This window comes from Pseudoalteromonas sp. HL-AS1, from assembly GCF_031198785.1.
GTDB lineage: Bacteria > Pseudomonadota > Gammaproteobacteria > Enterobacterales > Alteromonadaceae > Pseudoalteromonas > Pseudoalteromonas distincta.
The window spans coordinates 2,479,872-2,710,557 of sequence record NZ_CP133569.1 but is presented as its reverse complement, the minus strand read 5'-3'; the positions used below and the strand labels follow the sequence as shown (position 1 = coordinate 2,710,557).

At 39.3% G+C, this 230,686-nt stretch carries 214 protein-coding genes, 2 tRNA genes and 8 pseudogenes (2 of these 224 only partly in view); 164 read left to right on the top strand and 60 right to left on the bottom strand.

Annotated elements, in window-relative coordinates; genetic code table 11:
- Positions 1–1,206, bottom strand: partial view of an endo alpha-1,4 polygalactosaminidase gene (locus RB214_RS12600; RefSeq protein ID WP_309167272.1) — the 5' end (the start) only. 1,503 nt of this gene lie to the left of the window's left edge; only the first 1,206 of its 2,709 coding nucleotides appear in the window; its start codon is at positions 1,204–1,206; its stop codon lies beyond the left edge, outside the window.
- Positions 1,207–1,691: 485 nt separating this feature from the next.
- Between RB214_RS12600 and RB214_RS12595 the strand changes: the two genes are divergently transcribed.
- The 6 genes from RB214_RS12595 (at position 1,692) to RB214_RS12570 (ending at position 9,128) form a co-directional block, all read left to right on the top strand.
- Positions 1,692–3,359, top strand: coding sequence for a methyl-accepting chemotaxis protein (locus RB214_RS12595; protein ID WP_309167271.1), 1,668 nt, complete (start codon positions 1,692–1,694; stop codon positions 3,357–3,359).
- Between the two features lie 106 nt (positions 3,360–3,465).
- On the top strand, positions 3,466–3,981 hold the full coding sequence (locus RB214_RS12590) for a MarR family transcriptional regulator (RefSeq protein WP_309167269.1): 516 nt from the start codon (positions 3,466–3,468) through the stop codon (positions 3,979–3,981).
- A gap of 133 nt (positions 3,982–4,114) precedes the next feature.
- On the top strand, positions 4,115–4,864 hold the full coding sequence (locus tag RB214_RS12585; RefSeq protein ID WP_024604985.1) for an RIO1 family regulatory kinase/ATPase: 750 nt from the start codon (positions 4,115–4,117) through the stop codon (positions 4,862–4,864).
- 315 nt (positions 4,865–5,179) lie between these two features.
- A complete protein-coding gene (locus RB214_RS12580) occupies positions 5,180–6,532 on the top strand; it encodes a magnesium transporter (RefSeq protein ID WP_007584828.1) in 1,353 nt (450 codons plus the stop codon).
- Between the two features lie 55 nt (positions 6,533–6,587).
- Positions 6,588–7,649 carry a CNNM domain-containing protein gene (locus tag RB214_RS12575; RefSeq protein WP_309167264.1) on the top strand — a complete coding sequence of 354 codons (1,062 nt, stop codon included), beginning with the start codon at positions 6,588–6,590 and terminating at the stop codon, positions 7,647–7,649.
- A 105-nt stretch (positions 7,650–7,754) separates the two neighbouring features.
- Positions 7,755–9,128, top strand: a complete 1,374-nt coding sequence (locus tag RB214_RS12570; RefSeq protein ID WP_024598303.1) for an IS4 family transposase — start codon at positions 7,755–7,757, stop codon at positions 9,126–9,128.
- A gap of 58 nt (positions 9,129–9,186) precedes the next feature.
- Here RB214_RS12570 and putA read toward each other — a convergent pair whose 3' ends face one another.
- Complete coding sequence (gene putA, locus RB214_RS12565; RefSeq protein WP_309167263.1) at positions 9,187–12,990, bottom strand: bifunctional proline dehydrogenase/L-glutamate gamma-semialdehyde dehydrogenase PutA; 3,804 nt, start codon at positions 12,988–12,990, stop codon at positions 9,187–9,189.
- A 168-nt stretch (positions 12,991–13,158) separates the two neighbouring features.
- Here putA and RB214_RS12560 point away from each other — a divergent pair, with 168 nt between their 5' ends.
- Both RB214_RS12560 and RB214_RS12555 read left to right on the top strand, forming a co-directional pair.
- Positions 13,159–13,641 carry a winged helix-turn-helix transcriptional regulator gene (locus RB214_RS12560; protein ID WP_024596882.1) on the top strand — a complete coding sequence of 161 codons (483 nt, stop codon included), beginning with the start codon at positions 13,159–13,161 and terminating at the stop codon, positions 13,639–13,641.
- A 112-nt stretch (positions 13,642–13,753) separates the two neighbouring features.
- A complete protein-coding gene (locus RB214_RS12555) occupies positions 13,754–14,722 on the top strand; it encodes an IS30 family transposase (protein ID WP_309167260.1) in 969 nt (322 codons plus the stop codon).
- Positions 14,723–14,819: 97 nt separating this feature from the next.
- On the opposite strand, the gene RB214_RS12550 is transcribed toward RB214_RS12555, so the two are convergent.
- The 7 genes from RB214_RS12550 to RB214_RS12520 all read right to left on the bottom strand — a co-directional run bounded on the left by RB214_RS12550 (position 14,820) and on the right by RB214_RS12520 (position 22,646).
- Positions 14,820–15,809 (bottom strand): sensor domain-containing diguanylate cyclase, encoded by a 990-nt coding sequence (locus RB214_RS12550; protein ID WP_197099278.1) that lies wholly within the window; start codon positions 15,807–15,809, stop codon positions 14,820–14,822.
- 184 nt (positions 15,810–15,993) lie between these two features.
- Positions 15,994–16,374: a DP-EP family protein gene (locus tag RB214_RS12545; RefSeq protein ID WP_197099279.1), complete on the bottom strand. Its 381-nt coding sequence runs from the start codon at positions 16,372–16,374 to the stop codon at positions 15,994–15,996.
- Positions 16,375–16,394: 20 nt separating this feature from the next.
- Entirely contained in the window at positions 16,395–19,592 is a 3,198-nt protein-coding gene (locus tag RB214_RS12540; protein ID WP_309169009.1) for a winged helix-turn-helix domain-containing protein, read from the bottom strand.
- A 226-nt stretch (positions 19,593–19,818) separates the two neighbouring features.
- Positions 19,819–20,655, bottom strand: coding sequence for a mechanosensitive ion channel family protein (locus RB214_RS12535; protein ID WP_309167255.1), 837 nt, complete (start codon positions 20,653–20,655; stop codon positions 19,819–19,821).
- 38 nt (positions 20,656–20,693) lie between these two features.
- Positions 20,694–21,437 carry an LrgB family protein gene (locus RB214_RS12530; protein WP_169059746.1) on the bottom strand — a complete coding sequence of 248 codons (744 nt, stop codon included), beginning with the start codon at positions 21,435–21,437 and terminating at the stop codon, positions 20,694–20,696.
- Positions 21,430–21,783 carry a CidA/LrgA family protein gene (locus RB214_RS12525; RefSeq protein ID WP_309167251.1) on the bottom strand — a complete coding sequence of 118 codons (354 nt, stop codon included), beginning with the start codon at positions 21,781–21,783 and terminating at the stop codon, positions 21,430–21,432. Before RB214_RS12525 ends, RB214_RS12530 begins: the two co-directional genes overlap by 8 nt.
- A gap of 71 nt (positions 21,784–21,854) precedes the next feature.
- Positions 21,855–22,646 (bottom strand): crotonase/enoyl-CoA hydratase family protein, encoded by a 792-nt coding sequence (locus RB214_RS12520; protein WP_309167250.1) that lies wholly within the window; start codon positions 22,644–22,646, stop codon positions 21,855–21,857.
- Positions 22,647–23,013: 367 nt separating this feature from the next.
- Between RB214_RS12520 and RB214_RS12515 the strand changes: the two genes are divergently transcribed.
- The 3 genes from RB214_RS12515 to RB214_RS12505 are packed head-to-tail and all read left to right on the top strand — an operon-like array spanning position 23,014 to position 24,697.
- A complete protein-coding gene (locus tag RB214_RS12515) occupies positions 23,014–23,334 on the top strand; it encodes an HI1450 family dsDNA-mimic protein (RefSeq protein WP_002958729.1) in 321 nt (106 codons plus the stop codon).
- Between the two features lie 42 nt (positions 23,335–23,376).
- On the top strand, positions 23,377–24,189 hold the full coding sequence (locus RB214_RS12510; RefSeq protein ID WP_309167247.1) for a DUF481 domain-containing protein: 813 nt from the start codon (positions 23,377–23,379) through the stop codon (positions 24,187–24,189).
- A 25-nt stretch (positions 24,190–24,214) separates the two neighbouring features.
- Positions 24,215–24,697, top strand: coding sequence for a hypothetical protein (locus RB214_RS12505; RefSeq protein WP_002958727.1), 483 nt, complete (start codon positions 24,215–24,217; stop codon positions 24,695–24,697).
- A 42-nt stretch (positions 24,698–24,739) separates the two neighbouring features.
- Here the strand turns inward: RB214_RS12505 and RB214_RS12500 are convergent, their stop codons facing one another.
- Both RB214_RS12500 and RB214_RS12495 read right to left on the bottom strand, forming a co-directional pair.
- Positions 24,740–25,225: a peptidylprolyl isomerase gene (locus tag RB214_RS12500; RefSeq protein ID WP_002958726.1), complete on the bottom strand. Its 486-nt coding sequence runs from the start codon at positions 25,223–25,225 to the stop codon at positions 24,740–24,742.
- 12 nt (positions 25,226–25,237) lie between these two features.
- Entirely contained in the window at positions 25,238–26,149 is a 912-nt protein-coding gene (locus RB214_RS12495) for a folate-binding protein YgfZ (protein ID WP_197098626.1), read from the bottom strand.
- 164 nt (positions 26,150–26,313) lie between these two features.
- Between RB214_RS12495 and RB214_RS12490 the strand changes: the two genes are divergently transcribed.
- A complete protein-coding gene (locus RB214_RS12490; RefSeq protein ID WP_309167243.1) occupies positions 26,314–26,565 on the top strand; it encodes a succinate dehydrogenase assembly factor 2 in 252 nt (83 codons plus the stop codon).
- Positions 26,566–26,620: 55 nt separating this feature from the next.
- Positions 26,621–26,977 (top strand): hypothetical protein, encoded by a 357-nt coding sequence (locus RB214_RS12485; RefSeq protein WP_223231626.1) that lies wholly within the window; start codon positions 26,621–26,623, stop codon positions 26,975–26,977.
- Here the strand turns inward: RB214_RS12485 and nadB are convergent.
- The gene (gene nadB, locus RB214_RS12480; protein ID WP_002958722.1) at positions 26,952–28,562 is read right to left on the bottom strand and encodes an L-aspartate oxidase; all 1,611 of its coding nucleotides are present in this window, start codon (positions 28,560–28,562) and stop codon (positions 26,952–26,954) included. The genes RB214_RS12485 and nadB overlap by 26 nt on opposite strands.
- Positions 28,563–28,807: 245 nt before the next feature.
- Here nadB and rpoE point away from each other — a divergent pair, with 245 nt between their 5' ends.
- The 10 genes from rpoE to pdxJ all read left to right on the top strand — a co-directional run bounded on the left by rpoE (position 28,808) and on the right by pdxJ (position 37,517).
- Entirely contained in the window at positions 28,808–29,389 is a 582-nt protein-coding gene (gene rpoE / locus RB214_RS12475) for an RNA polymerase sigma factor RpoE (RefSeq protein ID WP_002958721.1), read from the top strand.
- A 1-nt stretch (position 29,390) separates the two neighbouring features.
- Complete coding sequence (locus RB214_RS12470; RefSeq protein ID WP_165742747.1) at positions 29,391–30,008, top strand: sigma-E factor negative regulatory protein; 618 nt, start codon at positions 29,391–29,393, stop codon at positions 30,006–30,008.
- Between the two features lie 4 nt (positions 30,009–30,012).
- Positions 30,013–30,963 (top strand): MucB/RseB C-terminal domain-containing protein, encoded by a 951-nt coding sequence (locus tag RB214_RS12465; RefSeq protein ID WP_024594972.1) that lies wholly within the window; start codon positions 30,013–30,015, stop codon positions 30,961–30,963.
- A 20-nt stretch (positions 30,964–30,983) separates the two neighbouring features.
- Positions 30,984–31,433, top strand: a complete 450-nt coding sequence (locus RB214_RS12460; RefSeq protein WP_182753773.1) for a SoxR reducing system RseC family protein — start codon at positions 30,984–30,986, stop codon at positions 31,431–31,433.
- A 275-nt stretch (positions 31,434–31,708) separates the two neighbouring features.
- Positions 31,709–33,496, top strand: a complete 1,788-nt coding sequence (gene lepA / locus RB214_RS12455) for a translation elongation factor 4 (protein WP_002958717.1) — start codon at positions 31,709–31,711, stop codon at positions 33,494–33,496.
- 16 nt (positions 33,497–33,512) lie between these two features.
- Positions 33,513–34,448 (top strand): signal peptidase I, encoded by a 936-nt coding sequence (lepB, locus tag RB214_RS12450; protein ID WP_002958716.1) that lies wholly within the window; start codon positions 33,513–33,515, stop codon positions 34,446–34,448.
- Positions 34,449–34,450: 2 nt separating this feature from the next.
- Positions 34,451–35,128: a ribonuclease III gene (gene rnc / locus RB214_RS12445; protein WP_002958715.1), complete on the top strand. Its 678-nt coding sequence runs from the start codon at positions 34,451–34,453 to the stop codon at positions 35,126–35,128.
- Complete coding sequence (gene era, locus RB214_RS12440) at positions 35,118–36,050, top strand: GTPase Era (RefSeq protein WP_002958714.1); 933 nt, start codon at positions 35,118–35,120, stop codon at positions 36,048–36,050. The genes rnc and era overlap by 11 nt, the downstream gene beginning before the upstream one ends.
- Positions 36,051–36,070: 20 nt before the next feature.
- Positions 36,071–36,763: a DNA repair protein RecO gene (gene recO / locus RB214_RS12435; protein WP_002958713.1), complete on the top strand. Its 693-nt coding sequence runs from the start codon at positions 36,071–36,073 to the stop codon at positions 36,761–36,763.
- 22 nt (positions 36,764–36,785) lie between these two features.
- The gene (gene pdxJ / locus RB214_RS12430) at positions 36,786–37,517 is read left to right on the top strand and encodes a pyridoxine 5'-phosphate synthase (protein WP_002958712.1); all 732 of its coding nucleotides are present in this window, start codon (positions 36,786–36,788) and stop codon (positions 37,515–37,517) included.
- Positions 37,518–37,599: 82 nt separating this feature from the next.
- On the opposite strand, the gene barA is transcribed toward pdxJ, so the two are convergent.
- Positions 37,600–40,374, bottom strand: a complete 2,775-nt coding sequence (barA, locus tag RB214_RS12425; RefSeq protein ID WP_309167231.1) for a two-component sensor histidine kinase BarA — start codon at positions 40,372–40,374, stop codon at positions 37,600–37,602.
- A gap of 109 nt (positions 40,375–40,483) precedes the next feature.
- Here barA and rlmD point away from each other — a divergent pair, with 109 nt between their 5' ends.
- The 5 genes from rlmD to eno all read left to right on the top strand — a co-directional run bounded on the left by rlmD (position 40,484) and on the right by eno (position 48,181).
- Positions 40,484–41,845 (top strand): 23S rRNA (uracil(1939)-C(5))-methyltransferase RlmD, encoded by a 1,362-nt coding sequence (rlmD, locus tag RB214_RS12420; RefSeq protein WP_309167229.1) that lies wholly within the window; start codon positions 40,484–40,486, stop codon positions 41,843–41,845.
- Positions 41,846–41,853: 8 nt separating this feature from the next.
- Positions 41,854–44,010: a GTP diphosphokinase gene (relA, locus tag RB214_RS12415; protein ID WP_309167226.1), complete on the top strand. Its 2,157-nt coding sequence runs from the start codon at positions 41,854–41,856 to the stop codon at positions 44,008–44,010.
- Positions 44,011–44,012: 2 nt separating this feature from the next.
- On the top strand, positions 44,013–44,810 hold the full coding sequence (gene mazG, locus RB214_RS12410; RefSeq protein ID WP_309167223.1) for a nucleoside triphosphate pyrophosphohydrolase: 798 nt from the start codon (positions 44,013–44,015) through the stop codon (positions 44,808–44,810).
- Between the two features lie 162 nt (positions 44,811–44,972).
- Positions 44,973–46,607: a CTP synthase gene (locus RB214_RS12405; protein ID WP_154903495.1), complete on the top strand. Its 1,635-nt coding sequence runs from the start codon at positions 44,973–44,975 to the stop codon at positions 46,605–46,607.
- A 275-nt stretch (positions 46,608–46,882) separates the two neighbouring features.
- Positions 46,883–48,181, top strand: a complete 1,299-nt coding sequence (eno, locus tag RB214_RS12400; protein ID WP_024589994.1) for a phosphopyruvate hydratase — start codon at positions 46,883–46,885, stop codon at positions 48,179–48,181.
- 291 nt (positions 48,182–48,472) lie between these two features.
- On the opposite strand, the gene mutH is transcribed toward eno, so the two are convergent.
- Complete coding sequence (gene mutH, locus RB214_RS12395; RefSeq protein WP_002958705.1) at positions 48,473–49,144, bottom strand: DNA mismatch repair endonuclease MutH; 672 nt, start codon at positions 49,142–49,144, stop codon at positions 48,473–48,475.
- A 530-nt stretch (positions 49,145–49,674) separates the two neighbouring features.
- Here mutH and rppH point away from each other — a divergent pair.
- The 14 genes from rppH (at position 49,675) to RB214_RS12325 (ending at position 62,805) form a co-directional block, all read left to right on the top strand.
- Positions 49,675–50,193: an RNA pyrophosphohydrolase gene (gene rppH, locus RB214_RS12390; RefSeq protein ID WP_002958704.1), complete on the top strand. Its 519-nt coding sequence runs from the start codon at positions 49,675–49,677 to the stop codon at positions 50,191–50,193.
- Positions 50,194–50,223: 30 nt separating this feature from the next.
- Positions 50,224–52,488, top strand: coding sequence for a phosphoenolpyruvate--protein phosphotransferase (gene ptsP, locus RB214_RS12385; RefSeq protein WP_309167221.1), 2,265 nt, complete (start codon positions 50,224–50,226; stop codon positions 52,486–52,488).
- A 90-nt stretch (positions 52,489–52,578) separates the two neighbouring features.
- Entirely contained in the window at positions 52,579–53,388 is an 810-nt protein-coding gene (locus RB214_RS12380; RefSeq protein ID WP_309167218.1) for a sulfite exporter TauE/SafE family protein, read from the top strand.
- A 13-nt stretch (positions 53,389–53,401) separates the two neighbouring features.
- Entirely contained in the window at positions 53,402–54,205 is an 804-nt protein-coding gene (lgt, locus tag RB214_RS12375; protein WP_039484768.1) for a prolipoprotein diacylglyceryl transferase, read from the top strand.
- Between the two features lie 10 nt (positions 54,206–54,215).
- Entirely contained in the window at positions 54,216–55,067 is an 852-nt protein-coding gene (locus RB214_RS12370) for a thymidylate synthase (RefSeq protein WP_309167215.1), read from the top strand.
- Positions 55,068–55,090: 23 nt separating this feature from the next.
- Positions 55,091–55,969 carry a UTP--glucose-1-phosphate uridylyltransferase GalU gene (galU, locus tag RB214_RS12365; RefSeq protein ID WP_024604695.1) on the top strand — a complete coding sequence of 293 codons (879 nt, stop codon included), beginning with the start codon at positions 55,091–55,093 and terminating at the stop codon, positions 55,967–55,969.
- 655 nt (positions 55,970–56,624) lie between these two features.
- Entirely contained in the window at positions 56,625–57,308 is a 684-nt protein-coding gene (locus RB214_RS12360) for an SPOR domain-containing protein (protein ID WP_024592961.1), read from the top strand.
- Positions 57,309–57,419: 111 nt separating this feature from the next.
- Complete coding sequence (locus tag RB214_RS12355; protein WP_029752277.1) at positions 57,420–58,004, top strand: SPOR domain-containing protein; 585 nt, start codon at positions 57,420–57,422, stop codon at positions 58,002–58,004.
- A 55-nt stretch (positions 58,005–58,059) separates the two neighbouring features.
- Positions 58,060–58,653, top strand: coding sequence for a FlgO family outer membrane protein (locus RB214_RS12350; RefSeq protein ID WP_024606239.1), 594 nt, complete (start codon positions 58,060–58,062; stop codon positions 58,651–58,653).
- Between the two features lie 13 nt (positions 58,654–58,666).
- Positions 58,667–59,368, top strand: coding sequence for a FlgO family outer membrane protein (locus tag RB214_RS12345; protein ID WP_010553226.1), 702 nt, complete (start codon positions 58,667–58,669; stop codon positions 59,366–59,368).
- 8 nt (positions 59,369–59,376) lie between these two features.
- On the top strand, positions 59,377–60,051 hold the full coding sequence (locus tag RB214_RS12340) for a FlgO family outer membrane protein (protein ID WP_024606238.1): 675 nt from the start codon (positions 59,377–59,379) through the stop codon (positions 60,049–60,051).
- A 72-nt stretch (positions 60,052–60,123) separates the two neighbouring features.
- Positions 60,124–60,198: transfer RNA gene (locus RB214_RS12335), tRNA-Arg, on the top strand.
- Positions 60,199–60,479: 281 nt separating this feature from the next.
- Complete coding sequence (locus RB214_RS12330) at positions 60,480–61,718, top strand: integrase domain-containing protein (RefSeq protein ID WP_309167211.1); 1,239 nt, start codon at positions 60,480–60,482, stop codon at positions 61,716–61,718.
- A 10-nt stretch (positions 61,719–61,728) separates the two neighbouring features.
- On the top strand, positions 61,729–62,805 hold the full coding sequence (locus RB214_RS12325; protein WP_309167208.1) for a hypothetical protein: 1,077 nt from the start codon (positions 61,729–61,731) through the stop codon (positions 62,803–62,805).
- A gap of 111 nt (positions 62,806–62,916) precedes the next feature.
- On the opposite strand, the gene RB214_RS12320 is transcribed toward RB214_RS12325, so the two are convergent.
- The 3 genes from RB214_RS12320 to RB214_RS12310 form a co-directional block, all read right to left on the bottom strand.
- Positions 62,917–64,398, bottom strand: a complete 1,482-nt coding sequence (locus tag RB214_RS12320; protein ID WP_002963282.1) for an IS66 family transposase — start codon at positions 64,396–64,398, stop codon at positions 62,917–62,919.
- Between the two features lie 80 nt (positions 64,399–64,478).
- Positions 64,479–64,829: an IS66 family insertion sequence element accessory protein TnpB gene (tnpB, locus tag RB214_RS12315; RefSeq protein ID WP_024604009.1), complete on the bottom strand. Its 351-nt coding sequence runs from the start codon at positions 64,827–64,829 to the stop codon at positions 64,479–64,481.
- Complete coding sequence (locus tag RB214_RS12310) at positions 64,826–65,167, bottom strand: hypothetical protein (protein ID WP_008467385.1); 342 nt, start codon at positions 65,165–65,167, stop codon at positions 64,826–64,828. The genes tnpB (RB214_RS12315) and RB214_RS12310 overlap by 4 nt, the downstream gene beginning before the upstream one ends.
- Before the next feature lie 127 nt (positions 65,168–65,294).
- Between RB214_RS12310 and RB214_RS12305 the strand changes: the two genes are divergently transcribed.
- From RB214_RS12305 to RB214_RS12295, 3 genes are all read left to right on the top strand, one after another.
- Positions 65,295–65,495, top strand: a complete 201-nt coding sequence (locus RB214_RS12305; protein ID WP_138611398.1) for an AlpA family transcriptional regulator — start codon at positions 65,295–65,297, stop codon at positions 65,493–65,495.
- Positions 65,495–65,899, top strand: coding sequence for a hypothetical protein (locus tag RB214_RS12300; RefSeq protein ID WP_309167206.1), 405 nt, complete (start codon positions 65,495–65,497; stop codon positions 65,897–65,899). Before RB214_RS12305 ends, RB214_RS12300 begins: the two co-directional genes overlap by 1 nt.
- Positions 65,900–65,960: 61 nt before the next feature.
- The gene (locus RB214_RS12295; RefSeq protein ID WP_309167204.1) at positions 65,961–66,383 is read left to right on the top strand and encodes a hypothetical protein; all 423 of its coding nucleotides are present in this window, start codon (positions 65,961–65,963) and stop codon (positions 66,381–66,383) included.
- Between the two features lie 352 nt (positions 66,384–66,735).
- Here the strand turns inward: RB214_RS12295 and RB214_RS12290 are convergent, their stop codons facing one another.
- Together RB214_RS12290 and RB214_RS12285 are read right to left on the bottom strand one after the other, a co-directional pair.
- Positions 66,736–68,184: a dihydrolipoyl dehydrogenase gene (locus tag RB214_RS12290; protein ID WP_309167203.1), complete on the bottom strand. Its 1,449-nt coding sequence runs from the start codon at positions 68,182–68,184 to the stop codon at positions 66,736–66,738.
- A 70-nt stretch (positions 68,185–68,254) separates the two neighbouring features.
- Positions 68,255–68,983 carry a glutathione peroxidase gene (locus RB214_RS12285; protein ID WP_165742732.1) on the bottom strand — a complete coding sequence of 243 codons (729 nt, stop codon included), beginning with the start codon at positions 68,981–68,983 and terminating at the stop codon, positions 68,255–68,257.
- Positions 68,984–69,095: 112 nt separating this feature from the next.
- Between RB214_RS12285 and RB214_RS12280 the strand changes: the two genes are divergently transcribed.
- Positions 69,096–69,995: a LysR substrate-binding domain-containing protein gene (locus RB214_RS12280; protein ID WP_010553232.1), complete on the top strand. Its 900-nt coding sequence runs from the start codon at positions 69,096–69,098 to the stop codon at positions 69,993–69,995.
- On the opposite strand, the gene RB214_RS12275 is transcribed toward RB214_RS12280, so the two are convergent.
- Positions 69,992–71,185, bottom strand: coding sequence for a flagellar assembly protein FlgT (locus RB214_RS12275; RefSeq protein ID WP_101217123.1), 1,194 nt, complete (start codon positions 71,183–71,185; stop codon positions 69,992–69,994). The two genes, RB214_RS12280 and RB214_RS12275, sit on opposite strands and share 4 nt — an antisense overlap.
- 130 nt (positions 71,186–71,315) lie before the next feature.
- Between RB214_RS12275 and RB214_RS12270 the strand changes: the two genes are divergently transcribed.
- Entirely contained in the window at positions 71,316–71,774 is a 459-nt protein-coding gene (locus RB214_RS12270) for an LPP20 family lipoprotein (RefSeq protein ID WP_008168853.1), read from the top strand.
- Positions 71,775–71,965: 191 nt separating this feature from the next.
- A complete protein-coding gene (locus RB214_RS12265) occupies positions 71,966–72,187 on the top strand; it encodes a hypothetical protein (protein WP_165723555.1) in 222 nt (73 codons plus the stop codon).
- Positions 72,188–72,380: 193 nt separating this feature from the next.
- Here the strand turns inward: RB214_RS12265 and flgN are convergent, their stop codons facing one another.
- The 3 genes from flgN to flgA form a co-directional block, all read right to left on the bottom strand.
- On the bottom strand, positions 72,381–72,812 hold the full coding sequence (gene flgN, locus RB214_RS12260) for a flagellar protein FlgN (protein ID WP_010553241.1): 432 nt from the start codon (positions 72,810–72,812) through the stop codon (positions 72,381–72,383).
- The gene (gene flgM / locus RB214_RS12255) at positions 72,805–73,125 is read right to left on the bottom strand and encodes a flagellar biosynthesis anti-sigma factor FlgM (RefSeq protein WP_024606233.1); all 321 of its coding nucleotides are present in this window, start codon (positions 73,123–73,125) and stop codon (positions 72,805–72,807) included. Before flgM ends, flgN begins: the two co-directional genes overlap by 8 nt.
- Before the next feature lie 76 nt (positions 73,126–73,201).
- On the bottom strand, positions 73,202–73,909 hold the full coding sequence (gene flgA / locus RB214_RS12250; RefSeq protein ID WP_309167197.1) for a flagellar basal body P-ring formation chaperone FlgA: 708 nt from the start codon (positions 73,907–73,909) through the stop codon (positions 73,202–73,204).
- A 140-nt stretch (positions 73,910–74,049) separates the two neighbouring features.
- Between flgA and RB214_RS12245 the strand changes: the two genes are divergently transcribed.
- From RB214_RS12245 to RB214_RS12105, 29 genes are all read left to right on the top strand, one after another.
- Positions 74,050–74,985: a chemotaxis protein CheV gene (locus RB214_RS12245; RefSeq protein WP_309167195.1), complete on the top strand. Its 936-nt coding sequence runs from the start codon at positions 74,050–74,052 to the stop codon at positions 74,983–74,985.
- Positions 74,986–75,002: 17 nt separating this feature from the next.
- Positions 75,003–75,833 carry a protein-glutamate O-methyltransferase CheR gene (locus RB214_RS12240; RefSeq protein ID WP_010553245.1) on the top strand — a complete coding sequence of 277 codons (831 nt, stop codon included), beginning with the start codon at positions 75,003–75,005 and terminating at the stop codon, positions 75,831–75,833.
- 145 nt (positions 75,834–75,978) lie between these two features.
- Positions 75,979–76,386 carry a flagellar basal body rod protein FlgB gene (gene flgB, locus RB214_RS12235; RefSeq protein ID WP_165723551.1) on the top strand — a complete coding sequence of 136 codons (408 nt, stop codon included), beginning with the start codon at positions 75,979–75,981 and terminating at the stop codon, positions 76,384–76,386.
- A 5-nt stretch (positions 76,387–76,391) separates the two neighbouring features.
- Positions 76,392–76,823, top strand: a complete 432-nt coding sequence (flgC, locus tag RB214_RS12230; RefSeq protein WP_010553247.1) for a flagellar basal body rod protein FlgC — start codon at positions 76,392–76,394, stop codon at positions 76,821–76,823.
- A gap of 13 nt (positions 76,824–76,836) precedes the next feature.
- Entirely contained in the window at positions 76,837–77,517 is a 681-nt protein-coding gene (locus tag RB214_RS12225) for a flagellar hook assembly protein FlgD (RefSeq protein WP_309167190.1), read from the top strand.
- 58 nt (positions 77,518–77,575) lie between these two features.
- Positions 77,576–78,958, top strand: coding sequence for a flagellar hook protein FlgE (gene flgE / locus RB214_RS12220; RefSeq protein ID WP_309167189.1), 1,383 nt, complete (start codon positions 77,576–77,578; stop codon positions 78,956–78,958).
- A gap of 143 nt (positions 78,959–79,101) precedes the next feature.
- Entirely contained in the window at positions 79,102–79,845 is a 744-nt protein-coding gene (locus RB214_RS12215; protein WP_149591735.1) for a flagellar basal body rod protein FlgF, read from the top strand.
- Between the two features lie 21 nt (positions 79,846–79,866).
- Positions 79,867–80,655: a flagellar basal-body rod protein FlgG gene (gene flgG, locus RB214_RS12210; protein WP_002959420.1), complete on the top strand. Its 789-nt coding sequence runs from the start codon at positions 79,867–79,869 to the stop codon at positions 80,653–80,655.
- Positions 80,656–80,671: 16 nt separating this feature from the next.
- Positions 80,672–81,355 carry a flagellar basal body L-ring protein FlgH gene (gene flgH / locus RB214_RS12205; protein ID WP_309167185.1) on the top strand — a complete coding sequence of 228 codons (684 nt, stop codon included), beginning with the start codon at positions 80,672–80,674 and terminating at the stop codon, positions 81,353–81,355.
- 11 nt (positions 81,356–81,366) lie between these two features.
- Entirely contained in the window at positions 81,367–82,461 is a 1,095-nt protein-coding gene (locus RB214_RS12200; protein WP_024592771.1) for a flagellar basal body P-ring protein FlgI, read from the top strand.
- A 172-nt stretch (positions 82,462–82,633) separates the two neighbouring features.
- Positions 82,634–83,650 (top strand): flagellar assembly peptidoglycan hydrolase FlgJ, encoded by a 1,017-nt coding sequence (gene flgJ, locus RB214_RS12195; RefSeq protein WP_309167181.1) that lies wholly within the window; start codon positions 82,634–82,636, stop codon positions 83,648–83,650.
- A 1-nt stretch (position 83,651) separates the two neighbouring features.
- On the top strand, positions 83,652–85,718 hold the full coding sequence (gene flgK, locus RB214_RS12190) for a flagellar hook-associated protein FlgK (RefSeq protein ID WP_309167179.1): 2,067 nt from the start codon (positions 83,652–83,654) through the stop codon (positions 85,716–85,718).
- Between the two features lie 2 nt (positions 85,719–85,720).
- On the top strand, positions 85,721–86,935 hold the full coding sequence (gene flgL, locus RB214_RS12185; protein WP_309167177.1) for a flagellar hook-associated protein FlgL: 1,215 nt from the start codon (positions 85,721–85,723) through the stop codon (positions 86,933–86,935).
- A gap of 277 nt (positions 86,936–87,212) precedes the next feature.
- Complete coding sequence (locus tag RB214_RS12180) at positions 87,213–88,124, top strand: flagellin (protein WP_309167173.1); 912 nt, start codon at positions 87,213–87,215, stop codon at positions 88,122–88,124.
- Between the two features lie 432 nt (positions 88,125–88,556).
- Entirely contained in the window at positions 88,557–89,471 is a 915-nt protein-coding gene (locus tag RB214_RS12175) for a flagellin (protein ID WP_309167175.1), read from the top strand.
- Between the two features lie 305 nt (positions 89,472–89,776).
- A complete protein-coding gene (locus RB214_RS12170) occupies positions 89,777–90,688 on the top strand; it encodes a flagellin (RefSeq protein WP_309167173.1) in 912 nt (303 codons plus the stop codon).
- A 395-nt stretch (positions 90,689–91,083) separates the two neighbouring features.
- On the top strand, positions 91,084–91,995 hold the full coding sequence (locus RB214_RS12165; RefSeq protein ID WP_309167172.1) for a flagellin: 912 nt from the start codon (positions 91,084–91,086) through the stop codon (positions 91,993–91,995).
- Positions 91,996–92,098: 103 nt separating this feature from the next.
- A complete protein-coding gene (locus RB214_RS12160) occupies positions 92,099–92,542 on the top strand; it encodes a flagellar protein FlaG (RefSeq protein WP_309167171.1) in 444 nt (147 codons plus the stop codon).
- Positions 92,543–92,573: 31 nt separating this feature from the next.
- Complete coding sequence (gene fliD, locus RB214_RS12155; RefSeq protein WP_309167169.1) at positions 92,574–93,989, top strand: flagellar filament capping protein FliD; 1,416 nt, start codon at positions 92,574–92,576, stop codon at positions 93,987–93,989.
- Positions 93,990–93,998: 9 nt separating this feature from the next.
- The gene (gene fliS, locus RB214_RS12150) at positions 93,999–94,418 is read left to right on the top strand and encodes a flagellar export chaperone FliS (RefSeq protein WP_309167168.1); all 420 of its coding nucleotides are present in this window, start codon (positions 93,999–94,001) and stop codon (positions 94,416–94,418) included.
- A 2-nt stretch (positions 94,419–94,420) separates the two neighbouring features.
- Positions 94,421–94,789 carry a hypothetical protein gene (locus tag RB214_RS12145; protein ID WP_309167167.1) on the top strand — a complete coding sequence of 123 codons (369 nt, stop codon included), beginning with the start codon at positions 94,421–94,423 and terminating at the stop codon, positions 94,787–94,789.
- A gap of 12 nt (positions 94,790–94,801) precedes the next feature.
- Positions 94,802–96,907: a 6-hydroxymethylpterin diphosphokinase MptE-like protein gene (locus RB214_RS12140; protein ID WP_309167166.1), complete on the top strand. Its 2,106-nt coding sequence runs from the start codon at positions 94,802–94,804 to the stop codon at positions 96,905–96,907.
- On the top strand, positions 96,891–97,631 hold the full coding sequence (locus RB214_RS12135; RefSeq protein WP_309167165.1) for a class I SAM-dependent methyltransferase: 741 nt from the start codon (positions 96,891–96,893) through the stop codon (positions 97,629–97,631). The genes RB214_RS12140 and RB214_RS12135 overlap by 17 nt, the downstream gene beginning before the upstream one ends.
- The gene (locus tag RB214_RS12130; RefSeq protein ID WP_309167164.1) at positions 97,618–98,664 is read left to right on the top strand and encodes a hypothetical protein; all 1,047 of its coding nucleotides are present in this window, start codon (positions 97,618–97,620) and stop codon (positions 98,662–98,664) included. The genes RB214_RS12135 and RB214_RS12130 overlap by 14 nt, the downstream gene beginning before the upstream one ends.
- A 56-nt stretch (positions 98,665–98,720) precedes the next feature.
- On the top strand, positions 98,721–100,076 hold the full coding sequence (locus RB214_RS12125) for an FAD-dependent oxidoreductase (RefSeq protein ID WP_309167162.1): 1,356 nt from the start codon (positions 98,721–98,723) through the stop codon (positions 100,074–100,076).
- Positions 100,069–100,737, top strand: a complete 669-nt coding sequence (locus RB214_RS12120; RefSeq protein ID WP_309167160.1) for a class I SAM-dependent methyltransferase — start codon at positions 100,069–100,071, stop codon at positions 100,735–100,737. The genes RB214_RS12125 and RB214_RS12120 overlap by 8 nt, the downstream gene beginning before the upstream one ends.
- Positions 100,713–102,062, top strand: coding sequence for an NAD(P)-binding protein (locus RB214_RS12115; protein ID WP_309167157.1), 1,350 nt, complete (start codon positions 100,713–100,715; stop codon positions 102,060–102,062). The genes RB214_RS12120 and RB214_RS12115 overlap by 25 nt, the downstream gene beginning before the upstream one ends.
- Positions 102,059–103,027 carry a GNAT family N-acetyltransferase gene (locus RB214_RS12110; protein ID WP_309167154.1) on the top strand — a complete coding sequence of 323 codons (969 nt, stop codon included), beginning with the start codon at positions 102,059–102,061 and terminating at the stop codon, positions 103,025–103,027. The genes RB214_RS12115 and RB214_RS12110 overlap by 4 nt, the downstream gene beginning before the upstream one ends.
- 37 nt (positions 103,028–103,064) lie before the next feature.
- Complete coding sequence (locus RB214_RS12105; RefSeq protein WP_309167152.1) at positions 103,065–104,774, top strand: class I SAM-dependent methyltransferase; 1,710 nt, start codon at positions 103,065–103,067, stop codon at positions 104,772–104,774.
- Between the two features lie 59 nt (positions 104,775–104,833).
- Here the strand turns inward: RB214_RS12105 and RB214_RS12100 are convergent, their stop codons facing one another.
- Complete coding sequence (locus tag RB214_RS12100; RefSeq protein WP_309167150.1) at positions 104,834–106,123, bottom strand: DUF4910 domain-containing protein; 1,290 nt, start codon at positions 106,121–106,123, stop codon at positions 104,834–104,836.
- A 7-nt stretch (positions 106,124–106,130) separates the two neighbouring features.
- Positions 106,131–107,201 carry a pseudaminic acid synthase gene (gene pseI / locus RB214_RS12095; protein WP_309167148.1) on the bottom strand — a complete coding sequence of 357 codons (1,071 nt, stop codon included), beginning with the start codon at positions 107,199–107,201 and terminating at the stop codon, positions 106,131–106,133.
- Between the two features lie 309 nt (positions 107,202–107,510).
- Here pseI and RB214_RS12090 point away from each other — a divergent pair, with 309 nt between their 5' ends.
- A complete protein-coding gene (locus RB214_RS12090) occupies positions 107,511–107,888 on the top strand; it encodes a hypothetical protein (protein ID WP_309167146.1) in 378 nt (125 codons plus the stop codon).
- A 9-nt stretch (positions 107,889–107,897) separates the two neighbouring features.
- On the opposite strand, the gene pseG is transcribed toward RB214_RS12090, so the two are convergent.
- The 5 genes from pseG to pseB are packed head-to-tail and all read right to left on the bottom strand — an operon-like array spanning position 107,898 to position 114,513.
- On the bottom strand, positions 107,898–109,418 hold the full coding sequence (gene pseG, locus RB214_RS12085; protein WP_309167145.1) for a UDP-2,4-diacetamido-2,4,6-trideoxy-beta-L-altropyranose hydrolase: 1,521 nt from the start codon (positions 109,416–109,418) through the stop codon (positions 107,898–107,900).
- Positions 109,418–111,454, bottom strand: a complete 2,037-nt coding sequence (locus RB214_RS12080; protein ID WP_309167143.1) for an aminotransferase class III-fold pyridoxal phosphate-dependent enzyme — start codon at positions 111,452–111,454, stop codon at positions 109,418–109,420. Before RB214_RS12080 ends, pseG begins: the two co-directional genes overlap by 1 nt.
- 25 nt (positions 111,455–111,479) lie before the next feature.
- A complete protein-coding gene (locus RB214_RS12075) occupies positions 111,480–112,355 on the bottom strand; it encodes an aldo/keto reductase (protein WP_309167141.1) in 876 nt (291 codons plus the stop codon).
- Positions 112,352–113,515: a UDP-4-amino-4,6-dideoxy-N-acetyl-beta-L-altrosamine transaminase gene (gene pseC, locus RB214_RS12070; RefSeq protein WP_309167139.1), complete on the bottom strand. Its 1,164-nt coding sequence runs from the start codon at positions 113,513–113,515 to the stop codon at positions 112,352–112,354. Before pseC ends, RB214_RS12075 begins: the two co-directional genes overlap by 4 nt.
- Entirely contained in the window at positions 113,512–114,513 is a 1,002-nt protein-coding gene (gene pseB, locus RB214_RS12065) for a UDP-N-acetylglucosamine 4,6-dehydratase (inverting) (RefSeq protein WP_309167137.1), read from the bottom strand. Before pseB ends, pseC begins: the two co-directional genes overlap by 4 nt.
- Positions 114,514–114,707: 194 nt before the next feature.
- Here pseB and RB214_RS12060 point away from each other — a divergent pair.
- Positions 114,708–115,497, top strand: a pseudogene (locus RB214_RS12060) (flagellin).
- A 163-nt stretch (positions 115,498–115,660) separates the two neighbouring features.
- Complete coding sequence (locus tag RB214_RS12055) at positions 115,661–117,097, top strand: sigma-54-dependent Fis family transcriptional regulator (RefSeq protein WP_309167136.1); 1,437 nt, start codon at positions 115,661–115,663, stop codon at positions 117,095–117,097.
- 235 nt (positions 117,098–117,332) lie between these two features.
- On the opposite strand, the gene RB214_RS12050 is transcribed toward RB214_RS12055, so the two are convergent.
- Complete coding sequence (locus RB214_RS12050; protein WP_309167134.1) at positions 117,333–117,926, bottom strand: DNA-3-methyladenine glycosylase I; 594 nt, start codon at positions 117,924–117,926, stop codon at positions 117,333–117,335.
- Positions 117,927–118,058: 132 nt separating this feature from the next.
- On the opposite strand from RB214_RS12050, the gene RB214_RS12045 reads away from it, so the two are divergent.
- The 31 genes from RB214_RS12045 to RB214_RS11895 all read left to right on the top strand — a co-directional run bounded on the left by RB214_RS12045 (position 118,059) and on the right by RB214_RS11895 (position 147,987).
- Positions 118,059–119,171 carry an ATP-binding protein gene (locus RB214_RS12045; RefSeq protein ID WP_309167132.1) on the top strand — a complete coding sequence of 371 codons (1,113 nt, stop codon included), beginning with the start codon at positions 118,059–118,061 and terminating at the stop codon, positions 119,169–119,171.
- Entirely contained in the window at positions 119,168–120,634 is a 1,467-nt protein-coding gene (locus RB214_RS12040) for a sigma-54 dependent transcriptional regulator (protein WP_309167131.1), read from the top strand. Before RB214_RS12045 ends, RB214_RS12040 begins: the two co-directional genes overlap by 4 nt.
- A gap of 156 nt (positions 120,635–120,790) precedes the next feature.
- A complete protein-coding gene (gene fliE, locus RB214_RS12035) occupies positions 120,791–121,123 on the top strand; it encodes a flagellar hook-basal body complex protein FliE (protein ID WP_039484631.1) in 333 nt (110 codons plus the stop codon).
- A 20-nt stretch (positions 121,124–121,143) separates the two neighbouring features.
- Positions 121,144–122,859 carry a flagellar basal-body MS-ring/collar protein FliF gene (gene fliF / locus RB214_RS12030; protein ID WP_309167129.1) on the top strand — a complete coding sequence of 572 codons (1,716 nt, stop codon included), beginning with the start codon at positions 121,144–121,146 and terminating at the stop codon, positions 122,857–122,859.
- Positions 122,852–123,892, top strand: coding sequence for a flagellar motor switch protein FliG (gene fliG, locus RB214_RS12025; RefSeq protein WP_309167128.1), 1,041 nt, complete (start codon positions 122,852–122,854; stop codon positions 123,890–123,892). The genes fliF and fliG overlap by 8 nt, the downstream gene beginning before the upstream one ends.
- Positions 123,893–123,895: 3 nt before the next feature.
- Positions 123,896–124,702 (top strand): flagellar assembly protein FliH, encoded by an 807-nt coding sequence (gene fliH, locus RB214_RS12020; protein WP_309167127.1) that lies wholly within the window; start codon positions 123,896–123,898, stop codon positions 124,700–124,702.
- Positions 124,703–124,720: 18 nt separating this feature from the next.
- The gene (fliI, locus tag RB214_RS12015) at positions 124,721–126,055 is read left to right on the top strand and encodes a flagellar protein export ATPase FliI (RefSeq protein WP_024589949.1); all 1,335 of its coding nucleotides are present in this window, start codon (positions 124,721–124,723) and stop codon (positions 126,053–126,055) included.
- On the top strand, positions 126,055–126,501 hold the full coding sequence (gene fliJ / locus RB214_RS12010) for a flagellar export protein FliJ (protein WP_182672304.1): 447 nt from the start codon (positions 126,055–126,057) through the stop codon (positions 126,499–126,501). Before fliI ends, fliJ begins: the two co-directional genes overlap by 1 nt.
- Positions 126,502–126,596: 95 nt before the next feature.
- A complete protein-coding gene (locus tag RB214_RS12005; RefSeq protein ID WP_375144346.1) occupies positions 126,597–128,333 on the top strand; it encodes a flagellar hook-length control protein FliK in 1,737 nt (578 codons plus the stop codon).
- 57 nt (positions 128,334–128,390) lie between these two features.
- Entirely contained in the window at positions 128,391–128,921 is a 531-nt protein-coding gene (gene fliL / locus RB214_RS12000; RefSeq protein WP_309169007.1) for a flagellar basal body-associated protein FliL, read from the top strand.
- A gap of 9 nt (positions 128,922–128,930) precedes the next feature.
- Positions 128,931–130,022: a flagellar motor switch protein FliM gene (fliM, locus tag RB214_RS11995; protein WP_294123403.1), complete on the top strand. Its 1,092-nt coding sequence runs from the start codon at positions 128,931–128,933 to the stop codon at positions 130,020–130,022.
- 20 nt (positions 130,023–130,042) lie between these two features.
- The gene (gene fliN, locus RB214_RS11990) at positions 130,043–130,441 is read left to right on the top strand and encodes a flagellar motor switch protein FliN (RefSeq protein WP_007585803.1); all 399 of its coding nucleotides are present in this window, start codon (positions 130,043–130,045) and stop codon (positions 130,439–130,441) included.
- Positions 130,438–130,821 (top strand): flagellar biosynthetic protein FliO, encoded by a 384-nt coding sequence (gene fliO / locus RB214_RS11985; RefSeq protein WP_007377952.1) that lies wholly within the window; start codon positions 130,438–130,440, stop codon positions 130,819–130,821. The genes fliN and fliO overlap by 4 nt, the downstream gene beginning before the upstream one ends.
- A gap of 4 nt (positions 130,822–130,825) precedes the next feature.
- Positions 130,826–131,566: a flagellar type III secretion system pore protein FliP gene (gene fliP / locus RB214_RS11980; RefSeq protein WP_007585804.1), complete on the top strand. Its 741-nt coding sequence runs from the start codon at positions 130,826–130,828 to the stop codon at positions 131,564–131,566.
- Between the two features lie 40 nt (positions 131,567–131,606).
- The gene (gene fliQ, locus RB214_RS11975) at positions 131,607–131,876 is read left to right on the top strand and encodes a flagellar biosynthesis protein FliQ (protein WP_002959325.1); all 270 of its coding nucleotides are present in this window, start codon (positions 131,607–131,609) and stop codon (positions 131,874–131,876) included.
- Positions 131,877–131,878: 2 nt separating this feature from the next.
- On the top strand, positions 131,879–132,661 hold the full coding sequence (gene fliR / locus RB214_RS11970) for a flagellar biosynthetic protein FliR (RefSeq protein ID WP_309167119.1): 783 nt from the start codon (positions 131,879–131,881) through the stop codon (positions 132,659–132,661).
- A 9-nt stretch (positions 132,662–132,670) separates the two neighbouring features.
- Positions 132,671–133,801: a flagellar biosynthesis protein FlhB gene (gene flhB / locus RB214_RS11965; protein ID WP_309167117.1), complete on the top strand. Its 1,131-nt coding sequence runs from the start codon at positions 132,671–132,673 to the stop codon at positions 133,799–133,801.
- Between the two features lie 72 nt (positions 133,802–133,873).
- On the top strand, positions 133,874–135,985 hold the full coding sequence (flhA, locus tag RB214_RS11960) for a flagellar biosynthesis protein FlhA (RefSeq protein WP_309167116.1): 2,112 nt from the start codon (positions 133,874–133,876) through the stop codon (positions 135,983–135,985).
- 21 nt (positions 135,986–136,006) lie between these two features.
- Positions 136,007–137,488, top strand: coding sequence for a flagellar biosynthesis protein FlhF (gene flhF / locus RB214_RS11955; protein WP_309167114.1), 1,482 nt, complete (start codon positions 136,007–136,009; stop codon positions 137,486–137,488).
- Positions 137,481–138,341, top strand: a complete 861-nt coding sequence (locus RB214_RS11950) for a MinD/ParA family protein (protein WP_010553899.1) — start codon at positions 137,481–137,483, stop codon at positions 138,339–138,341. The genes flhF and RB214_RS11950 overlap by 8 nt, the downstream gene beginning before the upstream one ends.
- A gap of 26 nt (positions 138,342–138,367) precedes the next feature.
- On the top strand, positions 138,368–139,078 hold the full coding sequence (locus RB214_RS11945) for an RNA polymerase sigma factor FliA (protein ID WP_033012732.1): 711 nt from the start codon (positions 138,368–138,370) through the stop codon (positions 139,076–139,078).
- 40 nt (positions 139,079–139,118) lie between these two features.
- The gene (gene cheY, locus RB214_RS11940; RefSeq protein ID WP_004588308.1) at positions 139,119–139,502 is read left to right on the top strand and encodes a chemotaxis response regulator CheY; all 384 of its coding nucleotides are present in this window, start codon (positions 139,119–139,121) and stop codon (positions 139,500–139,502) included.
- Between the two features lie 17 nt (positions 139,503–139,519).
- On the top strand, positions 139,520–140,293 hold the full coding sequence (locus RB214_RS11935; protein ID WP_149602298.1) for a protein phosphatase CheZ: 774 nt from the start codon (positions 139,520–139,522) through the stop codon (positions 140,291–140,293).
- A gap of 15 nt (positions 140,294–140,308) precedes the next feature.
- Positions 140,309–142,528: a chemotaxis protein CheA gene (locus RB214_RS11930; protein WP_309167105.1), complete on the top strand. Its 2,220-nt coding sequence runs from the start codon at positions 140,309–140,311 to the stop codon at positions 142,526–142,528.
- Positions 142,529–142,586: 58 nt separating this feature from the next.
- The gene (locus RB214_RS11925) at positions 142,587–143,750 is read left to right on the top strand and encodes a chemotaxis response regulator protein-glutamate methylesterase (RefSeq protein WP_309167103.1); all 1,164 of its coding nucleotides are present in this window, start codon (positions 142,587–142,589) and stop codon (positions 143,748–143,750) included.
- Positions 143,743–144,507, top strand: a complete 765-nt coding sequence (locus RB214_RS11920) for a flagellar motor protein (protein ID WP_024606204.1) — start codon at positions 143,743–143,745, stop codon at positions 144,505–144,507. Before RB214_RS11925 ends, RB214_RS11920 begins: the two co-directional genes overlap by 8 nt.
- Before the next feature lies 1 nt (position 144,508).
- A complete protein-coding gene (locus RB214_RS11915; protein WP_024595392.1) occupies positions 144,509–145,468 on the top strand; it encodes a flagellar motor protein MotB in 960 nt (319 codons plus the stop codon).
- 12 nt (positions 145,469–145,480) lie between these two features.
- Positions 145,481–146,251, top strand: a complete 771-nt coding sequence (locus RB214_RS11910) for a ParA family protein (RefSeq protein ID WP_309167100.1) — start codon at positions 145,481–145,483, stop codon at positions 146,249–146,251.
- Positions 146,252–146,254: 3 nt separating this feature from the next.
- Entirely contained in the window at positions 146,255–147,046 is a 792-nt protein-coding gene (locus RB214_RS11905; RefSeq protein ID WP_024595393.1) for a chemotaxis protein CheW, read from the top strand.
- Positions 147,047–147,070: 24 nt separating this feature from the next.
- Positions 147,071–147,568, top strand: coding sequence for a chemotaxis protein CheW (locus RB214_RS11900; RefSeq protein ID WP_002959294.1), 498 nt, complete (start codon positions 147,071–147,073; stop codon positions 147,566–147,568).
- Between the two features lie 17 nt (positions 147,569–147,585).
- Complete coding sequence (locus RB214_RS11895; RefSeq protein WP_024595394.1) at positions 147,586–147,987, top strand: DUF2802 domain-containing protein; 402 nt, start codon at positions 147,586–147,588, stop codon at positions 147,985–147,987.
- 29 nt (positions 147,988–148,016) lie between these two features.
- Here the strand turns inward: RB214_RS11895 and RB214_RS11890 are convergent, their stop codons facing one another.
- Both RB214_RS11890 and RB214_RS11885 read right to left on the bottom strand, forming a co-directional pair.
- The gene (locus RB214_RS11890; RefSeq protein WP_182675089.1) at positions 148,017–148,325 is read right to left on the bottom strand and encodes an EscU/YscU/HrcU family type III secretion system export apparatus switch protein; all 309 of its coding nucleotides are present in this window, start codon (positions 148,323–148,325) and stop codon (positions 148,017–148,019) included.
- 2 nt (positions 148,326–148,327) lie between these two features.
- Positions 148,328–150,781 (bottom strand): flagellar hook-length control protein FliK, encoded by a 2,454-nt coding sequence (locus RB214_RS11885; RefSeq protein WP_309167092.1) that lies wholly within the window; start codon positions 150,779–150,781, stop codon positions 148,328–148,330.
- Positions 150,782–150,884: 103 nt separating this feature from the next.
- Between RB214_RS11885 and ccmA the strand changes: the two genes are divergently transcribed.
- The 10 genes from ccmA to RB214_RS11835 are packed head-to-tail and all read left to right on the top strand — an operon-like array spanning position 150,885 to position 158,605.
- Positions 150,885–151,505 carry a cytochrome c biogenesis heme-transporting ATPase CcmA gene (gene ccmA, locus RB214_RS11880; protein WP_152609331.1) on the top strand — a complete coding sequence of 207 codons (621 nt, stop codon included), beginning with the start codon at positions 150,885–150,887 and terminating at the stop codon, positions 151,503–151,505.
- The gene (gene ccmB / locus RB214_RS11875; protein ID WP_002959286.1) at positions 151,505–152,191 is read left to right on the top strand and encodes a heme exporter protein CcmB; all 687 of its coding nucleotides are present in this window, start codon (positions 151,505–151,507) and stop codon (positions 152,189–152,191) included. The genes ccmA and ccmB overlap by 1 nt, the downstream gene beginning before the upstream one ends.
- Complete coding sequence (locus tag RB214_RS11870) at positions 152,191–152,928, top strand: heme ABC transporter permease (protein ID WP_002959285.1); 738 nt, start codon at positions 152,191–152,193, stop codon at positions 152,926–152,928. The genes ccmB and RB214_RS11870 overlap by 1 nt, the downstream gene beginning before the upstream one ends.
- A gap of 2 nt (positions 152,929–152,930) precedes the next feature.
- A complete protein-coding gene (gene ccmD, locus RB214_RS11865) occupies positions 152,931–153,134 on the top strand; it encodes a heme exporter protein CcmD (protein WP_002959284.1) in 204 nt (67 codons plus the stop codon).
- Positions 153,131–153,610, top strand: a complete 480-nt coding sequence (gene ccmE, locus RB214_RS11860) for a cytochrome c maturation protein CcmE (RefSeq protein ID WP_002959283.1) — start codon at positions 153,131–153,133, stop codon at positions 153,608–153,610. Before ccmD ends, ccmE begins: the two co-directional genes overlap by 4 nt.
- Before the next feature lie 2 nt (positions 153,611–153,612).
- The gene (locus tag RB214_RS11855; protein WP_309167088.1) at positions 153,613–155,583 is read left to right on the top strand and encodes a heme lyase CcmF/NrfE family subunit; all 1,971 of its coding nucleotides are present in this window, start codon (positions 153,613–153,615) and stop codon (positions 155,581–155,583) included.
- Positions 155,580–156,149, top strand: a complete 570-nt coding sequence (locus RB214_RS11850) for a redoxin family protein (RefSeq protein WP_002959281.1) — start codon at positions 155,580–155,582, stop codon at positions 156,147–156,149. The genes RB214_RS11855 and RB214_RS11850 overlap by 4 nt, the downstream gene beginning before the upstream one ends.
- Positions 156,149–156,610, top strand: a complete 462-nt coding sequence (locus RB214_RS11845; protein ID WP_309169005.1) for a cytochrome c-type biogenesis protein CcmH — start codon at positions 156,149–156,151, stop codon at positions 156,608–156,610. The genes RB214_RS11850 and RB214_RS11845 overlap by 1 nt, the downstream gene beginning before the upstream one ends.
- Positions 156,611–157,864 (top strand): c-type cytochrome biogenesis protein CcmI, encoded by a 1,254-nt coding sequence (ccmI, locus tag RB214_RS11840; RefSeq protein WP_309167087.1) that lies wholly within the window; start codon positions 156,611–156,613, stop codon positions 157,862–157,864.
- A gap of 9 nt (positions 157,865–157,873) precedes the next feature.
- Entirely contained in the window at positions 157,874–158,605 is a 732-nt protein-coding gene (locus RB214_RS11835; protein ID WP_002959276.1) for a VacJ family lipoprotein, read from the top strand.
- Positions 158,606–158,752: 147 nt separating this feature from the next.
- Here the strand turns inward: RB214_RS11835 and RB214_RS11830 are convergent, their stop codons facing one another.
- Positions 158,753–159,979, bottom strand: coding sequence for an EAL and HDOD domain-containing protein (locus tag RB214_RS11830; protein ID WP_004335679.1), 1,227 nt, complete (start codon positions 159,977–159,979; stop codon positions 158,753–158,755).
- Between the two features lie 331 nt (positions 159,980–160,310).
- On the opposite strand from RB214_RS11830, the gene putP reads away from it, so the two are divergent.
- Positions 160,311–161,789 carry a sodium/proline symporter PutP gene (gene putP / locus RB214_RS11825; RefSeq protein ID WP_149602304.1) on the top strand — a complete coding sequence of 493 codons (1,479 nt, stop codon included), beginning with the start codon at positions 160,311–160,313 and terminating at the stop codon, positions 161,787–161,789.
- Between the two features lie 273 nt (positions 161,790–162,062).
- On the opposite strand, the gene RB214_RS11820 is transcribed toward putP, so the two are convergent.
- Positions 162,063–162,380, bottom strand: coding sequence for a YebG family protein (locus RB214_RS11820; RefSeq protein ID WP_024606193.1), 318 nt, complete (start codon positions 162,378–162,380; stop codon positions 162,063–162,065).
- 313 nt (positions 162,381–162,693) lie between these two features.
- Between RB214_RS11820 and RB214_RS11815 the strand changes: the two genes are divergently transcribed.
- Entirely contained in the window at positions 162,694–162,990 is a 297-nt protein-coding gene (locus tag RB214_RS11815) for a ComEA family DNA-binding protein (RefSeq protein WP_165742701.1), read from the top strand.
- A 24-nt stretch (positions 162,991–163,014) separates the two neighbouring features.
- On the opposite strand, the gene RB214_RS11810 is transcribed toward RB214_RS11815, so the two are convergent.
- The gene (locus RB214_RS11810) at positions 163,015–163,317 is read right to left on the bottom strand and encodes a DUF6170 family protein (RefSeq protein WP_010553884.1); all 303 of its coding nucleotides are present in this window, start codon (positions 163,315–163,317) and stop codon (positions 163,015–163,017) included.
- Between the two features lies 1 nt (position 163,318).
- Positions 163,319–163,837: a disulfide bond formation protein DsbB gene (gene dsbB / locus RB214_RS11805; protein ID WP_007584117.1), complete on the bottom strand. Its 519-nt coding sequence runs from the start codon at positions 163,835–163,837 to the stop codon at positions 163,319–163,321.
- Positions 163,838–164,381: 544 nt separating this feature from the next.
- Here dsbB and fadR point away from each other — a divergent pair.
- Both fadR and RB214_RS11795 read left to right on the top strand, forming a co-directional pair.
- Positions 164,382–165,095 (top strand): fatty acid metabolism transcriptional regulator FadR, encoded by a 714-nt coding sequence (fadR, locus tag RB214_RS11800; RefSeq protein ID WP_309167084.1) that lies wholly within the window; start codon positions 164,382–164,384, stop codon positions 165,093–165,095.
- 362 nt (positions 165,096–165,457) lie between these two features.
- Positions 165,458–166,063, top strand: coding sequence for a peroxiredoxin (locus RB214_RS11795; RefSeq protein WP_007378637.1), 606 nt, complete (start codon positions 165,458–165,460; stop codon positions 166,061–166,063).
- Between the two features lie 95 nt (positions 166,064–166,158).
- Here the strand turns inward: RB214_RS11795 and RB214_RS11790 are convergent, their stop codons facing one another.
- Together RB214_RS11790 and smpB are read right to left on the bottom strand one after the other, a co-directional pair.
- Entirely contained in the window at positions 166,159–168,714 is a 2,556-nt protein-coding gene (locus RB214_RS11790; RefSeq protein WP_309169003.1) for a TonB-dependent receptor, read from the bottom strand.
- Positions 168,715–169,175: 461 nt separating this feature from the next.
- The gene (gene smpB, locus RB214_RS11785) at positions 169,176–169,655 is read right to left on the bottom strand and encodes an SsrA-binding protein SmpB (protein ID WP_004335699.1); all 480 of its coding nucleotides are present in this window, start codon (positions 169,653–169,655) and stop codon (positions 169,176–169,178) included.
- Positions 169,656–169,801: 146 nt separating this feature from the next.
- Between smpB and RB214_RS11780 the strand changes: the two genes are divergently transcribed.
- Both RB214_RS11780 and RB214_RS11775 read left to right on the top strand, forming a co-directional pair.
- Positions 169,802–170,242 carry a type II toxin-antitoxin system RatA family toxin gene (locus tag RB214_RS11780; RefSeq protein WP_309167078.1) on the top strand — a complete coding sequence of 147 codons (441 nt, stop codon included), beginning with the start codon at positions 169,802–169,804 and terminating at the stop codon, positions 170,240–170,242.
- On the top strand, positions 170,239–170,562 hold the full coding sequence (locus RB214_RS11775; protein WP_309167077.1) for an RnfH family protein: 324 nt from the start codon (positions 170,239–170,241) through the stop codon (positions 170,560–170,562). Before RB214_RS11780 ends, RB214_RS11775 begins: the two co-directional genes overlap by 4 nt.
- Before the next feature lie 93 nt (positions 170,563–170,655).
- Here the strand turns inward: RB214_RS11775 and RB214_RS11770 are convergent, their stop codons facing one another.
- Complete coding sequence (locus RB214_RS11770) at positions 170,656–171,624, bottom strand: IS30 family transposase (RefSeq protein ID WP_309167075.1); 969 nt, start codon at positions 171,622–171,624, stop codon at positions 170,656–170,658.
- 168 nt (positions 171,625–171,792) lie between these two features.
- The gene (locus tag RB214_RS11765) at positions 171,793–172,152 is read right to left on the bottom strand and encodes an outer membrane protein assembly factor BamE (protein WP_309167074.1); all 360 of its coding nucleotides are present in this window, start codon (positions 172,150–172,152) and stop codon (positions 171,793–171,795) included.
- 107 nt (positions 172,153–172,259) lie between these two features.
- Between RB214_RS11765 and RB214_RS11760 the strand changes: the two are divergent.
- A pseudogene (locus tag RB214_RS11760) lies at positions 172,260–172,590 on the top strand (GIY-YIG nuclease family protein).
- A 94-nt stretch (positions 172,591–172,684) separates the two neighbouring features.
- Here the strand turns inward: RB214_RS11760 and RB214_RS11755 are convergent.
- Together RB214_RS11755 and ilvC are read right to left on the bottom strand one after the other, a co-directional pair.
- The gene (locus RB214_RS11755) at positions 172,685–174,604 is read right to left on the bottom strand and encodes a methyl-accepting chemotaxis protein (RefSeq protein WP_182715997.1); all 1,920 of its coding nucleotides are present in this window, start codon (positions 174,602–174,604) and stop codon (positions 172,685–172,687) included.
- A 192-nt stretch (positions 174,605–174,796) separates the two neighbouring features.
- Positions 174,797–176,269 carry a ketol-acid reductoisomerase gene (gene ilvC / locus RB214_RS11750; protein WP_309167072.1) on the bottom strand — a complete coding sequence of 491 codons (1,473 nt, stop codon included), beginning with the start codon at positions 176,267–176,269 and terminating at the stop codon, positions 174,797–174,799.
- A 138-nt stretch (positions 176,270–176,407) separates the two neighbouring features.
- Here ilvC and ilvY point away from each other — a divergent pair, with 138 nt between their 5' ends.
- The 6 genes and pseudogenes from ilvY (at position 176,408) to RB214_RS11720 (ending at position 182,065) form a co-directional block, all read left to right on the top strand.
- Positions 176,408–177,313, top strand: a complete 906-nt coding sequence (gene ilvY / locus RB214_RS11745; RefSeq protein ID WP_024594947.1) for an HTH-type transcriptional activator IlvY — start codon at positions 176,408–176,410, stop codon at positions 177,311–177,313.
- Between the two features lie 116 nt (positions 177,314–177,429).
- Positions 177,430–178,474: pseudogene (locus tag RB214_RS11740) on the top strand (GGDEF domain-containing protein).
- 401 nt (positions 178,475–178,875) lie between these two features.
- Positions 178,876–179,688 (top strand): MipA/OmpV family protein, encoded by an 813-nt coding sequence (locus RB214_RS11735; RefSeq protein WP_182675066.1) that lies wholly within the window; start codon positions 178,876–178,878, stop codon positions 179,686–179,688.
- 1 nt (position 179,689) lies between these two features.
- On the top strand, positions 179,690–180,070 hold the full coding sequence (locus RB214_RS11730) for a DUF3019 domain-containing protein (protein WP_207383356.1): 381 nt from the start codon (positions 179,690–179,692) through the stop codon (positions 180,068–180,070).
- A 14-nt stretch (positions 180,071–180,084) separates the two neighbouring features.
- Positions 180,085–180,777 (top strand): response regulator, encoded by a 693-nt coding sequence (locus RB214_RS11725; protein ID WP_004335729.1) that lies wholly within the window; start codon positions 180,085–180,087, stop codon positions 180,775–180,777.
- 25 nt (positions 180,778–180,802) lie between these two features.
- Positions 180,803–182,065 (top strand): ATP-binding protein, encoded by a 1,263-nt coding sequence (locus RB214_RS11720; RefSeq protein ID WP_309167066.1) that lies wholly within the window; start codon positions 180,803–180,805, stop codon positions 182,063–182,065.
- Positions 182,066–182,190: 125 nt separating this feature from the next.
- On the opposite strand, the gene RB214_RS11715 is transcribed toward RB214_RS11720, so the two are convergent.
- From RB214_RS11715 to RB214_RS11705, 3 genes are all read right to left on the bottom strand, one after another.
- Complete coding sequence (locus RB214_RS11715; protein WP_002963282.1) at positions 182,191–183,672, bottom strand: IS66 family transposase; 1,482 nt, start codon at positions 183,670–183,672, stop codon at positions 182,191–182,193.
- Positions 183,673–183,752: 80 nt separating this feature from the next.
- Entirely contained in the window at positions 183,753–184,103 is a 351-nt protein-coding gene (gene tnpB, locus RB214_RS11710) for an IS66 family insertion sequence element accessory protein TnpB (RefSeq protein WP_024604009.1), read from the bottom strand.
- Positions 184,100–184,441 (bottom strand): hypothetical protein, encoded by a 342-nt coding sequence (locus RB214_RS11705; RefSeq protein ID WP_008467385.1) that lies wholly within the window; start codon positions 184,439–184,441, stop codon positions 184,100–184,102. The genes tnpB (RB214_RS11710) and RB214_RS11705 overlap by 4 nt, the downstream gene beginning before the upstream one ends.
- Before the next feature lie 60 nt (positions 184,442–184,501).
- Here RB214_RS11705 and RB214_RS11700 point away from each other — a divergent pair, with 60 nt between their 5' ends.
- Entirely contained in the window at positions 184,502–185,476 is a 975-nt protein-coding gene (locus tag RB214_RS11700) for an IS30 family transposase (RefSeq protein WP_309167057.1), read from the top strand.
- A 126-nt stretch (positions 185,477–185,602) separates the two neighbouring features.
- Here RB214_RS11700 and RB214_RS11695 read toward each other — a convergent pair whose 3' ends face one another.
- Together RB214_RS11695 and RB214_RS11690 are read right to left on the bottom strand one after the other, a co-directional pair.
- A complete protein-coding gene (locus RB214_RS11695; protein WP_024594942.1) occupies positions 185,603–185,824 on the bottom strand; it encodes a DUF3820 family protein in 222 nt (73 codons plus the stop codon).
- 350 nt (positions 185,825–186,174) lie between these two features.
- Positions 186,175–187,749: a cation:proton antiporter family protein gene (locus RB214_RS11690; protein ID WP_165742700.1), complete on the bottom strand. Its 1,575-nt coding sequence runs from the start codon at positions 187,747–187,749 to the stop codon at positions 186,175–186,177.
- 266 nt (positions 187,750–188,015) lie between these two features.
- On the opposite strand from RB214_RS11690, the gene RB214_RS11685 reads away from it, so the two are divergent.
- From RB214_RS11685 to RB214_RS11675, 3 genes are all read left to right on the top strand, one after another.
- The gene (locus tag RB214_RS11685) at positions 188,016–188,759 is read left to right on the top strand and encodes a sporulation protein (RefSeq protein ID WP_309167052.1); all 744 of its coding nucleotides are present in this window, start codon (positions 188,016–188,018) and stop codon (positions 188,757–188,759) included.
- A gap of 69 nt (positions 188,760–188,828) precedes the next feature.
- Positions 188,829–189,278: a GNAT family N-acetyltransferase gene (locus tag RB214_RS11680; RefSeq protein ID WP_309167051.1), complete on the top strand. Its 450-nt coding sequence runs from the start codon at positions 188,829–188,831 to the stop codon at positions 189,276–189,278.
- A gap of 133 nt (positions 189,279–189,411) precedes the next feature.
- Complete coding sequence (locus RB214_RS11675) at positions 189,412–190,722, top strand: IS4 family transposase (RefSeq protein ID WP_309167049.1); 1,311 nt, start codon at positions 189,412–189,414, stop codon at positions 190,720–190,722.
- A gap of 60 nt (positions 190,723–190,782) precedes the next feature.
- Here RB214_RS11675 and RB214_RS11670 read toward each other — a convergent pair whose 3' ends face one another.
- From RB214_RS11670 to RB214_RS11645, 6 genes are all read right to left on the bottom strand, one after another.
- The gene (locus RB214_RS11670; RefSeq protein WP_309167047.1) at positions 190,783–192,138 is read right to left on the bottom strand and encodes a sodium-dependent transporter; all 1,356 of its coding nucleotides are present in this window, start codon (positions 192,136–192,138) and stop codon (positions 190,783–190,785) included.
- A 204-nt stretch (positions 192,139–192,342) separates the two neighbouring features.
- Positions 192,343–193,635: a HAMP domain-containing sensor histidine kinase gene (locus tag RB214_RS11665; RefSeq protein ID WP_182682682.1), complete on the bottom strand. Its 1,293-nt coding sequence runs from the start codon at positions 193,633–193,635 to the stop codon at positions 192,343–192,345.
- A 19-nt stretch (positions 193,636–193,654) separates the two neighbouring features.
- Complete coding sequence (locus RB214_RS11660) at positions 193,655–194,359, bottom strand: response regulator transcription factor (RefSeq protein WP_309167043.1); 705 nt, start codon at positions 194,357–194,359, stop codon at positions 193,655–193,657.
- Positions 194,360–194,384: 25 nt separating this feature from the next.
- Entirely contained in the window at positions 194,385–194,768 is a 384-nt protein-coding gene (locus RB214_RS11655) for a DUF3019 domain-containing protein (protein WP_024599162.1), read from the bottom strand.
- On the bottom strand, positions 194,758–195,540 hold the full coding sequence (locus tag RB214_RS11650) for a MipA/OmpV family protein (RefSeq protein WP_309167039.1): 783 nt from the start codon (positions 195,538–195,540) through the stop codon (positions 194,758–194,760). The genes RB214_RS11655 and RB214_RS11650 overlap by 11 nt, the downstream gene beginning before the upstream one ends.
- A 181-nt stretch (positions 195,541–195,721) precedes the next feature.
- Positions 195,722–196,525, bottom strand: a complete 804-nt coding sequence (locus tag RB214_RS11645) for a hypothetical protein (protein ID WP_309167037.1) — start codon at positions 196,523–196,525, stop codon at positions 195,722–195,724.
- 112 nt (positions 196,526–196,637) lie between these two features.
- Here RB214_RS11645 and RB214_RS11640 point away from each other — a divergent pair, with 112 nt between their 5' ends.
- Positions 196,638–197,792: a serine hydrolase gene (locus tag RB214_RS11640; protein ID WP_024597089.1), complete on the top strand. Its 1,155-nt coding sequence runs from the start codon at positions 196,638–196,640 to the stop codon at positions 197,790–197,792.
- Positions 197,789–198,292 (top strand): histidine phosphatase family protein, encoded by a 504-nt coding sequence (locus RB214_RS11635; protein WP_309167033.1) that lies wholly within the window; start codon positions 197,789–197,791, stop codon positions 198,290–198,292. Before RB214_RS11640 ends, RB214_RS11635 begins: the two co-directional genes overlap by 4 nt.
- 80 nt (positions 198,293–198,372) lie before the next feature.
- Here the strand turns inward: RB214_RS11635 and yhbY are convergent, their stop codons facing one another.
- Entirely contained in the window at positions 198,373–198,669 is a 297-nt protein-coding gene (gene yhbY / locus RB214_RS11630; RefSeq protein ID WP_002963153.1) for a ribosome assembly RNA-binding protein YhbY, read from the bottom strand.
- A gap of 88 nt (positions 198,670–198,757) precedes the next feature.
- Here yhbY and rlmE point away from each other — a divergent pair, with 88 nt between their 5' ends.
- From rlmE to RB214_RS11565, 13 genes and pseudogenes are all read left to right on the top strand, one after another.
- Positions 198,758–199,387 (top strand): 23S rRNA (uridine(2552)-2'-O)-methyltransferase RlmE, encoded by a 630-nt coding sequence (gene rlmE, locus RB214_RS11625; RefSeq protein ID WP_002963155.1) that lies wholly within the window; start codon positions 198,758–198,760, stop codon positions 199,385–199,387.
- Between the two features lie 66 nt (positions 199,388–199,453).
- Complete coding sequence (gene ftsH / locus RB214_RS11620) at positions 199,454–201,388, top strand: ATP-dependent zinc metalloprotease FtsH (RefSeq protein ID WP_138488736.1); 1,935 nt, start codon at positions 199,454–199,456, stop codon at positions 201,386–201,388.
- A 78-nt stretch (positions 201,389–201,466) separates the two neighbouring features.
- The gene (gene folP / locus RB214_RS11615; RefSeq protein ID WP_309167028.1) at positions 201,467–202,312 is read left to right on the top strand and encodes a dihydropteroate synthase; all 846 of its coding nucleotides are present in this window, start codon (positions 201,467–201,469) and stop codon (positions 202,310–202,312) included.
- A complete protein-coding gene (gene glmM / locus RB214_RS11610; protein WP_309167026.1) occupies positions 202,312–203,661 on the top strand; it encodes a phosphoglucosamine mutase in 1,350 nt (449 codons plus the stop codon). The genes folP and glmM overlap by 1 nt, the downstream gene beginning before the upstream one ends.
- Before the next feature lie 71 nt (positions 203,662–203,732).
- The gene (gene tpiA / locus RB214_RS11605; RefSeq protein WP_309167024.1) at positions 203,733–204,482 is read left to right on the top strand and encodes a triose-phosphate isomerase; all 750 of its coding nucleotides are present in this window, start codon (positions 203,733–203,735) and stop codon (positions 204,480–204,482) included.
- Between the two features lies 1 nt (position 204,483).
- On the top strand, positions 204,484–204,837 hold the full coding sequence (secG, locus tag RB214_RS11600) for a preprotein translocase subunit SecG (protein WP_002962769.1): 354 nt from the start codon (positions 204,484–204,486) through the stop codon (positions 204,835–204,837).
- Positions 204,838–204,917: 80 nt separating this feature from the next.
- Positions 204,918–205,002, top strand: a tRNA-Leu gene (locus tag RB214_RS11595).
- A gap of 208 nt (positions 205,003–205,210) precedes the next feature.
- A pseudogene (locus RB214_RS11590) lies at positions 205,211–206,239 on the top strand (methyl-accepting chemotaxis protein); the annotation flags it as partial.
- Between the two features lie 70 nt (positions 206,240–206,309).
- A pseudogene (locus RB214_RS11585) lies at positions 206,310–207,013 on the top strand (transposase); the annotation flags it as partial.
- Between the two features lie 663 nt (positions 207,014–207,676).
- On the top strand, positions 207,677–209,200 hold the full coding sequence (ltrA, locus tag RB214_RS11580; protein ID WP_008109360.1) for a group II intron reverse transcriptase/maturase: 1,524 nt from the start codon (positions 207,677–207,679) through the stop codon (positions 209,198–209,200).
- Between the two features lie 80 nt (positions 209,201–209,280).
- Positions 209,281–209,766 (top strand): annotated as a pseudogene (locus tag RB214_RS11575) (IS3 family transposase); the annotation flags it as partial.
- A pseudogene (locus tag RB214_RS11570) lies at positions 209,767–211,005 on the top strand (TonB-dependent receptor); the annotation flags it as partial.
- A 93-nt stretch (positions 211,006–211,098) separates the two neighbouring features.
- The gene (locus RB214_RS11565) at positions 211,099–211,887 is read left to right on the top strand and encodes an IS4 family transposase (protein ID WP_309167020.1); all 789 of its coding nucleotides are present in this window, start codon (positions 211,099–211,101) and stop codon (positions 211,885–211,887) included.
- On the opposite strand, the pseudogene RB214_RS11560 reads toward RB214_RS11565, so the two are convergent.
- Positions 211,888–213,260: pseudogene (locus RB214_RS11560) on the bottom strand (IS4 family transposase). It lies immediately after the preceding gene.
- A 189-nt stretch (positions 213,261–213,449) separates the two neighbouring features.
- On the opposite strand from RB214_RS11560, the gene RB214_RS11555 reads away from it, so the two are divergent.
- The 10 genes from RB214_RS11555 to purF all read left to right on the top strand — a co-directional run bounded on the left by RB214_RS11555 (position 213,450) and on the right by purF (position 227,145).
- Positions 213,450–213,812 carry a hypothetical protein gene (locus tag RB214_RS11555; RefSeq protein ID WP_309167018.1) on the top strand — a complete coding sequence of 121 codons (363 nt, stop codon included), beginning with the start codon at positions 213,450–213,452 and terminating at the stop codon, positions 213,810–213,812.
- Positions 213,813–214,227: 415 nt separating this feature from the next.
- On the top strand, positions 214,228–215,349 hold the full coding sequence (locus RB214_RS11550; protein WP_309167016.1) for a 4-phosphoerythronate dehydrogenase: 1,122 nt from the start codon (positions 214,228–214,230) through the stop codon (positions 215,347–215,349).
- Positions 215,350–215,397: 48 nt separating this feature from the next.
- Positions 215,398–216,414, top strand: a complete 1,017-nt coding sequence (locus RB214_RS11545; protein ID WP_024594855.1) for an aspartate-semialdehyde dehydrogenase — start codon at positions 215,398–215,400, stop codon at positions 216,412–216,414.
- 354 nt (positions 216,415–216,768) lie between these two features.
- Positions 216,769–220,866 carry a FimV/HubP family polar landmark protein gene (locus RB214_RS11540; protein WP_309167011.1) on the top strand — a complete coding sequence of 1,366 codons (4,098 nt, stop codon included), beginning with the start codon at positions 216,769–216,771 and terminating at the stop codon, positions 220,864–220,866.
- Positions 220,867–221,145: 279 nt separating this feature from the next.
- Positions 221,146–221,940, top strand: a complete 795-nt coding sequence (truA, locus tag RB214_RS11535; protein ID WP_002958360.1) for a tRNA pseudouridine(38-40) synthase TruA — start codon at positions 221,146–221,148, stop codon at positions 221,938–221,940.
- Positions 221,941–222,095: 155 nt separating this feature from the next.
- Positions 222,096–222,971 (top strand): acetyl-CoA carboxylase, carboxyltransferase subunit beta, encoded by an 876-nt coding sequence (gene accD, locus RB214_RS11530; protein ID WP_024606166.1) that lies wholly within the window; start codon positions 222,096–222,098, stop codon positions 222,969–222,971.
- A gap of 25 nt (positions 222,972–222,996) precedes the next feature.
- Positions 222,997–224,262 (top strand): bifunctional tetrahydrofolate synthase/dihydrofolate synthase, encoded by a 1,266-nt coding sequence (folC, locus tag RB214_RS11525; protein ID WP_309167007.1) that lies wholly within the window; start codon positions 222,997–222,999, stop codon positions 224,260–224,262.
- Positions 224,263–224,273: 11 nt separating this feature from the next.
- On the top strand, positions 224,274–224,915 hold the full coding sequence (locus tag RB214_RS11520; protein ID WP_309167005.1) for an SPOR domain-containing protein: 642 nt from the start codon (positions 224,274–224,276) through the stop codon (positions 224,913–224,915).
- Positions 224,916–225,105: 190 nt separating this feature from the next.
- Positions 225,106–225,600 carry a CvpA family protein gene (locus tag RB214_RS11515; protein WP_002958356.1) on the top strand — a complete coding sequence of 165 codons (495 nt, stop codon included), beginning with the start codon at positions 225,106–225,108 and terminating at the stop codon, positions 225,598–225,600.
- An 18-nt stretch (positions 225,601–225,618) separates the two neighbouring features.
- On the top strand, positions 225,619–227,145 hold the full coding sequence (gene purF, locus RB214_RS11510; RefSeq protein ID WP_309167002.1) for an amidophosphoribosyltransferase: 1,527 nt from the start codon (positions 225,619–225,621) through the stop codon (positions 227,143–227,145).
- A gap of 100 nt (positions 227,146–227,245) precedes the next feature.
- Here the strand turns inward: purF and RB214_RS11505 are convergent, their stop codons facing one another.
- On the bottom strand, positions 227,246–227,845 hold the full coding sequence (locus tag RB214_RS11505; protein ID WP_024600094.1) for a Yip1 family protein: 600 nt from the start codon (positions 227,843–227,845) through the stop codon (positions 227,246–227,248).
- A gap of 206 nt (positions 227,846–228,051) precedes the next feature.
- Between RB214_RS11505 and miaE the strand changes: the two genes are divergently transcribed.
- The gene (miaE, locus tag RB214_RS11500; protein WP_024600095.1) at positions 228,052–228,813 is read left to right on the top strand and encodes a tRNA isopentenyl-2-thiomethyl-A-37 hydroxylase MiaE; all 762 of its coding nucleotides are present in this window, start codon (positions 228,052–228,054) and stop codon (positions 228,811–228,813) included.
- On the opposite strand, the gene RB214_RS11495 is transcribed toward miaE, so the two are convergent.
- The 3 genes from RB214_RS11495 to RB214_RS11485 all read right to left on the bottom strand — a co-directional run.
- Positions 228,810–229,604 (bottom strand): transporter substrate-binding domain-containing protein, encoded by a 795-nt coding sequence (locus RB214_RS11495; protein ID WP_309166997.1) that lies wholly within the window; start codon positions 229,602–229,604, stop codon positions 228,810–228,812. The two genes, miaE and RB214_RS11495, sit on opposite strands and share 4 nt — an antisense overlap.
- Before the next feature lie 54 nt (positions 229,605–229,658).
- Entirely contained in the window at positions 229,659–230,396 is a 738-nt protein-coding gene (locus RB214_RS11490) for a UDP-2,3-diacylglucosamine diphosphatase (protein ID WP_309166995.1), read from the bottom strand.
- 76 nt (positions 230,397–230,472) lie between these two features.
- Positions 230,473–230,686 carry the 3' portion of a peptidylprolyl isomerase gene (locus RB214_RS11485; RefSeq protein WP_024600098.1) on the bottom strand. The gene runs 278 nt beyond the window's last position, so 214 of the gene's 492 nt are visible here — the last part of the coding sequence; its start codon lies beyond the right edge, outside the window; its stop codon occupies positions 230,473–230,475.

The following is a 230,686-nucleotide window of genomic DNA, read 5'->3' as shown; positions in this document are numbered from 1 at the left end:
AGTTGCTAATTTAAGTAAGTATGGTTTAACAATAGGGGGAGGTTTTGTTGACTCCCCTTTGAGCCAAGGTGCAAAGCTATCTTGTTTATATGGACCTTCAGGTAGTGTGTTTAACGACTCAATACCTAAGCTTAATAATAATTTAGTTGATTGTGGTAACTCGCCTAAAATGAGTTCTGGTACAACACCTAAATTAGCTTCAAGCCAATTGTTTAGTGTTGGTGTGTAAAACGTATCGCTTGTGGTCCACGAGATAATACCTGCATGCAAGCTAGGATCAACTAAAGGTAAGTCGCGCTTTGCCATATCTATGTAGTCAGGTATATATCCCAAATACTCAATCATGGTCGCTAGTTTTAAATGTACGGTAGTGTAAATGAGTGGCTTTACGTTACTGTTGTACGGAATGAGGATGCGTCTTGGTACTGGTGATATAGTTGATGTACCCCATGTTTGTAAGTGTCCATCAGTTACCCAAGGGGTAAAACCTGCCTGCTTAATTTTTTGCGCCATAGTAAGACGGTTGTCAGGCTGTGCATAATCAATAACTTGTACTTTAAAACCAAGCTTTTGTGCCGTTTTTAATTGTGCACTTAGCCAAGCTTGATCGTTCTCGGTGGTTAATTTGTAGCTATTATTGATTGGGTTGTAATGGCTATATAAACCTTCAGCCACTAAATCGCTGGCTAAACCGGTAAGTCTAGGTAGTAACTCAAAGCCTCGGTTGAGGATAAGGTGTTTATTAAACGTGCCAGACAGACTTTTTATAATTGCGACTAAGCCATTTTGTTGATCTGATTTACTGTGCTTATCATCTAAAAGTTGATAGCTGTCTAGAGTATCTAAAAACAAGCCACTGAAGCCTCGTGCTTTTAAAGCAGCTGCGTTATTTTGCACATGTTGTTGCCAATGCGTAGATGTTAAATCGGCAATGTGGCTATTCCAATTAGGGTTAACTGCGAGTGAAGACTCACTTTCAATAAACGACTCACCAACACTTAAATAAGCATAAACAGCTATGTCACGCTGTTTAAACCAATTGAGTTCGTGCTCAGTCACAAGGTCAGGCTGAACTACAACGCGAGAATAAAAGGTCATTTCGGCTAATGGCATCGGCGCTGAGTAGTAAAAAGCGATACTATTATTTACAGGCGTTGCGAATGCGTGAGCCGACACTAAAAGTGCAAGGTATAAAATATACTTCATTAATAATTCATTTTTATTAGATTATAACTGTGGCTCAAAGTGTTGTGTTCCAATTTTTATCTAGTTGTTTGATATTAGGAATATAGGACTATCATATGTTAATGGAAGTTTAATATCCATATGTTCATTATTTATATGAACCTAAAACCAATACTAACATGACTAATGAGTTAACTCATTACATACGAAGCAATCGAGCGGCTCAGTACGCTATCAAATTAATTTTAGATCAATACAGTCGTTAGAATTTTGAATATAACAAATAGGGTGGTAAATAATATATTGATTAATACAAAGGTCGCAGTGTTTTTAGTGTTCAAATACCTCCTTTGTGACTATAATATCAGCACGCAGAGCAAGGTATGAGTATACTCTCACCAAATTTTTTATTTACTACGTTTTAAACCCAATAAAACATAGTAAACAGTCGTAATTTAACTTTGGCAATTGTCGCTATATATGCATTTATACACCTCGGAGAAAAAATGAGTAATTTAAGCTTGAAAAACAAATTGCTGTTACTAGCTATTTTACCGCTAATGCTACTTTTAATCAGCTTAATGCTGAGCTCTTATTATTTAGAGAATAAAAATCAGCAACAAAATTTTGAATCATTTCAAACTAAGCTGATAAGTGACAAGCAAACGTTATTAAGTACCGAAATTGAAATTGCTAGCAAAATTGTTCGCTATCAATTAGCAAATGGCTCTGAGCAAGATGCTAAAAACGCTTTAAGAGACTTAACATTTGGCCAAGGTGGTTACTTTTTTATATACGACACCAATGGCATTAGTGTTTTTCATGCATTACTAGGTGATGCTATTGAAGGACAAAATAAAATAGGGATGACTGACCCTAACGGTAAAAAAATAATAGTGGGCTTATTAGATCAAGCTAGAAAAGGCGGCGGCGCTTTTAACTATCATTTTCAAAAACCAAATACCACAGGCTTAGTTGAAAAGATGGGCTATGCAGCAATGATACCAGGCACAAACTGGATGATTGGTACTGGCGCATATATGGATGATATAGATGCAGAGCTACTTAAATACCAAACAACAATGCAAGAGCACATGAATGATAAGGTAATGACCTTATTATTAATTGCTTTGTTTTGGGTTGTTTTAACAATTATATGTGCGTTAGTTGCCGCAAACACAATGGTAAAACCAATACAGCGCATGGCGCAAAGCCTTGACGATATTGCAAAAGGTGAGGGCGATTTAACTAAGCGTCTAGACATTGATACTAACGATGAAATAGGTCAACTTGGCGAAGCATTTAATATGTTTGTAAGTAAGCTACATGGCATTATTGCTAATGTGGTTGATGTAACACACGATGTAAAAACAGCTTCTGGTGACATAAATACACAAACACGATTAATTGAAGACAAGTTACTTAATCACAATCATGAAACAGACCTTGTTGCGACGGCTATTACTGAAATGTCGGCTACTTCTCATGAGGTGGCTCAAAATACAAACCAAGTGGCAGAGTCAACTCAAGCGGCAACGCAAGAAGTTGCTAAAGCGCAAGAGTGTGTTGATATTTCACTCAGTGAGGTTTCAAACTTAATGAGCGAAATTAACCTAGCTGCTGAACAGGTTGATTCTCTCAGTGATCAATCTAAAAAGATTAATAGCGTACTAAGTGTAATTGGTGGAATTGCTGAGCAAACAAACTTACTTGCACTCAACGCTGCAATAGAAGCTGCGCGAGCAGGTGAGCAAGGCAGAGGGTTTGCAGTTGTTGCTGATGAAGTAAGAAGCCTAGCAAGTCGTACTCAAGTTAGCACATTAGAGATTAGTGAAATGTTGAGTGAGCTACATAACTTAGTATCAGATGCAGTTGCAGCAATGCAAGCAAGCCAAAGTAGTTGTAATCGCTCTGTTGAATCCTCTCGTGCTATTTCAGAAAGTTTAGGCGCGGTAACAAGCTCAGTTAGATCAATTAACGACATGAGTACGCAAATCGCGACAGCAGCGCTGGAGCAAAGTAGCGTTACAGAAGAAATAAACCGTAATGTGTTTGCCATTCAAGAAATAGTTAATGAGCTAACTATTTCAAGTAAAACGACCTCTTCGGTCGGTCAGCATTTGGCTGCGCGTGGTGAAAGCTTAGGACACTTAGTTGGTCAGTTTAAAATTTAACAAAGCTTGAAGCTCTACACTAAAAGCCGCTAATAGCGGCTTTATTTTTGTGGGCGATTTTTTGTAAAAATTATTGAATTTTTTGTATGCGTTAAGGTCTATCAGCATGCAAATATACCTATACAGTGAAATAACCATGCAAAACATGCCATCAATTAAACGTTGTACTCGAGAAGAGTTAGTGCCAGAGCAAGATTTGGGGCGTTTAGTCTCTTTTTTACGTTCGAGATTAGCCATTCATGTTGATGCCAAGTTACTCCCTATGGACCTAACTTCAGCGCAATATATTGTGGTTGTACTACTTGCGAGAGAGTCGGTTAATACGCTTGCAGGACTCTGCGAGTATATGGTTTATGACCGTGGCGCTATGAGCCGCTTGCTAAACCGACTTGAAGAAAAAGGGCTCATTATTAAAACGCAATGTGAGCTTGATAAGCGCTCAACTATTTTGTGTTTAAGTGAAAAAGGTAAAGCTCTTTGTCCTGAAATTATGCCTGTAGTTAACGAAGTCTATGCGCAAGCATTAAATGGTTTTTCAGAGCCAGAAAAAAACCAAATAATCGACTTACTATTCAAAGCTATAAATAATCTTGATTTACTGCCAGACTCGCCTCAAAAGTAGATTATCAATAAAATAGCGATACTGTTTCAATAGAAAGTTAGCGTGCTAATTAGTTGATCTGATTGTGCGCAGAATCTAACTTTGATAATATAGTTGCCTAGGCAATTAAGGTTATCATCTTGTTAGGTTTGTTATGATTGAAAATAATTTGTTAGTACAATTACAGCAGCAATATCCAGAACATACTTTTACGCAACAACACTTAAGTGTTGTCCATAAGGGACGTTTTGCTAACGCGATTGTGTATCGATATAAAGATAATGAATTTGATTTAATTGTTAAAGATTTTAGCCAAAGCCCCTGGTTTATCCGCAAAACATTTGCACGAATGTCGGTAAATCAAGAGTATAAAGGGTTGAGCCGTTTAGCTGAGCTTGATGCAGTTGCTAACCGCTTTTGTAGATTGTCGCCGATAGCGGTTGCTTATAACTATATCGAAGGCACGCCACTGCGCGCTTTAATTCATGAAGACAAAACACTACCTGTTAACTTTTTTAGTGAGCTTGAGCGTCAAGTAGCAAAAATGCATCGCAAAGGCATCGTGCATTTAGACTTGCGTAATATGGGTAACATTTTATGCGGCGCAGACGGTAAACCTTATTTTATAGATTTTCAGTCTACTATTAGCTTTTCTCGTTTTCCACGTTGGTTGCAACGCTTTATGCGAGGATCCGACATGTCAGGCGTATATAAAGCATGGAATAAATTGGGTGAGCAGCCTCTGCCACAAAAAAAGCAAGACTATTTAGAGCGCTTTAATCACGTGCGTAAACGCTGGATTTTTAAAGGTTACCCAATACAGCGAGGCTATGCGTGGGGCGCTGCACTTATTACTCAATTTGTAGATTCTGACTTAGTACGAAATATTACTGATAGACTTTAATTTAAAGCATAAACCGTAATTTAAAAACACCTAATTCATTGTGTGATTTTGCCCATATTAGCCTAGCTAATATGGGATTTTTTTTTATTATAAGTAATCCCTTTAGTTTGCTTACTTGTTGTTTAATCCCTCAAAAATAATTCCTTTTACTGTTTTTTTAATTTTTTAAAATAAATATTAGTACTGCATTTAGTTTGCCCATACAATGCGCAAAAATAGCTTGCGCATGCTTAATAAGTTCACGTTTTTTCTGCAATTTTTTATTGTTCAAGTAGACTATAAATAATGTGCGCTTTTAAATTTTAAGGTTTTAAGATGATTGAGTATCCGGTAGACCAACTTCCACAGCTCATAAATGATTTATTGCAATGCGATACAACAGAACGCAAAAATAAATTATTAGCAGATGCGCAGTTAACGCTTTCAACAGAGCACCTGTCATTACTTTTTGAGGCGATACCAAAAGAACAACGACTTGAAATTTGGCAGTTGCTTGATGAAGACACGCAACACGAAATTTTTGTTAATTTAAGTGAAGATAGTTGTTTGTGGTTGCTACAAACGCTAGAAGACACTGAGGCTTTTAAACTTCTTGATGAAGTTAATGTAGAAGAGCTACTGGAACTTGAAGAAGTTATACCAGAGCGATTTGTTGAGTATGCAAAAAAGCAACTCGATGAAGCGCAAACCAAACAATATGATTTAGCGCAGCAATACCCGCCAGAGCAATTAGGTCACTGGTTAGGTTTTGACTTTTTAAAAGTATCGGAGAAGCTAACAGCCGGTGGTGCTAAAAAATTGCTACATAAAGGTTTACCGCAATACAGTGAAGTTATTTATTTAGTAAGCCGCAAGGGTAGTTTAATAGGTGAGGTTGCGGTAAATGATTTAATAAAAGCCAGCGATACCGATAATTTAATGACATTGGCAAATCATGACTTTTCATCGCTCCATGCTGATGATGATTTATATGAAGCGGCAGAAGTGGTGATCCACAGTGAAAAAATGGCACTGCCAGTGGTTAATGCTGATAACAAATTACTTGGGCGATTAACCATTGCCTCTGCTTATGAATTACGACAAGAAATTGCTGATGAAGCAGCCGCTAAAGCCGGTGGTTTACGTGAAGACGAAGACCTGTTCGCAAGTGTGCGAAAAAGTGCTAAAAACCGTGGTATATGGTTAGGCATTAATTTAGCAACTGCCTTTTTAGCGTCGTGGTTTATCGGTTTATTTGGCGCAACGATAGAACAAGTTGTAGCATTAGCTGTATTAATGCCAGTGGTCGCTTCTATGGGGGGAATTGCAGGTAGTCAAACATTAACCGTTATTGTGCGAGGTTTAGCGCTTGGACAGGTTACAGATTCAAACCGTAATGCGTTGCTTAAAAAAGAGCTGCGTGTTGGCGCTGTAAATGGCTTGGTATGGGCGTTTGTAATCGGCCTACTTACCTTTTTATGGTTTAACGACTTAATGCTTAGTATTACGATTACGGTAGCCATATTATTGAATTTAGTGGCCGCGTCACTAGCAGGTGTTGTTATTCCGTCTATTTTAGACAAAATGAAAATTGATCCTGCGTTATCTGGTTCGGTAATTTTAACTACCGTTACCGATATTGTTGGGTTTGTTACCTTTTTAGGTTTAGGCAGTTTATTGCTTTTATAAGCCTTATACCAATTCGCTTAATTAAGTGAATTGGTATTACTAACAGGAAAATACAATGACCTTTGAAGTCATGATTTGGTGTGCAATTGCTTTGTGTATTTCACAATCGGCAATATTTTCGGGCTTAAACTTAGCGTTTTTTTCACTAAGCAGGCTTCAGCTTGAAATGGAAAGTGCAAAAGGGAACGAGGCGGCCATAAAAGTCATGGCCCTTCGAAACGACTCTAACTTTTTATTGTCGACTATTTTGTGGGGCAACGTAGGTATTAACGTACTACTTACACTACTTTCTGATTCGGTATTAATGGGCGCAAGTTCGTTTTTATTCTCAACTATCGCAATTACTATCATTGGTGAAATAACACCGCAGGCTTATTTTTCGCGTAATGCGTTAAAAATGGCAAGCCTACTTTCGCCGTTAATTAAGTTTTATCAGATTCTGTTTTATATAGTTGCTAAGCCAACGGCTTTAATACTCGATGCATGGTTAGGTAAAGAGGGGATTACGTACTTTGCTGAAAGCGAGCTCAGGGGTATTATTCGCAAACACATAGAGGCTGAAGAAGCTGATGTTCAACACGTTGAGGGAATAGGCGCGCTTAACTTTTTTAGCTTAGATGAAATAAGCGTAACCAAAGAGGGTGAGGTAATTGATCCAGACTCTATTATTGCTTTGCCTACTAAGCTTGATTTGCCTATTTTCCCAGACCTTACATTAACAACTGATAATGAGTTTTTACGCAAACTACATAAGTCAGGTTATAACTGGGTGATCATTACCAATGAAGACGGTTGGCCTTTATTAGTGGTAGATGCTGACGGTTTTTTAAGATCAGCGTTATTTGAGCCAGATACGTTTGACCCTTATCATTATTGTCACAGGCCTATAATTGTTGCTGATGAAGCGATGCGTTTGAGTGAAGTGATTTTAAAAATACGAGCTAATCATTCTTTAGATAAATCGTTTGATGGGGCCATTGATCACGATGTGGTATTAGTGTGGAGCGATGTAAAACGCATTATTACCGGCGCTGATATATTTGGTCGGTTGCTCAAAGGTATGAGTGCACCAAAACTCGAACTGCATGAAAATACAGAGAATAAAAAGCCGCAATAAAGCTGTCTCTTATACACAAATCCCTGCTAAGAAATTAGCGGGGATTTTTTTGAACTAAATCTCAATGTCATGATCAGATCTTCAAATCTTGTTTGAGGGCACATTATGATTAACGAACATACTCATTGGGCAAAACAACAATTCGGTAAATCGGACTTAGGTGATCCAAGAAGAACAGCGCGTCTGGTAAAGTTAGCATCAACGCTTGCAAATGAACCAGGAAAACCACTTGTGAACATCACTCAATCCCCCGCCGATATGGAAGGTGCCTACCGCTTTATTCGCAACGAGAATATTGACGCAACGGCTATAGCAGAGTCAGGCTTTAAAGCCACGGTTGAACAAGCAAAAAGTCATAACTTATTGCTCGCATTAGAAGACACGACCACACTAATTTATAAGCATTCCTCCATTCGAGATGATTTGGGTCATGTCGGACGAGGAGCAAAACAACGAGGCTTGTTAGCTCATAGCGTATTACTGTTTGCGCCAGACACAAAGCAAGTTGTGGGATTAATTGAACAGTCTCGCTGGAGTCGTGATATCAACACGATTGGAAAAAGAGAAAAACACGCGACGACTTCTTACGAAGAAAAAGAAAGTTACAAGTGGGAGTCAGCGTCACGAGCGATGGCAGAGCGGCTGCAAGGACAAATGGCGAACGTGATATCGGTGTGTGACCGCGAAGCGGACATCTACGAATACTTGCAGTATAAACTGACCGAGCAGCAACGATTCGTCGTACGCTCGATGCAAAGTCGTCATATTGAAGAAGGTGAGGATAAGCTCTATGCGTTTGCAAGCGAGCTGATGAGTGCAGGCACCAAACACATCCACATTGCACAAAAAGGAGGAAGAAAAGCCCGAAGCGCAACACTGGATATCACCTATGCGCCAGTGACACTCAAAGCGCCTTACAATAAGAAAGGACACTCCCTCCCAGTTTACTATGTCGGCTGTACAGAGCGAGGAAACGCTAAGAATGGCTTAAGCTGGCACCTATTAACCAGTGAACCAGTCACCAGCAAAGAAGACGCCTTAGCTATCATCACCTACTATGAGCACCGTTGGCTTGTAGAGGAATACCATAAAGTCTGGAAAAGTGATGGTACGGATATCGAAAGTTTACGCCTTCAAAGCCAAGATAACATGGAAAGATTGGTGACGATTAATGGCTTTATTGCGACGCGAATATTGCAACTAAAGTTCACCAATGAGCAGCCTGATTCTCCAAGTTGTGAACAACTGTTATCTCCCAAAGCATGGAAGTTATTGTGGTTAAAGAGAATAAAAACACCATTGCCTGAAACTGCTCCAAATATGTCATGGGCGTATCAGGAACTGGCAAAGTTAGGAGGCTGGAAAGATACCAAGCGCACAGGGCGTGCATCTGTGAAAGTGTTATGGAAAGGATGGCTTAAGTTACAAGCCATCCTGGAAGGCTACGATTTAGCAAAATCTCTTGAGTCAGACTTGTGATCAAGAGACAGCTTTACAGTGCCTTATTTTATTTTTTAGTGAAAAAGCATTAGCTTAATTATTCATCATCTTCAACAAGCGTCATTAGCGAGGTATTACCGCCTGATGCTGTTGTATCAATACTAATTGTTTTTTCAGTAATTAAGCGCTTGATTAATGTATCGTAATACTCAGAGCTAATTACCGGTAAAATTGCGCCTTTACGCTGTGCAAGCTGTTGGCTGAAGTAGCCTAAACGAGACGAGCGAGCGGCAACTACCGCACCAGCTAAATGAGGGTGAGCTAAGATAGCTTGTAACTGATTAGGTTTAGCTACTTGGAAAACACCTTCAGCAACACCTGTAGAGATAAATTTATCTTTAAAGGCAACAGCTTCATCGTAAAACAGCTCAGACGCTACAGTAATTACCGTATTACCTGCGGCAATAGCGGTAATGATAGACAATGCCCAGAAGTTAAATGATGTGCTCTTATCTGCATAACACACTACACAACCACGCGCTTCTAGATGAAGTGTATTAGACTCACCCGTTGGCCCTGGCAGGGTAGTAAATTTACGCATGTGCTTTTCAAGGCGGTTAAGCTGTGCACGAGCTTCTGATAATGTTAATGCTAAATCGTCTGCTAAATCGTCGATAATTTCTACCGTCGCGATTTTAGCAAGCAACTGACGCACAGCCGAAACACGGTCGTTTAGTGGTGTTGCACGCCAGATTTTTTCATCGCGCATTGAGTTAGCCATTAGCTTTTTAACTTGCTCATTTGCACCGCTGTAGTGGTGTAAATCAAGCTCATCTGGCGTCAGGTTTGTCATTTGCACGTTATCTGGTGATGCCTTTTCTTTTACTAAACGTTGAAGGTAGTTAGGGCCACCGGCTTTAGGGCCAGTACCTGATAAACCACGGCCACCAAATGGTTGCACACCAACAATAGCACCAATCATGTTTCGGTTAATGTAAACATTACCTGCACGTGACATTTTAGCAAGGTACTCACAGCGCTCTTCAATACGTGAATGTACACCCATTGTTAAGCCATAACCTGTGTTGTTAATTTGATCCATCACATCATCAAGTTCGCTCGATTTAAAGCGAACAATATGAACACATGGGCCAAATACTTCACGCTTAAGTACTGATAAATCTTTGATTTCGTATAAACGAGGTGCAAAAAAGTATGCGCCATTTTGAGTGTTATCCGGGATTTTACACTCGTAATGAAGTATAGAATTACCTTTTAAGTACTCAACGTGCTCGTTTAAGTTTTTAAGTGCTTTTTCATCAATTACCGGACCAACATCAGTTGATAGTAACGATGGATCACCAATGTGTAGCTCAGCTAGCGCACCTTTAAGCATTTCAATAATGCCATCTGCTACGTCATCTTGAATGAATAAAACACGAAGAGCAGAACAACGTTGCCCAGCACTTTGAAAACCAGAACTGATCACATCGTCAACTACTTGCTCAGGAAGCGCCGTTGAGTCAACAATCATACAGTTTTGGCCACCTGTTTCTGCAATTAACGGTACTTGAATATCGTTACGTGCAGCAAGTGTTTGAGAAATTAATGTGCCTGTTTCAGTAGAACCTGTAAACATAACCGCTTGAATACGTTCATCAGGAACAATTGTTTTGCCTACTTCAGAACCACGAGCAATAACCGGTTGAACAACATGCTCAGGTAAACCAACAGACAGCATTAGTTCAATAGCACGAAGGGCGATTAAACTTGTTTGCTCAGCAGGCTTTGCAATTACAGTGTTACCTGTAACAATCGCAGCAGCAACTTGGCCTAAGAATATTGCAAGCGGGAAGTTCCACGGGCTGATACATAAAATAACGCCACGGGCTTCAAAACGCTCATCTTGCGATAACTCCTCAGCGCGCGCCGCGTAGTAACGGCAAAAATCAACCGCTTCACGTACTTCATCAATACCATCTTGCGCTACTTTACCTGCTTCTTTAATACAGATAGCAACAAGTTCGTCGTGATGACGCTCTAATATGTCAGCAACGCGACGCAGTAAGTTAGCTCGCTCTCTTACTGGTGTTTGTGACCATGATTCAAGTGCTGCTTCAGCGTTAGCCAGTAATACTTTCATCTCTTCGTCAGTTTGCAATTTAACGTGGCCGATGATTTCTTTGTGATTTGCTGGGTTTTTAACTGCAAGTGAGCCTTCAGGTACTTGGCTTTGCTCAATTAAGTGCTCGTTAAACCATGTTTCAAGATTCTCTTTGAAAGGGGTAATAACGTTAATGTCGGTTAAATCCATGCCTTTAGAGTTAGCACGTTCTTCACCGTATAAATCAATTGGCATTTTGATTTGCGTATTGTACTTGTTACGCAAGCCTTGCAATGTTTCTACAGGGTCTGGAAGTAATGATTCAACAGGTTTTGTTGTATCTACAATGGCGTTCACAAATGATGAGTTAGCACCATTTTCTAACAAACGACGAACAAGGTACGCAAGGAGGTCTTCGTGTTGACCAACTGGGGCATACACGCGGCACTGAATTTTTTCTTCGTTAACGATTTGGTCGAATAATGACTCACCCATACCGTGTAAACGTTGAAATTCGAAACCAGTGTTGTCGCCTTTGGCTACTTCTAAAATAGTCGCGGCAGTGTAAGCGTTATGTGTAGCAAATTGCGGATAAAGCACATCGCGCGCTTCAAGCATTTTAATAGCACACGCTTTGTAAGAAACGTCTGTTGTTGCTTTACGGGTAAATACTGGGTAGTGATCTAAACCATCTTGCTGTGTGGTTTTGATTTCAGTATCCCAGTATGCGCCTTTTACTAGACGTACCATCATCTTGCGACCAACGCGGGTTGCAAGGTCAGTTAGCCATTCAATTACAAAAATAGCGCGTTTTTGATAGGCTTGAACCGCTAAGCCAAATCCTTGCCAATCACCAAGATCTTCATCACTGAATACCGCTTCAATTACATCTAATGAAATATCTAAACGGTCTGCTTCTTCTGCATCAACGGTAAAGCCGATATCGTATTTTTTAGCGGCAAGAGCAAGTTCTTTTAACTTAGGGACTATTTCTTCCATCACACGGTCTTTATGAGTGAACTCATAGCGTGGATGAATAGCAGAAAGCTTAACTGAAATGCCCGGGCTCTTAATTGGACCACGACCATTGGCCGCTTTACCAATTGAGTGTATAGCATTCATGTAGCTGTCAAAGTAACGCTTCGCATCTTTCATTGTGCGCGCGCCTTCGCCTAGCATATCGTAAGAATATACGTAACCTTTTTGCTCTGTTTCGGCAGCACGTTCAATTGCCTCGTCAATGGTACGACCCATTACGAATTGCTTGCCCATAATTTTCATAGCAAAGTTTACAGACTTACGAATAACTGGCTCACCTAAACGACCAATGGTCTTTTTAAGCATGCCGAACTGTTGTTCTTTAGTTTTGTCTGTGTAGTTAACCATTTTACCGGTAACTAATAATCCCCAAGAAGATGCGTTTACAAATAAAGAATCGCTGCTTCCTAAATGAGAGCTCCAATCACCTTTGGCTAACTTGTCACGAATAAGTACATCTTGAGTTGCTTTATCTGGTACGCGAAGCAGTGCTTCGGCCAAACACATTAATACAACGCCTTCTTCACTAGAGAGTGAAAATTCATTTAAAAGCGCATCAACACCGCCTTGCCCATCTTGCTCTTTACGAATGTTCAAAACAATCTGGCGGGCTCTTTCCCAGGCACGACTTCGTGCTTTTACGCCTACTTCTGCAAGCGGTAAAATATGATCAATAACTGCATTTTCATCTATGCGGTAAAAGTCACGGATTCTTTGTCTGATAGGACAAGTAGTAGTTAAATCGCCGTTGAATAACATAAGCAACCCTCAGGATGTTAAGAATTAAAGTAAAATTAATTACCAATAAATTACCAGTGATATTGTGAGTGCATTCTAATTAAAATTCAGCAGAATATGCTGGTTAAATTTCGCGATTTACGATAATTTACAGGGTATAAATTTAACTTATCCGCATAAAATTCTGTTATGACAATTCCAAATAGATTACGCATGCTAGATCGTATTGATTTAGCCATACTAGACGTTCTTCAAAAGAACGGCAGAATTTCTAATGTTAACCTCGCAAAACAGGTTAATTTGAGTGCCAGCCCGTGCCTAGATCGGGTTAAACGATTAGAGCAAGAAGGGTATATTGAAGGCTATTATGCCAAGCTTAGCGAAGCTAAACTTAATCAGAGCTTAGTAGCGCATGTTCAAGTATCGCTTGTTGCTTCAAATACAGCTGTATTTAAAGTATTTAGAGAGCACATATTAAGGATAGAACAAGTAGTCGAATGTGACATGGTTGCTGGTGGTTATGATTACTTATTAAAAATTCGCGTTTCTAATATGGAAGAATATAGACAAGTTCTTGGCGACTTAGTAGATATTCCCGGCGTGGGTACTCATCATACTTATATGGTGATCGAAAAGATTAAAAAGGACGAAGGATTGCTAATCGATATTTAAGCTTTTCTCAAGTAACCTAGATTCAAATTGTAAGTGCATAACTTGTTTTGGCTAGATTAAGTGGTCAGTTGCTCATAAGCTAACTACTTTTTCTCCGGCAAGAGATTTTACAATGAGACATTACAAACAACTGACCTATGCGCAAAGATGCCAGATCGCCGTTCTAAAGAAAAGTGGTTTTACGCAACAAAGTATTGCTGAGCTAACTAATTTATCGCAATCTACGATTTCAAGAGAGCTTTCTAGAAATACAGGTAAGCGAGGTTACAGACACAAACAAGCTCATGAGCGGGCTTTGTTTCGCCGAAGAAGTGTAAGAAAACCGCTTAAGATGACACCTGAAATGATAGCTTTAATTACCCAGAAGCTTAATGAGAAGTGGAGTCCTGAACAAATAACGGGATGGTTACGCAAAGAAAGTAAACAGTCTGTCAGCCATGAATGCATTTATCTGTATATCTGGGAAGATAAAAAAGCAGGTGGTGATTTATACCTACATCTGCGCCGACACGGTAAGAAATATCACAAGCGCAGTCATGGTAAAACAAACCGAGGGCAAATAAAAAATCGCGTTAGCATTGAAGAGCGCCCACAAATAGTTGATGAGAAAGGCCGTATCGGAGATTGGGAAATAGATACCGTCATAGGCAAAGGTCATCGAGGCGCCCTTGTTACCATTGTAGAGCGGGTTACCCAATTCACTGTATCAACTCAGGTGGCAGGAAAAACAGCACAAGCCGTCACTGCGGCGACGATAGAACTATTAAGGCCATATAGGTCAGCGCTTCATACCATCACGGCTGACAATGGAAAAGAGTTCGCTTATCACGAGCAAATCACAGAGGCTTTAAGTGTACCTGTTTATTTTGCTCACCCTTATCACTCATGGGAGCGCGGATTGAATGAAAACACGAATGGATTACTACGTCAGTATTGGCCGAAGAGCACAGATTTTAAGGCGGTAACACCAGCGCAAGTTATACCAGTACTTGAGCAACTTAATAATCGTCCGAGGAAGACACTTGGATTTGAAACGCCTGCAAAATTGATGCAGGATCACTTGGCGGCTAAAGCCGCCTAAACGTTATGCACTTCAGGTTTGAATCCGCGTAATAAAAAAACCGCAATTGCGGTTTTTTTATTTTAGTAGATAAATGCTATACCAAATAGTTAGTACATCACCTTATACATAATTTATTACGACCTTCCGACTTCGCTCTGTATAAGGCAGTATCCGCCGCGCATATTAATGCCTCAGATGTTCTGTATTGATTGTTGTATTCACACGCTAAACCCTGACTTACACTTATTTTTACATTCGCTGGTAAACCGAGATCTCTAAAATTAATGTTGAGTATTTTTTCTTGAATACGTTTAGCAATCATTTGTGCATTTGAAATGTGCGAACGAGGCAGCACAACAGCAAACTCCTCACCACCATAGCGTGCTACTAAACTGTCTTTAGATGGTAAGCACTCTTCAATTGTACGAGCGACTTTTTGAAGGCACTTATCACCTTTTACATGGCCAAAGTTATCGTTAAATAATTTAAAGTAATCAATATCAATAAGTATAAAGCTAAGAGGCTGCTTGTTAACTATGCACTCTTGCCAATTTTTTATGATGGTTTTTTCTAAAGTACAACGATTAGCAATACCAGTGAGGTGATCAAGTCTGGCTACGTTTTCCAGTACTTTATACTTTTTAACGTGCTTTGAAATATCATGCATTATACAAATAAAAAGTGGGGTACTTGAGACTACCGATTCGGGTAAACATGATACAGATAACTCAACATCTAAACAGTTACCATTGTTTTTTCTTATTTTAACTTCTTTCGGACCATGATTGAGTGGTGTTTGATAGTTTTTTTTCCAACTTTCAAACATGTATTTATAGTCATCGCGATACTGTTCTTGTAAACAATCTTGCCATTTTTTACCTATTAATGAATCAGACGTTACATTGAAAAAACGTGCTGCTACGGGATTTACTGATTCAAACACCCCATCTGCATTAACAATAAAAATAGCATCGGCCATGACATTAGTGACATTAATAATTGCGCTTATTTTTTCATTGTTAACGGTATTAGAAATGCTGCTGATTAATGCAGATACAGCGCTGTCGGTGTTGTTTGCTTTGCTATTTTCATTATTGTTAGACATGGTGTTGCTCATTTTTATTGTTAATGAAACTTTATGTCTAGCAGTTTATTCAATTTATCGTTTTTAAACCTTTCGGTAACCTTCTGATTTAAGTTGTTGTTATTTAAGTTTATTTAAAGGTCGTTTTTAAATAAATTACACCGCAATTAATATGCCTGTGCAATTTAAAAATAAGCATTACTAATTAGAGTTCTTTTTCATTCTTAACTTGAGGATCAGCGCTTTCATATTTATTGCCATTACACTCAACGTTAAAGATTAAGCATACAGAGCCATTATTTTCATCTGTGTCGGTAATGATAATTGTGTGGCCGTTGTCACTTACTTTATAGCTGAAGTCTTGGGCGCATGGTTTTTGTGTGTCGTTATCGGTGATAGTAGCGCCAGTAAATACGAAACCATTTTGAATTGTGGCGTCGTCTAAATTGTAGTTGCCAGCGGTTTCAGTTCTTACAACACCACCGCCAGTAGCGGATTCGCCATTTTTTGTATAGCTAAAAATAGCTTCACCGTTGTTAAGTTTAATATTGACTTGAAAGTCGACATTTTCTAGGGTGTTATTCATATCATTTCCTTTATGAGTAATTATAGTTGGAAGTTCGTAATGCCTAATTTAACTAGGCTTGTTTTTATATCTGATATTTCGTCTTCCCTGTTTAAACAGGTATAAGCTTGTACTAGTGGGTATGTTATTTTTACGCTCTGACTTATTTTTGCAGCTTCAGAAATTGCTTTGATAGCACTTAAGCAAAATTGCTCTCGCTGTTTATTAGTTGTAGCTAAGTTTGCTTTGATTAAGTTTATTCGCGTATGTACTAAGTAATCACCAGTTCTAGTTAGGTTGGCTAATTGATGTGTGTAGTTTTCATTATTCTCAAGCTCAGTTAACAACTCCTGCGCTTTGAGTGGTAATTGTCTATTTATAAAATATTGAATCAGTGTAATTTGTGTATTAATAGTGCTGTTATTTTTAAAATTTTGAGATTTTAAAAAATTAATTATTTTTTCAATTGTTGAGTCAGTAGCTTCATCAGTAGATAGCATTAGTGAATGTGCTAAAGAACGATAATACATAAGCTGAAATTTATTGTTTTTTGGATCTTGTACTAAAGCTTCATTGATAACTTGATTAGCCAAGCTGGCTTTTTTATGAGCCATCCGTTTATCACTCAAATAGCTCAGTAAATAACTTTGTTGCATATATAGGTTTGCTGACGTGTAAAAAAGGCTTGCATCACTAGGGTAGTCAGCAATCAATTTTGTGATTACGCCAACTGCACCTTCCAATATATTAACTGCTTCATTAAAGTTACTTAGCTTCTCTTCTGTTTTTGCAAGCCAACTAATCGTATCGGATTTATCTCGAAGTAAATCTTTGTTATTAGGTTTCAGTTTAAGCGCTTTATTTTTAAGTAAAAGTGACTCTGCAAAGTTCTTTTTTGCAGCGCTGTAGTTGGATTTTTCTATGTATAAAGAATCTAAAGAATTAGATGAATACGATAATTCCATAATGGAGTTAAAATCATTAGCTGCCAGCGCATACATTTTTTTACTGTAAGCGTGGTATTTTTTAAACATTTGCTCAGTAGCTTGATGATCATTTTGATCATAAGCTAATTGACCTAGCCAAAAGGCATTGGCGCCTGCAAGCGTTAGTAGCTCTAAGTTGTTAGGCTGTATTTTTAATAATGCCTCAAGGCGGGTGCGGGCGTTTTCAAAGGCGGTAAAGGCTTCATCGGTTTTACCGCGCGAATAAGCTACTTCCCCCATTGCTTCGAGGGTTTGTGCGTACTGAAAACGGTTGTTAAATTGTGCTTTATTATCGCTAAAGCTAAAAAGTGAACTTGAATCGTCAGTTTGATCAGTAAAATACTCAAGTGCTTTATTACTAATACCATCAAGTAAGTCCATACGTTCAACGCTACGTAATTTATCGGCAAAGTCGCCGATCATAAACCCCAGTAAGCTTTCGGCCTCAAGCTGTTTTTTTTGCGCATGTTGTTGGGCTTTAAAACTAGTGAAGCTCATTAATAACGCGGTAAATGTAAGTAAGCACAATAAAGTAACGGTCACTCGTTTTGCTCTTATTTTTGTTTTTGTTTTTTTTACAGAGCTTTTGATAAGAGCATGCTCGTTATCATCTAATTTAAACAGTTTGTCGTTAAGTAATAGCTGCGCTTCTTGTAGCGGTTTACCTGGCGCTAGGAGGTAAGCACTACTTTTACCTTCATCTACCCAATTTTGTGCTTGATGTTGTAAACGACTTTTTATTGCTAAGGCATCTTTATGGTCATTAATCCATTGTTTTGCGCGCGGCCATTGACGCAATAATGCCTCGTGAGCAAGGCTAAAACAGGCTTCTTGGTTTTGTAAATGCGATACAAATAAACGGCTATCGACCATGGCTTGCACAAGCTCTTTTTGGCTTGTGTTTGTTAATGTTTGCCAGCGGGCAGCGCGGCTCGTAATGGTTTTGCCATCTGGGTTTAAAGTGATCAGTTGTGATAATACGCTTTTTAGTTGCTGCTGTTGCTCATTACTAAGGTCAATAAATATATCTTCTGCTTTTTTGCCTATGGCGCCCTCAATACCCCCGAGTTTTTTGTAAACACTGTGCAGTAGCTCGTTATTATCACTGCGCTGTAAGTACAGCTCTTGCAATGTGTATTGCAGCATGGGCAATGCATCGGGGTTATTGGCGGTATCGGCGCACAATATTTCATCCAGTGGTGTTTGAGTTTGTGGGTCATTGGAGAACGTTAAATTAGCGGTTAACGCTGGCAGGCGAATAATTTGTTGGAGTTCTTGGCGGTTTGGCGGTGTTAAATCGTAGTGCGCGCCATGAGCTTTGCCTGCCATTAAACTTGGTTGTTCAACCACTAAAGGGTAAAAGTCGTTACGACACGCACTAAATACAATCACAGCTTTAGAGATTGCTAAGCGTTCAATAACCGATAAAAAATGGCTGCGTGTTTCGCTACTAAATATAGGAGAAGAAAGCAGTACTTCTAAGCGGTCAATAAATAAAAATAACTGGGGTGTTTTAAGTTGTGTAGAGGCTTTACTAAGTGCAGCTTGTATGGCGTTAATTACGCCATCTATTGCCAATTCTAGTTGCTCTGCAAGTGTTTGCGCGCTTAATCCTTCAAACACAGGCTGGGCGTTTATATCCCAATCAAGTAATGCAGAAGCTAAGTCTAGAAAAAGTCTATTTTTATGCACATCTGCAAAGTCGATCTGGGTGTAGGAAATAACCCCGATGCTATTATAGCCTCGCTCATCTAGCAGTTTTGGTAAAATTCCAGCATTAACAAGCGAGGATTTACCTGTACCACTAGGGCCAAGTATTAAGCAAAAAGCACGACCGTAATTTACCTGGCTAGATATCCTTTCCAGCAGGGTAGCTATAGATTGGGTACGGCCAAAAAAAACGTGGGTATCATTTGGGTTATATGCACGCAGGCCTAAGAAAGGGGATCCACCCTGCCATGTACTTTTAGTGCTTGGGATAGGATCTGCTAACGGAAAAGATAATTTTGCAATAATGCGGTAGCCACGTTTACGGATAGTTTCAATATAATGTGGTTCATTGGCTTTATCACCGAGCGCTTTTCTTAGCTGAGTGATAGTTTTATGTAATGGATTATCGCCAATATCAGTATTTTTCCAGCATTTATTGAGCAATTCATCGCTGCTTACAATGTCGCCATTTTGTTGACACAAATGCAATAAAACTTCCATCGCTTTGGGCTCTAACTGTTTGGCTTTACCAGTGAGTTGAATTGAGTTAGTTTAAGGTGTTACTTGCCAATCGCCTAGGTAGAAGGGGTTGCGCATCATCATTACTCATTATTGTTTTTTTATTATTAAAAATTAAGTGCGTATTGATATTTATTAACACTATTTATATGGCAAATAAATCTATAACACAACTATTTGAGTTTATTCTGAGCAGAGGGGGGTAGTAAAGGATGAGCTTGCAGATATGCAAGCTCAAAATAAAAATAAATTAGCTTTCTAGGTCTGCTTTGTTAATTGTAATGACGCGTTGAGGGAATGGAATTTCAATATCAGCGTTATTAATTGCTTTATAAACACCACCGTTAATAGCCAGTTTGGTTTCGATAATTTTAGTAGTAGGCACCCAATATCGGTAGCTTATTGTAACACCGCTATCGGCGAAGCGTTCAATACCCACTTGTGATAACGGATTTTGTGCGACTAATTCATGTGCTTTAAGTACGTCTTCAATGAGGCTAATCGCGTTATCAGAGCATGCACTATAAGCTATATCTATTTCACCTTTGACCAATGAGTAACTAAATGAGTTATGAAGTATTTCACCCACTATGTGCTTATTTGGAATGGTGATTTCTACTTTTTCTTCATTGATTAAAATAGTGTAGCCAAGCTCAATTGTTTTAACTTGGCCGCTTACATTTTTAACTTCAATAGTATCACCAACAACAAAAGGTCGCGTGGCTATAATTGCAAGGCCTGCACCATAATTAGAAAGCATTCCTTGTAGTGCTAAACCTGCACCTAAAGACGCAGCACCAATGGCTGCTACAAATGGCGTAACGCTGATACCTATTTTGCCAAGTGCAATAATTATAACCATTACAATGAGCAGTACTTTTACCACGCTACTGACAAAGTTTGTGAGCGTAATATCAACGTTATGACGGGTCATTAACGCGGCTACAAATTTGGCAAGCTTTTGTGCTATCCACAAACCAATGAGGACGATAAAAATAGCGCCAATAATTTGCATACTGTAGGTAACCATATACTCAGTAAGCATGGTGTAATATTTTTCAAACTGTTCGATTTCAGAACTGATCATAAAGCGCTCTATGTTAGGGCTATGTTGTATTTTTCCAACTATAGCAAAATGTTGACTAAAAATGGATATAACAGCGGCACTATAATCGCTGTTAATAAAGCACTTAGTGCCATTGCAACTGATGAGTAAGCGCCTACTTTTGGATGCTCAGCAATAGCAGCAGCGGTCCCAATTGCATGGCAAGCTGTGCCCATGGCAACGCCTTGAGATTCGTGATTAAAAATATTAATGAGTTTAAAAAGCATAAAACCAAATAAAGCGCCTAGTAAACCAATAAAAATAACTAAAGCCGCAGCAAGTGAGCTAATCCCTCCTAACGAGTCGGTAACAATTAAAGATATTGGGGTCGTCACACTGAGTGCGGCAACAGATGCACTTAGCTGTGCAGGTGCGTTAAATAATATGCTTAGCAAAAATGCCACAACGGTTGCGTTAACAATGCCTAAGCTACATGTTGCGACTATGAGTAATAGATTTTTTCGTACGTGTGTAAACTGCTGATATAAAGGAAGCGCTAGAGCCACAATTGCGGGCTCTAATAACCAGCTTAGTAATTTGCTGTGCGTGGCAAATTGCGTATAAGGCAAGTTTAGATTAACGAGTAATAAAGCAATAATACTAATACTTAAAAATACGGGGTTGGTGAGCGATTTAAATACGCTGTTTTTTATACTTTGGTTTACGGCCCTTAGTGCTAAAAATAATACAATAATAAAAGGAATACTTAGCCACCATAAATTAGGCTGTAGCTCTGAAATAGCGGAAAAAGTAAAATTAGTCATTATTTTCTCTTCCCTTAAAGTACGCAATTACACTGCTAACAAGTAATAAAGTAGTTATAGGGACAAGCACCACAACTGATGCTAAAAATGCCCAGTGCGATTTTATAAGGCTGAGATGCTCAATAAATCCCACACCCGCTGGAATGAAAAAGATAGGCATAATATTTAAAATAGGGGAGGCGCATGGTTTTATATGTTGCTCTTTTACAATACCCGATAAGAGTAAAACTAATAAAATAACCATAGCGAGTAACGGTGCAGGAAAGCTTCCACCAATAAAGTGCATAATGAGTTTAGCGCAGGCTAAACATAGTAAAATAATAGCGCTACTGAGCAGATATTTCATCAAAGTGGCTCACAGAAAAGATAAGAGCTTAACTTTAACAAATCAAACTCTTTTATGCATTGTGCAATAGTCTACCATTGCTTTGTATTTGCGTAGGTTATATCCGCTTTTCCTTTTGCTTTAGCAATTGCTTTTTTAGTGTTTGGGTTTAGCAGTAAGCGAATTTGGCTGAAGGTTTCTTTAGCGAGTATTTTTCGTTGGTTTGGTTTATAGCTAAGTTGTGTAACACGTTTAATAGCAGCAAGCGTATCGGGTGAGCGCTCAAGTAATGTACTGAGCATGTTTTGAGTGGCTTGTTGAGTATCATCGGTAAGCTGAGTAACTAAACCTAGCTCATTTGCTTGTTGTGCTGAGATTGGTTTTGCGTGGCTTGCAAGCCAAAGGGCTTGGTCACGCTTAACTAAACCGCTCATCATTACATTGGCGCCCATATCGGGGCACAACCCCCAACGCGCTTCCATAATGGCAAGCTTGGCATCAACATGGACAATCCTGTAATCGGCACCCAGCGCTATTTGTAATCCACCCCCTAAGCAGTTGCCATCAATTTGTGCAATAACGGGCACGCTGAGTGATTGCCAGCCTAATACTACTTTTTGCGCTAAATTTTGATTGCCAGGTAACCATTTAAGCAATAATTTTATAATATTCAATGGTGCCGCCATTACGGCTGATATATCAAGCCCTGCACAAAAATGCTCGCCATCGCCTTTTATTACTACAGCACGAATACTGCGATCTCTTTTTATGTTTTTAATGGCTTTGTTTAGCTCTACAAACATTTCAAAGCTTAATGCGTTTTGTTTTTTTGCTCTGCTAAGCGTGACGGTTGCAATGCCATTTTGTTTTTCTAGTTTTATCATTACACACTCCTCTGACCTGTTAGTTGAGCTTATGTTGTTATAAGAATTAAGTAAAGTGACGGTATTTTTTAAATAAATGGAATTTATTGCTAAAGCTGTAGTCTTAAAGGGTTAGATTTAGATGAGAAAAAGCTAAACAATTAGAACTTGAGATAATAAAATTTTTTACGTTGTTATTTTAAGCTTAAATTAAAAAAGTAATCTTGATATTCAATGGGTTAGTTAAATTGTTATTTATTGTTTGAGCTGTATGCTGAATAAAGCATGACTCAGTTACAAAAAAGTCAGTGTTTTACGTTTATTTTTATCAAAATGATGATGAGATTTGATAATATAGCGCAACTTAAAAGCTTAAGGTTAAGCACATATGTCGGGTCCACGTTTATATACGGTAGAAGAAGCTACTCACCAAGCTTATGATATTTTTTTAGAGCTAGCGCCAAATAACTTGAGTGATAAAGATGTTGAAGACTTTAATGAGTTTAGAGAAGACCTAGGCTTTATTGAAGAAGACGAGCCAGACGATCAGTGGCAAGATTTTGTTGCCCTTGAGATAGAGCCAGAGCACTTTATTCAGGTGCTAGTTGGTTTAGAATTTGAAAATGATGATGTTTTGTTTGCTAAAATTTTGATTAGTCGTGATAAAGATGCTCCGTTTTGTCATATTTTATGGAAAGAGAGTGAATAAGCAATACCGCTTATTTTTATAATTGTGTGCAGAGAGAGTGATGTGCGTAAGTATTTATTTTTAATTTTTTTAATAATTAGCTGCCCAAGTTGGGCTGTTGATCCATTTGAAGATTTTCATGAATATGGCAAGCTCTCTGATGAAGAAATTCATGAGTTACACAAAGGTGATATGCTTTACGGTGATACTGAATTTGGTTTTATTCTAAGTAAAGGTAACACCAATTCGACCAGTTTTAAGCTCAAAGGTAATTTATACCAAGATTTTGAAAAGTGGCGTAACCAATTCAAAATAGACTCTCTTTATAAGCGTGATGAGAACGATGAAAGCGGTGGCACTGATGTTACAGCTAATCGTATTTTTGTATCAGCGCAAGGTAACTATAAAGTAGGTGTTAAAAACTCCTCATTTTTTATCTACGGTGATTACGAAGAAGATGAGTTTAGTGGACTTGATTTTAAAAGCACGGTGGCGACAGGCTATGGTGCGCGTGTATATCAAGGCTCTAAAAACAAAGTAGATATTGATATAGGACCTGGTTTATACCGTTCAGTCGCCGATGAGGATTCGGATGTGAGCGAAGATGAAATTGATAAAACCGGTTATTTAGTACGTGTTGCAATGCAGTGGGAACGTTTAGTTTCTAAGCGTACTCGTTTTAATCAAGATGTGAGTATAGAGCAGTCGCTTTCAGGTCTTAATTCTCGCTTAAAATCGGAAACCGCACTGATAAGCCAAGTGATTGGCGCGGTATCACTCAAATTTACCTACATGTATCGTTATAATTCAAAACCCGAAGATAATAAACTCAAGTTTGACTCAGAGCTGAGTGCTACATTGGTATACAGCTTTTAAGTATTTATTTAATTTAGAGAATATTATGTATCAGCATAAACAGTATGCGGTGTTTATCTTTTTTGTATTAGCGTGGATTGGCGGTTTTGTGGCGCTTGCGTGGAACTTGTTAGGCGCTGATGGACCTTTAATAATATTTACTGGGATTTTAGTGCTGGTGGGCTTTTTGTTCCATGGCCTAACAGTAAAAGTAGATGATAAGAATATTAGCTGGGCGTTTGGTCCAGGTGTTGCTGGGCAAAGTATTGAGCTTAGCGAAGTCGCAGAAGCAAAAGCAGTTCAAAACTCTTACAGGCACGGTATTGGTATGCGAATTACTCATGATGGTTGGGTGTATACAGTATCTGGCTTTAGTGCAATACAGTTAACGCTCAAAGATGGCACCTTGTATAGAGTTGGTACAAACGATCAAAAAGGTTTACTAGCTGCTTTAAAAGAAAAAAACGTATCAATCGCGCTGCCTAGTAAGCCAAAAGCTGAAACGGTTAAGCGTAACAATATGATATAAAAAAAGCGCCTTAGGCGCTTTTTTTATTTGTTTAGCAGTGCATTAGTGGTCGTGGCCACACCCACCTTCGCCATGTACGTGGCCGTGAGTTAATTCATCTTCTGTCGCATCACGTACTTCTAGTATTTCTACATCAAAGTTAAGTGTTATACCTGCAAGTGGGTTATTACCATCTACAATCACTTCTTCATCTTGGATATCGATGATCATTACTGATTGGTCACCATCATCTGTTGATGCACGAAATTGCATGCCAACTTCAATTTCCATACCTTCAAACATTGATTTAGGTACTGCTTGCATTAGGTTTTCGTGGCGCTCGCCGTAACCTTCTTCAGGTTCAACCTTTACGCTAAGCGTGTCGCCTGGTTGCTTGCCCAGCAAAGCATTTTCTAGGCCTGAAATTAAATAGCCTGTGCCAATGATAAAGTGTAGTGGCTCACCACCGAACGAGTTATCAATGCTATTGCCATCATTATCCATTACTGAATAATGCATTTTTACCACTTTGTTTGCCGCAACGATCATAGTCATTCCTATTTATTCATCTTCAAGAGAGTAGGGTAGAGGCAGAATGCTTAGCTCCACCTGAGGTGTGTGTTTTGCACGAAGTACCTGAGTTACATCAGTATCGTTTGGCAACACAACGAGGCCTGTTAATTTATTTGTTTGCTCATCAAAGCTTTGTGCAATAAGTTTACCTGCACGGCGCCAATTTTCGCCTAATTGGATTTCTAAATCAGGCTCTGAGAGAATCCCTTCGCTTTGCCCCGAAACGATATACATTGCACGTTTATTTTTACCAAGGTACTTCATACGGGCTACTGTTTCTTGACCTGTATAACACCCTTTTTTGAAACTTATACCGCCAATAGCATGTAGGTTTACCATTTGAGGAACGTACTCGCCAATTGCATCTGCACTTAGCTGAGGCTCACCGGCAAGCATCGCTGCTTGTTGCCAAGGGGCTTCGTTATCAAGTGTGGATACGTTATCAGGCATGCTAAATTGGTTATCAACCATTATTAAAACACGGTTATCAGCTAATTTTAGCGCTTTACCATTCGTAAAATCACACGCGCTTGCATCGCCTTCAAAGCTAATATCAAGTTGTGCCAGTACATCCGATAAATCATCACCAATTAAACCAATTAAACGCTTTGAGCATTCAGTAATATCAACTTTTGCAAATACAGCGTATTTTTTAAGTTCAGCTAATGATTTTTCAACTTCAGCTTGGCTACCCGCAAGGTAGTAGCTATCTTGGTAAGAAAATAATTTAAATACACCCCAAAGTTTACCTTTGGCGCTGCAATGGCCAGCCCACAAATAATTACTGCTGGTTAATTTATTTAGATCTTGAGTGATTTGTCCGTGCAAATAAGATAATTTATCAGCACCGCAGAGGCTAATAAGTTGATGAGATAACGGACATGCATAAACGCTCGACATAAAAACCTTCTTTGCAATATAAATGAAGTGACATAATAACGCAGTTGTTACGTATGGTACAGACAAGCGCTTATTGGTGCGGGTTTATTATTTAATGAGAGATTAATAGCTGCTAAATAGGCTTGTGTTTGTTAAACTCGAGTCAATTAAGTATGAGGTTTAAAATGGTTGAAATTCATAGTAAAGCACGTATTCGTTGGGCTTGTCGTCGTGGCATGTTAGAGCTAGATGTTTTGTTTATGCCGTTTGTAGAAGAAGCATACGACTCTTTGAGCGCAGAGCAACAGGCTATCTTTCAGCGTTTGCTAACAGAAGAAGACCCTGACTTATTTGCATGGTTTATGGGTCATGAAGAATGTAAAGACGAGCAGTTAAGCGGTATGGTTTCGCTGATCTTAGACCGAGTTCGTGTATAGGTTTACGGTTACAAATAATAAAGCTGACCACAAACCAATTGTGGTCTTTTTTTGTATGCTCAGTTTTATATTATGTTTATTTTTAGATTCACTATTAGCTATGCTTTTTTGTTTAATAATAAATGCACTAGCTGGCTTGATAATGTGGCGCAAAGTATTAGCAATTCACCCACATGAGGGAATTATAATATTAGAACCAAAGTTATTTAGATTTGAGGGCGAGAGCTTAAAAATTCAGGGTGAAATAAGTAACAAAAGCCGATTTTATGGTAATAATATATGGCTTCATATTAAAGGTTTTAGTAACAACCATTGGCTTATAATTTCAGCCAATGGCGTTAATGAGCAAAGTTATGCGCGTCTAAAACGTGCCACTGTCGGCGCAATTAATTGCGTTTTGGAGTCAAAATAGTCGGCGTTGGATTCTCACTTTGTTCAGGGTAATCAATAGTGTAATGCAAGCCTCTGCTTTCTTTTCGCTCCATAGCACTTCTAATAATTAGCTCTGATACTTGCACTAAATTACGAAGCTCAAGCAAGTTGTTACTTACTCTAAAGTTTGCATAGTAATCGTGTATTTCTTGCTGTAGCAACTCAACTCTATGCAGTGCTCGTTCTAAGCGTTTAGTAGAGCGTACAATACCTACATAATCCCACATAAATAAACGTAGTTCATGCCAGTTATGGGTAATAACAATTTCTTCATCTGAGTTACTAACACGGCTCTCATCCCAATGAGGAAGCGCCATCGGCTCTGGTGCATGTTCAATTTTACTTAAAATATCTTTAGCTGCAGCGTGGGCAAATACAATGCACTCTAATAGTGAATTACTTGCCATACGGTTTGCACCATGTAAGCCTGTGTAAGCAACTTCACCTACAGCATATAAGTTATCGAGATCTGTTTTGCCGTTAAAGTCAGTCATTACACCACCACAGGTGTAATGCGCAGCAGGCACAACTGGGATTGCTTCTTTCGTTATATCGAGGCCTACACTTAAGCATTTTGCGTAAATAGTAGGAAAGTGCTCAATAATAAAGTCTTTATCTTTGTGGCTAATATCTAAATAAACACAATTAGCACCTAAACGCTTCATTTCAAAATCGATTGCGCGTGCCACTATATCGCGTGGAGCGAGTTCTTCACGGCTGTCAAAGTCTTTCATAAAACGAGTGCCATCAGGTCGTTTTAAATAAGCCCCTTCACCGCGCATAGCTTCTGTAATTAAAAAGTTTTGTAGCTCTGGATGATAAAGGCTTGTTGGATGAAATTGATTAAATTCCATATTGGCAACTTTACAGCCTGCGCGCCATGCCATTGCAATACCATCACCACTTGATACATCAGGATTAGAAGTATATAAATACACTTTACTTGCACCACCAGTGGCAAGAGCAACAAATTTAGCTGAAATGGTTTCTACCTTTTTAGCTTTTTTGTTCCACACATACATGCCTTCAATGTGTGAGCCTGTTTTTCCGGCGCTTTTATCTGTAATTAAATCAATAGCATTGTATTGCTCTAAGAGCGTTATATTCTTATGAATTTTAACTTGGCTAATAAGCGTGGTTTGCACCGCTTTGCCTGTTGCATCGGCTGCATGCAATATACGGCGATGGCTGTGACCACCTTCACGTGTTAAATGAAAACGCTCTTTTCCTTTGCTATCAAACTCCATATCAAAGGGTACGCCTTGGTCAATTAACCACTGTAGGCAATCGTGAGCATTGCTGGCGGTATAATGAACAGCGTCTCTATCGCATAAACCGCCGCCTGCATCGAGTGTATCTTCAACATGAGATTCTATGCTGTCGTTTTGTTTATCAAATACAGCAGCTATACCGCCTTGGGCATACAAAGTAGAACCTTCGGTAAGCGCTCCTTTACTGATCACGGTAACGTTACAATAATTAGCTAGAGATAATGCAAGTGATAAGCCTGCTGCGCCGCTACCTATAATAGCGACATCTGCAATGTGATGTTTATTTTGGTTCATGTCAGAGGTACTTTGCGGTTACAATGCTCATATAGAGCAATATTTGTTTTTAATATCTGTAGTTGTATCATATTTGTCATACTACTACGTAGTGATTTTAAAGGCTTAGCGCCGTTATTATCATCTATTTTATAAAAAAATAATATTAAGCAGAACTTTTTATTCATAAAGAGGTCAGAGTATTTGTGAACAATGACGACAATATGAATAACAAGCAAAAATCAGACATAGGAGTACCGGCTCGAATGAGCGAGCAGGAATTAGATTTAGTGCTAGTAAAAAGGGTCCAGCAAGGAGATAAAAACGCCTTCAACCTATTAGTAAAGAAGTATCAAAACAAAATTGCAGGTTTGATCTCACGTTATGTATCTAACCAAGGCGATATTGCTGATGTAGCACAGGAAGCTTTTATTAAAGCTTACCGTGCACTTCCTAACTTTAGAGGTGACAGCGCCTTTTACACGTGGTTATACCGTATTGCCGTTAATTGTGCTAAAAATTACTTAGTAGCCCAGGGGCGTAAGCCGCCAGCAAATGATATAGACGCTGAAGATGCCGAGTTTTATGATTGTGCAGATTCAATGCGATCGAATGCATCTCCTGAAAACCTACTTTTAAGCGAAGAAGTACGCGCTGTTATTTTTAATACGATTGATAGTTTGCCTGAAGATCTTAAAACCGCAATCACCCTTAGAGAAATAGAAGGGATGAGCTATGAAGAAATAGCCGTGGTAATGGATTGCCCAGTCGGGACTGTGCGTTCGCGTATATTTCGTGCCCGTGAAGCAATAGATAACAAATTAAACCCATTAATAGGCGAGTCTTAGTATGACAAAAGCACACCTTAACAAGTTAGATAACGAAGCGTTATCGGCATTACTTGATGGCGAGCAACATCTAACTGATGCAAAAATTGCAGAGCAAGATGTAACTACGTTTGGCCGTTATGCGTTAATTGGTGATGCGATGCGTGCTCAAAAAAATAATAACGACATACATATTGATATTAGCGATCGCGTTGCATTAGCACTAGAAAGCGAGCCTGTTTATGCTGACTTTAGTCAGTCAAAAACACAGCCTCAAGCAATCACTGAAACAGTACAAGGTAATAAAGTAGTCGCTTTTAATTGGCGCAAACCAGTTGCCCAATTAGCTATTGCAGCAAGTGTAGCGATGTTTGCTATTGTGGGCGTTAATACGCTTCCTCAAAGTAACAATGAACAGCAAAGTGAAATTCCATTACTGCAAACCACACCGCTAGCAGGTATGGCCTCGCCAGTAAGTTATTCGTCTGAGCCTGCGCTTGAAAATGCTGAGCAAGGTTTACGTGAACTACAGCAACAGCGTATTGGTGCGTTAGTTCTTGAGCATCAACGCCAAGCACGAGTTGCGAATTCTTTAGAAACAGCGCAAACTAATACCAAAGCGTCTGAGGAAAAAAACTAATTAAATGAAAGTAATCACTTTTGTTCTGTCGTTGGTAGTAAGCTTTAATGCATTTGCCAACGACACAAATCCTGCCAAAGATTTATTACTCAAAATGGCTAATGCCGTTCACACCCGTAATTTTGACGCCTCGTTTGTGGTTGTCAAAGGTAAAACAATGGAACCCTACCGATGGGTGCATGCTTTACAAGGTGACACCGAACTTGAGCATTTAAGTTTACTTAACGGTGCTGGGCTTGAAATGGTCCGTATCGATAATCAAGTTACTTATTTTGAACCTCAGTCTGAACCATATTCTCTAAAAACAGATTCAATAGCAGGTCCAATCCCTGAAGTACTTTTTAAAGATATAGATCGCTTAAGTGCGCATTATGATTTTGTACTAGGCGGAAAAGGGCGTATTGCAGGGCGTGCAGCGCAACTTGTTCGCATTGAATCTAAAGACGAGTATAAATATAATTACTGGATTTGGTTGGATATGGAATCGTCGTTGTTACTAAAAGCAGCGTACGTTAACCATGAAGGAGAAGCCTTAGAGCAGTTACAGCTTACACATATTAGTGTGACAGAGCAGCCAGCCGGTATGCTAGTTGAAGTGCTCAATCGAAACTTTCCAACGCCTTTGCCAAACAATGCACTTATAAATGAAGATAGTACTGCCACTAATTGGAAAATCAGTTGGTTACCAGATGGCTTTGAGTTGCTAAAATCAGACAGACATAAGCTCGATTTAAATAACGAGTTAACTGATTATTACTTGTTCTCTGATGGTTTTGTTGAGGTTTCTGTATTTATTCAGCGCCCATTACCAGGTAAGCGTTTAAGTGGAGCACTCACTTCTGGTGCAACGACAGTATATGTGCATAATGGCGGTAATTTTGATGTATCGGTTGTTGGTAATGTACCGAGTATGACCGCAAAAGCGATTGCAGAGTCAGTTACTCGCGCACTATAGACGATTCCGTAAGGATTGTTATGATTGAACAAACCCTCACTGTTGTGGCCCTCGATGGCCACATTGCTCATTTAGAAGCACAGCAAAAACAAGCTTGTGAAGGCTGCAATGGTCGTTGCGGCTCACAAGTGTTTAGTAAATTATTTGGCACTGCAAAAAAAACCTTTCCTTATAAATTCGAATCCTCTGTAGAAATAGGGCAAAAGGTCACTTTGTCACTAGATGATAGTCATGTCGTTAAGCATGCTTTTGCGGTTTACATGCTACCGCTCCTTTTGAGTCTTGTTTTTGCATTTGTTGCGGCGCAATTGTTTATAGCTTCCGAAGGCTGGCAGATTTTAGCTGCTACTCTAGGTGGCGTTACTGGCTTTTTTATAGCTAAAACTCGCGTGAAATCTCTAAAGCACGATATAAAAGTTATAAAAATTCACCCAATTAGTATCCCTTTAACTCAAATAGATGGTGATTGACGCCAATTAAATGTAAAATTGCCGTTTTATACCAAAGTAACTTGGAAATACAGGGAACCGTGGTTTTTTAAATTATTTTATCTGGCTGAATTATTTAAGTTAAGTAAATATAACTTATTGTTATTCAATACATAAAATGGTTATAACCCATCTTAAAAAGCGTAAGTACAGTTTGTTATATACAAATTTAGCTTATGGCATCCTAAAGCAAGTATTTTCAAGTCACTTAGGTATTCATATTTAGTCCATTAAAATAGAAGTATAGAATCCAGTTTATGAAGCATATCCGTAATTTTTCGATCATCGCCCATATTGACCATGGTAAATCGACCCTTTCAGATCGTTTGATCCAAGTTTGTGGCGGTTTAACCGACCGTGAAATGCAAAAACAAGTTTTGGATTCAATGGATATTGAGCGCGAACGTGGTATTACCATTAAAGCGCAAAGTGTAACGTTGAATTACAAAGCGAACGACGGCGAAACCTACCAACTTAATTTCATTGATACTCCAGGACACGTTGATTTTACGTATGAAGTTTCACGATCTTTAGCTGCTTGTGAAGGCGCGTTGCTTGTTGTTGATGCAGGCCAAGGCGTTGAAGCACAAACACTAGCTAACTGTTACACCGCTATTGAAATGGAATTAGAAGTAATTCCAGTACTTAATAAAATCGATTTACCGCAAGCGGATCCTTTACGTGTTGCAGAAGAAATTGAAGAGATTATTGGTATTGATGCCCTTGATGCAGTGCAGTGTAGCGCTAAAACAGGTGTAGGTATTGCCGAAGTTCTTGAAATGATTGTTAAAGATGTACCGCCGCCAGTAGGCGACAAAGATGCACCTTTACAAGCACTTATTATCGATTCTTGGTTTGACCCATACCAAGGCGTTGTATCACTAGTGCGTATTAAGCACGGTGAATTACGCACTGGCGACAAAATAAAAATAATGTCGAACGAGCATATACATACTGCTGACCAAGTAGGTGTGTTCACACCTAAGCAAACCAACACCGGTATTTTAAGAACAGGTGAAGTAGGGTTTGTTATTGCTGGTATTAAAGAGATACATGGTGCGCCAGTAGGTGACACTATTACTCATCAAAAAAATGCAGCTCCACTTCGCTTACCTGGCTTTCAAAAAATTAAGCCTCAGGTTTATGCGGGTATGTTCCCAATTGCATCCGATGAGTATGAATCGTTCCGTGATGCACTTAATAAATTAAGCTTAAACGATGCGTCGTTATTCTTTGAACCAGAGAATTCAACTGCACTTGGCTTTGGTTTCCGCTGTGGCTTTTTAGGTATGCTACACATGGAAATCATTCAAGAGCGTTTAGAGCGTGAATACGATATTGATTTAATTACAACAGCACCTACGGTAATCTATGAGATAGTTACTAAAGAAGGTACATTTCAGATTGATAATCCATCTGATTTGCCTGCAGTAAACGATATTGTAGAGATTCGTGAGCCGATTGTTGAAGCTAATATTTTGGTACCACAAGAATACCTAGGTAACGTTATTACTTTGTGTATTGAAAAACGTGGTAGCCAAACAAAAATGACTTATCACGGAAAGCAAGTAGCTGTAACTTACGAGCTACCTATGGCTGAAGTGGTGATGGATTTCTTTGATAAATTAAAATCTACTAGCCGTGGTTTTGCGTCTCTTGATTATAACTTTAAACACTTTCAAACATCAGATATGGTGCGTGTTGATATTTTAATCAATGGTGAGCGCGTTGACGCACTTGCGATAATTGTTCACAGAGATGGTGCGCAGTCTCGTGGCCGCCAGTTAGCTGATGCGTTAAAAGAGCTTATCCCACGTCAAATGTTTGATATTGCGATTCAAGCTGCTATCGGACAACATGTTATTGCCCGTACTACGGTAAAACAATTACGTAAAAACGTAATTGCTAAGTGTTACGGCGGTGATGTGAGCCGTAAGAAAAAGCTACTTAAAAAGCAAAAAGATGGTAAAAAACGTATGAAGCAAGTAGGTAATGTTGAAGTGCCTCAAGAAGCGTTTTTAGCTATTTTAAAAGTTGGCAAATAAAAACAAAGGATTATAAATGGCTGGTTATTTTTCAGTTTTATTGGTGTTATTAACTTTAGGCTCAGGTTTAATATGGTTAATAGATCACTTAATGTACGCCCCAAAAAGACAGGAGCGCTTAGCGATAGCGCAAACGTCTGCTGGAGCACCGTTAGATGAAGAAACTGCGGCATTAATTGCACCAGAACCAGTGCTAACAGAAACAGCAAAGTCGATTTTCCCGATGATTGCAGCAATTACTATTTTTAGATCATTTATCTTTGAACCGTTTCAAATTCCATCCGGTTCAATGATGCCTACACTATTAGTAGGTGATTTTATTTTAGTGCAAAAGTATTCATATGGAATAAAAGACCCTGTTTGGCGTACTCAATTAGTTGATATTGGGCAGCCTGAGCGTGGTGATATTGTTGTTTTTAAATACCCTTTAGATGAAAATGTTGACTATATTAAACGTACAATTGGTTTACCTGGCGATAAAATTGTTTATCGCGATAAACGTTTATATATTCAGCCAAATTGTAAAGAAGGCGAAACCCAGCAGGGTGAGCTTTTATGTAATGAATTCAATAAAATTGATTTTAAACTAATTAATGATAACGAATTTAAACAAGGCCCAATGCCTCTAGCTCGTGTAAATGAAAATTTAACAACAGTTACGCATGATATATTAATCAACCCACAAGCGCCTGAGAGAAAAGGGCGTTACTACCAGCAACCGGGCACGCCTTCTGATGAATGGACTGTTCCTGCTGATCATTATTTTATGATGGGTGATAACCGCGACAACAGCCAAGATGGTCGCTTTTGGGGCTTTGTACCAAAAGAAAACTTGGTGGGTAAAGCTGTCTTTATATGGATGAGTTTTGAATTTGAGAATGGCCCTGATGATATTTTACCAGGATGGGTTCCAACTGGTGTTCGCTTTGAGCGCCTAGGTAATATTCAGTAACGATGAAAAAAAATGTAACAGAATTATATAAAAAAATTGGCTATGAATTTGCCGATCAAGGTTTACTTGAGCAAGCAATGACGCACCGCAGCCACAAAGGCCAGCATAATGAGCGACTAGAATTTTTAGGCGACTCTATTTTAAGCTTTGTGATTGCCAATGCACTTTATGCCAAATTTCCTAAAGCGCGTGAAGGCGATTTAAGCCGCATGCGCTCAACGCTTGTGCGTGGTCAAACACTTGCCGAGTTTGGTCTTGAATTTGGCCTAGGCGATTATTTACGCTTAGGGCCGGGCGAGCTTAAAAGTGGCGGATTCCGTCGCGAGTCAACGCTTGCTGATGCAGTAGAAGCTATTATTGGCGCTGCATTTTTAGATTCAGGTATTGATAGCTGTGGCGATCTTATATTGTCATGGTACGAATCACGATTAGATGCTATTTCACCAGGGCTTAACCAAAAAGATCCGAAGACCCTGCTGCAAGAGTATTTGCAAGCCCGTAAATTATCTTTACCGGGTTACACTGTGGTTGATACCAAAGGCCAAGCACACAATCAAACATTCACGGTCGAATGTATTGTTGATGGAATGGATAGCATAATTTCTGTAGGTAGCTCGCGCCGTAAAGCCGAACAAAAAGCTGCTGAAAAAGCATTGAAGATACTTAAAAATGAACCTTGATACCCTAATACAGCCTCATGAAGGTGATGTAGATACGTTTTGTGGAATGGTTGCTATTGTAGGGCGCCCAAACGTAGGTAAGTCGACTTTGCTTAATGAAATTATTGAGCAAAAAGTGAGTATTACCTCACGTAAACCACAAACCACGCGTCATCGTATTATGGGTATTCATACCGAAGGTAAACACCAAGCGGTATACATAGATACACCAGGTCTACACGTTGAAGAAAAACGTGCGATTAACCGTTTAATGAACCGTGCCGCGTCTAGCTCTATTGGTGATGTTGAGCTTATTATTTTTGTAGTTGAGGGCACTCATTGGAATGCCGATGACGACATGGTACTTAATAAAGTATCGCAAAGTGGTAAGCCGGTATTATTGGTTATTAATAAAATAGACCAAGTTAAAGACCGTGACCTTGTGTTGCCTCATATGAAGTGGTTAAGTGACAAGTTTGATTTTGTTGGAATTATGCCAGTATCGGCAACGCAAGGTAAAAATGTTGATTTAATCAAAGCAGAAGTAACTAAACGCTTACCTCCTTGCGAATTTTACTTTCCGGAAGATTATGTAACTGACCGTTCAATGCGCTTTATGGCAGCTGAAGTAATTCGTGAAAAACTAATGCGTTTTATGGGCGAAGAATTGCCGTATTCTGTAACTGTTGAAATTGAGCAGTTTAAATGGCAAGACAACGGTATTTGGCATATCAACGGGTTGATTCTTGTTGAGCGCGAAACACAAAAACGCATGGTTATTGGTAATAAAGGCGAAAAGCTAAAAACCATTGGCCGTGAAGCCCGTAAAGACATAGAAGAAATGCTGGATAACAAAGTATTTTTAGAGCTTTGGGTTAAAGTTAAGTCGGGTTGGGCTGACGATGAACGTGCACTAAGAAGCTTAGGTTACAGTGAAGACTAGACCAAGCAGTAGCTAAGTGAATGGATAGCGACTTCTACACCGCGTATTTATTACATCGGCGTCCTTATAGTGACTCCCAAGTAATGTTAGATATGCTTGTAGAAGGCGTTGGTCAGTTAAGAATGCTGGCCCGAATTAGTGGTCGCCAGGCCACTAAACATAAAGCACAACTTCAGCCGTTTCAGGCACTGCTTGTTAATTACAGTGGCAAGTACGATTTAAAATATATCAATAAATTTGAACTGCATGGGAACTCGCACTTTTTAAAAGGTGATGAGCTTTATTGTGGTTTTTATTTAAATGAGCTTACAAATCGTATCGTTCCTGTTAACGAGCCAATTGAACAAGTATTTGAGCTATATAAAACTCATCTATCAAACCTAAACAGCGGGGCCAATTTACAAGAAGTGCTTCGCTCATACGAGTTTCAACTATTGGAATTACTCGGTTATGGCGTGGATTTTAGTTTTGACGCCAGTGGTGAACCAATAGATGAAAAGCAGACGTATAGTTATTTCCCCGAACTTGGTTTTTTAGTACAAGAAGATACACGTTCTGGATTTAGTGGCAAACAACTCAACGCCATAGCAAATCATGACTTTAGCCAAAATGATGTGCTATATATGGCAAAGCAATTAAGTCGCTATTTATTAAAACCCTTATTAGGTAGTAAACCATTAAAAAGCCGCGAGCTATTTATGGCCTCTCAATAAACGTAATTTTACAGGTAAGAAAATGAAAGATATTCTTTTGGGTGTAAACGTAGATCATATTGCAACACTTCGCCAAGCGCGTGGAACAAGCTATCCAGATCCCGCTCATGCAGCCAGTGTAGCAGAGCATGCAGGCGCAGACGGTATTACGATTCACTTGCGTGAAGACAGACGCCATATTCAAGATCGCGACGTTTATGTAATGGCTAAAACCATTCAAACTCGTATGAATCTTGAAACCGCTGTTACCGATGAAATGATAAAAATAGCGCTTGAAGTAAAACCTGAGTACGTGTGTTTAGTACCTGAAAAGCGCGAAGAATTAACAACCGAAGGTGGCTTAGACGTAGCCGGTAATATAGATAAAATTAAAGCAGCAACAAAAACGCTTACCGAAGCGGGTATTAAAGTATCGCTATTTATTGATGCAGATAAAGCACAGTTAGATGCAGCCAAAGAATGTGGTGCTCCTTATGTAGAAATACACACAGGCGCGTACGCTGATGCTACAAATGATACTGATTTACACAAAGAGTTAGAGCACATTCGTGAAGGTGTTAAATACGCAGCAAGCTTAGGTTTGATTGTTAACGCTGGCCATGGTCTTCATTATCATAACGTGAAACCAATCGCCGCAATGCCTGAGATTTATGAGCTAAATATTGGTCACGCTATTATTGCTCGTGCAGCGATAGATGGGCTCGATAAAGCCGTACGTGACATGAAACGATTAATGATTGAAGCAAGAATGTAAGATAAGCAAATATAAGTATTTAAAAAGCTTAATAAAAAAAACGCGTTAAATACCGCGTTTTTTTGTATCTAAAATTCTAAGCTTATCTTTGCAGTTCGGTCACACTTGCATCTGCAAGTAGGTTTTCAAGCTCGTCCTGTAACTCAAATAATTCAGGTTCAATATTCTCTAACAAGCATTTATTTTTAAGCGATGTTTCAATTGTTTCTGCGAGCGATTTAAGTTTTGGTACACCAGTGTAACAACATGCGCCATGAAACTTGTGGACAATACTTAGGACTTGCTGACAATCATTACTCTCTATCGCTTTAGCAAGCAATGTAAGAGTTTCAGGGACGCTTAGAAGTAGCATATTAAGCATCTCTAGCGCTAACTCGCTCTTTCCTCCAGCACGCTGCAGGGCTTGTGCCCAATCAATTCGACTACTTTGAAATGGAGCCGGGCTTTGTGGTGTATCTGTTTTAGCTTTATCGCGATTAACCGGGGTCTGTGGACTATGATCGCTAATAATTTGTTTAAGCATATCTTCATCAATAGGCTTAGTTAAATAGCCTTTAAAGCCATCTTTTAACAGTTGCTCTTTTTCGCTTTGAAGGGCGTGAGCCGTTACAGCGATAATGGGTGTATCTTCATTAAGTGATGATTCTTGTATAAGCTTACATGCGGTTATACCGTCCATAATTGGCATTTGTATATCCATAAAAATTATGTCGTATTTATGACTTTTACTTAAGCTGTATGCTTGTGAACCATTATGAGCCGTTTCTATTACTTCAATCTGTTCACTTAATAAAGTATGGAGAAGTTTTAAATTGGCATCGTTATCATCAACAACCAATACTTTTAACGCCAGCAAAGCTTGATCGTTTTGTTCAATATTATGAGTCGGGTGGTCAAGTCTGTAAGGTGCTGCAAGTACTTCACATAACTTACGGTGATTAAGTGGTTTACTTAAACATGCATCAGCTCCGCTGCCTATAAAGGCTTCTCGCATATTGTGCGATACAGTATTAAGCATTAAATATAAGTAATCAGTAGATTCACGCACGGCTTTTACATAGCTTTTTAGTTGCTGCATATCATCAACTGATGCCATATGGCCAATTAAGCAAACGTCATATTTATGTTCAGTATTTTTTATAGCGTCTAAAAAGCTAGTTTCGTTAAAGCATGCCGTAACGTTTGATTCCCACTGGGTTAATAACGAAAGTACGGCATGGTGCGTATGCTCATGTGGCTCTAAATATAAGATACGCTTACCAATGAGCGATTTAGTCGGTAAGTCATTTGTAAATACGTGATTTGGCAAACTAAACACACTATTGAATGTAAAGCAGGTACCGTTACCAGGCGCAGAATTTAACGTTATACGACCACTCATTGCTTCAACAATATGCTTGGTAATAATAAGACCAAGGCCTGTACCACCAAACTTACGTGTAATGCTTGAGTCTGCTTGCCCAAATGGAGTGAATAAAGAGTCTTGCTTATCCATAGGTATACCCACGCCAGTATCTGTTACTGACACAAGTAAAGAAGTGCGTTCGTCGTCAAGTAACCGATGGCTTATGTCGACCTTAATAGAGCCTTTTTCGGTAAATTTAATCGCATTACTTAATAGGTTTATTAAGACTTGTTTAAAGCGAGTGGGATCGCCTGTTAAGTCATCCGGTACTTGTTGGTTAATGTAAATGGATAGCTCTAATTGCTTATCGTGTGCGCTAGGAGCGAGTAGTGTCATTACTTCATTTACAGCATCACGAAGTTGAAACTGTATCGACTCAAGCTCCATTGCACCTGCTTCTAGTTTTGAGAAGTCTAGAATGTCGCTAATAATAGTCATTAAACTATTTGCTGAGAGCATAATAGTGTCGAGGTAATCTTTTTGATGTTTATTCAGCGGTGTTTTATAAAGCTGGCGTGTAAACCCAATAACACCGTTTAACGGAGTACGAAGTTCGTGACTCATTTTAGCTAAAAAGTCTGATTTTACACGGTTAGCATCTTGAGCTTCTTTTTTTGCAAATGAGAGCTCTATATTTGACGTTTCGTATTGCTCTAGTGTTTCGCGGTAGTCGCTAGTTGCTTGGTCAATATTTTTTTGCATTTCATCTTTTTGCATCACCATAGTGTGAGCAATGGTATTTAAGCCTTCTCGAAGTAACTCAAATTCACCTATCATGTTGTCGTTAAGGCCTGTACTTCTTTTACCTTCGACTAACTTGTCGGTTGCAAGTACTAACTTATTAAGCGGCGTCATAAACATGCGGCTTAACCTTAAAGCTAAAATTGCTGCAAACACCAATGATAAAATAATTACAATACCGCTAATTAATAAAGCACGTTGCTGCCCTATAACCGCTTGGTCTTTGTTTAGCTGTATAATAACGGTGCCCAGAGATGACTGAAAAGCAGATGGATCCCATTTAGAGTCGTGACTTGTATGGTTAATAATGGGCGTGAAGAATGTAACAAGCTCATCTGACTTTTGCACATGGGTGGTTCTTAAATTTATGAGCGTTTTTTGACTAATTAACTTTTCAAATGAGCGGTGATAATTACTGGTCATTAATAGCGCATTATTTTTATCAAAAATTGCAATCGACTTAATTGTAGAGGAGTGCTTGTTATGTGTGTAGCTTATAAGGCGATTCAATAGCTGTTTGTTTTTTTCGAGCATGGGTTGCTCAAGTGCAATAGCAAGGGGCTCAGAAATAGTAGTGCCTTGCTGATATAAAATTTCATCAAGCTCAATGTAACGATTTATTGTAAAATAGCCACCAAGTAGTAATCCTATGATCACCGTTGGGATCAGGGTCAGTGTTAAAACAGAATCGCGTAAGCCTAATTTGGTCATAATGAGAGCGTTTTATCGTTATTAGTATGACTTGAGTATATACGGTTCAACACGCATTCTAAAGCATCTAAATATAGGTGCTTCATAAATAAAGTTAAGGTAATGCCTAATGGCGCAAATTTTTAAAGCGAAAAAAAAACCGTTAAAGCAACAAACACTAGAATTAACTATAACGGGAATGGATCATCAAGGGCGTGGCATTGCTAAACATAACAATAAAGTATGTTTTGTAAGCGGTGCATTACCAAACGAAACAGTCAAAGCAACACTCGTCGAAGATAAAGCTAAATACAGCAGTGCAAAAGTAATTAAAGTTATTCAAGCAAGTGAATCAAGAGTAGATGCTTTTTGTGAGCACTATAATCAGTGTGGTGGTTGCCAATTACAGCATTTAGAAGTAAGCCAACAAGTTGTAGAAAAACAAACTGCAGTTACTCAGTTATTTAGTAAGTTTGCTAAATTAAACAGCTTAAACTGGCAAACCCCATTATTAAGTAAACCTGTGCATTACAGACGCAGCGCTCGCATAGCCGTTATGTTTGATAAAGCAGCTAAAAAAATGCGCGTGGGTTACAGAGCAAGTGGCTCAAAAAATATTGTGAGTATTAATAAATGTGCAGTACTTGATGAAGTATTTACAGATGTTTTTACACTTTTTGATGATTTAATTAATCAACACAAAGCACTGCACAGTATAAGCCATTTACAGTTATGCCAAAGTGATAAACAAAACTTTGTTGTTATTCGTCACACTAAAGCAATTAATGATGATACAAAGGCTTTGGTTGAGCACATAACAAAAAGCCAGCAATTTGAAATTGTATGGCAAAGCGAGAGCGATGCAATAGAACATTCACACTTAGCCATGCCATTTTATTATCTTAAAGAATTTGATCTAAAATTTGAATTTGGTTTAGGTAATTTTATTCAGGTAAATGCACAAGTTAACGAAGCTATGTTAAAGCAAGCTGCAAATTGGCTTGATTTAAAAGGTGATGAAAATTTATTGGATTTATTTTGTGGTATTGGTAATTTCTCATTAGTGTTAGCAAAACAAGCAAAACAAGCAAAACAAGCAAAACAAGCAAAACAAGCAAAATCTGTAATTGGTGTAGAAGGTGTGACTTCAGCGGTTGCAATGGCTGCTCAAAATGCGCAAACTAACTCTATTACCAATGCGCAGTTTCATTGCTTTGATTTAACCCAAAGCATACAGAGCGCCCCATGGTTTAGCAAAAACTTAGATGTGCTTGTACTCGATCCTTCCAGGACTGGTGCTATGGCTGTATTAGAGCAATTACCTTTAAAGCAGTTTAAAACTATTTTATATGTCTCTTGTGACCCTGTTACTTTAGCCCGTGACAGCGCAATTATTTCACAAGCTGGCTTTGATCTTAATAAAATTGGGCTAATGAATATGTTTCCTCATACAGGGCATATTGAAACTATGGCGTTATTTCAACGGAGGTAGAACGCATTATGGTAGCTACACGACAATCACATCAACAAGATGAGACAACAGATTTTAGCACTCGGCTTTCATTTCTTGCCTTGTCTGAAGAAAAAACAGAGCTACTTACTAAAGCCCAAGCGCTCTGCGTAAAATGTGATAGTGAAAGTAGGCAAACTACTGCAATCGAAATGGTTGAAATTTTAGCTGAGCTAAATCTCGACCCCGAATCGTTAGCTACTGCGTATTTAACCCCGTATTTTTTAAACGACTTAATATCGCTTGAAACCATCGAAGAGCAGCTTGGGAATAACATTGCCATGCTGCTAACTGGGGTTGCACAAATGGCCACTATTAGTACTTTATCGCATCAAGGTAAAGGTACTATGCAAGTTGATAATATTCGAAAAATGTTATTAACCATGGTTGAAGATGTGCGCGCCGTGGTCATTAAGCTTGCAGAGCAGGTATGTCATTTACGCAATGTAAAAAATGCGGATGAAGAAGACCGCGTCATTGCCGCTAAAGAAACGGCTGATATTTTTGCACCATTGGCAAACAGATTAGGAATAGGGCAATTAAAATGGGAACTAGAAGATTTATCGTTTAGATATTTGCACCCAGGCACCTATAAAAGCATAGCCAAACAACTTGACGACAAACGCCTTACACGCGAAGCCTACATGGAAGATATGGTTGAGCAAGTAAAAAGCCGTTTAAGTGAAGCGGGCATAGAAGCCCAAGTTTATGGTCGCCCTAAGCACATTTACAGCATTTATAAAAAAATGCAGCAAAAAAACTACGAGTTTGATCAGCTTTTTGATATTCGGGCAATGCGTATCGTCGTTGAACGATTGCAAGACTGCTACGGTGCGCTGGGCATTGTGCACACCAATTGGCGTCATCTTAATAAAGAGTTTGACGACTATGTAGCAACCCCAAAACAAAACGGCTATCAGTCAATTCATACCGTGGTATTTGGACCTGAAGGTAAAACGGTAGAGATACAAATTCGTACCAGCGACATGCATCAAGATGCTGAGTTAGGGGTGGCGGCACACTGGATGTACAAAGAAGGTGCATTACCAGGGCGCGGCTCGGGTTATGAGCAAAAAATCAGCTGGTTGCGTAAATTACTGCAATGGCAAGAAGAAGTAGTCGATGGCGGCGATTTAGCAGAAGAGCTTAAAAACCAAGTAGTAGAAGATCGCGTATACATATTTACCCCAAGCGGCGATATTATCGATTTACCACTTGGCGCTACACCGCTTGATTTTGCTTACTACATCCACTCAAATGTGGGGCATCGTTGTATTGGTGCAAAAATATTCGGCAAAATAGTGCCGTTTACGCATCAACTTACAACAGGGGATCAGGTAGAAATACTCACCCAAAAACAACCAAATCCAAGTCGTGATTGGTTAAACCCGTCATTAGGATACATTAAATCATCCCGTGCTAGAGCCAAAATTCATCACTGGTTTAAACAGCTCGACCGCGACAAAAACTTAAGTGCGGGGAAAGAAATTCTCGACAGTGAATTGCAAAAGCTCAATTTAACATACAAAGATTTAGAGCCAGCCATTAAGCGTTTTAACTTTAAAGAGCTGGATGACTTAATGGTTGCGATTGGTGCGGGCGATGTTCGCCTCAATCAAATGCTTAACTTTGTAAGTGATCGGACTGAAGATGAGCCGGTTATTCGCATTAAAGCACCAAGTAAAGTAACTGGTGACAAAAACGGCATTGTAGTTGATGGCGTTGGCAGCTTAATGAGCCATGTAGCCAAGTGCTGTCGCCCAGTACCTGGCGATGAAATAATAGGTTTTATAACGCAAGGTCGAGGAATAGGTGTTCATAAGGAAGACTGTGATTCGTTTAATAACTTAAAAAACCAGCATCCTGAGCGTGTTATTTCGGTAAGTTGGTCTGATGATATCAACGGCTCGTACGCACTAAGTATTAAAATAGAAGCCACCGACCGTTCAGGGCTAATACGCGATATAAGCTCAGTACTTGCTAACGAAAAAGTAAATGTTTTAAACATGAACGTAAATACGGTTGAAGATAATCAGTTAGCTATATTTACAATGCAAATAGAAGTACATGACTTATCGGGTACTAACCGTGTTCTTTCTAAGTTACACCAAATTGAAGGTGTACATGATGCCAAGCGTGGTCATTAATCATGAATGATAATGCAGCGCTTACACAACTTCTTAGCATAATGAAAACACTGCGAGATCCCAAGAGCGGTTGTCCGTGGGATCTCAAGCAAGATTTTAAATCTATTGTGCCGCATACGCTAGAAGAAGCGTACGAAGTTGCTGACTGTATTGAATCAGGCAACTTAGATGAGCTTAAAGGTGAATTGGGTGATTTGTTATTTCAAATAGTTTTTTATGCGCAGCTTGCAAAAGAGCAAAATCTATTTGATTTTAATGATCTAGTAGAACAATTAAACGATAAGCTTACCCGTCGTCACCCGCATGTGTTTGGTGAAAAAAAAGAGCTAACAGATAAGCAATTATCACAGCAGTGGCAAGCAATCAAAGCACAGGAGCGAAGTGCTAGAGCACAAGCCGAATCCCCTTCTTTTTGGCAAGATATCCCTGGCAATATGCCAAGCTTAAGTAAAGCCAAAAAAATTCAACAACGCGTGGCTTCCCTTGGCTTTGATTGGCCAACCTATCATGGTGCACTAGATAAAGTGAGCGAAGAAGTACTTGAAGTAAAAGAAGCGATTGAGCAAGACCCGCTATCTGATCATACAGCGGAAGAACTCGGCGACTTACTTTTTGCCACTGTTAATGTTGTACGCCATGTTAAACGAGATCCCGAACAACTGCTTCGTAGCGCTAATGATAAGTTTTCAGCGCGTTTTGAAAAGGTAAACGCTTATTTGCATGCGCAAGGTAAAAGCTTAGATACAGCAACCTTTGAAGAGATGGATAGTGCGTGGGATGCGATTAAAAAAGTAAAATAGGCTTAATGTTAAATAGTGCACATTTTTTGTGCGCGTATTAGCTAATTTTAGCTGGATTGATAAGCAGTGTTTTGGTACAATTTCGCCCCGTCTTGATGATATACCCAGAGTCTCTTTCTCGGGTGTTATATTCCTTTTAATTCCTGATATTCTAGGGTTCGCATGAGTACAAAATTTATCTTCGTTACTGGCGGAGTTGTTTCTTCGTTGGGTAAAGGTATTGCCGCAGCTTCACTGGCCGCTATTTTAGAAGCCCGTGGTTTAAATGTTACCATTTTAAAGCTGGATCCTTACATTAACGTTGACCCAGGCACAATGAGCCCAATTCAACACGGTGAAGTTTACGTTACAGAAGACGGCGCAGAAACGGACCTTGATTTAGGTCACTACGAGCGTTTTATCCGTACCAAAATGACTAGTCGTAATAACTTCACACAAGGCCGTGTATATGAAGACGTATTACGTCGTGAGCGCCGTGGTGAATACCTAGGTGCTACTATTCAGGTTATTCCACATATCACTAACGATATTAAGCAACGTGTATACGACGGTGCTGAAGGTTATGATATTGCTATTGTAGAAATTGGCGGCACTGTAGGTGATATTGAATCACAACCGTTTATTGAAGCAATTCGTCAGATGGGAACTGAAATTGGTCGCGAACGCGCGCTATTTATTCACTTAACACTAGTGCCATTTTTAGGCCCTGCCGGTGAAGTGAAAACGAAACCAACTCAGCACTCTGTTAAAGAGTTGCGCTCAGTAGGTATTCAACCAGATATTCTTATTTGTCGTTCAGACCGTAAACTACCTAATAATGAGCGTGCAAAAATCTCATTATTCACAAACGTAGAAGAAAAAGCGGTTATTTCACTACCCGATGTAGACAGCATTTATAAAATTCCTGCGTTATTAAAAACACAAGAATTAGATAACTTTGTATGTCGTCGTTTTCACTTAGATCCACCAGAAGCTGATTTAGCTGAGTGGGAACAAGTACTTTATCAAGAGTCTAACCCAACGGGTGAAGTGACCATTGGTATGGTTGGTAAGTATATTGAATTACCAGATGCGTACAAATCGGTTAACGAAGCATTAAAGCATGCGGGCCTTAAAAACCGTTTAACAATTAATATTGAATATGTAGATTCACAAGACTTAGAAAGCAAAGGTGTTGAATTACTTTCACACTTAGATGCTATTTTAGTACCAGGTGGATTTGGCGGTCGTGGTGTTGAGGGTAAAATCTTAGCGGCTAAATACGCACGTGAAAATAAAGTACCATATCTAGGTATTTGTTTAGGCATGCAAGTAGCATTAATTGAATACGCACGTAATGTTGCAGGTTTAACGGATGCAAACTCTACAGAGTTTAATGCAAAATCAGAAGCGCCAGTAGTTGGTTTAATTACTGAATGGCTAGATGCTGAAGGTAATGTTGAAACACGTAGCGAAAAATCTGATTTAGGTGGCACTATGCGTTTAGGCGCACAAAAATGTCATTTAACGCCAGGCTCTAAAGTTCATGAAGTATATGGCAGCGACGAAATTGTTGAACGTCATCGTCATCGCTACGAAGTAAATAATAACTTTGTAGAAATACTTGAAAAAGCAGGCTTAAGCTTTACTGGTTTATCAGAAGATAAAAAACTGGTAGAAATTATCGAAAATAAAGATCACCCATGGTTTATTGCCGCGCAATTCCACCCGGAATTCACGTCAACTCCACGTGATGGTCATCCGTTATTTGAAGGGTTTGTAGCAGCCGCGCATATCCACCAAAAAGCGAATTCGTAATTTTAAAAGCCGTGCATATTGCACGGCTTTTTTGTTTTAAGGGCTGACTGATACCAATTTTATTAAAAACATGAGCATTGTATCGCATTAAATAACTCACTCACTGCGTTAAAAATTATTCATATAGAACAACTATATGTCATAATTTCAGCCTTGTTATTGAGCTATTTTCTTAGCGCTATAATAGCTCACTAATTAAATGCAATTGGTATAAACTATATAAAACGTAGTAAAGTTAGCTGAACTCACCATTTTGGGAATATAGAGGAATCAAGATGTCAGAAATCGTAAAAGTAATCGGTCGCGAAATTATGGACTCGCGTGGTAACCCAACTGTTGAAGCAGACGTACATTTAGCAGATGGTTCTTGGGGTCGTGCAGCAGCACCTTCAGGCGCATCTACTGGTACTCGTGAAGCATTAGAGTTACGCGACGGTGATAAATCACGTTACTTAGGTAAAGGTGTATTAAAAGCAGTTGGTTATATCAATAACGAAATTGCTGATGCTTTAAAAGGCCAAAGTGCATTAGATCAAAGCGCTGTAGATAAAGTAATGCTAGATTTAGACGGTACCGAAAATAAAGAAAAATTAGGTGCAAACGCAATCTTAGCTGTATCACTAGCAACTGCGAAAGCAGCAGCACAGTCTAAAAAAGTTGAGCTTTATGAACATATCGCTGACTTAAACGGCACGCCAGGTGTTTACTCTATGCCACTTCCAATGATGAACATCATCAATGGTGGTGAACATGCAGATAACTCTGTAGATATTCAAGAATTCATGATCCAACCTGTTGGCGCTAAAAACTTCCGCGAAGGCCTACGTATGGGCGCTGAAGTATTCCATAGCCTTGCTAAAGTACTTAAAGCTGATGGTCATTCAACAGCGGTTGGCGATGAAGGTGGTTTTGCACCTAACCTTGCATCTAACGAAGCGGCTCTTGCTGCAATTAAAGTAGCTGTTGCAAACGCAGGTTACGAGCTAGGTAAAGATATTACTTTAGCGATGGATTGTGCTGCATCTGAGTTCTACGACAAAGAAGCAAACATCTACGACCTTAAGGGTGAAGGCAAAAAATTCACTTCTGAAGAATTTAACTTCTTCTTACAAGATCTTACTAATCAGTACCCAATCGTTTCTATTGAAGATGGTCTTGATGAGTCTGATTGGGATGGCTTTGCACATCAAACTAAACTAATGGGTGATAAAATCCAATTAGTAGGTGATGATTTATTTGTAACAAATACTAAGATTTTAAAGCGTGGTATCGACAACGGTATTGCTAACTCAATCTTGATTAAGTTTAACCAAATTGGTTCACTGACAGAAACTTTAGCTGCAATCAAAATGGCTAAAGATGCTGGTTTTACTGTTGTTATTTCCCACCGTTCTGGTGAAACTGAAGATTCAACAATTGCTGATTTAGCAGTGGGTACTGCTGCAGGTCAAATCAAAACAGGTTCACTGAGCCGTTCTGACCGTGTTGCAAAGTACAACCAATTGCTACGTATTGAAGAGCAATTAGGTGATAAAGCACCGTACAACGGTCTTAAAGAAGTTAAAGGTCAGTAATTCTATTTTATATAGAATCTAACTTTTAATTTTAGATGATAAAATCCTCGCTCAGGCGGGGATTTTTTATGCCAAATATTTCTACTCAAAGAGATGAAAATTTATTGTAGGCGTTTAGCTTGCTGACGCGCGCACGCAGTGCGAAAAGGGTGAACAACAAAAACGAAAACTCTTTATTTAAACCTCAAACTATTTTATTAAAAAGGTGAAATACCTTGTAGGCGTTAAGAACGCTGACGTGCACGAAGTGCGAAAAAGGATTTGCTTAACTCATAATATTTTCTGCACAGCTCAAAGCTGAAACTGCTGCTTTAAAATATCACCTGTAAAACTGGTTTTTAAATAAAAACCACGGGGTAGGGTTTTAATTATTTGCCCATTTGGGCCAATAGCATCAGTGACTATTTTACTATGAGCAGCTTTAGGGCGTATTTGCATAGCATCGCCTAAATGGCCTGATATTTCGTCGACTCTACCTAGCGCAATTAGCTCCATTTGCTCTTCCCAGTCGCGTTGTAGCAAAGCGTCTTGTTCAGGTGAAGGCTGCCACAAAAAGCCGCTGCCGATGGTTCTGTCAAACGGCGCAATATCACGTTCGCTTAAAATTGGCAGCCATAAAACATGATTTAGTTTTTTACGCACAGAGCTGGTATGCCACGTCATTCCTGTCACGTTCATTAAAGGTGTAACCGATACAAACGTAGTTTCCAGTGGCCTACCTTTATAAGAAATAGGCAGTGTTTTTAGCTCAATTCCTAAATCTTCAAAATCGGGGAGGGGTTTTGAGCCTGCAGTAGCGCCTAGTACGTATTCAATGAGTTGCCCAGTCCAGCCTTTTTCACGTAGTAAATCATCAGGTGTTTTAAAATGGTACTGGTTTGCAAGTTGCCCAAGTGTTAATCCGGCAATACTGTTAACGCGTTGCATTAAGTCGTTTATTGAGTGTGGTTTTGTAGGTCGCATATTCTTAATTTCGGTTGTATAAATACCATAGCCATGATAGCAAATAGGCTAAGCCGTGGATATCTTTAGGGTTGTACGTTTTTTGCTCGCCTGTTGTTTGTGTTAATTTTGCACATATTGAAATTAAGCTACTTTACTTTAAGTTACTGACTCTGCAGGTTTTTTTAAATGTGCACGTTCAGTTTTGATTAAGCCATTTAAAAGTTGTAAGGATAAATACAACTATATGAACATGTTTATCCACAGAATCTGTGGAGAAGCTAAGTTTTAAGATCTAATATTGTGGATTTGTTTGCAAAATGAGCGTGTTTTACAAAAGTTATGCACAAACTGTGAGTAACTAGAGGAAAACAAGAACCGCAATAGCTTTGATGAGTTATTTTCTAAATATTTACCTATTCTTTATTAATTTATCAACATACTAAAAGCTCAAACTTAGCTCACTAATTGGCTTGGGTATAATAGTATTTGCCGTATTGCGGCTAATGTGGAACAATCATTAAAAATCGACTTACAAATGAGGCACTAAGGTGATTGATGCCGAAGGTTTTCGTGCCAATGTCGGAATTGTGATTTGCAATAATCAGGGACAGGTTTTCTGGGCCAGACGTTATGGTCAACACTCTTGGCAATTTCCCCAAGGTGGTGTTGATGATGGCGAAACTGCAGAACAAACCATGTACCGTGAATTACACGAAGAAGTAGGGTTGCGACCAGAAGATGTAGAAATAGTCGCAAGCTCAAAACATTGGTTACGCTATAAATTACCCAAACGATTAATCCGCCGAGACTCTAGTCCGGTGTGTATTGGGCAAAAACAAAAATGGTTTTTACTAAAATTACGCTGTAAAGACGAAGATGTAAATTTACTTAAAACCCATCATCCAGAGTTTGATGATTGGCGCTGGGTAAGCTATTGGTATCCTGTAAGACAGGTTGTATCGTTTAAACGGGATGTCTATCGACGAGTAATGAAAGAGTTTGCTCCTTTCGCCATGCCTTTTAATAAGAGAGAACAACATAAAGATCATTGGCGAAGTAAAAGGTAGTAATTTCTCGATACAATAAAGGAGCAGGGTATGCTGGCTACACTGAGATCTATTGCGGAGTCTGTATCGCGACAAGCGAATTTAGACAGCGCATTAGTGTGCTTTGTGCAAATGGTTAAAGATGCCATGAAAACCCAGTGCTGCTCCATTTATTTTGCAGATTACAGCCAAGACAATTTTGTACTTATGGCTACCGAAGGGTTAAATCCTGATGCGGTGGGTAAGTTTAGAATTGGGTTTACCGAAGGCTTAGTGGGCCTAGTAGCGCAACGCGAAGAACCTATTAATATTGCATTTGCTAAATCGCATCCTCGTTTTAAGCTTTCCCCCGAAGTAAACGAAGAAGGCTACAACGCTTTTTTATCTGTACCCGTTGTTCATCAAAAAAAAGTACTGGGTGTTATTGTTGTTCAACAAAAAATGGCACGTGTATTTAGCCAAGACGAAGAGTCGTTTTTAATAACGCTTTCTGCCCAACTTGCGTCACAGTTAGCGCATGCTGAAATTAAAGAAATACTACGCCAAGATGAGTCATCTCATCAAACGTCTGTTTTAAAAGGTGTATCGAGCGCGCCAGGGATAGGTATAGGACAAGCATTTGTTGTATTACCAAAACTTGATTTTAAATCTATTGAGCTTTTAAAAGACAGTGACGTCACTGAGCAGCGCCGTTTATTTACTCAAGCTGTAGCTGCAACGCGCAAAGAATTTAATACTCTATCTATGACGCTAAGCGATTCAATTCCGCACGAAGCTCTTGCGGTATTTGATGTGTATCAACAACTGCTTGACGCTAAAAGTTTAGGGCATAATGTTGAAATGCAATTACAAGAAGGCTGGTGTGCTAAAAGCGCCCTAAAAATTGTAATAGAGCGTTTAATATCTCAATTTAATGCCATGCAAGACCCTTATATAAAAGAGCGTGCTGTTGATGTTAAAGATATTGGCCTTCGTGTATTACATCATCTTGTAAATACCGAGCACGCTGTTAAAAATTATCCGGCCAACACTATTTTAATTGCTAATACCTTAACACCTGCCATGCTAGCTGAGGTGCCAAAAGGCCACTTAAAAGGCGTTGTAAGCGTAAATGGCTCTGCAAATAGCCATGCTTCTATATTAACGCGTGCAATGGGGATCCCTGCTATTTGGGGTATAGAGGATCTACCTCTACTGCAGTTTAATGGCAAACCGATGATTTTAGATGCATTTGCTGGGCGTTTATATATATCGCCTTCGCAAATGTTGATGGATGAATACACAGAGTTACAGCATCAAGATAACCTACTTAATAACCGCTTTTTAGCAGAGCAAGACTCTGAATCAATTACGCTTGACGGTGAGCATGTTAGCTTATTATTAAACGCAGGCCTCGAGCTTAATACCGAGCAAAGTAGCGCGCATATTTGTGACGGTGTGGGGCTTTATCGAACCGAAGCGTGGTTTATGCAAAAAGGTCAGTTTCCTTCGCAATCAGAGCAAGAAAACTGGTACCGAGAAGTACTAACTAGCTATCATCCTAATCCTGTGGTTATGCGTACATTGGATATTGGGGGCGATAAGGTACTCGATTACTTTAACATTACCGAAGAAAACCCATTTTTAGGTTGGCGTGGCATTCGTATTAGCCTTGATCACCCAGAGTTATTTTTAGATCAACTAAAAGCGATGCTTAAAGCCAATATTGGTTTAGGCAATCTAAAAATAATGCTCCCTATGATCAGCGGCACTGAAGAAGTTGATGAGTCACTTGCGTTATTTGAACAGGCTTATTTTGAGTTAAGTGAAAAATACCCAGAGCAAACCATAGAAAGACCCGACATAGGGATAATGCTAGAGGTACCTTCAAGTGTATTTATGCTTCCAGAGTGGTCAAAAAAAGTCGATTTTTGCTCAGTAGGTAGTAACGATTTAACGCAGTATTTATTAGCAGTAGACAGGGCTAATGCACGAGTTGCCGAACTTTTTAACCCTTATCACCCGGGCGTACTCAGGGTACTAAATAAAGTAGCGCGCGAATGTGAGCAATATGAACTGCCATTTAGTTTGTGTGGTGAACTAGGCGGCGATCCTGAAGGGGCTATTTTGCTTATTGCCATGGGTTACAGGCGCCTTAGTATGAATTTATCATCGCTTAATAAAGTTAAATGGGTACTTAGACGTTTAAATGTCAGTGACATGGAACAACTATTAAGTGAATGCTTAGCGCAATCTACAGCCAAACAAGTACTACGTTTAACGCGAAGCTTTATGCTAGAGCATAAATTAGGTGATTTGTTTTACACTCCTAAATAAGCTTATACGCCTAATTAATTGCAATACACAGATGCTATTAGTTTTATAATCCTTTAATATATAAACCTTAAAAGGGTATTTGAGATTACTATGTATGACTTAGGTTTGTTAGTCGCAAGCTGCGCACTACTAGGCTGTATTGTTGGGTTTTTAGCTGGGTTACTAGGCATTGGTGGCGGTTTAATTATCGTTCCAGTTCTAAGCACTCTGCTACTCTCATTTAATGTAACGTCAGCTGATCATGTATTAGTAATTGCTATTGCAACCTCACTCGCTTCTATTTTATTTACTTCAACGTCTTCAGCGCTGGCTCATCATAAAAATGATAACGTGCCTTGGGATATTGCCCCATGGGTTATGTCGGGCGTGGCTTTAGGTGCACTTATTAGTGGCTTTGCAGCAAGTTTAATCCCTGAACAAATATTGCGTACAGTGTTTGCTATAAGTGTTGTATTTATTGCAGCAAGAATGGTGCTATCTGCGCGTAATAAACCGATGTCAGATAAACCGTTACCGGCAGGTCCTATTTTAGGTGGATTTTCTGCGATAATGGGCGGATTATCAGGTTTAATTGGTATTGGCGGTGGTGCTTTAATAGTACCTATGCTTAATTATTTCTCGGTTGATATAAAAAAAGCAATTGGCTGCGCAGCCGCGTGCGGAATTTTTATAGCATTATTTGGCTCTATTGGTTACATCAGCGCAGGTTGGCATGTTACCGATTTAGAGCATGGTTTTGCTGGGTTTGTTTATTTACCTGCATTATTTGGAATTGTTATTACCTCGTGGTTTGTTGCGCCTATTGGCGCCAAAGCAACTCACTATTTACCTGTTAATACAATTAAGAAAGTTTTCGCGGTGCTGCTTGTAGTTATCGCAATTAAAATGGTTTTTAGCTAAAGGTTTATTTTTTATGGCACTTGAGTTTCCTCAAATTGATCCAATTATTTTTTCTGTTGGACCGCTAAGCGTACGTTGGTATGGCTTGATGTATTTAATAGGTTTTGCATTTGCGATGTGGTTTGCAAATCGTCAAGCATCAAAGCCAAATTCGGGTTGGACTAAAGAGCAAGTAAGCGATTTACTGTTTTACGGCATGTTAGGGGTAATACTAGGCGGGCGTATTGGCTACGTATTGTTTTACCAGTTTAGTTACTTTATAGAAAACCCACTGTATTTATTTAGGATAGATCAGGGCGGTATGTCGTTCCATGGTGGAACACTTGGCGTTATAACCGCCGTCGCAATTTTTTCGTGGACGCGTAAAAAATCACTGCTTCAAGTGGGCGATTTTGTTGCTCCACTGGTTCCAGTAGGGCTTTTAGCTGGACGTATTGGTAACTTTATAAATGGTGAATTATGGGGCCGAGTTACCGACGTGCCATGGGCAATGGTATTTCCAACGGGCGGTCCGCTTGCGCGTCACCCATCGCAATTATACGAAGCATTTTTTGAAGGCTTAGTGCTGTTTTTAATCCTGCAATGGTTTATTAAAAAACCGCGCCCAGCAGGCAGTGTAGCCGGAGTGTTTTTATTAGGTTACGGCGTGTTTAGATTCTGTATTGAATATTTCCGCCAACCTGATGCACAACTAGGTTTATTTGCAGACTTTATTTCAATGGGGCAAATACTTTCACTTCCTATGATAGTGGGTGGTTTAGGCTTATTAATTTGGGCATATAAGAAACCACAACACGTTACACCAGCTAAGGCATAATAAGAAAAGCATGAAACAATATTTAGAATTATGTCAGCGTATTGTTGACAAAGGGCAGTGGGTCGAAAACAAACGTACAGGTACGCGTTGTTTAACCGTTATTAATGCTGATTTAGAATACGATGTGGCTAATAATCAGTTTCCGATGATCACTACACGCAAAAGTTATTACAAAGCCGCGATTGCTGAATTGCTAGGCTATTTACGCGGGTACGACAGCGCTGCGCAATTTCGTGAAATTGGCTGTAAAACATGGGATGCCAACGCGAACGATAACAACGCATGGCTTAATAATCCTAACCGTAAAGGTGAGGACGACATGGGGCGTGTTTATGGCGTACAAGGCCGTGGTTGGCAACGACCAGATGGCTCAACACTCGATCAGCTTTCCAAAGTTATTAATAACTTAAAAAATGGCATTGATGACCGTGGTGAAATAATCACGTTTTATAATCCAGGTGAGTTTGAGCTTGGTTGCCTGCGCCCGTGTATGCATACACATACTTTTTCGCTTCTTGGTGATACGCTATATTTAACGTCATACCAGCGAAGCTGTGATGTACCGCTCGGCCTTAATTTCAATCAAATCCAGTGTTTTGTGTTGCTTGCGTTAGTGGCTCAAATTACCGGCCACAAAGCGGGTAAGGCGTATCATAAAATTGCTAATGCACATATTTACGAAAACCAACTTGAGCTGATGCGTGATGTGCAGTTAACGCGTGAGCCATTTGCATCACCTCAGTTAAAAATTAATCCAAAAATTAAATCATTAGAAGACATAGAAACGTGGGTAACACGAGACGACTTTGAAGTAACAGGCTATCAATGCCACGAAGCGATTCAATATCCATTTTCAGTATAATAAAAGATTAAGGAAAACATAAAATGAAAGCAGTCATCCCAGTAGCAGGCCTTGGTACTCGTATGTTACCAGCCACTAAAGCAATTCCTAAAGAAATGCTGCCAGTGGTAGACCGTCCTTTAATTCAATATGTAGTAAACGAAGCCGTTGCTGCAGGCATTAAAGAAATAGTGTTAGTAACGCACTCAAGTAAAAATTCAATCGAAAATCACTTCGATACGAGCTTTGAACTAGAAGCTACTTTAGAAAAGCGTGTAAAGCGGCAACTACTTGCCGAAGTGCAAGCAATCTGCCCTAAAGACGTAACCATTATTCACGTACGCCAAGGTGAAGCAAAAGGCTTAGGCCATGCTATTAGTTGTGCTGCGCCTATTATTGGTAACGAACCGTTTGTAGTTATTCTACCTGATGTAATTATTGATGATGTAGAGAGCGATCTTAAAAAAGATAACTTAGCAGAAATGATCGCTAATTTTGAGCAAAACAAGCATAGCCAAATAATGGTTGAGCCAGTACCACTGGATGAAGTAGATAAGTTTGGTGTGGTTGATTTAGGCGATGTTGACTTAAAACAAGGTGAAAGCTCGCCAATTTTTAACATGGTAGAAAAACCGCCAGTAGACGAAGCGCCATCTAACTTAGCTGTAGTGGGTCGATACGTATTAAGCGAAAACATATGGCCGTTACTTGCAAAAACTCCGCAAGGAGCAGGCAATGAAATTCAATTAACTGACGCAATTGCGATGTTAATGGAACACGAAAAAGTAGATGCATACGCTATAAAAGGCCGTAGCCACGATTGTGGAAGTAAAATTGGTTATTTAAAAGCGACTATTGAATTTGCACTTCGTCGCGATGAATTTGCTGATGAATTAAAGTCATTTATTAAAAAACTGATTTAACAGTTAATGTAAATCATAAAAGGCGCCTATATCGGCGCCTTTTTTATGAGTTTTATCAGGGCCTGTTTATCTTTCGAGGTTAAATTTGCAGCAGGCTGTTTGGTATTTAGGCAAGGCAGAGCCTATGTAGTGTGGTTATTCCCCATAAATAGGCGATAACGTAGCATAGATGCCAAACATGCGCTGCCCGAAGGGTTCTGCCCCGGGGCAATTTACTCTTTGTTACTCGGTTTTTACTTATTCTTACATGGATGTAAGCCATTAGAATAATGCAGGAGCAGTTATCGAGCCCACTAGGTTACAAACCTCGCGCCGCGATTAAATAGCCCCTAGATTGAACAAATTTTAATCCTGAAAGGTCAACAGGCCCTAGAATCAAATAAGAAAAGGAATAGCTCTAAAATAAAATTTTTTAAGTCATTACAGACATATTGTTATTTATGTTGTAAAGTTTGTGTTAATTGGCATTGAATTTGTATTAAATAATGCTCTCAAGGAAGGGATGGAGTATGCAACGTTGTGTTTTACGAAACACTGACAAGCATGCGAAGAGCTAAGTTTTATAGCTCACAGCTTAAATAAAGTTAAACGCTTTCTTGTGAGAATGTTTAACTGAAATGTAGTGTAAAAACACTGCTTTCAGGACAACTAATACATGTTTATATATAAAAAAAATAACATTGGGCTTTTACTTAGCTTGCTAATGCTTTTATTTGGTACAGCATGCAGCGTCTCGCCTGAAATAAAAACCATTGATGAACAACCTCAAAGTAACTCGCCTGACTACGTATCAATTACAGCCCTTGAACTTGCACAGCTAAAAGATGCCGCAATGCAGTGGCAACAAGCTCGTGAAGGCATAGAGCGAATTTTAAGATTAGAAAAAGAAATAACTTACCTCGTAAATCATATCGATATTATAAACAGCAAAGCTATTGCGCAGTCTAATCAAGGGTATAGCAGCAAGTCTGTACGCTCACCACGAAACACACGTAATGTTAAATCACGCCAACAAGTTAAACAAAATTACAGTAATAAAAAACAAACTGTAAAATTAAATAAACCTAAACATGTATTTGCTTTACAGGTAGCTTCGGTTGACTCAGAGCAAGGTGTGGCTAAAGCATGGCAAGAGCTAAATACTAAAGCAGCACCGTTGTTTAGAGACAAAATATTGACTAACGTAGAAACCGCCAAAATAAACGACAAAATGTTTTACAGGCTGAAACTTGGCTCTTACCAAAACTTTAAAAATGCAAAAGCAGACTGTGACGTATTCAAACTGTACAAACTCGATTGCATAGTAAGTAACTACACTGATAAGCCAGTAAAGCTGTAGTTAAAATAGAAACTTGCTTAAAATCTGTTTATCCATAAAATACACCCTTCATAATTAAATGCGTTTAGGGGTATATGACCCCATAAAACAACGTCATTTCAGGGAAGGAAAATGCTTTTAAAACGGAGCTTAGAATGCATGATGCTAATGGGTGTACTTGTTTTATCTGCATGTAACTCATCTCAACAAGTTAAAATGGCTCAAGCAACCCCGCAACCGATTCTTATTGAAAAGTCTGATTTGGAGCTGCTCAAAAGCTCTGCGGCACAATGGGAAAGCTCTCAACCAAAAGTAGAGCAGCTACTCAAGTTAGAAAATAAATTAACGCAGCTTGCTACTAACCTAAAACAACTAAATGAGTCTGATGTTCTAAATACTCGTGTAAATGATGTAGTTAATAACGAAAGTATATTAAAAACCGATTCGGCATTGTTTGCTTTGCAAATTGCCGCTTTTAAAAATAAAAATGCATTGCAAAAGAAGCTCAGCGAATTTCAAAAAAAAATACCACAAAATATCATCTTATCCACTGAGATAAATGTAGAAACCGTAAGTGTTAATAACACAACTTTTTATCGATTGAAGTTAGGTGCTTATAGCAATTCAGCGGATGCGAAAAATGATTGTTTAGCTCTTATAAAGCAACAAGTAGCATGTTTTGTTAGCTATTATGTTCAACAACCTTACAAACAGTGATCTTTAGGCATAATAATTGCTTTAACTCTTATATATTTAAAAGAGGATGGCAACTATGCGCCTGTTATTGCCCTTATTATTTGTAAACCTAGCAGCTTGTAGTTTAACGCCTCAACCCGAGCCGAGTGTCAGTACTAATGCTCCCAAAGCAGCTATGGCAGCCTACACAGTAAGCGAATACGTTAATAACTTAACAGCCCAACTTAATAATCTTCAAGGGCCGCTAAGTAGAAATGCACGTATTGGTGTAAGTAGCTTTTTTCTTGCCGATAAGATCGACTCAAAACTAATGACAGAGCAAGGTTTTGGTTTAAGCCAACAGATCCAAGAAAGTCTTTTAACTCAAATGACCCAACTGGGATATAACACCGTTGAGTATAGATTGGGAAACAACTTAAACTTATCAGAACATGCCGACAGTATACTCAGTCGTGATTTAAATAAATTACGCGCTCGTCAGAATATTGACTTAATTATTACCGGCACAGTGACCCGTCAGCAACACGCTTATATTGTAAATGCACGTTTGATAAATATTAATAATAAACAAGTTTTGTCTGCCGGCAGTACAGAGATCCCAATTAATGTAATGTGGGGCAATGAAAAAATACAGCAACGCGATGGCTACTTATACCGCAGCGAATACTAACCAGGAGCACAAAATGAGAAATCTATTAATTACCCTCTGTTTACCTTTGGGCTTTGGCTGTTCGCATATACTAAATGGTATGAATACAGGTACGGATGAGACCCAGGTTCAAAATAATAACCAAACAACGCAACTCGTTAATAATCAGCGTGATGTTGCAGATCCAGTATCCAATGACCGTTTATTTCAATCGGACTTTGCTCAAAAAAATAGTCATACTAAGCCGACTCCGCCAATGCGAAAGAACATAAACCATTATGTACGCGGGATAATGCAAGACATGGTTGAAAATCTGCAATATGTTAATGGAAAAACACCATTAGCTGTTTCAAGCTTTGTATTTTTAGATGATGATTTTAATGACAGTAGTTTACTGGGTAATCAAATATCAGAAAGCTTTATGCACGAGCTACATAATTTTGGCATACCCGTTATTGACTTTAAAACAACCGACTACATGCGTGTTACACCTGAAGGAGACTTTGTATTTAGTCGAGATTATTTAGAGCTTAACCAAGATCAAAACTTTAAATACGTACTCGCTGGCACATTAGTGAGTAGTCAAGGAGGAGTCCTTGTAAATGCACGTATTATTGGGCTGCAAAGCAAAGCCGTAGTAGGCACTGCGCAAGGTTTTATTCCGCAGTCAGTTGTTGATGCACTTAATAGTAACTACCGCACTGATGGCATAATGCTTAAGCAAGCAAGCAAGTGAGGCTAACTATGTCGTATATACTAATTACTATCGTTGGATTTACTACTTTAATTGGGTTAACAGGCTGCTCAATGACGCATAATAATGAGCATAACGAAAACACAACACGAACAGATTACACAGTAAACGGTGGTAATGATCAGCTTAATATTGCTTATAGTAATCAAGCAATACAATTGCAAGTTGAATACGATCCATCTCAGCAGTTCACACCACTTAAGCACCATAAAACACTTGCTAACTATGTAGAGCAAATGGCACTTGATTTGGTTGATACGCTTGAATTTGAAAGTGATACCGACACCAATATTAATATTGCCGTTACTACCTTGGTCGATCTTGATTCATCGCTTACTAAAAGCAATCAATTGGGTAATCAAATATCTGAGACGTTAATTCATCAGTTACAAAAGTTTGGTTATGGCGTGGTTGATTTTAAAACAACCCAAACAATAGATGTAAATAGCCGTGGTGATTTTGCTTTTTCACGTGATATTGAAAAGCTTAGTGAAGAGCAAATGGCGAGCCATGTATTAGCGGGTACATTAATTTATCGCCATGATGCTGTTGTTGTAAATACACGTGTAATTAACGCGCATACAAAAAAAATCGTCGCAAGTAGTCGAAAACTAATCCCAATTTATGTACTAAATAAAGAAGATATATACTTATCAAGCAATTAAGTTCAGTTGTCGCTTGATATAAAAAACCAGATGCCGTTATAATTCACACCTCTAAGCACACAGCTTATTTGTGGCCTCTTAGTTAAATGGATATAACGGCCCCCTCCTAAGGGGCAGTTGCAAGTTCGATTCTTGCAGGGGCTACCAATTACACGTTTCATACATAAAAATATCGCAGCAATAAATTTAAAATCGTTATATACCCCACTGTAAACAAGCCCTCCACGTTTCAAGTCGTAAAATTTGGTATCGCTACATTTCACATTTTTAGTTACACTGCTAGTTACACCGAATCGATTTATTGATTTTGATGTAACTAAAACCGCTGTAATTCAGTTAAGCGGATGAAAATTAAAGGAAGAATGCGGATCGTGATTTTAGTATCCCATTTTGAGGGTTGGCTACCTGTTCGATAGTGGAGTGAAAACGTGCCTAGATTAACAACCCCTTTGAATGATACGCAGATAAAAAATGCGAAACCAAAAGCAAGTGAATACCTGTTGTCGGATGGTGGCGGGTTAGGTTTGCGTATAAAAAAGAATGGCTCTAAAACGTGGCTGTTTAATTACTACCGTCCGCACATCAAAAAGCGAGCGCAAATAAGTTTTGGTGTTTACCCTGCGGTACCATTAGCAGCGGCTAGAAAAAAACGTGATGAGGCAAGGGCGTTACTTGCTGATGATATTGATCCTAAAGAGTACAGGGAAGAAATTCAAAGCACTAAAGCAACTGAGGCAAAGAATACCTTTGAAGCAGTAGCAACTGAATGGTTAAAGCTAAAAACAGTAAAAGTAAGTGAGCGGCACTCATTTAATATTTTACGAGGATTTGAAATACATGTTTATCCCGCGCTTGGTAAAGTGCCGATAAGTAAATTATCCGCACAGTTAACCATTGAAACGCTGCGCCCTTTAGAGGCAGCGAATAAGCTCGATATGCTAGGCCGCTTGTGCCAGCGTATTAATGAAGTGATGGATTATGCGGTTAATACTGGGCGTATGCCGATCAATCATCTTCACAGTATCGCTAAAGCGTTTGATACTGTTAAGCATACTACTATGCCTACGGTAGCCCCTGAACAGCTGCCAATGCTTTTAGCAACCGTTAACGATGCTCGTTTAAAGCTTATTACTAAATGCTTATTTGAGTGGCAGTTACATACAATGGCTAGGCCGTCAGAGGCAGCGGGGGCAATGTGGAATGAAATTGATTTTGATAATCGAGTGTGGAATATACCTGCTGAGCGTATGAAAAAGCGCAAACCGCAAGCAATCCCTTTAACTCCGCAGGTATTAGCCCTATTAGAGTATTTAAAACCTATTAGCGGTCACCGTGATTTTATATTCCCTTCTGATAACAACCCACGTACCCACCTAAGCCGAGAGACATTAGGCGCAGCGCTCAGGCGTATGGGCTTACAAGGCAAGCAGACAGCCCACGGCTTACGCGCACTAGCTAGTACCACTTTAAACGCACAAGGTTTTGACTCTGATTTAATTGAGGCGGCACTAGCGCACGTAGATAAAAACCAAGTACGCGCAGCTTACAACCGAACCGACTATTTAGAACGCAGACGTAAAATGATGTGCTGGTGGTCTGATCATATTGAAGCGGCTAGTAAGGGTGATTACTCGGTCACTGGCAGCCAGCATTTAAAAGTAGTTTAAGGATCAGCTAATGGATGAATTTATAACTTTTAAGACTGCTTTGGCTTTGATTTCTTCTAATAAAGAAGCAGATATAAATGTAAAAGCGATTAAATTAATCGACCTTTATTTGAATGGTGATATTGATTTATATATCGAGTTAAACGGCAAGCGTGGAAAACGGAGTTTTCCATATAGCCCACTACCGCAAACGTATAACTCGCTAGATGATTTGCTTCGACTTTTAGAAGATGGAAAGGGGGAGGATGCTCTTAAAAGCATCGATCACTTAGCAAAAAAAGGTTGGGATAGTAATTCAAGCGCTGAGTTACAAAGTCTAGCTTTTTCAGCTGTTAAAGATGTTTACTACACTCGGGTAGATGACGGGAAAGAGGTCAGGTATGTACCAAATGAACTTATTGAAAAGTCTTTTTTAAGTAGTGCCGAGGGAGCTTCTAGGCAACAAATAAAGCATTCATATGATTATGAATGTTCATATTTCTCAGAAGATGAGCTTTATAAGTTAGAGGGCACTTTTAAAGTTCCTTTGGACGAAGGAAGTTGCCACTTAGAGCGTTTTAAAAAAGTCCTATTTTATGATGAATGTGATGATGAGTTGAGCGAGAGAGGTATTGATATACCGATGGGAGGGATTAATAGAGTTGCCTCATTAGACGGACAAATATGGACGCTATATAGCCATGAAACGCATAAATCCAACACTCTTAATCTAAAAGGTGCTGAGCCGCATTCAGATATAGTATTTCCTGATATTAATATGTTTTTGTTAAAGCGTGATCAGGTTGTATCTGTTGATAAAGTAAATTCAGGGATTGTTGAACGACCGGGAGCGAAAGAAAGGAATCAGGGAGTTCGAAATCAGATATTAGAGGCTGCTCTTTATGAGTTGGCAAATAATTACAAAGAGTGTCTGAAAAGTGGTGTGGTAATGGCTTCAAAAGTAGTAAAGGCTTTTACTACAAATCATAAAACTCATTGGCCTGAGGGCTGCGGAATTGATAAAGACACAGGTGGAGTAAAAAGCGTCCCTTTAAGTAGCGAAAGAATGGAAAAGCTTGTCCGAGACGCAATTAGAAAGAAAAATTAAAATTTAATTATTTAATATCATAGCGTTAAGTTAGCTAACCGTTAGCTGACAGGAAATTTATTTTCAACCTCTTAATATTCGCCTTGAACGTGAGCGTCTAGCGAACTACACCTATGTTTTAAAATTCCAGGGTAACAAGCTGTCGATATCGGGCTCAGGCTGGCACAGTTCATCAAGGCAAGCACAGATGTAATTAAATGGGATTAGACCATTTATCTTGGCGGTTTCCACAATGCTGTAAAGGGTGGCACTAGCATGGGCACCGTTAGCCGTTTGGCTAAATAACCAATTCTTTCGGCCTATCACAAACGGTTTTACCGCGCGTTCTGCTCTATTATTATCGATGCTAAGTCGGCCATCATCAACATAGCGTATGAGCTTGTGCCATTGATTTGCCAGGTAATTAGCTGCCTCTATCAGTTTGCTGTTCCCCACTAAATTTGGCTGATCCTGCTCAAGCCATATTTTTAGCTTGCTAAGAATAGGCAGGCTAACCTCTTGTCTTGCCGTATATTTGTCATCCACACTTTTATCTTTGATGCGTGACTCAACGCCGTACAGTTTTTGGATAAGGCTCAATACCACATCCGCTTTGCCGGTTTTGTTTTTACCTTGTAGCTTTTTCGCGTCGATAAATTTACGACGAGCATGCGCCCAGCAGCCGATTAAGGTTGCCTCTGTTCTGGCATAGGCTTGATAGCCATCCACGTGCAAGTACCCTTGATATCCATCAAGATAATTGACCACGCAGGCGGCCGCGCGACTATTGTGGAAGTCGTAAAGTACGATATTAGGGATAGGATTATTCGGGTCTGGTGAATCTCGACCCGAGCAATACACCCACATGTAACTGTTTACTTTGTCCGATTTCACCACCTTTAATGGCGTTTCATCGGCAAACAGCGTGGGTTGCCTTAACAGCTCGGCTTTAAGCCGTTCAACTAATGGCGCGAAGAGTGTGGCTGATTTGTCTATCCAGCTGCTCATGGTCTGTCGACTGAGTTCAATACCGTATTGCTTAAACATCGCTTCCTGGCGATACAGCGGTAACCCGTATTGGTATTTACTGGTGATAAGCTGACTGAGCAAACTGCTGGTTGCAATGCCTTTGTTGATGGGCATGGCAGGCATTGAGGCTTGTTTAATCTGTGTCTGAGTTGAGGATTTATCACAGTGACGGCAGGCGTATTTAGGCCTAATATGCTCAATCACTTTGATTTTAGCGGGTATGAACTCAAGCTTTTCTGACTTATCTTCACCCATTTTATGTAGCTCACCGCCACAGCAATCACATGTTTTGTCGATGATGTCGTGAATAACCTGCTCACGAGGTAAGTCTTTTGGCAGTGGCTTACGCACCGGCTTTTTACGGGTATAGCTAATGGATTGTTGCTCTGCCTCAACTTCCTCAACAATTTCTTCCACTTCATTGAATAACTCGCCTTGCCCGGCAAAGCCTTCAGCACTTTTGCCGAATTGTTTTTGTTGGGCCAAGCTCCAGCGCTCTTCCAATGCCGCAATCTGGGCATCCTTCTGCGCTAACAGTTTTTCAAGTTCAGCAATGCGCTGTTTAAGGGCGAGTTCATTTTTCATGACGCCTATTTTAAGGCATCATCAAAGGCTTTGCAGTGCTAACTGAACTCACTTTGATGATCATCAATCGATCGCAAATATTAAAGCATTTTCTTACCTGCGACATCAATTTTACTGTGTCCAATCACATCATAACCCGATAATAACCAGTGTAATTGCTGCTCGCTTAAGGTCATGGTGGGTGACATGAGTTTGGGCCATTTGAACTTATGCTTATCTAATCGCTTATACCACAGTGCAAAACCGGTGTTATCCCAGTAAAGCAGTTTGAGTTTGTCACGGCCTTTATTACAAAACACAAATAGCGCACCACTGAGCACGGGTAGTTCAAGCTCTGCTTCCACCAACGCCGCCAGACCATTAATTGATTTTCGAAAATCAACGGCATCGGCACATAAATAGACGGTGGGTACATCAACGAACATCCTCATACCGTTAGCCCTTTAATAATGGCAACGATATCGGCCGTCGCTAAATCGATAGGAAACGTGAGTTGGCCGGTTAGCGTATCAAACTGCAGCGTATTTTGACGAGTTTGCGCGCAGACTTCAGTAGTTTGTTTTACCTGGACAAAACGTGATGATGTAAGGCACTGCGTGTGCACTGGCAAGGTGGAATTAGGCTGGTCTTTTGCCAGTAAAGCACGTTGTTTATAATAAGTCGTAATAGCGACATTATGGTGTTGGCAGAATTCAATATTAGTACCACTAAACGTACTGCGTTTCAGCAAAAGCTGCTGCCACTGTGCGCTTGTTCTGTAAGTTTTCATCACCTGCTCCGAATTTATCATTGAGCAGGTATTTTTAGATAATCAGAGCATCGATGCTAGGTGTGGTTCGCTAGACGCTTACCCTTGAACTGTTTGTTTATTTCAAATTATCACAAGGTGAAACGTTATGATTGATAGAATTTTAAAGCAACGCGAAGTAGTAAAAATTACTGGCATGAGCCGCCCTACGATTTGGCGTAAGGAAAAAATGGGATTATTTCCTGCTAGACGCGACTTAGGCGCTCGTTCAGTGGGTTGGCTTGAAAGCGAAATTAAGGCTTGGATGGAGAGCCTACCTTGTGTGGAGCATGACGAGGAGGCAGCCTAATGAAAGGGGGCAACGGCAAAAAAGCCGCCACCCAAGCCAATTCAGCAGTTAATGATAATAGCCCAAAAAAGCCGAAGGCGCAGTCAAAGAAAGAGCGAGCATTTATTTATATTCTACAGCACCCCACAGGCGCTACAGAAAACGATATTTTGCGTAGCGTTGGCCTATCCAGTGGCAGGAACTACTTCACGCAGTTAGAGCGCTTGCACGGTTTTGAGTTAACGCGAGTGAATGATGAGAACCCAGACGGTATAGGTACTCATCTTAGATATAGCTTTTCATCACCAGAAATAGCAGCGGCAATTTTGAAAGAGATTAACGCGAGCCGGGCAAGGCGAAAAGCAGGAGTATTAAGCAAGGAGCAAGAGGCGGAGTTGTTGGCGCCTTTTAATCGTTTGTCATAAGTAATTACTAAAGTATTGCCATTACTGGCTATTAAAAAATTAATTAATAAGGAACAGGACGATGACTACAAACAATATGAAATATGATGCTAGCATTTCGGCAGACAATTTTGATTATCTTGATAGGGCGGTAAGTCAGGTACATAGCTTAACAGTGTTTATTACTGCTAATGATAACTACAAGTCTATGACAGAGACCACATTAGCAAACTTACTCTGGACTGTTAGTGAGCGCATAGGGGGAGTATTGACGGATAGCGTTGATATGTATTTTGGTGAAATCCCTAGGGAGCAATTGAAATTTGAGCAGCTTTTAATTCAGGCTAAAACGGTGCTGGACGCTTTGCGTAATAGTGAGGGGTTTGGCGGATTGCTTGGAGATCATCTGAGCAATGTAATTTGGCTGGTGGATGGACTACCAATAAAATCAATTAGTTACGAGGTTGGTGCTTTGAAATTCAAACTTCATCTAGCACATATGTAGCAGTGCTAACTCAGGCATTCATTTTCAAAAAAGATTATTAATACTTCTGTATTTTAAACATCTAATTCAATTTATCACTTCAGTCGAATAAATATTACAGCACTAAGTTAAAGCTAGGTCGTGATATAAAAAACCTTATTCAAGTTTTTGTCGCGCAGGCGGAGTGGCTTATACGTAGGTTGGCTTGAGCGCAGCGAAACCCAACGAAAAAGTATGTTATCAATTAATATCACTATTTTGCATTATCGATTGGCTGTCACTCACTTTAAGTTGAGCATAAAAAAGCGAATAAATAAATTTACTCGCTGATTATTTTTATTTAGCCCTAAGCCCTAAGCCCTAAGTCCTAAGCTTATGCCCCTGGGCCACATTCCATACAATGGTTAATAATGTCTGGGCCAAATTTAAGTTTGGCGTTTAGGTCGCGCAGCGCTGTGCGTAGCCCTTCTTCGATCACTGGGTGGTAATAAGGCATTTCTAACATTTGTGGTACGGTCATTTTGTTTTGTACCGCCCATGCTAGTAGGTGAGCTAAATGCTCGGCTTGTGGGCCGATAAACTCTGCCCCTAAAAATAACCCAGTGCCTTGCTCTGCGTAAACACGCATGTGGCCTTTGTTTTTAAGCATTACGCGGCTGCGGCCTTGGTTTTCAAAGCTTACTTCGCCTACTTCAAAACAACCGCATGGGCCTAATCGGTCAGTAATTTGCTTGTAGCTTTCGCCTACCATTGCTATTTGTGGGTCGCTAAATACAGCTGCAATTTTAGCTCTGCGCAGACCTATACGTACATCTGGGAAGCGCCCTGCATTTTGACCTGCAATAGCACCTTGGTCAGATGCTTCGTGTAGCAGTGGTAGCATGTTACTTGCATCGCCTGCTATAAATATGTTTGATTCACCACATTGCATTGTGTGCGTGTCTGCGTGAGGTACGCCGCGTTCATCAAGCTCAATGCCGGTGTTTTCAAGGCCTAGTTTATCTACGTTAGGTACTCGGCCTGTGGCTGCAAGTACGTAGTCAAACTGTTCGGTGTGTTTTTCACCTTGTTTGTCGGTGTAAGTTAGCTGTGCTTTGTCGCCAACTTGCATCATGTCAGATACGTTTGAGTCGGTATCTACAAAAAATTCTTCAGCAAAAACAGTGTTTGCGTAGTCTTTTACTACTGGATCTGTAAGTGGGCCAATTGCGCCGCCTACACCAAATAGTTTTACATTTACGCCTAGTCGGCTAAGTGCTTGGCCAATTTCAAGACCTATTACACCAGGGCCAAATACAGCGACTGATTCTGGTAGGTCATCCCAATCAAATACGTCGTCGTTTATAATAAGTTTGTCGCCAAAGTTATTAAATACGCCAGGGTACGAAGGGCGTGAACCGGTAGCAATTACAAAGCGTTTTGCTGTAATAATTGTGTGGTCGTCTATTTGTATGCGGTTTGTGTCTAAAAATTTAGCGTAACCACGAATTTTATCACCATCTGGTAATTCATCTACAGCTTCTACTACAAATCCGGCAAAGCGGTCGCGTTCGCTTTTAACGCGTGCCATCACTTCTTTACCATTAATACGTGGTGCAGAGCTGTGTACACCAAATGCAGGTGCCATTGTGATTGAGTGCGCAGCTTCAGCAGCTGCAATTAATAATTTACTCGGCATGCAGCCAACTCGTGCGCAGGTAGTGCCGTAAGGGCCTGATTCGATCATAAGTACGTTATTTGTAAATTGTTTAGCATTACGATAAGCACTTAAACCCGCAGTACCCGCACCAATAACAACAACGTCGGTTTGCAATTCTTTCATTATTTTTTCCTTATAAAATAGGGGCAACCAGTGCCCCTATTTATATTTACTAATTGAGCAAAATTATTAATTAAGCAAAGTATTTTTCTAAATCGTCTGAGCCACCAATGTGCTTACCGCCAATAAATACTTGTGGAACGGTTTCACGGCCAGATACTGCTTTAAGGCTTGTTAGTGATGCGCCTGAGCCCATAACAATTTCTTCAAATGCAAAGCCTTTTTCTGTAAGAAGCGCTTTAGCTTTTGAACAGAACGGACAACCAGGTTTAGTAAATACAGTTATTGGCTCTGGTTTAGCTTGCTTAGGGTTGATGTAATCAAGCATTGTGTCTGCGTCAGATACTTCAAACGGGTCACCTGGTAAATCTGGTTCGATGAACATTTTGTCAATCACGCCATCTTTTACAAGCATAGAGTATCTCCAGCTGCGCTTACCAAAACCTAGGTCGTTTTTGTCTACTAACATGCCCATGCCGTCAGTAAATTCGCCGTTACCGTCTGGTAGTAAAGTAATGTTTTGCGCTTCTTGATGCTCAGCCCATGCGTTCATTACAAAGGTATCGTTTACTGATAAACATACAATTTCGTCAACGCCGTTTTGCTTAAGTACGCCTGCTAGTTCGTTATAACGTGGTAAGTGAGTTGATGAACATGTTGGTGTGAATGCACCTGGTAGTGAAAACACTACAACGGTTTTACCTTTAAAAATGTCATCTGTTGTTACTGATTTCCAATCGTTATTTTGACGAGTTGCAAATGTAACACTTGGGATTGTTTGACCTTCGATATTGTTTAACATAGTTTTTGTTCCTCTTGATTTGTTGATAGCCATTATGGTGAATAATTAAATATAGTTCCAATCGTTTGTTTGTATTAAACTGATAGTTATAAACTATCACGTAGAGCTGAATATGAACTTAAAAGATTTTGAATATGTAAAAGCAATAGCGCAATATAAGCATTTTCGCAAAGCTGCCGATGCATGTTTTGTTAGCCAGCCTACATTAAGTGGTCAAGTAAAAAAACTCGAAAATGAGCTTGGCGTTACTTTGTTTGATCGCTCAACCAAGCAAGTCACCTTAACAGCAAAAGGTGAACGTTTGTTGACGCAAATAGAAATTATTTTAGAACAAACGCAAATACTCAAAGAACTTGCTGCTACTTCTAACGAGCCTCTACAAGGTAAATTAACTATTGGTATTATCCCTACCATTGCGCCTTACTTGTTGCCTGCGTTATTAACATCAATGAAAGCGGCATTTATTGATAGCCAGTTTTCGTTTATTGAGATGCAAACAGCAACAATTTTAGAAGCTTTAAACAAGGGTGAACTCGACTTTGCTATTCTAGCTGATGTGCCAGAGCTTATTAATTACCATACGGTTGCTTTATACAAAGAAGATTTTTTAGTGGCGGTATCACACGATAACGCGCTTTCTAAGCATAAAAAAGTCGCGCTGAGCGATCTTCAAGGATGCAGCCTATTAATGTTAAGTGATGGTCATTGCTTTAAAGATCAAGCCCAAAAGTTTTGTTTTTCCGCAGGGGTAGATGTATCTAACCAGTATAAAGGTAATAGTTTAGAAACATTATTAGCGTTAGTGGCTATGGATGACGGTATTACATTTGTACCAAAGTTAGCATGTACCGACCGTGTAGGGATTGATTACTTGCCTATATTCCCTAATCAGCAGCGTAACGTGGTGTTTGCATGCAGAAAGCATTATCCACATTTATCGGGTGTAGAACAATTGGGCGAGTGGTTATCGGCTCACCCTAATTTAAAAGCTAAATTGAGTAAAAAACTCTAAAGATCTTGGCTGATTATTTCTACTACATCGTTAATTTGCACGCCAGGTAGTGGTTTGTCATCAATACTGACTGCTACTGCGGTTTGCTGATAAAGCTGCTCTACGCGAATTTTATTAAGCGTGGTGATGGTGTGCGGCATAACATTACCTGCCGCGTCGGTTAAATAGTTATGGTGCGCAATGCTTAGCATTTGGCCTTTTTTTAACCCATGAGCCTTACCCAAGTTAATAACGATTTTGCTATTTTCCATATGCATTATTTTACCTTGTGTAGGTAGGCATGCCATGGCTGCTTGAATATCATAACTCACTGATTGGTTGATATCGGTTATGCTTTGCCCATAAGGTGATTGCCAAAACCTATCACTATTAACATCCACTATGGTTGTTTTTTCAAATGGCCAAATTGCTTGAGTATGGTAACTATTTTGCCAAAGCTGCTCATAGGTAGTGCCATCAAATAGTGCAAACTCAATGTTGTAACTGCGCTCATACGCCTCGTCCTGCCAAAATGCATAATCGTTATTGAGTTTGTCGCTAGTCGAAAGGCTGGTTATTTGGCTAAGCAGAACATATTGAGCGTTACTGCGCGAAGATATTTCTTCTAATTGAGCGTTTGAATAGTCGTGCTGCTGCGAAAAGTATTTATCAACGCTTATTGCATTATTATAGTAAGCAATAGGCACTGCGCTCATTTTTGATTTTTGTAGAGAGGTAAAAATATTTTTGCTAATCGCTTTGCTTACGTCAAATATTTGACCCATTTTGGCATGTTCACGATGAACAAGTTGGCTTTGTGTAACGGCCACAAACTTATTAAAACTATTTTGTGGGCATTGCTCTGTTTGAGAAAAAATATCGAGTCGTAATGTAACAGCAAATTTATTGTCGTATTTATTTTCGCTGATCAGTTCAATTTTTTGAATTTCGCCGTGGCTGCTAATTTTTAGCTGATCTTGCATTAACACGCCATCTACCAAGGTTTGCACCGAGCTAACCCGTGCCCCAGAGAACACTAACGCTTGTGTAATCGCATCTTTTATAGCGGCAGATTTAGCTGCGCTCGTATCACCATTTTGAACGTTCGCATGGCCTGTTGATTCATACCACTGCGCTTTAGTAAAAGGGGAGAAAGTTAATAATGCCGTTACACTTAACCCTGCAAATGCCAATGATAAAAACGACTTCATACTTTTACTCCAATTAAACGTTAGCTATTAACTAGGTAGAGCAAGGACTGTACCAATGTTATTTGGTAATACTATAAATGGCATTAAACGTGCATATGTACTGCTAATTACTATACAAGGGCTAGATGCTATGCGAGCGATTTCATTACTTATTACACTTGGGTGTTTAACCTTAGGTGGTTGTAGCAGCGTTTTTGATAAGCATGTTGAATATAAATATGTAGAGCCAAATAATTACCCAGTTTTAAAAGCGATAGGGTATGCACCTATTAGCTTACAAAAAGGCGCTAACGCGTCGCAAAAGCAACTTATGGCAATTAAAGCTTCTAAGCTTGAGGCTTACCGCGAGCTTACTGAACAAGTATATGGGCAAAAAATTACCGCAGGAACAACGGTGGAAGGTTCAATTGCTCAAGACGATTACTTAGAAAGTAAAGTGCAGGGGCTCATTAAAGGTGCGCAAATTATAAAAACGTATGCTGTTGATGATACCTATGTAACCGAGCTTGAGCTCAACATGAAGCGTGTGCACGATTTATACATAGGTGAAGTAAAACCACGCGAAGTTAAAAAAGTAACGTACTACTAAAAAAGTTATTCAAAATATCTCATCCTCTTATATTGAGTGCTATGCTGTTGTTAGGATTAATTTTTAAGCAGATTGCGTAGTGCTCAACAGATGTATTTTATTGCCACTTATTTTAGATCGTTCAATAACAAAGGTTTTATCTGCTTTCAAGCAACAACATATTAAGCACTGAAACGATAGATTTAGGTAACTTGAGTGGTCTATCAACACCTGAGCAAACGGTGCAAATGAGTTCGGCGGAGCCGCTTAATATTGATGATGTAATCATTAACGAAGATGCAGAGCAGCTTATAGCGCTAAATACACTGGTTGAAGACGAAGGCTCTGCAATTGCTTATACCCCAGCCCAAAGCGGGGAAGCATTGATACAGCAGCACCTGCAGTTGATGTACAAAATCAATCGGAGGAAATGATTAAACACTTAATTGAAAGTAGTAATAATCAAACGGATATTTAATACCAATAAAGCCCCCCTAATTATTTATTAAGGGGGGGCTTACATAATTAAGTGAATTGGTATTATTTATAACTAAATTTAAGAATAAAGGACATTAAAAAAGCCTTATTGATAAGTCAATAAGGCTTTTTTAATGTAAAATTTGGGGCTTAAGCTTTTAAGTTACGAACCAGTTTACTCTCGGTATTTACAGATTTACCGGCTTGATCGTAGGTCATTGACGTTGGTGCGCCAATTAATATCTCTTTTAATTGTTTAACACTTAGTTGCGCTTGGCGGGCAGCATGAGCATTAACGTTATTTTGTTTTTGGCATTGTGCCAGTTGGGTTTTAACTTGGCTTATTAGCTCAGATATTTCAGAATTTTGTGAGTCGTTACTAGCAATTAGCTTACTTAGCTCTTTATCAAGGGTGCTTAACTTAGTTAAAAAAGACATTTTTTGTTGGGCAATTTCTTTTAAACCAGCACCACGTCGTGAGGCAATAGCAGTAAGCTCGTCGTTTAATAGCGTATGCAAAGAGTCTAAACAACTTACTTGTTGGTTTAGTTTTACGCTAATTAAACTATTATGATCAGCCATATACGTTAAACTCAAAATCAGCTAAATTTTTGGCAAGCTTTTCACTATCCACTTGGTATTTACCTTCAGTTATTGCTTTTTTAAGCTCAGCAACTTTATCGCTGTCAAAGCCAGGTGATTGCTGTGCTTTATCTTGAAGCGTTTTTAATTGCTGCGCTTGCGGCGTTAAACTTACAGAATCACTTGCAGCCTTAGGCGAAGGAGCTTGAGCAGCTTGTGTATTTGCATTATCTTTTTTTAAATCAACTTGTTGTTGCTTTGCATTTGTAAGTGCATTAGCTTGTTGATTACTGCCATTAACTTGACTAACCATAATAATAAACCTGTATATTACCCAACTTATGCCAAGTTATCGGCATATACGTAGGATACTTTAGTATAAATCTAAATTAAATATTTACTTGAACAGACTCTACACCATCTACTCGCGCATTTAAAATTTTACCTGACTTTTTGTTTTTAATTTGTATTTGATCGCCCAAAGTACCGTCTTCTAATGCAATACCTGTTGTTTTAATTCTAAGGCCTCTGAGATTAGCGTAAATATTAACAGAGTCACCTTTACACACCATACAAATTTGGTTTAGTAATACTGGCATACCACTTCTAATATTTCGTTTACTTCTGCTACCTATTAAAATTGTGGGATCATCTAAATATTGCACTCTTACAAAGTGAGTTGGTTTCATTTCAATACTTAAATGCGATTTAGTTATTACCTCACCACGAGCTAAGTTAGCAATTGCTACAACAACAGGCGCCATTTCAACAACTCTTACATGGACATATTGAGCCCATATTTGAGCATCATTACATTTAGCTTGTAAAGTTACTTGGCGGTTAAATGGTGGTTCATCGGAAGTTGATAATTCAAGGTCAGAATTACAAATACGATCAGGAATGCGACTATCTAAAGGCAGTGCACTTAATTGCATATTAGTATTTTTTAATATACCAATCTGCTCAGTTATATAAGCAACAGCCATCTCTTGTAATAAATCTTTGCTAAATACTTTGGCCTGCAAAGGGAATGCAAAGCAGAGGCTAGCAACAAAATAAAAAACACTGTATCTTCTGACTTTTTTTAACAAACTCATAATGTTTCGACTATGCTTATGGTTTCAAACAGGGTATAAATATTTTGCGTCAAAAAGTAGACGCTCCCGCGATGTTATGTAGCTTTATTAATAGGAAGCAATTATCGTTCCGCATTATTTGTTTTCTTTAGGAGATTTGAATGGCAGGCATTTTAGACTCAGTAAACCAACGCACGCAGTTGGTTGGGCAGAACCGCCTAGAATTACTTTTATTTAAGCTCAGAGGGCGTCAGCGTTTTGGCATTAATGTATTTAAAGTGAGGGAAGTATTGCAATGTCCTCCACTTACAAGCATGCCAAAATCGAATGCTTATATTCGTGGTGTTGCTCATATTCGTGGTCAAACTATCTCAGTAATCGACCTGTCGATGGCTGTAGGCGGGCGCCCAATAGAAAATATTAAAGACAGTTTTATCATCATTGCTGAGTACAACCGCTCGGTTCAAGGCTTTTTAGTGGGCGGGGTTGGGCGTATTGTAAATATGAATTGGGAAAAAATAATGCCACCACCATCAGGTGCCGGGCGTTATTCATATTTAACAGCCGTGACCGAAATCGAAAATGAATTAGTAGAAATTTTAGACGTAGAAAAAATACTTAATGAAATTTGCCCAGTAAATACAGAAGTAAGTGCTGAAGTTGCACAAAGTGGCGACATTCAAAAAGACTTAGGCGAGCGTATCGTATTTATTGCAGACGACTCAGCTGTTGCGCGTAATCAAGTTAAACGTGCCCTAGAACCGCTAGGCGTGCAAACGGAGCTTGCTAAAAATGGTAAAGAAGCTTTAATTAGGCTTAAAGAAATAGCAGAACTTGATTGTAAAAATGACATTACTGAGCGAGTTGCATTACTTATTTCTGATGTTGAAATGCCAGAAATGGACGGTTATACATTAACAGCTGAAATAAAAGCAGATCCTAAGCTTGCACCATTACATGTTATTTTACATACATCATTGAGTGGTGTGTTTAACCAAGCAATGATAGAAAAAGTAGGTGCTGACGACTTTATCGCCAAATTTAACCCTGATGAGTTAGCAACTGCGGTTAAAAAATGGGTCCATAGTGACCAATAAAAATAGGTGTTATTGATTTGAATAATAAAGATTTGCAGCAAAGTGAATACGACCAGTTTCGTTCGTTTTTAGAGCAGCAATGCGGTATTGTTTTAGGTGAAAACAAGCAATACTTAGTTAAAAGTCGACTTGCTCCACTCATGGCTCGATTTAATGTGGAATCTTTATCACAATTAGTAAGTAAAACACTTGGCCTTCATGAGCGGCAATTAAGAGCCGCTGTTGTTGATGCAATGACCACAAACGAAACGTTATGGTTTAGAGATCAATACCCATTTGAATTACTTCAAAATAAATTATTCCCTGAGTTTAAAGAGTTAAGAAGACCATTAAAAATTTGGTCTGCTGCCAGCTCATCAGGGCAAGAACCCTACTCGATTGCCATGTCGGTTGCCGAGTTTCAAGCTAAGCAACCTGGCGTGCTACGTATGGGAGCGCAAATTATTGGTACAGATATATCTAATACCATGCTTGATATGTGTAAAAATGCAGAATACGACGCGCTTGCACTTGCCAGAGGCTTATCGGCAGAACGTCGTAAAAAGTTTTTTAAAGATAGCGGCAACGGTATGGCACAAGTAAACGATACAATAAAAAAACAAGTTAGTTTTAGGCATTTAAATTTGCTTGATTCGTACGCGTTAATGGGCAAGTTTGATATTATTTTTTGCCGTAATGTACTTATTTACTTTGCTCCTGAAATAAAAGCTAAAATTATTAATCAGTTTGCACAAGCGTTAAATCCAAAAGGGTACTTGTTTTTAGGTGCATCAGAGTCCTTGACTGGCTTAAGTACTGAGTTCGATATGGTTAGATGCAACCCCGGTATTATTTACCAAAAGAAATAATTAAGCTAATTCCTTTCCCTAAAACGACGCACTCAGCGTCGTTTTTCTATTTAGATACATGGCCTTATAAAAATATAACTTTCCTTATTATAAATGGCTTATTTTTTGCTTTATTCATGGGTAAGTCAATTTTTTGGAGAAGGTTATGGCTATCAGTTTTGATAAAGCATTAGGTGTGCATCCGCAAGCCATGTTGATCCGTTCACAGCGAGCAGAATTAATTGCAACTAATATAGCTAACGCTGATACGCCTGGCTATAAAGCAAAAGATATAGACTTTGCCTCGGCATTAAAAGCGGCAAGGTCAACCCAGCAAAGCGGCAATACCATGGTAAGAACTAACGATAAACACATTAGTGGAGGTACTCATAGTATGGGCAATTCTGAATCATTTCGCTTACCAAATCAATCAGATACAGGAGATGGTAACTCGGTTGATATACAAGTGGAACGAAACTTGTATACACAGAATGCTATGGAGTATCAGGCCAGCTTGCAATTTTTAAGCGGCAGATTCAAAGGTCTGAATAAAGCTCTCGGTAGTCAAGGATAAAAATTATGAGTTTATATAATGTTTTCGATATTGCAGGTTCGGGTATGAGCGCACAAAACGTTCGCTTAAATACTACAGCTAGTAATATTTCTAATGCTAATACCATTAGTTCATCTCAAGACAAAACGTACCGAGCGCGCCAACCTGTATTTGCGGCTGAGCTAACAAAGGCTTCAGCATCAGCAAGTAATCAACAGGGCTCCGCAGTTGGTGTTAAAGTTTTGGGTATTGTTGAAAGCGATGCACCATTACAAATTGAATATAACCCAAATCATCCAAGTGCGGATGAAAATGGCTATATCTATAAACCCAACGTTAATGTTGTAGAGGAGATGGCAAATATGATTTCTGCCTCTCGTTCTTACCAGACAAACGTGCAAGTTGCTGATGCAGCAAAGCAAATGCTAAGTAAAACACTGTTGCTAGGGCAGCGGTAACCGAGGGTAGGTTATGAGTAACGATATTAGTACATCTTCATCCTATTTAGACTCTTTGCGTTGGCAAGAATCGCAAGTAGCGACCAGCGATGGTGAAAGCGATGCGTTAACGCAAGAAGACTTTTTTTCTTTGTTAACTCAGCAATTATCGTATCAAGATCCCAGTAATCCTGCGGATAATGATCAAATGATTGCTCAAATGACTAGCTTTACGATGGCGCAGGGTATTAGCGATTTGAATTCAAATTTTGATACGTTAGCTACTTCGATGACATCAAACTCAGCCCTGCAAGCTTCAACGCTTGTTGGCAAGCAGGCTTTATTAGAATCTAATACTTTAGATTTAAATGAATCAGGTGATGCTAAAGGGTCTATCGTTGCTGAAAGTGCAGTTGAAAGTTTAACACTTAGTGTAACTGATGCTTCAGGACAGCTAGTGAGAACAATTGATATGGGTTCTCAGCCTGCGGGCGCTGTTCGCTTCGCTTGGGATGGTAATAATGAAAGCGGTGAGCGTTTACCTGAAGGGGAATACACGTTATCGGCACAAGGTAGTACCAATGGTCAGTTTTCTAGCTTACCTATTGCAACTTTCAAAAATATTGAAAGTGTAAATATCAACGGTTCAAGCGGCATCATTGTTAACACTAAAGAAGGTGCGGTTAGGTTAACCGACATTGCAGAGATCGCGTAACAAATTTAATATTTCTTGCCTGCCAGCAGGCCACAGATTAACAGGTTAGAGGTAAATTATGAGCTTCAATATTGCATTAACCGGCCTAGCTGCCGCACAAAAAGATTTAGACGTAACGGCAAATAATATTGCAAACGTAAATACAACAGGTTTTAAAGAGTCGCGCGCTGAGTTTGCCGATGTTTACGCTTCATCAGTATTTAGCTCTGGTAAGACTAAAAATGGTGATGGTGTACAAGCGACAATGGTTGCACAACAGTTTCATCAAGGCTCACTACAATTTACAAATAACTCACTTGATTTAGCAATCACTGGTGAAGGTTATTTTGCGATGACAGACGATTTATCTTCGCAAGACTTAACATACACACGAGCAGGTGCATTTAAATTAAACCAAGATAATTTCATAGTTGATGCTAAAGGTAATTTTTTACAAGGTTTCCCTGTTGACGAAGCAACAGGTAATACAACATCAGTAAGCCTAAGCACTTCATCAGCTTTGCAAATTCCTGATTCATCAGGCTCTCCGCGTGCAACAACAAGTGTATATAGCTCATTCAATTTAGATTCGCGAGTTGAGTCACCAACGCTTCCATTTAATCCAGATGAAAGTGCTACTTATAATTCATCAACATCAACTACAGTTTATGACTCATTAGGTGAGCCACATGTTTTACAGTTGTTTTTTGTGAAACGTGATGACGCCGCAACTGCGACTGACGCAAATAAATGGGATGTTTATACTACCCTTGATGGTGACAGTTTTGGAGAGGATGGCGTGCTTCAAGATGGGACTACGCCTTATGCACCTTTAACAACCCTAGGATTTGACTCAAGCGGCGTACCGTCAACAACAGGTGATCCAGCTGTAGATAATGTAGCGAATACTTTTAATCCTATTTCGATAATTGGAGGTGATGCAGCCTCCGGTACAGCAGGCCTTTCTGATTTATTAACGAATGGTGCAAGCTTTCCTGCAGATATCGAAGTTAATTGGCGTGATGAAACTGGTACCGCAAATAAGGTGCCTACCCAATACGCTAGTAATTTTGAAGTAAAAGCGCTTGAGCAAGATGGTGCTACTGTTGGTCGTTTAGCCGGAATTGACATTGGTACAGATGGTAAAATTGTAGCGTCATACAGTAATGGTGATACATCATTTTTAGGCCAGGTAGCTATGGTTCGCTTTTCAAACTCGCAAGGTTTACAGCAAGTCGGCGATACTGCGTGGAAAAAAAGCTTAACATCGGGTGAGCCTATTGCAGGTGAGCCAGGATCGGGTACTTTAGGATCAATAAATTCATCTGCACTTGAGCAATCAAACACCAATTTAACTACTGAACTAGTAGACTTAATTACTGCACAGCGTAATTACCAAGCAAACTCACGTGCGCTTGAAGTTAACTCAACAATTCAGCAGAGTATTTTGCAGATTCGATAAGCTACACTCAATTGAATATATTAGGCTGCATTTTTGCAGCCTTTTTTATGAGCTCTTCTTAATACCCTCAATGTTGCGTCAAATTTAATTTGGCATCTATTTTGCATTTATAATTTCAGAGATTTTTTATGTGAGTCGATACTATGGACAAAATGGTCTACATTGCGGCCTCTGGCGCTAAGCAAAGCCTACAGGGACTTGCGCTTAAAGCCAATAATTTGGCGAATGCAAATACAACAGGCTTTAAAGCTGACTTTGCACAGGCGCGTTCTATGCAAGCGTTTGGCGAAGGTTTGCCTACACGAGTATTTGCAATGCAAGAGCGTCCGGGTTCTAACATGGTATCGGGTGGCATTGTTCAAACCGGGCGCGATTTAGATATTGCAATGAGCGATAACGCGTGGCTTGCCGTGCAAGATGCCTCTGGTAACGAAGCTTATACCAAAGTAGGTACGCTCAATATTACTGCGCAAGGCATGTTAGTAACGAGCGGTGGTCGTCAAGTAATTGGCGAAGGCGGCCCTGTTATTTTACCCGTCCCAGTCGAAAAAATAGGGTTTAGCCAAGATGGCGCTATTCAAGTTCGCCCGCAAGGCGCTCCCGCTAATTTTTTAGAAGAAATCGACACGCTTAGAGTGGTAGAAGCAAATAGCTCACAGCTCGAAAAAGGTAACGACGGTTTATTTAGACCAAAAGCAAATGTAACAGTAGATACCTCTGCCAATGTAAAAGTTTTAAGTGGTTCGCTTGAAATGTCGAATGTGAATCCGGTTCACGAAATGGTCGACATGATAAGCCACCAGCGCCAATTTGAATTACAAGTGAAATTAATGAAAACAGCTGAAGAAATTGACGAGCGTCAAGATCAGTTATTACGCATAGTTTAACTTTAAAGTGAGGACACGATTATGAATCCAGCATTGTGGATCAGTAAAACGGGGCTAGACGCTCAACAAACCGATATATCGGTTATTTCAAATAACTTAGCGAATGCGAGTACTGTAGGTTACAAAAAAAGCCGCGCTATATTTGAAGATTTACTTTATCAAAATATTAATCAACCAGGTGGTCGTTCATCGCAAGATACCGAAATGCCATCAGGCTTAATGTTAGGTGCGGGTGCTAAAGTTGTAGCTAATCAAAAAGAGTTTACGCAAGGCAACATGTTGACCACCGAAAACTCACTAGATTGGATGATTTCTGGCGAAGGTTTTTTTGAAGTACTGCAACCAGATGGCAATATTGCTTACTCGCGCAACGGCCAGTTTACTACCGATGGCGATGGACGAATTGTAACATCGGGCGCAGGTTATGTGATTCAGCCAGAAATGAATGTACCAGACGACGCGCAATCAATTACGGTGTCGCAAGATGGCGAAGTATCTGTACGTGTTGCAGGCCAAGCGGATAACGTAGTAATTGGTCAGCTAACAATTAGTGACTTTATTAATCCATCGGGTCTTGAGCCAATTGGTCAAAACCTTTATACCGAAACTGCTGTAAGTGGTGCACCGGTACAAGGTAACCCGGGTGTTGAAGGGTTAGGTAGTATTATTCAAGGCTCACTCGAAACATCTAACGTAAATGTGACTGAAGAGCTGGTAAATCTAATAGAAACTCAGCGTATTTACGAAATGAACTCAAAAGTAATTTCGGCCGTTGACGAAATGATGAGTTATATCAATCAACAGCTTTAATAGAGTAGGGGGAATTATGCGTAATATTATTTTATTTGCAGCGGGCACATTATTTTTAAGTGGCTGTATGTCTACGCAAAATAGCGAAGTAGTACAGGACGACCCTTACTATGCACCTATGTACCCCGAGCCTATTTTAGAGCCGATGGTAGCAACGGGTTCATTGTTTAATACTCATACATCAAACGACTTATATTCTGATAAAAAAGCGCTACGTACTGGCGATATAATTACGGTTAAGTTACAAGAGTCTACTCAAGCAACAAAAGCTGCTAAAACAGAAACAGACAAAGAAACCGACGCAAGTTTAGACCCAGTGATTGGATTAGGTGGTCTACCTGTAAATATAGGTGGCGATAGTATTCAGTTTGGTATTGGTAGTGATTCGTCGTTTACGGGCGATTCAAAATCAAACCAGTCAAACAGCTTAGTAGGCGATATTTCGGTAAATGTTATGCGTGTTTTACCTAACGGTAATTTAGTTATACGCGGCGAAAAATGGCTAACGCTTAATACCGGCGAAGAGTTTATTCGTTTAGAAGGGCTAGTACGCCCTCAAGACGTAAGCGCCGATAATACGGTTGAATCAAACCGCATTGCTAATGCACGTATTCAATACTCAGGTAAAGGGCAAACGCAAGAGGCGCAAAGTCCTGGTTGGCTTACACGTTTCTTTAGCAGTTCGCTGTTTCCATTTTAGAGGGTAACAACATGAATAGCCTTAAAGCTTTATGTTTAGTTGTATTATTAGGTTGGCAGTTTACTGCCAGTGCTGAGCGCATAAAAGATGTGTCTATGGTTGAGGGCGTGCGCTCTAACCAATTAGTTGGTTATGGCTTAGTGGTTGGTTTACCGGGCACTGGCGAGCAAAACTCATATACACAACAAAGTTTTAGAGGCATGTTGAACAGCTTTGGTATTACGCTACCTTCAACTCAAAGTCCTAAAATTAAAAATGTTGCCGCTGTTGCTGTTCATGCAGAATTACCCGCATTTAGAAAGCCCGGGCAAACAATCGATATTACGGTTTCGTCTATTGGTAGTGCAGGCAGCTTGCGTGGCGGTACTTTACTACAAACTTTTTTAAAGGGTGTAGATGGCAACGTATACGCAATTGCACAAGGTAGCTTAATTGTAGGTGGCTTAGGCGCACAAGGTCTTGATGGCAGTAAGGTTGTAATTAACACCCCTACCGTTGGTCGTATACCAAATGGCGCAACAGTTGAACGCACAGTAGAAAGTCCATTTATGCAAGGCGATTACATTACCTTCAACCTAAACCGCCCAGACTTTACAACGGCAAAACGCCTAGAAAAAACAATTAATGATTTAGTCGGCCCAAATAGCGCACAAGCAATTGATTCTGTTTCTATTCGTGTTATAGCACCACGCGATGCATCCCAGCGTGTATCGTACTTATCAACACTCGAAAACTTAGAATTTAAGCCAGCTGATATGGCCGCTAAAATTATAGTTAACTCGCGCACAGGTACAATTGTCATTGGTAAAAACGTTAAGCTTCAGCCTGCCGCTATAACTCACGGTGGCTTAACAGTAACAATTGCAGAACAACAAAATGTGTCACAACCAAACCCGCTAGCAAACGGTGATACTGTTGTTACACAGCAAAGTATTATTGATGTAAATCAAGATGACTCGCGCGCCTTTGTATTTAATCCAGGTGTAAGCCTTGACGATTTAGTTCGCGCAATTAACGAAGTAGGCGCAGCGCCTGGTGACTTAATGGCTATTTTAGAAGCACTAAAAGAAGCTGGCGCAATTAACGGACAGTTAGTTGTTATATAAATAACCCAAGCCAATAAATAACGTATTACTTAAGCCCTATATTTTTGAAACAAGATATAGGGCTTTTTATTTACAGCAACTTAAGTTTATTATTTTTATCTTCCTCTTTTTATCGGTAGTGGCTCAATTTTTGCATTTTTAACTGCATTATTCATTTTGTGTCAAAAAGCCGATGGAAACTAACCACCTCGATAAGCAAAACTTTTTTGATTTAGGCAACTTAGATTCACTTCGTAAAGAAGCCTTAACCAGTGGCGATGCATCAACTGATGCCTCTAAAGCTGCGCTCAAAAAAGCGGCCGCACAATTTGAAGCTATTTTTACGCAAATGCTGCTCAAAGGAATGCGCAAAGCCAACGAAGCATTTGAAGACAAAGACAGTCCATTTAATTCAAGTGGCGTAAAGTTTTTTGAAGAAATGCACGACCAGCAGCTTTCAACAGAGCTTTCATCAAATGGCTCTTTAGGCCTTGCCGATTTAATTGTTCAGCAGTTATCGCCTGAGTCTAAAAACTTTATGCCAGGCTCTGTACTTAGAACAACCAACGATATTTTTAGCGATACGCAAGTCGGATCAGCGCTTCCTCATGAGCAAAAAAATAATCAACCCGATCTTATCGTTAAGAGCACTAAAGCCGATATTGCTGAGCCTAAAGTTAATACTGCAGAGTCTAAAGCCGATAGCCCAACATTTAAAAATGCAGAAGAGTTTGTAAGTTCAGTGTGGGAACACGCTAAAACTGCAGCGCAAAAAATTGGTTTAAACCCAGCGGTAATGGTTGCACAAGCAGCACTTGAAACCGGTTGGGGTAAGCACATTATTAATAAAAGTGACGGTGGCAGCTCAAATAACTTATTTAATATTAAGTCAGATAAAAGCTGGGAAGGCGACAAAGCAAGCAAAGTAACGCTTGAGTTTGAGCAAGGCACACCCGTTAAAAAACAAGCCAGCTTTAGAGCCTACGCTTCAATTAAAGATAGTGTGAACGACTTCGTTGATTTTTTAACGCAAAACCCACGCTACCAAGAAGCATTACAAAATACAGCAAAACCAAATGACTTTTTAGATTCATTGCAAAAAGCAGGTTATGCAACCGATCCAAATTACGCCAGTAAAATAAAAAATGTGCTCAATAGCAGCCAGCTAAAAGACATTGCGGCAAACGTGATCCGCCAAGGAGTAGAGTAACATGTCGTTTAATTTATTAAACATTGCCAGTTCTGGGGTTAGAGCAAGCTCGGAGCTACTGCAAACGACAAGTAAAAATATCGCCAATGTAAATACCGTAGGTTACGTACGTGAGCGTACTGAATTTACCACTATGGTTGACAACCAAGTGGGGCGAGGCGAAACATACCGATTACTAAACGAGTTTGCTCAGTCACAGCTAAATCGTGACACCTCTAATAAATCGTTTTTCGATCAGTTTATTACTGAGGCTAATCGAGTTGATACTATTTTTTCTGAAGAGTCGAACAACCTTTCGACTGGCATTAACTCTTTATTTAATAACGTGCAAGAAGCGCTTAATCAGCCGTCATCTACCGTTGCTCGCTCATTAGTAATGACCGACGCGCAAAGCTTAATTGATCAAATGGATAGGCTTTCGGGCATCGTGCTTGATCAAAAAAGTATAGTAAACGAGCAGCTCGAAATATTTTCAGATGAAGCAAACTCACTCATTCAAAGTATTAGCACGCTAAATCAAAATATTGCAGCAGTTAATGGCACTAATAACGCCGCAGATGCGAGCTCTACCTATAACGAACGTGATAAAGCGATACGCGACTTATCAGAGCTAATAGACATAGAAACGCTTGATGGTCCAAATGGCGAAAAGCTCGTTTTTATGGGCACAGGCGAAGCAGTTGTTATGCAAAATGGCGCATTTAACTTATTTTCGATGACGGGCGACCCCGATCCTAATTTTAAAGAATTTAAGCTTGACGTTAATGGTGGCAAAGCAGTGCCGCTTGAAGTTGATGCAAGTAAACTCAAAGGCAAAATTGGCGGCTTACTTTCTTTTAGAGATGACATATTAGTCCCTGCGCAAAACCAAATTGGTCAAATGGGCTTAGCGATAGCTGACGCATTTAATGAGCAAAACAAATTGGGTATGGATGCAACAGGCCAGCTAGGGGGGAATATTTTTAATATACCTACCGTTGGCGCTTATGCGTATCAAGCTAACACCGGTACTGCCGGTATGACTGCAACGGTAGAGCCAGGTAAAGGCAGTGAATTACCTGCCAGTGATTTTATTATTACTTATACCAGTGCGACATCGGTTTCTATTCAACCAGTAGATAATAAAGGCGAGCCGCTAGGTGATCCATCAGTTGCAGATATCCCAGCCGATGGGATCATAAATGCAGACGATATTCGAAATGCAGTCCCTTATCAAGCGGCAACACCTACAACACCAGAAGTGCTTGCAACAGTAAAAGACTCCTTCGGACTCCAATTAAATATAGATACAAGCAAAACAGGTAACGTGGGTGATCAATTTCAAATAAAGCTTAATTCAGATTCCGCTTCAAGTATCACACTTGCAACAGGTCGCGCAGAAGACCTAGCACTCGCATCCCCTATTCGTACAGCTAACAGTATAGATAATACCGGTACCGCTACTATTTCAGCAGGAGAAGTTACAAGTGTAACATCGGGTGGTTTTAGCACAGCTCCCGGTTTGACCAATGGCGTTATTACCCTAGTTAAAACAGGCACTGCAAACGAATATCAAATTTCTGATGAAAATAATACGGCAACAACAATTATTATTCCACCGCCAGGTAATAATGTTTTATCTCAAGCAGGAACGCCATACAGCGATTATGGTTTTGACTTTGATATAGAAGGTACACCAGCAACAGGCGACACCTTTACACTTGAGTTTAACGAAGGCGGCTTTGATGATAACCGTAATGGTTTAAAATTAGCTGATTTACAAAATGGTGAGTTAGTACGTTTAAATGTAGAAACAACAGCAACAGCCGATAATCATAAAACGTTCAACCAAGCTTATTCAGGATTAGTGAGTGATATAGGTGTTATAACTGGCCAAGCAATCACAAGTGGGGCTGCATTTGACGCTCTAGCACAACAATCTGAGGCATGGTATGAATCACTATCTGGAGTAAACCTTGATGAAGAGGCCGCAAATTTACTGCGTTTTCAACAATCATACTCAGCATCAGCACAAGTTTTAGCAGCAGCTCAAGAAATTTTTGACACCTTATTAAATGCGGCGAGGTAATTATGCGTTTATCTAATAATTTAATGTACCAAAATGGCACTGATAAAATACTTGAAAATCAGCAACGCGTTGCTGATGCACAAGAGCGTGTTAATACAGGGAAAAAGTATCTCTCTTCATCAGAGGCTCCCGCGATAATATCTCAGGCAATGTTGTTTAACGATAAAATTCAAATAAATGAGCAACATGTTAAAAATTCTGAAATGTTGAAAAGTCGCCTTGAAACACAGGAAGGTGTACTCGAAAGTATCAAAGAGTCGGTAGATAGGGCAAACATTCTAACCATTAAAGCAGGTAATGGGGCAATGTCAGACATCGATCGAAAAAGCATGGCCGGTGAGATTGAATCAATTAAAGAAGCGGTTTTTAGTTGGATGAATGCAAAGTCAGAAAATGGCCGTTATATTTTTTCAGGCTATCAGGATAATGCGCAGACTTATTCATTTAACTCGAATACAAATACATACGAATATAACGGCGATCAGGGTCAGCACCGTATTAAGGTCGCTGATGGGGTTGAAATCAAGTCGAGTGATAATGGTTATGAAGTATTTGAAAAAGCACAAAAACGCTTAAATATAGAAAGAAGTTCAGTCACTCCTGCAGGAGCAGATGTGTATGTTGGTGAGCAACCTATATTTGATCGATTCCATCAGGACAATTATAACGCTGATCCGAACGCGGCTGCGAATGCGAATTTAATCACCGTTAATTTTACTTCTGCAACAGATTACGATTTGTTACAAGGTGGCGTTACAATTCAGAGTGGGACGTACAGTGGTAGTAACTTGTCCATTTCAGGCTTAGATATTGATGTTCCCAACACAGTTCCAGGAAGTATTAGCTTTGAATTAGAAGAGCCTAAAAAAGAAAATTTACTAAATTCTCTGAATAAGTTATCAGTTGCACTATCTGATAACTCTTTAAGTAATGCGGATTTTAAAGAAGTACTGTCTAATACTCTCGTAGGACTTACAAATTCAAAAAACCTTATCTCGCAAACGCAGGCGAGTCTTGGTGCTCGATTCAATACTGCGGATAGAATAGCTTCATCTAATTTAACTTCGGATATTAATAATAAACAAGCGAAAGCAAAACTTATTGAAGTTGACATGGCTGAGGCTATCTCCGATTTAACTAAGCAAGAATCATCACTGCAAGCATCTCAAGCAACGTTTGGTCGGTTAGCAAACCTTTCCCTATTCGATTATCTATAAATTAAATGGAGGATAAGGCAAAAGTTTGCCTTATCCTCATGTGCAACTTTATATCTCCTCCTAGTTAATCTAAATAATCCTGATGATTTTTTAAGTGTATGTTTTTTATGGTTAATACTAAAGTGCATTTCTTTATTTTGTTTTTTGAGTAATAAAAATCTAAAGTATTTTAAAACGTGCCCGATAACTTAAATAAGGCAGCTGATGAATAAATCGATTCAAAGGCTTAAAAGATTAAGTTAAGTGTAAACACAGCGTTTACCTCAGGAGAACCATCATGGCACTTTATGTAAATACAAATGTATCAAGTTTGAATGCTCAAAGACAGTTAATGAACTCAGGTAATACGCTTGATACAGCGTTTCAACGCTTATCTTCAGGTCTACGTATTAATAGTGCAAAAGATGACGCGGCAGGCTTGCAAATCTCTGACCGTTTAACGAGTCAAATAAATGGCTTAACGCAAGGTAACCGAAATGCAAATGACGGTATTTCACTGGCGCAAACAGCGGAAGGTGCGTTGGATGAAATGACAAGTATGTTCCAACGTATTCGTACATTAGCAGGGCAGGCAGCGAATGGTTCAAATACAGGTTCAGATAGAGCGGCCCTGCAATTAGAAATGCGACAGTTAGGTGAAGAGGTTAATCGTATTGCAGGCGATACAACATTTGGTGGTACAAACTTACTGGATGGGAGCTACTCAGCAGAGTTCCAAGTAGGTGCTGATGCGAATCAAACTATCAGCATGACAATGACCTCGATAGCGGCAGCGTCGGGTGGAACAGTTTCAGTAAATAGCTTTACAGTGAGTGGTTTAGCAGCAGCAGCAAGTGCAGTGACAGGTACGGGTTCGGGAGCGACAAATGCTTTTGCAAATGCCAGTGGTATGTCATTCACATCTGTAGGGGAAGCGCAGGATGTTTTAGCCGCGGTAGATGCGATGATAGGCGCAATTGATGCAAAACGAGCCCAGCTAGGTGCGGTACAAAATCGTTTTTCATCAACAATCCGTAATCAAACGAACATCATTGAGAATGTATCAGCGGCACGTTCACGTATTAAAGATGCTGATTTTGCAACAGAAACGGCAACGTTGACCAAAGCACAGATTTTACAACAGGCGAGCAGTACAATATTGTCACAGGCGAATCAGCGTCCACAAGCGGCATTGTCACTACTAGGTTAACGTAATACGCGGGCTAACAAGGTGTTAGCCCGCATATAAACGCAATACTGAAACACATAATTATAAGTAAAGTTTCTCTGACAGGAGGCTATTACTATAAATTAGCTTAGAAAAGTTCGGGCAATTCTAAAATGTAAATTCAGTGAATATTCAAAAGCAAGTAATGTGCCAACAGTTAAAGTCAAAAAAGTGTCAGCGTCTTTAATGCTTTAATTCATGCTCCGATTAAAACTGTTGGTTGCTTTCCTTTTAGTTTCTTCTCTTCATGATCTTCTTTCTAATTTAAAATCAGCTGCTTAGTTTTTATGATTTAAAGTTGTATGTTTTGAATACACTTTATTGAGTTGATATTAACTTTCTAATAGGTTTGGCACGCCAATTGCTTTATTAGTTTTAACGAGTTTAAACCGATAAATAAAATTGGGGTATCAAATGGCCTTATATGTAAATACAAATGTTTCGAGCTTAAATGCACAGAGACAACTCATGAAATCTGGAAGCGAACTTGATACGGCTTTTCAACGTTTATCATCAGGTTTAAGAATTAACAGTGCTAAAGATGATGCGGCTGGTTTGCAGATTTCAGATCGACTAACGAGTCAAATAAATGGTTTGATGCAAGGTAACCGGAATGCAAATGATGGTATTTCATTAGCGCAAACCGCAGAAGGCGCGATGGATGAAATGACGAGCATGTTTCAGCGTATTCGCACATTAGCGGGACAAGCTGCAAATGGGTCAAATACAGCAAGTGATCGTTCTGCGTTGCAGTTAGAGTTAAGGCAGCTAGGTACAGAGATTAATAGAATTGCAGCAGATACGACATTTGGTGGCCGGAACTTACTTGATGGTTCGTTTAGTGCGGAGTTTCAGGTGGGGGCGGATGCCAATCAAACTATCAGTATGACCATGACGGCGATTCAAGCAGCGACAGGCGGTGACGTTGCTGTTAATAGTTTTGCGTTGAGTGACTTAGCGGTGGCAGCAAGCCAGGTAACAGGAACTGGTGGCGGTGCTGTAAATGCATTTGCGTCAGCAAGTGGTTTGTCATTTACTTCAGCCGCAGAGGCGCAGGATATATTGGCGGCAGTTGATGCTATGATTGGTGCGATTGACGCTAAACGCGCAGAGTTAGGTGCGGTTCAAAATCGCTTTTCATCAACAATAAGAAATCAAACCAATGTGATGGAAAATGTATCAGCGGCACGTTCGAGAATTAAAGACGCTGACTTTGCAACAGAAACGGCGACATTAACCAAAGCACAAATCTTACAGCAGGCAAGCAGTACTATTTTAGGGCAGGCGAATCAGCGGCCGCAAGCGGCATTGTCCCTCCTTCAAGGTTAATATTTTATTTATAGGAAAAGCCCTCTTTTGTAAAAAAGAGGGTTTTTTTGTTTTGGTGCTCACTAAATAATAAGCCAATGTTGGGGGGTTGTGATTTAGATGAGAAATAAACATAAAAAATAAAACAATTTAAAACAGGTGGTTGCATCCATTGCGTAGTGATTTTTATAAAAAACATTAAAAGGGCCTAAAGAAACATAAGAAGTGCCCGATAACTTAAATAAGGCAGCTGATGAATAAATCGATTCAAAGGCTTAAAAGATTAAGTTAAGTGTAAACACAGCGTTTACCTCAGGAGAACCATCATGGCACTTTATGTAAATACAAATGTATCAAGTTTGAATGCTCAAAGACAGTTAATGAACTCAGGTAATACGCTTGATACAGCGTTTCAACGCTTATCTTCAGGTCTACGTATTAATAGTGCAAAAGATGACGCGGCAGGCTTGCAAATCTCTGACCGTTTAACGAGTCAAATAAATGGCTTAACGCAAGGTAACCGAAATGCAAATGACGGTATTTCACTGGCGCAAACAGCGGAAGGTGCGTTGGATGAAATGACAAGTATGTTCCAACGTATTCGTACATTAGCAGGGCAGGCAGCGAATGGTTCAAATACAGGTTCAGATAGAGCGGCCCTGCAATTAGAAATGCGACAGTTAGGTGAAGAGGTTAATCGTATTGCAGGCGATACAACATTTGGTGGTACAAACTTACTGGATGGGAGCTACTCAGCAGAGTTCCAAGTAGGTGCTGATGCGAATCAAACTATCAGCATGACAATGACCTCGATAGCGGCAGCGTCGGGTGGAACAGTTTCAGTAAATAGCTTTACAGTGAGTGGTTTAGCAGCAGCAGCAAGTGCAGTGACAGGTACGGGTTCGGGAGCGACAAATGCTTTTGCAAATGCCAGTGGTATGTCATTCACATCTGTAGGGGAAGCGCAGGATGTTTTAGCCGCGGTAGATGCGATGATAGGCGCAATTGATGCAAAACGAGCCCAGCTAGGTGCGGTACAAAATCGTTTTTCATCAACAATCCGTAATCAAACGAACATCATTGAGAATGTATCAGCGGCACGTTCACGTATTAAAGATGCTGATTTTGCAACAGAAACGGCAACGTTGACCAAAGCACAGATTTTACAACAGGCGAGCAGTACAATATTGTCACAGGCGAATCAGCGTCCACAAGCGGCATTGTCGCTTTTAGGTTAACTTTTATTTAGCGCTGGCAGCTAGTACTAGGTACTGCTGCCAGCGTCATACGTAAATTCCCACAGCTACACTTCATTAAAACCTCCTGCTAGTAATCACCAAGTTCAAGCTTAGATAACGTATATATTTTAGAATACACCTCATTGTACTTAAATCAATAAAAATTAAAGTTTAACTATATGAATTTAAAAAGATATATATCTTAATTCTTAGTTAATGGCTAATTTTTTATTTTTTTATTAAAGAAAGTAATCAGCAAGCCGATAAACATATTGAAGCAATCTATTTGCTATCAGAAATGTAATAATTGACTAGGCATCACATGTATTCATTCGGGCGTTTACTAGGTGCTAAAAGTTTGTCATTTATTATAAATTAAACGACAGGAGGCTATTATGGCTATGTATGTGAATACAAATGTTTCGAGCTTAAATGCTCAAAGACAACTAATGAAATCCGGCAATGCACTGGACGAATCGTTTCAGCGTTTATCATCAGGTCTTCGTATAAATGGTGCAAAAGATGATGCGGCTGGTATGCAAATCTCTAACCGTTTGACAGGCCAAATTAATGGTCTTACCCAAGGTAATCGAAACGCAAATGATGGGATTTCATTGGCACAGACAGCTGAGGGGGCACTTGATGAAATGACAAGTATGTTTCAGCGTATTCGTACTCTAGCGGGACAAGCAGCTAATGGATCTAATACAGATTCAGATAGAGCAGCGCTGCAGCTTGAAGCTAGACAACTAGGTGAAGAAATGAACCGAATTGCAGCGGATACAACATTTGGTGGCACAAACTTGTTAGACGGAAGTTATTCTGCTGAATTCCAAGTGGGTGCAGACGCTAATCAAGTCATTAGTATGACAATGACTTCAATAGCAGCAGCGTCGGGTGGAACAGTATCAGTAAATAGCTTTACTGTGAGTGGATTAGCTGCGGCGGCAAGTGCAGTAACGGGGACGGGATCTGGTGCAACAAATGCTTTTGCCTCAGCTAGTGGTATCTCATTTACTTCAGTTGGTGAAGCGCAGGATGTTTTAGCTGCAGTAGATGCAATGATAGGTGCTGTAGATGCAAAACGAGCACAGCTAGGTGCTGTGCAAAATCGTTTTTCATCAACAATCCGTAATCAAACAAATATCATTGAAAACGTTTCGGCTGCACGCTCTCGTATTCAAGATGCAGACTTTGCAACTGAAACAGCTAAGTTGACTAAAGCGCAAATTTTACAGCAGGCTAGCTCATCAATCTTGAGTCAGGCTAACCAGCGTCCGCAGTCAGCATTGTCGTTACTTGGGTAAGTTTAGTTAGACATGCTATTATCAAATAGGGGTAACGATATTCGTCAGTTTTGTATCGTTATCTCTAATTTATCCAAGTCAAGAATTCAAGCAGGAGGGTGTTATGTCTTCTAGTATTGGCTCATCGGAAAGTAGTCTTTTCAAACAATTTAACAGCAGTATAGAATCCAAAATCAGTAAAGAGGCACAAACTGATAAAGGTGTAATTGGTAAAGTAATGAATGAACCTGCCGATAACAATTTATCAAGCAGCTCAGAAGATGATGAAAAAGGCAATAATGAAGAGGCAAATAAGCTCTCTTTGGCTGAAAGCTTCAGTAAGGTCTTTGGTAACAGCCGAAGTGGCTCTATCCTTCAGTCGCGATCTTTGGAGTTTTCAGTTGCTGAGTATAAAGGTCAAACAGTTGTAAAAGTAATAGATAAAGAGAGTAAAGACGTTATTCGTCAGATACCATCGGAAGAGTTTATCAAGGTCGCTCAGCGAATTGATACTTTATCTGATGAAATGCAGAAGATGCGTGGTATCCTATTAGATAAACAAGTTTAATGGTTGTAATTGCAATACTTTAGGAGGTATTATGCCATCTATCACATCAGCGGGTGTCGGTTCAGGTCTTGATTTAGAGGCAATTATAAGTGCAACGCTGGATGCTGAGAGTGCGCCTAAAGTTGCAAGGTTTGATAAAAAAGATTCAACCCTTAAAGTTCAATTAACAGCCTTGGGCCAAATCAAATCTGATTTAAGTTCGTTCGAGTCATCCCTAGATATTTTAAAAGACATATCAAACTTTAATAAGAGAAGCACCACGGTTACCCAACCAGATGGTGGTGATGTTATTTCTGTAACGTCTCAAAGCACTGCGACTGAAGGGTCTTTCAATATAGCTGTCAAACAATTGGCACAAGGTAGTCGTGCGGTTCAGTCTGATGCAGATTCTTATACAGCAACGACCGACGTCGTGACTGTTTCAGGTGGTACATTATCATTTAGCGCAGGCGGTAAAACGTTCGATGTAACACTCGATGCTGGCGCAACGTTGGCCGATCTTAGAGCTGCAATTAATGAGAAAGATGATAACTTTGGAGTATCAGCCAATATAATAAACACAGGTACCAGTTCTAAACTAGTATTTACATCGTCTGAAACTGGTCTTGGTAATGATTTGGTTATAGCTAATAGCACTGCAGAGTTAGATAGGGTTTCAACAGTTGCAAATGGGGGCGGTGCTGGAGGAATAGTTATAGACCCCGCAACAGGGGCTGCTAAAGATGCAATAATTGAAATTGATGGTATAGAGGTAAGCAGTAGTACCAATACGTTTGAAAACGCTATTCAAGATTCAACAATAACTGTTTTAAAAGAAAGTCCAGTGGATCCAAACGACGCGACTAAGCTTCAGAGTGCTAACCTCAGTATTGATACAGACAAAGAGTTTGTAAAAGAAACACTGACTAAATTTGTAGAGAGTTATAATAAACTATTAGCAACACTGGACACTATGGTTGCGGCTAAAACCGTTGATGCAACAGCCAGAGGGCTTAGGGATACGATAGTTAACCAATTGAGTTCAGTGGTAACTGGTGCTGGCAACTTAACAACGATTTATGATGCAGGTATTGGGCTTGAGAAAAATAGGAAGTTAGAGATCAAAACCTCAGGTGTTAACTTTTTAGATGATGTATTGAAAGAATCATATGATGATGTTGGCAAGCTTTTTGCAGGTGATGGTGGTATAGCCGATATTTTAAGTGGGACTGTTGATGCCTATTTAAAAGCAGGGGGCCTGATTTCTGATAAAAAGAATGCATTAGAGTCAGACAAGCGTTCTGTTGCTGATGATAGAGAAAAGCATGCATATAGGATGGAGCGCTATGAAGCACGGCTTAGAGAAAAATATGCATCTTTAGATGTACTGGTTGCAGGTTTACGCAGTCAAGGTGATGCAATAGCCTCGTCTTTAAGTAATTTACCTGGTTTTGTACAGAAAAAATAAGGTTTTTATATGGCAAACTCATATACAAGAGCGTATCAAAAAGACAGTGTTAAATCACAGTTAGCGGTTGCAGACTCTTATACAATAATCACCATGCTTATGCAGGGAGCGTTAGAGCGTATTGCTCGTGGTAAAGGTTGCATAGAAAGGAATGATCTTGCAGGTAAAGCAGAGCATCTTTCAAAGGCTTCAACCATTATTCTTGCCTTGATGGAGTCATTAGATCATTCTGTTGGTGGTGAAGTAACACAAAACCTAAGTAGTTTATATGAATATATGAATTCACGTATTACAGATGCAAGCATTGAAAAGTCAGTTGAACCCCTTATCGAAGTTATGAGTTTGCTGAATGAAATAAAAGGCGCATGGGAGTCAATTCCACGAGAAGACGTTGATAAGGCAATGACATTACAACTAGAGAGAGGATAGATTTGCAAGCTAAACCTTATATTGAGCTGATCAGTGAAATCGAGCAATTTAACACATTAATTAGAACACTTTTGGTGCAAGTTAAAGAAACTGATAGCTCGAATCGAGGTGAACTTTTCCAAGATGTAATGTTAACCACTGAAATTCGAAACAAGAAAGTGAGTGCTCTATTAGCTCTCACCAAAATGGGTACGGACTATACTGACTACGAAGCTATGCAACACCAAGCAATATTAGAAGCAGTTGCTCAACAAGATAAAATACTCATTGAACTTTTTTCAAAAGAAAAAAGTGACATACATGGGGAGCTTTTGAAATTCAAAAAGAATACTACAAGAATAAATACATACAATATTCATAAGCCTAAGTAATTAGAGATTGAAATGACAAACGACTTCGAATCACTCTTGCGACGCGCGCAAGATGAAATAGACAAACTCTCCGAAAAACAAAATCTAGAGTCTCAGCTAAAAAGCTTGATGCCAGTTCGATTTGAAAAAAACATCCAAGCATTTTCTAAGTACCTTCCAAAAATAGCTGAAGAATTTCGCCATTATAAGCCTCAAAACTTAGAATTATTCTGCACTGATTCTGGCCACCTGAATATTATAGACCCTTTAACAGGTAAGGCTTTGTATGGACAAGACCCTCTACAGCAATGTAGAGAGCAGGTTGAACGTTTATCAAAAAAGCCGAAGTTTAGTACGCTAGATTATAATATCCCTGAAAAATCACTGGATACTTTTATACATACAAAGTATTTAAGGATTATGCATAATATCTACCTCGAAGCAAAGAAGACGCTAGAACCATTAAAAACGATGCCAGAGCATTTAGGTTCGGCGGTTATATGTGGCATTGGACTTGGTTATCACCTTGAACCATTATTTAATAAGACCACAATTGATCATATATATTTGTGTGAGCCTAATAGGGATATGTTTTTTGCCAGTTTGTTTACGTGCGATTGGGAAAAAGTTCTGGAACAAGTTGACAAACGCGATGGTGTTATAATGCTCAATGTGGGCGTTAGCTTTGAAACATTTACAGCTGACTTCATCAATGAAATGAAGCACAGAGGCTCGTTTAACTCAGTATCTACTCTTTTATACCAACATTACCCATCGAAAGAGATAAATGAAATAATACAAGAGCTTAATAAAAACTTTCACATTTTGGCCATTGGCTGGGGTTTTGTAGATGATGGGGTGATCAGTATTGCTCATGACTATCATAATGCGAAAGCTAAATTACCCACATTAAAAAAAGACGCGAAATTACCACCTAAATGGCGTCATATGCCAGTTTTTATTATCGCAAACGGTCCATCACTTGATTTAGCAATAGAAGAAATTAAAGCACATCGAGATGAGGTTATTATCTTTAGTTGTGGCTCAGCAATAATGCCGCTCTTAAAGCATAATATTATTCCTGATTTTCATATTGCGCTAGAACGTACAAAGTTCACTTTTGATTACTATAATGAATTTATTGATAAAGAAATATTAGAGCAAATAGGCTTTTTAACTGTCAACGTAATGCACCCTGATTGTAGTAAGTTATTTGGCTGGACCGGTATAGGTTTCAAAGCCGCAGAGCCTGGAACGACAATATCAAGTGAGTTTATTGATAGGGGTAAAACTTACCAACAATTACTTCATTGTAATCCTGTTGTTGCAAATACTGCGGCATCTTTTGCTTGTAATATGGGCTTCGAAGAGATTTATCTAATGGGAGTCGATGGTGGGTATAAAGACCCACAGTACCATCACTCTAAAAGCAGTACTTACTTTAATGATGATGGCAGTGAGAAAAAAGAGATCGCAAAACTTGTTCGAGCCGGTGAATTGCGTGTTCCTGGAAATTTTTGTGATGAGGTTTTTACTACCGCTTTTTTCAATGTTGGAAACTCTCAGTTAGGATATCTGTTTAAAAGGTTCAAAAATGTAAATGTGTATAATTGTTCCGATGGGGTTAAGCTCAAAAATACAATTCCTTTACAGATTGAAGATTTGCTACTGGCAAATAATTTGCCCAATAAAGAAGAGTTTATTGATTACATTAAGAATGATGTTTTTATTCAACGAGATTTTGATCCCAAAGAATACGAAGAGTGGCTTGCAATTGACGAGTTTGCCAATATTTGTGACGGCTTGATAAAGTTCGTTGACCGAGAGTTTACTTCTCGGGCTGACATTGCAACGGCTTTAAAACTCCAAGTGAGATTTCTCTACTCTTATGGCTATACTCGATACAGGCATATTTTCTTCTTATTAGATGGCACTTTGACTTATGTTCATTCAATTTTCAGAATGATGCTATATCAGTTTGAAGACGAAGAAAAAACGGTCAAAATGCTAAATAAGACTTTTAAAGTATTTATTGAGTATATGCTTGAGGCAAAGGTTTTATATACGAGCGTGCTTGATGCTCAAGATGAACAAAGAAGCTATCTAATGGGGATGTTAGACAATGACAATAAAAGCTAATGACCTATTAACCAAAACACAAAAGTGGTATGACGAATCCTATACACAAGAGGGCTTTAAAGCGCAAAGGTTATACCCTAATGAGGAGCTGCTTCGTTTTTTTGGACGTCATTTTTTCAACAGTACTGATAGAGAAAACAGAAAGCAGATTCGTGTATTAGAATTAGGATGTGGGTCTGGTGCTAACTTGTGGATGATCTCTAAAGAAGGGTTTGACACATATGGTATTGATATTTCTGAATCGGCTATTCATTTAGCTCAACAGATGCTTAACCATTGGGAAACAGATGCTATATTAGAGCGCGGAAGTTTTGACGATATGCCATTTGCTGATGATTATTTTGATGTGATTGTTGACGTTTTTTCTACTAACTGTTTAGTAGAAAGTCAGTTTGAACATTGCTTGAGTGAAGTGAAACGTTGCTTAAAGCCAAATGGGTTATTCTTTTCTTATACGCCCTCTGTAAACAGTGATGCTTTTAAAAATTATGGGAAGGCTGAACTGCTTGACCCATGGACTTTAGATTGCGTGTGTAGAGAAGGGTCGCCTTTTATTGGACAGAATTATCCATTTCGTTTTTGTTCAGAAAAGCGATACTTTCAACTCTTAGAAAGTGTGGGTATAAAACCTGAATATTGTGAAAAGGTCGGTCGAACTTATCATAATGGCAAAGAGTACTTCGAGTTTTTAGTTGTATCAGGCACAAATAATGGTAAAAAATAATTTAGATACCATATCATCATTGTTAAAACTGCATGGGCTAAATGGCATTATAAATGACCCAGAGTTGAATCAACGCACGTTCACTACCTCAGGTTGCCCTTACATAGAGTATTCGCCTTGGATGATTGCATACCATACCGAATACCTTAACTCTAATACGAATGTCGCCGAGAATTTTACTATTTCAGTATTAAATGGACACCAACCATGTGCTTTGATTAATATCACTCTTGTAAAGTTAGATAGCGGTGAATTCAGTTTATTATCAAATGCAAGTGGTATTTTACCACCTTATTTATTTGATTCATTGTCAAGGAAACAGAAACGGAAAATAGCTCAAAAATGTTTTGATTTCTATCTTGGTATAGCTAAATTTTTCAATATTAGAGAATTACAGTTTCAAACAACATTTGTTTCAGGGGAGTCTGAGGGATGGTTTTCTATTTTGCAGAATGTTGGTAAGCCACAATTTTCTCAAGAGCTTTATTGTGATTTGAGTTTAAGTACTGAACAATACCGACAGGCAATAAGAGATAAATATAAGAAACACATTAAATCAGGGTTGAAGCTTTGGGATGTGCAAATTGTTGAGCAAGTTACAGTTGAGAAGTTTTCTGAAATACAAAATCTGCATCTAGAAGTTGTTGGTTTTGCAACGCGGTCGGACATTACTTGGCAGCAATTACGTAATGCGATTAATCTCAAGCAGGCATTTGCAGTCACAGCATATGATGGAGATAAACTAGTTGGTGCGGCAATATTCAGCTATACAAGTAAAGTCGCAGTCTATTCTATGGGTGTATACGATCGGACACTGTTTGATGACCCCGTAAGCCATGTTGTTCATTTCACCGCCATTGAGCATATGAAGTATTTGGGTTTAAAGGAATATCATTTGGGCTCACGTTGCCATCAAAGTGAGTGGATGATGCCATCTGATAAAGAAACACAAATAGGTTACTTTAAAGAGGGGTTTATGACTCATTCACGTTTTAAGGTAAGTTTTAATATACAACCCGAGATAGATCAATAAACTTAACGCTAATTTTGTTAATAATAAACATTAATATTAGATAGGCAAGATTCATTATGAGTAATTGTGTTGTAGTTGGTGGTGGTGTCGCTGGGCTTTATTCTTCAATATTAGCTGCAGAACACTACGATTCAGTCACGTTAGTCGAGGCGAGCAGTCAGTGTGGCGGACTTCTTAAATCATGGAAAAATGACCTTGGCTTGAATTTTGACTTTGGCACTCATATATTATCCGAAACATCAAACGATGAAATAAATGCAGTTTTGTTCAAGGGAATATATGAAAACCCTGATTTGTGGAATAGTTATGATGTTACAAAAGTGTCTAATAGTTTTGCTGGGAAGTTGTATGACCAAGCACAGTTTATTGCGTTACATCATTTAACTGATGAAGATTATAAATTAGCGTTAGCTGAACTATTAATGGCGCCGGGGCTATCTATTGACAGTACTAATAACCTATATGAGTATTCGTTGCGTAATTATGGCTCTTGCATTACAGAAAAAGTATTACGACCGTTATTTCGTAAAATGCAGCGAGCAGAGCTTGAAGACCTTCACCCTTATATCCATTTTATTTTTGCTTTTAATCGTTTTATTTTAGGAGATAAAAAGCTAAGTCAAGATTTAAAAACAATAGATAAATTCGATCAAAAACTCGCTTTTTCTAGTTATTACGATGGACTCAGTGGTGCGAAAAAGTTTTATCCTAAAAGTAATAAGGGCATAGAACTATGGATAGAGTATTTATGTGAACAAGCCCAACAAAAAGGTGTTACCTTTAAGTTAAATAGTCAGGTAAAAGGGTTAGTTTACTCCAAGGGGGTTGTTAAGTCTATACGACTTTCCAATGATGATACCTTAAGTTGTGATCATGTCATATGGACAATTCCGCCTATTTTTGCAATTAATGCAACCGGTGCGAAGTTTACCTCTACTAATAAACCTGAGTTTTGCCCAATGAGCCTTCATCACTTGGTATTTGACCAGCCTTTTTTAGATAAAAACTACTATTCTAATATTAATGAGCCAGAGTGTGATGGTTTTAGGGTCACCTTTTATCCAAATTTACAGGATGACTATCAGGGTAAATTTTATCATTGTACGGTAGAAGTGCTTTTTTCAGGTTACGAAGGTCTAGCATTAAGCAACCAAATTGCGAGTGAGTTAAAACAATTGGGCTATGTTCATAATAAAGCAAATTTAGTTAAGTCAGATTATCAAAATGTTCCGATGGGCTTTCCAAAGTTTACGAATTTATTTATAGATGAGAAATGTCGACAAATAGATTTTTTAAACAGCTTATTAAGTAATATAACCTTAGTAGGCAAATCAAGTCGAACAGAGTTTTTTGTTTATGGGATACTTCAAGAAGTTTATGACAGCATGAAAAAGCAATTCAATTATGAGTAAGCAAAATTGGCAAAAAATATACACTAAAGGTGAACAGCTAAACTTTTACCCTTATGATTTTATAGTTTCTAATTTTTTTCATACAAAGGCTTCTTTTTTTAAGCACGAAATTACCGTACTCGATTTAGGGTGTGGCGGTGGTAACCATAGTCTTTTTTGTGCTGAAAATGGTGCAAAAGTCATTGCCGCTGATTATTCAACTGCTGCATTAGATGCTGTTAATAAACGGGCTAAAGAGAAGGGGCTTGATCATTTAATTACGACGCTACAAGTCGACTTTGAAAGCTTTAGTTTACCAGATATTAAAGTTGATCTTGTGATCGATAGGCTAAGTGTTACTCATACATCAGGTAAATGTGCAATTGAGTTATATCGTAAACTTTATTCTAACCTTAATGAGGGAGCGGTTATTCTTAGTTGTATGTTTTCAACTGGTCATTCTCACAAAGACTATGGCTTTTACGACTCAGAGCAAGATATTTGGTTAGGGTTCAGTGGGGGTATTTTTGAAGGGTTACTTGCCGCTAATTTTTACGACCACGCTGCGATAGAAAAAATATTTTGTGATTATAAATTAAAGAGTTTGAAGTTAGAGTCCGATAAAGAGTTATTAGCAGACAAAGGGTGTATGGAAGTATGGAAAATAATCGCACAAAAGTAACACAGTTTGATGCGTTGATTGTAGGTGGCGGCTTTAAAGGAATGATGGCTGCCTATGGTTTGGTTAAACAAGGGCAATCCGTTGTCATTGTTGAGTCTGCTTCTGAACTCGGTGGCTTTATGTCCCCACTTCAATGGAAAGGGGCTGAATTAGACAAAGGGCCACAGTATTTAGACGGTATTAGCGAAAAACAGAAAGGTATTCTCGATGATATTATGTCTGAGCATGAGCCGCTTACACCACTATGTTTTTCTTATTCAAGCTATTGGAACAATGTTACCACGCAAGGTTTTGCAATTCCTGATTATAGAACTCTCCCACTTGCCGAAAGGTCTCAAATATTATTTGAGACACTTCATCAACAATTTGATGCATCATCTAAGGGGGCTGTAATTTCTGATGATTTTACACAACAGAACCTAAAAAGCTCCCAGTATATTCAGAGTTGGTGCCATAAGTTTTTGGGCACAGATGCCGAAAAGTTATCTGTAATAAATAAAAACTTTGTCACCTTTTTTGGCAGGAAGTTGTTGCTAGATAACTCATTAAGCATTGAGCTAAAAAAGCTCCCTTTGCTTGATAATGTATTGGCAGCAGAAAAAAAGAGTGTCAATCACCAAACTTATAATTTATACCCGAAGGGCAAAAACTTAGGGTATTTTAGACAAGCTTTTGTAGCCAAGCTTAACGAGTTAAAAGTAACCTCTTTAGTAAATAGTAAGCTTGTAAATGTTATTAAAGATAAAGAATGTATGGCAGCGACTATAGAGGATGATTTAGGCGCGTTTGAGATAAAAGCAAAAAACATTTTCTTTACAGGGACAGTTGAGTCAACAGAAAAAATCCTTTTAGGTACTAATAACTTGGCGCCATTGGTTAAACCTGTATCGCAGGTATTTTACTACGCTGAGATGAGTAAGTATCAAGATTTACCTTTTTATTTAATGAACTACAGTAGCGACTCTATTACTCGAGTAACTTATTTTAGCGATTACGCTGCTGATAGTGAAAATGGTAAACCTATAATCTGTATTGAGGTACCGGCTGACAATACATCATCAATTTGGCAAGATCCAGACACTCACTTTATGCAAGTTAAGCAAGAGCTTCAAGGGATGGGGGTGCTGAATATTACTGACTTTAAGGCTTTCAAAATTCCCAGTACATACCGTTTGATTTTAAAAGGTTACGAAAGTGCTTATGAAGATTTACTTAGTAAAGTGTCTCTAAGATATGGGGCAGGTATCACGGTTTTAACGCCACATTTACTTACTAGGGCGTCAATCATGAGTGATTTATCTAATGCAGGGGTGTTAGTCGATTGATAAATGACCTTAATTTAGTTTTATGCACTAGTGATAAGGAATGGGCTGAGTTTTTAGCATGTTCTCCTCAAGGCACTCGTTATGCGCTTAAAGAAGTAATTAACTCATTAAGCTGTAAAGTGGACTGCTGGTTTGTAATGAGTAAACAGAAAATTGTGGCTGGTATACCAATTGTGACTCAAAATAAAGCTGCATCAAGCCTACCAATGCACACTTATTATATCGGACTTCTGTACCATAACGATGTGTATAACTGCAAAGCTAACCGCAAGACAGAGTGTGAAATCGCAATTAGTGAATTTGTCATGGATACTCTCTCTGAAAAATACGAAAAATTTGAGTTAAGTTTACATCATAGTATTTCCGATGTGCGTGGGTTTGATTGGTTTAACTACCATACTCCAGACAGGGGAAGAGCAAAAATAAGTCCGCAATATACGGCTATTTCTGACTTAGTTCCTCTGGGTGATATTAGAACAGAGGCTAGAGGCTCACGTCGAAGAGAAGCTGGTTATGCACAAACAAGAGAAGGTTTAACATTTCATCTCGATGGAACGGTTGAAGAGTTATCAATGCTTTACCAAGAAACCTTTTCTAGGCAATCAGTTAATATACCTTCGCTTGAATCAAATATAACAGCACAATTTGCAGAATACTTGGTAAAGCATGATTTTGGTAAAATTGCTGTTGTGCGTAATGCGTTTGGTGAAGCTCAAGCAGCAGGTTTGTTATTTTATGATTTTAGTGGAGTAGTGCACTTACCTGTAGTTGGGACTAAAGCTACAAAATATGGTGGTACGATGCTGTACTTTCAAATGATGGAATATGCTGCGAAAAAAGGGTTCAAGTATATAGATTTCAATGGTGCAAACTCGCCAAGTAGAAGTTACTTCAAGCATAGTATAGGTGCTAAAGCGCAGCTCTTTTTTCATGTAAGCTGGACAAGACCCCTAACAAAAACTTAAGTTATATGAGTCCCAATGTATACAGGAATGTAAATCTATGGAAGTTGTCAGTTTAAAGCATGCTAAATCACTTATGGTTGTTAAAAACTATAGTCAAGCTACTGATTTTTTAGAGACGCTGCTAAGCAAAGACCATAAAAACATTGAAATTTTATCATATTTATCCATTTGCTATACCAATTTGGGAAGCGCTTTAGAAGCAGTTGCTGCAGCAGTTGATGCTGTTCAATATAGTGGGTATGAAGAAGAATGTATTCAATTTTTGTTTAGTACTTTAGAGAGTGTTGAATACACAGGTTACTTAAAAGCACTTGAAGTAATTTTAATGAAAGCTCTAAAAAATAAATATTTAGAGGGGCAAGCTGTTGAGTTGTTGAAAGTTCAGCTATTTGCAAAATATAGTGTAATTCTTGCTTCGGATATCGTTGAACTTAATGACGATATTGAACTAATGCTTGCAGACCCTATTTTTTATTCTGTAATTGAACGAACTATCACTCCTCACCATCAATTAGAAAAAATAATTATTTTAGGTCGAAAAGAGTTGCTTTATTGTATTGCAAATAACTTAGATGCCACTAAATATTTGCCAACAATGAATGCAATTGCATGCCAGAACTTGCTAAATGATGGAGTCTATCATGCCACTCAAGAGGAGCTAGCTTTAATTGCAGCGCTTGATAATAGTGATCCTTACTTTGCGCATTCAGCTCTTGTTTTAAAAGTTTGTTATGCAGATTTTAAACAAGCTATGGAACTTTGGGGCAATAACCAAGAGTTGTTCAAAAGCCCAAGTTTAAAAATAATCGCTGATGATCTTACTTTTTATAATGCTATATTGGGAGGGGTAAACTTAAGCAGTGAAGGTATTACAGATAAAACCTCACTCGAAGTTCAGGTATTTTATAAAGAAAACCCTTATCCAAAATATAAAGTCGTGAAATTAACCGCAATGAGTGTTTCACAATGTATGTCTTGGTTAGGTTTAAATGGTGGTAAAAAGCCGCAAATTTTAGTAGCTGGTTGTGGAACGGGATTACAAGCTATCGAACTTGCGTTTGCAAATCAAGATGGCCATATCACTGCTATAGATTTAAGTCCAACGAGCATACATTATGCCAAGCAGATGGCTGCAAAATACGAATTAAACAATATTGAATTTAAGATTTTAGATATCTTAAATGTAGAATCACTTGGCCAACAGTTTGACTATATAATTTCGACGGGTGTTTTGCACCATATGGCTTCCCCGCAACAAGGTTTGAAGAAATTGAGTCAAACCTTAAAACCTCATAGTTTAATGATTCTTGGTTTTTATAGTAAATTAGGTCGGAGGCAGTTAGCAAAGATAAGGCAAGAGCTACTCTCATACTACAATACAGATAACATAAAAAAGATATCTAAAGAATCGCTAGCAAAATGGCGAGCGAGCTGGAGTGATGAACAAAAAAAGAACCATTGGTTTAGTAGTAACGATTTTTTCAATACCCATGGTTTGATGGATGCTATTTTTCACCCGCAAGAAAGTTATTATGATCTCCCTGAGATACAAAAGATGCTTGAAGTCGCCGGTGTTGAGTTCAAATCAATGGCGATGAATAACCTTCAACGCTCTTATTATAATAGCGTCTCTAATCGCTTTAACCTATTAGAGAAATCAGAGTCTATTGAGCTCTGGGATAAATTTGAAGCCTCACATCCTGACTTCTTTCATTCTATGTATAATTTTTTTGTATATAAGTATTAGGTATTTTAGGGGCTCAAAAAAATTAAATGAGCCCCTAGATTTATTCAGTAAATTTATAGCTATTTAGGGTTTTTATCTACCAGCGCTAATAAATTCGCATCTTTTAAATTTTGAATTATTTCGTACAAATCCCATAGAGGAACATTTATTTTTTGTGCGATCTCAATGTTGGATAAAATACCATCACAGTAGCTGATAAAGTTCATCATGTTACTAACCATTTGATTGCTTTGTTTTGTACTTAAATTAGGATATAAACCACGCTTTCCTAGTTGGGGCTCACAGATAACGTTAAGTTTGAGTACTTCATTTTTCTCTAATACTTCTAAGCACCTCCTTAGTACTTCATACCCTCCCTGGAGACCTTTTGGGGTTACTAAGGATAAATCATCTAAAGAAGTATGATATTCAGGGTAGTGGTTGTATTTTGTCCGCATGAGACAGGCTATAGGTAAGTCTATACCCGGCGCACAATAACGTCGCTCATCACTGCCACTTTCAATGAATGGGTATTTTTTATAACTTGGTGCTACATGCTGTAATACATGCTTGGCTACTTTATCTGAAAGGGTATTTTCGTCTCGTGATGGGATATAGGAGTAATCTCTATCATCTCCGATACAGGTTATGTTAAAGCCTGCTACGACATTCTTTTTCAGCTCATCAGCATGGCGACTAAGGTAAGTTAAAGAACCGATTGTTTCAGGGATGAAAATGATTCGATAGCTGTACTTCAGTTGTGCTTGCTCTATTAGCCATTTAGCTAAAAAAGTTGTGACAGTTGGACCTGATAGCTCATTGTTAGCAAGTGATGGGTGACATACATAGGTTGATAAAAAGATTTCTTGATCAGATTCACCAGGAATCAATATCTCAGCATAGGTTAAATGGCCATCTTTGAGATCGGAGTCGATCACGACGTGGTACTCCCCCTCCTTTAGCTGTTCAAACTGAGTTTGTGTTAAGCAAAAGCCCCAATGAGGAGAGTAGTATGATGTAATATATGGAATAGCATCAGGTTGTTCTGGCAATGTGTAGAGATGCTCTTTAAGCTCCTCTAATGAGAGTCTCTTATTCACAGGGATTGAATAGCCAACAACGTGTAGATTACTTATCTTAAAATCGATAATTTTATTGCCATCAGGGTCAATAACAAACGCATCTCTAATATTCCACTCTTTTGGGACGGTCCAATCAAAGCATTGTGTCCCTGTTGGTACTTCAAAAGTTTTTAGATCAGGTAAATGCTGCTTTATGATACTAAGTGTTTCGCGCACGCCATTACCTGTGATGCTGCGACAGATTGGCCATAATTCTTTTGCCAGTTGATGAATTTCATTACCTATCATGATGTGACTAACCTCCCTTTTGTTTATTTATGGAGCTCAATTCCCATATCATGGGAGTGCCTTTGCTGATGTTTTGTGTGGCAGTTGAACCTAACAATTCTATATAAAATTTTGGCGCTAAGCCAAAACCGGGGCGAATTCTGCGAATGTTACTCTCGTTAAATGTATCGCCTTTTTTCATATCTTTAACGACGTAAATTGAACGTCTGAATTGCACGTTCGTTGCTTCTGAATCTTTTAGTTCGTAATTTGCATAACCAAGAGATTGCCAAGCAGACTTGGTTGTGTCGCAAAGCTGCTTTAACTCATATGGTTCTAGAGAAAATGCTGCATCAGGGCCGCCGTCTGACCGTTTTAAAGTAAAGTGCTTCTCAATTACTGTAGCACCTAGAGCAGTAGCCGCAATAGCAGCAGTTGTGCCTAAAGTATGGTCTGAGAGGCCAACTTGAATGTTAAAGTCTTGTTTTAATTTTTCTATTGTTTTAAGGTTTGAATCAGCTATTGGGGTAGGGTAACCACTTATGCAGTGAAGGATGATTAATTCTTCGTTACCATGCTTTTTGGCAACGTCAATGGCACTACTTATATCTTCATAACTTGCCATTCCCGTAGACATAATCATTGGCTTTTTAGTTTGCGCCACTTTAGCTATTAAAGGATGATCTACGAGCTCAAAAGAAGCAATTTTGTATGCTGGCGCATTCAATGATTCTAAAAAGTCTACAGCTGTTTCATCAAAAGGAGAGCTAAATAAAGTAATGTCTAATGCTTTTGCAAATGCAAATAGTTCTTCATGCCAGCTCCATGGCGTGTGGGCCCATTCATATAATTGATATAGTTTTTTACCATGCCATAATCCTCCTTTGATACAGAAATCATCTTTATCACAATCTATTGTCATGGTATCAGCTGTGTAGGTTTGCATTTTAACGGCATGCGCACCTGATTGTTTAGCTACTTTGATAAGCTCTTTTGCACGGTTTATATCGCCGTTATGATTACCTGATAACTCTGCAATAATATAGGGTTCATGATCTTTACCTATGCAGGTATTATCTAAAATGATGTTCTTAGGCATATAACTCAAGGTGTCAGATGTTGGTTGATTAGATTGTATCTTACTTTTTGAATAGATTCATTTTTTGATAGTTTTTACTTTATATTGAAAATTATTAACCTATTAAGGTATAAGACTTGCGCAGAATATTGCCTGTATCAATAAAACGCTATATGCTGAATACGTAATCCATCATGTTCTAGCTATATTCGTACTGATTTTTGCATTATATTTTGCTAGTTTATTGATGTTTTTTATAATTAAGCCTACTTTGGTTTGCTATTAAATAAGATGAAAATTATGAAAGAATTACAGCAACTGAATGAATTAATGTCAGATTCTGTTAAAGATGCCATATCATATATAAAATACGTCAATAATGAAGATGTGGAGCTTAACGTATCGGGCCTACAAGAATTAGAACGTGTACTTGTAAAACTGTCACAAGAACACCAATCTACTCCACTTGATGATAAAGTGTTATTTACTGTTAGTACAATGTTTGGTGCTTTTATTGGTGAACTTTTCAAAGCTCAAGCCGGTGGCCAATGGTTTATGGATGAAACTGACCCTAAAGCGCCTTTTATAGTGCTCAATTATGCTGGTCGCTCTTACCCGTTTGCATCGGTATGCTTTGAAAAAATAGTTAATGATCCAGATATCAGTGTTTTTAACTATTTTGAACGTGCTCTGAACAATACAAAGTGAGTTAGTTGATTACTTTAGAATAAATAAGTCTTTTGAGATTTTTTTAAACCCAGCCTTTGAAAATAATATTTGAGAAGGGATGTTTTCAGGATGAACGGTTGCTAGGATTGGCAACCTTTTAAAGTCTATCGAAATAGCATCCAACGCTTTTTTAGCTAGACCTCTGCCTTGTTGCGAAGGGCAAATAAGAATAGATACTTCATATTGTTCGCCTTGTAAGTCAAGGCGCAACATACCAACAGGTGATTCAGTGCCGCCCAGCCATTGCTCAGTGATGATAAATAAATTCCGGTTGGTATTTCTCAATGTATTTTCATACCAATGAGAATGCTCATCAAAGCTAATATTATGATTTGTTCTTGAATACTTTCTGACAGACGCTTGTGATTGCCAGTTAAAAAGTAAGTCTCTATCTTCAAGTGTTGCAGGCCTTAAATAAACTTTTGATAAATTTAGTTTTTCTAACACTCTTAACGACCCTTTACCGTCACAGCAACAGGCCGCTTTTTTACTAAGGCTAAGATATTGCGTGTTCGAATTTAATAGTGCTACTAAAGTTTGTTGGATTTTTTGCGGGGTTAAAGTCGCTGATTTACCTAAGTTAATAATAGCCCCATGAGAAGAAAGCCTATCGAGGACCAATGCCTGATTATCAGCTAATTCTATAGCTAAAGTAGGAAGGCCTAAACAGCACCTTTCCCAAGCTGAGCTTCCGCTTGCACCAATCGCAATATCAGCATAGTACATTAAGCGCGCCATATCATTCGTATCAAATTGCACAGTCAGCCAAGAGTTTTCTTTCTCAAGTGTTTTATATGTATCTGCAGATTGACTGTTTTTTGGCACAACCAAATTAACGCTAAGTGGTGCACCTAAATGTTTGTTTATTATGGTGATTGCATTGATGATTGTGAGGTTTATTGCTGTGGGATCGGAGCCACCTAATGATACTAATATATTTTTGATGCTTTTAGTTTTATTACGTTTAAGGAGTGCTTTGTTACGCCACTGTAAGAACTCTTCACGGAGCAACATATAGGATTTTCCTACCATTATTTGGCACGTGTTTGGAACTAGCTTCCTATATCGCTCATTTTTAACATCAAGTGTTTGGTCAAGTAAATAATGGCAATAATGCTTTCTATTGGCTAAATCATCAATAACCAAAACCTTTGAACATAAGGATTTAATATTATCGCTATACCAAGGTTCTTGTATTCGGTAGCTGTCAACAATAAGTACATGAACCTTATCTAAGCTTGAAAGTGCCTGTTCAGTTTGTTGTGAGTCTAGCTTAAGCCAAGCTGGAGCGTTTAAATAGTTATTAGTGACTTTTATTAATGAAAACTCACCTTCCAAAATTTTAGTGGTGCAATAGCTATTAATGTCGGCACAAATAAATGTGACTTTTAAAGTTTTGTTTTCAGCCCCAAACGCTTTTTTTATACATTTAATTAAGGCAAGACAGCGCATGAAGTGACCAGCCCCAATTGTATTGCTTGCATCAGCTCTAACAGCGATATGAAGCATTATCGTACCTTGAATACACTTTGCAGCGGGGTGCCTAAAAAGTCAACGTCGAGGCTTTTTTTTGCAACACAACTAATAATTATAGGCAGTACCTCATCATAAGCGAGCAATAGGGCATCTATGTGTGTATCTTTATGCGCAAAGCTTAAGTTGTGGCTACTGTTAATTAAAACCCCTCGCTTTGCCATTTCTTGTATGAACAGTGAGCGCAGTTGTAATGCACTGTAATTACCTTGTTCAGATATATGAATAAATGACCAGCTAGGATGACCTGATGTCGAAATCCAAGACTCTGCATCATATTTTTTAATTAAACTATTCAGTTCTTCAATTAGCCTATTACCCATAGATGAAATATGCGAGATAATATTTTGCTCTTCAATTTTTTTTATAGTTGCAAGAGTTGCTGCAAGAGAGAGAGTTTCCCCTGCAAAAGTACCTGAAAAGAAAATGTCGTTCATGAGTTCCATAATCTCAGCTTTACCGCAGATAACTGAGATAGGGAAGCCATTAGCGATACCTTTACCAAACGTAGCGAGGTCAGGAGTAACATTAAATAGTGACTGTCCACCGCCTAAATGAAACCTAAAGCCTGTTATTGTTTCATCAAATATAAGTATAGCGGCATATTGTTCGCATAGTTGTTTAACTCCTTGCAAGAAACCTTCATCAGGGTATGACACGTTCATTGGTTCCATTATAACAGCGGCTATATTTCCTGCTTGTAATAAGGCTTCTAATGAGCTTAAGTTATTATATTGGAATGTGTGTGTAAGCGCTTGTGTTGATTTAGGTACTCCCAAGTTTCGCGAGGTGCTGCCAATGTACCAATCTTGCCAGCCATGATAGCCGCACACAGCTATATGTTCTTTTTTTGTGTAGGCTCGTGCTAAACGAATCGCTGCGGACGTTGCGTCAGAGCCATTCTTAGCAAATCTAACTTGTTCAGCACACGGAATTAATTCGCAGATTTTTTTTGCTACATCTATTTCTATAGGGTGAGAAAGTGAGAATGACACTCCTGATTGCATTTGGGTCATAACGGCGTTATCAATATCAGGGTCACAATAACCTAAAGAAATTGCTAGTAGGCCATTTACGAAGTCAATATACTCATTACCATCTACATCCGTTACTTGGCAGCCTTTACCTTTCTTTAAAAACAAGGGTGAAGCGCCCTTTGGGAATGTCATTTGGCTTTTACTAAATGTTTGAGCTCCAAGTGGGATATATTGTTGTGCACGTTGTAAATAATGCTCAGATTGTTGATAACGGGTCATGGTTTTTTGTTCTCTGGGTGAGTTTTCTTCTAATGCTTCATTTCGGGCAAAGTGTGCATTGCTCTTTAACCAAGCAGGGTTTTGCGCTAACAAGTTAAGCGTATTATCTAGGCTAAAGTTATTGTCGTTTGCATAGAGAGACGCGTAAATTTTTCTAATAAGTGATAAATCTTCAGGATGGTCTACAGTCAATCGATATAAAGGAATAGGCTTTGGTGCATCATAGTTGATGCATTCAAACTGCGATTGGTGTGTAAAAAGATAAGGAGTAACATGTTCTTGCTGGTGTGAGGTTGAGGCGTTAATATATGCTTGTTCAAGGGCTTTAAACTTAATTACTTCTACATCAAGACCATCTGGGTACATCGCGGGGTGACAGTTACTGGTAAAATCTGCATTATTAGTGATGTGCTTAGAGACAATACTATCGACTAGTTGACTATCAACAAGCGGGCAGTCTGCGGTAATACGGACTATGTGCTCAGCAGGAAATTGTATTCCAGCTAAATAAAATCGCTCTAGAACATTATTTAAGGAACCTCTAAAGCAATCGATAGAATGATTTTCACACAGTTCTTTGATTGGATCATCAGACCGTTCTTCACTTGTTAATACAACTATTTTATTTGCCATAGACGCATGCTTTAGACGTTCAACAATGTGAAGTAACATAGGTTTGCCGACGATGTTTTCTAACACTTTTCCTGGCAAGCGGCTAGATGACATTCTAGCTTGGATAAATACATTTGTTTTCATATGTTCTCAACTGATAGATCAGATATTAGTTTATCGACCAGTTTGCCGGATTAATGAGCCTCGAATCTTCATATTGCAATGTTTTTAACTGGTTTCTTGTGAGCCTTGTTAATTGCTGTGAGTTCGAATAATGCAGCAATATTTGCTCTAACTGTAATTTAGAACATACACCTAAAACGGCTTGATCTATAAAATCGAATTGTTGAGGCACAGCTAATGCTAATGTCATTGGATCGCAGTTCAGCATATCGCAAAGATTATAAAAATCATCATACGCAGAGCTAAATTCATTGAAATAACTGGGCAAATTATGCCTGTTACTCAATAATGTGCCTTGCAAAAATAATGAACGAGCATGCACTTCTATGTTGTTTCTTGAATATATATTACGGCATTCACTCGTTGCAAACCGCTGATCAAAGCAATTGAAAGGAATCTGGATCAACTCGATTGGATAGCGTGCAGTTATAGTAAACATTTGTTCAGGGTTATATAACGACACACCTACTTTATGACATAACCCATCTGCTTTCAGTTTTAGCATCTGATCAAAATACTTATCGGCATTTGGGGATAGTAAGTCATTAGCATCATGTAATAATATTGCATGTAGTGGTTTGTGGTTAAGGTTACTGATACTGTGTTGGGCTATTTGTGCAATAGAGCGTGATTCTTGAACCATTGTAGGGATTTTAGTGACTAACTTAAACTCAGCTAAACTCCCGTATTCACCCAGAGCAGCTTCACTCTCACCGTAAGCATTTGCAGTATCAATAACATTTATGTTGGCTTTTTTGGCGCGATTAAGTATCGAATTAATTTCACTTTGATGCACCTTACCTTGAGTGTTCGTTACTCCGTAGTTTAAGCCAAATTGAACTGTTCCTAACGCAATTTTCATATTATATCTGTAATTTTTTTGACTATGTAAGCCTGCTCCGACGTTTTTAATTTTGGGTGCAGAGGAATTGTAAGTGCAGTATTGTAGTATTCAATTGCATTTGGAAAGTCACCTTCTCGGAAGCCCAATCCTTTGTAATATGGCTGTATATGAATCGGAATGTAGTGTAAGTGACTCGTAATTTTGTGCTCTCTTAAAGAGCAAATGAGCTCTTTATGCTTTTTAACGGCATCGCCAGTTAACCGAATAATATACAAATGATAACTAGAGTAGCTTTGTGTTGATTGATGCAAATGGGTAAGAGGCAAATGCTTAAACTCGTTAGTATAAATACTTGCTAATTCATTTCTTTTAGCTACAAATTCATTAAGCCTTGTGAGTTGACTTAACCCTAAAGCGGCTTGCAACTCAGTCATTCTGTAATTAAAACCAAGTTCTACTTGCTGATAATACCACGGTCCATGACTGGGCTCTGTCATTTCAGTTGGATTTGATGTAATACCATGGCTTCGTAACAACTTCATCGTATTATCGATTTTTTTGCAGTTAGTAACTGCCATACCGCCTTCTGCTGAAGTAATAATTTTCACAGGGTGAAAGCTAAATACAGTAATGTCAGAGTGCTCACAACAACCAACCGGCTTACCTAAATATTTAGCGCCAATAGCATGAGATGCATCTTCAATGATTTTAAAACTGTATTTCTCAGCAAGCTTTGCAATGGCTTGCATATCACATGACTGCCCAGCTAGATGTACAGGGATGACTAGTTTTGGGAGAGTGTTGGTTTTTTCTGCTGAAATTAATTTTTGCTCTAAAGCATCAGGAGATAAATTTCCAGTGTCGATATCTACATCAACAAAATCAACTTTTGCGCCACAGTATAATGCGCAGTTTGCTGAAGCTACAAATGATATTGGTGAAGTCCATACTATATCGCCTTCGCTTACACCTAAAGATAAACATGCTATGTGTAAAGCTGAGGTGGCACTGCTTGTGGCTGTAGCATAGTTGGCACCACAATACGCGGAAATTGTGTCTTCAAATGCGGGTACTTTAGGACCTTGTGTTAACCAATCAGATTTTAAAACATCAATTACAGCATCAATATCAGCTTGCGAAATATCTTGCTTTCCGTAAGGTATTAAAGAATCTGTCATAAAAGTGCTTGTACATTAAAGTTTTTAATTTCTTCAATCGACATAAAATGTGGATTGCTAAGCGAGTTATACTCGAAACCTTGGGCAACCTCTTTCCCTTTTTCACCTAAAGCATTAACGGTAAAGTCATTGCTGCGGCTGCTAAATTTGATCCCAGGGGCAATTACAAAATGGTCTTGGTATTCATAAGTTTCAAAACATAAGTCTGCAGGGCACATTACTTCATGAAGCTTTTCACCTGGACGAATACCGATTATTTTAACCGGTAAGTCGGGTGCCATTGCTTTGGCTAAATCAGTAATACGTATTGATGGGATTTTAGGTACGAAAATTTCGCCGCCTAGCATACGTTCAAAGTTAGTTAATACAAAATCAACGCCTTGCTGAAGACTGATCCAAAAACGCGTCATCTCGTCATGGGTAATGGGGATATGGTCGCGACCTTGGTCAATAAATTTTTGAAAAATAGGCACTACAGAACCTCGAGAACAGACTACATTGCCGTAACGCACAACCGAAAACGTTGTTTTGTGACCACCTGCAATATTGTTAGCCGCAACAAATAGCTTGTCAGAGGCCAGCTTAGTAGCACCATACAAATTAATAGGGTTTGCCGCTTTGTCAGTTGATAGTGCAATTACTTTCTCAACATTGTTGTCCAGTGCTGCATCAATCACGTTTTCAGCACCGTTTATATTGGTCTTGATACATTCCATCGGGTTATATTCAGCCGCAGGGACTTGCTTAAGAGCTGCAGCATGAATTACATAATTGACTCCACGCATTGCACGGCGTAAGCGGTCTTTATCACGTACATCACCGATGAAGTAACGCATACATGGTTGATCAAAGTCTTGCTGCATTTCAAATTGTTTTAGTTCATCGCGAGAAAATATAATGATTTTTTTAGGATTGTATCGTTCAAGTAACGTTTTTACGTATTTTTTACCGAATGATCCGGTACCACCGGTAATTAGAATTGTTTTATTATCGAACATAGTGTTACCCAAGTTATTTATCATTGGCGTTTAAATACGCATAGTGAGAATTTTGACACATTTCTCAGTAATTTAACTATTAACAAGGTGACTAGCAAGCTCGGTGCCAAGTTAATTTAGTTTAAACATGGTACAAAGTACAAAATTTGGCAAATTAAGCTATAATTTAACCATTCAGCGTGTCGGAGCCTGTTATGAAAATTCAATCACCAGCAACTAACTTTTTAAACCAAACTCAGCAAACTTCAAATAAGCTTGCAGAGCAACTTGCTACGGGTAAAAAAGTAAACTCAGCGGCGGATGATGCCGCAGCTTTGCAAATCATCGATCGATTAACATCGCAACAAGATGGTTATGGGCAAGCTGTTCGCAATGCTTACGACGGTATCTCTTATTCGCAAGTGACGGAGTCAAGTTTATCTGGGGTTAATGATGCAGTGTCACGCATTCGCGAACTGTCAATTCAAGCAGGTAACGGGGCCCTTAACGATAGTGACCGTGCTGCATTACAAGAAGAAGTGGGGCAGTTACAAAGTCAAATCACTGAGACGTTTGAAAATGCATGCTTCTTTTGGCGGTAAACCATTGTTTGATGGTCAATCGGTTTCGTTTCAAGTAGGGCCTGATGCCAATACAACGCAAACAACCACGCCTTCGGACGGCAGTTTTGCATCAGTAATATCAACAATTGATATTTCTACCCAAGCAGGTGCTCAAGCTGCCATTGATATTAGTGACCAAGCGGCGGAGGAAATAAACGCCCAGCGTGCTGAACTTGGTGCTTTTCAAAATACTTTGGCTAGTACTATTAAAGGGCTGGGTACGCAGCAAACAAATATTGTCGCGAGTCAAAGTCGTATTCAAGATACCGATTATGCTCAGGCAATATCTCAGCAGGCATCAAATGATATTTTAGCACAAGCTTCTATAGCACTTCGTGGCCAAGCTAATCAATCGGCTGAATCCATCTTAGGCTTACTTTAATATTAATGATACAGCAGTAATTATTAAGTATTACTTACAATTAGCTCAGTGTCTGTTTTTTGGCATCTATGTCAAAAAACTGCCGCTTTGTGCTTGCATCCCTGTCAAACTCGCTTACAATTTAAGTAATTATACAAATTAGTGAAAGTACGGCTCGCTAAATATGATCTTGATTTTAGATAATAATAACAACCGCGCAATAGGATTAAATGCTTCACTTGGCTTTATTGGTGAGGCTGCTCAACTATTAAGCGAAGACTGCTTTGAACAAGAATGCAAAAAATATCAGCAGCAAGAATGCATGATTATTTTAGGAGCGTTGCAATCACTTGACCACGAAAGCTTAATTAAACGCTATCCAACATTACCGTTTTTATTAATTGGCGAAACGCTAAAACCACTATTAAGTATAGCTAATGTGGTGGGGCTTATTTGCGAGCCATTTAATCACGAAGTGACAACGCAGTTACTTCACGATTGCCAGCAGTATCAGCGCATGTTGCCAAATGAGCATAAGCATTCTAAACCACATAAAACTTTTGACGGACTTGTTGGTGAAACAGAGGCCGTAAAAGATGTTCGCTTTTTAATTGAACAAGTGGCAAAAACCGACGCCAATGTTTTAATTTTAGGCGAATCAGGCACAGGTAAAGAAGTGGTTGCCCGTAATGTACACCTGCTTTCAAAGCGTATTAATGGACCGTTTGTACCAGTTAACTGTGGTGCTATTCCGGCAGAGCTGCTCGAAAGTGAACTATTTGGCCACGAAAAAGGCGCGTTTACTGGTGCTATATCGGCTCGTAAAGGGCGCTTTGAACTAGCTCAAGGCGGAACGCTATTTTTAGATGAAATAGGCGATATGCCACTGCAAATGCAAGTTAAGTTGCTGCGAGTATTGCAAGAACGCAGCTACGAGCGTGTTGGTGGTACAAAGGCCATCCAAGCTGATGTACGCGTTATTGCTGCCACGCATCGTAATCTTGAAACAATGATTGAAGAGGGTAGTTTTAGGGAAGATTTATATTACCGCTTAAATGTATTCCCTATCGAAAACCCATCGCTGAGTGAACGAGCTGATGATATTCCGCTGCTTTTAAAAGAGTTAATGCGCCGTGTTAACGACCAGACTGGTTCTACCGCTAAGTTTACAGAGCGCGCAGTTGAGAGCTTAAAAGAACATGCTTGGCCTGGTAATATTCGTGAGCTTGCTAATTTGGTGGAGCGTATGGTTATTATGTTCCCTGACAAAGTGGTTGATATTCCTGATTTACCTAACAAATATCGTCACATTGAAGTTGAAGCCTACGAGCCAGAATACCCTGAAGAGTTAATGGAAAAAGACGCCTTTAATGACATATTTAGTACAGGCTTTAGTGATTACGAAAGTGAGCCAGACGCTGAGTTTAGCCAAACGGGTAGTGGGCTATTACCTGATGATGGTATTGAACTTAAAGATTATTTAGCCGAGCTCGAAATTAGCTTAATAACCCAAGCGTTAGAGCGCTATGATTACGTTGTAGCTCGCGCTGCAGAAATATTAGGTGTACGCAGAACAACACTCGTTGAGAAAATGAAAAAGTATAATCTTTCAAGAGATTAGCAGTATATAAATGGTGAAAGACTTTTCGCTATTTATTATTCATTTGTGATCAATCACTTTACGGGCTTTGCCCGTCACGCAAGCATGGCGTCTACAAGATAACCCAAACTTAAACCTTGGCGGTAGACGTAGATTTTGCTCGCGTGAAAAGCGTAGCTAAATGAGAAACCATAGTCCACTTACGCTTTACTTCTCTAAAGCGCAGCGTCTCTTAACCTCTTTGTGAACTAATCACTTACTCACTAAAAGCCTTAATAATTTCTTCTTTTCTAAAACAATCATTACTGTGATCGTTAACCATACCGCAGGCCTGCATATGCGCATATACCGTTGTTGGGCCTAAAAACTTAAAACCCCGTTTTTTTAAATCTTTAGCAAATGCAGTTGATGCCTCTGTAATTGCTGGGTAGTCCTCAGCGTTATTTAAATTACTTATAATCGGTTTATTATCGACAAACTGCCATTGGTAGTTACTAAAACTTCCAAATTCTTTTTGTATTTCTATAAAGCACTTTGCGTTGTTAACAGTTGCCGCAATTTTTAAGCGATTGCGCACAATACCCTCATCAAGCATTAATCTCTCAATGTCATCTTGTGTGAATTGTGCCACTTTATCTACATCAAAATTAGCAAATGCTTTTTTATAACCGCTGCGCTTTTTTAAAATTGTGTACCAGCTTAAGCCGGCTTGCGCTGATTCAAGAGTGATAAATTCAAACAGCTTTGTATCATCACAAAGAGGGACGCCCCATTCTTCATCATGGTAAATAACGTAGTCGGGTTTAGTGGTGTCGAGCCACGGGCAACGGCACTTTATTTGCTCACTCATTATTATTCCTTTTTGTGTGCGTCATTTTTATGTCGCTCAAATTATTGATGTAACTTAATGATAAGTATGTAAATAAATTTTGGTATAAATCGTGCATTTATACATGTATCTACATCAATTCGAGATTTGATTATGGCCCTTGCTAGCGTGCTAAAACCACAGTTTTTTTCTGCAAATCAGTATAACCCATGTTTACTTCAAGAGGAGTACATTGGTGAATTAAGCGATCTGCGCAAGCAAGCAAGTTGGCTTTCGCATTTGGTTGATACCATGCCAGCAGGTGTGGTTGTACTTGATGGCAAAGGGTTGATTGCAAAAGCGAATCAAATAGCGATTGATATGCTTGGCGAGCCACTTGAAGGTGAGCGCTGGTTTAATGTTATTCAGCGCTCTTTTAGGCCACATCAAGATGATGGCCATGAAGTGTCTTTAAAAGACGGACGCCTAATAAAGCTTGATATTACTGCTTTAGCACCAGAGCCTGGGCAACTTATTTTAATGACGGATTTAACCGAAACTCGCCGCTTACAAAAACGTGTTGCACATATGCAGCGATTAAGCGCGCTGGGTAAAATGGTTGCATCATTAGCGCATCAAGTCCGTACGCCGCTCTCAGCCGCTATGCTGTACGCTGCTAATTTAGGGTCTAAGCGCTTACCCGAAGCATCTCGCGATAATTTTCAAACAAAGTTAATGTCGCGTTTAAAAGATTTAGAAACTCAAGTAAACGACATGCTGTTATTTGCTAAAAGTGGCGATCAGCAAGTTGTTGAGCAAGTTTCAATGCAGCAGCTTTTAACCGAAGTTAAAGCAGGTGCTGATGCGATGGTCGCACTTAATGAAAGTGAACTGGATGTAAGCTTACCTGAACCCGATATACAAATAGTTGGTAATAAAACGGCATTGGCCAGTGCTATTCAAAATCTAGTGCACAATAGTATTCAAGTTATTGGCGGCGGCGCAAAAGTAAAAATTAACGCACAAAGAGATTTAAAAGATTTAGATATGGTTCGTATTAGTGTGAGCGACAATGGCCCAGGTGTAGATTTAAGCCAAAGCGATAAAATTTTTGAACCATTTTTTACTACAAAAAGTCAGGGCACAGGTTTAGGGCTTGCTGTAGTGAGTTCGGTGGCTAGTGCGCACCAAGGACGTGTTGATGTGACTAATAATACGCAGGGTGGTGCCTGCTTTAGCTTGTTACTGCCTATTAAGGCAACATCTAAATTAGAGGGGTCATTATGAGTAACACTATTTTAGTTGTCGAAGATGACGCAGGGCTTCGTGAAGCCTTAATAGATACCCTTGAAATGTCGGGTATTGAATGTGTTGCAGCGAGCAGTGCTGAGCAAGCAATGTTACTGCTTAAAAAAGATCAATTTTCGCTTGTTGTAAGCGACGTGCAAATGGGCGCAATGAGTGGACTTGATTTACTACGCAGTATTAAATTAAACCACCCTGATTTACCTGTATTGATGATGACGGCGTATGCCACAATTGACGATGCGGTAGAGGCCATGCGCCTAGGTGCAATTGACTACATGGCAAAACCATTTGCACCTGAAGTGCTGTTAAATATGGTGAGCCGTTATTTGCCTGAAAAAGCAAAAGAAACCGACGGCCCCGTTGTTGCTGACCCAACTAGTATTCAATTATTGGAGCTTGCAAGTAAAGTAGCACGCTCTGATGCAAGTGTAATGGTACTTGGCCCAAGTGGTTCAGGTAAGGAAGTACTTGCGCGTTATATTCATGATAAGTCGAGCCGATGTAATGAGCCATTTGTGGCGATTAACTGCGCGGCTATTCCTGAAAACATGCTCGAAGCCACTTTATTTGGTTACGAAAAAGGGGCTTTTACGGGCGCGATTCAAGCATGCCCGGGTAAGTTTGAGCAAGCGCAGGGCGGTACTATTTTACTTGATGAAATTACTGAGATGGACTTAGGGTTGCAAGCTAAGCTTTTGCGCGTACTGCAAGAGCGTGAAGTAGAGCGTTTAGGTGGCCGTAAAACAATTCAACTTGATGTGCGTATTTTGGCTACCAGTAATCGTGACTTAAAAGAAGCGGTTGCTAAAAACCAGTTTAGAGAAGATTTATATTACAGGCTTAATGTTTTTCCATTGATGTGGCGACCATTGTGCCAACGCCCCGGTGATATTATTGTATTGGCTAAGCATTTAATTGAGCGCCATATTAGTAAAAGCAAAGAGCCCATGGCGTATTTAGATAAAGCGGCTGAGCAAAAGCTATTGGCTCATACATGGCCTGGTAACGTGCGCGAGCTTGATAACGTTATACAACGTGCACTTATACTGCGTACGGGCAACACAATAAACGAGCATGCTATTTTTATCGAAAACTTAGCATCTAATAACTTTGTTATGGAGCCTTCATTGGCTGCGGTGCAAACAGTGTCGGCAGCCGAGGTAACTCAAGAAGCTCAAGGTATTGAGAAAAGCACGTTAAGCTCTGCATATTATGATGAAAAATCGCATGCTGAGGATGAGCCTAAACAAGGTTTGCTAGCGGCAGATACCGGTAGCTATAAAGATGAGCTTAAAGACAAAGAGCATCGCATTATTTTAGAAACCCTTGCACGTTGCCAAGGTAAGCGTAAAGACGTTGCCGAAACGTTGGGCATAAGCCCACGAACTTTACGTTATAAACTAGCGCAAATGCGCGATCTAGGTATTTCACTTCCTGCATAACCTCCTATAAACCCTAAGCTTGCAGTGCAAGCTTAGGGTCGTCAAAACTCTGACTCACACAGATTAAAGTTAACCTATTGTATTTTAATGATTAATTATTTGGCATGCTTTGTGCTTTATTACTTATAAGAGTTCACTGCGTGTCAGAGATAAATTATGAAAATTCAAAACAGTGCTGTATTTCAAGAAATGCAATCAATGGCTTTAGAAGCCGGCCGTAATAATCAAACTAATAAACTGCCAACTCAGGTGCAGTCTACTTCTACAGCACAATTTGGCGACATGCTAAGTGATGCAATAAATTCAGTGCACGGATTACAACAAGATGCCGCGCAAAAAGTAACAGCAGTTGAGATGGGGGATCGAAGTGTATCTCTTGCTGAGGCGATGATTGCTTCTCAAAAATCGTCAGTTGCTTTTGAGGCTACAGTACAGGTTCGTAATAAACTTGTTGAAGCTTATAAAGAAATCATGAACATGCCTGTTTAATTAGGTAGTGGAGAATTATTGTGGCGCAATCTAACCAATCTACAGACCTAGCACTTGCTGGTGGCGGTATTGACCAAAGTGGTGGTGATGATCAACAAGAACAAAAGTCAGGCTACTTAAGTGCTTTAAATGGTGTTGATGTATTGCGCCAAGTAACATTGGTTATAGCATTGGCTATTTGTTTAGCTATCGCGATTTTTATTATTATTTGGGCTCGTCAGCCAGATATGCGCCCGTTAGGCAAAATGCAAACAGAAGAGCTTATTCAAACATTAGACTTTTTAGATGCGCAAAAAATTGAATACCAACTAGATGGCAATGTTGTATCGGTTGATGAAAGCGAATACCAAAACATTAAATTGCTAATGACCCGCGAAGGGTTAGAGCAAGGCCCTGCATCAGGCTCTGACATAATTATGCAAGATATGGGCTTTGGTGTAAGCCAGCGCTTGGAGCGTGAACGCTTAAAGCATGGTCGTGAACAGCAATTAGCACGCACCATTGAAGAGCTAAATAACATTACTCGCGCCAAAGTATTGTTAGCCATCCCTAAAGAAAACGTATTTGCCCGCAGAGAGAAAAAACCATCTGCTACTGTAGTATTAACACTTAAGCGTGGCCGCTCACTTGACCGTGAAGAAGTAGACTCTGTTGTTGATATGATTGCTTCAGCAGTACAAGGCTTAGAGCCTGCACGTGTTACGGTTACTGACCAAAATGGTCGATTATTAAATTCAGGTTCGCAAAGCTCATTAGCAGCACGCTCTCGTAAAGAATACGATTTAGAACGTAAGCGAGAACAAGAGTATCTTGAAAAAATAGACAGTATTTTAATACCGGTTGTTGGGCTTGCAAACTATACAGCTCAAGTTGATTTGAGCATGGACTTTAGCTCAGTTGAGGAAACTCAAAAGCGTTATAACCCAGACCTACCAGCGGTTAGAAGCGAAACCACATTTGAAGAAAATAACATTGGTGGGTTAGCTGTTGGTATTCCTGGCGCGCTTACAAATCAACCACCGCTAAACTCAAACATCCCTGAAGTTGCAGGACAAGGCGGCGCAGGCACTGCTACGCCACCAACACGTAGCCACAAAGAAGCAACACGTAATTATGAACTCGATACAACTATTTCTCACAAGCGCCAGCAAAGTGGTGTAATACGCAGAATAAGTGTGTCAGTTGCTGTTGACTACGTCCCTAAAGTGGGAGAAAACGGCGAAACAACTATGACCCCGCGCTCGGTAGAGGCATTGTCAAATATTCGTCGCTTATTACAAGGTGGTGTAGGTTTTGATATGCAACGTGGTGATGCACTTGAAGTAGTAACAGTGCCGTTTGTACGTGAAGCAACAGATTTAGCCATAGAAGTGCCACTGTGGGAACAAGACTGGTTTATGAAAATAGCCCGCCTTGTATTGGGAGCCTTAGTTATTATTGTACTGATAATGGCAGTAGTTAAACCAATGCTTAAACGCTTAATTTATCCAGACGATACATTAGAAGAATACGACGAAGATGCATTAAGTTCAGGCGTAGATATTGGCGACAATACACTTGATATGCTAAATAAAGACTTTGATTCTGCTTCGGTTGGTTTCTCAAGTGATGGTACACTGCAGTTACCGGATTTACATGGCGACGAAGATTTACTCAAAGCAATTCGTGCCCTTGTAGCTAACGAACCAGAACTATCATCACAAGTAGTGAAAGCGTGGTTAACAGAAGATGACTGATCAAGAAAAAAAACAACTCCCGCCAGCCTTTGATGTTGATAAGCTAGATGGGGTAGATAAAGCTGCTATATTACTTTTGAGTTTATCAGAAGAAGATGCCGCGCAAATCCTTAAACACTTAGAACCTAAACAGGTGCAAAAAGTGGGTATGGCGATGGCTGGGCTACAGGATTTATCTCAAGCTAAAATTAGCGCTGTACACAACTTGTTTATAGAACAAATTCAAAGCTTTAGTACCATTGGTTTTCAGTCAGAAGACTTTATTAAAAAAGCGCTTACAGCAGCCCTTGGTGAAGACAAAGCCGCTAGCCTTATTGACCAAATTGTTATGGGCTCAGGCGCTAAAGGCTTGGATTCATTAAAATGGATGGACTCTAAGCAGGTAGCAAACATTATTCGTAATGAGCATCCGCAAATTCAAACTATTGTATTATCGTATTTAGAGCCAGAACAGTCAGCTGAGATTATTGCTCAGTTCCCTGAAAAAGTGCGTTTAGATTTAACAATGCGTATTGCAAACCTTGAAGAAGTTCAGCCAGCAGCACTGCAAGAGCTAAACGAAATTATGGAAAAACAATTTGCCGGCCAAGCAGGTGCACAAGCCGCTAAAATGGGTGGCTTAAAAGCAGCTGCAGATATAATGAACTACCTAGATACCAATGTAGAAGGGCAGTTGATGGACTCTATTCGTGAGCATGACGAAGAGATGTCGCAGCAAATTCAAGACTTAATGTTTGTGTTTGAAAACTTAATGGATGTTGAAGACCGTGGTATTCAAGCAATCCTACGAGAAGTACAACAAGACGTATTAATGAAAGCAATTAAAGGCACCGACGATGCCCTTAAAGATAAAATACTGGGCAATATGTCTAAGCGTGCAGCCGAAATGCTTGCTGATGATTTAGAGGCTATGGCACCTGTTCGTATAAGTGAAGTAGAAGCGGCGCAAAAAGAGATTTTATCAACAGCGCGTCGTTTATCTGACTCAGGTGAAATTCAGCTGGGCGGCGGCGGTGGCGAGGAGTTCTTGTAAACCATGAGCAAACTCAAAGGGCGCACACTTCGGGCTGATGAAGCAGATGAATTATTAAAAAACTGGGCTATTCCAGATGTAGCACCAGATGAGAGCATCTTTGGCAATCGCTCTACAGCTTACGGCACACCGCTTAGTGATCTGTATAAAAAAGAATTAGCTGAAGAAATGCCAATTGATGAGCCACAAGAACCAGAATTGCCTGCGCTTACTATGGTTGAGCTTGAACGCATTAGGCAAGACGCCTACGAAGAAGGCCTCAAGCAAGGTCATGAGCAAGGCTACATAGACGGTTTTGAAAAAGGCGTTGGCGAAGGCAAAGAGGCTGGCTACAAAGAAGGCTTAGAGCAAGGTAAAACACAGGGCCTTGATGACGTAAAACCATTAATTGAAGAGCAGTTAACGAGTTTAAAAGCTATTTTAGAAGGGTTAACTGCACCGCTAGATAAAGTGGACGAACAAGCCGAGAAGCAATTAGTACAACTTGCTAGCATGTTAGCCGAGGCTGTTATTTATCAAGAAGTAAAAACATCGCCTGATGTTATTTTACATACGTTAAAGCAAAGTATTGACTCACTTAATGCCGAGCAAGAAAAAGTACGAATTCATTTAAACCCCGAAGATTTAGAGCTCATAAAAGAGAGTTACGGCGAACAAACTATTATTGATAATAACTGGCAATTAATGGCAGAGCCCACTCTTGAGCGCGGTGGCTGTGAAGTTAAAACAGCGCAATCATCACTCGATATGACCCTTAAAACACGTGTCAAAGAAACGTTGGATAGTTTTTTGCATAATAGTGGTATCTAACTATTTTATTGGCGTGTTATGTCAACTCAACGTGCACCTTTAAGCGAACGCTTATCTCAATATCAACAACATATTAAAACCCCAGCGCCTGCTGTGGCAGGTATTTTAACGCGTGTTGTTGGCCTTACCCTTGAGGCTAGAGGTTTACGTGCTCCCGTTGGTAGCCAATGTAAAATAGAAACTATGAACGGCTTTGTAGACGCCGAAATAGTCGGTTTTAACGATCAAACTTTGTACTTAATGCCTAATGATCATATCTCTGGTGTACTTCCTGGTGCGCGTGTAATTCCTCAAGTTAATAACTTAGGTTTACCTGTAGGGATGAGTTTACTAGGGCGCGTGGTTGATGGCTTAGGGCGACCGCTAGATGGCCTTGGTAAAATTAATGCTGAGCATCATTTAAAGTTTGCACAAAATACTATAAACCCGCTTTCAAGAAGACCAATCACTAAGCCTATGGATGTAGGTGTGCGTGCTATTAACTCGGTTATTACAGTAGGGCAAGGCCAGCGCATGGGCTTGTTTGCAGGCTCTGGTGTGGGTAAATCAGTACTTCTCGGTATGATGACCCGAGGTAGCGAAGCCGATGTAATTGTTGTTGGCTTAGTGGGGGAGCGTGGTCGCGAAGTAAAAGAATTTATTGAAGAAATACTCGGTGTAGAGGGGCGCAAACGTTCAGTTGTTGTCGCAGCGCCTGCTGATTCATCACCACTTATGCGTTTAAAAGGCTGTGAGAGCGCCGTAACTATTGCAGAGTATTTTAGAGATCAGGGTTTAAACGTATTATTGTTACTCGATTCGGTAACGCGTTATGCAATGGCGCAACGTGAAATTGCACTTGCTGTTGGCGAGCCGCCCGCTACAAAGGGTTATCCGCCTTCGGTGTTTGCTAAATTACCTGCGCTGGTGGAGCGTGCTGGTAATGGCGGTGAAGGGCAAGGTTCAATTACTGGCTTTTTTACGGTGTTGAGTGAAGGCGATGATATGCAAGACCCTATTGCTGATGCAGCGCGAGCTATATTAGATGGACACATTGTACTATCGCGTGATTTAGCTGACAGTGGGCACTATCCCGCTATAGATATTGAAAAGTCGATTTCGCGTGTTATGCCTCAAGTTGTTTCTGAGCCGCATATGCAACAAGCCCGAGTGCTTAAACAAGTGTATTCAATGTATCAACAAAACAAAGACATGATTACGTTAGGCGCTTATCAAAAAGGGACCGATCAAATGCTCGACCAAGCTATAAATATGATGCCAAGAGTAAATGCATTTTTACAACAAGGTATGCGAGATGTCATTAGTTATGATGATGGTCTGCAAGGTCTTGCTCAGTTACTAGGACAAGCATAATGGCTAAAAATAAACTCGATTTATTGCTCAAAATTGAAAATGATAAAGAAGAAAGTTTGCGCATGAGTTACTTACAAGCCAATCAAAATTTGCAAGCAAATCAACAAAAGCTGCAAGGTTTAAATAACTTTAGACTTGAATATTCTCAACAGTTACACCTAAAAGGTAAGTCGGGTTTATCTAGTGCAGGGTTTGGTCAGTACCATGCTTTTATAGCTAAAATTGAAGAGGCAATTCGCCAACAAGCAAGTACAGTAAATACCGCTAAGCAAGTTGTTACTCAACGTAAAACGCTATGGCTTAAGCAGCAAATTAAAGCTAAAGCAGTTGCCAAGTTAATCGAGAATCAAAAACTCAAAGCAAATGCGTTAATGGCTAAAAACGAGCAAAAAATGTTAGATGAGTTTTCAGCTAATCAGTTTTTTCAACGTCGGAAAGCTTTGTAATTCAGGCACGTTAATTGCTTTGTTACTTAGTGGTATTTAACTTTTGGCGGTATGCGGTGGCATATTGCCGTAATGGTATTAGGTGATTTATGGCGATGAATAACATTTCGTTTTTAGTTTCTTCTGAAAAAGATTCACTGTTAGCTTTTAAAGACAATAGCTTAGCTAATGGCGAAGGAAATTTAGGCGAGGAATTTTTAAGCCAGCTAAACGAAGCGCATAACTCTATGGGGCCTTTGCTTAAGGGCAATAAAAATCCCGATGCCGAAAACTCGATTGCCAGTCTCAAAAATGAAGAATCAAGTGTGGAGACAGAGACATCTAATACCTCGAATGGAAGCCCAACACATGAAGTCATAATCGTATACGGTGATAGTATGCTGGCTCAAATAAACTCGGCACAGGCCATTAATACCTCTGTTTCAAAACCAGCAGAAAAGGTTGATGGAGCAACTGACGAAGTTGATTTTAAGAAGAGATCGACTATAGATAGTTCTATAGATTATATTGCTATTGAAAAGTCCATAAGTAAAGTTGTTTCTGAGAGCAAAAATATCCCTAGTATTAACTCATCAGTTACAGTATCGGCAGCTGAGATTACGCAAATAACTGAGAGAGATAAAAGTACTGCTGTAGATACATCAATGACTCAAGATACAGATCTAATTAAAGCAGATAAAATACTTGATAGTTTAACACCAGAGCAAATGTTACAGCTAAATTTACAAATTCAAGCTTTGGATAAGCCTAGTAATATTAATAATATAACAGCTTTAAAGCAAATGCTTGCACAATTTATTACTGATAACGAAAAAGCGCAAAGCACGGTAGCAAAACACTCTTTTAGCGCAGAAATAAATTCACTTAATACAACTGAAAAACAAAGTTTATTAACGCAATTAAACGCATATATTAAAACAGAGCAGCCTAAAGGCGAGCAGTTGTCAGTGCTTAAGCAAACAGTTAATGAGTTAAAAGCTTCTATTGAAATAGGGCTTGCTGATACCGCTAAATCAGACTCAAAAACGTTTGTGGCGTCAGAGACTCCTAATACAGTATATAATCCACAAAAGTTAAGTTTAAAGACGTCGACAAGCGAAGATTCGGATATTAACAAAGCTGTAGCAACCTCAGCTAAGCGTGATGATTTATTAAAATCACTTGAAGAGTTACAAAAAGATGGGCTTAGAAAAACATCGGCAGAACAAACGCCTGCACGCGTAGCACAAGTATTTACGCAAATTACAGCCGCTTTAAATACTCAGCAAACGAGCACATTAAGCCAATACGACTCATTAAGTTACGAGCAGAGCGTACTTGATACCCAAATAATACAAACTCAACAATTACAAAGTACATCACAAGTTAAGCAAGTAAGTATTGATCCAGGTGTAATGCAGGCAATTAATATTGTTAAAAGTGATGCAGCTAAATTACTACAAGAGCGAGTTAGCTCAATGCTGAACATTAATAATAAAGAAGCAGAAATTCGCCTCGATCCTCCAGAAATGGGTAGCATGCAAATACGTATTCGTAGCGATGCAGAACAAGCACATATAAACTTTGTTGTACAAAACCAGCAAGCCAAAGAAGCGCTTGAGCAATCAATGCCGCGCTTACGTGAAATGTTAGCGCAACAAGGGCTAGAGCTTGGTGAAAGCACTATTTCTTATGGGCAATCAGGTGGTGAAACAGCTGAGCAAAGTGAGAGTGGAGCCCAAGGTAATTTGGCTAATAATAAGTCAGTTAATGAAGAAAACGACGAGCAAGCAAATAACACTGCACAAAGTTCTCGACAACAAACTTCATCATCAATAGATTACTATGCCTAAGTACTGCTATTATAATAGTTAAAACAAGCAAGTACCTTTGCGATTAAAGGAATCATGATGGCTGAAGAAGCAAGTTTAGAAATCGAAGAAACCGGTAAAAGTAAAAAGAAACTAATAATAATTATAGTAGCTGTACTACTTATTGCAGGTGGTGCTGCGGGTTACTTTTTTATGTCGGGTTCGGATACGCCAGTTGAAACCTTAGATGAAGAGACTGCAATGTCTACTGATGCTCCTTCTGCTGCAGCGGGTGATTCAGCAGAAATGGGCAGTGCTTTATATGTTGCTATGCCACGCCCATTTGTGTTTAACGTACCGGGCTCAAGCCGCGACAGAATTGTACAAATTAAAGTACAATTATTAGTACGTGGTGAAGTAAATGAAGAAACAGCCAAAAAACATATTCCACTAATAGAAGGAACGCTATTAAGCGTGTTTTCTACTACAACAGCTGATGAATTAAGTACGAGCTCTGGTAAAGAAACACTTCGTTTTTCTGCACTTGAAAAGGTACAAAAAGCCTTAATGGATGTTGAAGGCAGTAAAGTAATTGAGCGGGTATTGTTTACCGGCTTTGTGATGCAATAAGGGGTTAGCGTGAGCGATTTATTATCCCAAGACGAAATTGATGCGCTATTACATGGCGTTGATGACGTTGAAGAGGAAGATATACACGAAGGTGAAGATGGCGGGGGAAGTACGCTTCAGTACGACTTTTCTTCGCAAGATCGGATCGTACGTGGTCGTATGCCGACACTGGAAATTGTTAATGAACGCTTTGCTCGTCATATGCGAATTAGCCTATTTAACATGATGCGCCGCACCGCAGAGGTGTCTATTAACGGCGTGCAAATGATTAAATTTGGTGAGTATATCCATACTCTATTTGTTCCAACCAGCTTAAATATGGTGCGTTTTAGACCGCTTAAAGGCACTGGCCTGATTACCATGGAAGCACGACTTGTGTTTATTTTGGTAGATAACTTTTTTGGTGGTGACGGGCGTTATCATGCAAAAATAGAAGGCCGAGAATTTACTCCAACAGAGCGCCGAATTGTACAAATGCTCCTTAAAATAATCTTTGAAGATTATAAAGAAGCTTGGGCACCGGTTATGGATGTATCGTTTGAATATCTCGATTCTGAAGTAAACCCAGCTATGGCTAATATTGTAAGCCCAACTGAGGTTGTGGTTATTAGTTCTTTCCATATTGAGCTCGATGGCGGCGGTGGCGATTTTCATATTGCACTTCCGTATTCAATGCTTGAGCCAATTCGAGAGCTGTTAGATGCGGGTGTTCAGTCTGATACTGAAGATACTGATTTGCGTTGGAGCAAAGCGCTTCGCGATGAAATAATGGATGTAGAGGTTGAAATATCAACTCAGTTGCTTGAAGTTGATTTAACCTTAAAACAAATCATGGAACTCAAAGCCGGTGATATTATTCCGGTTGAAATGCCTGAGCATATAACCGTGTTTGTTGAAGAACTACCTACATTTAGAGCCAAAATGGGTCGCTCTCGCGATAATGTTGCGCTTCAAATTAGTGAAAAAATTAAACGACCTGATTCAGTTAAATCTGAGCTGCATGTATTTACCAAAGGCGGCAAGAAAATTGACTCAGATGCAGAATTAGCAGAACTAGAAGATGATTTATACCTCTCTGACGGTGTAGACTTAGACTGGTAATTGATTAAAAGGTTAAAAGTATGAGCGATGATCAAGACACAATGGATGAATGGGCAGCAGCATTAGCAGAAGCCGAAGCTCCAGATGATAGTAGCGAAGCACATGTTGCAGAGCTTGATGAGTTAAGTGATTCAAAACACGAAATGAGTGGCGATGAAAAACGAAAACTCGACACTATTTTAGATATCCCCGTTACTATTTCAATGGAAGTAGGACGCTCTAAAATTAATATTCGTAACTTATTGCAACTTAACCAAGGCTCTGTTGTTGAGCTTGACCGTGTTGCGGGCGAGCCGCTAGACGTGCTAGTTAATGGTACTTTGATAGCCCATGGTGAAGTAGTTGTAGTAAACGACAAGTTTGGTATTCGCTTAACTGACGTGATAAGCCAAGTAGAGCGGATCAAAAAACTACGATGAGCTTATTAGTTGCTTTAACGAGTTCCGTTTTTTCAAAAGCAGATGTGGCAACACCTACTGGAGATATACTCTCTATGGTGCTGTCGCTTGTAATGGTGCTAGTACTAATTATTGTGCTGGCATTTTTTGTTAAAAAGCTTAATCCAAATTTAGCAAACAGCGATGAATTTAAAGTAGTCAGAAGTCTACCTTTGGGTTCTCGTGAGCGTTTAATGGTTGTTGAGATAGATAATGCTCAGCATTTACTTGGTGTAACCCCCCATAGTATTAATTACTTACACAAGTTAGAAACCCCATTAAGTGAAAAAGAACTACCTGAACTCGCTAAACGATTTGGTAAACTTTTAAACCCGCAATCAAACCAAAATAAAAAGAATTAAACCTATGACAAAGTGGCTGCTTATTATTTTTGCCATGGTGTTTGTACCAAGTGTAAGCGCAGAAGGAATTGATGCGCTTACTATTACAACAAACGCTGATGGCACACAGGATTACTCAGTAACGTTACAAGTTTTAGCAATTATGACGGCGCTGAGTTTTATACCGGCTGCCATAATTATGATGACCTCCTTTACACGAATAATTGTTGTACTCGCCATTTTGCGCCAAGCAATTGGTTTGCAGCAAACACCGTCGAACCAAGTGTTATTAGGGATGTCGCTTTTTCTAAGTATTTTTATAATGTCGCCTATTTATCAGCAGGTAAACGAGCGAGCTATAGAGCCTTACTTAAATGAGCAGGTTACTTCAGTACAAGCTTTAGAGCTGGCTAAAGAGCCAATGAAAGCATTTATGCTTTCGCAAGTGCGTTTAAAAGATTTAGAAACGTTTGCTAAAATTGCCGGTTACGATCAGCTAGATTCGCCACAAGATACACCGTTAATAGTGCTTATACCCGCCTTTGTAACCAGCGAATTGCAAACCGCATTTATAATAGGGTTTATGTTTTTTATCCCATTTTTAATTGTTGATTTAGTGGTCGCCTCGGTATTAATGGCGATGGGTATGATGATGCTTTCACCCATGATTGTGTCTTTACCGTTTAAAATTATGTTATTTGTACTTGTAGACGGCTGGAGCTTAGTGATGGGGACTCTAGCCAAAAGCTTTGGTTTAGGGACTTAGTATGCAAAGCATTAACATGACCCAACAATAGGAGTACAACATGGAACCGGAAATTTTTGTTGATATCCTAAGTGACGCTCTTTTTTTAGTTATTAAGCTGGTGTCTGCAATTGTAGTCCCAGGCTTAATTATTGGTTTAGTTGTAGCTGTGTTTCAGGCCGCGACGTCTATCAATGAACAAACATTGAGCTTTTTACCTCGTTTATTAATTACCATTAGTGCGCTTATTGTGGGTGGGCATTGGCTTACTCAAGAGCTAATGGACTTTTTTACTCGCCTAGTATTACTTATTCCTGAAATTGCAGGTTAAACGTGGAATACCCCTTTGCTGTCGTTATTCAATGGTTGAGCGATTTTTTGCTGCCCCTGGTACGCATTAGCTCAATGATTATGATTATGGCTGGTTTAGGTGCTAAAAATGTCCCTACGCGTATAAAAATGGGGTTATCAGTTGTTGTAACTTTTCTTGTTGTAGTTCCAGTTCTTCCCCCAGCTACATTCACTAATTTATTTTCGTTTGAGATGATTTTAGTCGTTATTCAACAAATGCTGATTGGTGTTGCTATTGGTTTTGCATCTATACTTTTATTAAATACTTTTGTGTTAGCAGGGCAAATACTTGCGATGCAAACCGGTTTAGGTTTTGCTTCGGTTATTGACCCCTCTAATGGCGCAAGCGTCCCAGCGGTTGGTCAGTTTTTCCTTATTTTGGCCACCTTGTTATTTTTTGCTTTTAACGGCCATTTAATGATGATTCAAATGGTGGTGCATAGCTTTCAAGTGCTACCCATTGATGGCACATGGTGGTCTGTAGATCATTACTGGGACATAGTGACTTGGGGCGGCTGGATGTTTACTACAGCACTGGTACTCTCACTTGCACCGCTTACCGCAATGCTCGTTATCAATATTTCTTTTGGTATTATGACCCGTGCGGCACCGCAATTAAATATCTTTGCAATTGGCTTTCCGTTCACACTTGTTGCAGGGCTTACGATTATTTGGGCAACGTTAGGTAACTTTACTCTTCAATTTGAGTTTCAGTGGTTAAAAATGGTTGAGCTAATGTGCACTTTAGTTGGTTGTTCACCGTAGGAGAGCCTAATGGCTGAAGATTCAGGACAAGAAAAAACAGAAGAACCCACGGGGAAAAAAGTAGACGAATCGAAAAAGAAAGGGCAGGTAGCGCGTTCTAAAGAGCTTGGCACCATGTTTGTACTTATTTTTTCCGCTATATCTTTGCTCTTATATGGTCCTGAGATTGGTAAAGGCCTATATAACATTATGGGGCGAATGCTGAGTCTTAACCGAAATGAAGCCTACGATACCACTAAAATGTTTGCTGTTTGGGCTAGTGTGTCTGATGTGCTTATTTTTCCTATGGCAATGTTTGTATTTATTATTTTATTTGCAGGTATTATAGGAAATACGCTATTGGGGGGATTTAATTTTAGTTGGCAAGCAGCAGCACCCAAAGCAAGTAAAATGTCACCGTTTAAAGGCTTTAAGCGTATGTTTGGCCCCCAAGCAGCGGTAGAGTTAACCAAAGCCATTTTAAAATTTTCTGTAGTTGCTGGCTTTGCTGTATTTCTAATTAACACTTTCTTTGATGAGATTTTACATTTAAGTATAGAGCCTGCACCAAATAACATTATTCATGCGTTAGAAATATTAGCATGGATGTTTCTAGCTCTCTCTTGTACGTTGGTTATTATTGCTGCAATAGATGCGCCTTATCAAAGTTATACTCACCATAAGCAACTTAAAATGACAATGCAAGAGGTTAAAGATGAGTATAAAAACTCTGAAGGTGATCCACAAATAAAAGCGCGTATTAGACAAACACAAAGGCAAATGTCACAAAGACGCATGATGCAAGATGTTCCTGACGCTGATGTTATTGTTACCAATCCAACTCACTACTCTGTAGCATTAAAATACGATACAGAGCGCGCAGGTGCGCCTATAGTGCTTGCTAAAGGTATTGATGAAATGGCGATGCAAATTCGTAAAGTAGCAATAGGGAATGAAGTACCTATTTTAGAATCCCCCATGTTGACCCGAGCGCTTTATCATACGGCTGAAGTAGGAGAGCAAATACCCGATCAGCTATTTACCGCAGTAGCGCAAGTTTTAGCGTATGTATTTCAGCTTAAACGCTTTAATAAAGGGCGCGGAAAACGTCCAACTAAGCTCAATGAAAAGCTGCCAATCCCCGATGCCTACAAGTATTAAACCGTTAACTGAATAACTTGGAATAGTTATTGCTAATTCTACGTAGTGTCAATTTTTTGAAATTGTAGAATTATGAATTTTAAAGCAGTATTACAACAGCTTAACAGAGACAAAAAAGAATATGGCAAAGGGATAGGTACTCCTTTGTTGGTGCTTGCTGCCTTGGGGATGGTGATTTTACCACTACCGCCATTTTTACTCGATATCCTTTTCTCGTTTAATATTGCTCTCGCATTAGTGGTTTTACTTGTGACAGTTTACACGATGAAGCCAGTTGAATTTGGTATTTTCCCATCTGTAATACTAATCGCTACAATTATGCGCTTAGCACTTAACGTTGCCAGTACTCGAGTTGTGTTACTTGAAGGCCATAATGGTGGTGACTCTGCCGGTAAAGTAATTGAAGCGTTTGGCTCAGTTGTTATTGGTGGTAACTACGCTGTTGGTTTGGTTGTGTTTTTAATCCTGATCATTATTAACTTTGTAGTAATTACTAAAGGTGCTGGTCGTATTTCTGAGGTATCTGCGCGTTTCACCCTTGATGCAATGCCGGGTAAACAAATGGCAATTGACGCCGATTTGAACGCAGGCTTTATCAGCGCAGAACAAGCGCGTGACCGCCGCGAGGAAGTAACTCGCGAAGCTGATTTTTACGGCTCAATGGATGGTGCGAGTAAATTTGTAAAAGGTGATGCGATTGCAGGTATTGTTATACTAATCATCAATATTGTTGGTGGTTTATTTGTCGGTATGATCCAGCACAATTTGAGTTTTGGCAATGCAATGGAAGTATATACATTACTTACCATTGGCGATGGCTTAGTTGCTCAACTCCCTTCTTTACTGCTTTCAATTGGTACCGCGATTGTTGTAACACGCCAAAATGAGTCGCTCAATATGGGGGACCAATTTAAGAAACAACTAGGCAACGAAAAGTCACTCTTTATTGCATCTGGTATTTTGATCATCATGGGCTTAGTGCCTGGTATGCCGCATATTGCTTTTTTAAGTTTAGGTGCGTTACTGGGTTACTTAGCTTACTACACACAGCAAAGTAAATTAAAAGCTGCTGCGGCAGAAGCTGAAGAGGCCGCTAATGGCGGAAGCGTTGCAACGGGTGTTGCTAATAAACAAGAACAAAAAGAACTAGGCTGGGATGACGTTCAGCAGGTTGATGTAATTGGCTTAGAAGTCGGTTATAGATTAATTCCGTTAGTGGACCAATCACAAGGTGGTGAGCTACTTAATCGTATTAAGGGGGTGCGTAAAAAGCTTTCTCAAGAGCTTGGTTTTTTAGTGCCGCCGGTACATATACGCGACAACTTAGAGCTTGACCCTAACGCTTACAGAATAACACTAATGGGGGTTTCAACCGGTGAAAGCGAGCTTAAGCATGGCGACGAGCTAGCGATTAACCCAGGACAAGTATTTGGTCCAATTAAAGGGGTTGAAACAAAAGATCCTGCGTTTGGCCTTGATGCAGTATGGATAAAACCAGATCAAAAAGATGAAGCACAATCACTAGGTTATACCGTTGTAGATTCAGCCACGGTAGTTGCCACTCATATTAGCCAGTTATTAACTAACAGTGCAGCGTTATTACTAGGGCATGAAGAAGTTCAAAACCTACTTGATATGCTTGCTAAAAGCCATCCTCGCTTAGTGGAAGGACTAGTACCTGATGTATTGCCATTAACTGTTATTGTAAAAGTACTACAAAATTTATTAAATGAAGGCGTGGCTATTCGCGATATGCGCTCAATTGTTCAAACCCTTGTTGAGTATGGCCCACGTAGTCAAGACCCTGATGTATTAACGGCTGCAGTGCGTATTTCCCTGCGTAGATTAATTGTTCAAGATGCGGTGGGAATGTCATCAGAAATTCCTGTCATAACCTTGGCGCCTGAGTTGGAACAGATGTTGCATCAGTCATTACAAAATGCAGGTGATGAAGGTGCCGGTATTGAGCCAGGACTTGCAGAGCGACTTCAAGTGTCATTAACACAAGCGCATCAAAATCAAGAAATGGCCGGTGAACCTTCTATATTGCTAACGTCAGGAATGTTACGCACTGTGTTATCTCGTTTTGTTAAGTACACCATTCCAGGATTGAGAGTGATGTCTTATCAAGAGGTACCAGATGAAAGACAGATAAAGATTGTTAGCTCTGTAGGGCAACAATAAGATTTTAACAGGGGTTGAATCATGAAAATTAAACGTTTTTTTGCTAAAGATATGCGCACAGCACTTAAAGAAGTTAAAGATGAATTAGGTGTTGATGCGGTTATTATGTCAAATAAGAAGCTGGCTAACGGTGTAGAAATTGTAGCGGCAGTTGATTATGACAAAGCAGCCCCTAAAGTAGCAGCGCAACCACAACGTAATGCTGAGCCTCGTGCTCAAGCGCCACAGCAAAGCATGCATAACTTTGTAAGACCAGAGCCACAGCGTGCTAAGCCTGAGCCACAAGCAAAGGTTGCTGACAGCTTACAAGCATTACTAGAGCGACAATCACCGCGTCCTCGCTCCCCTGAACTTGCTTCTATGTTTTCACAATCGGGTATTGATACTACTGATAACTATCAAGAACCTAATATGGGGCAGCGTACTAAAAATATGTTTGCTCCTGAAGCTTCTGCGCCAGTTCGTCCACAAACTCAAGCGGATAGCTTAGGTTTTGATGATTTAGACCGCGACTTTGATGATTTAGATAGCCCAGTAACCACTCGCCAACAAAATAAAAATAATGAAAGCGAAGAAATGACAACAATGCGTGAAGAAATGAACGCAATTCGTCAATTACTTGAGCACCAAGTATCAGGCTTGATGCAGCAAGATATGGCGCGTCGCGATCCAACACGCGCTTGTATGGTTGATCGTTTAGTCGGTATGGGTATCGATAAAGAAGTAGCACAGCAAATGGCATGTTTTGTACCTGATGATGTGTCTCGTCAACAAGGCTGGAAAGCATTGCTAACAATGGTTGAAGATCAAATGCAAACAACCAATAACGAAATACTTCGCCAAGGTGGTGTATATGCGTTAGTGGGTCCAACAGGTGTGGGCAAAACCACGACAGTTGCTAAGCTTGCAGCTCTAGGTGCACAAAAGTATGGCGCCGATAAAGTTGCCTTAATAACCACTGATACGTACAGAATTGGTGCTTATGAGCAGCTTGCAACTTACGGTCGTATTATTGGTTGTGGTGTAAAACAAGTTAAAGATGCTAATGAGTTAGCTGAAGTTTTATATCATTTACGAAATAAACGTCTAGTGTTAATTGATACGGCAGGTATGAGCCAGCGAGATTTACGCTTAACTGAGCAGTTAAATACGTTAATGCGCAACCAGCGTGTGGATATTCGAAACTACCTAGTACTCAGTGCCACAGCGCAAATTAATGTACTACAAGAAACTGTACGCCACTTTAAAAAAGTACAGTTAAGTGGTTGTATTTTTACCAAGTTGGATGAATCATTAAGTTTGGGTGAGATTATTAGTATTGCGATTCAAAATCGCCTTCCAATAGGGTATCTTACTAATGGACAACGAGTACCAGAAGATATTCGTGTTGCAAATGCTGAAAAACTAGTGAAAAAGGCTGAGCAATTATATTTAAAAAGAACAAAAGCACAACATTCAAGGCATCAAGCAGTGGCGCCAAGTACAGTAGGGATGTATGATTAACACAGTATTAGATCAAGCAAGCGGCCTGCGCAAAATGAGTCAAAACAATAACAACGGCGTTAAAGTTATCGCTGTAACCGGTGGTAAAGGTGGGGTGGGGAAAACAAATGTTTCTCTAAATACTGCTATAGCACTAGGGCAGCAAGGTAATAGAGTACTAGTACTGGATGCTGACTTAGGTTTGGCAAATTGTGATGTGATGCTTGGTTTACGTGTAGAGCGTAATTTGTCACACGTTTTGTCTGGTGAATGTGAGCTTGACGAAATTTTAGTTGAAGGTCCTGCTGGTATTAAAATTGTACCCGCTACATCGGGTTCGCAAAGTATGGTTGAGTTATCACCATCGGAGCATGCTGGACTAATTCGTGCGTTTAGCGAATTGAATACCGAATTCGATATTTTAATTGTAGATACAGCCGCTGGTATTTCAGACATGGTGCTAAGCTTCTCACGAGCAGCACAAGATGTAATGGTTGTAGTGTGCGATGAACCAACATCAATAACCGATGCTTACGCACTTATTAAAGTATTAAGCCGCGAGCATGGTGTTTATAAGTTCAAAATTGTTGCAAATATGGTCCGCAGTATGCGTGAAGGTACTGAATTGTTTGCAAAACTATCTAAAGTTACCGATCGCTTTTTAGATGTGTCAATGGAGCTAGTAGCAACGGTTCCTTATGACGAAAATATGCGCAAAGCAACGCGTCGTCAAAAAGTAATAGTAGAGCTCTTTCCTAATTCGCCAGCCGCTCTCGCGTTTAAAGCGCTGGCAACCAAAGCAGTTAAATGGCCAATACCAAACCAACCATCTGGGCATTTAGAGTTTTTCATTGAGAAACTAGTAAACGGTTAATTATGACAATATTGGTGAATAGAGCTATGGGATATCAATCAACACAAAACTTAAATGTGATTGTTGAGAAACATGCATCACTTGTCAAAAAAGTGGCATGTCATCTAATTGCTCGATTACCACCTAGCGTTCAGCTTGATGATTTAATTCAATCAGGAATGATAGGTTTAATAGAAGCTTCAAAAAACTTCGATGCAACTAAGGGCGCAAGCTTTGAAACCTTTGCAGGTATTCGTATTCGCGGTGCCATGCTTGATGAAATGCGCCGTGGTGATTGGGCTCCTCGTTCAGTACATCGCAAAAGCCGGCAAGTTGCAGAAGCAATTACAGGACTCGAAAGTAGTCTTAATCGCGAACCAACAGATACAGAAGTTGCTGAAAAACTTGAAATTTCACTCAATGAGTACCATCATATTTTAAATGATGTGAATGCGAGTAAAATACTAGGTATTGAAGACCTTGGTGTTGATGAGGATGTTATAACTCCCGTAGGCCAAGATTTAGCGCAAGATAAACCTTTTAATAATGTTAAAAATGATCGGTTTAATGAGTCTTTGCTAAGTGCAATTAAGTCATTACCAGAGCGTGATGCAATGGTACTTTCTTTATACTATAACGATGAAATGAATTTAAAAGAAATAGGACATATACTCGATGTAAGTGAATCGCGTGTAAGTCAGATACATGGTCAGGCGATGATTAAGCTTAAAGCTAAAATCAATGACTGGATAAATTAGTAGTAAGCAAACAAAGGTTAATACCTCACTGGGGGATGTTTTGGATAAAAACATGAAAATTCTTGTAGTCGATGATTTTTCAACGATGAGACGCATTATAAAAAACCTGTTACGTGACTTAGGTTTCACTAACGTTCAAGAAGCTGATGATGGGTCTACAGCTTTGCCTATGTTGCAAAATCAAGTGTTTGATTTTGTAGTTACGGATTGGAATATGCCTGGAATGCAGGGTATTGATCTTTTAAGAGCAATACGTGCAGACGAGAAGTTAAAACATATCCCTGTATTAATGGTAACGGCAGAAGCTAAAAAAGAACAAATAATAGCTGCGGCGCAAGCTGGCGTGAATGGTTATATTGTTAAGCCATTTACGGCTGGAACATTAAAAACTAAATTAGAAAAAGTATTTGAACGCTTAGGCTAATGATGGGGGAGAGGCTTATGCCAGCACCAGCTGCGCCTCAAATAACGTTAGAACAAGCTCGTCAGCTCGTTGTTTTTTTAGAAAATGATGAGCAAGACAAAGCAAATCAGTTGATTTTAGAGGCTGCTTCTAAAGAGCAATCTGAATTATTTGCTGAAGTTGGAAAGTTGACTCGTCAACTGCACGAAGCCCTTAAAAGTTTTGAGCTTGATACTCGCTTAACTGATATAACGACAGATGCGATTCCAGATGCTAAAAAGCGGCTTAATTATGTTATAGAAATGACAGAAAATGCGGCTAATAAAACAATGGATGCAGTGGAAGCGAGTCTTCCTATAGCCCAACAGTTAGCGGACGAAATATCTCATATCAAACCGACATGGGATCGTTTAATGAGCCGCGAGATTGAGCTTGGTGAGTTTAAGCAACTTTGCCATAGCATCGATAAGTTTATGAACAACTCTCATCATAAGACTGATGAGCTTCAAAGCTTAATGACAAATGTACTAATGGCTCAAGACTATCAAGACTTAACAGGTCAAGTTATTCGCCGTGTTATTGAACTTGTTAGGGAAGTAGAAGAAAGTTTACTGCATCTTTTAACTGCGTTTGCTGAACAAGACGACACTAACAGCACCGCGAATAAAGTAGAACAACAAAAAATAAAAGAACCAGTTGCCACACAAACTTTAGCAGGTCCTGAAGGCCCTATCATTGATAAAGAATCGCGTAATGATGTTGTATCTGATCAAGATGAAGTTGATGATCTTTTATCAAGTTTGGGCTTCTAAGAGGAGAGTAACTGCATGTTTGAAGTCGATGAAGATATTTTACAAGACTTTCTTGTAGAGGCTGGAGAAATCCTAGAGCTTTTATCTGAACAGTTAGTTGAGCTGGAAAATAATCCAGAAGATACCGAGTTACTAAACGCTATATTTAGAGGTTTTCACACTGTAAAAGGTGGTGCAGGCTTTTTAGCTATGACAGAACTTGTTGATGCTTGTCACGGTGCTGAAAACGTATTTGATTTACTACGTCAAGGCGTGCGAACAGTCAACTCAGAGTTAATGGATGTTATTTTACAAGCACTAGACACCATTAATGAGATGTTTGCGACTATCCAAAACAGAGACAAGCCTGAACCTGCAGATCCTGAATTACTTCATACTCTTCATATCTTAGGTCTACCTCCAACAGAAGCCGAAGCCACTGAAGCCTCTTCACAAACAGAGGTTGAACAACCTCATAATGAAGTGGTGGATACACCGGTAGCTGATGATGAAGATCCGTTTGCATTTGATGAACTATTTAGCGGAGCGCCTTCGGTTAGCGATGCTGAAATAGATGAAATCACTGAAGACGAATTTGAAAGCTTACTTGATGAGCTACACGGTAAAGGACAAGGTCCTGCAGTTGAAAAACCAGTAGCAAGTAGTAGTGATTTTAGTGGTGATATTACTGATGATGAATTTGACAGCTTATTAGACGAGTTACATGGTGTTGGCAGTTTTGGTGAAGTTACGATCAAACCTGAACAAAATGATGCCAATAAAACACCTGTAGAACCAGCTACACCAGCGGCAAATACAGTTAATTCATCAGATGATGAAATTAGTGATGACGAATTTGAAGCGCTTCTTGATGAACTTCATGGTAAAGGCACTGCTCCTAAATCGATAGAAAGTGCGCCAGCTGCAAAACAACCTGAACCTGTTTCACCGCCAGCTAAACAAGTGAGTGAACCAGTAAAAAAAGCTGCGCCAGCTAAAGCTCCTACTCCAAAACCAGTTGAAAAAGCGCCAGAGAAGCCAGCAGCTAAAGCACCACCAGCAGCAGCTCCAAAAAAATCAGCGCCACCAGCTGCAGAAACCACCGTTCGCGTAGATACAAAACGACTCGATCAAATTATGAATATGGTTGGTGAGTTAGTTCTTGTACGAAATCGTTTGGTTAGTTTAGCGACTAACTCAGACAGTGAAGCGATGGGTAAAGCAATCTCTAACTTAGATGTAGTGACTGCGGATATTCAAGGTGCGGTTATGCAAACGCGAATGCAACCAATTAAGAAAGTATTTGGTCGCTTCCCTCGCGTTGTACGCGACTTAGCACGTAGCTTAAATAAAGATATTGATTTAAAGCTTATTGGTGAAGAAACCGATCTAGATAAAAACTTAGTTGAAGCACTTGCCGATCCGCTTGTGCATTTAGTTAGAAACTCAGTTGACCATGGTATTGAAATGCCCGCTGTCCGTGAAGCTGCAGGTAAGTCTAGAACAGGTAATGTTACTTTATCAGCGTCTCAAGAGGGCGACCATATTTTGCTAACCATCAAAGATGATGGTGCAGGTATGGATGCTGAAAAACTGAAAAAAATTGCAATTAGTAAAGGCGTACTCGATCATGACCAGGCGAGTCGACTTTCTGACACCGAAGCATATAACCTGATTTTTGCACCTGGCTTTTCTACAAAAGAAGAAATATCTGATATTTCAGGCCGTGGTGTAGGGATGGACGTAGTTAAAACTAAGATCACGCAACTTAATGGCTCAGTAAGCATTCAGTCTGAACTTGGTGTCGGTACTATTTTAGAAATAAAAGTACCACTTACCTTGGCTATATTACCGACATTAATGGTCGTTGTTGGCGCACAAACATTTGCGTTACCACTGGCTGGTGTTAGTGAGATATTCAATTTAGATTTAACGAAGACGAATGTAGTTGATGGGCAATTAACAATTATTGTGCGTAAAAAGGCGATACCGTTATTTTACCTTGAGCATTGGTTAGTAAAAGGCTCAGATCGTTCTCAGCGAAAATCTAAAGGTCACGTCGTTATTGTACAAATTGGTACGCAACAAATTGGTTTTGTTGTTGATTCATTAATTGGCCAAGAAGAAGTAGTGATTAAGCCGCTTGATGCGTTACTTCAAGGAACGCCAGGTATGGCAGGGGCTACAATAACTTCGGATGGTGGCATTGCACTGATTTTAGACGTTCCAAACATGTTAAAACATTACGCAGGCTAATAATAAAGTAGGTATATATTTAATATATACCTACGCATAAATTTAATAAGAGAGCTAAATGGCTGTTAAAGTTTTAGTTGTTGATGATTCAAGCTTTTTTCGCCGTAGAGTAAGCGAAATCCTTGAGCAAGATAGCGATATACAAGTTATAGGCTTTGCTGTTAATGGCAGAGAGGCTGTTGAGAAAGCAGCTCAATTGCGTCCTGACATGATCACCATGGATGTCGAAATGCCTGTGCTTGATGGTATTAGCGCAGTTAAAGAGATAATGGCGAGTAACCCAACTCCTATCTTAATGTTTTCATCACTTACACGTGATGGTGCAACAGCAACGTTTGATGCGTTAGATGCTGGCGCAATGGATTTTTTACCGAAAAAATTTGAAGATATTGCGCGCAATAATGAAGATGCAATTAAGCTTTTGCAAAGTAAAGTAAAAGATATAGGGCGAAGACGTTTACCGCGAACATTTAGAGCGGCAACACCAGCTAAACCAGTCATTTCAACGAAACCAACAAGTTCACTTTCGCAAAGAACAAGCACATCAACAACTCAAATCAAGCAGCCTGATAGAAGCTTTCAAAGAGCTGCGCCTGTTGCATCGACAAGTTCAAATGTTGCCTCAATGCGAGCAAGTGGAAAACAATATCAACTTTTAGCTATTGGTACTTCTACAGGTGGTCCTGTTGCTCTGCAAACTATATTGACTCAATTGCCTGCTAATTTTCCTCACCCTATTTTACTTATTCAGCACATGCCCGCTGCATTTACACCCGCGTTTGCAGCGCGCTTAAACGGTTTGTGCCAAATAAAAGTGAAAGAAGCACAACAAGGCGATCGTTTACAACCAGGAACTGCTTATTTAGCGCCTGGCGGACAGCAGATGATGGTAGAGGGGCGTGGAGCAAATAGAACGCTGCGCGTATTTGAAGATCATAGCGAGAGAATAAGTTATAAACCAAGCGTAGATGTAACGTTTGCTAGTGCAGCTAAAACGTATCAAGGCGATGTACTTGCTATTATTTTAACAGGTATGGGCGCTGATGGTCGTGATGGTGCAAGAATGTTAAAACAAACGGGGGCAACTATTTGGGCACAGGATGAGAAAAGCTGTGTCGTTTATGGAATGCCCCAAGCAATTGCTAATGCGGGGCTTTCAAGTGAAAGCTTAGCATTGAGCGATGTTGCAGCGCGTATAATGAGAGAGGTAGGTTGTGGATAAACTCTCAATATTTGGACTATTGGTAGCACTTAGTGCAATAGGTCTAGGTTATTCTTTAGAAGGCGGTGTTGTTTCAGCTTTATTTAATGGCCCTGCGCTTATTATTGTACTAGGTGGCACGCTTGGCGCTGTTATGTTGCAAACCTCTGCTAGCACATTCAAAAAGATGCTAAATATGAGCTCGTGGGTTTTTGTTGCACCACAATACGATATTGAAGACGCAATAGAGCAAGTTAAACGATGGTCTCATAAAGCACGTCAAGAAGGTTACTTAGCGCTTGAGAATGAAGCCTTAGCTCACCCAGATGCGTATGCAGCAAAAGGTTTAAGCTTACTTGTCGATGGCTGCTCAGAGCAAAAACTACGTGACACGCTTGAAATTGATTTACTGCTAGAGCGTGATCGTTTGCTTGAAGCCGCGCGTGTTTATGAAGCAATGGGGGGTTACAGCCCTACCATTGGTATTTTAGGTGCGGTGCTTGGCTTAATACAGGCAATGTCGTTTATTACCGATCCACAAATGCTTGGCGCCGGCGTTGCAACGGCATTTATTGCGACCATTTATGGTGTTGGTTTAGCTAATTTATTGTTTTTACCTATGGCAAATAAGTTAAAACAGCGTGTAGAGCAAAAAATGCTTTACCATGAAATGCTTGCTGAAGGCGTTATTGCAATAAGCATAGGTGAAAGCCCAGTAAATATAGAATTAAAGCTTGAAGCCTATCGTGTAGAGCGCCCTAATTTAGTGGACGAATAACATGTTACGCCGACGACTTCGTCACTCTGCTGCTAAAAGTCAACATACCGAACGTTGGCTTGTATCGTATGCCGATTATATGACTATTATGTTTGCTTTTTTTGTGGTTCTGTATGCGATAGCGATTAATAAAGAAGAACAATTCCAAATATTGTCAGATTCCCTTGAACAGGTTTTTGATAAGTCAGCTCGCCAATACTCCCAGCAAGGTGAAGGTGTCAACGGTAATGGAATATTGACAGATAGAGTGACACCTGAACAAGAAGTTCTTTATGGCGAAAGTATATTAAAAGAAGAGCAAGGTCCTGAGCTACTCGACGGCCAAAGTGATACAAGTAACATCCAGCAAAAGTATTTAGGCAAACCTCTTGATAGTTTATTAATTAAATTACAGTCAGCGCTTATTGATGAAATCCGTGATGGAGAAGCCAGTTTAGAGCTTAACCAAGATTGGCTGATTATAGAGCTAAGCTCAGGTATGTTATTTTCAAGTGGTAGTTCAGTTGCACACTCTCGAGCAAAACAGGTCGTCAAGATTGTTAAAGATATTATTGCACCAGTAGATAACTATGTAAGAGTACGAGGTTATACTGATGATGAAAGTATTCGCAATGAAATATTTCGCTCAAATTGGGAACTGTCGGTAGCTAGAGCCACGTCAATTTTAGTAGAGCTGGAAGCATTAGGCATTAATTCAGCTAGAATGGCGATAGAAGGTTATGGCCAATATTCACCTTTTGCAAGTAACGATACAGAACAAGGGCGCGCAGAAAATCGTAAAGTTGTTATCGCACTTTCTAAGTATGGATTACCGCCAAAACAAGAGGTTAAAAGTGACGGGCAAGCTGATGAGCCTGCAGTGATTGAACCTGAAATTGAACTTCCTTCAGATGACGATACAATAAAAATAATTCGTTTGCCTCATGGTGGTATTCGCATAACAACGCGCAATGAACAGTAATTAGGATGTAATGTGAAGATTTGGACTGTCGCTAATCAAAAAGGAGGGGTTGGTAAAACAACAACCGCAGTGAGCCTTGCCGGTATTTTGGCATTACAAGGTAAACGTGTGTTGCTTATAGATACAGACCCTCATGCGTCACTCACTTATTACTTTGGCATTGACTCAGAGGATTTAGAAGTCAGTGTGTACGATATTTTTGCCCGTGGTACAAGTATGCAAAGTGAAGAGATACTCCAAGCTTTGTGTCCATCAACACTTCAAAACCTGGATATTTTACCTGCGACTATGGCAATAGCTACACTTGATCGAAGTATGGGTAATAAAACAGGGATGGGGTTAATACTAAAAAAAGCGCTTGCAAAAATTAGCGAACATTACGATTATGCCATTTTAGATTGCCCTCCAGTTTTAGGGGGGTTAATGGTCAATGCGCTTGCAGCAAGTGAGCGAATTTTAGTGCCAGTGCAAACGGAGTTTTTAGCACTCAAAGGGCTTGATAGAATGATGCGAACTATGGATTTGATGCAATCCTCTCAAGCAAAAGATTATCAATATACTATAATTCCTACCATGTACGACAAACGTACCAAAGCATCGTTAGAAGCATACAAAACATTGCAAAGTACATATGGTGATAAAGTTTGGCCAGGTGTGATACCGGTGGATACCAAATTTAGAGATGCAAGCTTTGCACAAAAAGTACCTGTAGAGTATTGTCCTCGCTCGCGCGGTGTATACGCATATAAAGCACTGCTAGAATATTTAATTGAACAAGGTTAATGAATGAGTAAGCAATTGTTTGCTAATGAAAAAGTAATGAAACAATACCTCGGGGCTTTGTTATGTGAAGATGAGCCTGTAGATAACCTTGAGCCAGTTGCAAAATTACTTGAGCAAATCCCAGATGATTCACAACAGCATATTCATTCAAAACCTAAAGAACAATTAAAAGCAGCAGAGAGTACATTTGATAATGACTTGCTCAATGTTGAAATTGAGCCAATAGCTGAGCCAGCGTTTGAAACTGAAAAAGTTAATGAAGTGGTTGACGAGGAAGTAATAGCACCTGCAATTACTACTATAGAAAAGCCAGAGCTGGAGATTGTAACTACTAGCCAATCAGACTATTTTGATGGTGAATTTCAGGCATTGTTTTTTGAAGTTGCTGGCTTGACCTTGGCTGTGCCATTAAAAGCACTTGGTGGAATACATCAATTAGGTGAAGTAAATCATTTGTTTGGTAAGCCGAAATGGTTTAAAGGCGTGATGCTCAACAGAGAAGAAAAGCTTAATGTTGTTGATACTGCGCGTTGGGTTATGCCAGAAAAATATGATGATAAATTAGAGGCATCTTTAGATTATCAATATTTGATTACACTAGGTGATAGCCAGTGGGGTTTATTAGCTGAAAAGTTGATAAATAACATTACATTGAGTAAAGAAGATGTAAAATGGCGTACAAATAAAAGCAAGCGCCCATGGCTTGCTGGCGTTATAAAAGAAAAAATGTGTGCTTTGATAGACGTAGATAATTTAAATATATTATTAGAGAAAGGCTTAGATAGCCGTCAGTAGTAATGACCATTACGGGGTAATAGCATGAATCAAGATAAATTACTGTCAGCAAATAAAAACGCAGATAATAACGATGAAATTTTACAGTGGGTTACGTTTAAGCTAGAGGAAGAAACCTACGGCGTAAATGTAATGCAAGTACAAGAAATACTTCGTTATACAGAGATAGCTCCTGTACCAGGTGCACCTTCATATGTGATTGGTATTATTAACTTACGCGGCAACGTTGTTACCGTTATTGATACTCGCGCACGTTTTGGTTTGCTAGCTGCTGATGCAACTGACAACTCTCGCATCTTAATTATTGAAGCAGAAGAGCAAGTTATTGGTATTTTAGCCGACAGCGTATCGGAAGTGGTTTACTTGCGCAGCTCTGAAATCGACAGTGCGCCAAATGTTGGTACTGAAGAAAGCGCTAAGTTTATTCAAGGTGTTTGTAACCGCGATAATGAATTACTGATTTTGGTTGATTTAAATAAGTTACTCAGTGATGACGAATGGGATGAGTTAAGCGATATATAAGCTTTACCAAATAAATTATGGTGTTACTTAGTATAGCTATATCAGCGTTAGCGGTAGGACTTATATCGCTGGCGTTAATTATTGCATTAAAAAATAAACACGCGAATGAAATTAATGCTGTATCGCAGCAGCTTAAAGATAGCTCTGAGCAGACTCATATTTTGCGCAGTGAAATTTCGGAGATTAGAACCGGGCTCTTAAGTATTGGTAAGCGAGTGCTTGAAGTTGAACAACAAAACCAAGATTTAATGCAACAGCAAGCGGCGCAAAAATACGATGACCCTGATGCTAAAATTTACTCTCGTGCTGTAAAAATGGTTGAGTTAGGTGCAGACCTTGATGAAGTAATACGCGAGTGCGAACTACCACGAGCAGAAGCCGAATTACTATTTTCATTACATAAACAAAAAGGTGCTTAGCGCCTTTTTTTATGTGCGAATAAATTGGCTCAAGCCTTAATATTTAACTTACCTTGAAAGTCCTGCCAACCTGGTGGAAATTGACCTCTTAATACATACGAAAACGCAATAAGCTCTGCAATAACATAATAAAGCTCTTTAGGAATTTCTTCCCCTAAGCTTAAATGCGACAACGTTTTAGCAAGTGCTGCATCTTCGTGGATCATAATTCCTTTTAGTTTAGCCGCAGCTATTATTTCATCAGCTAATTCACCAAACCCCTTAACACTTACAGTGGGTGTGTTACCAGCTTCGTACAAAAGCCCAATGGCCGATTTATTAATCGGTGTTTCACTCATAGCTAAACCTTAATATTAATAATTGCGTGAGATTTATAGAATGCCTGATTGTTGGCATCGCCTCGCCTTAAATTGAGCTCGCCAACTTGTAAGCCATGTTTAGCTAGTTTTGATCTTAAATTATCTAAGTGAGGGTGAGCAATTGCACTTACTTCTTGGCTCGAGGCTAATAGCTGGCAATCGATTGCTTTATCCATTAACTCTGCAGTAATTTGTAGCTGCCCAAGTTGGGCATAATCAAAGTTTAATCTGACAAACCATACATTTTTATCTTCTAATTTACCGGCGCTTGGCTTTTTATACTGTCCAAGTGTTATTTCTGTTTGGGCTGCTTCTGGAGGTAATCTCATCGGTAATAAAAATTGTGCAAGCGGGTTTGTGTCTGACTGTTGATTTGGTGTTGAGACACTTACTTGGGTAAGTGTGTTTTTAACGTGTACGATTTCGCTGGCCAAAGCTTGTACTTGAGCTTGTTGAAGCTGTTCAAGCATTTTTGCTCCCGTGTTACCCATTTTAAAAGTAGGTATAAGTACTTGTAAGAGAGCATCTAAGCCAGTTTGATTATTAAAACTGATAGGCGTTACGGATTGGCTAATCATAGGCGCAGCTAAAATACTCACAGCCACCTGCTCAAGCCCTTTAGTGAAACTACTTTGCAGCATATCACCCGCTAGTTGAGTGGGCTGTAAAGTAGCAAGTATCTCACGCTGTATGGTTGCAGGGTTTATGTTATTACTTGAAACCATACGGTTAAATGCTTGATTAATTAAGCGAGTTAAATCAGGGGTGTCTTTTATTGCCTTATTTGTAATATCAGTAATTTGACTGCTTAAAAGTTGTTTATTGTAAGCCAGCCTATCTGTAGGGGTTGTGGCATCAGGAAGCTTTAATAATGTACTTAATAGTTTTGCTTCTATTGGTTGTAGCATTTGACTACGAGAGGGCGCATTAGATAACGGCTCAGTTAACAAGGTAATGCTTTTAGTGTTCACTGTGCTTGTGTTGTTTTGATTGTTATCGTTTATTGCAAGCTGTGCTGAGGAGGTGGTAAGTCCTTTAGTGACTACTTCATTGGTAGGGTTAAGCAAGGTGTTCGATTTACTGTTTTCACTAGTAATAAGGGGTTTTAATTGGCTTGCTTTTAAATCACTTGGCTTAGCGCTCGCCACTTCACCTGGGGTAGTATTATTTGTTATTGGCGTGTAGGTTGTTGCTGTGTTAGCAGGTGTTTGCCAAACACTAACACTTCCTTTTACTAGTTGCGTTAATTGTACAATAGGCGGGAGCCTTGAAAAATGCTCTGGCAAAATATTACTCGTATTGTTATTTAACGCAGTACTTACACTTTGAGTAATGTTAACTCTATTTAGCGGTGATTCACTCAGTTGTATAGCTAAAGACGTTTTTTGTTGCGTAGGCGAAGTTGATAGCTGCGTTAACTCAGATTTACTTATTGTAGCAAAAGGCTTATTTTCAAAATATTTAACCGCATCATTAATTCGCGTTTTTAAATCACTAAAACTATTTTGTAACCACGATTTTATTGGACTATTTAGGGTCAATAATGGATTTACTTTAATATTACTCGCAGAAACGGCTACTTCAGGTGCATTGCTTTTTTGCGCTAAAAGTAACTCGTTAAATGGTTTTGAGAATGAGTTGTTAAGCGTTACTTTTATATTGTTTGTATCAGTTTTAATAAATAATTTATCTGCCTGGTTTACTAAATTTACTTTAATCGGTGTATTAGGTAGCTCGGCAAGTTGTTGATTAGTAATAGGTGTTGTAAATGAACCTGACTTTTGAGGATGAGTTAAAATAGCCAGTTTTGGTGTTACTTGAAGCTGCGCACTGGGTAATAAGGCCGCGAGTAAATTAGTAAGTTTAGTTTGGCTAAGTGGTTGCGAGTGAACTGTATCAGCAAAGCGGTTAATAACATTAATCTGTGCGCCTTTATTAGTCGTACTAACAACTACTTTTAAAGGCTGTTCAGTTGTAAGTAACTGGGCTACGTCTTTATTTATGGCAATATTTGCGTTGAGTTTATCAATAACTAACTTGGGAGACGGGGATACAGCAACCTGTACATCCATTGGTTGGCTTTGTACCTCAGTGCCCGTGCTTACATAATTTAACAAGCGCTGTAATTGTACTGGCTGATTTAAAGTAAGGGTTGTACTGTTTGGCGAGATGTTGAGCTGCTTACCATCAGGGCTGATTTGTATGTTAGCACTGACTATTTTTTGCAGGTTTTGTGGTGCGCTTGAAGTGCCAAGCCTTAATGTTTGCCAATGTTTATCAATAAATACATCAAGCGTAATCGAGTCTTTCGAAAATTGGATGTTTTTAGCCGCAAGTACCTCACTAGGTAACTGTGGTAACTCATTGGTCTGGCTGTGAGCAGATTGATTGATAACCAATGAGTTAGATAATGTTATTTGCGTTGGTGTATTCATTATTTTAAATCAAGTTTTTGTTAATCGATTATAAAGCAATATTCGTATTACCCTATCATTATGGTAGACTAACGCCTAATTTTTGGCAGAGAGAATCGTCATCTTGTTACACATTAAGTCCGTCACCTGCATCAAGCAAGATCGTTGTTTGTTTGCGGATCTTAATTTTAGCCTTAATAGCGGTCAAATCATGCAATTAGCGGGTCCTAATGGGGCTGGTAAAACATCGCTATTGCGTATTATTGCTGGCTTTTCTGTGCCTGATGAAGGGTCTGTTCTGTTCCAAGATCAACCTATATCTAAGTACTATGAAGAGTATGCCAGAGAGCTGCTTTTTATAGGGCATAAAACAGGTGTAAGTACTCAGCTTAGTGCAGTTGAAAATGTTCGCCACTGGTTACAAATCAATGGCTACATAAATGAGCCTGATTTATATCCTATTTTAGCGCAACTTGGCCTTGTTGGACTTGAAGATGTACCCGTTAGAATGCTATCTGCTGGACAACAACGACGTGTAGCGCTAGTTAGGCTTTGGTTAAGTGATGCTAAATTATGGGTACTTGATGAGCCATTTACCGCGCTTGATAAAAGCGGTGTCGCCTTTTTACAGCAGCGATTTACTGAACACTTACAAAGCGGTGGTGCCATTTTATTAACGACCCACCAAGACTTAACGACCCACTTTAGTAACTTACAAACGGTTACACTGGAGTATCGCCACTAATGACTCGTCAACACTCTTATTGGTTGCTATTTAGTGCGGTATTTACCAAAGATGTAAAACTTGCGTTTCGCCAGCGCGCCGAAATTGTAAATCCTATTTTATTCTTCTTAATTGTAATTTCATTATTTCCGTTAGCAATAGGGCCTGAGCCCGGTCTACTTGCGAGAATGGCGCCAGGTATTATTTGGGTTGCCGCATTACTCTCTACCATGTTGGGCCTAGATAAGTTGTTTAGGGATGATTTTAACGATGGCTCGTTGGAGCAGTTAATTGCATCCTCTTATCCATTATCGCTAACCGTACTCGCTAAAGTGGCTGCTCATTGGGTGGTAACAGGTTTACCACTTGTATTAATGACCCCGTTGTTTGCGTTGTTGTTAAACCTAGAAAGTACGGCATTAACAGCAACCGTTTTAACATTATTATTAGGCACACCATTATTGAGCTTTATTGGCGCAATAGGCGCTGGGCTTACTGTGGGGCTACAAAAAGGAGGTATTTTGATGAGTTTACTCGTACTGCCTTTGTATATTCCTGTTTTGATTTTTGCAACGTCGGCTATCGATACCAGTACAATGTCACTGGATTATAGTGGGCAGCTTGCCATCCTTGGTGCAATGTTACTTATTGCTATTATTAGCGCACCAATTGCCATATCGTCAGCTTTAAAAGTGAGTGTAAGTTAATGTGGAAGTGGTTACATCCCTATGCTAAAGCAGAGCGTGCATACCAGTTATGCAATACGTTACTGCCTTATTTTGCCGTAGTTACCGTAGTTAGTATGATTGTTGGATGGGTATGGGGGCTTGGTTTTGCACCTGCCGATTACCAACAAAAAGACAGCTACCGTATCATCTTTATTCATGTGCCTTCTGCCATTTTATCCATGGGCGCCTACTCCTCAATGGCAATTGCCGCCATTGTTGCACTTGTATGGCAACTACGAAATGCCGAGCTTGCTGTTATTGCTATTGCGCCTGTTGGTGCATGTATTACTGCTATAGCGCTAATTACTGGCGCTGCATGGGGTAAGCCTATGTGGGGTGCTTGGTGGGTATGGGATGCACGTTTAACGTCTGAGCTTATTTTATTATTTTTATATCTTGGTGTGCTTTCGCTTTACCATGCATTTGAAGATAAGAAGTCAGCAGGGCGTGCGGCTTCTATTTTAGCAATTGTTGGCGTAATTAATTTACCTATTATTCATTACTCTGTTGAGTGGTGGAATACGTTACATCAAGGTGCAAGCATTACAAAGCTAGACACAAAAGCAATAGATCCAAGTATGTTCTGGCCTCTTATGGTTAATATTTTAGCCTTTGCTGCTTTTGTTGGAACAGTGACTTTAATTCGTCTTAAAAATGAAATTTTGCAACGTGAAAAGCACCGACCGTGGGTGCGCTCGTTGTTAAATAAGGGGTAATTATGCAGTTTGACTCTTTTTCTGATTTTATTGCAATGGGAGGTTATGGATTTTATGTCTGGCTTTCTTTTGGTACATGCGCACTTATTTTACTCGGTATTTTAGTGAACTCTTTGAGAGACACCAAGCGTATTATGGCTTCAGTGGAGCAACAAATAATACGTGAAGCGCGAATTAAAAAAGCTAAGCAGGAACAAATCTCATGAATCCAAGACGTAAAAAGCGCCTATTGGTAATCATTGCCGTACTGTTTGGTATTGGTGGGTCAATTGGTTTAGTGCTTTATGCACTGCAAGAAAATATTAATCTTTTTTATACGCCAAGCGAATTAATTGATGGCAAAGGCCCTAACAAAGAAAAACCACATATAGGTCAAAAGTTACGTATTGGCGGCATGGTTGTGCCAGGCACGGTTGAGCGTAATGAACAAAGCTTACAAGTAAGCTTTAAGCTAATAGATACAGGTCCATTAGTGACTGTGCGTTATCAAGGCATATTGCCAGACTTGTTTCGTGAGGGGCAAGGCATTGTAGCGCAGGGCGTATTAGTCGAGCCTAATGTTATTGAAGCATTTGAAGTACTAGCAAAGCATGACGAAGAATATATGCCAGCAGAAGTTGCAGAGGCAGTTAAAGGTATTAAGCACGAAAAACCAAAATACAACTTAGATAGTGGTAATTAGCTATGATCCCAGAAATTGGTTATTTTTCTTTAACGCTTGCCATGGTGCTAAGCGTTTTACTGTGTATTTTTCCTCTTTGGGGCGCGCATACTGGTAATCTTCGATTAATGCGTGCGGCTCCATCTTTAGCAATAGGCCAGTTTGCTTTTGTACTAATCTCTTTTGCTGCACTTATTTATGCAAGTTTAACAGACGACTTTACCGTATCTTACGTAGCGTATCATTCAAGTAGTACGCTGCCTTGGTACTATAAAATCACCTCTACGTGGGGCGGTCATGAAGGTGCTATTTTATTATGGTTAGTAATGCAAGCGGGTTGGACTGCTGCTGTAGCAGCGCGTTCTAAATCATTACCTTGGGTATTACGTGCTCGCGTACTGGGTGTACTTGGCTTTTTAGGTGTAGGTTTTATGATGTACACCTTACTGCTTTCAAGCCCGTTTGAGCGCCTACTTCCTTATTTTCCGGTAGAAGGGCGTGACTTGAATCCGCTGCTTCAAGATCCCGGTATGATTATTCATCCACCATTACTGTACATGGGTTATGTGGGGCTGTCGGTTGCTTTCTCTTTTGCTATAGCGGCATTGTTAACAGGTAAACTTGATAACACATGGGCTAAATGGTCACGCCCGTGGACGATGACAGCATGGGGGTTCTTAGGTTTAGGTCTTACTATTGGTAGCTGGTGGGCGTATTCAGAACTAGGCTGGGGCGGCTGGTGGTTTTGGGATCCAGTAGAAAACGCAGCGCTTATGCCTTGGCTTGTTGCAACCGCATTACTGCATTCATTAAGTGTGACAGAAAAGCGCGGTATATTTAAATCATGGACCGTATTACTCGCAATTGCAGCATTCTCTTTAAGTTTGCTAGGTACGTTTATTGTACGCTCGGGTATTATTGTATCGGTACATGCGTTTGCTACAGACCCCGATAGAGGCTTATTTATACTCGCCTTTTTAGGCATCGTTGTCGGTGGTGGCTTGGCGTTATATGCAATGCGTGTGTCACAAGTTCACAGTGAAGGACGATACAAGCTGGTATCGCGCGAAGTGGCCTTATGGCTCAATAATATATTTTTAGTTGTTGCTACATTAATTGTTATGTTAGGTACATTGTTGCCAATGGTTCATAAAGAAATGGGCTTAGGTAGCATTTCTATTGGCGAACCGTTTTTTAATAAGATGTTTGCAATAATTTTAGTACCGTTTGCTATTTTGATGGGGATCGGACCACTTATACGTTGGAAGCAAAACAAGTGGGCTTTTTTGCAAAACAAAATATTAATGGGCGTATTAGCAAGTGTTGTGATTACCTGCGCTTGGTTATTCTCAAGTTACGATTTAGTAAAACCACTTACGTTATTAGCGACAACACTGGCGGTTTGGATTGCAATATCAACAGGGATTGATATTTACACCAAAGCAGCTGTGCACGGGAGCTTAAAAGAAGGCTTAAAACGCTTTACTGTAAGTTACTGGGCTATGGTACTTGGGCATATTGGTATTGCATTTATTATTGCGGGCGTAACACTTACCTCGGCTTATTCAGTAGAGCGTGATGTATCTATGAAACCGGGTGAAATAGCACAGCTTAATGAGTATGAATATCGCTTTGATGGCGTTAAAACTATTCGTGGGCCAAACTACAGCGGTCATGCGGGCGTTGTATCTGTGCTTAAAAATAATGAGCTAGTAACACGTTTACACGCCGAAAAACGTAAATATGACATTGGTATGCAGTTTATGACTGAGGCGGCAATAGATGCCGGTTTTAAACGTGATTTATATTTAGCATTAGGTGAGCAATTAAGTGGTGATGCATGGTCACTTCGCATTTATCATAAACCATTTGTACGCTGGATATGGATTGGTGGTGTGCTTATGTCATTTGCAGGTTTCATGATTTTATTTGATAAACGTTACCGTACATCAGCTAAAACAGCCCGTAAAAATGCACCGGAGAGTGTTTTATGAACCGTAAAATTTTAGCTATTGCGCCGCTTTTGGTGTTTGCTTTTGTGTGTGTATTTTTATACCAAGGTCTTTTTGCCAACCCTCGTGAAATTCAAACAGGGCGGTTAGGTCAAGAAATGCCAGCGTTTAATTTACCTGATTTAATGCAAGACAATAAGCAGTGGACTAACGAGTCGTTAAAAGGTGAAGTTTACTTATTAAATGTATGGGGTACGTGGTGCCCAACATGTTTAGTCGAACTTGGTTATTTAACTAAGTTACGTGAGCAAGGCGTTAAAATTATTGGACTATATTACGTACAAGGTTACGACGCTGATTTTGATGGCCCGTTTGATATGCAATCACTTCGCAGCGAAGTCACTGATATGCTGCAACGTGCAGGTGACCCTTACCAATTTAATATTTTAGATTTACACCGTACTTTGTCGTTGGATTTAGGCGTGTCGGGTGCGCCAGAAACTTTTTTAGTCGATAAAAACGGCACTATTTTGTTACATCACACCGGTGATATAAATCCGCGAGTATGGCGAGCTAAATTTGCGCCAATTATGCAGGAGCTTAAATGATGAAGTGGTTACTACTTACGCTTAGCCTTTTTGTAAGCATGGGTGCGTTTGCACAGCAAGATCGCTATCAATTTGATAACAACAAACAAGCAATATTGTTTGAAGAGTTAACCACAGAGCTACGTTGCCCTAAGTGTCAAAATCAAAACATTGCGGACTCCGACGCTGTTGTTGCTAAAGACTTGCGCGATAAAGTGCTCGTATTGGTTAAAGAAGGTAAAAGCAAAGACGAAGTGATTGATTATATGATTGACCGCTTTGGCTATTTTGTTCATTACGACCCACCTGTTACACCAGCGACTTTAGTGCTGTGGGTACTACCGGTGTTAATTGTAATTGTTGGCTTTGGTTTTATTGTTATTCGCCAACGAAAAGCATCAGTAAAACAAACATGGAGCAGCGACGATGAAATGCTGCTAGCGAAGCTAATTGAACAAAATAAACGTCAGGAGCAAAGCTAAATGATTTTAATGTGGGCGTGTTTTGCCTTACTCACACTGATTGCTCTTAGCTTTGTTATGATACCTTTTTTAAAAAAAGAGCGTGTTCAAACGATTACTCATAACGCCAATGCTGAATTAATTAGTATTTATGAGCAGCGTTTAGTCGATTTGCAAACTGATTTAGATAATCAACGCATTGATAGCGTAAATCACGCAGAATCAATTGTTGAATTAAAACGTCGCTTATTGAACGAGCTATCACCAGAGAAATCACTTAACAGCAAAGGTAATAACCGTATTTTTGCTTTAACAGGCGGTGCATTTGTTCTTGCACTTACAGGGATTTTTTATAGTTTTACAGGCAGTCAGCAGCAAATTTCGGCTTGGCATGATGCAATGGATAATTTAGCTGATTATGGCGAGCGTGCTGTAATGCAAAAAGGTGAGCCGCTTAGTCAAAATGAGCTGCAGGCTTTTGCATTGGCGCTTCGTACTAAACTTAGCCGCTCTGGCGATGATGAAGTTGCTTGGATGCTACTTGGTCGAGTGGCTATGTCGCTTAATGAATTTGACATGGCGCAGCAGTCATTTGATAAAGCACTACGTATGAACCCTGATAATATGCAGGTTCTTATTAGTTACAGTCAGGTTTTATTGCTTGAAGGTAGCGAAGCTAATATGACTCGCGCGGCAGGTATGCTTTCAAAAGTGCTAAACGTTGAGCCTACAAATTTAGATGCTATTTCGTTACTAGCGCTGATAGCGTATGAGCGTAAAGATTGGCCTCAAGCTAAAACTGCATTTGAAGTTTTATTGGCGAGCATGGAAAAAAATGATTCACGTTATAACATGATCTCAGAACGTATTGCTGATATTGAGCAGCAAATGCAAAGTGAAGGCTCAGTTATGCCAGTTACTACTACAACGGGTGCTATTGCAGTTACAGTCGACATTGCAAAAGAGCTTATTGATAAACAGCCAAAAGACGGTATTTTGTTTATATTTGCAAAAGCTGCAACTGGCTCACCTATGCCATTGGCTGCTGTTAAGCTGACTAAATATTCATTTCCAATTACAGTTGAGTTGAGTGATAGTAGTGCAATGGTTGCAGGGCTTAACTTATCTAGTGCAGAAAATATTATTATTTCGGCGCGTATTTCTATCGATGACTCTGTTATGCCAAGCTCTGGTGAGCTAGAAGGTCATTCACAGGCGTTAAAGCGTGAAAGTGTAAGTGACTACCAACTTCAAATTGATACATTAATACCTTAAGGACGTTAGATGTTAAAACACAGTTTTACTTTTTTATGTTTATTGATACTAGCCGGCTGTGCTCAAGTACCTCAAAGCAAAGTAGATGACAGAGATCCGCTGCAAAGTATTAATCGTCCATTATATGACTTTAATATGGATGTACTGGATGCTTATTTGTTGCGCCCAGTTGCTGTAGGTTATGTTGAAGTAACGCCTGTACCGGTAAGAAACGGTATTGTTAATTTTACAGGTAATATCACCGCACCTGTAGATATGATCAATGCGGGTTTGCAAGGTAAACCGGGTAATGCAAGTGTGAGCTTAGCACGCTTTTTAGTTAACTCTACTGTCGGTCTGTTTGGTATCTTTGATGTTGCAAGCTCACTAGGTCTTGAAATAGTCGATGAAGACTTTGGACAAACGTTGGGTGTATGGGGCGTAGGTGATGGCGCCTATTTAATGCTACCAGGTATGGGGCCAACAACAGCACGTAACCTGACCGGTGATGTAGTCGATAACTTTGTATTACCTGAAGTTGCGCTAACGACTCCACAAACTATTTTAGTATTTGTTTTAAAAGCAGTTGAGGCGCGTGCATCATTAATCCCACAAGAAGGGCTATTAAATGATTCACTTGATCCGTACTTATTTGTAAAAGATATTTACTTCCAGCGTCAAATTTATGAGCTGTACGATGGCAACCCACCTATAAAAGAAGAGCCAGCTGATTTTGATGAAGACTTTTTAGAAAGTTTATAATTGAAGCCACTGATAAAAACGCCAGCTAAATGCTGGCGTTTTTATTGACTGTTTATATATAATCTGAACTTTGGCTAGAGAAAAATAAACTTAAGTATCATTATGATTCAATATATTAGTAAATACCTTAACCAGAGTTCGGGTTACTTATTTTTCGTTAACTATTAACTGCATTTGCTCATTAACCCAAGTGAGTGCTTCATGATAGGCATCAGGAACTTTTTCACCTAGGTTTAGCTCTTTCGTTAATTCGTTTGCGGCTGACCAGTTAGCTTGTTCATAATACTTAACTAAGTTTAAATATTTTGCCAGCAAGCCTTCATCGTTTAATAACGCTGCTTTTATGTCATTCGAAAGTGGAAGCTTTTTCATAACGCTTTCCATACTCTCATCTAAAATAGCATCCATAAGAGACATCATACCGGTTAAAAATGCCATGCCGGTATCTTTAAATTGTCCATGGGATATAGCGAGTAACTCACCAAAACGAGCGCGCGTAAGCGATAGCCTAATTAGCTCTACAGGTTTATCTGCTGATACTTGCGCTGCAAATAATAATGATAATAGTTTTTTAATTTCGTTAGCACCAAGCACTATAAGGGCTTGCTTAATGGTACTTATTTCAGCACGCCTTGCAAAGGCAGCAGAGTTTGAATACCTAAGTAATTTGTAAGATAGGTTTACATCACGCTCAAACACATCAGTGATTTTTTTAAGATCCATATCAACGCTTGATGTTTCGTAAAGTAATTCAGCTAATGCCATTTCTGAAGGCGGTAGAGCCTTACTTTGTACCATTTCAGGTTTTGAGAAGAAAAATCCTTGGAAATAATCAAAACCAAGCTCTAGAGCTTGTTGGTAAATTTCATAGGTTTCTACTTTTTCGGCAAGTAACTTAATATGCGAGTGCAGTTTTAAATCATTAAGAACCGTTTTTATTGTATCTATATCAGATGCTAAAAAGTCTATTTTAATAATATCAATAAATGGATAAAAGTGGCGCCAAACAGGCTGATGAATATAGTCATCAAGAGCAATAGTGTAACCTTTATCTTTTAGATCTTTCACTATGGCTAATAATCGCTTCCCAGGTTGCACAGTTTCAAGGATTTCTACAACTACAGTATCTTTGCCCAATAGTGTTGGGTAGCCCTTTGATAGCGTCTCTAGGGTGAAATTTATATAGGCGGGTTTATTGTCGGTTAAATCTTCTAAGCCGAAATTAAACTGACTACCTTCAATTAGTCGTGTAGTTGCCTCGTCACCGTCTATATCGGGAAATACGTTATCAACGCCATCGCGAAATAAAAGTTCATACCCGATGAGCTTTTTATCTCTGTCTAAAATAGGTTGGCGTGCAGCGTAAAAATACATAAACAGTTCCGTAAGAGTAATCTAATTAGTTATTGTAATAATATATGGCAAAAGACTCAAAATAGCATTACGTATATTTGCTAGATTAATAAATTATCATTAAAACTTAAGGTCTTTCTAGTATTTAATTTATTATATTTCACCAATTCGCTTTAAAATTATTCAACATGAGTATTTTTGTATCAGGTGAGGGCAGCAAGTTGGAGATTTTATTATCAAGCATGATATAGTCAGCGAGGATGGTTTTTACCCCAATAGTGTCTTAACTATAAAATTTTAAGAGTCATTATTTGGATTAAAGCCTATTATTAATAATTATGCGGAGGCTAATTTGGAAACAGGAATGATTATTTCACTAGCATTATATTTTATTGTAATGTTAGGTATCGGACTATATGCATATAAGCAATCTACTGACGATGTATCTGGTTACATGTTAGGTGGACGAAATCTATCTCCAAGTGTAGCCGCACTGTCTGCAGGTGCATCTGATATGAGTGGCTGGATTTTAATGGGCCTACCTGGTGCGATGTTTGTTACTGGTTTTAGTAGTACATGGATAGCAATTGGCTTGGTGATTGGTGCTTGGTTAAACTATTTGTTAGTTGCACCGAGATTACGTGTTTACACTGAAAAAGCAAATGACTCTATAACCATCCCAGATTACTTTTCAAATCGCTTCAATGATAAATCCAACCTATTACGTGTTGTATCAGCTGTGGTAATTATTGTTTTCTTTACTCTTTATACTTCATCTGGTGTTGTCGCTGGTGGTAAATTGTTTGAAAGCTCATTTGGTTTAACTTATGAGATGGGTTTATACATTACAACGGGCGTAGTTGTTTTATATACCTTGTTTGGTGGTTTTTTAGCTGTCAGCTTAACTGACTTTGTGCAAGGTTGTATTATGTTCATTGCACTTATTCTAGTACCAACGGTTGCATACTCTTTGCTTGAACAACCTTTAGAATCAACTTTACATAGCGTAAATCCAGATATGCTTAACTGGATTGGTGCAGGTTCTGCATTAGGTATTATTTCTGCAATGGCTTGGGGTTTAGGTTATTTTGGCCAACCACATATCATTGTTCGTTTTATGTCGGTGCGTAGTGTTAAAGATATGCCTAAAGCACGCCGTATTGGTATGACATGGATGATTGTTGCTGCCATTGGTGCTGTTGGTACTGGTATATTTGGTGCAGCTTATACTTATGAGAACAACATTGTAGTTGAAGATCCTGAAACAATTTTCTTAATTCTTTCTGAGTTGCTGTTCCACCCACTTATTGCTGGCTTTTTACTTGCTGCAATTTTGGCTGCGATTATGAGTACTATCTCATCTCAATTATTGGTTAGTTCAAGTTCATTAACAGAAGATTTCTATAAAACATTCTTACGTAAAGATGCCAGTGATAAAGAGCTAGTTGCTGTTGGCCGTATTAGTGTTGCCGTAGTTGCTATGTTCGCTATTTATTTGGCTTACGATAGAGATAGCTCTATTTTAGACCTAGTAAGTAATGCGTGGGCTGGCTTTGGTGCTGCGTTTGGACCACTTGTATTGTTTAGCCTTTATTGGAAACGCATGAACTTTGCTGGTGCGTTAGCTGGTATGTTAGTAGGCGCATTTACTGTGCTAATTTGGATATATGGACCATTTACTATCAATGGTGAAAGCTTAAGTAGCTTTATGTACGAAATAGTACCTGGCTTTATTTTAGCGAGTATTGCAATTGTTGTTGTTAGCTTAGTAACAAAAGAGCCAGAGCAAAACATCACTGCTTTATTTGATGAAGTAGAAAAAGAGCTTTAATTAGCAATTACTACTTATTTTAAAGTGAGTAGTAATTAATACCAATCCGCAATAATACTTAATCATTTTGCGGGGCTAAACGTGTTGCTACCGGCGTTAAAAAATTCTCATTTAGTACAACTAAATATCGAATTTTTGCCTAGCTATCAACACGTTTTTCCACCCTCAAAGAGATCACTTAATTAAGCGAATTGGTATAATAAAAAAGGGAGCAACTTAGTTGCTCCCTTTTTTATTTAGTTTGTCCCGTTCGAGGAGGGAACATTCTATGAATTAACTTACTTTTTTATCGTTGTTATCTTCAATTGATGCAACGTTATCTGACTTTTTACTTTTTGCTGGCGCTTTGGTAACAACTGGATCTTTGCCGCCCTTTAATATGGTCATAAAGTCATCTTTGCTTTTCGCTATTTCTAAAGCAAGTGATTCAATTTGTTGCTCACTAAGCGGTACGTCTACCTTTTCTAGCATTAGCTCAAGTGATTCTGCTATATCGAGCATCTTATCATAAGCATCAGCTTCTTTTTTGGTAGTAAACGTCATACGCTCGACTCCGTTTCGTTCTACAACATATTTAACAACAACAGCCATGATTTCTCCTGCAAAATTGCTTGGCACCGTGGTTTGTAAAAACCATTAGATTACTGTTTTTATGTACAGTAATGGTTTGGGCGTAAATTTGCAAGCGCGAAGTATTAATTTTTAGGTGTCTTAAATTTGACAAAAAACGGTAACTTTACTTTAGTTAAGCAATCACTTGTTGTACCAGCTGCATTTTCAGGATTTCGGATCATAGTGATAATGCGTTTAGGTACACTTTAAATGATGAGCTTTTCAGTTCCTTACTTTTTGGTTTTCCTGAGCAATATTCAAAATTAAGAAAAGAAGAATAGGGACAAGTTTGATGAAAACGTTAAAAAATTTATTCATAATAAGCTTATTATGCTTACTACCCGCGACTACCGCGTATGCACAATTATCAGAAGTAACTAAGCAAATGCCTCAAGTTGAGACAATTAGTATAAATAATGCCGATGCAGAGAAGCTTGCTAAGTTACCTGGTATAGGTAAGAAAAAAGCGCAGGCAATAGTGGACTTCCGTGAAGAAAACGGCGAATTTAAAAGCGTCAGTGATTTATCGCAAGTTAAAGGAATTGGTAAAAAACTATTAGCCAAATTAGAGGGGAAAATTTCACTTTAATAGCAGTAGATAACAATCAGGGCGCTATGCGCCCTGATTAAATTGTTTTAATGCATCGCTTAAGTGTTTTTTAGCAAAGTTGATTTCAATAGGTGTTGTTAAAAGTGGGTAGCACAATCCGCCGAGTATCAAAAACGGGATTAATATCCAACCTTTAAATACTGTGAATATTAAAAATAGTGGACTTAGTAATATTAATTTAATAATACGTAGTAACACTTTATCAGTTGGCGATAACATACTTAAAGAAAGTGCTATTACGTCCTGACGCTTGCGTACCTTTAGGTGCTTAAGCTCATCTAATTGGCTTGAAAAAAATGTGAACATATCAAATCGACTTTTTAATTAATAAACGGCCAATAACTATAATAAATAGTGTTAGTGAGAAAATCCCAAATATAATTTCCATCCAAGCAGGCATGCTCAAACCAACAAATTGCCAATCTATATTTCCACAATCCCCGGTCGCCTGAAAAAAGCTAGGTATCCATTCATGTAACGGCATAAACGATGGGAAGTTTGGTTCAAACTCACAGCTAAATGCAAAAGGGTCCGTGGTGGTTTGCATATCAATATGCTCGCGAGCAATTAAATATCCCCAAACACTCGATACACCCCAAATTACATACGCTAATATACGAACTGCTTTGCTCTGTGGTTTAGTCGAACCTACAATTCCTGCGCCTAATAGACCCAGTACGGCTGTACGTTGATATATGCACATTATGCAAGGCGCCAATCCCATTTGGTATTGAAAGAAAAGGGCGGTCACTTCAAGTAAAAAAACGATAGCTGTAAATAAAAGCCACGGGGTACGTTGGGTGGGTAATTGCGCAAGCCAGTTCATAAAAATTCCGCGTTTAAATAAGACGTTAGATTATGACCTAGGATAAAGTATGCGGCAACAAAAAGGAAAAAAAAGCTACCGAAGTCGCTTTTTATAAGATGAAATTTTTGACCACTCAATGCAGCCTCAGCAGAGGCTACATGACGCTCGACTTAGTTCCCATTGATACATAAGCTTAGTTATATCGCTTACTTATACAACATTGGTACATTGCCTAATCAATTCTTTAAAGTTGCGGTTAGAACGCTCTGTTGCATAGGTGTTCCTTTTTAATGTACTTATGTGTTTTAAGTTGATTCAGCTAGGTATGGTGTAAATAAAAAACACCAATAATTACAATGTACCTACAATGAATATTGCTCTGTATATTTATACATTGTAGCTATATTAGAAAAACCTAAATTTTATTATTTATTAATCTTTAATTTCTACTCATTTGCTTATTAATATACCTGACTTTACTTGTTAGTTATGCTTCCTCTGGTACAATCAGTCAGTTATTCGTGTAAAACGATGAGTGTTGATTAATTCGAGTGGGAACTGGATGAGAATTTTTAAAGCGAAAAGCCCAGCAGGATTTGCTGAAGAATATATAGTTGAATCTATTTGGAACGGCGATTTCCCTCCAGGTTCAATTCTACCTGCCGAGCGAGAACTTTCAGAGTTAATTGGTGTAACAAGAACGACCTTGAGAGAAGTATTACAGCGTTTAGCACGTGATGGTTGGTTAACAATTCAGCATGGTAAACCAACAAAAGTAAATAACTTTTGGGAAACGTCTGGCTTAAACATTCTTGAAACATTAGCGCGCTTAGATGAAGACAAGATGCCAGAGCTGACAGATCAGCTTTTATCTGCACGTACTAATATTAGTGCTATTTATACACGTGCTGCAATTAAGTTAAATCCTGAACGCGTGATTGAAATTTTATCACAAAGCCATGAGCTAGAAGACACCGCTCAAGCATTTGCTGACTATGATTATAAAGTGCATCACGAATTAGCCGTTGCGGGTAATAACCGTATTTATGTATTAATACTTAACGGCTTTAGAGGCTTTTATTCAAAGATTGGTTGTCATTACTTCTCTGATGCTGGAACTCGTGAACTTGCTCGTCAGTTTTATAAAGATTTAACCATTTTGGCAGAAAGGAAAGAGCATGATGGTGCTATTTCTATGATGCGTAAATATGGTCATCAAACGGGTGAGATTTGGCAAAAAATCCGTGGTGATATGCCCTCAGATATAATGGACTAAGTCTAAGCGAGAAACCTGCATTTGCAGGTTTTTTTATATCTGTAAAATTTAGCGCCACCGTATATGAAATTCTAAAAAGTTTAATGCATAAACCACTTCGATATTTTTAAAATTTCTACTTAGTTACAACGCAACTTACACTTTAAATTAGACCTATTATTTAAGCATATTAGCGCAAGTTGCAAGTGTTCGTTATTTTCGATTGCTCACATCGTTAAATGCGATTGTTCTTTTGTAGTGAATAACTTTAGAATGCCAATTAATTATATGTATGCGCTATTGGTTTTTAATTTTTAGCGCCCATATAAGTACCAGCATTGCGAAAGCAATTGAAAATAAACTCAAAATATTTGGAGAATAAAATGGGTGTATTAGTAGGCCGCCAGGCACCAGACTTTACCGCTGCAGCTGTTCTTGGTAACGGTGAAATTGTAGATAGCTATAACCTTCATGAAACAATTAAAGGTAAAAAAGCAGTTATCTTCTTTTACCCACTAGATTTCACGTTTGTATGTCCTTCTGAACTTATTGCATTTGATAAGCGTTTTGAAGAGTTTCAAAAGCGTGGCGTAGAAGTAATTGGTGTTTCTATCGATTCACAATTCTCACATAACGCATGGCGTAACACTGCTGTAGCAGACGGCGGTATTGGTAAAGTTCAATACGCACTAGTTGCAGACGTTAAACACGAAATTTGTAAAGCATACGACGTTGAGCATCCAGAAGCGGGTGTTGCGTTCCGTGGTTCTTTCTTAATTGATGAAGAAGGTAACGTACGTCACCAAGTAGTGAACGATTTACCACTAGGTCGTAACATAGACGAAATGCTTCGCATGGTTGACGCGCTAGCGTTCCATACTGAGCACGGTGAAGTATGTCCTGCTGGTTGGACTGAAGGTAAAAAAGGTATGGACGCAAGCCCTGAAGGCGTTGCTAAGTTCTTATCTGAAAACGAAGGCGAGCTATAAAGCTATAATTTAGCCCTTAGTTTTAAATAAAAAAACCGCCAATTGGCGGTTTTTTTATTTGTAGCGTTAGCTCACTTTAAAATAAGCTCGCAAAGTTAAAACGAGAAGCTAACTTTAGTGTAGAAGTATCGGCCTCTAGGGTTGTGTACACCTGAAGCATAACCGTATAGATCAGCGTCGCCATCACCAATTGCAAATGGTGGCTCTTCATCAAATAAGTTATTTACACCTAACGATACTTTAGTTGAGTCAGTAACACGATAAGATGTTTGTAAATCTACCAATGTTTGCGAATCAACCATACGTGATGTATTGCTATCAAAGTCTAAATTACCGTCAAAATCAATATCTGGGGTATCTTCAAACTCACCTACATAACTGATGTTTACGTTTGTATTAAACTCGCCAATTTCCCAGTTTGTAGAGAAAATCCAGCGGTGCTCTGGATAGCCATACTCACCGGTGTAATCGCGGCCATCTTTTTCAAATTTATCTTGGTATGCCCATTCTAAATTAAATTTCAATAAACCTAAGTCATCAAGTGAGTGATTGTAGTTAGCTGAAACATCAACCCCAGATACTTCTTGCGAGGAAACGTTTTCAAATGTGCTGTAAATTTTTTGAATTGTTCCTAAGCTATCGCCACCTGTAGGTGTTAAGCGTACACATACAGTACTATCTTGGTTATTACACTCAGAGTTATAAATTGGACCAAACTCTTGCTCATCAATTTTGTTATCTTGAGTGATGCTCCACACATCGACACTTAAACCAAACTCTGCAGAAGGCGCCCAAATAAAGCCGATATTCCATGATTCTGATTCTTCAGCTTCAAGGTCAGGGTTACCAGCAAATTCAATGTTGTAATCAAGTGCATCACAATCAAGGCCCGTTGCTTCACATCGGTATGTATCTACAAAGAATTGGCTTTCTTGAGATGGACCTAAACCAACTTGTGCCAAAGAAGGCGCTCTAAAGCCTTGTGCCCAAGAGCCACGCACTGTGATTTCATCAGTAGGCGCCCAGCGAAGAGCTACTTTAGGGTTTGTTGTTGTACCGAAGTCACTGTAGTCATCGTAACGGCCAGCAAGTTGTAGCTCTAAATTTTCAGCAAGAGGAATAGAAAACTCAACATAGGCTGCGTATTGTTCACGATCTGCAGATGCCGATACAGATTCTGTACCAAATATTAAGCCACGTTGAAATTGATCATCAGGAATGTCATTCACATCTTCTTCACGGTATTCAATACCTGCAGCCATCATTACTACATCGTCGCCAAAACTAAATGCTTCACCTGTAATGTTTGCATCAAAGGAAGTCATGTGAGACTCACCACGACGCACTAAGCTTGTTGTAATACGGTCAATTACAGCTGGGTCGTTGTACGTGCCACCAAATGGATTGTAGTTTCCTGCATCAATTTCTTGTTGTAAGAAATCAGTACGAACCCAACCTTGTGTTCTATCACCTGTTTGAAGAGATTTACTACGGCCTTTTTGTACAGCGGTTTCCCAGCTCCAGTCATTAAACTCACCTCTAAGCCCTGCAACAAAGCGAAGAGTATCTGATTCAATATCCCATTGGCGTGCGCCAGCATCAACTGTACGGTAGCGACCAATTTGAATGTCTTCACCAAATGGATTGTTAGGGTGGTTAGCTGGGACAGTTAAGCCTGCATCTTCATCAATTGGAGTAGGGGCTCCGGCCGCAACAGACGTATTGTGCTGTACTGCCATTTCTAAAAAGCCCGTAATGCCATTATCAAAGTTATATTCAAATTGAGAAATAGCACCCACGCGCTCAGACTCTGGTGCAATATAACCGTAAGGGCCGTAATCAAATAAACAACTGCCGCTTGAAGTTGCATTTTCAGCAGGACACGCCGGATCAATTGTTTTAACACCGTCTACATAAAAATATCCAGGGAAGCCACGAGATGAGCGAAAATCTTCACCACCATAAGGTGATTGATTTGCTGTACCTAAGCTGCCCATTTCATCAGAGGAAAGAGATGTATTTTTAAAGTAATCGATAATCACTGACGCACTGCTTTTCTCGCTAGTAGTACCCCACACTAAACTTGCTGTGGTTTCTTCATAATTTGGACCATCAGTACCGCCGTAGCCCAGATTAACTTCAACACCGTCAATGTCTTTTTTCAAGATAACGTTTACAACACCCGCTACTGCGTCTGAGCCGTAGATAGCTGAAGCACCATCTTTTAGTATATCGATTCGCTCAATGGCAGAAACTGGGATACTGTTAATATCTACAAATGAGTTTGTGATACCTTCGGCAAATGCACTAATAGAGACACGACGGCCATTGATTAGTACGAGCGTAGCATCAGCACCTAAGCCACGTAAACTAACAGCAGCAGACCCATTTGCAGTTGAGTCTTGGTTGTTACCACGTGTTGAGAAAGTACCGCTACCCGCGACAGGCATTCTTTCGAGGAGTTGTTGTAGGTTGTCATAACCCATGTTCTCAATATCAGCTCTTGCGATTGATTGAACCGGAGAAGGTCCTTCGATATCTGAACGTTTGATTCGTGAGCTAGTTACTTCAATGCGCTCTACTTTGTTAGCTTCTTCAGTAGCGTAAGTTGTTGTAAAACCTTCTGAAAGTGCGATTGTAGCACCTGCAATTAAGCTGGGTGTAAATGCAGTTGATTACTTCATCCTTAAGTCCTTGTTGATATGTTATAAATTTAGTTGCTCTATACCAATCCTTTTTAAACTGTTAAATAAATCCCATATTTAAGCGGATTGATATAACAAGCGACGACATTAATATCATGTAACTTAAGTGTTAGCAATTAGACTGAAATGTGATTTTAGTATGGTTTTTTGTGTGTTTTTGGATGATTTTAAAACAGATGTTATGCGCTGAATAAGGTTGAAATAGGCGCATATGCTTTATTTTGGAAATAACAAATACAGCCTAAATGCGAGTAATAATTAAATTAATTAATTCACAATAAAATTGTAATAAATTATTTACATGTATATTCTGAATGAATAGTAATCGTGTTGTATATTAATAAAACAAATAATAGTTGGTTTTTTTTAATAAAAAAAACGCCTAACTTGTTAGTTAGGCGTTGTGCTTATACTTTGTGTTTCATTAAACGTTCTTTTTCGCGAGACCAATCTTTATTTTTCCCGTCGTCACGTTTATCGTGCAACTTTTTACCTTTTGCTAGATGAAATTCAAGTTTCACCCAACATTTTTTCCAGTACATAGCTGTAGCTATTAATGAATAGCCATCTCGCTCTGTTGCACCGAGTAGACGGTCAAGTTCGCGTCTGCTTAATAGTAACTTACGATAACGCAACGGATCGCAAATTACATGGGTTGATGCACTATTAAGTGGCTGGATTTGCGCGCCAAGCAAAAATGCTTCGCCATTTTTAAGATGAATATAAGTTTCGGTGATGTTTACCTTACCTGCTCGGATACTTTTTACTTCCCAGCCTTGTAGTTCAACACCTGCTTCAAACTTATCGTGTAAAAAATACTCATGTCGCGCTTTTTTGTTTAGCGCGATGGTATTACTTGTCGATTTTGATGAATTTTTCTTAGCCATAGTGCCCTATAATATACGTAATGTGAGATGTTTTACATCGATTTTTTAATAATGCTTTTAAAAATTAAGCTTTAATTTAAGCAGCATGAAAATTTGGGGAAACGCGCAAAGCTTGCTAAAATTCGCCCACACAGTTGGGAGTGAGTATGCCACAAATAGAAAAAAGTGCGCTGGTTATGTACAGCACTAAAGAGATGTTTGATCTAGTTAATGATGTAGAAACTTATTCGCAGTTTTTACCAAATTGCTCAGACTCAAAAATTGTTTCACAGCATGATAATAACATGACCGCGAGTTTAGAAATATCCAAGGCGGGTATAAAAAAGTGGTTTACCACCGAAAACACCTTTGTTGATGAGCAAACCGTGTTGCTAAGCCTTGTTGATGGACCATTTAAGACGTTAAAAGGGCGCTGGCACTTTCAAGAGCTTGACGCCAAAGCATGTAAAGTTCACTTGCAACTAGAATTTGAATTTTCAAGTAAGTTAATAGAGCTTGCCTTTGGTAAGATTTTTAACGATGTTGCAAAAAATATGGTGAGTGCATTTACTCAACGTGCAAAACAGGTTTATGGAGCGAGAGCATGATTAATGTTGAGGTGGTATTTGCGTTACCAACCACGGCAACGTGTTTATCAATTGAAGTGCCACAAGGGACTACAGTAGAACAGGCTGTTATTCAGTCAGGTATTATACAAAAGTGCCCTGAGATAGATGCTACATCGCTAACGTTAGGTGTGTGGAATCGAACTGTAAAAGCTAACTATGAGTTAAAAGACGGTGACCGTATAGAAATATATCGTCCATTAATTGCAGACCCTAAAGATGCGCGTAGAAAGCGTGCAGAAAAAGCTAAAGAAGAGGGGCGTGCAAATAAAGTAACGGGTGGCCGCCCACTCGAAAAGTAACGAAGATCGGTATAAACGTGGAAAATTTAACGGATTAAATCACACGCTAACGTTGTTTAAAATGCGCGGATTCAAACCTGAAGTGCATAACGTTTAGGCGGCTTTAGCCGCCAAGTGATCCTGCATCAATTTTGCAGGCGTTTCAAATCCAAGTGTCTTCCTCGGACGATTATTAAGTTGCTCAAGTACTGGTATAACTTGCGCTGGTGTTACCGCCTTAAAATCTGTGCTCTTCGGCCAATACTGACGTAGTAATCCATTCGTGTTTTCATTCAATCCGCGCTCCCATGAGTGATAAGGGTGAGCAAAATAAACAGGAACACTTAAAGCCTCTGTGATTTGCTCGTGATAAGCGAACTCTTTTCCATTGTCAGCCGTGATGGTATGAAGCGCTGACCTATATGGCCTTAATAGTTCTATCGTCGCCGCAGTGACGGCTTGTGCTGTTTTTCCTGCCACCTGAGTTGATACAGTGAATTGGGTAACCCGCTCTACAATGGTAACAAGGGCGCCTCGATGACCTTTGCCTATGACGGTATCTATTTCCCAATCTCCGATTCGGCCTTTCTCATCAACTATTTGTGGGCGCTCTTCAATGCTAACGCGATTTTTTATTTGCCCTCGGTTTGTTTTACCATGACTGCGCTTGTGATATTTCTTACCGTGTCGGCGCAGATGTAGGTATAACTCACCACCTGCTTTTTTATCTTCCCAGATATACAGATAAATGCATTCATGGCTGACAGACAGTTCACTTTCTTTGCGTAACCATCCCGTTATTTGTTCAGGACTCCACTTCTCATTAAGCTTCTGGGTAATTAAAGCTATCATTTCAGGTGTCATCTTAAGCGGTTTTCTTACACTTCTTCGGCGAAACAAAGCCCGCTCATGAGCTTGTTTGTGTCTGTAACCTCGCTTACCTGTATTTCTAGAAAGCTCTCTTGAAATCGTAGATTGCGATAAATTAGTTAGCTCAGCAATACTTTGTTGCGTAAAACCACTTTTCTTTAGAACGGCGATCTGGCATCTTTGCGCATAGGTCAGTTGTTTGTAATGTCTCATTGTAAAATCTCTTGCCGGAGAAAAAGTAGTTAGCTTATGAGCAACTGACCCCTTAATCTAGCCAAAACAAGTTATGCACTTACAATTTGAATCTAGGATGGTAAAAGCTTTTAAATAAACCAATAAAAAAGGTGAGCCATGCTCACCTTTTTTTACCACTTGAGAAATTTATTGCTCGAGCGGTGTAGTAAAGTTTTCAGGTTGGTCATAATCACCTGAGATTGAAACTAACTTTTCATTTTCAAAGTTAATTACTAACTCTTTATTTTGCTCGTTTTTACGGCCCTTATTAAAGCTGTAAATATAACGCCAAGTATTGTTATCAAAGGCGTCCTCAGCAATAGGTCTGCCTAATACGTAAACAACTTGCTCTCGAGTCATATTTACACGAAGTTTTTCAACATCCGATTGCTCTAAAAAGTTGCCTTGGGGGATGTTAATTCGGTATACCCAGCTAGAGCAACCTGCTGCTGAGCTAAGTGTTAAAGCAAAGATAAGCCAAAGAGAAAAAGTTTTTAACGACTGCATTGTTAGTTGTGATCCTTATTTTTTATAATCTGCATGATACCGATTAGTCACTGAAGGTAAAACCCTTTTAAGCAATTGTTTTATGTTAAGGGCGTTAAGGTAATGTTTTGACAATTAATAATGAAAAAAGTTTACAGCACATCGAAACGAATATTTTAAAAACGGAGTCTACTTGGTTTTTATATATAGTTGAGACACGATTTGGTCATTGGTACACAGGGATCACGACTAATGTTGAAAAACGCTTTGCAACTCATCAAGCCGGTAAAGGGGCCAAAAACCTTAGAGGGAAAGGGCCGCTTTTACTTATCCATCAACAACAAGTTGGTAATAAAAGTGAAGCAAGTAAACTTGAGTATCAATTAAAAAAGCTTCCTAGGGCCAAAAAAAGAAGCATACGTTTTAGCATTTAATACCGGCGACACTAAAATCATTTAGTTAATTTATTTAGATTAAACCGTATTCGCTGTGGGCAAAAGCTAGCTTTTAATATAGCTTTTGCTCACAAAGGAAATATAGCAGTTATAGCTGCTTAGCGATGTTTTTCAAAGGTAGCGACAAGTGCATCGAGTGTTTGAGCGCTGTTTGCCAAGTCACGAATAGCTTGCTCTGTATTGATTTGCTCGCTCATTGCTTTATCGCTAATTTCACTTATTTGCTCTATGTTACGACCTACATCAGCAACCACATTACTTTGCTGCTCAGTTGCAGTTGCAATAAGCGTAGCCATATCGTTTATTTGATTAGCTGTTTCGGCTATCGCATCGAGTAATTCTACTGAGCTTTGCATTGCACCAACGCTTTGCTGCGCTTTATCTTTTGATTGGCTAATATCATTAACTACATCATCAGATATTCTTGTAAGCTCTTCAATCATAGATTGAATTTCGGTGGTTGATTGCGATGTACGGTTTGCCAGAGCGCGTACTTCATCAGCAACAACAGCAAAGCCTCGGCCGTGCTCACCTGCGCGAGCAGATTCAATTGCCGCGTTTAAAGCAAGTAGATTAGTCTGATCCGATATCCCTCTAATTGAATCCACAATACTTGCTATATCAACCGTTTTTTTAGAAAGCAAAGTAACTTGCTCTGTTATGCCATCAATATCGCTAGCTAGGGCTGAGATAGTTGCCTGGCTTTGTAATACTTGTTTGTGGCTTTGAATGGTGTTCTCACGGCTGTTATCGGTTAACTTAGCTGTATTCGCTGCGCTTTGTGCTATTTCTTGCACTGTAGCGCCCATTTCGTTGATAGCTGCTGCGACAGATATTGTTTGCTCTTTTTGATTATCAATTGCTTGCGAGTTTCGTTTTGCCTGTTCAAATACATGATCAGAACTTTGGCGAATATCGTGGCTTTCACTGGCAACTTGAGTAATCGCTGTTTCTATTTTATTTATAAACTGGTTAAAGCCATTACTTAAATTGTTGAGCTCTGGTTGGCTTGATTCTGGTAAGCGGTACGCTAAGTTTGCATCGCCAGAGCCTAAGCGTGAAAATAACTCAGCCATTTTAGAAAGTGGAGATGAAAGAGAGCGAGCAAGTAAGTAACTAATCAAGCTAGCAACTAACGCGGTGATTACTGTAAAAGTAAATATTTGCCATTGTAGGGTGTTTACACTTGCGAATACTTCACTTTTTGGTACTTGAGCTACAACATATAAGTCAGTGTTTTTAATTGGGGTTGCAGCTATAAGAGTTGGTTCGCCATTTAAGTTAATTTCTTCTAGTGCAAAGCCATTACTATTAAATAGTTGGCTGTGAATATTTGCAGTATATAAATCGTCAATATTTGCTTTTGCTACTTTATTGGCATCTTTATGAAGTTGAATTAATCCATTTTTATCTGCAATAAATACAAAACCTGTTTGCTCAATTTTAAATTGCTGTAATAGCTTTTGCATATCAGTGATGCTTTTTGCAAGACCTGCTAAACCAGTACCATTAGCTTGCTGATGATTTACAAACATTTTCACATCATTGGCTGACTCTTGATAAATACTGATAGAATAAGGTTGTTTTGATTGCTTAAAAGCAAAGAACCAGCCATCAGCTGCATCATTTTTTAACACACGCAAAAACCCATTCTGGTTCCAGTACTGTGCAGTGTCTCTATTTGCCCAAGATGCTGTTGCTAAATCGTATTGCTGGGCAACACGATTTAATTCTTTTAATAATAAAGTGTCGTCTTGATTACTAGACTGAGCCCATTGTAAAACAAATTCGTTTGATGATAGTTGCTGAGCAGCACCAAGTAACTCGTTAATTTCACCGCCTATATGATTACTGATTGTTTGCAGTTTACTAGGCAGCTCTGACTCGATCATACGTTGCTCAATTATGTCTTTAGAGCTGTATAAAGAGGTCAAGCCAATCAGTGCCGCTACGCATATAGCAATAACACTGCCTAAAGCTGTGATTTTTTGAGTAATAGAAAGGTTTTGTATCGTCATGATATTAATTAATTTTACAACTGAGTAGAGGACTATACTAGCACATTATTTATTTAGAGCTAGATATTGCCTACTGTGAAATAAATAGAAGGTAGCGTGTTATGGTTAAAATTTTATGAATATGCATAAAAAAGCCCATAAGCAAAGCATATGGGCTTGGTTTCTAACAAGCGAAACATTTATCGTTTAGGGTTAAACAATCTTTTTCATTGCTGACATGTAGCCACGTAATTTAGCACCTACTTTTTCAACTGGGTGTTCACGAAGGGCGGCGTTAATTTGAATTAATGTTTGGTTATCAACTTGGTTACTGTGCTCGCCAAGGCCTTTACCAATAACATCTGTATCAATTTTTTTCATAAAATCTGCAAGTAATGGTAAACATGCATGGTTATATAGGTAACATCCATACTCTGCAGTGTCAGAAATTGTACGGTTCATTTCAAAAAGCTTTTTGCGTGCAATAGTATTAGCAATTAATGGCGTTTCATGTAAAGACTCGTAGTAAGCTGACTCTTCAATAATACCGGCTGCTGTCATGGTTTCAAAAGCAAGTTCAACACCTGCTTTTACCATTGCTACCATTAAAATACCGTTATCAAAAAATTCCTGTTCTGAGATTTCTACATCGCCAGCAGGGGTCTTTTCAAAGTTAGTCTCTGCTGTTTCAGCGCGCCATTTAAGTAAGTTTACGTCATCGTTATTCCAGTCTTCCATCATAGTGCGTGAGAAGGTGCCGTCGATGATGTCATCTTGATGCTTATTATAAAGCGGGCGCATAATTAGTTTTAGCTCTTCGCTTAGTTCGAACGCTTTTACTTTTGCAGGGTTTGAAAGGCGGTCAAGCATGTTTGTAACGCCTCCGTACTTAAGTGCTTCGGTAATTACTTCCCAGCCGTATTGAATTAGTTTTGATGCATAACCCGCATCAACGCCTTTTTCTATCATTTTATCAAAACATAAAATAGAGCCAGTTTGTAACATGCCACATAAAATGGTTTGCTCGCCCATTAGGTCTGACTTAACTTCAGCAATAAATGATGATTTAAGTACACCTGCACGGTGTCCGCCAGTCCCTGCTGCATACGCTTTAGCTTGTGCTAAACCATGACCTTGAGGGTCATTTTCTGGGTGAACAGCAATTAGAGTTGGTACACCAAAACCGCGTTTGTATTCTTCACGTACTTCAGAACCAGGACACTTAGGCGCAACCATGATTACAGTAATGTCTTCACGTACTTGCATGCCTTCTTCAACAATATTAAAGCCATGAGAGTAGGCAAGTGTAGAGCCTTTTTTCATAAGCGGCATAATTGCACTTACTACAGCAGTATGTTGCTTATCTGGTGTTAAATTAAGTACTACATCAGCTGTGGGGATTAGTTCTTCGTAAGTGCCAACAGTAAAGCCGTTTTCAGATGCGTTCAAAAATGATTGGCGACGCTCAGAAATAGCTGATGCGCGTAATGTGTAAGAAACATCTAAACCAGAGTCACGTAAGTTTAAGCCTTGGTTTAAACCTTGTGCGCCACAGCCTACAATAACTAGTTTTTTACCTTTAAGTGCATCAACGCCTTCGGCAAATTCGCCTGCGTCCATAAATTCACATTGCGCTAATTGCGCTAATTGCTCGCGTAAAGGTAAGGTATTGAAATAATTCGCCATTGTTAGTGTCCTATAAAGTCATGTTTGTTAGATGCGCAATGTTTACTGCGCTTACAAACACCATATGTAAAATCGTTGCTTGCGTAAAATGATATATTTGAATTAAAGTATTTCATAATATGAAATGCAGGGGGTTGGATGGAACATAAGCACTTAAACTACTTTTTAGCGTTGGCTAAAACACTTCACTTTGGGCGCGCAAGTGAGCTTTGCCACATAAGCGCACCCACTTTGAGCCGAAATATAAAACATTTGGAAGAAGAAGTTGGAGTAGCATTGTTTATCCGCGATAACCGAAGCGTTAAATTAACGCGTGAGGGGGAGTCCTTTATTGATTACGCAACGGCAACGCTTGCTAATTGGCAACGTTTTAAAACGAATGTAAAAGACCCACAACAGCATATTTACGGCAAAGTAAGTATTTATTGTTCTGTAACTGCATCTTATAGTTTTTTACATCAAATATTAGAACAACTTCGTGCGCAGCATCAGTACATAGAGATAACATTAAATACAGGCGACCCAGCACTTGCTATAAATCGTGTACTTGATGGCCACGAATTAATGGCAATTGCAGCTAAGCCTAATAAATTACCGTCGCAAATTGCCTTTGTTGATATTGGGCACTCACCACTTTTATTAATTGGCCCAAAAATTCAATGTCCGATCACACAAAAGCTTACACAAAATAGTGATGACATTAATTGGTCTGATTTAGAGTTTATTGTCCCAGAACAAGGTTTTTCTCGCCAAAGGTTAGAGCACTGGTGGCGCAAAAATAATATTCACGGAAAAATCTACGCCCAAGTTGCAGGACATGAAGCAATGGTATCTATGGTGAGCTTAGGGCTAGGCGTCGCAATGGTCCCTAAAATAGTGCTAGATAATAGCCCGCTGCAGGATAAGGTACAAATACTAACACCAAAAATGCAAGCACCTGAAGGGTTTGATATCGGTTTGGCGGTATTAAGAAAAGAGTTAAATGACCCTGCAATCAGTGCGTTGTGGAATATTGCGCAAACTTTAGAAGCAAAAGCAATTTAATATGCACACAGAGCAAGCAAATTAGTTAAATAGTATTAATATAGGTTGCGTATGAGTTTACTATTACTTAACATTGAGTGCTAATAATAAAAACAATGACGCTTGAGAGTTTATTTATGAACCACGCCGTATCACTTGCTCATTCTGCTCAATGCCTTAAAAAGGCGATTCCTTTGATGGTAAAATACCGCATGCCGGTTACGCCTATCAACTATGCAATTTGGTACTGTTACATTCAAGGGAGTAACCCTTCATTAAATGCTGAATTAGACCATGTTATTGCTGAGCAACAAACATGCTCACAAGACAAAGCAAAAGAAATTTTTGATAAGCATTTAACGCAAGACGATCTGGCTTTCTTTCAAGAAATGACTGAAAAGTTCCATACAACTATGGAGCAAGTCCAGCAAGATATAAGCACCACGCTTGAGCATTCCAAAAGCTTTACAACAAGTTTAGTTGATTCACAAAATGAATTAAATATGCTTGCTGATGTAAATTCTTATAATGAAATATTAGGTTGTGTAGAGCGCTTAACCGACGATTCTATTGCTATGCAGGATTATGCTAGAGAATTTCAAACTAAGTTAGCTGTTGCTTACAACGAAATAAAAGATTTAAAAGAAGCACTTAATATTTCAAAAGAAGCAGCTGATACCGACACGCTTACGGGGTTTTATAACCGAGGTAAGTTTGATTCAGATATCGTAAAATTTTGTTTTGAATACTCAGAGAAAGCACAGGAAGATTCTCTTGCCGTACTAATTATGTTTGATATTGATCACTTTAAACGTTTTAACGATGACTTTGGTCATCAAAAGGGTGACGAAGTGTTGAGGTTAGTTGCCAAAAAAGTGAGAGAAAATACAACTGAAACAGCAAATATATAGATACGGTGGCGAAGAGTTTTGTATAACAGCTTATTTTGACAATATTAACGATATAATAGCGTTTGCCGATTGTATACGTTTAGCTATTGCGAAATTAGCGATTCGTAAAAAGCATGATATAACAGCTAAACGTGCTATTTCTGCAAGTTTTGGTTTAGCTATTTTACGTCCATTTACTAATAGCTCAGTTTTAGTTGAGCGTGCAGATAGAGCCTTATATATCGCAAAAACACATGGCCGAAACCGAATAGAAATAGCCCCTGATATTTAATAAGCATCAGAAGCTTGATTTATTACGGCTAAAGCCGCTATTAACTTTGGTAACCTAGTAGCTTGTAAGGTTAATAAAAAAAAGTAGTTAGAGTTGGCTTCCTGCAGATTTTATTTGAATTAAAGCATTTGCGAGGTTATCCCTCATTTCCAAAGTTTCTCAAAGCAGTGCCAGCTTAGCCAACGCACATAACTAATTTGAAGGGTTTGTCACTTCAAAAACACAAAAGTTAACATTTGCGTATACAAATTGTGAATAATTGTAACCAGCTAGAGCTAGTTTAAAAAGACCTTGCTAGTATGGGGAACTTACTTAATTTAATACTTTGATGTACGCTGATGCGGTATTCCTTCTCCTTATTAACTGCTCTATGTTTTAGCACTTTGTTTGCTTGCCTTTCGGTGCAAGCAACACAGGCAAGCAAGCATGCTGACGATTATACAGAGCAAGATATAACAACCGATCGTCTGCATTTGAGTTTAAGCGTTGGGGCTGGAGTTATAACCAACCCTTTGCATGGTGGAGATAATATTCCGCTTGTGCTTATTCCACAAATTGCGTTTTATGCAGAGCAATGGTTTTTTGATAATGGCCGCCTTGGCTATTCATTTTCACAATCCCCAAAGCATCACTTTAATCTAGTTAGTGAGCTCAACTCTGAATCTCGCTTTTTTATAGACTGGCACCCTAAAAATGTATTTGCATTGCAAAGTAGTGCACTTAATAATCAGTTTGTAATGCAAAATGAAGCCTCGTCCTCTCGCTACGCTGATATTGATAATTTGCATAAACGGCAAATTGCCTTGGATGCGGGTATTGCATATCACTATGTAAATGAAGACCATGTTTTTTCAGTTCAGGCTCTGCATGATATAACCGATGTTTATCGAGGTGTACGCGGTGCATTGCAGTGGCAATATCATACTGTGCTAGGAAAGCTTAAAATAAAGCCAACACTTGGAATAAACTATAAATCTGCGGAACTAAATAGCTATTTTTATGGACTTAATGAGGGTGAAACTCAATTTGGCAAAATAGACGTTGGTAGTAGTTGGCAACCTTATGCTAAAATCGACGCCCGTTGGCCACTGAGTAAGGCTGACTCTCTTCGTTTTCATGTAGCATATTACGACTATTCGGCTATGGATGGCAGTCCGCTCTTTGAACGTACTTATTCAATGACTGCATTTATAGGATTCGATCGTACTTTTTAATATGAAGTATTCAATATTAGTTGTGTTTATTACCACTTTTTTTAGTGGTTTTAGTGTGGCACAAACCCCTGTTTTTAGTGTTTCTCCAAAAGTCTGCGTGGTTTCCGAACAGCAGGATTTTTGCGATCTTAATTTACAGTTTAAATGGCTATTAAACACCTATAGTGATGTCTGTTTGTATCAACAAGAACAACTACTTCAATGCTGGCAGCAGCAGCGTTCTGGGCAATTTAATTATAAAGCGCGTGTTCAGGTGGAGACCATATACTCCTTAATCAATCCTCATACGGGTGTGTTAATAGCAAAAACACAGGTTGAAGTACAAAGCGCCCATGCTAAAAAAAATAGGCGTAGGCTTCGCTCTCCGTGGAGCTTTTTTTAATTTAGGAGCAACTAATGCCAAAAATTTTACTTGTTGAAGATGATCTCGGTTTACAACAGTTAACAAAAGATTACCTTGAACATAATGGCCTTGAAGTCGAAGTGTTAGACCGCGGTGACGAAGTGTTTAATTACCTAGAAAACAATACACCCGATTTAATGATTCTAGACGTTATGCTGCCAGGTAAAGATGGCTTTAGCGTTTGCCGCCAAGTAAGAGATAAATTTACTCTACCAATTTTAATGTTGACTGCTAAAGGTGAAGACTTCGACCAAGTACTTGGTTTAGAACTTGGTGCTGATGATTATGTAATAAAACCAGCAGAGCCACGTGTATTACTAGCGCGGATCAATGCATTACTTCGACGTGGGCAACCAATAGTAAAATCTAGTGAAGAACTGCAGTTTGGTGATTTAGTCATCGATAAAACAAGCCGTATTGTAAAACTAAGTGATTCAGAGATTGTATTAACTTCGCACGAGTTTGAACTACTATGGCTATTAGCGTCAAATGCGGGTGAAGTACTAAGCAGAGAGCATGTGCACCAACATATGATTGGCCGTCAATACGACGGACTTGATAGAACTGTGGATGTACGCGTATCACGAATTCGTAAAAAATTAGGCGATAATAGTGATAAGCCGTATCGTATAAAAACCGTATGGGGACAAGGCTATTTATTTGTTTCTGATGCATGGGATCTTTAGAACTATTTAAGGTTAATCGGCTGTAATGGGAAAACTGTTTACCAGCTTATACTTATATATCATTGTTTCATTATTTGTTGTAAGTGGTGTTATTGAGCAGCTGTGGCCCTATGAAGAGTCGCAGCAGCAGGTCTTCTTAGACGATGAGTTTGGGCAATCACTGTGGTTGCTTTCGCAAACCCCAAATGGTCTTAAAAAGCTAAAGCATAACTTTGAAAGTAAAGTGATTGAACGACGTGATTTAATACTCCCTCAAAAACAACAATCGCAGCTAAATCAAAACCACTACTTATATTTGTATGATAAGCAACAACGAATTGTTTGGTATGTAGATCTCGGTAATGACTCATTACTTCAAGTAGGGCCGGTAGGTGTATTAACGCAAGAATCATCTTCAGTTTGGCCGTATTTATTACTACTTATTATTGTAGGTATACCAGTTGGGCTATGGAGCTTTTTACTCTGGCGTGACTTTGCAAAGCTACGTAAAGCGTGTGAAGCGGTAGAGGGTTTGCAAGACTTTCAACTAAATGACTCTTCTAAATCTTTCTTTTTACCTATAACAGATACATTAAAGGTAATGCAGCAACGTATTGAGTTTTTACTTAGTGCGCAGCAAGAGCTTACCTCATCGGTATCACATGAATTTAGAACGCCATTAGCACGTTTAAAGTTTGCAATTGTAATGTTACAAGAGCAAATGCTTGATGAAAAAGGCGAAAAATACCTAACAAACATGCAAACAGACATTAGTGAGCTTGAGTCACTAGTCTCTGAAATGCTTGAATACGCGCGATTAGACTCTCAACAACCAAGTTTACAGCCAATAAACTGCGATTTAGCTGGGCTGGTAAAAACCACTGTTGAAAAGCTAAATTTTGAAGCTAGAACGACGCTCTCTATAAACCTCCCTGAGCATTTAAATTACTACTGTGATAGCCACTTTATGGCGCGAGTATTTCAAAATTTAATTGGCAATGCGCTCAAATACACTCATCAACAAGTCAAAATTTCATTGCTACAAGAGGCAACTCACATCGTATTGATTGTTGAAGATGATGGTGAAGGGATTGACCCCGTTGAGCGAGAAAACGTATTTAAGCCCTTTACTCGATTAGATAAAAGTAGAGGCAAGGACACTGGTGGCTTTGGTTTAGGGCTTGCTATAGTTGCTAAAATTGTGTCGTGGCACCAAGGAGAGTGTAAAGCAGAAAGCTCAAGCTTAGGTGGTGCTAAATTTATTGTATATTTACCTCTCAAATTTAAGACACCTAGATTCAAATTGTAAGTGCATAACTTGTTTTGGCTAGATTAAGTGGTCAGTTGCTCATAAGCTAACTACTTTTTCTCCGGCAAGAGATTTTACAATGAGACATTACAAACAACTGACCGTGAGCGTCTAGCGAACTACACCTATGTTTTAAAATTCCAGGGTAACAAGCTGTCGATATCGGGCTCAGGCTGGCACAGTTCATCAAGGCAAGCACAGATGTAATTAAATGGGATTAGACCATTTATCTTGGCGGTTTCCACAATGCTGTAAAGGGTGGCACTAGCATGGGCACCGTTAGCCGTTTGGCTAAATAACCAATTCTTTCGGCCTATCACAAACGGTTTTACCGCGCGTTCTGCTCTATTATTATCGATACTAAGTCGGCCATCATCAACATAGCGTATGAGCTTGTGCCATTGATTTGCCAGGTAATTAGCTGCCTCTATCAGTTTGCTGTTCCCCACTAAATTTGGCTGATCCTGCTCAAGCCATATTTTTAGCTTGCTAAGAATAGGCAGGCTAACCTCTTGTCTTGCCGTATATTTGTCATCCACACTTTTATCTTTGATGCGTGACTCAACGCCGTACAGTTTTTGGATAAGGCTCAATACCACATCCGCTTTGCCGGTTTTGTTTTTACCTTGTAGCTTTTTCGCGTCGATAAATTTACGACGAGCATGCGCCCAGCAGCCAATTAAGGTTGCCTCTGTTCTGGCATAGGCTTGATAGCCATCCACGTGCAAGTACCCTTGATATCCATCAAGATAATTGACCACGCAGGCGGCCGCGCGACTATTGTGGAAGTCGTAAAGTACGATATTAGGGATGGGATTATTCGGGTCTGGTGAATCTCGACCCGAGCAATACACCCACATGTAACTGTTTACTTTGTCCGATTTCACCACCTTTAATGGCGTTTCATCGGCAAACAGCGTGGGTTGCCTTAACAGCTCGGCTTTAAGCCGTTCAACTAATGGCGCGAAGAGTGTGGCTGATTTGTCTATCCAGCTGCTCATGGTCTGTCGACTGAGTTCAATACCGTATTGCTTAAACATCGCTTCCTGGCGATACAGCGGTAACCCGTATTGGTATTTACTGGTGATAAGCTGACTGAGCAAACTGCTGGTTGCAATGCCTTTGTTGATGGGCATGGCAGGCATTGAGGCTTGTTTAATCTGTGTCTGAGTTGAGGATTTATCACAGTGACGGCAGGCGTATTTAGGCCTAATATGCTCAATCACTTTGATTTTAGCGGGTATGAACTCAAGCTTTTCTGACTTATCTTCACCCATTTTATGTAGCTCACCGCCACAGCAATCACATGTTTTGTCGATGATGTCGTGAATAACCTGCTCACGAGGTAAGTCTTTTGGCAGTGGCTTACGCACCGGCTTTTTACGGGTATAGCTAATGGATTGTTGCTCTGCCTCAACTTCCTCAACAATTTCTTCCACTTCATTGAATAACTCGCCTTGCCCGGCAAAGCCTTCAGCACTTTTGCCGAATTGTTTTTGTTGGGCCAAGCTCCAGCGCTCTTCCAATGCCGCAATCTGGGCATCCTTCTGCGCTAACAGTTTTTCAAGTTCAGCAATGCGCTGTTTAAGGGCGAGTTCATTTTTCATGACGCCTATTTTAAGGCATCATCAAAGGCTTTGCAGTGCTAACTGAACTCACTTTGATGATCATCAATCGATCGCAAATATTAAAGCATTTTCTTACCTGCGACATCAATTTTACTGTGTCCAATCACATCATAACCCGATAATAACCAGTGTAATTGCTGCTCGCTTAAGGTCATGGTGGGTGACATGAGTTTGGGCCATTTGAACTTATGCTTATCTAATCGCTTATACCACAGTGCAAAACCGGTGTTATCCCAGTAAAGCAGTTTGAGTTTGTCACGGCCTTTATTACAAAACACAAATAGCGCACCACTGAGCACGGGTAGTTCAAGCTCTGCTTCCACCAACGCCGCCAGACCATTAATTGATTTTCGAAAATCAACGGCATCGGCACATAAATAGACGGTGGGTACATCAACGAACATCCTCATACCGTTAGCCCTTTAATAATGGCAACGATATCGGCCGTCGCTAAATCGATAGGAAACGTGAGTTGGCCGGTTAGCGTATCAAACTGCAGCGTATTTTGACGAGTTTGCGCGCAGACTTCAGTAGTTTGTTTTACCTGGACAAAACGTGATGATGTAAGGCACTGCGTGTGCACTGGCAAGGTGGAATTAGGCTGGTCTTTTGCCAGTAAAGCACGTTGTTTATAATAAGTCGTAATAGCGACATTATGGTGTTGGCAGAATTCAATATTAGTACCACTAAACGTACTGCGTTTCAGCAAAAGCTGCTGCCACTGTGCGCTTGTTCTGTAAGTTTTCATCACCTGCTCCGAATTTATCATTGAGCAGGTATTTTTAGATAATCAGAGCATCGATGCTAGGTGTGGTTCGCTAGACGCTTACAACTGACCTATGCGCAAAGATGCCAGATCGCCGTTCTAAAGAAAAGCGGTTTTACGCAACAAAGTATTGCTGAGCTAACTAATTTATCGCAATCTACGATTTCAAGAGAGCTTTCTAGAAATACAGGTAAGCGAGGTTACAGACACAAACAGGCTCATGAGCGGGCTTTGTTTCGCCGAAGAAGTGTAAGAAAACCGCTTAAGATGACACCTGAAATGATAGCTTTAATTACCCAGAAGCTTAATGAGAAGTGGAGTCCTGAACAAATAACGGGATGGTTACGCAAAGAAAGTGAACTGTCTGTCAGCCATGAATGCATTTATCTGTATATCTGGGAAGATAAAAAAGCAGGTGGTGAGTTATACCTACATCTGCGCCGACACGGTAAGAAATATCACAAGCGCAGTCATGGTAAAACAAACCGAGGGCAAATAAAAAATCGCGTTAGCATTGAAGAGCGCCCACAAATAGTTGATGAGAAAGGCCGTATCGGAGATTGGGAAATAGATACCGTCATAGGCAAAGGTCATCGAGGCGCCCTTGTTACCATTGTAGAGCGGGTTACCCAATTCACTGTATCAACTCAGGTGGCAGGAAAAACAGCACAAGCCGTCACTGCGGCGACAATAGAACTATTAAGGCCATATAGGTCAGCGCTTCATAGCATCACGGCTGACAATGGAAAAGAGTTCGCTTATCACGAGCAAATCACAGAGGCTTTAAGTGTTCCTGTTTATTTTGCTCACCCTTATCACTCATGGGAGCGCGGATTGAATGAAAACACGAATGGATTACTACGTCAGTATTGGCCGAAGAGCACAGATTTTAAGGCGGTAACACCAGCGCAAGTTATACCAGTACTTGAGCAACTTAATAATCGTCCGAGGAAGACACTTGGATTTGAAACGCCTGCAAAATTGATGCAGGATCACTTGGCGGCTAAAGCCGCCTAAACGTTATGCACTTCAGATTTGAATCCGCGACATAAAAAAAGCGCCTAAGGCGCTTTTTTTGCGGTTAAAAACCAAAATCAACAAGTAGCAATATAATAGACCGCAAGTATTTAAAAAAGTTCTCAATTATTTTTTATTTTTTTCAAGTAATGGCATTAACATTTGCTCAAGGCCATTTAGTTTAACCTCATACATCATCGCTAGTTGGCTACCAAGTTTCGAGTTAGGAAATCCCTGCTGTTTGAACCACACCAAATAAGGTTCTGGTAGTAATAATAAAGGGCGCCCAGCATATTTCCCAAAAGGCATCGTTGTATTTACAGCTATTTTTAATTGTTTTGGATCCATAAGAGTTACCTAGGTTTTAAAGTCTGCGTAAGTGTAAGGGATTTTAGAAATATAAAATAGGCTGTGACGGGCAAGAAACAGCCTATTTTGCGAGGGAGTAGGCCCTCTGATTTAATAATTTTTTGTTGATTAATATAAACCTAGTTGAACTTTAATTAGCTGGGATCTAATTAAGTTATTATTAGAACATGGGGTTTTATTTAACCAACATGGATAGTCTACCTGTTTTTTATGGTCGTGGTGAAATGGCTTGTAAAGGAATGTAAATAGAATTGCTTTTCATTTAAAAACTAATAACAAAGCCTTAATGATTTTAAGGCTTTGTTATTTATAGACGTTATAAAAAGTGATTATTCGTTAAATAGCTCTTGTTTAACGTGCTCTGCAAAACCACTACCTGCTTCTAAGTAAAAGTTATAAGTAGAATGAACACCCATTTCTTCTAGCTCTTTTTGTTGATCAGGGTAGTTTGCAATAGCTGTTACTTGGCCTTTATAACCTGAGGCTTGTAGTTGCTCTAGCGCAAAAATATTTTGCATATGCTTTGGCATTGCAAGCATGACCATTTCTACTTGCGAATGATTTACTCGTTGCCAAAAATCAGGATCTGTTGCATCAGCAATTAATACGTTGCGGCCTCTGTTAACGTGCTTATCTACCACTTCAGGTTTTATATCTATGCCTGCAACAACATTTGGGTGAGTCGCGTTGATTGTTTCATAAGCACCAGTACCAATACGTCCCATACCAAAAATGACTATTTTAGTATCGTTTAGGTTAACAGGTAGCTCTTCAGCTAAACGAGTTTTGCTTTCAAACTTTAATAGCCAGTGCTCTATTTTTACGTATAGCTCGTTTGAGCGCTTATTTAACGGCGAGGCAATTACAAAGGTAATGGAAACAGCAATTGCCATTACAGCGAGCCACTCCGAAGTGATCATGCCTGTGCTAGCTGCTACTGCACATACAATTAACCCAAATTCACTGTAGTTAGATAAACTAAAGGCGGTAAGTAATGATGTACGCGCGCGTAGTTTGAATATATTCGTGAACACATAATAAAGCGCTATTTTAATCGGTAAAACTAAAACAAGTATAATGGCAACGATTAATGAGCTAGTGGTTAGCTCTGCGCTCAAGCCAATACTTAAGAAAAAACCGACTAATAATATGTCTTTTAAATTAAGCAGAGATTTTGATAGTTCTCCTGCTTTTTTATGTGGTGCAAACATCATCCCAATTATGAGTGCACCTAAATCGCCTTTTAGGCCTGCAAATTCAAATGCATGATAACCAGCAACTAAAGCAAAGAAAAAACCAAATAATGGTAATAGTTCACCATGTTTAGAGCGATTTAATACGCCATACATGACAGGTCGTAATAAAGGCAGAGCAATTATTAATGCAATTGCCCATACATTTGGAATTTTACCTGTACTAATCGCTAAAAAGATAACTGCAAAGATATCTTGCATGACTAGTATACCAATGGCTATTTTACCGTGAAGGCTTGCCATTTCTCCGCGTTCTTCAAGCACTTTTACTGCAAATACAGTACTTGAAAAACTAAGCGCAAACCCAACCAGTAAAGCACTTTGCCAACTTAAATCAATAAACAGTGGAATGGCGAAAATACCAAGCAATAACATAAAGCCACTAAAAAGCGCACTGCTAAAAATAATATGCAATGTTGCAGGCGCCCACACTTGGGGTTTAATTAAACTGTTTACCTTTAGCTTTAAACCAATACTAAAAAGAAGAAGGGTTACGCCAAGTGCTGCTATTGTATCGAGCAACTCTGTACTTTTATAACCTGATAAATTTAAAGCAAAACCTGCTAATAAAAATCCAATAAGAGGAGGCAGCTTTAACTGATAAACAGCAAAGCCACACACAAACGCGGCGGCAAAATAGATTAGTTCCATAATTCTTAATATCACTTCATTTGGGGTTGCAGTGTAACGAAAAATTTATACCATTGAAAATAAAAATAGACCTAAAAATGAACGCGTCTAATCAAATACTTGCCTAGCTGTGTATAAAAAATGCGCATCAAACATATATTTAATCGTAAATAGTATGTAAATAACATTTTTTCACTGACATTGGCTTTTAAATATGGTTAAGATGCGATAACGAAGAAGTTTAAGCGAGAGCAAATAATAGAACCGCTCAGCTTAAGGAGAAATATATGTTTAAAAAGATTTTAGCGTCGGTAGGTATTGGTGCTGCAAAAGTAGATACTGTTTTAGAGACTGAACACCTACAACCTGGTCAGCTTTTTAACGCACAAATAGTCATTACCGCAGGTGATGTTAGCCAAGATATTGCAGGCTTAGATTTATTACTTATGACCCGTGTTAAAGTGACAGGTGATGATGGCGATTATTTTACCAATCATGTGATTGACCAATGGCGAATTACAGATATAGGTACAATTGAGCCGGGCGAAATTAAAAGTATTCCTTTTGAAGCACGCCTTCATTCTGAAACACCTATTACAGAAATTAATGCAGGTTACAATCAATCTCATGTGTGGCTTGAAACAGGTTTAGATATTGATTTAGCACTTGATCCGAGCGATAAAGACCATTTACATATTTACCCTAATGAAGCTGTTAAAACGTGCATGCAGGCGATGGAAAAGCTAGGTTTTAGCTTAATGAAGGCTGATGTAGAAAAAGGCCATTTGCGCGCTTCAACATTTCAATCGTTATCGGGTTGTTATCAGGAACTTGAATATAAGCCAAATAGCCGTAGTTTATTTGGCATTCAAGAGATCGAGTTGTCATTTGTACCAGAGGCACATAAAACACATGTGCTTATAGAGCTAGACAGGGCCTTTAGAGGTGATGGTTATGTAGATTTAACCATAGAGCATGACCACGTGAATTTATCGCAGTTGTGCGACCAACTAGAGCGCTTATTTGCTTAATATAAACTAACAAGTGAATAATTTTATTAAACCCGGCCTAGGCTGGGTTTATTGTTTATAGGATTTAAAATGCAATTTAAATGTGAGCAGTTTAATGCTTTAGATGCGCATACTCTTTTTACTATTATGCGAGGACGTGTAGACGTATTTGTTGTAGAGCAGGCGTGTCCTTACCCTGAACTTGATGATGTAGATATTGATTTAAATACTCAGCATTTATATACATTAGACAATGGGCGGCTACACACTTATGCGCGATGCTACGAAAAAAATGAGCAATACAGCGCAATAGGGCGCGTGCTGGTAAGTAAAAGTGCGCGTGGCAAAGGCTACGCCACTTTACTTGTAAGTAAAGCTATAGAGTGCTGTAAAGAGCGGTGGCCTGAACGAGATATTTATATTGGCGCACAAACCTATTTACTTGATTTTTACCGCTCCTTTGGCTTTGAAGATTACAAAAGTGAATATCTAGAAGACGGTATACCTCATCAAGATATGATTTTAAAACTCACTCAATAAATCCAATTTAAGTAGCTATAAAAAAGCCCACTAATGTGGGTAATGCCGATCATTTAAGAATTAGTTAATAGCACTTGAACGATCTTCTAGGTATGTAAGAATCCGAATTCTTTTGTAGAATTCGGATTTTTTTATGCAACTTTCTAATGCTCTCGGTATTATTAACAACATCAAACCTAATGACGTTGAAACACTCGCAGACTTACTCCCTTTATCTCTTATCGAAGAAGCCTATGCACTGACCGAAACCGTTACACTACGAAAAAGAAAACTAACCCTAGAATCGATGGCTTGGTTGTTGATCGGGATGGTTATTTATAATGACAAATCGATGGCCGATGTCGTTAATATGCTCGACATTGTTGATCGCGATGGTAAGCCATTTGTTGCGCCAAGTGCTTTAACTCAGCGTCGTAAAAACCTAGGTGAAGCCGCCATGAAAGCCTTATTTGAATGCACCCAAAGGCATTGGAATAATGACGCTAATCATCCTCATTGGAATGGGCTTACCTTGCTTGGTGTCGATGGTGTCGTTTGGCGTACGGATGACTCACCCCAAAACAATGAAGCCTTTACAAAACCGACTAATACACAATACCCACAGGTCAGAATGGTGTGTCAAATGGAGCTAAGCAGCCACCTAATCACGGGGAGTGCTTTTGATGATTACAAGGTCAATGAAATGGTGCTGGCTGAAAAGCTTATAGAAACCACACCCGATAACAGTCTCACTTTATTCGACAAAGGTTTCTATTCTTTAGGGCTTTTACATAAATGGCAAACAACTGGCAGTGAACGCCATTGGCTAATCCCCCTGAAAAAAAATGTGCAATATGAAGTTATTCAAACATTAGGGCGTAATGATAAATTAGTCCAACTTAGCAGCAACCCAAGAGCAAGAAAGATGTGGCCAACGCTGCCTAACACCTTAATCGCGAGGTTAGTGACTCGAAAAATAAAGGGGAAATCATATAGTGTGATGACATCTATGACAGATCCGATGCGATATCTATCAGCCGATATAGGTGATTTGTACAGTCACCGCTGGGAGATAGAGCTTGGTTATCGGGAACAAAAGCAATATATGCTGGGCAATCGATTAACATTAAGAAGTCGCTTACCAGCGCTTGTAAAGCAAGAGCTGTGGGGAGTGTTGCTTACTTATAATATGGTGCGATATCAGATGGTAAAAATGTGCCACACATTAAAAGGTGATTATTTACCGTACCAACTGAGTTTCAATGGTAGTTTAGCTCAAATAATGAGGTTGCTTGTTGGATTACCTTATTCAACACCTGGAGCCATACCACGTCAATTAAAATACTTTTATGCGATGGCAGAAAGCCTAATTCTAGAGCCTCGAAGGGATCGAGGTTTTCCTCGTGCAGTCAAGCCAAGACCACAGCGGTACGCTAGAAATAAAAAAGCCGCTCACCTTAAGTGAACGGCATTACCACTAATGTGGGCTATTTTATTTAAAACTATTTTAAGGCTAAGGTATCATTTAGCTCAATAGTGAATGTAAAAACACCATGCCAATAGCAAGTGGACATACAAACTTAGTATACCAAGGCCATATTTTCCAAAACAATGTATTGTGAACTTCAGGGTTACCCTCTTGAATTGCTTTTAGTAATGAGCCTCTATACCAAATCCAGCCTACAAATATACAACACATAAGACCAAGTAAAGGCTGAGCTACTTTTGTAGTGAGAGTGATTACTAAGCCAAATAAGCTGCTAAGGTTACACACAATTGTAATACTGACGATAGCGATTAGCGCCCCAATTAACCACGTTGCTTGAACGCGTTTCATCCCAAAGCGCTCTACGGTGTATGATACTGGCGCCTCTAACATTGAAATAGATGATGTTAAAGCGGCAATACTCATTAACGCAAAAAATGAAAAACCCACAAATAAGCCAACTTCGCCCATTCCATCAAATAAAGCGGGGAGTACCTGAAACACTAATGTATCTTCAGAGAGTAGCTTACCCGTTGTGGCCGAGAATATTTCAACGCCTTGAGCTTGTGCTACGTACATAGCCGGAATAATCAGTAAACCTGCAACAAAGGCTATAAATACATCAATAAGGGTCACATAGGCACCTAAAGAAACGAGATTTTCTTTTTTACTAATGTACGAGCCGTAAATAATCATTACGCTAGTGCCAAGCGATAAAGAGAAGAAAGCTTGCCCTAGTGCACTTACTAATAGTTTTGCGTCAAAAATAGATGAAAAGTCAGGAACTAAGTAGGCTTTTAAGCCTTCCATAGCACCATCTTGCGTCATCACATAAGCAATAAGTGCAAATAAAATGCCTAAAAGTGCAGGCATTAAACGCTTAGACCACTTTTCAATACCGTTTTCAACGCCTCTACTTATAATAGCGACAGTTAGTACGATAAAGATCATAGTGAATATAATATTTCGAGTAAGTGATTGCTCGCTTAACCATGTAGATGCTGTGTTGGCACCAACTAAAGTGGCTATGGGTTCAGCTGTGGCGCTGAGCATCCAACCGGCAACAATGGCGTAAAAGCTTAGTATAAAGCCAGCGCATAAAATACCGCTAAAACCAACAGCAAAAGCAAAGTGTTTTTGCCATGACTTATTAGATATTTTTTGAAGTGATGACACTGCGTTTGCTTGGCCATGACGTCCAATCATAAGTTCAGCCATTAAAGCGGGGTAGGCTAAAAAGAACGCAAGCACTAAATATGCGACTAAAAATGCAGCACCGCCATTACTTGCTGTTTGTGTAGGGAATCCCCAAATATTGCCCAAACCAACGGCAGAACCCGCGGCGGCCATAATAAAACCAAAGCGAGAGCTAAATTCGCCTCTAACTGCGCTCATATTATTGTACTTCTCTATTGTGTGACGGCGGTGACAATCTACTGGAAATGTAAAAAAATAAAAAGTGCTTATTTGCTGATCTAGCACAAATTAATAAGTAAAGTGTATGTTATAACCATCGATTTTAATTGTTGTTATTAAGTCGTTTAAAATAACGAGTTGATTTTGTTTAATAATTGTTAATTACAGTCTGTAACTATTGCTTTACGGATTATGGTGCTGTGCAATAGTGAGAGTAAAGCACGCCCCCCCTAACTGGGTGCTTTTACTTACTTTAACGCTGCCATGATGCCAATCAGCTACCTTGGTAACAATGGCTAGGCCAAGGCCATAACTCTTATCTGCTCTGTTACGGTGATCTTCCTCTCTAAAAAATGGGCTAAATACATTACTAAAGTTCTCTTGTGCGATACCAGGGCCGTCATCTTCTACCGTTATTATAAGCTGTTGCTCGTGTAACTTTGCACTGAGGTAAATATGTTGGTTTGCAAAATCACATGCATTAGTTAATAAGTTAGTAATTGCACGAGCCAGCCAGTGAAGATCTGCATTTATTATTTTATCTGTACTATTGAGCTGTACGTTGAGCATTTGCATTTCAAGTTTTGGTGCAAGTTGAACTAAAATATCTTCAAGGTAGGATTTAATATTGGTTGATGAATAGGTTAGTTTATTCGCGTTTTGCTCTAAAGTAGCAAATGCTAAATAGCTACTAAGCATCGACTCCATATGATCTAAATCGTTTTCCATACGGGTTAAATACTGTTTTACTTTTTGCTCATCATGGCTATCTAATGCCGCATCTAAACCAAATCGCAGGCACGCGATAGGGGTGCGGATGTCGTGAGACAAGCTCGAGGCCATTAGTTTGTTTTCGGCGACAAGTTTCTCTATTTGGCTAGCCATGCGGTTAAAAGTAAGCTCTACATCTTTTATATAGGTAAAGTGCGATACCTTTATTCGGGCTTGAACATTACCAGAGGCAAACTTTTTAGCGGCTTCATTTAAGACAGTTAGCCGTTTAGCTAAGGGCGCGATAATAAACCCCATAAATACACATAGGCCTGCGTAAAATAGTAGAGTTAATATAATGTCGTTATGCTGCTCGCTATCAAAAATTTTATCTAAGCGCATTGATAAGTGAAAAGGATTTAAAACGTCGCTACTATAAAGCATATAAAAGCCTTGCTGATCCTCTAAAATCAGCCCACCTGGCGTGTGCATTTGTAATAATAAAGAAGGTGGTAAGGCGAGTGACTCATTTGGCTTGTAGTCAATTAAAACATCAAACTCTCGGGCTAGTTGTTTTACATAATCGCTGCGCTCAGATGTAGGTATGTTAGCTAACTGCTTATTAAAACCCATGATCATTTTACTTTGCTGACTAAATTCATCTTGTGGGGTATGCGCTTGTTGACTAAAAGCATCAATAAGCCAGCCCAATACCACAATAGATAAAAGTGCACTGCCTAGAAGCGATATATAAAACTTTTTCATTTATTTATTCATCGCTCTATTACCACGCGGTAGAAACAAGTAAATATCCACGGCCCCAAATAGTTTTAATTTTTTCGGGGTTTTGTGGATCATCATTAAATTTTTTACGAAGTGCAGAAATAAGTACATCAACACTTCTATCAAGCCCGTCGTACTCTCTACCTTTCGTCGCTTTAAATACGGCATCGCGTGAGACAACTTGACCTGCATTACTTGCAAGGTAGTGTAATAATAGATATTCGGCGCTTGATATATTTATATCTTGCTCGTTAAGGGTCACATTTCTAGATTCGGTATTAATACTAAGCATACCTACTTGAATAACGCTTTGGCTAACCTGTGGCTTATTTGGCTCATTGTTTTGACGCAATGCTGCTTTTATTCGCGCTAGCAATGCACGCGGACGCACCGGCTTCATTATGTAGTCGCTTGCGCCAACTTCTAAACCAATAACTTCATCCATCTCTTCATCGCGTGCGGTGAGCATTATAATAGGCGAATTATAAAAACTACGAAGCTCTCTACATACGCTTATACCATCTTGCCCCGGGAGCATAATATCTAGGAGCACGATATTTGGATTTAATGTTTTGACTTGGCTAATTACTTCGTCACCTCTGTGACAAACATGCGTTGTGTAGCCTTGCTCTGTTAAATATTCAGCAACCCATTGAGCAAGAGATACATCGTCTTCAACGAGTAAAATAGTGCCGTAGTTATCCATGAAAATATCCTTAATGCGATTGGTATTAAAATAGTCGCCAGCGGCGCTTTTTTTGCCTGTTTTGATATACCCATTGAAGCTTTACTTCGGCAACACTAATTATTTTAGATGTATTGCTGTCAAATAGTTCAAATGAAATACTTTGCTGTGAATCAAATGCATAATTAAAAGTACCGCTCTGTTGCTTGAGCCAACATTGCATTATGTACTTTGAGGTGGCGTCACGTAGGCAGTAATTACCAATGATAGGTTGCTCCCACGTTAGCGTAACGTCAGCATAGCAATTTCGCCCTTCGCGAAGTGCAACGCACGTGTCGGGTAGTGCTATGAGTGCTTCAGGAGGTTCCTGAGCTTTAACAGTAAAGGTACTGGGGAAGATCAGTAATACACAGATCCATCTAAAATACATAACGTAGGCCTACCTTGGCTTTATGTTGATATCCTTGGGAAATAATTGGACTGTCGTCAATTTCTTTTGAAAACCATGTAGTAAGCCAACCGGATAAAAACACCCAATCTTGGCTTATTGGATATTCAGCATGGAACTCAAAGATAATACTAGTACTGGCATTGCTGCTATAAACCGGGCGAAGGCTGGTGGCTTCATCGCTATCAATGCCAAAGTAATAATTGGTAAAGTCAGCAGAGTAGGCGCTTAAACCAACACCAGACCTAAACTCCCAGTTTCGCCATGGCAAAATGTGGCTAAAAAAGCTATTTATAACCCAGCCATTATGGGCACCAGATACGTCATGAAGGTATTCAAAGGAGAATTGTGAGTTTTCAAATCGGCGCGAGAGCCTAAGACCAACATCAAAATCGTAATTACGTTTTTTAATACCTTGGAGTTCTTTTATAACACCATGGTTATAAAATCCTAGGCCTTTTTCGTCAAATCCAGCTTGAGTATTTGTGCCAAGTATATCTAAGCCCCAATCAAATTTATCTATAAGGCTGTAACCAATTACAAGACCACCGCTGAGTTGATTGTGATCAAAATCAAGATAAAATTTATCGTAAGAAACAGCAAGACTTAAATCAAGCTCAACGCCCTTATCGTAAGATTCGATACCGATTAGGTAAGAATCTTCAATATAAAAGCCCGCACCTGCACTCCAATCCCAGGCAAAGCCTTGGGTTGGCTCTAACGTATTGTCTGCATAATAGCGATTACTTGCCATACTTGTGGTGCTAAAAATAAAGCAAAAAAGCAATGTTATGCTAACTAAAGTATGGTTAAGCAAAGTGTTTCTCATCCCTATGGGGCCTAATTATTATTTGTTATTAACCGTAGTATATTGTTAATTCGTTCCTTTAATCTGTAAAAAAATGTAGTAAGTGTAAGCGCAAGCTGGCTAAAACCTACTGAACTTTAATTTTATCGATTAATATACTGCTTAAGTAAAACTGCATCATAGGCGTTAATGCGCTTACTTCTGTTCTGTTACATGGACCACTAAGCTTGGCAAGGCTAGATAACTTTGACAACGTTTTGTACTGAGGAATTTGAATGTCTTTTCCAAGTCTTTCCATGCGGGCTTCATCAGTGTTTTGCTGATGGACAAAAGCGACAACCTCAAGCTCATTAGTTATTTTTTGCTCTTCGGTGAAACTATAAACTAGCGGCTCACGATGAAAACTTGCACTATCAATAGAAGATTTAGCAAACCAAACAACATCACCCGATGCTTTGTGTGTGAGGCGCATACTTACTTGTGCAAATATTGCAGCGCATTCCTGAGTTGGGTATTGCTGAGCAATATCTGAATATAATGTAAAAGGGTTCTCAGGTTGCTTTATTGCGTACTTAACATCGTCAGTGAAAGTTAAATCAAGTTGCTGAATAGTTAGTGTGTAGTCGCTGTTATTTTTAGTGGTTACTTTTAGCTGTTTATCGTTAAGTGCTTGGCTAATTTGCGATAAAAGTTTATCGGTTACACTTGCCTTATCGGTAATAATTTTTACTGTTTGGTTTCTAACTACCTTATGTGCAGGAAGTTGAACGGATTTAACTTTTGGGGATGAGTGTTCTGTGGTGTACTCAAGCTGGTAGGTCTGACTTTTTAATGTTGGCTTTAATGGCATAGCCAGTGGCTCGGCCGGCTGCTTTGTAAGAGTACAACCAGTTGATAATATAACAAAAAGTGACACAACAAAAAAACGCATAAGTACTAAACACTCGCTTAAAACCAAATAATCGTCGTATTGTACGTTAGTCCAAACAAAACTTCATGATATTATCTACATAGATGTAGTTAAAAAGATAAAATTTATAAAAATGAAGTATCTCAAATCTTTATTGTATAGCCTACCTGCTTTGTGTTTGTTGTTTAGCTCTGTGAGTTTTGCAGCAAAAGCAGATCCTGATTGGGATGCATTTGTAAAAAAGTACGGCCGTTATGCGCAAAAAAAACTGAAAAATAAAGGTATACCAGGCGCTGCACTTTCGATTGTAAGTACAAACAACTCAGACTACATCCACACCATGGGTGTAACTAAAACCCGAAATGGACAAAAAGTAAATAAGCATACCCGGTTTAGGCTCGCGTCTGTTTCTAAAACATTTGCAGGCTCGTTATCAGCTAAATTAGCCAATGAGGGTTTACTTAAATTAGATAAAGCTGTTAGCGATTACATAACTGAGTTCAAAGGGACTGTTTATCAAGATGATTTAAAGGTATTTCACCTTCTAAGTCATGCAAGTGGGTTAGTGCCTAATGCGTACGATAATTTGATAGAGTCTCGTATGGATTACCCCAGTATTGTTGAAAAATTACTTAGTGTTAAACCTATTTGCAAACCAGGCGAATGTTACGGTTATCAAAATGTTATGTTTAGCCTTATAGGTAATGTGATATTACAAAGCAGTGGTAAAAGTTACGCGCAGTGGTTACGAGAAACTATTTTTGCGCCTTTAAAAATGAGTGATGCCAGCTTAGGTTTTGAATCTATGGTTCAGGATGAAAATTACGCATTACCACACGTGCGCGGTACAAAACGTTGGTATAGCGCTAAGCTTAAAAAAAATTATTATAAAGTGGGACCTGCAGCGGGTGTAAACGCAAGTGCAAATGACATGGCCATTTGGTTAAAAGCCCAGCTAGGGCAATACCCAGATGTTTTGTCATTGGATACTCTAGCAAAGCAAACGCGTCCTTATACACATACAAAAAAAGAAATGCATCGCAGGGTGTGGAAAAAACACCTTAATGAGGCTTATTACGGACTAGGTTGGCGGGTTTATAATTACGCTGATGAAACGCTTTACTATCATAGTGGCTGGGTGCAAGGATATAGAAGCGATGTGGTTGTGTTTCCCCACTTAAATGTTGGTTTTAGCTTAATAGTTAATGCTGAAACCGGCGTAATCAATGAGCTAACGACTGAATTTATCGACAGGCTATTAGAATACAAACGAGGTAAAAAAATATGAATAATAAAATAATATTAGCAATCACTTTTTTAGTCATGTCATTCAATTGTAGTTTAGTGTTTGCAGCACCTGATGAGATATATTTGTTTCGTCATAGCGAAAAGTTAACGGGGAAAAACCCAGCGCTCTCAGAAGAGGGGAAGGCACGTGCAAATAATTTAGTTACTTTGTTTAAAGAACATCAAAATATACATCTTTTTAGCAGCAACTATAAACGCACGTTACAAACAGCGGCCCCTTTGCAGGCATATTTTAATACCGACGTAAATGTGTATAACGCAGGTGAGCTAAGTGATTTAAAAAATGAGTTACTAAAACTAAAAGGTGTAGTTGTTGTTATTGGGCACAGCAATACAACACCGCAACTAGCCGAGCTACTTTCGAATGAAAAAGTGCCAGCAATGAGTGAAACACAATTTACTCAGTACTTTATATTGAATAAGAAGCCCAGTAGTAATGGTAGTGAATATGATGTAACCCATCATAAAATGAGTTTTTGATTTAAAACGTTAAATAATAAAAAACCAGCATTAAACTGGTTTTTTCAATTTAAACGCATTAAATCCTTTAACAGGAATAATTAGTTACGCGGTAAATGTATTTTTTTCTCAACGCTTTGACGATAAAGCACAATAGTGTGACCTATCGTTTGTAGCTTAGTCGCACCAGTTTCACGTACGATTGCTTCAAAAATAAGTGCTTTTGTTTCACGATCATCAGTTGGAACTTTAACTTTGATTAATTCGTGAATTTCTAATGCACTTTGAATTTCGACTACTACGCCTTCGGTTAAACCGTTAGAACCTAGTAAAACTACAGGCTTGAGGCTATGTGCCTGACCTTTTAAAAACTGCTTTTGTTTGTTTGATAATGTCATGTTTATACAAATTTTGCTGAATATGGCTTGAATTAAGGGTATTCTAACGCCATCTAGAGAATATTACTAATTAGTTGCGTGTTAATTTATGACAAATAAAAAACAGTCAGCCAGTTCACAGCGATGGCTGAAAGAACATTTTGATGATAAATATGTTCAAGAAGCGCAAAAAAAAGGCTGGCGTTCACGAGCGGTTTTTAAATTAGATGAAGTACAAAATAGAGATAAGTTACTTCGCCCTGGTATGACCGTTGTTGATTTAGGAGCAGCTCCAGGAAGCTGGTCACAGTATTTGGCAGAAAAAGTAGGTGACAAAGGTCAAGTAATTGCCTGTGACATATTACCTATGGACTCACTTGCGGGTGTTGACTTTTTACAAGGTGACTTTCGTGAAGAAGCTGTGTTAAATGCGTTGCTAAAACGTATTGATGGTAAAAATGTTGATGTGGTACTCTCTGACATGGCACCAAATATGAGTGGTAATAACTCAGTAGATCAAGCGGGTAGTATGTATTTGGTAGAACTTGCGCTGGATATGTGTAGTCAAGTACTAAAGAAAAATGGCGCATTTATTGTTAAGGTTTTCCAAGGTGAAGGCTTTGATCAATACTTGCAAGATGTACGTAATAGTTTTAAAGCAGTGAAAATACGCAAACCTGATGCCTCACGTGCCCGTTCTCGGGAAGTATATATAGTAGCGACTGGATACAAACTGTAGTACAGTTGCTTGGCGTTTAGTTGAATTTAAATTAATTGGATACAAGAGGTTAACCCCTTGAGCGATATGGCGAAAAATTTAATACTATGGCTGGTGATTGCAGTTGTGCTGATGTCAGTCTTTCAGAGCTTTAATGGTGGCGAGCAAGTTGATCGTCAAACAAGTTACACTCAATTTGTTAAAGATGTCCGCAGTGGCTCTTTACAAGAAGTTATTATCGACCGCGGTACAGGAAATATTACTGGTACTAAGAGCAGTGGTGAGCGTTTTCAAACAACGATGCCAATGTACGATGAAGACTTAATAAATGATTTACTTAAAAATGATGTAAATGTGAAGGGGGTACAACCTGAAGAACAATCATTCTTAGCAAGTATATTTATTTCTTGGTTCCCGATGATACTGCTTATAGGTGTATGGATATTCTTCATGCGTCAAATGCAAGGCGGCGGCGGTAAAGGCGCTATGTCATTTGGTAAGAGTAAAGCCCGTTTAATGAGCGAAGATCAAATTAAAACAACGTTTGCAGATGTTGCTGGTTGTGATGAAGCGAAAGAAGATGTTACCGAATTGGTAGACTTTTTACGTGACCCTTCTAAGTTTCAAAAGCTTGGCGGTAGTATTCCTAAAGGCGTACTAATGGTTGGTCCTCCTGGTACTGGTAAAACGTTACTTGCAAAGGCTGTTGCGGGTGAAGCGAAAGTACCGTTTTTTACAATTTCTGGTTCAGATTTTGTTGAAATGTTTGTCGGTGTTGGTGCGTCACGTGTACGTGATATGTTTGAACAAGCTAAAAAAGCGGCACCTTGTATTATCTTTATAGATGAGATTGATGCGGTTGGTCGTAAACGTGGCGCAGGTATGGGCGGCGGTAACGATGAACGTGAGCAAACACTCAACCAAATGCTAGTAGAAATGGATGGTTTTGGTGGTAACGAAGGTATTATCGTTATTGCGGCAACTAACCGACCAGATGTTCTAGACCCTGCATTACTTCGTCCAGGTCGTTTTGACCGTCAAGTAGAAGTAGGTTTACCTGATATACGTGGTCGTGAGCAAATACTTAAAGTACACATGCGTAAAGTGCCATTAGGCGATAACGTAGAAGCGGCTCTTATAGCACGTGGAACACCAGGTTTTTCTGGCGCTGATTTAGCGAACTTAGTAAACGAAGCTGCACTTTATGCTGCACGTGGTAATAAACGTGTTGTAAGTATGGCTGAATTTGACGCTGCTAAAGATAAAATCATGATGGGCGCAGAGCGCAAAACCATGGTGATGAGCGAGCAAGAAAAAGAAATGACAGCATATCACGAAGCAGGCCACGCAATTGTGGGCCGTATGGTTCCTGAACATGATCCAGTTTACAAAGTATCTATTATTCCACGTGGCCGTGCGCTAGGTGTAACAATGTACTTGCCTGAACAAGACCGTGTTAGTCATTCAAAAGAACTTTTAGAATCAATGATTTCAAGCCTTTATGGTGGCCGTATTGCTGAAGCGCTTATTTATGGTGCTGACAAAGTAACAACGGGTGCAAGTAACGATATTGAGCGCGCAACTGATATTGCACGTAAAATGGTTACACATTGGGGTTTAAGTGAAAAGCTAGGTCCATTGCTTTACGCTGAAGATCAAAACGAGATGTATATGGGTGGTGGCGGAAGCCGTGCATCTAGTATGTCGGATGATACTGCTAAAGTAATTGATGCTGAAGTACGCTTGTTTTCAGATCGTAACTACCAAAGAGCAGAAGAAATATTAAAAGAAAATATTGATATTCTTCACTCAATGAAAGACGCGTTAATGAAATACGAAACAATCGACGCTAAGCAAATTGATGATTTAATGGCACGCCAACCAGTGCGTGAGCCGCGCGATGCTCATGACCGCCATGAAGCTAAGCCGGTAAAAGAGCAAGAGCCAGTGCTTGATGAAAGTCAAAAAGCGGATGATTCATCGAAAAAAGATGAAACAAACCTTGATGATAAAGCTGAATAATCGTTAAAATAGTAATGAAAGCCCCGAATTTCGGGGCTTTTTTGTATCAGCTATTTAGAAAAAGAATAAAGGTTGGCAATGACTAATATATTAAAGCTTCCCAGAGGACGTACGCTCAATATTGAAAAGCCTGTTATTATGGGAATATTGAATGTAACGCCAGACTCATTTTCTGACGGCGGGCAGTTTATAGACCCCAAAATAGCGCTAAAGCGCGCAATGCAATTATTAGATGACGGTGCGCAAATTTTAGATATAGGGGGAGAATCTACCCGCCCCGGCGCGCCAGATGTGAGTTTAAAAGATGAACTTGCCCGAGTAATTCCTGCTATTAAAGCGATACGTGAGTACAGTGATTGCGTTATTTCAATTGATACTAGTAAAGCGCAAGTTATGGAGCAAGCAATACTCGCTGGGGCAGATATAGTCAATGATGTAAGAGCTCTACAAGAAATAAACGCCTTAGAAACGCTTGCGCAGTATGAAGATGTAGCAATTTGTTTAATGCATATGCAAGGGCAACCCCGCAGCATGCAGTGCGCACCTCATTACGACAATCTGTTTGCAGATATAAATATGTTTTTTAGTGAACGTATTAAAGCATGTGAAACAGCAGGGATTAAGTTTGAGCGACTTATTCTAGACCCTGGTTTTGGATTTGGAAAAACACTTAGCCATAACTATCAAATATTGGCTAAGTTTGATGATTTTAACAAGTTAGGTTTGCCATTATTGGCCGGATTATCTCGTAAGTCGATGATAGGTAATCTATTAAATAGAGAAACAAATGAGCGATTAGCGGGCAGCTTAGCGGGTGCGTTAATCGCGGTGCAAAATGGCGCAAAAATTATTCGTGTACATGACGTTAAAGAAACCGCAGACGTACTTGGTGTATATCAAGCCTGCGAGAAAGGAATTGCATAATGAAAGAAAGAAAATATTTTGGTACTGATGGCGTACGTGGTCTAGTAGGAACGCCACCTATTAACCCTGAGTTTGCAATGAAGTTGGGTTGGGCTGCAGGGCGCGTATTATCTCAAAGTGGTACTAAAAAAGTCATTATAGGTAAAGATACGCGTATTTCGGGCTATATGCTTGAAACCGCACTTGAGGCTGGTTTAATTGCCGCTGGTATTGATGTTGTATTACTGGGTCCAATGCCGACACCTGCAGTTGCGTATTTAGCGCAAACATTTCGTGCTGAGGCAGGTATTGTAATTAGTGCCTCACATAATCCGTATTACGATAACGGTATTAAGTTTTTCAATGGTCAAGGCTTAAAGCTTGATGATGCAGTAGAGCTTCAAATTGAAGCGATGCTTGATGAGCAAATGACATGTGTTGCTTCAGATAAATTAGGCAAAGCTTCGCGTTTAGTTAGTGCAGACGGCCGTTATATAGAGTTTTGTAAGAGCCAGTTCCCCCAAGGGTTATCTTTAGAAGGGCTTAAAATTGTTGTCGATTGCGCAAATGGCGCTACATACCATATAGCTCCTTCTGTCATGCGCGAACTTGGCGCTGAAGTTATAACACATGCATGCGAGCCTAATGGCGTTAATATAAATCATGAATGTGGCGCTACTCATGTAGATACCCTTAAACGCAAAGTGCTTGAATTTAAAGCTGACGTAGGTATTGCATACGATGGGGATGGCGATCGTGTAATGATGGTTGATCATAATGGTCGTGTATTTGATGGTGACGATTTAGTTTATATTATTGCTTGCCAAGCTGCCGAAGATGATATGTTGGGTGGAGGTGTAGTTGGCACTGTAATGTCTAACATGGGTCTTGAAAATGCTTTAAAAGCAAAAGGTATCGAGTTTGCTCGCAGTAAAGTGGGTGACCGCTATGTAATGGAATTACTACAGCAAAAAGGCTGGAAAATTGGCGGTGAAAGCTCAGGCCATGTATTAAATTTAGATTTAATTAGCACGGGTGATGGCATTATATCAAGTTTGCAAGTACTTGCAGCTATGGTTGCACAAAACCGTACACTACAAGATTTGGGTGCTGGTTTTACTAAATATCCAATGAAAATGATTAACGTGCGCTATACCGCTGGAACAGATCCGACAAAAGCGCCAGAGGTACTTTCAGCTGTAGCAGAAGTTGAGCTTGCTTTAGGCGACAAAGGCCGAGTTTTACTGCGCAAATCAGGCACAGAACCTGTTGTTCGTGTTATGGTTGAAGCCGAGCAAGAAAAAATTGTAATAGACAGCGCTCAAAAAATTGCAGCTGTTGTAGAATCTATGAGCAAACAGACTGATTAATAACAATAACCTCTTGTAACTTTGGGCGAGAAAAGTTAATATCTCGCCCGCTTTCTAATGTGGAGTGGAAAATGGCAATACGCAAGGCGATGGTCGCAGGCAACTGGAAAATGAATGGTTCGTTAGAGCTAGTTAAACAAATGTCTGATGCTATTAACGATGTAAAATCACAAGAGATGGACATTGTTTTATTTCCTCCATTCCCACTTGTACCTGCGATGATAGCTAGTGGTGTTTCTACAGGTGCTCAAACTGTTTCTGAAAATACACCTGGTGCGTTTACCGGTGAAGTAGACGGACAGCTTCTAAAAGACTTAGGTGCAACTTACGTACTCGTTGGTCACTCTGAACGCCGCAGTATTTATAACGAAAGTAATGCAACAGTCGCTGAAAAGTTTGCTAGAGCACAGCAAGTTGGGTTAACACCAATATTATGTGTAGGCGAGAGCGAAAGTGAGCAAGAAAACGGTCAAACCGAACAAGTAGTTGCTGCACAAATTGATGCAGTAATAGAGAAATTAGGTGTAGCAGCACTGAAAGATTCTGTGATAGCATACGAGCCCGTTTGGGCCATAGGCACAGGTAAGACTGCATCGCCAGAGCAGGCACAAACTGTTCATAAATTTATCCGTGACAAAATTGCATCACTTGATAGCAATTTAGCACAAGGGCTTTCCATCTTATATGGTGGTAGCGTTAATGAAAAAAATAGCGAATTATTATTTGCACAAACAGATATAGATGGCGGCTTAATTGGCGGCGCAAGTCTAAAAGCAGAATCTTTTACTGCAATCTGTAACAGTGCAAAAGGGACTGTATAAGATGTACGAAATTTTATTAGTAGTTTATTTAGTTGTGGCTTTGGCTCTAGTTGGAATGGTTTTAATTCAACAAGGTAAAGGCGCAGATATGGGTTCTTCATTTGGCGCTGGTGCATCAGGCACAGTTTTTGGTTCGTCAGGTGCAGGTAACTTTATGACAAAAACAACCACAAGCTTAGCAACGGTATTTTTTGTATTAAGCATTGTGTTAGGTAACCTAACTGCAGGTCAAATTAAAAAGACTGACGAATGGGAAAACCTAGAAGCAGCTCCTGCAGTGGAAACTGTAGTTCCTGTTGAAGAAGATGTTCCGGTAACATCTACTAAAGAGCAAAGCTCTGACGTACCGAACTAATTTAGCGTAATGTTATCGTTAAACGATTTATACTCCTCAAATAAATCATATGTTTAACAAATAAGCGAGAGCTTAAAAATGCGGATGTGGTGGAATTGGTAGACACGCCACCTTGAGGGGGTGGTGCTTTCGGGCATGGGGGTTCAAGTCCCCCCATCCGCACCAAATTTAGAAACCAGTAACAGAAATGTTACTGGTTTTTTTGTGCCTGCAATTTAAATTGAATGTTATTTGTACTTTCTTTTTTAAAGGGCAATTAGTTATGTAGAATTTTGAATTATTTGTAAAAAAAACTAGAAATATTACAAATTTAGTTAACACTTATGAGTAATAAGCCGATAATAGATTTAGACAATAAAATAAGCTATTCACAATGGCTTCAGGCTTCTCTTTTCAAAATCTCAGCATAAGTAAAAAAATACATGCGATTACGAGTATTGCTGTCGTTGCATTTTTAGTGATTGTTCTGATCAACTATTTTGCTATGAATGATAATAGAATTGCACTTGATGAAATGGAAAAATCATCCTACAAAGTTGTTAAGTTAACATCAGCTAATGTTGGTATTTTAGAGAAGCTGGACGAACTTTACACCCAAGCCGTACATTTGGTGAGCAAGATTTAGTCGAGAAAGCATCTGACACATACAAGCAACTTGAATTGAATATTATTGCGATAGAAAAAATAAATGCCTCTTACATTCACAGTGACACTAAAGAGCAGCTCGCAAATTACGAAAAAATATCAGCGACTATCGCAAATGGCATGGTAAATGGAACAGCAGATTTTAGTAAAATTCAACAACAAGCACAGAGGAAAACAGCGCTTTATAACGATGTCCTAGAAAAGTTTAAGGCAGCACAAGTCAAAGCTGACGATCGTTTTTTTTGAACTTGTTGCAAGCACAAAGGACCGCTCTGATTACGCCCTTACGTTAATGTTAGTTGTTTCTATTGTATCGCTTATTTTATTGCTCTTTATGGCTATTTGGATAGCTAAGCGAATTGCTTCTTCGGCAAGTGATGCGGCAAATAATTTAAGCTTATTAGCAAGCGGTAAAGGCTCGCTAAGCACTAAATTGACAGTTAACTCTGAAGATTAAATAGGTCAAGTATCTATAAACTTCAACTCTTTTATTGGCATATTGAAAAAAACGGTGTTAGAAATTATCGCGGTTTGCGAACCGTTAATGGAAAACTCTACTCGCTTAGTGCAGGGGATGGAACAAGCGGAGCGTGCAACGACTAAACAAACCACTGATGCTGAGATTGTAAAGCAATCAATGGAAGAGATGAAACAGAGTGTAGGAGATATCTCTCAATCAGCTGCAAGTGCTTCTCATGCAGCGCAAACGGCTGAGAAAGAAGTTGAGCAAAGTAGAACTCAAGTACAAATTGTAGTGGTAAAGTAATTTTGGCCACCCATTAAGAAAGAAATGTTATGCTGATAAGCATACAAATTTGGGTGAAAAAATGACGAAATTAAAACGTGCAACGTATTCTGCAGCAATCAAATTAGAAACAGCTCAGCTTGTAGTTGACCAAAGTTATACTCAAGAAGAAGCAGCCAAAGCGATGGGTGTGGGTAAATCAACCGTTAGTAAGTGGGTTACTCAATTAAAGCAAGAGCGTAATGGCCAGCCACCATCGGCTTCGCCAATGACGCCCGAACAAATTGAAATCCGCGAACTTAAAAAGCAAATCCAACGCATCGAATTAGAAAAGGATATATTAAAAAAGGCTACCGCTCTCTTGATGTCCGACTCCCTGAACAATTCTCGTTAATTGAGAAACTAAATCAACGAAAGCGTTACCCAATTAGCGTGCTGTGTAACGTATTCAATGTGCATCGTAGCAGTTATAAATATTGGGCTATAAGGGATACAACGCCGACACCAGAACAAATAAGGCTAGAGGCTGAAGTTAGAGCAATACATGCAATGAGCGGCGGCTCAGCTGGGGCGCGGACAATCGCGGCAATAGCAACGAACAATGATTTTGAATTGAGTCGTTATCGTGCTGCTAAGCTAATGGTTAAATTAAAGCTTGAAAGCTGCCAAGTACCTCAACATTCATATAAACGCGGCGGTAATGAGCACCTTGAAATTCCAAATCTGCTTGATAGACAATTTGATGTTGTTGAGCCAGATACCGTGTGGTGCGGTGATGTGACGTATAGTGTGCCCGGAGTTCAGCACTAGCAAGGAATGCTTTAATGAACCACGAGTCTATCTGAAATACATGAGCAATACGGTAGGAGCCAAATTGTTTATGGCACTATCTGGTTGTGCAGATAGTTGAGTCTGAGCGGCAGTGACTTATCGTATGCTGATAAGGTGATGGAACTCGCTGACAACGGGGAGTGAGGCGAATTCGTTACGCCAAGATGCTCTTCTAGACTAAGTATTGGACGGATGAAGTACATGAACCGATTAACCCGCATCTATGGGCTGAAACGTCGCCATTGCCTACACGAATTAACAGGCAATATGATGCTGCAATAATACTAAATGTATGAGTATTATTGCCGACTTGATAAATCACACGTAGGTATTTATCAATGGATAAACGCTAAATCACAATTCAGCGTTTAAGTATTATCACCTTACAGCACGATAAGGTTAAAGACTGCGATCGGCATCCACCCCAATATGTTCGAGTTCAGATAGGTAAACCGGGGAAGGTTTGTTTGAATGCTAAGGGAGCACGACCCCGATGACAAACAAGCTGGCGGAGCGTTCGTAGTAGTCTGAGATGGGGAAAGCCCATTACATGGCGAAGGGGCGCAGTTTAATTGATTTGCGCAAGCAAATTACCTGACCTTAATGAGGTGAAGACCTGTGATAATCAGCGAACTGCAACGTAAATTAGCAACATGGACAGCAACAGATAAAGCGCGTCGCGTTAATCGATTACTGCGCCTTATCAGTCACCCACAATGGCTTTGCCAAGCGGCTGAAGTAACGCTTTCTTCAAAAGGTGCCAAAACACCTGGCGTTGATGGAATAACTAAAATTCACTTACAGGATAAGCTGACTGATTACTTAGATGGGATCAGAAATGATTTACTCTCGGGTAATTATCAACCAATGCCTGCCAGACGAATTTATATTCCTAAAGCGAATGGAAAGCAACGCCCTTTAGGCATACCCACCTTAAGAGACAGAATAGTGCAACGTGCCATGCTCATGGCAATGGAGCCGATATGGGAAAATGATTTTCATTCACTATCCTATGGTTTTAGACCTGAACGCAGTGTCCATCACGCCATTAGAACTGTTAAGTTACAAATGACAGGCTCAAGTGAACCACGTGGGCGCTGGGTAATTGAAGGGGATTTATCAAGTTATTTTGATACAGTCCACCATCAATTACTGATGACATGTGTGCGTAAGCGTATCAATTGTCGACGATTTAATGAATTGCTCTGGCGGTTCATCAAAGCAGGACATATTGAACGTAATCTATTCTGTGCAACAAGCGAAGGCGTACCACAAGGTGGTGTCATTTCTCCATTATTGTCAAATATCATGCTCAACGAATTTGATCAGTATTTGGATAAATGCTACTTGAGCAAGAAAGCACGTAAAGATCGCTGGTACTGGAATCGTACAATCCAAGATAAGCGTACCATTGCACTAGAGGAAAATAGACAATGGAAACCTGGGGTTGCTTATTGTCGTTATGCCGATGACTTTCTTGTGATTGTCAAAGGTAACAAACAACAAGCAGAAGCCATTCGTGATCAGTGTCGAAATTTTCTTGAAGGTAAACTTAAACTCACACTTAACATGGAGAAAACCCATATTACGCATGTGAATGATGGATTTATCTTCCTTGGTCATAGGATCATAAGGAAACGTGGTCCTAAAGGGAATATGCGTGTGGTGTCTGGTATTCCACATGGTAAGGCTAAAGCATTTTCTCATTCCTTGAGCCAAGCTTTATCCAGTGATCACAGTTGTAGCAAGATAGACAAAGTTGAACAACTCAGCCGCAAGCTTAAAGGCTGGGCGCAATTTTATCGTCATACTGATTATACCGCTAAAGTTTACAGTAAAATTGATCGTATAGTTTTCTGGAAATTAGCAAAATGGCTAGCGCGGAAATATCGTTGCTCCGTTAAGTCATTAATGATGAAGTGGATAAAACGACCGACGCCAAATCAGGCCAAGACTTGGGTATTATTTGGTAAAAGCAATCGAGGTAATTTATGTAGCGCTTCACTATATCGACTGGTGAGCAGTCCTAAGTTGCCCTTCCGTTGGCGATTACCTGAATCAAACCCTTATCTTAGAGATGAAATGAGAAATACTGTCACATCTCGCTACAGCGATGTTGTAATGGCTGTAAGCCACAATTAAGCGGAGAGCTGTATGCGCTGAAAGGTGCACGTACGGTTCGGAGAGGAGAGGCAGAAAAATAGTTCGACTACGTTCTGCCTCTTACTCTACTTTGGGTAGGTAATCGCTGGGCTTGTTTAGCCGTTATTATTGATTTATTTGCACGTAAAGTAGTTGGCTGGGCCATGTCGTTGTCGCCAGATACTAATTTAACGCTAAAAGCGCTTGAACTCGCGTATGAAAGCAGAGGAAAACCGACAGGACTGATGTTTCATTCAGACCAGGGTAGTCACTATACCAGTTTAAAATATCGTCAACGTTTATGGCGCTATAAAATCAAACAAAGTATGAGTAGGCGTGGAAACTGTTGGGATAATGCACCAATGGAGCGATTTTTTAGAAGCTTTAAAACGGAATGGATGCCAAAGGTTGGATATGGAAATTTTATAGATGCTAAATATAGCGTTAGTGATTATATCAACGGATATTACAACAGCGTTAGGCCGCATCATTATAATGCCGGTTTAGCGCCAAATGAATCTGAGGTTAGATATCAAGATTCTAAAACTGTGGCCAAATTTTATTGACCACTACACCCTGATGATTTAGGTACAACCGTTGCAGGTATTGAATCAACTTCTTACTCAGGGTGGGGCACATCGTTCTCGGCTGATTGGGCAATTAACGATACTTATACTACTAAGTTTATCTCAAGCTACCGTACATCTGAGTATGAAGGTGGCCTAGATGACGATGCATCACCTTTAAACTTATCTGAGTTTCCAGAAGAGGGCGGAGCTGATCAGCACTCGTTTGAAATTCAACTAAATGCAACATTTGATAATATGGACTTTGTGTCAGGCCTTTACTTTTTTAATGAAGATGGCTTTACACGTTCAGGCCCATTTGTATTCAGCCCATTTAATACACCCAATGCCTTATTGAATGACGGAGTAACAGAATCATTTGGTGGTTACGGCGATTTTGAAATTAACCAAGAAACTAATTCTTACGCAGCCTACTTTAATGCAAGCTATGATTTAACTGACGATTTAACCGTTGGTGGTGGTCTTCGTTATTCAAAAGATGAAAAAGATGCAAATGCTATATTCCCATCATTTCCTACTCGTAAGTATGTAAGTGCAGATTTTGATGCAGTTACCTGGGATGTAAATGCATCTTATCAGCTTAGTAATAATATGAATGTGTATGGCCAAATTCAAAAAGGCTACCAAACAGGTGGTTTTCCACCGCGCCCATTTGGTGGGCCAGACCAGTTTGTATCATTTGACGAAACGAAAGCGGTTAACTATGAAATGGGTCTAAAAGGCCAAGTACACGAAAATGTATCTATGATGCTTGCGGTATTTGTGACTGATTACACTGATTTAGCATTACCGTTTTCAGACCCAACAGCAGGTGGCGGTTTCGTAACAATTGTAGAAAATGCGGGTTAGTCTAAAGCACAAGGTATTGAGCTTGAAACAACCGTCGCTATTACTGATGACTTTACTATTCGCAGTGCAGTTGGTTATTTAGATTCTGAAATAACAGAAGTGGCTGAGGGTGTACAAGGTATAGGTAAAGGCGATTCACCAGCACTTACACCACGCTGGACTGTCATGGTTGCACCTTCTTACTTTATGGATTTAGAGAGCGGCGCAACACTTGCATTTAATGCTAACTATTCGTACCGAAGCGACATGCAAGGGCAATCAGTTTATAACCAAAGTGAGACAATAGATTCACGTGAACTAGTTGGTTTTAATATTTCCTACACTAATCCATATGGCGATATGGAAGTTACACTGTATGGTGAAAACCTAAAGTATCCCCAGAATTAGCCTTTACATATCAATGAACTAACAGTATTAAAAAATGTGGGTAGTGAGGGAACATTCATGGTGTTTTGTGATCTTATGAATCGCTTAAAAACAACAGAACTAAACACCATGAATGCGTCTACTATTTTGCACAATATGCTCCGCGCTGTCACCCCTAACTCTATTCATAAAGCCAGATTTAATACTCTAGTCGCTGCCGTTAAATCTCTTTTGCACTGTCAGCAATGCACCTTGACGTCTATCGGCCGCAATTTGGATTCAAAAACAACTGAAAAACATGATATTAAACGTATTGACCGACTACTCAGTAACAATGAGCTTTTGCGTGAATCGATATCGGTTTATGTTCGCTTAAGCCGCTTTGTGGTCACTGAAAAGCATCCCGTCATTTTGGTCGATTGGAGCCATGCTGATACACAAACCAAATACTGTATTCTGCGTGCCAGCATTGTCAGTGAAGGTCGCTCTTTAACCCTGTATCAGGAAAGTGCATTCAGCTTTCAATATCATTGCCCAAAAGTGCAAAAACGGTTTTTAAAGATGCTCAAACTGATCTTGCCGAGTGATTGCCGCCCCGTGATTGTGACGGATGCGGGCTTTAAAGTCCCCTGGCTCAAAGCCGTGCGGAACAATGGCTGGCATTATATTAGTCGGGTTCGTGGTACGGCACATTTGAAAACGCAGGACAGCGATGAGTTTATTCCATGCCAGTCACTATTCAAGAACAATCAGCGTAAGAGCCAGTATCTTGGCGCGACCGAGCTGACCAAAAGTGCAAAATATCAAACTCATGCAGTGTTGGTTGGCAAGGGACATAAGTTATTAAAAAGAGATAAAAAACGCGGTTATAAGGCTGTCTCTTGATCACAAGTCTGACTCAAGAGATTTTGCTAAATCGTAGCCTTCCAGGATGGCTTGTAACTTAAGCCATCCTTTCCATAACACTTTCACAGATGCACGCCCTGTGCGCTTGGTATCTTTCCAGCCTCCTAACTTTGCCAGTTCCTGATACGCCCATGACATATTTGGAGCAGTTTCAGGCAATGGTGTTTTTATTCTCTTTAACCACAATAACTTCCATGCTTTGGGAGATAACAGTTGTTCACAACTTGGAGAATCAGGCTGCTCATTGGTGAACTTTAGTTGCAATATTCGCGTCGCAATAAAGCCATTAATCGTCACCAATCTTTCCATGTTATCTTGGCTTTGAAGGCGTAAACTTTCGATATCCGTACCATCACTTTTCCAGACTTTATGGTATTCCTCTACAAGCCAACGGTGCTCATAGTAGGTGATGATAGCTAAGGCGTCTTCTTTGCTGGTGACTGGTTCACTGGTTAATAGGTGCCAGCTTAAGCCATTCTTAGCGTTTCCTCGCTCTGTACAGCCGACATAGTAAACTGGGAGGGAGTGTCCTTTCTTATTGTAAGGCGCTTTGAGTGTCACTGGCGCATAGGTGATATCCAGTGTTGCGCTTCGGGCTTTTCTTCCTCCTTTTTGTGCAATGTGATGTGTTTGGTGCCTGCACTCATCAGCTCGCTTGCAAACGCATAGAGCTTATCCTCACCTTCTTCAATATGACGACTTTGCATCGAGCGTACGACGAATCGTTGCTGCTCGGTCAGTTTATACTGCAAGTATTCGTAGATGTCCGCTTCGCGGTCACACACCGATATCACGTTCGCCATTTGTCCTTGCAGCCGCTCTGCCATCGCTCGTGACGCTGACTCCCACTTGTAACTTTCTTTTTCTTCGTAAGAAGTCGTCGCGTGTTTTTCTCTTTTTCCAATCGTGTTGATATCACGACTCCAGCGAGACTGTTCAATTAATCCCACAACTTGCTTTGTGTCTGGCGCAAACAGTAATACGCTATGAGCTAACAAGCCTCGTTGTTTTGCTCCTCGTCCGACATGACCCAAATCATCTCGAATGGAGGAATGCTTATAAATTAGTGTGGTCGTGTCTTCTAATGCGAGCAATAAGTTATGACTTTTTGCTTGTTCAACCGTGGCTTTAAAGCCTGACTCTGCTATAGCCGTTGCGTCAATATTCTCGTTGCGAATAAAGCGGTAGGCACCTTCCATATCGGCGGGGGATTGAGTGATGTTCACAAGTGGTTTTCCTGGTTCATTTGCAAGCGTTGATGCTAACTTTACCAGACGCGCTGTTCTTCTTGGATCACCTAAGTCCGATTTACCGAATTGTTGTTTTGCCCAATGAGTATGTTCGTTAATCATAATGTGCCCTCAAACAAGATTTGAAGATCTGATCATGACATTGAGATTTAGTTCAAAAAAATCCCCGCTAATTTCTTAGCAGGGATTTGTGTATAAGAGACAGGTTATAAGGAGCCTTGGCTACTCGTTTCTTCTCTTCCAAAAAGACACCACTTTCTCGAAAAGGTGCTCAAGCTATATGGAATGAGAATGCAGATAGAGGCAGGGTTTCGAGACCAAAAAAGTGTTAGGTTCGGCTTAGGCTCAGATCTGCACAGAACGAACAAACTCTATCGATTAGACATACTTTTACTGCTCGCAACATTGGCTCATTGGTTCTCAATGATGCTGGGTGCTGTGATAGACAAAGCAGGAAAGACAGGGGCTTTTCAAGCTAACTCAAGCAAAAACAGGCGAGTAGTGTCATGGGCATTTGTTGGGTTGCGATACTTCAAAAAACAGTCCATTAAGCTGCGGCGGCGAGATTACTTGGAAGGGCTAGCCTATTTCGTACAGGTGGTAGTGCAACTCGATTGGAAAAATATGGATGTGAGTGATGTGATTGAAATTTAATAATTATTTTTGGGGATCCCTTAGGGTGAAAACGTTCTAAACGAAGTTTACGATGTTGGTCGTCTACAACAATCAGGTTTTGTTGGCGTAATGCGTAGTAATGATCGAAGTGAATTTGGTTTGAAATTCAAAAAAGACTTTGAGCTATAAACTAAAATCAAGTAAATAAAATATAATGTAATTGAAGTTTATTTTGCATAATAAAGGCCGAATCATGCTGTGATTCGGCCTTTGTGTATTCAATAGTAAGGTTATTATTTGCATCGTTTAAATTCCTAATTTTAATTGCTGATTTAAAACAATCCACATCCCCATTTTTGAGTGTTTGTATTAACTAAAATACGCCTTTTTAGTTTGTGTAAAGGCTAGGTTGTTCGCTACAATGGCGCCTCTTAATTGCCAAACGGACTCTGTAATGAAAATTCTTGCCGATCAAAATATGCCTTTAGTTGAGCAGTACTTTGCAGACTTTGGTGAGGTTGAGCGTTTTGATGGTCGTAAATTAACGCCTGAACAATTAATAGATGTAGATGTTCTTCTTACTCGTTCGGTGACAAATGTTAATCATGAACTTTTGGTACAAGCTAACAAGTTGAGCTTTGTAGGTACTGCCACAATCGGCATTGACCATATTGATACGCAATTACTGCATGATAGAAATATTGCTTTTACAAGTGCACCTGGTTGTAATGCTGTTGCTGTAGCTGAATATGTAATTAGTAGCTTATTTGCATTAAGCCAAGAAAATGCGCGTCCATTGTGTGGTCAAACAATTGGTATTGTAGGGATGGGCAACATTGGTACATGTTTGGCGCAAAAATTAAAAGCATTAAACGTAGTTGTACTGCTGTGCGATCCGATTAAGCACGAACAAGACTTATTACAAGAGCATGTAGCGCTTGATGAGTTATTAGCGCAGTCAGATGTTGTTACTTTTCACGTTCCCCTTGTTAAAAGTGGCGAGCATAAAACACTGCACATGATGGGTAAAGAGCGTTTAAAGGCACTTAAGCCAGGAACCACGCTAATTAATGCAAGCCGTGGCGATGTAATTGATAACCAAGCATTACTTGAGGTAATGGAAGCTGGGGCTGATTTAGATTTAGTACTTGATGTATGGGAGAAAGAACCCAATATTTTAACTGAATTACTAGAGCATGTTCGTTACGCTAGTGTGCACATTGCAGGGCATACACTTGAGGGGAAAGCTCGTGGTACACAAATGTTGTATCAAAAACTGTGTCAGCTCAAAGGTGTTGAGGCGATTAAATCGTTGGATGATTTTTTACCAACACCAGCCATTACAAATGCAACTGTTACGCAAAGCCTTAATGAGCAAGATATTGCCCGTTTAGTGCATTTAATTTATGACGTTCGCCGCGATGACGGAATATTACTTCGTCGTCTAGAGAGCGACGGCTTTGATAGTTTACGTAAAAACTATCCTATAAGGCGAGAATTTAGCACTTTATTTCTACAAGGTGATAGCCCACAACTAGCAGCACTTGGCCAGCTTGGCTTTAGCATAGCTGAATAATTATTTAACTAACGATGTTGTTTTAATGTCGTTTATAGAGGAAGAAATATGTCGCAAAAATATAACGTTGCCGTACTTGGCGCTACTGGTTTAGTAGGCCGTCAAATCATTGAAACGCTAGCAGATCGTAAGTTTCCTGTTGATCAGCTTTTTTTACTTGCTAGCAGCCGCAGCGCAGGTGAAGATATAAAGTTTCGTGGTGAGACCATTGAAGTACTTGACGTTGAAGGCTTTGACTTTAGCCAAGCGCATATAGGTTTGTTTTCTGCTGGTGGCAGTGTATCTGAAAAATATGCTCCTATTGCTGCTGAAGCCGGCTGTATTGTAATCGATAATACATCGCACTTTAGAAATGATTTTGAAATACCACTCGTGGTGCCAGAAGTTAATGCTTCAAGCCTAGCTGATTTTAGAAATCGTAATATTATTGCTAACCCTAACTGTTCAACTATTCAGATGATGTTAGCACTTAAACCAATTTATGATGCTTACGGAATAGACCGTATTAATGTATCTACTTACCAAGCTGTATCGGGTGCAGGTAAAGACGCGGTTGATGAACTTGCAAAGCAAACAGCTAATTTGATGAATGCACGCCCTATGGATAATAAAGTATTTCCAAAGCAAATTGCATTTAACGTTATTCCTCAAATTGATAGCTTTGAAGATAATGGCTATACGCGCGAAGAAATGAAAATGGTAAACGAGACTCATAAAATTTTGGGTGATACCACTATTGCAGTGAACCCAACGTGTGTACGTGTTCCCGTATTTTTTGGGCACTCAGAATCAATTAATATTGAAACGCGCATGCCTTATGACTTTGAACACGTTAAACAACTTTTAAAAGACGCGCCTGGTGTCGAGCTAATTGATGATGAAGGTGACTACCCAACAGCAGTGTCTGACGCTAGTGGTAACGATACTGTGTATATAGGTCGATTACGTGCTGATATTTCTCATCCTCATGGACTAAACATGTGGGTTGTAAGTGACAACACTCGTAAAGGTGCTGCAACTAATAGCATTCAAATTGCAGAAGAGCTTATTGCCAATTACATGTAATAGTTAATTGCGCTAAACATGCTTTTGAAGCGGTAAACAGTAGTTGTTTGCCGCTTTTTGTTTATATGGCTTGTCAAATTTTTGCCGTTTAATTTTAAAAATACAAAAACTGATTGATAACACTCAATAAATTAATATTTATGAAGATGTTTTAAGGCATTTATTTTCAAGGTGTTGCGATGGATATTACGCTCTAACTGGTTTATAGTTTGTAATTGGAATAGAGCTTGCAATAAAAATAGATTGTAATAATAAATGCGAGTCAGTCATTTGGCTGATAATAGCAATAATAAACAATATTTATGCACTTAAGTTTTAGGTGTTTTATTAATATTTAAATATTAAAGGATCAGCATGCGCGGTTTAGCTACACTTATTATATTAGCGTCTGCATTGATAGTAACGCCAGTTTACTCTCAGGACAGTACCCAATTAAAGGGGCCTAAAGGCGTTGACTATGGTGCGCAAGGGCGATCAATTGGGCCAATTAAACCAACTGATACGCTTTGGCGTATAGCAGCTAAAGTGCGCCCAGACAATTCTGTCAGTATTTATCAAGTTATGCAGGCTTTGTATAACAAAAATCCCGATTCATTTTTAGAACAAAATCTTAACCACATTCAAAATGGTGCCTATTTAAAAATCCCTACCTTAGCCGAAATAAAAGCTGTAAATACGCAGCTCGCAAAGCAACGCTCTGAGCAAGATGATGCATTATGGGAAAAGAAAAAAAATGGCACGCTTACACAGAGCGAAATTAACTCAGCACAAACAAAAGTAACTCAAGCGCGTAAAATTGATGTAGACGATGCTAAAAAAGAGATACAGAAAGAATTAAATGAAATAAAAACAGAGCAAGGTACTAAGCTTGTTGAGTTACAACAACAGTTTAAAAGCTCAGTTAGTAATGTAGAAGAGATTTTAGTTGAAAATAATAATCTTAAAAAACAGTTATCAGGAATATCTAAAGAGCTCGAAAACTTACGTTTGCAATTAGGACAAGACAGCGAAATTCAAAATCAGTTAAAAGAACTCATCGTTAAACAAAACGAGATTATTGCCCAACAAAAAAAACAAGAAGTAATACCAAAAGAGTCATTTGATTTTGGCTCATTATTTTCAAACCCCATAGTACTGGGCTTGTTAATGTTTATTCCTGGGTTACTGATTATTTTAGCAATCGTTATGTTTTTACGCAAACGAGCAAGTAATCAAGAAGAGCCGCAAAACGATGATGACTTTTTACCACAAACCCCAACTTATACTGGCGATGATGATTTAGGCCCAAGCTTAAATGACGATCCAATTGTACCTGACCCTTTAGATGACTTGAGTGTTCAATTAGATGATAGTCTCGAAAGTGATATGTTGCCTAATGATGATTTAGACGACGGCTTAGATGATTTTTCTGGCGACGAAAATTTACTTGATCAGGATGAGCTCGAAAGCTTGCTAAGCGATGACATTGTTTTTGATGATGAAAATACCGATGACGATGACGATGACGATGACGATGACGATGACGATGATGAGCTCGATATTTTTATGCAGCAAGGGTTTGATCAACCTTCAGATGAAAACGCTGAAGATATAGATTTAGACTTATCTGATGACTCAATTAACAATGATGAAATCCTAACTAATGACGATTTAGATAGCTTGTTTGATGAAGACGATAGTCTACCTGAGTTTGATCCACCGCAAACAAGCGAAGCTTTAGAGGATGACAGCTTAGAATCTCATGATGAAATGGCGGCTTTAAGTGAAGAGCTTGCAGATGAAGATAATTTTGATATAGATGAATTATTAGATCAAACATCAACAGAATTAGATACCTCAAATAACACTTCAGCTGAACTTGATACAAGCGACGACTTTGATTTAGACGATATAGATAGCTTAATTGATGAGGCGAATGACCCAAAAAGTGATGTGGTAGATGACTCACTTGATGCAGAGTTACTCGACGAAGATGAACTTCTAGAAGAAAGCGACGACTTTGATTTAGACGACATAGATAGCTTAATTGATGAGGCTGCAGTTGATACTGCAGATGACTCATTAGTTGAGGAAAGTGACGACTTTGATTTAGACGATATAGATAGCTTAATTGATGAAGCAGCAGTTGATACTGCAAATGATTCATTAGTTGAGGAAAGTGACGACTTTGATTTAGACGACATAGATAGCTTAATTGATGAGACTGCGGTTGATACTGCAAATGACTCTTTAGTTGAGGAAAGTGACGACTTTGATTTAGACGACATAGATAGCTTAATTGATGAGGCAGCAGTTGATACTGCAAATGATTCATTAGTTGAGGAAAGTGACGACTTTGATTTAGACGACATTGATAACCTAATTGATGAGGCAGCAGTTGATGCTGCAAATGATTCATTAGTTGAACAAAGTGATGGCTTTGATTTAGACGATATAGATAACCTAATTGATGATGAAGTAAAAAATTCAGATGTAAGAGATTCAGAAATTGATAATGCATTGGCAGACTCAGTTGAGGATTTAGCAGATGCTCAAGAAGAATTAAATGTTGATGATATTGAGTCGCTTGCTTCATCATTAAATGAAGAGCCCGAGCTTGACGATGAGCCTGAACTCGCAGAAGAACCTGAGCTTGAAGAAGAGCCTGAGCTTATAGAAGAACCTGAACTTGAAGAAGAACCTGAGCTTGTAGAAGAGCCTGCGCTTTACGATGAGCCTGAACTCGCAGAAGAGCCTGAGCTTGAAGAAGAGCCCGAGCTTGACGATGAGCCTGAGCTTATAGAAGAACCTGAGCTTGAAGAAGAGCCTGAGCTTGAAGAAGAGCCTGAGCTTGACGATGAGCCTGAGCTTTACAATGAGCCTGAACTTGCAGAGGAACCTGAGTTTGAAGAAGAGCCCGAGCTTGACGATGAGCCTGAACTTGCAGAAGAACCTGAACTTATAGATGTAACGGTTGATGATTTTTCAGATACATCAGAGTCGCTTCTTGATCCTGAAGATGCGCTTGAAGAATATACAGATGATACTTTAAAGAGCGTTGATGAGCTTTTAAATGAGCTACAACAAGCGACGGATGATGACTATATAGAAACACCAGATTGGTCTTTAGATGAGCTTGACGACGATCTTGAAGAAATAGAAGTAGATCTTGGTGACGATCCGTTAGCGGGCGACGATGACTCAGATCTTACCAAAATTGAAGAGCAGCTTGGTAGCGATCTTATAACGCCAAGTGAAGAGTTAGATGAATATCCTGAACTTGAATTAGACGATGATCATTCATTATTGGAGAATGAACCTTCGTTTGAGCCGCAAGAACCTAAAGAAAATGCACCGCGTGAAGAAAATGCAGTAGCACTTAGTCAAACAGAGAAAGATCTCGCAAATGCGCTTTCTGAAAATGCTAACTTAGATAGCTTAGAAGATGATTTTGATGATGAACTATTAATTGATAATGACTTCTCTGAATCAGAAGCTAAGGTTGAAGACGAGTCGTTTGATGATGATTTACTGCAAGAAATTAATGACGGAATTGATTCTGTTGAACCAGTTAGTATAGAAGAGGATACCAAACCTCTTAACCTTGATGAAGTTCAAGAAACACTAGAAAGTGAGTTGCCATTTACCCCCGAAGAATTACAAGGTGATGATTTAGACGGTGAGGCGCAGGGAGTCGCTTCCAGCCAAGCTGAGCAGGACTTATCAAATGCGCTTTCTGAAAATAATGATTTAGATAGTTTAGAAGACGATTTTGATGATGAAATTTTAATTGAAGACGATTTTTCTGACTTAGATGTTGAGTTTGACGAAGATACTTTAGAGCAAGCGCTACCTGATGAGTTATCAGACGAGCAGCAAGAGCAAACAAATGCAGAGCGCGAAGCACAGTTAACAAACTCAGATGAAGCAGGTAGCACTGATATTAGCTCTGACGATGAACTTGATGAAGAGTTTATGTCAAATTTGACGCAAACTGATTTTGATTCATTACTTAGTGAGTTAGCGGAGCCTAAAGGATTAAGTGCTGAGGATAGCAGTGAATTTGATGTCGACTTTGACAGCTTGCTAAAAGAAGACTTAGAGGAAGATGACTCATTAACTACAAAAGAGCCACTTGTTGAAAGTAGTGATATTGAGCAACTTGATAATGATGAATTTGTAGATATAGATTCATTATTAGAAGAAAGTGAAGAGGCTGAACTTGAACACGAACCTTACACCGACGTTAATATGGATGTCGGTTTGAGTGAGTTTGATGCATTACTTGCTGGTGATAACCCAACCGATGTTGATGCTGAAAGTGGTGGCTATTCAGCTAAACTAGATTTAGCGCGTGCTTATATTGAAATTGATGATTTTGATTCTGCGCTCAAGGTCATTGAGGATGTCATCAACAAAGGCCCTGAAGAAGTTCAAGAAGAGGCACTTAGTTTAAAAGCGAAACTAAAATAACAAATTGTTTTAAAAAACCCTTAATTGATCATTCTAATTAAGGGTTTTTTTATGGAAGTTAGTTTAATTATAACAAGGAAAAGCAACGCATTAATGAAGCGAATTTTATAGTATGTAATTGTTATAAAAGAATAATTCACATCGTGATTATTAAGTTATTTGATTCATTAAAATGATCATGTTTTTAATAAAAAGGGTATTACTGCACACCTCCTTTTATTGCGTCGAGAGATAGCATAAAATGCCGTGTTCATTAGCACAGTAGGTAAAGCAGTAATTATGCGAGTAGCACTTGGAGTTGAATACAACGGCGTACGCTATAGTGGGTGGCAACGTCAATCACATGTAAATAGCGTACAACAAGAAGTAGAAAAGGCATTGTCGCGTATTTGTAATCACCCAGTTGAAGTAGTATGTGCGGGGCGAACTGATGCGGGTGTGCACGGTACAGGTCAAATAATACATTTTGAAACTGAAGCTTCGCGTGACATGGTCGCATTTACAATGGGTATGAATACCTTATTGCCTAAAGATATTGCTATTCGCTTTGCACAACCAGTTGCTGTCGATTTTCATGCTCGTTTTAGTGCAACCGCTCGCCGATACCGCTATATTATTTATAACTCTCCTTTTCGAGGAGCAGTGTTAAGCGAAGGGGTTACGCATTTTCATCACCCATTAGATGAAGTTAAAATGCAGGAAGCCTGTCAGTATTTGATCGGGACACACGATTTTACATCTTTTCGAGCGATCCATTGTCAAGCGAATACACCGACTCGTACTATTCATCATTTATCGGTACAGCGCCAAGGGTGTTACGTTATTATTGATATTAAGGCGAATGCGTTCTTACATCACATGGTACGTAATATAACGGGGAGCTTGATGGATATTGGCATACATAAGCAACAGCCTATTTGGTTGAAAGAATTACTTGATTGTAAAGAGCGTGCTAAAGCAAGTGCTACAGCTAAAGCTGCAGGTTTATACTTGGTTGATGTCGATTATCCTGAAGAGTTTAATATTCCTAAAATGCCTTTAGGTCCATTGTTTTTACCTGACGCTGAAATTTAGTTATGGTTGTCGTTAGTGCTTTTTATGAACACTTTTAACTACTAAGACCAGTTTTTTATACCGCGTTAGTGTAATTCATGTTTTAATTGAAAAAATTTGTCTGCTAATTGCTATTGGCAGGCTCGCGACACAGAACAGCATTAAGAGAGTTGCAAATGAGTTGGCTAGAAAAAATCTTACCTAAAACGACAAAATCATCAGGTCGTAAAGAAATCCCAGAAGGTATTTGGGCTAAGTGCACATCGTGTGATTCAATTTTATATAAAGCTGAATTAGAAAAGTCATTAAACGTATGTCCTAAGTGTAACCATCATATGCGTGTTAGTGGCCGTAAGCGCCTGGAGCACTTTTTAGATGAAGGTGACCGTCAAGAGCTTGGCACACAACATGAGCCTAAAGACATTCTTAAGTTTAAAGATTCTAAAAAATACTCTGATCGTATCAGTGCAGCCCAAAAAGCAAGTGGTGAAAAAGATGCACTTGTAGCTATGAAAGGCCGATTAAAAGGTATTCCAGTTGCAGCAGTAGCATTTGAGTTCTCGTTTATGGGTGGTTCAATGGCTTCTGTTGTTGGCGCTCGCTTTGTTGATGCTGTTGATCAATGTTTAGAGCATAACATGCCGCTTATTTGTTTTTCTGCATCAGGCGGTGCACGCATGCAAGAAGCGCTTATGTCGCTTATGCAAATGGCTAAAACAAGTGCTGCACTTGCAAAAATGACTGAAAAAGGTCTTCCGTTTATTTCAGTCATGACTGACCCAACTATGGGTGGTGTATCTGCATCACTTGCTATGCTGGGCGATATTAACGTTGCGGAACCTAAAGCATTAATTGGTTTTGCGGGTCCTCGTGTTATTGAGCAAACTGTTCGCGAAACATTACCTGAAGGCTTTCAGCGTAGTGAATTTTTGCTTGAACACGGTGCAATTGACATGATTATTGACCGCCGTGAAATGCGCGATACCCTTGCACGCATTTTAGCTAAATTTATGAACTTGCCTTCTACGGAACAAGAGCATAGAGTAGCGTAAATTTCAGCTTTACTGATTACACGCTATGACAAAAAAAACTCCTAGCCAATCATCAAGCCTTGATGATTGGCTTTTTTATTTAGAAAGTGTTCACCCAGCTAACATTGCTATGGGCTTAGAACGAGTTGCTAATGTTGCTAACAATATTGGCCTGTTAAACACTCCAAGTAAAATTATTCTTATTGCCGGTACAAACGGTAAGGGCACCACAGCACGCTGCTTAGAGTCGCTATTGCTAGCGCAAGGTTTCAATGTGGGTACTTACGCATCTCCACATTTAATTCGTTATAACGAGCGTGTACGAGTTAATGGGGAAGAATTGGCAGACCAATTTCATATAGATGCTTTTCACCAGCTTGAGCAAGGCCGTAAAGACACTCCTCTGACTTATTTTGAATATGGTACTTTGGGTGCGTTGGCAATTTTTAAACGCTGTAACGTCGATTATGTATTACTCGAGGTTGGTTTAGGTGGGCGCTTTGACGCCACAAATATAGTCACTCCCTTTGCAAGCGTGATCACGACTATAGACTTAGACCATAAAGAGTACTTAGGTGATACCCGTGAGTTAGTGGCTTATGATAAAGCCGGTATTTTTCGTGAAAATACTCCCGCTATTATAGGGGATTTAAATATTCCTCACACAATGACTGATTACGGCAAAGAAATTAATGCCAATATGACGTTGTCGGGCAGTGACTTTATTTTTAAAGAAAATGCTGAGAGCTTTAATTGGCAATATAAAGAACATAATCTTGAAATAGATAAGCCAGCAATACCGTGTCAAAATGCAGCAACCGCATTAACCACGCTCAGTGTTTTAAACTTATTACCAAGTGAGCAAGTTATACGAAGTTGTTTAGCTAATTTAGTTGTCGAAGGGCGATTTCAACAGTTAAGTATTGAGCCTTTAGTCTTTACCGATGTAGCACACAACCCTGAGTCGGCGCGTTATTTAGCCAATAAGTCATCAAGCTATAAAGATAAAGGCTTTAAAATTCATGCATTAGCCGCTATGCTTGCTGATAAAGATAAAACGGGTGTACTTAAAGAAGTAAGTCACTTGGTCGATGAGTGGTCATTAGCGAGCTTAAGTGGCCCGCGAGGCGACACTGCAAGTAATTTACAAAATGCACTGCAGGAATTGTCTCATCATAATACTATTAATAGCTATGATAGTGTGGCACAGGCACTGAATGTAATTTTACCAGAACAACAAAGTGATACTATGTTGATTATATTTGGTTCATTTTTTACAGTTGCTGGCGCTATTAATTACTTTAAAAAATAGAGAGGATGTCGGTGAACTCAAGTTTTATTAATCGCTTAGTCGGAACAAGTATAGTGGTGATCGCAGCAATTGTGTTTATCCCTAATATACTCGATGGCGAAAAAGTGCATTATAAAGAAGGCTTTAAAGCGATCCCAGACCGCCCTGAGTTCAAAACAATCGATCTTCAAGAGTCAATTGATGAAAATATGGCTAATGCTGAGCCACTAAAGCAAGATGAAATTGAAGACATTCAAGCTGACGATGAAGCTTTTGAGCAGCAAAGCGCAATGGATGAGAGTGATTACGCTGTGGAAGATAAAGTTGTTGAAGCAACTATAGAACCCAAAGCTACACCAATTACAAAAGCGCCTGCTCAAGCTAAGCCAGAGCCAATTGCACCACGTAAAAGTGATGAAAACCTAACGAGTATGGCCTATGTTATTCAATTAGGTAGTTTTTCACATGTTGCAAACGTTAAAGCATTACAGGCTAAATTAAAGGCTGAAGGGTTTAAAACGTTTACTAAACCGATTAAAACCCCAAATGGGACATTAACCAAAGTATTTGTTGGTCCTTCGCTTGATAAAAGTGAATTACAAAAGCAGCTCCCCCAGCTCAAAGAGCTTACTAAATTAAATGGTAAAGTTACGCAGTACGAAGTAACAAAATAAATAAAGGCTTGTATAACAAGCCTTTATTTATTTATTTATATTTTTTTTATCATTATCTTTATCTCACAATACCTAGACTAGAATGTTAATTTTTTGTATTAACTACAACCCAGTAATCTCCCGTTTAAACTTGCATACTAACGATGTTTGGGTATAGAATGCGCCCCAAATTAGCGACTAATTGGTTCTTATGATCTGGGTTGATTACGCCATTATTGGCATCATTGTATTGTCTACCATCATCGGTTTAATACGCGGCTTTGTAAAAGAAGCAATGTCATTAGCGGTATGGGCTGGCGCCTTTATCATCTCTAGCTTATTTTACCAATATTTAGCTTCCTTCCTAACAACCATTTCTGAACCCCTTTTAAGAAATGCTGCGGCCATAGCCATATTATTCTTTGCGACGCTACTGTTAGGCGGTTTACTAAACTATATTTTAGGTGAGCTTGTACATCGTACTGGTTTATCGGGTACCGACCGTGTTTTTGGCATAGTGTTTGGTGCTCTACGAGGCGTGTTGGTCGTGAGCGCGTTACTCTTCTTTCTTGATGCTTTTACTGGTGCACCCAATACGCACTGGTGGGGCAATTCTATTTTGATTCCAGAATTTGGCTTTGTAGTTGAATGGTTCTTTTCGTACCTAGAAAACAACTCGAGCTTTTTAAATTCAGTAAACCGTTAATCGGCGAGGATAAATTACATGTGTGGTATCGTTGGAATAGTCGGAACATCCCCTGTGAATCAGGCGATTTATGATGGCTTAACTGTTTTGCAGCACCGTGGTCAAGATGCCGCGGGTATCATTACCATTGAGAATAATACGTTTAGCTTACGCAAAGCAAATGGCCTTGTGAAAGATGCCTTTCACACCCGTCATATGAAACGACTCCAAGGTACAATTGGCCTTGGCCATGTGCGTTATCCTACAGCAGGATCTTCAAGCTCATCTGAAGCACAACCTTTTTATGTTAACTCACCGTTTGGTATAGCGCTTGCCCATAATGGCAACCTTACTAATGCAGAAGCTTTAAAAGAGCAGTTATTCTCAGAAGCACGTCGTCACGTTAATACAACGTCAGACTCTGAAATTTTACTTAATATCATGGCACATGAATTAAGTAAGTCTGATAAGTTGCATTTAGACCCTGAAGATATTTTTACTGCGGTAACCGAAGTAAACAATAAAGTAAGCGGTGGCTATGCAACGATTGCTATGATTATCGGCCATGGCATTGTTGCTTTTCGCGACCCTAATGGTATCCGCCCACTTGTATTTGGTAAACGTGAGACTGCAAAAGGCACTGAGTACATGTTCGCCTCTGAAAGCGTTGCGTTAAAACCGGACGGCTTTGAGTTTGTACGTGATGTTGCCCCTGGTGAAGCTATATATGTTACAGAAGAAGGTGAATTTCATTCACTTAGTTGTGCAGATAAAGCATCTTACTCGCCGTGTATTTTTGAATTTGTTTATTTTGCTCGACCTGACTCAACAATAGACCGTATGTCTGTGTATGCAACACGTGTAAATATGGGGACTAAACTAGGCGAAAAAATTGCACGCGAATGGGCAGACAAAGATATTGATGTAGTTATCCCAATTCCAGAAACTTCATGTGATGTAGCGCTGGAAATTGCACGTGTACTTGATTTACCGTATCGCCAAGGTTTTGTTAAAAACCGTTATATTGGTCGTACATTTATCATGCCTGGTCAGGAAATGCGTAAAAAGTCAGTGCGTCAAAAGCTAAACGCAATTGATCGCGAATTTAAAGGTAAAAATGTATTATTGGTTGATGACTCAATTGTTCGTGGTACAACATCAGCACAAATTGTTGAAATGGCCCGAGAGTCTGGTGCTAAAAACGTTTACTTTGCATCAGCGGCACCTGAAATACGCTTCCCTAATGTGTACGGTATTGATATGCCTTCAGCAGCTGAGCTTATTGCTCACGGACGTGAAGTAGAAGATATTAATGCAAGCATAGGGTCTGACGGTTTAATCTTTCAATCGTTAAAAGATTTAATTGCAGCAGTTAGCCAAGAAAATCCTGAAATTACTAAGTTTGAAACTTCAGTATTTGATGGCCAATATATTACTGGCGATATTGATCAAAACTATTTAAATCGAATTGATAAGCTACGTAACGATTCAGCAAAAAGCACCCGCGAAAGTGCGATGTCTTCAAGTTTAGAAATACACAACCAAGACGAAAACGAAGCTGATTAATGGTTATTGATAAAAACTATTAAATATAAAAAAAGGAGCTAATTAGCTCCTTTTTTGCGAAGGAAAGAAAGGGGATATTTCTATCAAGCACGACTCTTTATTAAGTAAACATAGGGCTAACAATCCCATTTGTCCAAAGCATCGCTGTTACAGCTAAAATAATAACCAGTAATATTAATCCACACGTTACTACCGAGCTGGCGTAAATAAAGCCACGCTCTTCGGGGATATGCATAAGTATAGGTACGCCGGTATAGAGTAAATAGACCGAGTAAGCTAGTGCAATAATTCCAGCGCAAACTACAAACCAAAGTACAGGCCAAAAAGCGGCGAGTGCTGACATAAACACTGGCGTTGCAGTATATGCTGCAAGTTCAAGTGTTTGTGTAAATGTAGGTTTAGAACCAAATGTAACGGCCATCCAATGGGCTAAATAAGCCAATGCGAATACGCCTGCTATTAGAGCAAAATACATTGCACCTGCAATTAGCAGAGCACTATCGTGTGTTAAAAATACGGGATCGCCGGCACCTATACTCCACCCTAAATAAACAGATGAGTAGTAGCCCATTATTGAAGGGAATAAAGCAATCAATAAAATATGTGACAAACTATAGGTTAAACTTTCATGGCGATTATCTATTGTTTGCCATTCTTCAAGTGGATGAGCATAAATGCCCCAGAGGTGATTCAATATCATAGTGCTTACTCCATAAAAGGAACGTATTACTGTTTTGGTTGGTTTATTTTTATACAGTCTTTGTACAGTTATGGTTCACTTATTTTGCAAAGTCAAGTTAACTAGCTATTAACATTATCAAGTCGGTAAGTGCTTTGATTTATCCCAAGCAAAATTTCGTGTTAAAATAACGGTCTATCAAATTTATTTAGTAATGAGCAGTCAACGTGCCACATAGCCAACTTTTAGAGCCGATTAATAACTTTTTATTGTGTACCACCCCAGAGCAGTGGGTGCAGCAAGCAATTAAAAAAGAAAACTTATCAGTCATTTTAATAGATCACTTAATTTGTGAATTAAAAGCAGCTCAAAGTGCGATGTTTTTAATACGTAAATACGCGGTAGATAAAGAGGGTAGTGATGCATTACTCGAGTGGCTAAAGCCATTTGAAACGCTTATTTATAAACGAGAAGGTAATTGGCGCGATCTGGCAGCTAAAAATAAGCTAACTAAATCCATAATTCCTAAATCGAGTTCTCCATATGGGCAAGGGCTAATCGATAAAATGGTTTTGCTGATAAAAGAAGAGCTACATCATTTTTATCAAGTTCTCGAAATTATGGACGAGTACGGTGTTGAATATCGTAGTATTACACCATGTCGTTACGCAAAAGGTATGCTTCGTCATGTTAAAACGTTCGAGCCTGATGCATTAGTCGATAAGCTAATAGTAGGCGCTTATATTGAGGCGCGTTCGTGTGAGCGTTTTGCAAAGCTTGCACCGCATGTTGATAAACGCTTAGGTGATTTTTATATTTCGTTGTTACGTTCAGAAGCGCGTCATTACCAAGATTATTTAACTTTAGCGCAAGAAATTGCTGATTTTGATATTACCGAACGCGTAAACTTTTTTGGTGAAAAAGAAAAAGAGTTAATTTCTACAACCGATACTGATTTTAAATTTCATAGCGGTATTCCTACTGTTTAAATACCCTCATTTTCTTTTAAAAAATTAATATACTCTGCTATTTTCTGATTGCTGAAATTATTTTTTTTCATAATTTTAGCAATGCGACCATTGTTAATTATTATATCAATTCCTCTATTAAATTTTTGTAAGTATTCTTTGGCCCTATAATTTGATTTAGAGACAACTAAATATAGTTTATGAGAAGCAAGATCTGGCGATAAATACTCAATATTATTATCATCCGAATCTTCGGTTTTAGTGTTTTCAAGCCAATATTTTCCAACCTCTTTAGTACCCGCGACTAAATCAATACGCCCTTGTTGTAGTAAATATAAGCTTGTAGGAAGACTTTTAGTGGACGTTATTGCCAGATCCGTATTTCTAGCAAACTCTTGGCTTACAACGGCATTGTCTTCTATACCAATACTATAAGGAGTTAATGATTGAACTGTACCATCGAAATTAATAATACTTTCTTTTCGCTTAAAAACTCCTGAGTGAGCAACTGCAAGTGGACGGGAGTAGTAAAAAACTTCATTTCTTTTTAATGAATAAAAAGCACCTAAAATAGCTGTTTTTCTGTTTTTTTCTAATAGCTTTAAAGCGCGATTCCATGTCGTAAACTCTACTTCGCTATTAATACCTTGTGTTTTAAGTGCTGATTGGGCTATTTCATATAACCAACCATTATTGGGTAAGTTTTCGCTAAAATAGGGAGGGTAGTTTTCAGTAACAATTTGCCATGTTTGTTCGCTAAATACTTTTGTTGGAATGGCAATTACTACGATGAAAATTAACAGCTTAATCATTAAACCTCTCACTATTATTCAAATGTATAGATAAATAATAGTCAGAATTTTAAATTATGCGAAAGGCGTGCTAATTAATTCTTGTGATTGAGGGGTAACGACTAAATAAGAGCCTTGGGTGTACCAGTCACCTAGCACTGTGCGAGTAAGTGTTTGTTCATTAACTTTATACGTATGAACATTAGGGCTGTGAGTATGGCCATGAATCATATTCGTAACGTTATGTTTGGCAAAGGTTGCAAGTACAGCTTCATCGACAACGTCTAAAATTTCGATAGGTTTATCAGCCTGGCTTAATTTACTTTTTTCGCGGGCATTACGCGCTATTTTTTTACGATACCAAAGCGGCATTGCAAGCATCAATTTTGGCCACCACCAACCACGGCTCTTTTTACGAAATTTTTGATACTCAGTATCTTGAGTACACATTTCGTCGCCATGTAAAATTACGGTAGGCGTACCATATAAATCAATGACTGTTTGTTCATCGAGTAATGTCATTGCGGCCATGTCGGCATACTGCTTGCGTATAATGAAATCACGATTGCCATGGATAAAGTAAACAGGTGTGCCACCATCATTAATGGCGCTTAAATGTTTTGCTACATCGGCACTCAGAGCAGTAATGTAGTCATCTCCAACCCATACTTCAAAAAAATCACCCAAAATATAAAGTGCATCTACATCTTTATTTAGTATATGTGTATTTAAAAAGTCAAAAAATGCAGCGCTGATGTCGGGGCGGTTTTCGCTTAGGTGTAAATCTGCAATAAAGTAAGTTTGGCGAGTCATAGGTTAGTCTATTTTTTATTAAATAAAAGCGGGCAGATGCCCGCTTAAGTGCTCACAATAGTGTAAGCAAACGCTATTAGCTAACAGTAACACTTTCGATGATCACATCTTCAAGAGGTACGTCTTGGTGAAAACCAGTACTACCTGTTGCAACTGCTTTAATTTTATTTACTACGTCCATGCCTTCTACTACTTCAGCAAAAACACAATAACCCCAACCTTGCGATGTTTCGCTGCTATGGTTTAAAAAGTCGTTGTTGTTCACGTTAATGAAAAACTGTGCTGTAGCT

What these genes read in the sequence shown, in the direction of transcription:
- accD (WP_024606166.1), top strand. Translation starts at nt 222,096, where the DNA reads ATGAGTTGGCTAGAAAAAATCTTACCTAAAACGACAAAATCATCAGGT.
- RB214_RS12270 (WP_008168853.1), top strand. Translation starts at nt 71,316, where the DNA reads ATGCGAGCGATTTCATTACTTATTACACTTGGGTGTTTAACCTTAGGT.
- RB214_RS12370 (WP_309167215.1), top strand. Translation starts at nt 54,216, where the DNA reads ATGAAACAATATTTAGAATTATGTCAGCGTATTGTTGACAAAGGGCAG.
- RB214_RS11655 (WP_024599162.1), bottom strand. Translation starts at nt 194,768, where the DNA reads ATGTATTTTAGATGGATCTGTGTATTACTGATCTTCCCCAGTACCTTT.
- RB214_RS11890 (WP_182675089.1), bottom strand. Translation starts at nt 148,325, where the DNA reads ATGAGTGAAACACCGATTAATAAATCGGCCATTGGGCTTTTGTACGAA.
- RB214_RS12325 (WP_309167208.1), top strand. Translation starts at nt 61,729, where the DNA reads ATGGATGAATTTATAACTTTTAAGACTGCTTTGGCTTTGATTTCTTCT.
- RB214_RS12355 (WP_029752277.1), top strand. Translation starts at nt 57,420, where the DNA reads ATGCTTTTAAAACGGAGCTTAGAATGCATGATGCTAATGGGTGTACTT.
- mazG (WP_309167223.1), top strand. Translation starts at nt 44,013, where the DNA reads ATGAATGATAATGCAGCGCTTACACAACTTCTTAGCATAATGAAAACA.
- RB214_RS12275 (WP_101217123.1), bottom strand. Translation starts at nt 71,185, where the DNA reads ATGAAGTCGTTTTTATCATTGGCATTTGCAGGGTTAAGTGTAACGGCA.
- RB214_RS11870 (WP_002959285.1), top strand. Translation starts at nt 152,191, where the DNA reads ATGTGGAAGTGGTTACATCCCTATGCTAAAGCAGAGCGTGCATACCAG.
- nadB (WP_002958722.1), bottom strand. Translation starts at nt 28,562, where the DNA reads ATGAACCAAAATAAACATCACATTGCAGATGTCGCTATTATAGGTAGC.
- RB214_RS12530 (WP_169059746.1), bottom strand. Translation starts at nt 21,437, where the DNA reads ATGACTAATTTTACTTTTTCCGCTATTTCAGAGCTACAGCCTAATTTA.
- RB214_RS12135 (WP_309167165.1), top strand. Translation starts at nt 96,891, where the DNA reads ATGACAATAAAAGCTAATGACCTATTAACCAAAACACAAAAGTGGTAT.
- RB214_RS12595 (WP_309167271.1), top strand. Translation starts at nt 1,692, where the DNA reads ATGAGTAATTTAAGCTTGAAAAACAAATTGCTGTTACTAGCTATTTTA.
- RB214_RS12590 (WP_309167269.1), top strand. Translation starts at nt 3,466, where the DNA reads ATGCAAATATACCTATACAGTGAAATAACCATGCAAAACATGCCATCA.
- fliG (WP_309167128.1), top strand. Translation starts at nt 122,852, where the DNA reads ATGACTGATCAAGAAAAAAAACAACTCCCGCCAGCCTTTGATGTTGAT.
- barA (WP_309167231.1), bottom strand. Translation starts at nt 40,374, where the DNA reads ATGACCAAATTAGGCTTACGCGATTCTGTTTTAACACTGACCCTGATC.
- RB214_RS11845 (WP_309169005.1), top strand. Translation starts at nt 156,149, where the DNA reads ATGAAGTGGTTACTACTTACGCTTAGCCTTTTTGTAAGCATGGGTGCG.
- RB214_RS11555 (WP_309167018.1), top strand. Translation starts at nt 213,450, where the DNA reads ATGCAGATAGAGGCAGGGTTTCGAGACCAAAAAAGTGTTAGGTTCGGC.
- RB214_RS11820 (WP_024606193.1), bottom strand. Translation starts at nt 162,380, where the DNA reads ATGGCTGTTGTTGTTAAATATGTTGTAGAACGAAACGGAGTCGAGCGT.
- ccmE (WP_002959283.1), top strand. Translation starts at nt 153,131, where the DNA reads ATGAATCCAAGACGTAAAAAGCGCCTATTGGTAATCATTGCCGTACTG.
- flgJ (WP_309167181.1), top strand. Translation starts at nt 82,634, where the DNA reads ATGGAAACTAACCACCTCGATAAGCAAAACTTTTTTGATTTAGGCAAC.
- RB214_RS11685 (WP_309167052.1), top strand. Translation starts at nt 188,016, where the DNA reads ATGTTTAAAAAGATTTTAGCGTCGGTAGGTATTGGTGCTGCAAAAGTA.
- RB214_RS11650 (WP_309167039.1), bottom strand. Translation starts at nt 195,540, where the DNA reads ATGGCAAGTAATCGCTATTATGCAGACAATACGTTAGAGCCAACCCAA.
- RB214_RS11950 (WP_010553899.1), top strand. Translation starts at nt 137,481, where the DNA reads ATGATTAACACAGTATTAGATCAAGCAAGCGGCCTGCGCAAAATGAGT.
- RB214_RS12200 (WP_024592771.1), top strand. Translation starts at nt 81,367, where the DNA reads ATGAATAGCCTTAAAGCTTTATGTTTAGTTGTATTATTAGGTTGGCAG.
- flhF (WP_309167114.1), top strand. Translation starts at nt 136,007, where the DNA reads ATGAAAATTAAACGTTTTTTTGCTAAAGATATGCGCACAGCACTTAAA.
- RB214_RS12285 (WP_165742732.1), bottom strand. Translation starts at nt 68,983, where the DNA reads ATGTTAAACAATATCGAAGGTCAAACAATCCCAAGTGTTACATTTGCA.
- RB214_RS12045 (WP_309167132.1), top strand. Translation starts at nt 118,059, where the DNA reads ATGGCCCTTGCTAGCGTGCTAAAACCACAGTTTTTTTCTGCAAATCAG.
- flgB (WP_165723551.1), top strand. Translation starts at nt 75,979, where the DNA reads ATGGCTATCAGTTTTGATAAAGCATTAGGTGTGCATCCGCAAGCCATG.
- flgK (WP_309167179.1), top strand. Translation starts at nt 83,652, where the DNA reads ATGTCGTTTAATTTATTAAACATTGCCAGTTCTGGGGTTAGAGCAAGC.
- RB214_RS11775 (WP_309167077.1), top strand. Translation starts at nt 170,239, where the DNA reads ATGATTAATGTTGAGGTGGTATTTGCGTTACCAACCACGGCAACGTGT.
- RB214_RS11565 (WP_309167020.1), top strand. Translation starts at nt 211,099, where the DNA reads ATGAATCGCTTAAAAACAACAGAACTAAACACCATGAATGCGTCTACT.
- RB214_RS11900 (WP_002959294.1), top strand. Translation starts at nt 147,071, where the DNA reads ATGAATCAAGATAAATTACTGTCAGCAAATAAAAACGCAGATAATAAC.
- RB214_RS12320 (WP_002963282.1), bottom strand. Translation starts at nt 64,398, where the DNA reads ATGAAAAATGAACTCGCCCTTAAACAGCGCATTGCTGAACTTGAAAAA.
- flgM (WP_024606233.1), bottom strand. Translation starts at nt 73,125, where the DNA reads ATGGTTAGTCAAGTTAATGGCAGTAATCAACAAGCTAATGCACTTACA.
- fliD (WP_309167169.1), top strand. Translation starts at nt 92,574, where the DNA reads ATGCCATCTATCACATCAGCGGGTGTCGGTTCAGGTCTTGATTTAGAG.
- RB214_RS11695 (WP_024594942.1), bottom strand. Translation starts at nt 185,824, where the DNA reads ATGGATCCAAAACAATTAAAAATAGCTGTAAATACAACGATGCCTTTT.
- secG (WP_002962769.1), top strand. Translation starts at nt 204,484, where the DNA reads ATGTACGAAATTTTATTAGTAGTTTATTTAGTTGTGGCTTTGGCTCTA.
- RB214_RS11945 (WP_033012732.1), top strand. Translation starts at nt 138,368, where the DNA reads ATGGGATATCAATCAACACAAAACTTAAATGTGATTGTTGAGAAACAT.
- RB214_RS12515 (WP_002958729.1), top strand. Translation starts at nt 23,014, where the DNA reads ATGTCGGGTCCACGTTTATATACGGTAGAAGAAGCTACTCACCAAGCT.
- rlmD (WP_309167229.1), top strand. Translation starts at nt 40,484, where the DNA reads ATGGCGCAAATTTTTAAAGCGAAAAAAAAACCGTTAAAGCAACAAACA.
- RB214_RS12535 (WP_309167255.1), bottom strand. Translation starts at nt 20,655, where the DNA reads ATGATCAGTTCTGAAATCGAACAGTTTGAAAAATATTACACCATGCTT.
- RB214_RS11490 (WP_309166995.1), bottom strand. Translation starts at nt 230,396, where the DNA reads ATGACTCGCCAAACTTACTTTATTGCAGATTTACACCTAAGCGAAAAC.
- RB214_RS12570 (WP_024598303.1), top strand. Translation starts at nt 7,755, where the DNA reads ATGATTAACGAACATACTCATTGGGCAAAACAACAATTCGGTAAATCG.
- smpB (WP_004335699.1), bottom strand. Translation starts at nt 169,655, where the DNA reads ATGGCTAAGAAAAATTCATCAAAATCGACAAGTAATACCATCGCGCTA.
- RB214_RS11640 (WP_024597089.1), top strand. Translation starts at nt 196,638, where the DNA reads ATGAAGTATCTCAAATCTTTATTGTATAGCCTACCTGCTTTGTGTTTG.
- rpoE (WP_002958721.1), top strand. Translation starts at nt 28,808, where the DNA reads ATGAGCGAGCAGGAATTAGATTTAGTGCTAGTAAAAAGGGTCCAGCAA.
- rlmE (WP_002963155.1), top strand. Translation starts at nt 198,758, where the DNA reads ATGACAAATAAAAAACAGTCAGCCAGTTCACAGCGATGGCTGAAAGAA.
- RB214_RS12360 (WP_024592961.1), top strand. Translation starts at nt 56,625, where the DNA reads ATGTTTATATATAAAAAAAATAACATTGGGCTTTTACTTAGCTTGCTA.
- eno (WP_024589994.1), top strand. Translation starts at nt 46,883, where the DNA reads ATGTCAGAAATCGTAAAAGTAATCGGTCGCGAAATTATGGACTCGCGT.
- RB214_RS11810 (WP_010553884.1), bottom strand. Translation starts at nt 163,317, where the DNA reads ATGTTCACATTTTTTTCAAGCCAATTAGATGAGCTTAAGCACCTAAAG.
- RB214_RS12170 (WP_309167173.1), top strand. Translation starts at nt 89,777, where the DNA reads ATGGCACTTTATGTAAATACAAATGTATCAAGTTTGAATGCTCAAAGA.
- relA (WP_309167226.1), top strand. Translation starts at nt 41,854, where the DNA reads ATGGTAGCTACACGACAATCACATCAACAAGATGAGACAACAGATTTT.
- RB214_RS12490 (WP_309167243.1), top strand. Translation starts at nt 26,314, where the DNA reads ATGGTTGAAATTCATAGTAAAGCACGTATTCGTTGGGCTTGTCGTCGT.
- ilvC (WP_309167072.1), bottom strand. Translation starts at nt 176,269, where the DNA reads ATGGCGAATTATTTCAATACCTTACCTTTACGCGAGCAATTAGCGCAA.
- fliN (WP_007585803.1), top strand. Translation starts at nt 130,043, where the DNA reads ATGAGCGATGATCAAGACACAATGGATGAATGGGCAGCAGCATTAGCA.
- RB214_RS12245 (WP_309167195.1), top strand. Translation starts at nt 74,050, where the DNA reads ATGGCAGGCATTTTAGACTCAGTAAACCAACGCACGCAGTTGGTTGGG.
- fliQ (WP_002959325.1), top strand. Translation starts at nt 131,607, where the DNA reads ATGGAACCGGAAATTTTTGTTGATATCCTAAGTGACGCTCTTTTTTTA.
- flgG (WP_002959420.1), top strand. Translation starts at nt 79,867, where the DNA reads ATGAATCCAGCATTGTGGATCAGTAAAACGGGGCTAGACGCTCAACAA.
- tnpB (WP_024604009.1), bottom strand. Translation starts at nt 64,829, where the DNA reads ATGAGGATGTTCGTTGATGTACCCACCGTCTATTTATGTGCCGATGCC.
- RB214_RS12520 (WP_309167250.1), bottom strand. Translation starts at nt 22,646, where the DNA reads ATGATAAAACTAGAAAAACAAAATGGCATTGCAACCGTCACGCTTAGC.
- RB214_RS11680 (WP_309167051.1), top strand. Translation starts at nt 188,829, where the DNA reads ATGCAATTTAAATGTGAGCAGTTTAATGCTTTAGATGCGCATACTCTT.
- RB214_RS12470 (WP_165742747.1), top strand. Translation starts at nt 29,391, where the DNA reads ATGACAAAAGCACACCTTAACAAGTTAGATAACGAAGCGTTATCGGCA.
- RB214_RS11780 (WP_309167078.1), top strand. Translation starts at nt 169,802, where the DNA reads ATGCCACAAATAGAAAAAAGTGCGCTGGTTATGTACAGCACTAAAGAG.
- flgH (WP_309167185.1), top strand. Translation starts at nt 80,672, where the DNA reads ATGCGTAATATTATTTTATTTGCAGCGGGCACATTATTTTTAAGTGGC.
- RB214_RS11515 (WP_002958356.1), top strand. Translation starts at nt 225,106, where the DNA reads ATGATCTGGGTTGATTACGCCATTATTGGCATCATTGTATTGTCTACC.
- RB214_RS12225 (WP_309167190.1), top strand. Translation starts at nt 76,837, where the DNA reads ATGAGTAACGATATTAGTACATCTTCATCCTATTTAGACTCTTTGCGT.
- flgN (WP_010553241.1), bottom strand. Translation starts at nt 72,812, where the DNA reads ATGGCTGATCATAATAGTTTAATTAGCGTAAAACTAAACCAACAAGTA.
- putA (WP_309167263.1), bottom strand. Translation starts at nt 12,990, where the DNA reads ATGTTATTCAACGGCGATTTAACTACTACTTGTCCTATCAGACAAAGA.
- RB214_RS12280 (WP_010553232.1), top strand. Translation starts at nt 69,096, where the DNA reads ATGAACTTAAAAGATTTTGAATATGTAAAAGCAATAGCGCAATATAAG.
- RB214_RS12140 (WP_309167166.1), top strand. Translation starts at nt 94,802, where the DNA reads ATGACAAACGACTTCGAATCACTCTTGCGACGCGCGCAAGATGAAATA.
- RB214_RS11645 (WP_309167037.1), bottom strand. Translation starts at nt 196,525, where the DNA reads ATGCGTTTTTTTGTTGTGTCACTTTTTGTTATATTATCAACTGGTTGT.
- RB214_RS11670 (WP_309167047.1), bottom strand. Translation starts at nt 192,138, where the DNA reads ATGAGCGCAGTTAGAGGCGAATTTAGCTCTCGCTTTGGTTTTATTATG.
- RB214_RS11495 (WP_309166997.1), bottom strand. Translation starts at nt 229,604, where the DNA reads ATGATTAAGCTGTTAATTTTCATCGTAGTAATTGCCATTCCAACAAAA.
- RB214_RS12585 (WP_024604985.1), top strand. Translation starts at nt 4,115, where the DNA reads ATGATTGAAAATAATTTGTTAGTACAATTACAGCAGCAATATCCAGAA.
- RB214_RS11855 (WP_309167088.1), top strand. Translation starts at nt 153,613, where the DNA reads ATGATCCCAGAAATTGGTTATTTTTCTTTAACGCTTGCCATGGTGCTA.
- RB214_RS12340 (WP_024606238.1), top strand. Translation starts at nt 59,377, where the DNA reads ATGTCGTATATACTAATTACTATCGTTGGATTTACTACTTTAATTGGG.
- ptsP (WP_309167221.1), top strand. Translation starts at nt 50,224, where the DNA reads ATGCTGGCTACACTGAGATCTATTGCGGAGTCTGTATCGCGACAAGCG.
- RB214_RS12125 (WP_309167162.1), top strand. Translation starts at nt 98,721, where the DNA reads ATGAGTAATTGTGTTGTAGTTGGTGGTGGTGTCGCTGGGCTTTATTCT.
- pseG (WP_309167145.1), bottom strand. Translation starts at nt 109,418, where the DNA reads ATGCTTCATATCGCTGTTAGAGCTGATGCAAGCAATACAATTGGGGCT.
- fliP (WP_007585804.1), top strand. Translation starts at nt 130,826, where the DNA reads ATGACAAAGTGGCTGCTTATTATTTTTGCCATGGTGTTTGTACCAAGT.
- RB214_RS12380 (WP_309167218.1), top strand. Translation starts at nt 52,579, where the DNA reads ATGTATGACTTAGGTTTGTTAGTCGCAAGCTGCGCACTACTAGGCTGT.
- pseC (WP_309167139.1), bottom strand. Translation starts at nt 113,515, where the DNA reads ATGACAGATTCTTTAATACCTTACGGAAAGCAAGATATTTCGCAAGCT.
- RB214_RS12050 (WP_309167134.1), bottom strand. Translation starts at nt 117,926, where the DNA reads ATGAGTGAGCAAATAAAGTGCCGTTGCCCGTGGCTCGACACCACTAAA.
- RB214_RS12165 (WP_309167172.1), top strand. Translation starts at nt 91,084, where the DNA reads ATGGCTATGTATGTGAATACAAATGTTTCGAGCTTAAATGCTCAAAGA.
- flgL (WP_309167177.1), top strand. Translation starts at nt 85,721, where the DNA reads ATGCGTTTATCTAATAATTTAATGTACCAAAATGGCACTGATAAAATA.
- folP (WP_309167028.1), top strand. Translation starts at nt 201,467, where the DNA reads ATGACTAATATATTAAAGCTTCCCAGAGGACGTACGCTCAATATTGAA.
- mutH (WP_002958705.1), bottom strand. Translation starts at nt 49,144, where the DNA reads ATGCGACCTACAAAACCACACTCAATAAACGACTTAATGCAACGCGTT.
- RB214_RS11505 (WP_024600094.1), bottom strand. Translation starts at nt 227,845, where the DNA reads ATGATATTGAATCACCTCTGGGGCATTTATGCTCATCCACTTGAAGAA.
- fliO (WP_007377952.1), top strand. Translation starts at nt 130,438, where the DNA reads ATGAGCTTATTAGTTGCTTTAACGAGTTCCGTTTTTTCAAAAGCAGAT.
- RB214_RS11885 (WP_309167092.1), bottom strand. Translation starts at nt 150,781, where the DNA reads ATGAATACACCAACGCAAATAACATTATCTAACTCATTGGTTATCAAT.
- RB214_RS12090 (WP_309167146.1), top strand. Translation starts at nt 107,511, where the DNA reads ATGTCAGATTCTGTTAAAGATGCCATATCATATATAAAATACGTCAAT.
- era (WP_002958714.1), top strand. Translation starts at nt 35,118, where the DNA reads ATGAACCTTGATACCCTAATACAGCCTCATGAAGGTGATGTAGATACG.
- yhbY (WP_002963153.1), bottom strand. Translation starts at nt 198,669, where the DNA reads ATGACATTATCAAACAAACAAAAGCAGTTTTTAAAAGGTCAGGCACAT.
- fliL (WP_309169007.1), top strand. Translation starts at nt 128,391, where the DNA reads ATGGCTGAAGAAGCAAGTTTAGAAATCGAAGAAACCGGTAAAAGTAAA.
- RB214_RS12120 (WP_309167160.1), top strand. Translation starts at nt 100,069, where the DNA reads ATGAGTAAGCAAAATTGGCAAAAAATATACACTAAAGGTGAACAGCTA.
- RB214_RS11925 (WP_309167103.1), top strand. Translation starts at nt 142,587, where the DNA reads ATGGCTGTTAAAGTTTTAGTTGTTGATGATTCAAGCTTTTTTCGCCGT.
- RB214_RS12405 (WP_154903495.1), top strand. Translation starts at nt 44,973, where the DNA reads ATGAGTACAAAATTTATCTTCGTTACTGGCGGAGTTGTTTCTTCGTTG.
- RB214_RS12575 (WP_309167264.1), top strand. Translation starts at nt 6,588, where the DNA reads ATGACCTTTGAAGTCATGATTTGGTGTGCAATTGCTTTGTGTATTTCA.
- fliS (WP_309167168.1), top strand. Translation starts at nt 93,999, where the DNA reads ATGGCAAACTCATATACAAGAGCGTATCAAAAAGACAGTGTTAAATCA.
- fliI (WP_024589949.1), top strand. Translation starts at nt 124,721, where the DNA reads ATGTCAACTCAACGTGCACCTTTAAGCGAACGCTTATCTCAATATCAA.
- RB214_RS12160 (WP_309167171.1), top strand. Translation starts at nt 92,099, where the DNA reads ATGTCTTCTAGTATTGGCTCATCGGAAAGTAGTCTTTTCAAACAATTT.
- flgE (WP_309167189.1), top strand. Translation starts at nt 77,576, where the DNA reads ATGAGCTTCAATATTGCATTAACCGGCCTAGCTGCCGCACAAAAAGAT.
- RB214_RS11665 (WP_182682682.1), bottom strand. Translation starts at nt 193,635, where the DNA reads ATGAAAAAGTTTTATATATCGCTTCTAGGCAGTGCACTTTTATCTATT.
- RB214_RS12040 (WP_309167131.1), top strand. Translation starts at nt 119,168, where the DNA reads ATGAGTAACACTATTTTAGTTGTCGAAGATGACGCAGGGCTTCGTGAA.
- RB214_RS12080 (WP_309167143.1), bottom strand. Translation starts at nt 111,454, where the DNA reads ATGAAAACAAATGTATTTATCCAAGCTAGAATGTCATCTAGCCGCTTG.
- RB214_RS12180 (WP_309167173.1), top strand. Translation starts at nt 87,213, where the DNA reads ATGGCACTTTATGTAAATACAAATGTATCAAGTTTGAATGCTCAAAGA.
- RB214_RS12500 (WP_002958726.1), bottom strand. Translation starts at nt 25,225, where the DNA reads ATGATCGTTGCGGCAAACAAAGTGGTAAAAATGCATTATTCAGTAATG.
- RB214_RS12545 (WP_197099279.1), bottom strand. Translation starts at nt 16,374, where the DNA reads ATGAATAACACCCTAGAAAATGTCGACTTTCAAGTCAATATTAAACTT.
- RB214_RS11770 (WP_309167075.1), bottom strand. Translation starts at nt 171,624, where the DNA reads ATGAGACATTACAAACAACTGACCTATGCGCAAAGATGCCAGATCGCC.
- RB214_RS12485 (WP_223231626.1), top strand. Translation starts at nt 26,621, where the DNA reads ATGCTCAGTTTTATATTATGTTTATTTTTAGATTCACTATTAGCTATG.
- folC (WP_309167007.1), top strand. Translation starts at nt 222,997, where the DNA reads ATGACAAAAAAAACTCCTAGCCAATCATCAAGCCTTGATGATTGGCTT.
- RB214_RS12460 (WP_182753773.1), top strand. Translation starts at nt 30,984, where the DNA reads ATGATTGAACAAACCCTCACTGTTGTGGCCCTCGATGGCCACATTGCT.
- RB214_RS12560 (WP_024596882.1), top strand. Translation starts at nt 13,159, where the DNA reads ATGACAATTCCAAATAGATTACGCATGCTAGATCGTATTGATTTAGCC.
- ccmD (WP_002959284.1), top strand. Translation starts at nt 152,931, where the DNA reads ATGCAGTTTGACTCTTTTTCTGATTTTATTGCAATGGGAGGTTATGGA.
- RB214_RS11850 (WP_002959281.1), top strand. Translation starts at nt 155,580, where the DNA reads ATGAACCGTAAAATTTTAGCTATTGCGCCGCTTTTGGTGTTTGCTTTT.
- RB214_RS11550 (WP_309167016.1), top strand. Translation starts at nt 214,228, where the DNA reads ATGAAAATTCTTGCCGATCAAAATATGCCTTTAGTTGAGCAGTACTTT.
- RB214_RS11540 (WP_309167011.1), top strand. Translation starts at nt 216,769, where the DNA reads ATGCGCGGTTTAGCTACACTTATTATATTAGCGTCTGCATTGATAGTA.
- lgt (WP_039484768.1), top strand. Translation starts at nt 53,402, where the DNA reads ATGGCACTTGAGTTTCCTCAAATTGATCCAATTATTTTTTCTGTTGGA.
- RB214_RS12310 (WP_008467385.1), bottom strand. Translation starts at nt 65,167, where the DNA reads ATGAAAACTTACAGAACAAGCGCACAGTGGCAGCAGCTTTTGCTGAAA.
- RB214_RS11660 (WP_309167043.1), bottom strand. Translation starts at nt 194,359, where the DNA reads ATGGATAACTACGGCACTATTTTACTCGTTGAAGACGATGTATCTCTT.
- RB214_RS11675 (WP_309167049.1), top strand. Translation starts at nt 189,412, where the DNA reads ATGCAACTTTCTAATGCTCTCGGTATTATTAACAACATCAAACCTAAT.
- truA (WP_002958360.1), top strand. Translation starts at nt 221,146, where the DNA reads ATGCGAGTAGCACTTGGAGTTGAATACAACGGCGTACGCTATAGTGGG.
- rnc (WP_002958715.1), top strand. Translation starts at nt 34,451, where the DNA reads ATGAAAAAAAATGTAACAGAATTATATAAAAAAATTGGCTATGAATTT.
- RB214_RS11730 (WP_207383356.1), top strand. Translation starts at nt 179,690, where the DNA reads ATGAAGTATTCAATATTAGTTGTGTTTATTACCACTTTTTTTAGTGGT.
- RB214_RS11815 (WP_165742701.1), top strand. Translation starts at nt 162,694, where the DNA reads ATGAAAACGTTAAAAAATTTATTCATAATAAGCTTATTATGCTTACTA.
- tnpB (WP_024604009.1), bottom strand. Translation starts at nt 184,103, where the DNA reads ATGAGGATGTTCGTTGATGTACCCACCGTCTATTTATGTGCCGATGCC.
- RB214_RS11690 (WP_165742700.1), bottom strand. Translation starts at nt 187,749, where the DNA reads ATGGAACTAATCTATTTTGCCGCCGCGTTTGTGTGTGGCTTTGCTGTT.
- RB214_RS12345 (WP_010553226.1), top strand. Translation starts at nt 58,667, where the DNA reads ATGAGAAATCTATTAATTACCCTCTGTTTACCTTTGGGCTTTGGCTGT.
- flgA (WP_309167197.1), bottom strand. Translation starts at nt 73,909, where the DNA reads ATGAGTTTGTTAAAAAAAGTCAGAAGATACAGTGTTTTTTATTTTGTT.
- RB214_RS11905 (WP_024595393.1), top strand. Translation starts at nt 146,255, where the DNA reads ATGAGTAAGCAATTGTTTGCTAATGAAAAAGTAATGAAACAATACCTC.
- RB214_RS11935 (WP_149602298.1), top strand. Translation starts at nt 139,520, where the DNA reads ATGCCAGCACCAGCTGCGCCTCAAATAACGTTAGAACAAGCTCGTCAG.
- RB214_RS11795 (WP_007378637.1), top strand. Translation starts at nt 165,458, where the DNA reads ATGGGTGTATTAGTAGGCCGCCAGGCACCAGACTTTACCGCTGCAGCT.
- ccmI (WP_309167087.1), top strand. Translation starts at nt 156,611, where the DNA reads ATGATTTTAATGTGGGCGTGTTTTGCCTTACTCACACTGATTGCTCTT.
- pdxJ (WP_002958712.1), top strand. Translation starts at nt 36,786, where the DNA reads ATGAAAGATATTCTTTTGGGTGTAAACGTAGATCATATTGCAACACTT.
- dsbB (WP_007584117.1), bottom strand. Translation starts at nt 163,837, where the DNA reads ATGAACTGGCTTGCGCAATTACCCACCCAACGTACCCCGTGGCTTTTA.
- RB214_RS12295 (WP_309167204.1), top strand. Translation starts at nt 65,961, where the DNA reads ATGACTACAAACAATATGAAATATGATGCTAGCATTTCGGCAGACAAT.
- RB214_RS11915 (WP_024595392.1), top strand. Translation starts at nt 144,509, where the DNA reads ATGTTACGCCGACGACTTCGTCACTCTGCTGCTAAAAGTCAACATACC.
- RB214_RS12115 (WP_309167157.1), top strand. Translation starts at nt 100,713, where the DNA reads ATGGAAAATAATCGCACAAAAGTAACACAGTTTGATGCGTTGATTGTA.
- fliE (WP_039484631.1), top strand. Translation starts at nt 120,791, where the DNA reads ATGAAAATTCAAAACAGTGCTGTATTTCAAGAAATGCAATCAATGGCT.
- flhB (WP_309167117.1), top strand. Translation starts at nt 132,671, where the DNA reads ATGGCTGAAGATTCAGGACAAGAAAAAACAGAAGAACCCACGGGGAAA.
- RB214_RS12215 (WP_149591735.1), top strand. Translation starts at nt 79,102, where the DNA reads ATGGACAAAATGGTCTACATTGCGGCCTCTGGCGCTAAGCAAAGCCTA.
- RB214_RS11895 (WP_024595394.1), top strand. Translation starts at nt 147,586, where the DNA reads ATGGTGTTACTTAGTATAGCTATATCAGCGTTAGCGGTAGGACTTATA.
- flhA (WP_309167116.1), top strand. Translation starts at nt 133,874, where the DNA reads ATGAATTTTAAAGCAGTATTACAACAGCTTAACAGAGACAAAAAAGAA.
- RB214_RS12555 (WP_309167260.1), top strand. Translation starts at nt 13,754, where the DNA reads ATGAGACATTACAAACAACTGACCTATGCGCAAAGATGCCAGATCGCC.
- RB214_RS12465 (WP_024594972.1), top strand. Translation starts at nt 30,013, where the DNA reads ATGAAAGTAATCACTTTTGTTCTGTCGTTGGTAGTAAGCTTTAATGCA.
- RB214_RS11715 (WP_002963282.1), bottom strand. Translation starts at nt 183,672, where the DNA reads ATGAAAAATGAACTCGCCCTTAAACAGCGCATTGCTGAACTTGAAAAA.
- fliH (WP_309167127.1), top strand. Translation starts at nt 123,896, where the DNA reads ATGAGCAAACTCAAAGGGCGCACACTTCGGGCTGATGAAGCAGATGAA.
- RB214_RS12305 (WP_138611398.1), top strand. Translation starts at nt 65,295, where the DNA reads ATGATTGATAGAATTTTAAAGCAACGCGAAGTAGTAAAAATTACTGGC.
- pseI (WP_309167148.1), bottom strand. Translation starts at nt 107,201, where the DNA reads ATGCCTAAGAACATCATTTTAGATAATACCTGCATAGGTAAAGATCAT.
- RB214_RS11545 (WP_024594855.1), top strand. Translation starts at nt 215,398, where the DNA reads ATGTCGCAAAAATATAACGTTGCCGTACTTGGCGCTACTGGTTTAGTA.
- pseB (WP_309167137.1), bottom strand. Translation starts at nt 114,513, where the DNA reads ATGTTCGATAATAAAACAATTCTAATTACCGGTGGTACCGGATCATTC.
- RB214_RS12505 (WP_002958727.1), top strand. Translation starts at nt 24,215, where the DNA reads ATGTATCAGCATAAACAGTATGCGGTGTTTATCTTTTTTGTATTAGCG.
- RB214_RS11755 (WP_182715997.1), bottom strand. Translation starts at nt 174,604, where the DNA reads ATGACGATACAAAACCTTTCTATTACTCAAAAAATCACAGCTTTAGGC.
- RB214_RS12525 (WP_309167251.1), bottom strand. Translation starts at nt 21,783, where the DNA reads ATGAAATATCTGCTCAGTAGCGCTATTATTTTACTATGTTTAGCCTGC.
- purF (WP_309167002.1), top strand. Translation starts at nt 225,619, where the DNA reads ATGTGTGGTATCGTTGGAATAGTCGGAACATCCCCTGTGAATCAGGCG.
- RB214_RS12300 (WP_309167206.1), top strand. Translation starts at nt 65,495, where the DNA reads ATGAAAGGGGGCAACGGCAAAAAAGCCGCCACCCAAGCCAATTCAGCA.
- RB214_RS12175 (WP_309167175.1), top strand. Translation starts at nt 88,557, where the DNA reads ATGGCCTTATATGTAAATACAAATGTTTCGAGCTTAAATGCACAGAGA.
- RB214_RS12075 (WP_309167141.1), bottom strand. Translation starts at nt 112,355, where the DNA reads ATGAAAATTGCGTTAGGAACAGTTCAATTTGGCTTAAACTACGGAGTA.
- lepA (WP_002958717.1), top strand. Translation starts at nt 31,709, where the DNA reads ATGAAGCATATCCGTAATTTTTCGATCATCGCCCATATTGACCATGGT.
- tpiA (WP_309167024.1), top strand. Translation starts at nt 203,733, where the DNA reads ATGGCAATACGCAAGGCGATGGTCGCAGGCAACTGGAAAATGAATGGT.
- RB214_RS11635 (WP_309167033.1), top strand. Translation starts at nt 197,789, where the DNA reads ATGAATAATAAAATAATATTAGCAATCACTTTTTTAGTCATGTCATTC.
- lepB (WP_002958716.1), top strand. Translation starts at nt 33,513, where the DNA reads ATGGCTGGTTATTTTTCAGTTTTATTGGTGTTATTAACTTTAGGCTCA.
- RB214_RS12005 (WP_375144346.1), top strand. Translation starts at nt 126,597, where the DNA reads ATGAATAACATTTCGTTTTTAGTTTCTTCTGAAAAAGATTCACTGTTA.
- RB214_RS12495 (WP_197098626.1), bottom strand. Translation starts at nt 26,149, where the DNA reads ATGTCGAGCGTTTATGCATGTCCGTTATCTCATCAACTTATTAGCCTC.
- RB214_RS12130 (WP_309167164.1), top strand. Translation starts at nt 97,618, where the DNA reads ATGGTAAAAAATAATTTAGATACCATATCATCATTGTTAAAACTGCAT.
- RB214_RS12580 (WP_007584828.1), top strand. Translation starts at nt 5,180, where the DNA reads ATGATTGAGTATCCGGTAGACCAACTTCCACAGCTCATAAATGATTTA.
- RB214_RS12055 (WP_309167136.1), top strand. Translation starts at nt 115,661, where the DNA reads ATGATCTTGATTTTAGATAATAATAACAACCGCGCAATAGGATTAAAT.
- RB214_RS11725 (WP_004335729.1), top strand. Translation starts at nt 180,085, where the DNA reads ATGCCAAAAATTTTACTTGTTGAAGATGATCTCGGTTTACAACAGTTA.
- RB214_RS12290 (WP_309167203.1), bottom strand. Translation starts at nt 68,184, where the DNA reads ATGAAAGAATTGCAAACCGACGTTGTTGTTATTGGTGCGGGTACTGCG.
- RB214_RS12350 (WP_024606239.1), top strand. Translation starts at nt 58,060, where the DNA reads ATGCGCCTGTTATTGCCCTTATTATTTGTAAACCTAGCAGCTTGTAGT.
- RB214_RS11720 (WP_309167066.1), top strand. Translation starts at nt 180,803, where the DNA reads ATGGGAAAACTGTTTACCAGCTTATACTTATATATCATTGTTTCATTA.
- RB214_RS12100 (WP_309167150.1), bottom strand. Translation starts at nt 106,123, where the DNA reads ATGATAGGTAATGAAATTCATCAACTGGCAAAAGAATTATGGCCAATC.
- recO (WP_002958713.1), top strand. Translation starts at nt 36,071, where the DNA reads ATGGATAGCGACTTCTACACCGCGTATTTATTACATCGGCGTCCTTAT.
- RB214_RS11705 (WP_008467385.1), bottom strand. Translation starts at nt 184,441, where the DNA reads ATGAAAACTTACAGAACAAGCGCACAGTGGCAGCAGCTTTTGCTGAAA.
- RB214_RS11765 (WP_309167074.1), bottom strand. Translation starts at nt 172,152, where the DNA reads ATGCAGTCGTTAAAAACTTTTTCTCTTTGGCTTATCTTTGCTTTAACA.
- RB214_RS12105 (WP_309167152.1), top strand. Translation starts at nt 103,065, where the DNA reads ATGGAAGTTGTCAGTTTAAAGCATGCTAAATCACTTATGGTTGTTAAA.
- ftsH (WP_138488736.1), top strand. Translation starts at nt 199,454, where the DNA reads ATGGCGAAAAATTTAATACTATGGCTGGTGATTGCAGTTGTGCTGATG.
- flgC (WP_010553247.1), top strand. Translation starts at nt 76,392, where the DNA reads ATGAGTTTATATAATGTTTTCGATATTGCAGGTTCGGGTATGAGCGCA.
- fliJ (WP_182672304.1), top strand. Translation starts at nt 126,055, where the DNA reads ATGGCTAAAAATAAACTCGATTTATTGCTCAAAATTGAAAATGATAAA.
- fadR (WP_309167084.1), top strand. Translation starts at nt 164,382, where the DNA reads ATGAGAATTTTTAAAGCGAAAAGCCCAGCAGGATTTGCTGAAGAATAT.
- galU (WP_024604695.1), top strand. Translation starts at nt 55,091, where the DNA reads ATGAAAGCAGTCATCCCAGTAGCAGGCCTTGGTACTCGTATGTTACCA.
- ccmB (WP_002959286.1), top strand. Translation starts at nt 151,505, where the DNA reads ATGACTCGTCAACACTCTTATTGGTTGCTATTTAGTGCGGTATTTACC.
- RB214_RS12550 (WP_197099278.1), bottom strand. Translation starts at nt 15,809, where the DNA reads ATGTCTAACAATAATGAAAATAGCAAAGCAAACAACACCGACAGCGCT.
- RB214_RS11830 (WP_004335679.1), bottom strand. Translation starts at nt 159,979, where the DNA reads ATGTATTTTTACGCTGCACGCCAACCTATTTTAGACAGAGATAAAAAG.
- glmM (WP_309167026.1), top strand. Translation starts at nt 202,312, where the DNA reads ATGAAAGAAAGAAAATATTTTGGTACTGATGGCGTACGTGGTCTAGTA.
- RB214_RS11835 (WP_002959276.1), top strand. Translation starts at nt 157,874, where the DNA reads ATGTTAAAACACAGTTTTACTTTTTTATGTTTATTGATACTAGCCGGC.
- RB214_RS11930 (WP_309167105.1), top strand. Translation starts at nt 140,309, where the DNA reads ATGTTTGAAGTCGATGAAGATATTTTACAAGACTTTCTTGTAGAGGCT.
- ilvY (WP_024594947.1), top strand. Translation starts at nt 176,408, where the DNA reads ATGGAACATAAGCACTTAAACTACTTTTTAGCGTTGGCTAAAACACTT.